A 228476-nucleotide genomic window follows, 5' to 3' on the forward strand; every position below is an offset into this window, starting at 1 on the left:
TGGCCCTGCTCGCCGACCGGGCGCGGATCACCGCGCCCGGCCCGCTGGCGCGGCATCTGGATGCCGTCGCGGGGGCGTTCGCCGTGTTCCATGACGTCTGTGAGCCGCTGCCCCGGGGTGAGGAGAAACCCGGGGCCGTCCACCGCGGCCGGCTGGCCCTCGCCGAGGCCACCGGAGCGGTGCTGGCAGGCGGCCTGTCCCAGCTCGGCGTCACAGCACCCGCACATCTTTGAGACTTTGATCAGCAAAAGGGACACAGGGACACGATCATGAGCCGTTCCGCACACCCCGCAGGCCCCCGGCACGCAGATGTTCTGCCGGAGGGGCACTACACCGCGCCGCCGGCCGACCTCAACTCACTCGACCCGCGCGTGTGGTCGCAGACCGTCGAGCGGACGCCGGAGGGGGCCGTCAGCGTCGGTGGGCTGGATGTCCGCCGGATCGCGGAGGAGTTCGGCACCCCCGCGTATGTGATGGACGAGACCGACTTCCGCGCCCGGTGCCGCGCCTGGCGGGAGGCGTTCGGGCAGGAAGCCGATGTGTTCTACGCCGGGAAGGCGTTCCTCTCCCGCGCGGTGGTGCGCTGGCTGCACGAGGAGGGGCTGAACCTCGACGTGTGCTCCGGCGGGGAGCTGTCGACAGCGCTGGCGGCCGGTATGCCGGCTGAGCGCATCGCGCTGCACGGCAACAACAAGTCGAACGAGGAGATCACCCGGGCCGTCGAGGCGGGCGTGGGGCGGATCGTGCTGGACTCGTTCCAGGAGATCGCCCGGGTCGCGCATGTCGCCGAGCGGCTGGGGCGGCGGCAGCCGGTGCAGATCCGGGTCACGGTGGGTGTCGAGGCGCACACGCACGAGTTCATCGCGACCGCGCACGAGGACCAGAAGTTCGGCCTGGCGCTGGCCGGGGGCCAGGCGGCCGAGGCGGTGCGCCGGGTGCTGATGCTGGACAGCCTGGAGCTGACCGGTATCCACTCGCACATCGGCTCGCAGATCTTCGACATGGCGGGCTTCGAGGTCTCGGCGCGCCGGGTGGTGGGGCTGCTGACGCAGATCCGGGACGAGCACGGGATCGAGCTGCCGGAGATCGACCTGGGCGGCGGGCTCGGGATCGCGTACACGCCCGAGGACGATCCGCGTGAGCCGCACGAGATCGCCAAGACGCTGGGCGACATCGTCACACGCGAGTGCGAGGCGGCGGGCCTGGCGGTGCCGCGGCTCTCGGTGGAGCCGGGGCGTGCCATCGTGGGGCCGACGGCTTTCACGCTGTACGAGGTGGGCACGCTCAAGGAGCTGGAGGGGCTGCGTACGTATGTGAGCGTGGACGGCGGCATGTCGGACAACATCCGCACGGCGCTGTACGACGCCGAGTACAGCGTGGCGCTGGTGTCCCGGGCCTCCGAGGCCGAGCCGATGCTCAGCCGGGTGGTCGGCAAGCACTGCGAGAGCGGTGACATCGTCGTACGGGACGCGTTCCTGCCGGCGGACCTGGCGCCCGGCGACCTGCTGGCGGTGCCCGCGACCGGTGCGTACTGCCGGTCGATGGCGAACAACTACAACCACGCGCTGCGTCCGCCGGTCGTCGCGGTACGGGACGGGCAGGCGCGGACGATCGTCCGGCGCGAGACGGAGGAAGATCTTCTGCGACTCGATGTCGGGTAGCGAGATATACGTCCCACATACTGGACCAGGCGTGGAATCTCCGTTTCGGTAAGTGAGACTTGACAACCAATTGCTGTTGACGGGACAGACGGAAAAAGAGGTCAGATGATGCGTACGCGTCCGCTGAAAGTGGCGCTGCTGGGCTACGGGGTTGTCGGCTCAGAGGTGGCACGCATCATGACGACGCACGCCGAAGACCTCGCACAGCGCATCGGCGCCCCGGTCGAACTGGCCGGGGTCGCCGTTCGCCGTCCCGACCGGGTCCGCGAGGGCGTCGACCCCGCGCTGGTGACCACCGACGCCGCGGGGCTCGCGGCGCGCGAGGACATCGATGTGGTGGTCGAGGTCATCGGCGGCCTCGAACCCGCGCGTACCCTGATCACCTCGGCCTTCGAGCACGGTGCCAGCGTCGTGACCGCCAACAAGGCGCTGCTGGCCGAGGACGGCTCCACCCTCCACGAGTCCGCCGAGAAGTACGGCGTCGACCTCTTCTACGAGGCCGCCGTGGCCGCCGCCATCCCGCTGGTGCGCCCGCTGCGCGAATCCCTCGCGGGCGACAAGGTCAACCGGGTCCTGGGCATCGTCAATGGCACGACCAACTTCATCCTCGATCGGATGGAGTCCACCGGGGCGGGCTACAGCGAGGCGCTGGACGAGGCCACCGCGCTCGGTTACGCGGAGGCCGACCCCACAGCCGACGTCGAGGGCTTCGACGCGGCGGCCAAGGCCGCCATCCTGGCGGGCATCGCCTTCCACACCCGGGTACGCCTGGACGATGTGCACCGCGAGGGGCTGGCCGATGTGACGGCGGCCGACATCGCCTCCGCGAAACGCATGGGGTGCACCGTGAAGCTGCTGGCCATCTGCGAGCGGGCCGAGGACGGCCGCTCGGTGACGGCCCGGGTGCACCCCGCGATGATCCCGCTCAGCCACCCGCTGGCCTCGGTGCGCGAGGCGTACAACGCGGTCTTCGTCGAGTCCGAGGCGGCCGGGCAGCTGATGTTCTACGGCCCGGGGGCGGGCGGCTCGCCCACCGCCTCGGCGGTCCTGGGCGACCTGGTGGCCGCCTGCCGCAACAAGCTCAACGGCGGCAGGGGCCCGGGCGAGTCCGCCTACGCGCAGCTCCCCGTCTCGCCGATGGGCGAGGTGGTCACCCGCTACCACATCAGCCTGGACGTGGCCGACAAACCCGGCGTGCTGGCGCAGGTGGCCACGGTCTTCGCCGAGCACGGCGTCTCCATCGACACCGTGCGGCAGAAGGGCAAGGAAGGCGCGCACGACGGAGCCTGGCTCGTCGTGGTCACCCACCGGGCCCAGGACGCGGCGCTCGGCGCGACGGTCGAGGCCCTGCGCGGCCTCGACACGGTGCGCGGGGTTGCCAGCATCATGCGGGTCGAGGGGGAGTGAACGTGCCGAGCGCCGCGACCGACCGGCGGCACGGAGCGCGAGCAGCCCGGCGCGGTGGGCAGCGTCGGACAATGGTCAGTAAGGGAGCCAAGGAACAGTGACCGTCATGGAGCCTCCGATGTCACAGATGCGCGCCGCAGGCGACGCCGACGCCTCAGCCGCGCCCGCCCCCCGGGCAGCGGGGCTCGCCGCGGGGCGCCCGCAGTGGCGCGGCATCATCGAGGAGTACCGCGACCGCCTGCCGGTCGCACCCGAGACCACCCCCGTCACACTCCGTGAAGGCGGCACCCCGCTGGTGCCCGCGCAGAAGCTCTCCGAGCTGACCGGCTGCGACGTCCACCTCAAGGTCGAGGGCGCCAACCCGACCGGTTCCTTCAAGGACCGCGGGATGACGATGGCCATCACCCGCGCCAAGGAGGAGGGGGCCCAGGCCGTCATCTGCGCCTCCACCGGGAACACCTCGGCGTCGGCCGCGGCCTACGCCGTACGTGCCGGGATGGTCTGCGCCGTCCTGGTGCCCCAGGGGAAGATCGCGCTGGGCAAGATGGGGCAGGCGCTGGTGCACGGCGCCAAGATCCTCCAGGTCGACGGCAACTTCGACGACTGCCTCGAGCTGGCTCGCGGGCTGTCGGACAAGTATCCGGTGGCGCTGGTCAATTCCGTCAACCCGGTGCGGATCGAGGGGCAGAAGACGGCCGCGTTCGAGATCGTGGACATGCTCGGGGACGCGCCCGACATCCACGTCCTTCCGGTCGGCAACGCGGGCAACATCACCGCGTACTGGAAGGGCTACCGGGAGTATCACCAGGAGGGGCCCGCCACCCGCACCCCGCGGATGTGGGGGTACCAGGCGTCCGGTGCGGCGCCGATCGTGCGCGGCGAGGCCGTCAAGGAGCCGAGCACCATCGCCACCGCCATCAGGATCGGCAACCCGGCGTCCTGGACGCTGGCCGAGCAGGCGCGGGACGAGTCCGGCGGCTTCATCGACTCGGTGACCGACCGTCAGATCCTGCGGGCCTATCGACTGTTGGCCGCACAGGAAGGCGTGTTCGTGGAGCCGGCCTCCGCGGCGTCGGTCGCGGGTCTGATCCAGGCGGCCGAGCAGGGCAAGGTCGAGGCCGGGCAGCGCATCGTCTGCACCGTGACCGGCAACGGCCTCAAGGACCCCGACTGGGCGGTGGCGGGCGCGCCGCAGCCCATCGTCGTCCCCGTCGACGCGGACGCAGCCGCCGAGCGTCTCGGCCTCGCCTGAGCAGCGCGCCACCTTCCGCCACTGGTCTGAACCGGTTGGGTTCGGATCGGTTTCCCGGGGCCGGTACACGGGGCAGAACCTGTGTGCCGGTTCCGTCCCCGAGCGGCAACGGTCCGGTCCGCCGAACGTGTGTACCGCGCGGAAGCACGGGGAGGCTCACGACACGCATCGTGCGCCTCCCGTGCGCCCTATGTCGCCAGTGAACCCACCTTCGATAGGCTGAGTTTCACCCCGACTCCCGTACGTCCCCACCGCGGGTGAGCGCGGAGCCGTGACCGGTCCGGCGCAGCCGCGGTCGAGGGGATGCTCCGCAAACCCAAACCAAGGAGAGTCATCGAGAGATGGCCGGTCCCGCGTTCCGCGCCGCCGCCGTCCGGGTGCGCGTCCCCGCCACCAGCGCCAACCTCGGCCCCGGCTTCGACGCCCTGGGCCTCGCCCTGGGGCTGTACGACGACGTGGTGGTCCGCGTCGCCGACTCCGGTCTGCACATCGACATCGCAGGCGAGGGCGCCGACACCCTGCCCCGCGACGAGAACCACCTGCTCATCCGGTCCCTGCGCACCACCTTCGACCTGCTGGGCGGGCAGCCGCGCGGCTTGGAGGTGGTGTGCGCCAACCGCATCCCGCACGGCCGCGGCCTGGGCTCCTCCTCCGCCGCCATCTGCGCCGGCGTGATGGCGGCCCGCGCCGTGACGACCGGCGGCGAGGCCCGGCTGGACGACACCGCGCTGCTGGAGCTGGCCACCGAGATCGAGGGCCACCCCGACAATGTCGCCGCCTGCCTGCTCGGTGGATTTACCCTGGCATGGACGGATGGGGGAGCGGCCCGCGCGCTGCGGATGGAACCCGCAGCGTCCCTCGTCCCAGTGGTCTTCGTTCCCGCGAAGCCCCTGCTCACACAGACCGCGCGTGGGCTGTTGCCCCGCTCCGTGCCGCACGTGGACGCGGCGTTCAACGCGGGGCGCGCCGCGCTGCTCGTCGAGGCGCTGACGCGCCGCCCCGAGCTGCTGCTGTCCGCCACCGAGGACCGGCTGCACCAGGAGTACCGCGCCCCGGCGATGACGGAGAGCGCCGACCTGGTCGGGCGGCTGCGCGCGGACGGCGTCCCCGCCGTGATCTCCGGGGCCGGTCCGACGGTCCTGGCGCTGGCAGCCGACGACGGCGAGGCCGACAAGGTCTCCCGGCTGGCGGGAGAGGGCTGGACGGCCAACCGGCTGGCCCTCGATCTGGCGGGAGCCAGCGTCCTGCCGCTGTCCGCAGGCGGCCGGGCCGGCGAGAACGCTGGAAGCAAGGACTTGAGCGGGACCGAGGTCGAGAACGGAAACACACCGGGAGGCACGGGCAGCGGGCCCCGGTGACAGCGGGTTGCGGATCTTCGAGAGGGGGAATGTTTGTTGGATCCGGTAGTGTTAACCTCAAGTCTGCACTCGCAGTCTCGTGGACCCCGCACAGGAAAGTGCGATGGTTCGAAGAGTGCGGTGCTTGCGTGTTCCCCTGGCAGCCCCAGTAGGGACCACCTCTTCTCCCAGGAGCCTCCCACACTGCTCGGCCCATTGCCGTGCAGGGGCGAACACGCTCCGGAGCCGACGTGAAGGACATCCATGTCGAGGCTTCACGCCGAACCCACGTACTGATCTCCCCGCCGTACATCAAGGCGGGACCACCGCCCCGGTCAGGTCCGCGAACACAGGACCCCATCCGGACAGCACAACCGGTCGCCGAGCCAGACTGGCCGACGTCCGCTCCAGGGAAGGACCCTTCGTGAGCGACACCACCGATCTGATGGGCGTGAACGCCGATACCGCAGCCGACGGTGCCGCGGCGCCCGCCGCTACGGACGCATCAGCCACGCCTGCCTCCGGTGCCGCACCGAGGCGTCGGCGCTCCGGCACAGGGCTCGAGGGCATGGTTCTGGCCGAGCTCCAGCAGGTCGCCTCCAGCCTCGGCATCAGGGGCACCGCGCGGATGCGCAAGAGCCAGCTGATCGAGGTCATCAAGGAGCGCCAGGCGGGCGGCAGTTCGGACTCCGCGCCCGCCGCCTCGGGCAAGAGCGCCAAGGCCGCCGACAGCAAGGCAGCCGACACCAAACAGAGCAAGGTCTCCGACAGCAAGCAGGGCAAGGCCGCCGAGAACGGCACGCCCGCCGAGGAGACGAAGCCGAAGCGCCGCGCCACCTCCCGCGCCCGCACCGGCGACGCCGAGAGCGCGCAGCAGGACGGGCAGGGCAGCCAGCAGCAGATCGACATCCCCGGCCAGACCGAGGGCGACGCCAAGGCTGCCCAGGAGGGCGGCCGTGGCCGCCGCACCAAGGGCGAGGCCGCTGCCGACACCGCCGAGGGCCGCACGGACGCCAAGTCCGGCGGCGAGAGCGGTAAGCAGGGCGCCCAGGACGGCAAGCAGGCGGCTCAGGACGGCAAGTCCGAGCGGTCCGAGAAGGACGGCAGGGACGGCAAGGGCGGCCCCTCCGGCGACGGCAAACAGCAGCAGGACCGTCCCTCCAAGCGCGAGCGCCAGCGCGACCGCGACCGCAACCGCAACAAGAACGACGGCGGCGGTGGCGGCCAGCAGAACCAGGCCGGTGGCGGCGGTCGCAGGGACAGCCGGGACGACTTCGACGACGAGGGCGGCGGCCGTCGCGGGCGGCGTGGCCGCTACCGCGACCGCAGGGGCCGGCGCGGCGGCCGGGAGGACTTCGAGCCGCAGATCTCCGAGGACGACGTCCTGATCCCCGTCGCGGGCATCCTCGACATCCTCGACAACTACGCGTTCGTGCGGACCTCCGGCTACCTGCCGGGGCCCAACGACGTGTACGTCTCGCTGGCCCAGGTCCGAAAGAACGGCCTGCGCAAGGGCGACCACGTCACCGGCGCCGTGCGCCAGCCGCGGGAGGGCGAGCGGCGCGAGAAGTTCAACGCGCTGGTCCGCCTCGACTCGGTCAACGGCATGTCGCCCGACGACGGCAAGGGCCGTTCCGAGTTCAACAAGCTCACCCCGCTCTACCCGCAGGAGCGCCTGCGGCTGGAGACCGAGCCGAACCAGCTGACCTCGCGGATCATCGACCTGGTCTCGCCGGTCGGCAAGGGGCAGCGCGGTCTGATCGTGGCACCGCCCAAGGCGGGCAAGACCACGGTGCTGCAGTCGATCGCGAACTCCATCACCCGCAACAACCCCGAGTGCCACCTGATGGTCGTCCTGGTGGACGAGCGTCCGGAAGAGGTCACCGACATGCAGCGGTCGGTCAAGGGCGAGGTCATCTCCTCGACCTTCGACCGCCCGGCCGAGGACCACACCACCATCGCCGAGCTGGCCATCGAGCGGGCGAAGCGGCTGGTGGAGCTGGGCCACGACGTGGTGATCCTGCTGGACAACATCACCCGGCTCGCCCGCGCCTACAACCTGGCTGCGCCGGCCTCGGGCCGCATCCTCTCCGGTGGTGTCGACTCGACGGCGCTCTATCCGCCGAAGAAGTTCTTCGGCGCGGCGCGCAACATCGAGGACGGCGGCTCCCTGACGATCCTCGCCGCGGCGCTGGTGGAGACCGGCTCCCGGATGGAGGAGGTCATCTTCGAGGAGTTCAAGGGCACCGGCAACATGGAGCTCAAGCTCGACCGGAAGCTCGCCGAGAAGCGGATCTTCCCCGCGGTGGACGTGGACGCGTCCGGCACCCGTAAGGAAGAGATCCTCATGGCGAACGAGGAGCTCCAGATCGTCTGGAAGCTGCGGCGCGTGCTGCACGCCCTTGACCAGCAGCAGGCCATCGAGTTGCTGCTGGACAAGATGAAGCAGACGAAGTCCAACGCGGAGTTCCTGCTCCAGATCCAGAAGACGACCCCGACCCCGGGCAACGGCCAGGACTGAGGTCGACGGACGGCCCGTCGCGGCAGCGACTGATGTTGTTGTGGAGCAGCGCTTCGAAGCGTGGGAGGCCCCCCAGGGCCGAGCACTGCGAGGAGCGTGGATGGAGGAGGGGCTCCAGAAGACGACCCCGACCCCGGGCAACGGCCAGGACTGAGCCGTATCGGGCGGCCAGGACCGAGGTCCGTGGGCCCGGGGGTCGCCCGGACGGATGACGGCGAGGGCCGTCCCACCACGCACGGTGGGGCGGCCCTCGCCGTCCGTTTTGGCTGCTGAGAGCTTGCCCACAGGCCCTCCTCGCCGGTAACCGGTGTCGTCCCGGCAGGCGCGGGTACGTCGTCGCAGGTAAAACGGGAGTAGTGCCGCGTTGCGGCCCGGTTCGTACGCCGCTGTCCCGTCACGCGCTCTCACCGCGCGTGTTGATCCGCTGTGCAACCCTTCCGGCGAGACGCAGCGTCCTCACGGGACAACGTCTCCACCGGACGACGTCCACACAGGACAACGGCGCCACGAGGCAGGACTGAGGGAAGTGACCATGGCGGGCGACAGCTACGAGGGCGACACGGCGGGAGCACGCCGCTCCCGGGGCGGACGAGCCTCCGGCCGTCGTCGCAGGCCGCTCAGCGGACGCCGGCGCGCACTACGGGCCGCGGCCTGGACCGTCGCGGGCGCGGTCGCGCTCGGCGGGACGAGCCTGGGGTTCGTCTACTTCAAGCTGGACGGCAACATATCCGGGGTCGACATCAATGCGGCCCTGGGCAAGAACCGGCCCGAGGACGTGCCGAACGGCTCCATGGACATCCTCGTGCTCGGCTCGGACAGCCGCGCCGGGGCCAATGCGAAGTACGGCAAGAACGAGGGCGGCGCCCGCTCGGACACCGCGATGGTGCTGCACATCAACGAGAAGCACGACAAGGCCGGCGTCGTCTCGATACCCCGGGACACCGTGGTGGACCGGCCCAGCTGCAAGGGCGACAAGTCGGAAGGCGGGAAAATCGTTCCGCCGCAGCGGGCCATGTTCAACTCGGCCTACAAGGTCGGCGGCCCGGCGTGCGCGGTCAAGACGGTCGAGTCCCTCTCCGGCGTACGGATGGACCACTACCTCGAGGTGGACTTCGCCGGGTTCCAGCGGCTGATCGACACGCTCGGCGGCGTCGAGATGACCACCCACAAGGCCATCCACGACAAGGACAGCCACCTGGACCTCAAGGCGGGCACCCACCGGCTCGACGGTGAGCAGTCCCTGGGGCTGGTCCGCACCCGGCACGGCGTCGGCGACGGCAGCGACCTGGGCCGTATCCAGCTCCAGCAGGCGTTCCTGAAGGCACTCATCGACCAGGTCAACAGTGTGGGCCTGTTCAGCAGCCCGAAGAAGCTCTACGACCTGGCCGACACCGCCACCTCGGCGGTCACCACCGACTCGGAGCTGAACTCGGTCGGCAAGCTGACCGGCCTGGCGAAGATGCTCAAGGGGATCAAGTCCGACGACATCCAGATGACGACGCTGCCGGTCGTGTACGACCCGCAGAACCCGAACCGGGTGATACAGGTCGACTCCAAGACCAAGAAGGTCTGGGCCGCGATCAAGCACGACCAGCCGGTGCCGAAGTCCGCGACCAAGGGCTCGGCGGCCGACAAGACCGATATAGGCGGTGTCGTGCGGGAAGAGCGCGGGACCGTGGAGGCCGGCAGCCGGAAGCAGGAGTAGGCATCCCCCCTGGGGCCTCCGCCTCGGCCTCCGGCCACGACGCGTGGGGAATAACCGGGTGCCGCCCCCGGTTTTGGGGGGTGCGGGAACCAGTGGCAAACTGGACCGTCGGCCCCGGTTCACGGGAAACAACCCGTCTCCCGACCCGGTGCCCTCCCGAACCTAGGAGTGACCTTGAAGCGCGACATCCACCCCGAGTACCGCGAGACCCAGGTGAGCTGCACCTGTGGCAACTCGTTCACCACGCGTAGCACCATGTCGGAAGGCGTGATCCGCGCCGACATCTGCTCGGCCTGCCACCCGTTCTACACCGGCAAGCAGAAGATCCTCGACACCGGTGGCCGCGTGGCCCGCTTCGAGGCCCGCTTCGGCAAGAGCGCCGGCAGCGCCAAGAAGTAGCGTCACCGCAGCGCCGGTCCGCGGCTGCCCCTGCCGGGCAGCGCGGCCCGGCGCTCTTTTGGTGCTCAGCGCCCCGGCGCCGGCCCGCCCCCCCCCGCGGCGAGGCGGCGCCTCCACTCATCAGTAAGGGATGGCCACGATGTTCGAGGCGGTCGAGGAACTCGTCGGCGAGCACGCCGACCTGGAGCGGCGGCTCGCCGATCCGGCGATCCACGCCGACCAGGCGGGTGCCCGCCGGCTGAACAAGCGCTACGCCGAGCTCACCCCCATCGTCACCGCCTACAGCGAGTGGAAGCGGACCGGGGACGACATCGGCACCGCGCGGGAACTGGCCGCTGAGGACTCCGACTTCGCGGACGAGGTCAAGGAGCTGGAGCGGCGCCGGGAGGAGCTGACCGAGCGGCTGCGGCTGCTGCTGGTCCCGCGCGACCCGAGCGACGACAAGGACGTCATCCTGGAGATCAAGGCGGGCGAGGGCGGCGACGAGTCCGCGTTGTTCGCCGGTGACCTGCTGCGGATGTATCTGCGCTACGCCGAGCGCAACGGCTGGAAGACCGAGCTGATCGAGTCCAACGAGTCCGACCTGGGCGGTTACAAGGACGTCCAGGTCGCCGTGAAGTCCAAGGGCGCGACCGAGCCGGGGCAGGGCGTATGGGCACGGCTGAAGTACGAGGGCGGGGTGCACCGCGTGCAGCGGGTGCCCGCGACCGAGTCCCAGGGCCGTATCCACACCTCAGCGGCCGGTGTCCTGGTGCTGCCGGAGGCCGAGGAGGTGGATGTGGAGATCAACCCCAACGATCTGCGCATCGACGTCTACCGCTCCTCCGGGCCGGGCGGCCAGTCGGTCAACACCACCGACTCGGCCGTGCGCATCACCCACGAGCCGACCGGCATCGTCGTCTCCTGCCAGAACGAGAAGAGCCAGCTCCAGAACAAGGAGCAGGCCCTGCGCATCCTGCGCGCCCGGCTGCTGGCCGCGGCGCAGGAGGAGGCCGAGAAGGAGGCTTCGGACGCGCGCCGCAGCCAGGTCCGTACGGTCGACAGGTCCGAGCGGGTGCGCACCTACAACTTCCCGGAGAACCGGATCTCCGACCACCGCGTCGGGTTCAAGGCATACAACCTGGACCAGGTGCTGGACGGCGAACTCGATCCGGTCATCCAAGCCTGTGTGGACGCGGACTCCGCGGCCAAGCTGGCCGCCGCTCAGTGACGCCCGGGAGGAAGACGGAGTGAACGTGCTGCTCGCCGAGGTGGCGCAGGCCACCCAGCGGCTGGCCGACGCCGGCGTGCCCTCGCCGCGCTTCGACGCCGAAGAGCTGGCCGCCTGGGTACACGGTGTCTCACGGGGCGAGCTGCATCGGGTCGCGGACGCCGACTTCGATGCGCGCTACTGGGAGGCGGTGGCCCGCCGAGAGGCCCGCGAACCGCTCCAGCACATCACCGGACGGGCCTTCTTCCGCTATCTGGAGCTGCACGTCGGAGCCGGGGTCTTCGTGCCACGCCCGGAGACCGAGTCCGTGGTCGGCTGGGCGATAGACGCGGTACGGGCCATGGATGTGGCCGAGCCGCTGATCGTGGACCTGTGCACCGGCTCCGGCGCCATCGCGCTCGCCCTGGCGCAGGAGGTGCCCCGCTCCCGGGTGCACGCCGTGGAGCTGGACGAGGCGGCGCTGGTGTGGGCGCGCAAGAACGTCGAGGGCTCGCGGGTGACGCTGCACCACGGGGACGCGCGCACCGCGCTGGGTGAGCTGGACGGCCAGGTGGATCTCGTGATCTCCAATCCGCCCTACATTCCGCTCACCGAGTGGGAGCATGTGGCGCCGGAGGCCCGCGACCACGATCCGCAGATCGCGTTGTTCTCCGGCGAGGACGGCCTGGACGTCATCCGCGGCCTGGAGCGCACCGCGCATCGGCTGCTGCGCCCGGGCGGCGTCGTGGTCATCGAGCACGCCGACACCCAGGGCGGGCAGGTGCCCTGGATCTTCACCGAGGACCGCGGCTGGGCCGACGCCGCGGACCACCCCGACCTCAACAACCGGCCCCGTTTTGCCACCGCACGCAGGGAGGTGCCGTAATGGCACGGCGATACGACTGCTCCGACGCGACCGATCGCGCGACCGGGCTGCGTGAGGCGGCGTCGGCCGTCCGGCGCGGAGAACTCGTCGTGCTGCCGACGGACACCGTCTACGGCGTCGGCGCCGACGCGTTCAGCTCCGACGCGGTCGGCGATCTGCTGGAGGCCAAGGGCCGTGGCCGCGGTATGCCCTCGCCGGTGCTGGTGGGCTCCCCGAACACCCTGCACGGCCTGGTCACGGACTTCTCCGAGACGGCCTGGGAGCTGGTCGACGCCTTCTGGCCCGGAGCCCTCACCCTGGTGGCGCGCCACCAGCCGTCGCTGACCTGGGACCTGGGGGAGACCCATGGCACGGTGGCCGTGCGGATGCCGCTGCACCCGGTCGCCATCGAGCTGCTGACCGAGTTCGGCCCGATGGCCGTCTCCTCGGCGAACCTGACCGGACACCCGGCGCCGATGGACTGCGACGCGGCCCAGGAGATGCTGGGCGAGTCGGTCGCCGTCTACCTGGACGGCGGCCCCACGCCGGACAGCGTGCCCTCGTCCATCGTGGACGTCACCGGCTCGGTGCCGGTGCTGCTGCGCTCGGGCGCGATCGACGCCGACGAGCTGCGCAAGGTCGTACCGGGCCTGGAGGTGGCCCCGTAGTGACCGCCCCACCCGGGCGTGGGCCGGCCGAGGCCGGCGGCATAAGCGGCGCCGACGGCGCGTTCCGTATCCTCCACGTCTCCACAGGCAACGTGTGCCGCTCGCCGATCACCGAGCGGCTCACCCGGCATGCCCTGGCCGAACGGCTGGGGGAGGCCCGTATGGGCGGCCTCGTGGTCGAGAGCGCGGGCACCTGGGGGCACGAGGGCGCGCCGATGGAGGAGAACGCGGTCGCCGTGCTGCTCGAGCACGGCGCGGACGCCTCCGACTTCACCGGCCGGGAACTCCTGGACGAGCATGTGATCCGGGCCGACCTGGTGCTGACGGCCACCCGCGACCACCGGGCGCAGGTGATCTCCATGGGCCACTCGGCGGGCCTGCGCACCTTTACGCTCAAGGAGTTCACCCGGCTGGTGCGGGCCATAGACCCGGCGACGCTGCCGGCCGCCGGCAGCCCCGAGGGCGTGGTGGAGCGTGCCCGCGCGCTGGTCCAGGCGGCGGCCGCGCTGCGCGGCTGGCTGCTGGCGCCCAGCCCGGAGGCGGACGAGATCTATGATCCCTACGGCGCGCCGATCCCGTACTTCCGCAGCGTCGGCGAGGAGATCAGCAGGGCGCTGGACCCAGTGGTGACCGCGTTGACGGGGGTCCCGGCGCACACGTAGAAGCACAGCCAGAACCAGCGGGCGGGAGTGCGCGTGTCCTATGGTGTGGGCCTGATCGGCCCGCCCGGGTGGGCCTGCGAACAGCCCGCGAGACCATTGGGGAGCCCGTTCCGTGCGTGAATATCTGCTGACGCTGTGCGTCACGGCCGCGGTCACTTATCTGCTGACCGGGCCGGTGCGGAAGTTCGCCATCGCGGCGGGCGCGATGCCGCCGGTACGGGCCCGTGACGTGCACCGGGAGCCGACCCCGCGACTGGGCGGCATCGCGATGTTCGGCGGGCTGTGCGCCGGGCTGCTGGTGGCCTCGCAACTGACCAACATCGGCGAGCTGTTCACTCTTTCCGACGAGCCCCGGGCGCTGCTCTCCGGCGCCGGTCTGATCTGGCTGATCGGCGTACTGGACGACAAGTGGGGCGTCGACGCCTTGGTGAAGCTCGGCGGTCAGATGATCGCAGCCGGTGTGATGGTGCTGCAGGGGCTGACGATCCTGTGGCTGCCGGTGCCGGGTGTGGGCAATGTCGCGCTCACCCCCTTCCAGGGCACGCTGCTCACGGTCGCGCTGGTGGTCGTCACCATCAACGCGGTCAACTTCGTGGACGGGCTGGACGGCCTCGCGTCGGGCATGGTGTGCATCGCCGGTGTGGCGTTCTTCATGTACGCGTACCGCATCTGGTACGGCTACGGCATCGAGGCGGCAGCCCCGGCCACGCTCTTCGCCGCGGTGCTGATGGGCATGTGCCTGGGCTTCCTGCCGCACAACATGCACCCGGCCCGGATCTTCATGGGGGACTCGGGCTCGATGCTGATCGGACTCGTGCTGGCGGCAGGTGCGGTCTCGATCACCGGCCAGGTGGACCCGGACGTGATGGTCGAGCACACCGGTTCGGTGAAGTCCGCCGTGCACACGATGGTGCCGCTCTACATGCCGCTGCTGCTGCCGCTGAGCATCATCGCCATCCCGGTCGCCGACCTGGTGATGGCGATCGTGCGGCGGACCTGGAACGGGCGTTCGCCGTTCGCGGCCGACCGGGGGCATCTGCACCACCGGCTGCTGGAGATCGGGCACTCGCACAGCCGTGCCGTGCTGATCATGTACTTCTGGGCCGCGCTGATCGCCTTCGGAGCCGTGGCCTTCTCGGTGCGCTCCTCCAGCCTGGCGATCGTGCTGGCGATCGTGCTGTTGAGCGCTGTGGGTCTGGTGGTACTGCTGTTGCCGCGCTACACGCCCCGAGTGCCCGCGTGGGCCCAGCGGATGCTGCCGCCCCGGTACCGGCGTGCGCGCCGGGAGGCGGAGGAGACGGAGGCCGCCGCCACTCCGCCGGGTCCCGGTGAGGACCCGGCGCCGACGGGGGAGACGGCCGAAGACGCGGAGCTCGAGCCCGCGATGGCCGGGCTGAACGGTGCCACGGCCGTGGGGGAGCGCCAGCAGTTCACTCGCCCGAAGAAGATCAACACCCATGACTGAGTGCGCCGATGGCTCAGGAATCGCCCAATAGCAGACATAGCGGCTGCCGTCAGCGACGGACGCGCACTGTCACACCTGCGTGTGACAGGGGGCACACCAAGTAGGTAAAGACCTCATCAAATAGTTTGTGATACCGTTCACGAAACCCGGTGGCCAGCCGAAGTGTCGCACTCCCGCAGGCCCTTCTGCCGGGAGGTCCGTCCTCCACGCCGGGGCTACGCTCGTCATCGACGACCCACGTCCCCCGATTTCCCGGAGCACACCACATGCAGTCGAACGACGCACGCATGCTCCTGCACTGCGCCGTCCCGACCGCCCTCGCCGGTGCCGTGGCCGCAGCGATCAGCGCCGTGTTCGCCTCAGGCAAGGGCGCCATCGGCGCCGCGGCCGGAGCACTCGTCGTGATCCTCTTCATGGGTCTCGGCCTTTACGTCCTCCAGCGGACGGCCCGCTCCTTTCCGCACCTCTTTCAGGCGATGGGCCTGCTGTTGTATACGACGCAGATTCTGCTGCTGTTCGTGGTGCTGGTGGTCTTCCGGGATACGACCCTTTTCGACACCTCGACCTTCGCGTTCACACTGCTCGGCGCCACCGTCGTATGGGTCGCGGCTCAGGGCAGGGCGCATCTGAAGGCGAAGATCATGTACGTGGAACCCTCCTCCGGCTCCGGTGAGAAGGCCAGTGCCACGTAGGGGCGGGATAAGCGCTCGTTCGAGCAACTGCTATCGTCCGTTGCCAACTGCGGCGCAGCAGACGGGGACGGCGGAGTTCCATCCGGTTCCGGATTCCACGGGACGGAACGGACACTCCCGCCTCCTGATCAGCCGCCGCCCCCGATTCGTAAGACCAAGACCAGTGCCGTTCCGTGGCCGCACGCCGCGCCGACACAACGAGGTAGCCGTTTTCATGCGCCATGCAGAAGGAGCCCGCGGTGAGTGCTGACCAGATGCTCGCCTTTGAGACCGACTGCCACCTTTTCAGTGGCTGCGGCTTCGAGGCTCCAGGGCTCCACTCGTTCGTCTTCGAGCCGATGTTCAGCATCGGCGGATTCGACTTCAACAAGCCGATCCTGCTCGCCCTCGTGGGCACGCTCGCCATCGTCTGGTTCTTCTGGGCCGCTTTCAGCAGGCCCAAGGTGGTGCCCGGCAAACTGCAGATGATCGGCGAGGCCGGTTACGACTTCATCCGCCGCGGAGTGGTCTACGAGACGATCGGCAAGAAGGAAGGCGAGAAGTACGTCCCCCTGGTGGTGGCGCTCTTCTTCTTCGTGTGGGTGATGAACCTGTGGTCGGTCATCCCGCTCGCGCAGTTCCCGGTGACCTCGATCTTCTCGATCCCGCTCGGCCTCGCGCTGCTCGTCTACCTGGTCTGGGTTCCGCTGACGTTCAAGCGGCACGGATTCGTCGGCGCGTTCAAGAACTTCACGGGATACGACCCGTCGCTCCCCGGTGGGGTGCGGCCGCTCGTCATGGTCATCGAGTTCTTCTCGAACCTGCTCGTGCGCCCCTTCACCCACGCCGTCCGGCTCTTCGCCAACATGTTCGCCGGGCACATGCTGCTGGTCCTGTTCACCATCGCCACCTGGTACATGCTCAACGGCATCGGGATCGCCTACTCGGCCGTCTCCTTCGTGATGACGATCGTGATGGTCGCCTTCGAGCTGTTCATCCAGCTCATCCAGGCGTACGTCTTCGTCCTGCTGACCTGCACCTACATCCAGGGCGCGCTCGCCGAGGAACACTGAGCAAAGCCCTTTCCCGCACACCCCCAAGCTGTCCGGCGGCCAACCCCCGCCGGTCCGTACAGAGAAGGAAGTAACGGCATGTCCGCTGCTCTCGACATGGTCAACCTCGCCGCCTCCGAAGGCGTCACCGGCAACCTGGGCTCGATCGGCTACGGCCTCGCCGCCATCGGCCCCGGCATCGGCGTCGGCATCGTCTTCGGTAACGGCACCCAGGCACTGGCCCGCCAGCCCGAGGCCGCCGGCCTGATCCGTCAGAACCAGATCCTCGGCTTCGCCTTCTGTGAGGCGCTGGCCCTCATCGGCATCGTCATGGGCTTCATCTTCCGCTCCTGACCTGCCGAGCGAACGAACCCATTTCCGACGGAAGGCACTGACGTGAACGCCCTGGTAAACATGGCGGAGACCGAGGTTCCGCAGAACCCGCTCATCCCGCCGATCCCAGAGCTGGTCATCGGCCTGATCGCATTCGCCATCGTCTTCTTCTTCCTGTGGAAGAAGCTCCTTCCGAGCATCAACAGGGTGCTGGAAGAGCGTCGTGAAGCCATTGAGGGCGGCATCGAGAAGGCCGAGGCGGCTCAGCAGGAAGCTGCCGACGTACTCCAGCAGTACAAGGACCAGCTCGCCGAGGCCCGCCACGAGGCCGCCCGGCTGCGTGCCGAGGCCCAGGAACAGGGCGCCGCGCTCATCGCCGAGATGCGCGCCGAGGGCCAGCGGCAGCGTGAGGAGATCATCGCCGCCGGCCACGCCCAGGTCGAGGCCGACCGCAAGCAGGCCGCGGCCACGCTCCGCCAGGACGTGGGCAAGCTCGCCACCGACCTGGCCGGCAAGCTCGTCGGCGAGTCCCTGGAGGACCACGCCCGGCAGAGCCGTGTCATCGACCGCTTCCTCGACGGGCTCGAAGAGGCTGCCGAGGCCGACGCCAGCGGAGCCGCCCGATGAATGGAGCGAGCCGCCAGGCGCTTGCCGCCGCGCGCGAGAGCCTCACCGCGCTGACCGACTCCACGTCGGCCGACGCCGCGGCTCTCGCGGACGAGCTCGCCGCCGTCACCGCGCTGCTGGAGCGCGAGGTCTCGCTTCGCCGGGTCCTCACCGACCCGGCGAAGGACGGCGAGGCCAAGGCATCGCTGGTGCAGCGGGTCCTCGGCGGTCAGCTCAGCGGCCCGGCCGCCGATCTGGTCTCCGGCATGGTCCGCTCCCGCTGGTCGGCCCCGCGCGACCTGGTCGACGCCGTCGAGGAGCTGGCCGACCTGGCCGACCTGGTGGCGGCCGAGCGTGACGGCTCGCTGGACGACGTCGAGGACGAGCTGTTCCGCTTCGGGCGGACCGCTGCCTCCTCGCCCGACCTGCGTGCGGCGCTGGCCAGCCGCACGGCCCAGCCCGAGGCCAAGCGCGCCCTGGTGCACCAGCTGCTGGGCGGCAGGGCCAGGCCGGCCACCGAGCGTCTGGTCACGCGGCTGGTCACTCAGCCGCGGGGACGTAGCCTGGATGGTGGGCTCGAAGCGCTGTCCCGGCTCGCCGCCGAGCGGCGGAACCGTTCGGTCGCCGTCGTGACCTCGGCGGTGCCGCTCAGTGACGAGCAGAAGCGGCGCCTGGGCGCCGCACTGGCCAAGCTGTACGGCCGCCAGGTGCACCTGAACCTGGACGTGGACCCCGAGGTCCTCGGCGGGATCACGGTGCGGGTGGGCGACGAGCTCATCAACGGCTCGATCGGCGACCGGCTGGACGAGGCCAAGCGGCGGATGGCGGGCTGAAGCGAGCACGGCAGGACCCGGCGCCCGGCGCCAACCAACTCAACAAGCACGAACGCGGCCCGAGTTGGGCCGTACAAGGGAGTCGGGGGAAACACCGAGTCACCCCCCGGAGCCCGAAGGAACTTACGGGCCCAACAAGGAGAGCAGGGAACCCAGATGGCGGAGCTCACGATCCGGCCGGATGAGATCCGGGACGCGCTGGAGAACTTTGTCCAGTCGTACACGCCGGACGCGGCCTCGCGCGAAGAGGTCGGTACGGTCAGCGCTGCCAGCGATGGCATCGCGAAGGTCGAGGGGCTGCCCTCGGCCATGGCGAACGAGCTGCTGAAGTTCGAGGACGGCACCCTCGGCCTCGCCCTCAACCTCGAGGAGCGCGAGATCGGTGCGGTCGTCCTCGGTGAGTTCAGCGGCATCGAAGAGGGCCAGTCGGTGCAGCGGACCGGCGAGGTCCTCTCTGTTCCGGTCGGCGACGGCTACCTCGGCCGCGTCGTCGACCCGCTGGGTGCCCCGGTCGACGGCCTCGGCGAGATCGAGCCCGAGGGCCGCCGCGCCCTGGAGCTGCAGGCCCCCACGGTGATGCAGCGCAAGTCGGTGCACGAGCCGATGGAGACCGGCTACAAGGCCGTCGACACCATGACCCCGATCGGCCGCGGTCAGCGCCAGCTGATCATCGGTGACCGCCAGACCGGCAAGACCGCGCTGTGCGTCGACACGATCATCAACCAGCGCGACAACTGGCGCTCGGGCGACCCGGACAAGCAGGTCCGCTGCATCTACGTCGCCGTCGGCCAGAAGGGCTCCACCATCGCCTCCGTGCGCGGTGCGCTGGAGGAGGCCGGTGCGCTGGAGTACACGACCATCGTCGCGGCCCCCGCTTCCGACCCGGCCGGCTTCAAGTACATCGCCCCCTACACCGGCTCGGCCATCGGCCAGCACTGGATGTACCAGGGCAAGCACGTGCTGGTCGTCTTCGACGACCTGTCCAAGCAGGCCGACGCCTACCGCGCCGTCTCGCTGCTGCTGCGCCGCCCGCCGGGCCGTGAGGCCTACCCCGGCGACGTCTTCTACCTGCACTCCCGGCTGCTGGAGCGCTGCGCGAAGCTCTCCGACGACATGGGCAAGGGCTCGATGACCGGTCTGCCGATCGTCGAGACGAAGGCCAACGACGTCTCGGCGTTCATTCCGACCAACGTCATCTCGATCACCGACGGCCAGTGCTTCCTGGAGTCCGACCTGTTCAACGCGGGCCAGCGCCCGGCGCTGAACGTCGGTATCTCCGTCTCCCGAGTCGGTGGCTCGGCCCAGCACAAGGCCGTCCGCCAGATCACCGGTTCGCTCCGGGTGGACCTGGCCCAGTACCGCGAACTGGAGGCGTTCGCCGCCTTCGGTTCCGACCTGGACGACGCCTCGAAGGCGGCCCTCGAGCGCGGTAAGCGGATGGTCGAGCTGCTCAAGCAGCCGCAGTACCAGCCGTTCGCCACCGAGGACCAGGTCGTCTCCATCTGGTCCGGCACCAACGGCAAGATGGACGACGTTCCGGTCGAGGACATCCGGCGCTTCGAGCGCGAGCTGCTGGACTACATGCACCGCGAGGAGCAGGCCCTGATGACCGGCATCCGCGAGGGCGGCAAGATGTCGGACGACACGGTCCAGGCCCTCGCTGACGCGGTCGAGAAGTTCAAGACGCAGTTCGAGACCTCGGACGGCAAGCTGCTGGGCGAGGGCTGAGCATGGGTGCCCAGCTCAGGGTCTACAAGCGGCGGATCAAGTCCGTCTCTGCGACCAAGAAGATCACCCGGGCGATGGAGATGATCGCCGCCTCGCGCATCATCAAGGCGCAGCGCAAGGTGGCAGCGTCCGAGCCGTACGCGAAGGAGCTGACCCGTGCGGTCACCGCTGTCGCGCAGGGCTCCGACGCCAAGCACCCGCTGCTGACCGAGACCGAGCAGCCCAAGCGGGCCGCGGTGCTGCTCATCACGAGCGACCGCGGTCTGGCCGGCGGCTACAACTCCAACGCCATCAAGGCGGCCGAGCAGCTGAACACCCGGCTGGCCGCCGAGGGCAAGGAGGTCGACAGCTACATCGTCGGCACCAAGGGCGTGGCCTACTACGGCTTCCGTAACCGGCCCGTCAAGGAGTCGTTCACCGGCTTCACCGACAACCCGACCTACGCCGACGCGAAGGCCGTGGCCGCGCCGCTGATCGAGGCGGTGCGGGCCGAGTCCGCCGAGGGCGGGGCGGACGAGCTGCACATCGTCTACACCGAGTTCGTCTCGATGATGACGCAGACCGCGGTGGACGCCCGGATGCTGCCGCTCTCCTTCGACAAGGGCACCGAGTCGCTCGGCGCGGGCGACGGCGTCGCCAAGGGCGGTGCCGCGGTCATGCCGCTGTACGACTTCGAGCCCTCGGCCGAGGACGTGCTGGACGCGCTGCTGCCGCGGTACGTCGAGTCGCGTGTCTACAACGCCCTGCTCCAGGCGGCTGCCTCCAAGCACGCCGCCACCCGCCGGGCGATGAAGTCCGCGACCGACAACGCCGAAGAGCTCATCAAGTCGCTGACGCGGCTTGCCAACGCGGCCCGCCAGGCCGACATCACCCAGGAAATCAGCGAGATCGTCGGTGGGGCGAGCGCGCTGGCTGACGCTAACGCGGGGAGTGACCGCTAACCATGACCACCACAGTTGAGACGGCCGCTGCGACGGGCCGCGTAGCCCGGGTCATCGGCCCGGTCGTCGACGTGGAGTTCCCCGTCGACGCCATGCCGGACATCTACCAGGCGCTGACGGTCGAGGTGCTCGACCCGGCCGAGGACGGCAAGAAGAAGACCCTGACCCTGGAGGTGGCCCAGCACCTCGGTGAGGGGCTGGTCCGCGCCATCTCCATGGAGCCGACCGACGGCCTGGTCCGCCAGGCTCCGGTGACCGACACGGGCGCCGGCATCACGGTGCCCGTCGGTGACGTCACCAAGGGCCGGGTCTTCAACACCCTCGGCAGGATTCTGAACGAGCCGGAGGCCGAGTCCGAGGTGACCGAGCGGTGGTCCATCCACCGCAAGGCCCCCGCCTTCGACCAGCTCGAGTCCAAGACCGAGATGTTCGAGACCGGTCTGAAGGTCGTCGACCTGCTGACCCCGTACGTCAAGGGCGGAAAGATCGGCCTGTTCGGCGGCGCGGGCGTCGGCAAGACCGTCCTCATCCAGGAAATGATCATGCGTGTGGCCAAGCTGCACGAGGGCGTTTCCGTGTTCGCCGGCGTCGGCGAGCGCACCCGTGAGGGTAACGACCTGATCGAGGAGATGGCCGACTCCGGCGTGCTCCCGCAGACCGCGCTGGTCTTCGGTCAGATGGACGAGCCCCCGGGGACGCGTCTCCGGGTCGCGCTGGCCGGTCTGACCATGGCGGAGTACTTCCGCGATGTGCAGAAGCAGGACGTGCTGTTCTTCATCGACAACATCTTCCGCTTCACCCAGGCAGGCTCCGAGGTCTCCACCCTGCTCGGCCGGATGCCCTCCGCGGTGGGCTACCAGCCGAACCTGGCGGACGAGATGGGTGTGCTCCAGGAGCGCATCACCTCGACCCGCGGTCACTCCATCACCTCGATGCAGGCGATCTACGTGCCCGCCGACGACCTCACCGACCCGGCCCCGGCGACGACGTTCGCGCACCTGGACGCCACCACGGTGCTCTCGCGTCCGATCTCGGAGAAGGGCATCTACCCGGCGGTGGACCCGCTGGACTCCACCTCCCGGATTCTGGACCCGCGCTTCGTCTCCCAGGAGCACTACGACTGCGCCGAGCGCGTCAAGGGGATCCTGCAGAAGTACAAGGACCTGCAGGACATCATCTCCATCCTCGGCATCGACGAGCTGTCCGAGGAGGACAAGCTCACGGTGTCCCGCGCCCGCCGTATCGAGCGCTTCCTGTCGCAGAACACCCACGCGGCGAAGCAGTTCACCGGTCTCGACGGATCGGACGTTCCGCTGGACGAGTCGATCGCGGCATTCAACGCGATCGCCGACGGCGAGTACGACCACTTCCCCGAGCAGGCGTTCTTCATGTGCGGTGGCCTCGACGACCTCAAGGCCAAGGCGAAGGAGCTCGGCGTCTCCTGACGCCGGACTCCGGAACCCCGGCGCTCTGCTCGCGCCTCCGCGCGCGGTCGCACCGGCCGTGCGCGGATGTGCGCCGGTTGTGCACCGCGGCGGGGGCGGGTACGAGTACCAGCCCCCGCGCCGCACCCCTTATCCTTTCCCCATCCCAGTCTGAGGAGCCACAGTGGCTGAGCTGCACGTCGAGTTGGTCGCCGCCGACCGCAAGGTCTGGTCGGGCGAGGCCAGCCTGGTCGTCGCGCGTACCTCCTCGGGTGATATCGGTGTCATGCCCGGCCACCAGCCGCTGCTCGGCGTGCTGGAGTCCGGCCCGGTCACCATCCGCACGACGGGTGAGAGCGGCAACGGCACCGTCGTCGCCGCGGTGCACGGCGGGTTCATCTCCTTCGCCGACAACCAGCTCTCGCTGCTCGCCGAGGTCGCGGAGCTGACCGACGAGATCGATGTCGAACGCGCTGAGCGCGCGCTGGAGCAGGCCAAGTCCAAGGCGGACGAGGACGCCGAGAAGCGCGCCGACGTCCGACTGCGAGCGGTGACGGCCGCACGCTGACGTTTGTCGCGTCACACCCGGCGCACGACGACCCTCAGCCGCGGGCGGTCCCGGAATCTTCCGGGCCCGCCCGCGGCTGAAGCCATACAGCAGGGTTTGAGAGACTTGTCGCGCGGCAGGTCCCGGAGCAAGCGAGGAGGTCGGTGAAGATGGTCCTCGCTCTGTTGCTGTGCGGCGTGGTCGTCCTGCTGGTGATGGCGGGACTCTTCGCCTTCGGGGTACGCCGACGGCTCATCCAGCGGTCCGGCGGAACGTTCGACTGCAATCTCCGCTGGGCGGTATCCGAGGCCGAGGCGGCCGACCCCAAAGGGAAAGGCTGGGCGTACGGCATCGCCCGCTACAACGGGGACCGCATCGAATGGTTCCGCGTCTTCTCCTATGCCCCCAGGCCCCGCCGCCATCTGGTGCGCGGGGCCATTGACGTTCTCGAGCGGCGTTCCCCGCGCGGCGAGGAGGAGCAGGCGCTGCTCTCGGACGCCGTGGTGCTGGCGTGTGCCGTGGGACCCGAGCGGCTCCGCGTCGAGCTCGCCCTGAGCGAGGACGCCCTCACCGGTTTCCTCGCCTGGCTGGAGGCGGCGCCGCCCGGCCAGCGGGTGAACGTGGCCTAGGTTCGCCGGCCGCCCCGCGCCGCGGGGCCGTGTCCCTCGCGGGGCCGTGATCCCCTCAGGGCGCCGTGATCCCCCACTCCTGCGCCAGTACGGCCGCCTGGGTGCGGCTGCGCAGCTCCAGCTTGCCCAGCAGCCTGCTGACGTGGGTCTTCACGGTGCCCTCGGCCATGGCGAGGCGGGCGGCGATCTCGGCGTTCGACAGCCCCACGCCCAGGCAGCCGAGGACCTCCCGCTCCCGGCGTGTGAGGTCCGCCAGCCCGGTCGGCGGCTCGGCGGCAGCGCGGGCGGCCCCGGGCCGGTCCGGAACCGTGGGACCCGCGAACTCGGCGATCAGTCGACGGGTCACGGCGGGTGCGATCATGCCCTCACCGCGTGCGACCGTACGGACCGCGTCGACCACAGCCGCCGCCTCGCTGTCCTTGAGCAGGAAGCCCGCAGCGCCCGCGCGCAGGGCGCCGAACACGTACTCGTCGAGGTCGAAGGTGGTGAGCACCAGCACATCGGCGAGACGGTCGCCGGTGATCTGCCGGGTGGCCGTCACCCCGTCGACGCGGGGCATCTGGATGTCCATCAGCACCACGTCGGGCCGCAGCTCCCGGGCGAGCCGTACGGCCTCCTCGCCGTCGCCCGCCTCACCGACCACCTCGACATCGGGAGCGTTGCGGAGGATGAGCACGATCCCCGTGCGTACGGCGTGCTGGTCCTCGGCGACCAGCACCCGGATGGTCCGGGAAGTTGTCACGGCTCCGTCTCCCTCTTCTCCCGTCGGCTGTCATGTTCTTGCCTGTTCTCGGCCCGGCCGTCCGGCCGGTCCGGCTCGTGCGGTGCGGGCAGCACCGCGTGGACGCGCCAGACCCGCTCGCCGCCAGGGCCCGTTGTCGGCCCCACCGTCAGCTCGCCGTCCAGCAGCTCCACCCGCTCCCGCATCCCGACGAGCCCTGCCCCGGCCCCGGGCGCCCGTGGGGAGCCGTCGTCCACCGGTGCTCCGTCCAGTGGGCTGGTGACACGTATGCCGAGGCGCTCCGCCCGTACGGCGTCGCGGTGGAGCTCCACGGTGACGGCGCCGGGGGCCGCGTGCTTCAGCGCGTTGGTGACGGCTTCCTGGACGACGCGGTAGGCGGCCAGCTCCACCGGCGCGGGCAGCCGCTCCTCCTCGGCGCGCAGGTCCGTCAGCGTGAAGGTGCGGCCGTCGCCCGCCATCGCCCGGGCGCGGGCCAGCAGCGCTTCGAGCCCGTCGAGGGACGGCGTCGCGGCCGGCTCCTCGCGGCCGCTCGCGTTGCGCAGCAGCCCGATGAGGCGGCGCATCTCGGCCAGCCCCTGGACGCTGTTCTCGCGGATGACGCCCAGTGCTTCGCGGGTGGCCCCGTCGCTGTGCTCCGGCTCGGGAAAGGAGAGCGCCGCCGAGGAGTGGATGGCGATGGCCGAGAGGTGGTTGGCGACGACGTCGTGCAGCTCCCGCGCCATCCGCGCGCGTTCGGCGTCGACCGCCTGCTTGCGGTCCATCTCCGCGAGGAGGGCCGTCTGCTCGGCCCGCTGTCGCTCGGCGGCCGCTTTGTCGCGGTGGTTGCGGATCATCTCACCGGAGGTGGTCGGTACCAGCAGCACACCGGCGCAGGCGGCGCCGAGCAGCAGCATCTCGGGGTCCTGGAAGACGACCAGCAGCCCGGCCGCGACGAGCACGGTGACCGCGACCGAGGAGCGCAGTACCGCACGGGAGAGCCGGGGCGAGCCGTACAGCACGGCGGCGTAGAGCACATCGGTGAACAGCACCATGGTCGCCAGCAGCGAGCCCACCGCCAGGTCGGCCGCCTCGGCCGCCAGGCCCAGCACCAGCGCGTACGGCTGCCCGGTGCTGCGCAGCAGCGAGGCCACGCACATCACGCCCAGCGGCACCAGGACCAGCCAGCCCGGAGCAGCCTTCCACAGCGGCGAACTCCCCAGATCGAACCACCACAGCAGCAGGCCGCCCGCCGCACCGGTGAACGCGATCAGCCCGGCGTCCGCCGCCGGGCGCACAGAGCGCAGTCCGCACAGCGTGTGTGCGGGCTTTCCGGCAGTGGTGACGGGCATGGCTTCATTCTCCCGGGCCGACAGGGCGGGACTGTCACTCGCCCGGCTGATCGGCCGCGCGGCGCCGCTGCATCTTTCGATGCAGTCGGCTGCGGTGGGAATCGTCTGGGACGACGACGCCGCGGCAGGGCCCGGGAGGCAGTGTTGGAGGGGTCGCCGGTCGCCGCGTCCGCCACGGGGGGAGGGCGGGGCGACCGGCAGCTGTTCGCCATCACCCCTGTCGGGGGAGACGCCAGGAGGGCGTTCATTCATGATCGTGACACTGATCATCGCCTGCGAGGTGGGCTTCTGGGTGCTGCTCGCGGTGGGCCTCGCGCTGCGCTACCTCGCGCGGATGCCGCGCGCCGGTGCGGCGGTCCTGCTGTGCGAGCCGTTGCTGGAGGTCGTCCTGCTGATCGTCACCGCCGTCGATCTGAAGAACGGCGCCGAGCCCGACTGGAAGCACGGGCTGGCCGCCGTCTACATCGGGTTCACAGCGACGCACGGGCACTACATGGTCAAGTGGGCGGACGGCCACGCCATGCACCTGCTCGGCAAGGGCCCGCGCCCGTCAGGTCCGCCCCGCTACGGGAGCGCGCGTACGGTGCACGAGTGGAAGATGGGCGCGCGGGGCATCGGTGCCGCCGCCATCGCGGCCGCGCTGCTCCAGGCCGCGATCTGGTACGTCGGTGGGGGAGAGCAGATCGAGCCGCTGCGGGCATGGCAGCAGCGGATGGGAATGGTGGCCGTCATCTGCCTGCTGATCGCGGTGAGCTACACGGTGTGGCCCAAGCAGCCGAAGCAGTCGATACGGCCCGAGCAGCCCGAGCAGCTGAAGCAGTCCGGGGATGCAGGGGACGCGACCGGCCCTGCGGAGACGGAGTCCGCCTCGTCGTCCGCGCCGCTGTCCAAGTACCTCCGCAAATAGACCTGGAGGCGGTCCGGAAACAAGGGCCGTCAGGACGCAACAGCTGTCCGGAAATAATCGGCGGCCGAACGGCCGCGATCCTCGTACGCTCGCCACATGGACGAACGCGTGCTGATGGAACGCTCCCAGGGACCCGTCACCCACAGCAGGCTGGTGCGGGAGCTGACCGCGCTGGGGCTGCGGCCCGGTGACACGCTGATGTTCCACACCGCGCTCTCGGCGCTCGGCTATGTGCCGGGCGGCCCGCTCACTGTCATCTCGGCCCTGCGCGAGGTGCTCGGCGAGGAAGGCACGTTGCTGGTCTACAGCGGCTGGAACGACGCGCCGCCGTACGACTTCACCGACTGGCCCGCGCCCTGGCAGGAGGCCGTGCGGGCCGAACACCCCGCCTACGACCCCGAGCTGAGCGAGGGCACGCACGACAACGGCCGCCTCCCCGAGGCCCTGCGGCGGCTGCCCGGGGCGCGCCGCACCCGGCATCCCGACAGCTTCGTGGCGCTGGGCGCACGGGCGAAGGCGCTGACCGACGCGGTCCCCTGGGACGACCCGTACGGCGCGGGCGGGCCGCTGGGCAGGCTCGTCGCCACCGGTGGCCGGGTCCTGCTGCTGGGTGCGCCGCTGGACACGCTCACGGTCCTGCACCACGCCGAGGCGCTGGCCCAGGCGCCCGGCAAGCGTCATCTGACCTACGAGGTCCCGGTGCTGGACGCCGAGGGCAACCGTGTGTGGCAGCGGTACTGGGACATCGACACCGAGGACGAGGCGTTCGACTACGGCCAGGTCGTTCCCGAGGGCGTCTGGCCCTTCACCGTCATCGCGCGGGAGGCGCTCGCCGCGGGTATCGGCCTGCGCGGTCGGGTCGGCGCAGCCGAGTGCCATCTGTTCGAAGCGCCGGAGCTGGTGCGCTTCGGAGTGGAGTGGATCGAGCGGAACATCACCGCGGCGTAGCGGGTCCTTCCACGGTTCCGGGGCGGCGGGGGACCGTCACGCGCCGGGGTCGCGGCCGGGGGCCTCCTTGGAGTCCGGCTGCTTCAGTGCCTCCAGCGTCGCGCGGGTGTCCTTCTTCATCCAGCCCGCGACGGTGGATTCGGCCGGCGGGTCGAAGTCCTCGTCGATGCCGCCGCCGAACCAGCTCCAGCTCATCTCGTAGGTCATCCACCCGGCGCGCACCTCCAGCATGAGCCTGCCCAGGCTGTCGCCGCGCTGCTCCTTGATCAGGTACGCCTCGTCACCGAAGCCGTCGACGGGGGAGACCTCGTACTGGTACGTGCCGGATTTCTGGTCCTCCCACGTCCGCTGCTCGGAGGCGAACTCGGGCGCGGGATCGCTCTTCTTGTGCCAGGTCACCGTGGTCGAGACGTAGGTGGTCGGGGGCGTCTTCGAGGTCTCGCCGTGCTCGATCAGTGTGCGGCTGCATCGGCTGATGTCGAGGCCCTTCTGCCGCGAGGAGTAGCCGTCCGGACTGTCCGAGGAGGACTTCTGGATCCGGTATTCCTGCTGGAAGGACTTGAGCTTCGCCGTCTCGCACATGTCGTGGTGGAAGCGGTAGCCCTTGAAGTCGGCCTCGGCCGAGTCGGAGGCGCCCTTGTCCAGCGCGCCGGTGGCCATCAGCGTCGCGGCCCAGGTGACCGAGGCGACCACCACGCCGCCCAGTGCCCACAGCCAGCGCGGTCCGCCGCCGCGCACCGGCCCGCCCGGCGGGGGGCCGGGCGGCCCTGGCGGGCCGGGTGGCGGAGTCTGCGGCTGCGCGTACGGGTTGAACTGGTACGCGGGTGTCGCGGTGGAGGTGGGCTGCTGTGCGTACGGCTGCTGTGGCTGGGCCCCCGGTATCGCCATGTGCGGCACAGTACCCGCTGACCTGTGGTCAGTCTCCGTCGGGCCCGGGCAGCCCGGCGGCGAACGCCTCGATGGCGGCGCGGGTGCCGGCGGAGTCCTTGTGCAGGTGGCCCGCCATGCCCAGGGCACGCGCGGCCTCGACGTTCTCCGGGACGTCGTCGACGAACAGCGACTCCTCGGCCGTGGCACCCAGCAGTTGGAGTGTGTGCCGATAGATGCGCGGGTCGGGCTTGGCGAAGCCCACCTCGCAGGAGAGCACTGCCTCGTCGGCGACGGACAGCTGCGGGGCCAGGTTGGGGCGGGCGTCCGGCCATGCGTTGCTGACGAAGGCGATACGGGCCCGCCCCCGCAGCGCGGCCACCGCCTCCAGCAGCACCCGGTCCCAGACGGGATCGCCCGCGAGATCCCGCCGCAGTTCGGCCAGGCCGCCCTCGTCCAGCGCGAGCCGCTGGCGGACCACCGACCACCAGGCGGCGCCGCTCATCCGGCCGACGAGCACCTCGGTGTCGTTGCCCGCGTAGACGGCCGTGACGAAGTCCCGCTCCGTGATGCCCAGCCGGGCCGACCACTTGGCGGCGGCTGCCGGCAGCATGTCCTCAACCAGCACACCGCCCAGGTCCATCAGCAGCGCGGCCCGCCCCGGGGCCGGTGGGCTCACCGCTCTCCGCCCGGCACCCACAGCACGTCGCCGACCGGCTTGTTGGCCGTACGCGCGAGGATGAACAGCAGGTCGGAGAGGCGGTTGAGGTAGGTCGCGGTCAGCGGGTTCATCGTCTCGCCGTGCTCCTCGAGCGCCGCCCAGGTGGAGCGCTCGGCACGGCGGACGACGGTGCACGCCTGGTGCAGCAGCGCCGCGCCCGGCGTACCGCCCGGCAGGATGAACGAGCGCAGCTTCTCCAGCCCCTCCAGGAAGCGATCGCAGTCGGCCTCCAGCTTGTCGATGTACGCCTGCTCGACCCGCAGCGGCGGGAACTCGGGGTTGTCCACCACGGGTGTCGACAGGTCGGCACCCACGTCGAACAGGTCGTTCTGCACCCGCAGCAGGACGGCACTGAGCTCCTCGTTCAGCTGTCCGATGGCCAGCGCCACTCCGATCGCGGCGTTCGCCTCGTTGGCGTCCGCGTACGCCGCGATACGGGAGTCGGTCTTGGCGGTGCGGCTCATGTCGCCGAGCGCTGTGGTGCCCTTGTCGCCGGTTCGGGTGTAGATCCGCGTGAGGTTAACCATGCGCCGAGCGTAACGGGACCGTCGGACATGGGTACTGAGGCCCGCACCCCGAGGGGGAGCGGCAACGCGTCAGGCACTCACCTTGCGGAACACCCGCGTGCCCAGACCCAGCGACACGGCGGCCAAGGCGACAGCCACCGCGGCTCCGAGGAGGACGGAGCCGTCGCCGTAGTCCCCCGTGAAGGCGTCCCGCACCGCGTCGACGACGTACCGGAAGGGCACGAGGCGCGAGAGCGTGTCCAGCCATCCCGGTGCCAGTGTCATCGGCAGCAGGATGCCGCTCAGCAGTACGGCGGGCATGTTGAGGGAGCTGACGACGGGGGCGAACTCCTGCGGGGAGTTGACGCGCATGGCCAGCGTGTACGACAGCGCGGCGAGCGACGCGGCGAGCAGGCCGACCAGGACGAAGCCGATCAGTACGCCCGCCACGGGGGCGCGCAGCCCCATCGCGACGCCGACCAGGACGAGCAGCAGCGACTGCGCGAACAGCTGGAGGGCATCGCGCACCAGGCGGCCCAGCAGCAGCGCGAGTCGGCTGACGGGGGTGACCCGCATCCGCTCGACCACGCCGTTGTGTTTCTCCATCAGGATCGTGAACCCGGCGAAGGCGGAGGAGAACAGGGTGAGCTGGACCAGGAGCCCCGGTACCAGCGTCTGCCAGGAGTCGCCGTCCCCGCCGAGGTGGAGGTCTTCCAGCAGCGGGCCGAAGAGGACGAGGAAGAGCAGCGGCTGGAGCGCCCCGAACAGCAGCCCGAGTTTGGAGGAGGCCGTCTGCCGGATGTAGCGCCCGGCGATGATGCCGGTATCGGTGAACAAGTGGGACATGCGAGGGGTCCGTTCTCTGTGGGGTCGTCTGCCTGGGAGTGGGGAGGCGTTCTTCGCCGATCGGTGGTCGTGCCCCGATCGGCGGTCGTCGTGCCGCGACCGTCGCTCATACGGCGACGGGGGCCGCTTCCTGCTCGCGCTGCGTCCCGCGTCCGGTGAGGGCGATGAAGGCGTCCTGGAGGCTGGCCTCCGCCGAACCCGCGTGGGCGCGCTTCAGCTCCGCGGAGGTGCCCTCGGCCACGACGCGGCCGTCGTCCACGACGACCAGCCGGTCGGCGAGCGCGTCGGCCTCGTCGAGGTAGTGCGTGGTCAGGAAGACGGTCATACCGCGCTCGTCCCGCAGCCGCCGCACGAGCTGCCACAGGTCGGCGCGGCTTCCCGGGTCGAGACCGGTCGTCGGCTCGTCGAGGAAGAGCAGCGCGGGGCTGTGGGTGAGTGCCATGGTGATGTCCAGCCTGCGCCGCTGGCCGCCGGAGAGGGCGCCGCAGGGCCGGTCCAGCAGTGCGCTCAGGCCGAGTTCCCCGGCCAGCTCCTCGGTGCGGCGGGCTGCCGCGCTCTTGCCGAGCCGGTAGAGCCTGCCCTGGGTCGTCAGCTCCTCGCGGACGCTGACGGTGGGGTCGACGCCGCCGGACTGTGCGACGTAGCCGATGCGCTTCCGCACTCCCGTGGGGTCGGCGACCAGGTCGTGGCCGGCCACGGTCGCCGTCCCCGAGGTGGGCGGCAGCAGTGTGGTGAGCATCCGGAGCGTGGTCGTCTTGCCCGCTCCGTTGGGTCCGAGGAAGCCGAGGATCTCGCCCTGCTCGACGGTCAGGTCGATACCGCGTACGGCCTCGACGGTGCGGGATTTGGTGCGGAAGGTCCGGGTCAGTCCGGTGGTGTGGATGGCTGCTGGCATGGCCCCAGAAAAACAGAGCCACTTAAAACTTGCAACCTCTCCAAAATTTGGGAGCCCCCACCTTGGCCTACGATGAGGGCATGACCAGCACAGCCCCCGAGGGCCGCAGAGAACGGAAGAAGCGCGAGACCCGCCGACGGATCTCCGACATCGCCACGGGGCTGTTCATGGCGCGCGGTTTCGACGCGGTCACCATCGCCGAGATCGCCGAGGCCGCGGACGTCTCGGTCAACACCGTCTACAACTACTTCCCGGCCAAGGAGGACCTCTTCTTCGACCGCGAGGAGGAGATGGTCGACCGTGCGGCGGTCCTGGTGCGCGACCGCGAGCCGGGCCAGTCCGCTGCCGCCGCCGTACTGGGCAGGCTCCGTGAGGACATCGCCGAGCAGAACCTGTACGCGGGTATCCGGGAGGGTTTCGGTGAGTTCATGCGTGTGGTGCGGGAGTCGCCCGCGCTGGTCGCCCGGCTGATGGTGATGCACCACCGCACCGCGAACCGGCTCAAGGAGACCCTGATCGCCGAGACGGGAGCGGCCCCCGGCGATCCGATGCCCGAGCTCGTCGCCTACGAACTGGTGAACCTGGTCAACCTCGTGACGCGGGGCGCCACGCTGAGCATCGCCGACGGAACCTCACCCGAACAGGCCGCGCGGGAGGCGCTCGCCAAGGTGGACGCCTTCGAGTCCTTCGTCACCGGCGAGTTCCTCAACTACGCGACGAAGCCCGGCAGGTGAGCCCTCCCGGCCCCCGGTGCCGACCCGGTGTGACGTCCGCCATGTGAGACGTGATACGTGTCTCTTCGTCCCCCACGCCCACCCGTAAGGCGCTAATGTCCGCCCAACGGACGGACATTCACGAGGCGCTGGGGCTCGCCGCGACAGCGGGCGCGCGGCCCGGCGGGACGAAGTGAGGGTGAAGAACGTGGCGAAGAAGCTCGCCGTCATCGGAGCCGGACTGATGGGCTCCGGAATCGCACAGGTCTCGGCCCAGGCCGGCTGGGACGTGACGCTCCGCGATGTGACGGACGAGGCGCTCACCCGCGGCACGGACGGGATCAAGGCGTCGTACGACAGATTCGTCTCCAAGGGGAAGCTGGAGGCCGCCGACGCCGAAGCGGCGCTGGCCCGGATCACCACCACGACGGACCTGGACGCCGCAGCCGAGGCGGACATCGTCGTCGAGGCCGTCTTCGAGAAGATCGAGGTCAAGCGGGAGATCTTCGCGGCCCTCGACAAGCTCGCCGGCGAGGAGGCCGTCCTGGCCTCCAACACCTCGGCCATCCCCATCACCAAGATCGCCGCAGCCACCAGCCGGCCGGAGCGGGTCGTCGGCACGCACTTCTTCTCGCCGGTGCCCATGATGGCCCTGTGCGAGTTGGTACGCGGCCTCAAGACCAGCGACGAGACGCTTGCCACAGCGCGGGCGTTCGCCGAGTCGGTAGGCAAGACCTGCGTCGTCGTCAACCGGGACGTCGCCGGGTTCGTCACCACCCGCCTGATCTCCGCGCTGGTGGTGGAGGCGGCCAAGCTCTACGAGTCCGGCGTCGCCTCGGCCGAGGACATCGACACCGCCTGCCGGCTCGGCTTCGGACACGCCATGGGCCCGCTGGCCACCGCCGACCTGACCGGCGTCGACATCCTGCTGCACGCCACCGAGAACATCCACACCGAGTCCCAGGACGGCAAGTTCGCCCCGCCGGAGCTGATGCGGCGCATGGTCGACGCGGGCGACCTGGGCCGGAAGGCCGGACAGGGCTTCTACTCGCACTGAGCAGGGCTTCCACTCGCACTGAGCCGCCCGGCACCGGGCAGAACGGCGAGGCGGCGCGACCCCCGGGGGGCGCGGGCCCAGAGGCACGGGCCCCCGGGGGCGCCGCCCCGGAGAGCGGGGCGGCCGCCACGTCCGGCTCCCGTGCTCCCTCACGGGGGTGAAATCCGGTATCGGTCAGGACACGGACGGCAACTTCACCGCTGCGGCGCCAGTCATCAGTAGTGAAGCCCGCCACAACAAGTGAAGAAGACGGCCACAGCACGAGACGGCCACAGCACGAGACGGCCACCACGAGGCGGCCACGGCGACACGGCGGGCCACCGCACCGGCCGGCGGCGACAACGGGCGTCGGCGCCGACGCCGGACTCGAGCACCGAGAGCACACGTAAGCGCCGAAGAGCGACGGAACCACTCCGGGGAGCGCATATGCACATCAGGGGCGACCACGCCGAGCTGGTCGTCGGAGGTCGTCTTGACGTCCGCAGCGCGGCGGACGCCCGCACGGTCCTGCACGCAGCCGTCGACTCGGGCGACGGCGACCTGGTGCTGGACCTCGCCGAGCTCGACTCGTGGGACGCCACGGGGCTCGGCGTGATCATGGGCGCCCACCGCCGCGCGGGCCGGTGCGGCCGCAGGCTCGTCCTGCGCGAGGTGCCCCCGCAGATGCAGCGCCTGCTGGTGGCCACCCGGCTGCACCGCATCCTCGCCATCGAGACCACGGCGCCGGGCGGCGGCTCCCCGGCGGCTCCGGGCGCCACCCGGGCGAGCAGATCCCGCTCCGCACAACCCAGCATTCTGGCGAAGCCATGACAATCGGGCCGGTACCGTCCCCGCGCGTCGCCCCTTCCTGGACAATGGAGGCCGCGCACCGGACCGGCCCCTCCCGTTCGGTCGGGCGCGCCACCTGCTCTTGGGAGACATGACGACGATGGAACGGCACGGCAGCGAGCGACACGCACCCGGGGACGAGCACGCGACCACCGGCGGCGGGACGAGCGACGGGACCGGCAATGAGGCGGGCGCCGGGACGGCCGGCGAGCCGGCCCGTGCCGTCCGGCTCGTGGCCGACCAGTACCTCGTGACGGTCAACCCCGTCGACGGCAGCGAGATCGAACCCTGCCCGCCCGGGGAGCGGCACGGCACCCCGCCCAAGCGCGCCCCGCAGGAGCGCCCCGTCCCGCAGGCGGCCGCCGCCGCTGCGCTGCCGCCCGGCAGCCTGCTGGAGCGGGACGAGGAGCGCGACCGGCTCTCCCGGCTGCTCTCCCGCGGCCGCTCCGTCCGGCTCACCGGCCCCGCCGGATCGGGCCGCAGCGTCCTCCTGGACGCCGTGGCCGCCGATGTGACCTCGCTCGCCCCCGACGGAGTCGTCCGCCTCAGCGGCTACCGCCGCACCCCCAGCGACCTGATGTACGACCTGTTCGCCGCTGTGCACAGCGCACCTCTGCACCGCCCGGGCAAGGCGGAGCTGGTCGGCGCGCTCGGCCAGGTCGGCGCGGTCGTCCTCGTCGACGACCTGGAGTTCGGCGGTGCGGCCCTGGACGAGCTGCTGCGGGCCACTCCCGAGTGCGCCTTCCTCTTCACTGCCGCACCCGACGCTCCCGCCCCGGCCCCCGGCAGCTACGTCGACGAGATGTTCCTGCCGGGGCTCAGCCGCACCGCCTGCATGGAGCTGATGGAGCGGGCCGTCCACCGCCAGCTCACCGACGACGAGGCCGACTGGGCGGCCGACCTGTGGTTCGGCTCCGAGGGGCTGCCGCTGCGCTTCGTCCAGGCCGGAGCGCTGCTGCGGCTGCAGGGCAGCGGCAGTCTCGTGGCCGAACTGCCGGACGATGTGGCGCTGGCCCCGCTGCTGGCCGCGGCCCTGACCGAGGCCGGACGCGGAGCACTGCGGCTGGCCCTCGCGCTCGACGGGGAGCTGCCGCACTCCGACCACCTCCCGGCGCTCACCAACGACCCGCAGGCCGAGGACAGCGTCACCGAACTGCTGACCTCCGGCCTGATCAGCCCGGCAGGCGGCCACTTCAAGCTCGCCGCAGGTGTCGCCGCCGAGCTGACCGACGCCGGGTTCGCCGACGGCCGCGCCGCCTACGCGCTCGCCGCCGCACAGCACTACGGCTGGTGGGCCGGGCAGTCCTCGGTCACCGCCGACCGCGTCGCGCTGGAGGCCGACGCGCTGCTGGCCGCCGTACGCGCCACTCAGCGCGACGGGAACGCCAACGCCGCGGTCCTGCTGGCGCGTACCGCCGCGCCCGTACTGGCGGCCGGGATGCGCTGGAGTGCCTGGGAGCGGGTGCTGCGCTGCGGCCAGGAGGCCGCACGGGCCTCCGGCGAGCTCGCCGAAGAGGCTTACTTCCATCACGAGCTGGGCATCCTCGCCCTCTCCGCCGGCAACCCCGAGCGGGCCCGCTCCGAGCTGGAGACGGCCCTCGGACTGCGCGGCACCCTGGCCGAACAGCGCGGCATGGTCGCGGCCCGCAGGGCGCTGGCACTGGTGACCGACCGGCTCGCCGCGACCGGCACCCGGGGACCGGCCGCGCTGCCGTCCCGTCCCGCAGCCGGGCGGACACCGGCACAAGGCACGACCGCCGCGACCGCGCAGCAGGCTGCCGGGGCAGGCCCGGCCAACACCCCGGCCCTGGGCGCTCCCGGGGCCGTAGCCGCAGTGGATGCCGGAACCGACGCGGCCACCACGGCGGTGGTTTCGGCCGCCGCCGCTCAGCAGCAGCCGGGAGAGACGCTGGTCTCACCGGCGGACGCCGCTCACGACGCGACCGGCTCCGCCTCACACGGCGCGCGCTCGGGCGCGCGGCACACCGCGCCGCGCGGCTGGCGCGCCTTCGCCAGCAGCAAGCGGAACCTGGCAGCGGCCGGTGCCGGAGCGCTGCTCGCCGCCGTCCTCGGCACCGTCGTCACCCTCGGCACGGTCTCCGACGACAGTCCCCCGGACTCCGTCAAGCCGGACTCCGGCACCTCCCAGGACGACGAGGACAACGCCCCCGGCGACGCGTCCCCCGGCGACGGCGGCCGGAGCGGACAGCCCGACCGGCCGCAGCCGGCGGCCGGCAAGCCGTCGCAGGACACCGAGGCGCTGACGACTCCCCAGGACAACGGGGAGCCCGGGAACGGGCCGAGCTCATCCCGGGACTCCTCCAGCGCCCCCGAAGACCCGGGCAGTTCGCAGCAGCCGCCGTCCTCGCCCCAACGCCCGCCGTCCTCGCCGGACCGGCCCCCGTCCTCCTCGCCCGAGGACCCGCCCTCCTCGCAGGACCCGTCGCCCAGCCCCAGCGACGACCCGTCCTCGCAGGACCCGCCGCCGAAGACCCCGACCGGCAGCGTGGACCACACCGCCACATCGACCGACCGCTCCCCGAGCACCGGGCAGAGCACGGGCTCGGCCCCAGGCTCCGGCTCGGCGGACCCTTCGGCGTCTTAGCACGGGCGTCCGCCGGGTGTCCGGGCCGGTTCTGCCGTACATCGGCAGTGACGCTCGCCCGGAGGCTGCCGCACCGTGCACAGGCGCGGACGGCCCCGTAGCGGCAGGATTCGTACCATGACCGAAGGCCGAGAAGTGATCTGCCGCCCCCGCTGGAGGCGCACCCTGTGGTCGTGCGCCGGGATCGGCGCCACGGGTGCCGCCGTTGCTGCCGCGTGCGCTGTGGGTCTCGCGCACCGGGGCGGGCCGTGGGGCGTGTGGGTGGCCATCGCTCTGTTCTTCGCGCTGTCGGGCGCGGCGGCGCTGTACGCGGTCACCGCGCGGGTGACCGCCGACGCGCACGGCTTGCGCTCCCGTACGCTGCTGCGCCGGTGGAGCGCGCCGTGGACCGGCGTCGTCGATCTGCGGGTGTACCTGAGGCACGAGCTCAACCACCGGGTCGAGACCACCGGCCGCGTCAGCGTGGTGCTGCGGGACGGACGCAAGCGCCTCCTGCCCCTGCCGCGCGGCTTCTACGAGGACCCCGACTTCCGCGCCACGCTGGAGGAACTGCGCGGACTGCACCGGCGCCACGGGGCCCCCGGTTCCGACCACCTCCCCGTGCTCTCGTACCGCACCCGGGGCCGGCCCTGGGCGGTGGCGCTGAGCCTGTTCGTGCTGCTGCTCGCGGGCGCGGGCGTCGCCGCCTCGTACGTGCCGGACGCCGGCTCGTACGAGCGGGCGTGGCAGAAGGCCGCACCCTGCACGGCGCGGACGCCCGCCGGTGAGCGAAGGGATTGCCTGGAGACCCTGCCTGCCGTCATCGCACGGACCGACGCCGGCCGGCCCAAGCAGCGGGGATGGCTGTACTTCGACGGCGGCCGGCCGCTGGAGCGGATCGGCGTCTCCCGCGACGCGGCGCTCGCGTTCGAAGCCGGTGACGACGTCGAACTGACCGTCTGGCGCGGCCAGGTGATGAAGGTGGCGGGGGAGGGGCACGTCTGGCGCGAGCACGTCCCCGGCGCCGGGGACGTGGCCGCCCTCGCCGCCGCTCTCGCCCTGGCCGCGGGCTATCCCGGCGCCAAGGTGGTGCTGCGGCTGCGCGGGCGACGGCGCCCGGACGACGAAGTCCTCCCCTCGGCACTCCCGTTCGCGGGCGCGCTCGTGGGTACGGCGCTGTGGCTGGTGCCGCTCTGCTACCTCCACGTCGCCGACCCGTTCGCCTCCGGCGGGGTGACCGCGTGGACAGTCGGGGGCTCGGTGGGCACGCTGGTCCTCTTCGGTTGGGCCTGGCGCGCCACCCGGCTGCGGACCCCCGCAGCGGCCCGTGAGACCGAGGCGGCCCCTTCCTCCTCCCCGGAGGAGGAAGGCGAAGTCTTCCTGCCCGCACGCTTCCTGGAGCACACCGCCTACAACCCGCACGGCTTCGGTACCCACATCGTCATCGGAGGCGGTCCGCCGGCGGTGACGCCCCACTCAGGACCGGGCCGGTGGGCGGCGAAGCCGATACCGGTGGAACGGCTCACCGTCGGCCAGGTGCGGCGCGTCAGGGGCGACGACAGCGGCACCGTCCCCGGAAACTGGCACATCGCCGAACTCGACGACGCGGGGGAGCCGGTGCGCCTCGCGGCGGCCCCGGCCGATCTGACCCGCATCCTGCGTGCGCTGGAGTCCGCGCCACCGCCTGCGGGCGGTGGCCGGAGTCGGGACAGTGGAGGTCAGAACAGCCGGAGTTTGTCGTCCTCGATACCGCGCAGCGCGTCGTAGTCGAGAGTGACGCAGTCGATTCCGCGGTCCGTGGCGAGCACCCGGGCCTGGGGTTTGATCTCCTGGGCCGCGAAGACGCCCTTGACGGGGGCCAGATGCGGGTCGCGGTTGAGGAGTTCCAGGTAGCGGGTGAGCTGTTCGACGCCGTCGATCTCGCCGCGGCGCTTGATCTCGATGGCGACGGTCGTCCCGTCACCGTCCCTGCCCAGGATGTCCACAGGGCCGATGGCGGTGGGGAACTCGCGGCGGATCAGTGACCAGCCCTCGCCGAGAGTCTCCATCCGGTCGGCGAGGAGCTCCTGGAGGTGTGCTTCCACGCCATCCTTGATCAGGCCCGGGTCCGCGCCCAGTTCGTGGGAGGAGTCGTGCAGTATCTCCTCCATAGTGATGATCAGCTTTTCGCCTGTCTTGTTCTCCACCGTCCAGCGCTTGTCGTCTCCCTCTTTCAGGGTGCACGGGGGAGACATCCAGTTGAGGGGTTTGTACGCACGGTCGTCGGCGTGGACGGACACCGAACCGTCCGCTTTGACCAGGATAAGTCTGGGTGCCGAGGGCAGGTGTGCGGTGAGCCTGCCGGCGTAGTCGACAGAGCAGCGGGCGATGACGAGACGCATGGTCGGTCACGCTACTCGACAGTCCCTGTGGTGCGCGATTCGCCCCCGGATGGGGTGTTCGGCAGTGGCGCGAGTATGCCCATTCTCGTGCTGCTCTCACCCTCGTGGCCGTACGGTAAGGCTGGGCGTCGCCGTCCGAGGTTGCGCGGTTACGCGGTGATGTCCCTTCACCCCCAAGAGACCCGGCTTCCGGGCCCGGGTCGCGAGAGGAGAAACCCATGTCGCTCGACGTCCCACCTGCGCTGTTGGATCAGGCAGAGCGTGGCGAGGTGGATGAGGCGGCGTTCATCGACTGCGTCCGCACCTCCCTCCCGTACGCCTGGGAGATGGTCAGTTCGCTCGTCGCTCAGTTGAAGGTGGACGGCGGCGAGTTCGCCGACAACCAGACACCGCCGCCGGATGAGCAGCACCGCGGGCAATTGCTCCGCGCACTGGCCAGCGACGCCATCCGGGGTGCGCTGGAGCGACACTTCGGCGTGCGCCTCGCGTTCCAGAACTGCCACCGTGTCGCCGTCTTCCCGCTCGACGCCTCGGTGGACGACCGGCTCGCCCGGTTCACCTCCATACGCGGTCAGCTCCTCAACCAGTCCCCGGAACTGCGCGACTGCTGAGCGGTCCGGACGGCGGACGGAGCCATGAGGCGATTGCGGCGGTGGAGTGTCACCGCCGCAACCGCTCGGCGGTGTGCCGCGAGCGCGCTCCACGCACGGCGGACCGTGCCCGTGGCATGGGCCGCCTGCAACGTTTTTCAGCCTTTGCTGCGGGGGTGCCGCCAGCCCTGCCGCTGCCCGGCTCAGCCGAGCAGCGGCAGCACCTCATCGGCCAGCCGGTGCACGTTCCGCAGCGTGCCGTCGTGCTCGCCGCCGCCCTCGACCAGCAGTGCGAAGCGGCTGATTCCGGTGCGCTCCGCCGTCGCCGCGAGCCGGTCGGCGCACAGCCGGGGCGCGCCCACCGGGTGCAGATCGCACAGCAGCTCCGTATAGCCGACCGGGTCGCGCATCGGACGGGGCCTGCCGTCGACGGTCACATGCTGGCCCAGTCCCTCGCGCAGCCAGCCAGGCAGCGCCTTGGCGAGCGACCGCCGCGCCTCGCTGTGCGAGTCGGCCACCTGCACCACGCCCGCCGACACATGCCGCCCGGCAACCGCCTCCACAGCCTCGGACGGGTGCCCGGCCGCCAGCGCCGTACGCCGCCACAGGCGGGTCATGTCCGCCTTGTCCTCGTCCCCGCAGTGCATGCCCAGCAGCATGGGCACCAGCCGTTCGGCGGCCAGCCGCACCGACCCCGGAGAGGTGCAGGCGACGACCACACCGGGCCCGCCCTCCTCCTCGGCCCCGCGGGCGAGCGTGGCCGGCGCGCCGGGCGGGGCGGCGCTCGCCGGGCGCGGCACCACGGGCACCTCGCGGAAGCGGTAGCGCTCCCCGTCCGCGCTCACCCTGGGCTCGCGCAGCCAGCGCAGCAGCAGGTCCAGCGCCTCCGGGAAGCCCTCCTCGTAGGCGCTCAGCCCGCCGCCGAAGACCTCCAGGTCCACCCAGGGCCCGCCGCGTCCGACCCCGAGCGTGAAGCGGCCACCGGAGAGCAGATGCAGCAGTGCGGTCTGCTCACCGAGCGCCACCGGGTGCGTGTTGGGCAGCACACTGACGGCCGTGCCGACGCCGATCCGCCGGGTACGCCCCAGCAGGACCCCCGCGAGGGTCACCGCCGAAGGGCACACGCCGTACGAGACGAAGTGGTGCTCGGCCAGCCAGACCTCGGCAAGCCCCGCCTCCTCCGCCGCCTCCGCGGTGCTCACCGCACGGTCCAGCGCCTCGCCCTGCCCCTGACCCGGGAACTGCGCACCCAGGACAAAAGCTCCAACTCGCATTACCCACCGCCCTTGTGACTGCCCGCGGCCGTCCGGTCCGGCCAGGGCAGGGCGCCCCGGAAGGCCGGGCACCCCACCCGGCAATAACGTGTGGACAGGCGCCGAGGGCACGGCCTGACATGCCATTCATCAGATGAACGCCAGTCGGCCCGTGCCTGTGGACAGCCGCGGGCGGCCGCCGCCCGCCTGCGTACGCTGGACTCGTCCTCCGCTGTCGACCCCGAGGTGCCCATGTGTCCCCGCGTCGTAACCGCTCCCGCAGCGGTGCCGTCAAGTCAGCCAAGGCCGCCCGCACCGGCTCCGGGGGGCGGCGCGGTGGCGAGGAGCCCAGCGAGCGGGAGCGCTTCGGTCTGGAGCGCACCGAGGACTGGCGCGGCGAGGAGTGGGCGGTCCGGCAGATAAGCGGCGGAGCCGCGGTCAAGCACTACCGGTGCCCCGGCTGCGACCAGGAGATCCCGCCCGGCGTCCCGCACGTCGTCGCCTGGCCGCTGCAGGGCGATGTGGCCGACCGCCGCCACTGGCACCGCGCCTGCTGGAACGCACGGGACCGCCGGAGTGCCAGACTCCAGCGGTCCCGTAACGCGCCACGCTACTGAGCGGGCAGCGGTATGCGGCGAGCAGCCCCGGCGGGCTGCTACACGTCGCGCTTGTGCAGCAGTGCGTAGGCCACCCCGAGGACGATCAGCGTGACGACCGCCAGGCCGCCCAGCAGCGGCCAGCCGGTGGCGTCCTGGTCGTCGCTCATGGGGATGCGGTAGAGGGAGGCAAGGCCGTTGAGCGGGGAGTACTCGACCAGCTTCTGGCCCACGTCCCTGAGTGCCTCGCTGGTCTGCATCAGCGGTCCGACCACCACCGGCAGCAGAATGGCGCCCATCATCGTGGTGATCGCGCCCGCCGAGTGGCGCAGCAGGGCGCCCACCGCCAGCGACAGCAGCCCCAGCAGCGCCACGTACAACCCGGCGCCGATGGTGGCGCCCAGCCACTCGCCGCTGGAGGCGACCAGTGTCCCTCCTTCGACTGTCCCTCCGAAGGAACCCTCCTCCACGTACGAGGGAATCTGCTGGTCGCTCAGGAGCGCTGAGTTGACCAGCGCGGTGAGGCTGCAGGCCAGCGTCGTCATCGCGAAGGCCAGCACGAAGAAGACCAGCGCCTTGGCCAGCAGCACCCGGCCGCGGTGCGGACAGGCGGTGAGGGTGGTGCGGATCATTCCGGTGCCGTACTCGGAGGTGATGACCAGCACGCCGAGCGTGACCACGCCGAGTTGGCCCAGCATCAGGCCGAACAAACCGGTGGAGAGCAGCGGCATACCGGTGTAGGTCTCGCCGCTCAGTGTCCCCGCCGTCAGCAGCCCGATGCCGACGACCAGTGCGAACATCACGCTGAGCGTCCACACGGTCGAGCGGACGGTGCGGATCTTCGTCCACTCCGCGACGAGCGCGTGACCGAGGTGGGTACGGGCCATCGGGATCGGCGAGCTGTAGGGGGCGATGCCGTTCGGCCAGTTGGCCTGCGGGACCGCCTGGGCCTCGTACCCCGCCTGGCCCTCGTACTGCTGGGTGCTCATCAGGCGTCCTCGCCTTCGTTCTTGGCGGTGCTGGTCGCGTCGCCACCCGCGGCCGCGGGGGCGCCCTTGGCCATCGGTCCTGCCGGAGGTGCGGCTGCGCCGGCGGCGTACGGGTTCGGGGCGCTCGCTCCGTCCGCCGGGGCCTGCGGCGCTCGCATCTGGAGCGTGCCGCCCTCAGGGGCGCCCGGCTGCGGGACGGTGCCGGGCTGTGGCGCCGGGCCGGGCTGCGGTGCCGTGCCCGGCTGCGGGGCTCCGGGCTGCGGGACTCCGGGCTGGGGCGCCGCCTGCTGGGCCGCGTACGGATTGCCCTGCGGGGCCGGCGGCATCTGCGGGGCCGCCGCCATTCCCGGCACAGCCTGCGGGGGCGCCATTCCCGGCGGTGCCGCCGTGGGCGCTGCCATCGCGGGGGCACCGACCGGTTGCTGCAGGCCGGCGCGCATGTCGGTGGTCGAGCGGTAGTCGACCGAGCTCTGGGTGAGCCGCATGTACGCCTCCTCCAGGGACGCCTGGTGCGGCGACAGCTCCCACAGCCGGACGTCGGCGCCGTGCGCCAGGTCGCTGATGCGCGGCAGCGGCAGCCCGGTGACGCGCAGCGCGCCGTCCTCCTCGGGCTGCGTCCGGCCGCCCGCCTCCTGCAGCGCCGAGACCAGCTTCTCGCGCTGCTCGGGCTCTCCGTCGGGGGTGCGCACCCGGGCGAAGCCGATGGAGTTGCGCTCGATGAACTCCTGCACGGGCATGTCGGCCATCAACTGTCCGCGCCCGATGACGATGAGATGGTCGGCGGTCTGTGCCATCTCGCTCATCAGATGGCTGGAGACGAAAACCGTCCGGCCCTCGCTCGCCAGCCGCCGCATCAGGTTGCGGACCCACAGGATGCCCTCCGGGTCCAGCCCGTTGACCGGCTCGTCGAAGAGCAGCACCTGCGGGTCGCCGAGCAGCGCGGCCGCGATGCCCAGGCGCTGCCCCATGCCGAGCGAGAAGCCCTTGGAGCGCTTCTTGCCGACGTCCTGGAGCCCCACAACGCCCAGCACCTCGTCGACCCTGCGGGCCGGGATGCCGGACAGCTGGGCGAGGGAGAGCAGATGGTTGCGCGCGCTGCGGCCGCCGTGCACGGCCTTCGCGTCGAGGAGCGCACCGACCTGGCGGGGTGCGTTGGGCAGGTCACGGAAGTTGTGGCCGCCCACGGTCACCCGGCCGGAGGTCGGTGCGTCCAGCCCCAGGATCATGCGCATCGTGGTGGATTTCCCGGAGCCGTTGGGCCCCAGGAATCCGGTCACGGCCCCCGGCCGCACCTGGAAGGACAGGTTGTACACGGCCGTCTTGGCGCCGTAGCGCTTCGTCAGGCCGTACGCCTCGATCATCCTTTGCCCCTGGACGCAGTTCGGGGCTCGATCGCCCCCGGACATGGCCTAGGAGGTTACGGGGCTCCGAAATGGTTCCCTACGGCGGCCCCCCCGGCGCACGCGGCGAGCGGGGGGCCGCCGGGCTCAGGCGTCGCGCTTCTTGAGGACGACGAAGCCGGCCACCAGCGCGGCGGCCGTCCACGCGACCATGATCAACAGCCCCTCCCAGGGCCCGTACGGCCGGTCCAGGGTCTCGGGCACCACGGCCATCACCGTCGTACCCGCCTGGTCGGGGAGGTACTGGCCGACCTTCTTGGTCGCCTCCACATTGCCCAGGATGTTGGAGATCAAGAAGAAGAACGGCATCAGGATCGCGAACGCCAGCAGCGGGCTGCGCAGTACGAAGGTGATACCGACGGCGAACATCGCGATCAGCGCCATGTAGAGACCGCCGCCGACTACGGCGCGCAGCACTCCCGGCTCGCCGATGCCCACCCCGTGCGAGCCCAGCAGGGCCTGTCCGAGGAAGAAGGTGCAGAAGCTGGTGATCATGCCGACGACCAGCACCAGCACCCCCGCGATCAGCACCTTGGACCACAGGAACGCGGCCCGCTGCGGCACGGCGGCCAGCGAGTTGCGGATCATCCCGGTGCTGTACTCCGCCGAGACGATCAGCACGCCGAACGCGATCATCGCGAGCTGTCCGATGCCCATCCCGGCGAAGCTGGTGTAGGTGGCGTCGAACGTCACCCGGTCCGCGGTGGACATGTCGTCGAAGGTGGAGGCGGTCACCCCGCAGATCAGCGCACCCAGACCGACGGAGACGAGCAACGCGGTGGTGAGTGTCCACACGGTGGAGCGGACGGAGCGGACCTTGGTCCACTCGGACTTGAGCACTCGCGTGGTGTGACTCATCCTCGGCGCCCCTTCTTCCAGTCCGTACCCCAGGCGGGCGGTGCCTGTGTCCCCGGTGGTGGCTGTTCCCCCGGAGGTGCCTGCGCCCCCGGCGGCGGCTGTGTCCCCGGCGGCTGTGTCCCCGATGGCGGCTGGATTCCCGGCGGTTGCGCTCCTGGTGGGGCGGCCGGAGCGCCCGGGGCGTGGGCGTGGTACTCGACACTCTGGGCGGTCAGCCGCATGAACGCCTCCTCCAGGGAAGCCCGCTGGGTGCTCAGCTCGTGCAGCACCACCCGGTGCTCGGCGGCGAGTTCGCCGATCCGCGGCGCGTCCCCGCCGTCCACCTCCAGGGCGCCGTCCGCACCGGTCACCGGCCGCAGCCCGGACCCGACGAGGGCGTCCCGCAGCCGCTCCGGCTCGGGGGTGCGGACCCGCACATGCGTACGGGAGTTCTCCGCGATGAACTGCGCCATCGAGGTGTCCGCCAGCAGCTTCCCCTGACCGATGACGACCAGGTGCTCGGCGGTCTGTGCCATCTCGCTCATCAGATGGCTCGAGACGAAGACCGTGCGGCCCTCCCTGGCGAGCTGCTGCATCAGGGTGCGGATCCAGTGGATGCCCTCCGGGTCCAGCCCATTGACAGGCTCGTCGAACATCAGGATGCGCGGGTCGCCGAGCAGCGCGGCCGCGATACCGAGCCGCTGGCCCATGCCCAGCGAGAAGCCCTTGGGCCGCTTGCGCGCCACATCCTGCAGTCCCACCATCTCCAGCACTTCGCCGACCCGGCGCTCCGGGATGCCGTTCGACTGGGCCAGACACAGCAGATGGTCGTAGGCTCTGCGCCCGCCGTGCACGCCCTTGGCCTCCAGCAGCGCGCCGATGCTGTTGAGCGGCTCGCGCAGCTCGCCGTAGTGCTTGCCCTCGATACGCACATCGCCCCGGGTGGGCGCGTCCAGGCCCAGCACCATCCGCATCGTCGTCGACTTGCCCGCCCCGTTCGGGCCCAGGAAGCCGGTGACCGTACCGGGACGTACGGTGAAGGTGAGACCGTCGACAGCGAGCTTGTTCCCGTACCGCTTGGTGAGGTCTCGCAACTCGATCATTCTTCGACGCTAAGGGGCGGCTTCGGCCCTCGCCACTTGTGCGCATTATCCGCACATCACCCACACATGTGAAACGGGCCGCACCGGACGGTGCGGCCCGCTTCATGTGCGCCATCCATTGTCCGCCGCAGTGGTGGCGAACTCCCACGGCCTGTCCGGCGGTGCCGGGCGAACCCGGGAGCTGCACCGGGTACAGCGCAGCCGGTCCGCGCCGTGGAGCGCCTCGCCGTCGCGGCGGGTCAGGAGCTGGGCCGGGGAAGAGCGCCGCGCAGCGGTCAGCGGGTCTGCTGGGCCGGAACCGAGCGGCCCGCGGCTTCCTCGTCCCCGACCTCCTCGCCGGGCTGGCCCGCCGCCGCCACAGCGGCGCCGGTGAGCGTGGCCAGCATCTCGCGCACGTTGGTGAGCTGTGCGTTGATGCTGTCGCGGCGGTTGGTGAGCGCGGCCAGCTCCCGCTCGGACTCGCTGCGCACCCGGTCGGCCTTGGCGTTGGCGTCGGCGACGATGTCCTCGGCCTGGCGCTGCGCGGTCTCGACGGTCTGCCGGGCCCGGCGCTCCGCGTCCGTGCGCAGCTTCTCGGCCTCCAGGCGCAGCTGCTCGGCGCGGTGCTCGATCTCGGCGAGCCGCTTCTCGGCCTTGGCCTGACGGGAGGCCAGGTCGCGCTCGGACTGCTCGCGGCGCTTGGCCAGGTTGGTCTCGAAGTCGGCGGCAGCCTGGGCCGCCTTGGCGCGGGTGTCCTCGAAGAGGGTGTCGGCCTCCTCGCGCTTGGACTGCGCGTCCTTCTCCGCCTCGCTGCGCAGCGACGCGGCCTCGCTCTTGGCCTTGTCGACGATGCGGGCGCCCTCTTCCTCGGCCTTCGCCTTGCGCTCGGCGGCGAACGCCTCGGCGTCGTTGCGCACCTGCTGCGCCGCGCCCTCGGCGAGTTCGCGGTGCTGCTCGGCGGCGCGACGGGCCTCCTCACGCAGGTCCTTGGCCTCTTCCTCCGCGAGGCGGAGGATCTTCTCGACACGGGCACCGAGACCGGCGTACGACGGCTCCGCGTCGTTTACCTGAGCCTGGGCGTTCTGCGTTTCGAGGTGGAGTTCCTCGATGCGCTTTTCCAGAGAGGTGATACGGGCCAGGGCGCTGTCACGGTCGGCGACGAGCTTCGTGATGCGGTCGTCCACCTGCCCGCGGTCGTAGCCACGCCGCACGAGCTCGAAGCCGAAGGGGGAGGAAGTGTCGCTCATGGGGTTCCTGTCGAGTCAGACGGGTTATCAGACGGGGGAGTGATAGAGGGAATCCTAGGGGCCGAAGCGGCGTGTCATCGAGCTTATGCGTGTTTGATCTGGAGAATGTGCCCTCATTCGAGTGGCTAACTCTCCGAACCCTTGCCACTCGAACGAGTTGTACCAGCGCCAACGCCCGCTGTCACACCACCCTTTGTTCCGGTGTCTCGTCCGCCCTTCTTGCCGGAAGACGCAGCGCCGGACCCTGAGCCGCGTCCCGACCCGCCGGAGCCCGAGCCGCCGGAGCCCGAGCCGCCGGAGCCCGAGCCGCCGGAGCCCGAAGCGGAATCGGAAGCGGAATCAGTATTGCCCGAGTTGCCGGAGCCCGACCCGGCCGCTGAAGCGGCGCCCGGCGTCTCGAACGACTCCAGCGCCTCCAACACGTCCTGCACCCGGGAGATCTCCGCGTTGATGTCCTCCTGGCGCCGCACCAGCACATCCAGCTCGCGCTGTCCGGCCTCCACCGTGCGCCGGGCCTCCTCCGTGGCCTCGTCGCGCGCCTGCTGGGCCTCGCGCAGCATCGCGGCCTTCTTCTGCTCGGCCTCCTTGAGCAGCCCCTCGGCCTTCTTGACGGCGGCGATACGCACCCGGCCGGCCTCCGCGTCCGCGTCCGTGCGCAGTTCCTCGGCCTTCGCCCGGGCCTCGGCCAACTGCTCCTCGGCGGCCTGTACGAGCTTGTCGCAGCGCTCGCCCGCCGACTGCATCGCCTCGGCCGCCTCCCGGCGGGCCCGCTCGTGCAGCTCCTCGACCTCCGCCTCGATCCGGGCCCGCAGCTCCTCCGCGCGCTCGCGGATCGCGCTGGAGTCGCTGCGCGCCTCCTCCAGCATGGTGTCCGAGTCGGAGCGGGCCTTCTCCACCAGCTCCCGGCCCTCGGCCCTGGCCTCGGTCACCAGCCGCTCGGACTCGGCACGCGCGGCCCCGACCATCGAGTCGGCCTGCTCCTCGGCGGCCGCCTGGGTGCGCAGCGCCTCCTCCTGGGCCTTGGCGAGGAGTTGGTCGGCCTGTTCCGCGGCCTCGGCGCGCTTGTTGGCGGCCTGCTCGCGGGCCTCGTCCAGCAGCCGCTGGGCCTCGGCGCGTGCCTCCTCGCCGACCCGCTCGGCCTCGGCGCGGGTCTGCTCGCTGAACTGCTCGGCCTCGGCGCGCAGCTGGGCGCCGACCCGCTCGGCCTCGGCGCGCGTCTCCTGGCTGAACTGCTCGGCCTCGGCGCGCGTCTCCTGGCTGAACTGCTCGGCCTCGCCGCGGGTGTCCCGGCTGTACTTCTCGGCCTTCGCGCGGGTCTCGCTGTCGAACTGCTCGGCCTCGGCTCGGGTCCGCTCGGCCTCCTCCTGGGCCTTGGCGAGGAGCTGGTCGGCCTGTTCCGCGGCCTCGGCGCGCTTGTTGGCGGCCTGCTCGCGGGCCTCGTCCAGCAGCCGGTCGGCCTCGGCGCGTGCCTCCTCGCCGACCCGCTGGGCGTCGGCGCGGGTGCGCTCGGCCTCCGCCATCGCGTCCGAGACGGTCCGCTCCGCCAGCGACTTGGCGGCTTCGGTCTCCTCCTGCGCCTCCCGGCGCAGCGTCTCGGCGGCGTGCTCGGCGGCCGACCGCAGTCCGGCGATCTCCTCCTCGGCCTCCGCGCGCAGCCCCGCGACGGAGTCCCGCACCTGCTGCGCCGTCTCCTCGGCCGACGAGACGAGTTCGGCCGCGCGGCGTTCGGCCTCCTCGGTCAGCCGCTCGGCCTCCTCGTGGGCCTCCGCGACCCGCTTGCGGGCCGCGGCCAGCAACTCCTCGCTCTGCTCGCGGGCCTCGGTGCGCTCCTGGTGCGCCTCCTCGCGGGCCTCGGTCAGCAACTCCTCGGCTTCGCGCCGGCGGCGGGCCGCCTCCTCCTGCGCCGCGCTGAGCGCCTCGGCGGCCTCCGCGTTGGTCCGCTCGGCGGCCGCGTCCGCCTCGGCGCGTACCCGGTCGGCGGTGGCCTTGGCCTCCTCGCGCAGCCGTTCGGCCTCCGCCGCCGCCTCGCTGCGCAGTTGGACGGCGACCGACTCGCCCTCCGCGCGGGCCTGCGAGGCGTCCGAGGCCGCCTCCGTGCGCAGCCTTTCGGCCTCTTCCTCGGCCTGCTCGCGCAGCGTGCGCACCCGCTCGGCCGTCTCGGAGCGCAGCCGTTCGGCCTCCGCCCTGGCCTCGTCCCGCAGCCGCTCGGCCTCGGTACGGGCCTCGGTCAGACCGGACTCGGCCTGCGCCAGCTTGGCCTCGGCCTCCTCGCGCAGCCGGGTCAGCTCCGTCTCGGTCTCGGCCTTGCGCTCGCGGAGCGCCTGCTCGGTCTCCTCGCGGGTGCGCCGCGCGGCCTCCTCGGCCTCCGCTCGCGTCTGCTCGGCCTGCTCCTCGGCCTGCGAGCGCAGCTCCTCGGCCTCCGTACGGGCCCGCTCCAGCGCCTCCTCGGCCTGCTTGCGCAGCGTGGTGGCCCGCTCGATCGCCTCCGTACGGACGCGCTCGCTCTCCGTGGTGGCCTCGGTACGGGTCTCCTCGGCGTCGGCTTTCGCCTTGCCCAGCAGCTCCTCCGCGCGGTTGGCCGCCTCCTCGATCTGCTGGACGGCGTCGCGGCGGGCCTCGCCGCGGATCTTCTCGCCCTCCTCGACCGCGTCGGCCCGCAACTGCTCGGCCTCGCCGCGCAGCCTGCGCGCCTCCTCCTGGAGCGCGACCGTCCTTTCCCGGTACTCCTTGGTGTCGTCCTTGGCGGCGCCCTTGAGCTGCTCGGCCACGTCGTGCGCCTCGGCGCGCAGCCGGTCGGCCTCCTCCTCGGCCTCCCGGCGCAGCCGCTCGGCCTCCTCGGCGGCCGACTTCGTGGTGGCCTTGGCCTCCTCCGAGGCGCGGTTGAGCACGTCCTCGGCCGTACGGGCAGCCTCGGCGAGCTGGTTCGCCGACTCCTCGGCCGTGGTGGTGCGGGCCTTCTCGCGGGCCTCGGCGATCATCCGCTCGCCCTCGGCCCTGGCGTCCTCGCGCAGCTGCTCGGCCTCGGCCTTGATCGCCTCGGCGTCCTTGGTGGCCTGCCCCACCAGCCGCGCCACCTCGGCCTTGGCCGTACGGGTGCGCTGCTCGTTCTCCGACTCCGCGTCCGCGAGCCGCTTGCCCGCCTCGTCCTCGGCCTCCTGGAGCTTCTCGGAGGCGCTCTCGCGGGCCTCGCGCAGGGCCTCCTCGGCCTCCCGCATCCGCTCCTCGGCCCGGCGCATCAGCTCGGTGGACTCGCGCCTGCTGGTCTCCACCTCGCTCGCTGTCGAGGTACGCAGCTGCTCGGCGTGGTCGGTGGCCTCCTGCGCCTGTGTGGAGGCGGCGTTCAGCAGCCGCTCGGCGTCCGCGCGGGCCCGCCGCAGGATCGACTCGGCCTCGCTGCGGGCCTGCTCGGCCTCCGCGCTCAGCCGCTGCCGCGACTCCTCGGTCAGCCGCTGCGCCTCGGCGCGCGCCCGGGCCAGGGACTGCTCGGACTCGGCCCTGGTCTCCTCCATGAGCCGGCGGGCCTGCTGCTCGGTACGGGTGCGCAGCTGCTCGGCCCAGGCCACGTTCTCGTTGACGTGGTTCTCCACCGTGGCGCGCCGCTCGGCGAGCTCCTGGTCGAGCTGCTGGCGGCGGCGTACCGCCTCGGCGTGCAGCTCGGCCTCCAGCCTGGACTGCTGCTCGGCCTGTTCCTGGAGCAGCCGCTGGGTCTGGGCGCGCGCCTCGCGCAGCTCCCGCTCGGCGTCGGCGCGCATCTGGTCGGCCTGGAGCTGGGCGTTGCGGAGCAACTGCTCGGCCTGCTGGGAGAGGTTGTCGTACCCCGCAGGGCGCGTGGCCAGGGCACGGCGCGCCTCGTGCAGCTTGGCGCGCAGCACTTCGACCTGGTAGCCGAGGTCGTCGGCATGCTCGACGGCCCGCTCCCGCTCTTTCTTCAGCCGCTCCATCTCGGCCTCGAACTGCGAGAGGTGATCGTCAGCCTCGTAGCGGTCGTAGCCCCGCACTGCGCGGTCCCATCCGTCCCCTGGTAGTCGTGGAGATGATCCGAGCCCTGCCCTGGAGAAGTGTCCCGGACTTGAGGGACACGTCTCCCGGAAATGGTGTCAGATCATCGGCGGAACGTGGACCGAGCCCCCAGCCCGGAGATCTCTGTACGGGTGGGGAGGGCCCGCCCCGGCCGGAAGCCCACTCTACCGGGCGTGCAGGCCGACGTCAGTGGTCCGTTGGTGCGGCTGGGACTGCAGTTCCCCGGGGGACGACCTTCGGACCCCCAGCCGGGCTCTGCGCCGCCTTCAGCGCGACTGGTCACCGGGCGTGGCGGCGGTGACCGGTTCCGTGAGTACCCCGTGACAGTCCTTCGGGTGCAAGCTGTGTCTCCCGGGGGGATAACCCCCGGACCCCCAGCCGGGACCGAGGGGCCGCCTCAGTGCGCGTCTTCGTCGCCGGGCGTGGCGGCGGTGACCAGTTCCGTGAGTACCCCGTGACAGTCCTTCGGGTGCAAGAAGGTGATCCGTGAGTCCATGGAGCCGCGGCGGGGCTCGTCGTAGAGGACGCGGATGCCCTTGTCGCGGATGGCCTCGGATTCGCCGTCGACATCGGCGGTGCCGAACGCGATGTGGTGGACGCCCTCGCCGTTCTTGGCCAGCCATTTGGCGACCGCGGAGTCCTCCCGGATGGGTTCCAGCAGCTGGAGGTAGGACGCGCCGCCGTCGTCCGTGCCGTTGATCCGCAGCATGGCCTCGCGGACGCCCTGCTCCTGGTTGACCTCGGTGTGGAACACCTGGAAGCCATAGGTGCGAGAGTAGAAATCGACGGTGGCTTCGAGGTCGCGGCAGGCGATTCCGATGTGGTCGATACGCGTCAGCATGGGAACAGTGCAGCGCTCTCCGCGCGGTTACGCAACGTGCGCACGGTCACACTCACCGACCGGTGACCCGAAGTGGTACCGCTCAGTATCTTGAGTGGTAACCCTCGTTAACTTCCCCGCGGAAGGGATCCGCCGATGACTGCCTCCTCCAGCAGCACCACCACATCCGTGATCGTCGCAGGAGCACGTACGCCCATGGGGCGGCTGCTCGGTTCGCTGAAGTCCTTCTCCGGTGCCGACTTGGGCGGCTTCGCCATCAAGGCTGCGCTGGAGCGGGCCGGGATCGGCGGGGACCAGGTCGAGTACGTGATCATGGGCCAGGTGCTCCAGGCCGGAGCCGGACAGATCCCGGCGCGCCAGGCCGCGGTCAAGGCGGGCATCCCGATGAACGTCCCGGCACTGACGGTGAACAAGGTGTGCCTCTCCGGGCTCGACGCCATCGCGCTCGCCGACCAGCTGGTGCGCGCGGGCGAGTTCGACGTCGTCGTCGCCGGCGGCCAGGAGTCCATGACCAACGCGCCGCACCTGCTGCCCAAGTCCCGTGAGGGCTACAAGTACGGCGCCCTGGAGGTGCTGGACTCCATGGCGCACGACGGGCTCACCGACTCCTTCGAGGGAATCGCGATGGGCGCCTCCACCGAGAAGCACAACACCCGGCTGGGGATTCCGCGCGACGTGCAGGACGAGATCGCGGCCCGCTCCCACCAGCGCGCAGCCGCCGCGCAGCGCGACGGGCTGTTCGCCGCGGAGATCACTCCTGTCGAGATTCCGCAGCGCAAGGGCGACCCCGTGCTCTTCTCCGAGGACGAGGGCATCCGGGGCGACTCCACCGCCGAGTCGCTGGGCAAGCTGAAGCCCGCGTTCGCCAAGGACGGCACGATCACGGCGGGTTCCTCCTCGCAGATCTCCGACGGCGCCGCCGCTGTCGTGGTGATGAGCAAGGCGAAGGCCGAGGAGCTCGGCGTCGAGTGGATCGCCGAGATCGGCTCGCACGGAAATGTCGCCGGGCCCGACAACTCGCTCCAGTCGCAGCCCTCCAACGCCATTCAGCACGCGCTGAAGAAGGAGGGGCGCGCGGTGGAGGACCTCGATCTGATCGAGATCAACGAGGCGTTCGCCGCCGTGGCGCACCAGTCGATGAAGGATCTCGAAGTCGGCCCCGAAAAGGTGAATGTGAACGGCGGCGCCATTGCCCTGGGCCACCCGATCGGGATGTCCGGGGCGCGCATCGTCCTCCACCTCGCACTGGAGCTGAAGCGGCGCGGGGGCGGACTCGGCGCCGCGGCGCTGTGCGGGGGCGGCGGCCAGGGCGACGCCCTCCTCCTCCGCGTCCCGTAAGGAAGCGACCGGCGCGCCCGCAGAGTCCGGGGCGCGTCCGCGGGGCCGAGCCCGCGCAGCAGGGACGGAGACAGGGGCGGAGCCCCCACGAGCAAGGGAGCGGTCTCAGATGGCGGATGTCGCAGCTTTGGTGGAGAGCGCCCGGCAGGGCGCGCCCCGCGCGGTGGCGCGGCTGATCTCCCTGGTCGAGGGGGCCTCCCCCCAGCTTCGCGAGGCCATGGCCGCCATAGCCCCGCACTGCGGCAACGCCTACGTGGTCGGGCTCACCGGCTCTCCCGGCGTGGGGAAGTCCACCACCACCTCGGCGCTGGTCAGCGCGTACCGGGCGCAGGGCAAGCGGGTCGGTGTGCTGGCCGTGGACCCCTCCTCACCGTTCTCGGGCGGGGCGCTGCTCGGTGACCGGGTGCGCATGGGTGAACATGCCTCCGATCCGGGGGTCTACATCCGTTCGATGGCCACCCGGGGCCATCTCGGTGGTCTGGCCTGGGCCGCTCCGCAGGCGATCCGAGTGCTGGACGCTGCGGGCTGCGAGGTGATCCTCGTCGAGACGGTCGGGGTCGGGCAGTCGGAGGTCGAGATCGCCGCGCAGGCCGACACCAGCGTCGTGCTGCTCGCGCCCGGGATGGGTGACGGCATCCAGGCAGCCAAGGCCGGAATTCTGGAGATCGGTGACGTCTACGTCGTCAACAAGGCCGACCGGGACGGCGCCGACGCCACCGTTCGCGAGCTGAACCACATGCTCGGCCTCGGCGAGGCCCGGCAGCCGGGCGACTGGCGGCCGCCCGTGGTCAAGACGGTGGCAGCGCGTGCCGAGGGCGTGGAGGAGATGATCGCCGCGCTGGACAAGCACCGCGGCTGGATGGACGAGCGGGGCGTGCTGGCTGAGCGCCGCGCGGCGCGGGCCGCGAAGGAGATCGAGACCATCGCGGTCACCGCGCTGCGCCGCCGGATGGGAGAGCTGCGCGGCGGCAAACGCCTCGACGCGCTCGCCGCACGCGTGGCCGGTGGAACGCTGGACCCCTACACGGCCGCCGACGAACTGGTCGAGGGGGTCACCGAGGGAGGGTGACGCCCCCGACCGAGCCGCGGGCCGTCAGGGACCGAGCCGTGGGCCCGTCAGGGACCGGGGCAGGGGGCGTCGATCAACAGGGCGCGGGGCGCCAGTGACCCGGGTGCTGGTCGTCAGTCGTCGCCCTGCTCGTCGTCGGCCTGCTCGGTCTCGTGGTGCAGCACCTTGCCGGAGGCGCCGTCGAGGGCGAGCTCGTGCTCCGTACCGCGCTTGTCGGCGGTCTCGGCCTCCCACTGGCCCTTGTCCTTGCCGTCGTCGTCCAGACTGACGGAGGTGACGGTGCCCTTGGTCGCCTCGGCGGCCTTCTTGCCGGCCGCCGCCGCGTCCAGCTCGGCGTGGCGCACGAGGGAGCGGTCGTCGTCGTGGTGCCTGTCGATCCGGTTCTGGACGATGTTGCCCTTGATGGCGTCGATCTTCACGTCGTGCCACTTGTTGTCCTTGCCGAGGACGTCGGCCTCCCACACCAGCCGGTTGCCCTCGGTGTCCAGCTCCAGTTCGGTGATGCTGCCGGGCACCTCCTTGAGCACCGAGTGGGCTGCCCGGCCGAAGGAGACGCGGGCGTCGCCGGTGTCCTCGGCCCTGTCGGAGCGGCCGCCGTCCCGGCCGTCGCGCCCGTCGTCGTCCTTGTGGTCGTCGTTCCGGTCGTCGTCGTGGTCGTCGCCGTGGTCCGCCGTGCGGACGGTCGACTGGGTCGCGGAAGGCGCCTTGCCGTCCGTCTCGCCGCCGTGGCCCGCTACCCCGAAGGCGGTCGCCGTACCACCTCCGACCAGCGCGGCGGCGGCGACGGTGGCGATGATGACCTTGCGCTTCATGGCGTTCGACTCCTCGGGTCGTTCGATGCTCTCGCTTTCGATGACTCCACGGTGGCCGACCATTGCTGAACGTAAGCTGAAGCTACCTGAAGCCCTCTTCAGCCGCGATTTGGCAGGGTGTCCGTGTGCGCCTGTTGATCGTGGAGGACGAGCGGAGACTGGCCCGGTCGCTCGCCAGGGGCCTGATGGCCGAGGGCTTCGCCGTGGACGTCGTGCACGACGGAGCCGAGGGCCTGCACATGGCGGTCGAGAACGAGTACGACCTGATCGTTCTCGACATCATGCTTCCGGGGATGAACGGCTACCGCGTCTGCGGTGCGCTGCGTGCGGCCGGGGACGAGACGCCGGTGCTGATGCTGACGGCCAAGGACGGCGAGTACGACGAGGCCGAAGGGCTGGACACCGGCGCCGACGACTACCTCACCAAGCCGTTCTCCTACGTCGTGCTCCTCGCCCGGGTCCGGGCGCTGCTGCGCCGTCGTACGCGGGGTGCCAAGGCGGCCCTCCGGGTGGGCGAGCTGACGGTCGACCCCGGCGCGCAGCGCGTCACGGTGGGTGAGCGCGAGGTGCAGCTGACCGCCAAGGAGTTCTCCGTACTGGAGTACCTCGCGGTGCGCGCCGGGGAGGTCGTCGCCAAGGCGGAGATCCTCGAACATGTGTGGGACTTCGCCTACGAAGGCGACGTCAACATCGTCGAGGTGTACGTGAGCGCCCTGCGGCGCAAGCTGGGACCCGGCTGGATCGGCACGGTGCGCGGCGCCGGGTACCGTCTCGGGGACGGCAGCGGGGGAGCGCGCCGTGCGTAGGGCCTCCGTACGGGTCCGCGCCGCTGTCGGGGCGACCCTGGTGGTGGCGGTGGCCCTCGTCGCCGCCGGCTTCCTGGTGGTGGCCACGCTCCGCGGCGGCCTCGCCGACACTGCACGGCTCAGCGCGCAGAACGCGGCGCGCGGTATCGCGGCCCAGCTCGCCGACGTGCCCGACGCCGAGGTCTCACAGGTGGACGGGCTCGACGGCGACGAGCCCGCACAGGTGGTGGACGCCGACGGGAAGGTCCTCGGCGCGAGCGACCCGCTGGAGGGGCGCGGTCCGATGGCCCGCTTCGGACGCGTCGAGCGGCCCGACGACGGGGACGAGCAGGACGCGGCAGCCCCGGAGCCCTCCGACCCCGACGACAAAGCCGATCACGCCGGCAAAGCCGACCCCGACGATGCCGCCGACCCCGACGACGCCGCTGACGCGGCTGATGCGGCTGATCCCGACGACGGCGGCACCGGCACCGACAGCAAGACCGACACCGAGCCCAGGACCAGGACTCTTACCCTTCCGGTGGACGACGACGGCGAAGTCACCTACGAAAGGGAGGACATCGCCGGCCACCAGGAGTTCAGCGTCGCCGCGGTCCAGGGGCGTACCCGGGACGGCACGCCCGTCACCGTCTACTCCGGTGCCTCCCTCGGCGCCCAGCAGGAGGCCGTCTCCACGGTGACCCGCTCCATGCTGTTCGGGCTCCCGGTGCTGCTGCTGGTTGTCGCCGGCGTCACCTGGCTGGTGACGCGGCGCGCCCTGCGGCCCGTCGAGGGCATCCGGCAGGAGATGAGCGCGATCACCGCCAGCACCGACCTCTCCCGCCGCGTCCCGGAGCCGGAAGCGCGGGACGAGGTCGCCCGGCTGGCCCGTACGACGAACGAGACGCTGTCCGCGCTGGAGGCGTCCGTGGAGCGGCAGCGCAGGTTCGTCGCCGACGCCTCCCACGAACTGCGCAGTCCCATCGCGTCCCTGCGCACCCAGCTGGAGGTCGCCGCGGCCCACCCCGAACTCCTCGACCTGGACGAGGCGGTCGAGGACACCGTACGGCTCCAGACGCTCGCCGCCGACCTGCTGCTGCTGGCCCGGCTGGACGCGGGGGAGCGGCCGGCCGAGGGGCGGGTCGCGATGGACGCGCTGGTGCGGGAGCACCTGGCGCAGCGCGCGGCTGACCCGCATCCGGTACGGGTGGGCACGCTGGAGGGCGGCGAAGTGCGGGGCTCGTCGGGGCAGTTGTCGCGGGTACTGGCGAATCTGCTGGACAACGCGCAGCGGCATGCGCGCTCCGGGGTCTCCGTGGCCGTGCGGCGGGAGGGCGACGGCCTCACCGTCGCTGTCTCGGACGACGGCGAGGGGGTGCCCGAAGCCGAACGGGAGCGGATCTTCGAGCGGTTCGTCCGGCTGGACGCGGCGCGCTCCCGGGACGAGGGTGGCGCCGGCCTTGGCCTGGCCATCGCGCGCGACGTCGCCGAGCGCCACGGCGGCACCCTCCGGGCGGAGGGCCCCTCCCAGTCAGGGGCCACCTTCGTACTGCGGCTCCCGCTCGCGGGCTGAGGCGACCAGGGGGCCTTACACACGGCCCCTCTCACTCCGCAGCTTCTCCGCGATGGGGCGCAGAATGCGCTCCAGATGGGCCAGGTCCGACGGTGCGATGCTGTCGATGAAATGGCGCCGCACAGAATCAACATGGTGCGGCGCCACCGTACGCATCGTGTCCCAGCCGTGCTCCGTCAGCACGGCGAACAGCCCCCGTTTGTCCGACTCACAGGACTCGCGCCGTACCAGTCCGGCCTTCTCCATCCTGGTGATCTGATGGGACAGTCGGCTCTTGGACTGCAAGGTGGCCGAGGCCAGGTCGGTCATCCGCATGCGGTGCTCGGGCGACTCCGAGAGATTGACGAGTATCTCGTAGTCGTTGAGAGTCAGCCCGAAGGGTTGCAGGTCGCGCTCCAGTTGGTAGCTGAGCAGCCTGCCGACGTCGAGATGAGTACGCCAGGCGCGCTGCTCGTCCTCGGTGAGCCAACGGGTGCGGTCGTCGGTGTCCATACCGTGAGACTCTACCCACGTTCGCACACGCGTGCTTACACCGCGTGGCGCCAAGATGCCGCAGCGTTGCGATCGGGACGCCGGCCCGGGCCCGGAGAAGAGCACGCCTCAGCGCAGCACCGCCTCAGAGGCCGAACCGGCGCTGAAGGCTGCCGAGCTGGCCCGGCAGATGCGGAGCGCGCTGGCCGCCGTGGCCCCCCTGGCCGCCGTCGCCGCCACCACCGGGCACCCCGGGCTGCTGCGGTACGGCGCCCGCGTCGCGCTCCTCCATCAGCACCTCGGACGACTGGATCAGTACGGTCCCCGCGCCGACGAACTCGAACTGGTGCTCCTCACCCGACACCCCGCCCAGCCCCGTCATGGCCCGCAGGCCGCCCAGGACGCCCTTGAGGTACTGGTGGTCGTAGTGGTGGCAGGGCGAGGGACAGTCCGCCCAGCCGACCAGCGCCTGCGGATCGACCCGCACCGGCGGCTCCACGAAGTGCACCTCCCCGTTGGACGCCGCCACGAAGCGGCCCGTGCCGATCAGCGTGAGGAAGCCGGGGACGATCGACTGCTTGAGCGAGAGCGAGGGCTCGAAGGCGAGCAGATTGCCGGAGCGGACGGTGAGATTGCCGTCCTCGAGGTCGTAGGAGTTGACGTCGAACGCGCGGTCGGCCAGCAGCAGCTTGCCCCGTCCCTGCGCGACGACCCAGTCCGAGGCGTGCAGCGGCGAGTGGAAGCTGCTCGCGACCAGCCGGTCCAGCGGGCCGTGGCCGATGCCGTGGAAGTCGATCTGCCCGTAGTAGGCGATCATCTTCCCCTTCTGCAGGAACCACAGGCCGTCCAGGTCGACGGAGAAGGCGTACGGGTTGACGTTGTCGTTGGCGGGCAGCGTCGTCGCGTCGTACACCTGATAGCCCTGCGGTGGCTGGGTCATCACAGCTTCTCCTCACTGGCCTGTACGAACACTGCCCCGCTGCCGGACAGTTCGAGCTGGAACGCCTCACCCGAGCCGCGCCCCACCATGTCGCGCCAGCCCAGCGCCGAGGACAGCTTGTTGCGTACGTCGCCGAAGTGCGCCACATACGCCTGCGGATCGACGTGGACGGGGCGGCCTGGGCTGATGGGCAGCTGGATGATGCCGCCGTGCGCCATCACCGCCGCCGAGCCCTTGCCCGCCAGTGTCGTGGTGAACAGGCCCTGCCCGGACACCTGCCCGCGCACCATGCCCATCACCCCGCCGTCCCTGCCCAGGAAGAGGGTGCCCTGCTGAAGGCTGCCGTCGAAGGCGAGCAGCCGGTCGGCCTCCACACACAGGGTGTCCCCGTCCAGCTCGATCACCTGGATGTGGTGGCCGCCGTGGCCGAACATCACGGTGCCGTCGCCCTCGACGGTCATCAGCGGCGCCGCCTCGCCCGCGACCCGGCGGCCGATCATCGACATCAGCCCGCCCTGGCCGCCCTGCATATTGGGCGTGAACGTCACCTCGCCCGTGTAGCCGACCATCGCGCCACGCTGGCTGAACATCCGCTGTCCGGGCACCACCCGGGCCTCGACGAGCTTGCCGGACAGCTCACGGAACGGCATCAGACCTCCCCTCCCAGCGTGTTGCGTTCGCTCGGCTGTACGTAGACCACGCCCTCGCCCTCGAAGCGGATCTGGAACGCCTCGCCGGAGCCCTCGCCCATCAGCGTGCGGAAGTTCACCCCGGACTGGAAGCTCTGCCGCAGGTTCCCCTGGTGCGCGACATAGGCGCCCGGGTCGACCTGGAGCGGGGTGTGCGGGGTGACCCGCAGGAGCACGGCGGGACCGTCCGACATCAGCGCCGCCTGCCCGGTCCCCTCCACGGTCGTGGTGAACAGGCCGTTGCCCTGGGAGGCGCCGCGCAGTCCGGTGAAGCTGGTGCCGGTGCGCAGGCCGCCGTCGGTGCACAGCAGGTTGCTCGCCTCGACGTGCAGCTTCTCGCCGCTGAGCCGGACCAGGGCGATATCGGCCGCCCGGTCGGCGAAGTAGCAGGTGCCCTGTCCCTTCACCTCCATCACCGTCAGCTGTTCGCCGGTGATCCGGCGGGTGACCATGCCGCGGACGCCCTCGCCTCCGCCGCTCATCTTCTTGAACGCCATCTCGCCGTCGTAGGCGACCATCGAGCCGTTCTTCGCCTTGACCGCGTCGCCGCCTCCGCCGAGCGTGACGGCCAGCACCTTGGTGCCCTCGAGTCGGAACTGAGCCACGCGAGGAACCTACCCTGCGGGCCGGGTTCGATTGCAGGGCTGCCACAATGGCTGAAGCTTGTGCATCCCTTCACAAAACGATCCCCTGAGGACCTGCCGTGGCCATACTGGAAACTCCGAGCGGCCTGCCGCCCAAGGCGGTCTCAGCGCTGCGCCGTCTGCGTCTCACCTCGGTGCCCGAGGGAGCCTCCTTCCTCCTGCTGCTGGTCTGCTCCGTTCTCAAGCGGACCACCGACTTCAACGCCGTGCCGGTCATGGGTGCCATCCACGGCATCCTCTTCATCCTGTATGTGATCTTCTGGGCCGACGCCTGGAACCGGATCAAGTGGCCCTTCGGCAGGGCCGCGCTCTACTTCCTGCTGTCCGTGCTGCCCACCGGCGGCTTCTTCGCGGACAAGATGCTCCGCAAGGAAGAGGAGGCAGGCGTCATCGCTGCGCGCGCCCGCAAGGAGCAGGCGGGAACGGTGAGCAGCGGCGGAAGCGCGGTGAGCTCATGATCGTCGCCTTCTCGGTCACCCCGCTCGGGGTGGGCGAGGACGTGGGCGAGTACGTGGCCGACGCCGTGCGCGTGGTCCGCGCGTCGGGGCTGCCGCACCGCACCGACGCCATGTTCACCTCGCTGGAGGGCGAGTGGGAGGAGTGCATGGAGGTGGTGCGGCGGGCCGTCGCGGCGGTCGAGGCGCGCGCCCCGCGCGTCTCCCTCGTCCTCAAGGCCGATATCCGGCCCGGCGTGGTCGACGGACTCACCTCGAAGGTCGAGACGGTCGACCGGTACCTCGCCGGTGGCCCGGAGAGCGGGACGGCTTCTGCCGGCACATGACCGGCCGGTAGGGTCGTAGGGTGCCCAAGCCGCTCAGTCTGTCGTTCGACCCGATCGCCCGTGCCGATGAGCACTGGAAGCAGCGATGGGGCTCGGTGCCGTCCATGGCCGCGATCACCTCGATCATGCGCGCCCATCAGATTCTGCTGTCCGAGGTCGACGCGGTGGTCAAGCCGTACGGGCTGACGTTCGCGCGGTACGAGGCGCTGGTGCTGCTCACCTTCTCGCAGAAGGGCGAGCTGCCGATGTCGAAGATCGGCGAGCGGCTGATGGTGCACCCCACCTCCGTGACCAACACCGTCGACCGGCTGCAGACCGCCGGGTTCGTGGAGAAGCGGCCCAACCCCAACGACGGACGGGGCACGCTGGCAGCCATCACCGAGAAGGGCCGCGAGGTGTGCGACGCGGCCACCAAGGACCTGATGGCCATGGACTTCGGGCTCGGCGCCTACGACACCGTCCAGCTCGACGAGATCTTCGACCTGCTGCGGCCGCTGCGGGTGGCGGCCGGCGACTTCGCCGAGGGCCCCGGGCGCGGCCCCGGGACGACCGAGCGCTGACCCGGGCCCCGGCGGAGCCAGGGCGGTGGAAGACCGCCCCTATGGGACGGTTACGCTCGATTCCATGAAACAAAGCGTGCTGACCCGCTACCGCGTCATGGCGTACGTCACAGCGGTGCTCCTCGTCCTGCTGACACTCGGCATGATCGGCAAGTATCTGCTGAGCATGGACGGCGCCGACGGCTTCACCAGCGTGGTCGGCATCGCGCACGGCTGGCTCTACATCCTGTACCTGATCTTCGCGTTCGACCTCGGCCAGAAGGCGAAGTGGCCGCTGGGCAAGCAGCTGTGGGTGCTGCTGGCGGGCACCGTGCCCACCGCCGCGTTCTTCGTGGAACGCAAGGTCACCCGCGAGGTCGCTCCGCTGGTGGGGACCGCTGCACCCGTGGAGGCGTAGCCCTCCCAGGGTTGCCCGGTCCCGCCGCCCCAATGGCGGCGGGCATCAGAACGTGTGCGACCCCACATTGGTGGCGGCGGTCATCGCTTTTAGTTGGACGTCCTAGTAAATTCGACAGCATGGATGCTGACGCCATCGCACAAGGCCGCCGCCGCTGGCAGGAGCGCTACGACGCCGCACGCAAGCGGGACGCGGACTTCACCACGCTCAGCGGCGATCCCGTCGAGCCGGTTTACGGACCCCGGGACGGCGACACCGTCACCGGTTTCGAGCGCATCGGGTGGCCGGGGGAGTTCCCCTTCACCCGCGGGCTGTACCCGACCGGGTACCGGGGCAGGACCTGGACCATTCGCCAGTTCGCCGGGTTCGGCAACGCCGAGCAGACGAACGAGCGGTACAAGATGATCCTGGAGGCGGGCGGCGGCGGACTGTCCGTCGCCTTCGACATGCCGACGCTCATGGGCCGCGACTCCGACGACCCGCGTTCGCTGGGCGAGGTGGGGCACTGCGGTGTCGCCATCGACTCGGCCACCGATATGGAAGTGCTCTTCCGGGACATCCCGCTCGGCGATGTCACCACCTCCATGACGATCTCAGGCCCGGCCGTACCGATCTTCTGCATGTATCTGGTCGCCGCCGAGCGGCAGGGTGTGGACCCCGCGGTCCTCAACGGCACCCTGCAGACGGACATCTTCAAGGAGTACATCGCGCAGAAGGAGTGGCTCTTCCAGCCCGAGCCCCATCTGCGGCTCATCGGCGATCTGATGGAGCACTGCGCGCACGGCATCCCCGCCTACAAGCCGCTGTCGGTCTCCGGCTACCACATCCGCGAGGCCGGGGCGACCGCGGCGCAGGAGCTCGCCTACACGCTGGCCGACGGCTTCGGCTACGTCGAGCTGGGGCTCAGCCGCGGGCTGGACGTCGACACCTTCGCGCCCGGTCTGTCCTTCTTCTTCGACGCCCATCTCGATTTCTTCGAGGAGATCGCCAAGTTCCGCGCCGCGCGCCGGATCTGGGCCCGCTGGATGCGGGACGTGTACGGCGCCACCAGTGAGAAGGCGCAGTGGCTGCGCTTCCACACCCAGACCGCCGGCGTCTCGCTCACAGCCCAGCAGCCCTACAACAACGTGGTGCGCACCGCCATAGAGGCCCTCTCGGCTGTGCTGGGCGGCACCAACTCGCTGCACACCAACGCCCTGGACGAGACCCTCGCCCTTCCCAGCGAGCAGGCCGCCGAGATCGCGCTGCGCACCCAGCAGGTGCTGATGGAGGAGACCGGCGTCACCAATGTCGCCGACCCGCTGGGCGGCTCCTGGTACATCGAGGCGCTGACCGACCGGATCGAGGCCGACGCGGAGAAGATCTTCGAGCAGATCAAGGAGCGCGGCCGGCGCGCCGTGCCCGAGGGGCTGCACCCGATCGGTCCGATGACCTCCGGCATCCTGCGCGGCATCGAGGACGGCTGGTTCACCGGTGAGATCGCCGAGTCCGCCTTCCGGTACCAGCAGGCGCTGGAGAAGAACGACAAGAAGGTCGTCGGCGTCAACTGCCACACCGGGTCGGTCACCGGTGACCTGGAGATCCTGCGGGTGAGCCACGAGGTGGAGCGCGAGCAGGTGCGCTCCCTCACCGGCAGGAAGGACGCACGGGACGACGCCGCGGTGCGGCGGACCCTCGCCGCGCTGGTCGAGGCCGCACGGGGCGAGGGCAACATGATCGAGCCCATGCTGGAGGCGGTACGGGCGGAGGCCACGCTGGGCGAGATCTGCGGGGCACTCCGCGACGAGTGGGGCACCTACACCGAACCGCCGGTGTTCTGACGACCCAGGTCCCTCCCGGGCGGGGCCCGGGAGGGACCTGGGAGGGACCTGGGCACGGTGCCCGCGACGGCTCAACGCCTGTCGACCGAGGTGGTCCGGTAGCGGCTGCGGAACTCAGCCAGCAGCTCGTCCGTCACCTCAGCGCCCGCGGCCACGGCCCGGTGCACCTCGCGGAAATAGCCCTCGTACCCCGCCGGGGTGTACAGGCACAGGGCGCGTGCCGTGCGGCTCCCCGCGTTGCGGAAGCCGTGCGGGGTGCCGCGCACTGCTGCCAGCAGGGCCCCGGGTCCCGCGGTCACCTCCCCTTCGCCGTTGTGCAGGGTCAGCTCGCCCTCCAGGACGTAGAAGTACTCGTCGTGCCCGTGGTGGACATGCGGGCGTGCGCCGACGATGCCCGGAGCGAGGGTGAATTCCTCGAAGGCGAAGCGGCCCGCGGTGTGTTCGGCGGTCAGCCGGAAGAAGTGCTCCACGCCCGCCACGTCGATCCGCTCGCCCTCCCCTGGGCCGCGGAGCAGGGCGAGCGGGAGCGGGTGGGGTGCTTCCTGTGCTGTCATCGCCGCATTCTGGCAGGGCGCGGCAGCCGGTCACCCGGAATTTTCCGGGAAGCGGAGCCGGAAGAGGGCGCCGCCGTCCTCGGGGCGCTCGGCCGTCAGCCGGGCGCCGTGGGACTTGGCGATCTGCCGGGCCATGGCCAGCCCGAGGCCCGAGCCGGGCAGGGAGCGAGCGGCCTCGGAGCGGTAGAAGCGGTCGAAGACGTAGGGCAGGTCTTCCGGCGCGAGGCCCGGTCCGTGGTCCCGTACGGTGATCTCGCGCGCGCCGTCCGAGGTGCGCAGCGCCACCTCGACCCCGGCCCCTGCCGGGCTGAACTTGGCCGCGTTGTCCAGCAGGTTGGACAGCAGCCGGGACAGCCGCGCGGGCACGCCCGGCACGGCGGCCTGCTCGGCCTCGGGCGCCACGTCGAGGCGGAAGACGGTCTCGGGCCAGTGGTCGCGCGCCGCCGCGACGGTGTGCCGGACCAGCGGCGCCAGTTCCACCGGCTCGACCAGCGGCTGCGGCTCCTCGTCGCGGGCGAGCTCGATCAGGTCGTTGACCAGGGCTGTCACCGCGCGGAGCTGGCGGGACAGCGCGGCTGCCGCGCGGTCCCGCTGCGCGTGCGTCAGCCGTTCGGAGCGGGCGAGGAGTTCGGTGTTGGTGCGCAGCGCCGTCAGCGGGGTGCGCAGCTCGTGCGAGGCGTCGGCCACCAGCCTGCGCTGCGCGGCGACGGACTCCTCCAGCGCCTCCAGCATGGTGTTGAAGCTTCCGGCGAGTCGCGTCAGCTCGTCCTCCCGGCGTCGCCCGGGAGCCGGGGCCCGGCCGCCGGAGCCGGCCGGTGGCAGCTCGATGCGGTGTCCGGGGTCGCGGGTGCGAGAGATGTGTTCGGCCGTCTCGGTCAGCCGGGCCACCGGCGCCAAGCCGGTGCGCGAGACCCAGTAGCCGAGGCCCGCGGCCACCAGCACTCCGGCGCCGCTGACGGCGCCCAGGAGCAGCGCGGCCTGGCGCACGCCCTGCTCCACCGTGTCGGACCGCAGCGCGACCTGGAGGGCGCGGCCGTCCTCCAGCGGGGTGGTCAGCATCAGGGCGGGGTGACCGCCCACCGTCACCTGGCTGTAGTACGCGTCGCGCTGACCGGCCGCGACCTGCCGGGTGGCTTCGGTCACCGGCAGCGGATAGCGCGGGCCGTCCGCCGGGCCGTCGGTGGCGCGGGCCGGGACGGCCTGGGCGCACGCGGGCGCGGCCAGGTAGCGGCAGTCGCCCGCGAGCACCTGCGGGCCGCTGCTGCCCCGGGTCTCCTGGGTCGACCGGTTGGCGGACTGGGTGAGGCCCAGCTCGACCTGGTGGAGGAGCTCGTACCGGATGACGAAGAACGCGGCCGCGCACACCCCCACGGCGACAAGCGCGACGGCTCCGGTGGCGGCCAGCGCCAGCCGGGTGCGCAGCGGTCGGCGCCGCCGCCAGCGGCCGGGCGCGTGGGCACCGGTCACGCTTCCTCCAGCCGGTACCCGACCCCGTGCACGGTGTGCAGCAAGCGGGGCTCGCCGCCCGCCTCCAGCTTGCGCCGCAGATAACCGATGTAGACGGCGAGCGAGTTGGAGTCCGGCCCGAAGTCGCGGCCCCACACCTCTTCCAGCAGCACCTGTCGCGGCACGGTGCGGCCGGCGTGCCGCATCAGGAGTTCCAGCAGCGCGCACTCGGTCTGGGTGAACTCCATGGTTCGTCCGCCGCGGCTGCCGGTCCTGGTGGCCGGGTCCAGTTCCAGCTCGCCGTGGACCAGTCCGTCGGCTTCGTCGCGCGTGGGCGCTGTCCGGCGCAGCAGCGCGCGGACCCGCGCGGTCAGCTCGTCCAGCGCGAAGGGCTTGACGAGGTAGTCGTCGGCGCCCGCGTCCAGTCCGCCCACCCGGTCGCTGACCGCGTCCAGCGCCGTCAGTACGAGAACGGGTGTGCGGTCGCCCAGGGCGCGCAGGCGGCGGCAGACGGCGAGACCGTCGAGGGCGGGCATCATCACATCCAGCACGATGGCGTCCGGGTCCCGGTCGGCGACGGCGGTCAGCGCGGCGAGGCCGTCGGCGGCCGTGCCGACCTCGTGGCCCTCCACGGTGAGCGCGTCCGCGACGGCCGCCCGTACCTCCGGGTCGTCGTCGACGACCAGCACTCTCGCGGGCGGGTGGGGTCTGTGCCGGGTTGCCATGGGCCCAGGTTCGCAGAGCCGGCTCTCACAACCTTCTTATCTCTCGCCGGGTCGCTGCCTGGCTCCCGCTTCCGCCGAGGAGGGCAGCGGGCCCTGCGCCTCGGGCGGGCAGGGCCGGGGACCGGGTGAGACGGCACCGAGGCCGTCCAGCAGCAGCGTGGCGAACTGCCGGGCCCATGCCTCGTCGACGGGACGGTCGCTCACCAGCGACCTGTGCACCACCGCGCCGGCGATCACATCGAAGATGAGGTCGACCACCTGTGCCGTCTCGGCGGGATCGGCGGGATCGGGCGGCAGCTCACCGCGCCGCTGGGCCCGCGACCTGCCGTCCAGGACCAGTCGCTTCTGGCGGTCCACGATCGCCTGGCGGATGCGTGAGCGCAGTGCCTCGTCGGTGGTGGACTCCGCCAGGACGGCCATCAGCGCCGTCTTGGTCTCCGGGCGGCGCAGCAGGGCGGCGAAGGAGAGCACGACGCCTTCCACGTCGGCGCGCAGGCAGCCGCGGTCGGGCAGTTCCAGTTCGTCGAAGAGGACGGCGACCGCGTCGAGGACCAGTTCACTCTTGGCCGCCCACCGCCGGTAGAGGGTCGTCTTGGCGACTCCGGCGCGGTGGGCGACCTCGCCCATGGTCAGTCTGCCCCAGCCGACCTCGACCAGCGCGGCGCGGGTCGCGGCGAGGATCGCCCGGTCGGCCGCGGCACTTCGCGGGCGTCCGCGGCGTTGGGAGGAGTGCGGGTGGTCGGGGGCGGCCATGCGCCGACCCTACCGATCGGTATGGACCGTGCCGAGTGAGGTGGATCACCGCGTGCCTGAGCGGGTGGCTCTTGCGGGGGCGCGGCCCCGGCAAGTTACGCTACGACCCGTAGCGGAATGACCCCCGCGACAATCACACGCCGGGTGGGGACCTGGCGACCACTGCACACGCGGCCGCGGGAAGGGGGGAGACTGGACCCATGCAGCCACGCAACATGTCCATGAGCGGAGTGGTCGACCTCGCCGCTGTGAAGGCGGCCGGTGAGGCCAAGCAGAAGGCGGAACAGGATCGCGCCCGGGCGGCGCAGGGGGACGGCGTCCCGGGGCCGTCCGGTCTGGTGATCGACGTCGGTGAGGCGGAGTTCGAGGCGGAGGTGCTCCAGCGCTCCGCCGAGGTGCCGGTCGTCATCGACTTCTGGGCGGAGTGGTGCGAGCCGTGCAAGCAGCTCTCACCGCTGCTGGAGCGGCTCACCCAGGAGTACGCGGGCCGGCTGCTGCTGGCCAAGATCGACGTCGACAAGAACCAGATGCTGATGCAGCAGTTCGGCGTCCAGGGCATCCCGGCGGTCTTCGCGGTGGTGGCCGGGCAGGCGCTGCCGCTGTTCCAGGGCGCCGCGCCCGAGCAGCAGATCCGCGCCACGTTCGATCAGCTCGTCCAGGTCGCCGAGCAGCGCTTCGGCATCACGGGCCTCCAGGGTGCTCCGCAGGAGGAAGCCGCAGAGCAGCAGGCCGAACCGCAGGCGCCCGAGGACCCGGTGCTGGCGGCGGCGCAGCAGGCGCTGGACTCCGGCGATCTGCCCGGCGCGATCCAGGCGTACCGCAACAAGCTGGCGGACGAGCCCGCCAACGTGGAGGCGAAGGTCGGTCTGGCGATGGCCGAACTCCTCTCCCGGGTGCAGGACATGGACGCCCGTCAGGTGCGCAAGGACGCCGCTGACCGGCCGGACGACGTGGCCGCCCAGCTGAGGGTCGCGGATCTGGACATGGCGGGGGGCCATGTGGAGGACGCCTTCGGGCGGCTGGTGGACACGGTGCGGCGTACGGCCGGTGAGGACCGGGACGCGGCGCGGGTGCGGCTTCTGGAGCTGTTCGAGGTGATCGGGCCGGAGGATCCGCGCGTCGTCACCGCGCGTGCGGCACTCGCTCGCGCGCTGTTCTGACCTGCCCGTACCGACGGTCACGCGCCCGTCGCCACTCATTGATTTAGCGACAACGGCGGCCGCACTTTGCCAAAACTTGGCAATTGCGGCCGCCGTTACTCATGGTTACGAAGTCTCGCAGAAACGTCCCGCCTTGCCCGGTTGGTACGCGTTGGCGTCCCCGGGCACCTGCAACGCTGAGTCGTCAACGGATGCCCCCCGGCGGCCCTGGGGTTATCCAGCCGTTACTCGTAAGTAACGAACCCCCTTGTGCGGCGGGCTCAGATGGACCACGATCGGCCACGCTCGGTTCATCGCCCCCCGGCCCGGCACCCATTCGGCGCCCGGGGTGATGGTCCCCACCGAGTGGACCGGCACCGCACGACCGCACCACCACACACCTTTTTCCACCCGCCGGTCCTCGGGACAGGGGGGTCCCTGCTCCACGGCAGGGCCTGTCCCTACAAAGCAAGGTTGCGCGAGAGCGTGGCCCGTGGTTGTCGCTCGGGGGTGATCGTCGGCGGCTCGGACGTGACGTACGTGAGGACGGCACGGACAGTCTCGGCGCTCTCCGTTCCGAGGACGTAGCTCGTCTCCCTCCCCAGCCCGGTGGCCGGGAGGTACCCCCACGGCAGGAGCGGCCCGCTGAGCACAGGCGGCACGGCTCTCCGAGCCGGAGATGTACGTCCGAGAAGGAGGAAAGTCATGGAGTCCCTGGCTCGTGGCGGGACCAGATGGAAGCGGTTCGCCGTCGTCATGGTGCCGAGCGTGGCCGCTACGGCAGCGATCGGTGTCGCCCTCTCGCAGGGTGCGCTGGCAGCGTCGTTCAGCGTCTCCGGCCAGCAGTTCAAGGTCACAGCGGACACACTGGACGGTGACGGTTTCGTCCAGTACGGCGCGCTCGACAGCACGGAGAAGGGCAAGAAGCCCGTCACCGTCGTCGGCATGAACTCGGCGAAGATACGCAACCTTTGCCAGTCCGTCGTCGTCCCGGTGCCCGTCTTCGGCGATGTGTCGATGAAGCTCAGGGCCGGCGGCAGCGGCAGTCCCCGCGTCGAGGCGAAGAAGCTCTACATCGACGCCGACGACCTGAGCACCAACGGTACGTTCAAGAACATCGACATCGGCGTCAGCGTGGACAAGACCACCAAGGGTCCTGGTCCGCACAAGGGTGACGCCTACGCCAAGGGCTCTTTCTCCCAGCAGGCGGAGAGCGTCCACTTCACCGACGTCAAGCAGCGCGCGTGGGCCACCACGGCCGGCACCTTCAAGCTCAGTGGCCTCCACATGAGCGTCAAGAAGGGCAAGCACGAGTGCTACTGACGTGAGCCCCGGGCGCGGAGGGCGAGGGCGTCCGCTCCGTCCCGCCCTCCGTACCCGTAGGGTCCGCCGCACCTAAGCAAGTTCTGTGCCAGTTCCGAGGAGCCCGTACCCATGAGCGCCGACACGCGACAGAGTCTGACGACCGGATTCGGCCACAAGAGGCAGTCCTTCCGGCACTGGCGCGGCCAGCGCCCGTTCTGGGGCGGAATGCTGACGCTGCTGGCCGGTATCCCGATCATGTACGTCCCCTACCAGAACCTCACCCTGGGGTCCTTGACGATCCGGATGTCGACGACGGCGGGCGCGGGCTCGCTGATCATCGGCGTCCTGCTGGTCGTCCTCGGGCTGACCATGTGGTTCCAGCCCCACTCGCGGGTGTTCGCGGGCGTAGCCGCGATCCTGCTCTCGCTGGTCTCCCTCGTCGTGTCCAACTTCGGCGCCTTCCTGATCGGCTTCCTGCTCGGACTGATCGGCGGAGCGCTGGGCGTCTCCTGGGCTCCGGGCAAGCCGGTCGAGGCCGGCCCCGCCGCACAGCCCGAGTCCGCCGACCGCGGTGAGCAGGCGGAGTTCGCCGCCGCGGACGCCGGTACGAATACCGCGACGGGCCCGGCGAGCGACAACACAGCAGTCTCTGGAGCGTCCCCCGCCGACGGGGCCGACGCGCACGACGGGAACGGGAGGCACCGTGCCGGGTGACGAGGTCCACGAGGGGGAGGGCGCGCGCGAACACGGCGCGTCCGGCGCCCGGGGGAGAACCGGACCCCGGCACGCGGCGCCCAAGAAGCCGCTGCTGACCCGGTTCCACCTGCCCGCGGGCAAGGCGATAGCCCTTGCCGCCATGCCCTCGGCGGTGCTGATGGGCGTGGGACTCACCCCGCAGCTGGCCAACGCCAAGCCGCTCCCCAAGAACCCGTTCAAGGGCGACTCGTGCGTCTCCATCTCCGAGCAGCAGGAGACCGAGAAGGAGAAGCAGGAGCGCAAGGAGCGGGCCGAGAAGCTCAAGGAAGACCTCGCCCGCGAGCAGGCCAAGCGTGAGAAGGCGGCCGAGGAGGCTGCTCGGAAGGCCGCCGAGAAGGCCAAGGAGGGCGCCGACAGCGCCAAGGACAAGGCCGCGGGCGGTACGTCGGACGAGAAGTCCAGTGGCGCCTCACCCTCGCCCTCACAGCCCTCCGACGGCTCCTCCGACGCCCAGCAGCCGTCCCCGTCGCCCACGCCGTCCCCCAGCTCGGGCGACAGCTCGACCGGCTCGCAGGACGACGAGGAGAACCCCTGGTACGACCCGCTGGGGGTGGGCAAGACCCTGGACGGTGTGCTCAGCCCCGACAAGGACAAGCCCGCCGACGAGCCCTCCTCCAGCCCCACGCCGAGCCCCTCGACGGGTTCGGGCTCCGACTCGGGTGACGACAGCAGCTCCGCCGAGTCCAAGGACGGCTCCGGCAGCAAGAGCGACAGCTCGGGCGGGTCCGGGTCCGCCGACTCCGGCTCGGACACCAAGTCGGACCCGGCGAAGAAGGACAGCACGTCCGAGAAGGACGGGCAGGACGAAAAGTCCGGCGAGGGCGACAAGGACGGCAAGGACAGCGAGGGCGACAAGGACGCGGCCGGCAGCGGGGTCGACAAGAACGACGGCACCGCACGCGACTTCGACCCCGACAAGGACGCGGGCAAGCCGTTCCCCTGCCCCGAGAAGATGAGCGTCAAGGGCAAGGACGAGCAGACCCCGGCCCAGATACCCAACGACCCCTGGTACCTGGAGGCATCCTCCCTCGCCCTGATGGGCCTGGACTACGAGGGCGTCGTCAACATTCGCAAGCCCAACGGCGAGACCAAGCAGGCCCTCAAGTTCACGGCCGACGCTGTGGACATCGGCGACCTGCACCAGCTGGTCAAGGCCGACGGCGTCACCTACCACGTGCAGGCGTCCAAAGGCTCCACCTCCACCATCCGCGGCGGCAAGGTGACGATGTACACCGAGGAGCTGAAGGGCAATCTGTTCGGGCTGATCCCGGTCACCTTCACCCCCGAGACGCCGCCGCCGCTCAATGTGCCCTACGCCTACTTCACCGATGTGTCGGTGCGGCAGGCGGGGCAGTTCGGCGGCACCCTCACCGTCCCCGGACTCCACAACTCCATCAGCAAGTGAGCCGGTGAGGCTCCCCGAGTAACCCCCTCACGAAAAGGCCCGCACCCTCCGGGGCGCGGGCCTTTTCGTGTGTGGGTGGGAGCGGGTGAGTGTGGGGGCCGTCCCGTGTGCCGTCAGGCGGTGCCCAGGTGGTGGACGCGGACCATGTTGGTGGTGCCGGGGACACCGGGCGGGGAGCCGGCCGTGATCAGCATGGTGTCGCCCGTCTCGAAGCGCTGCAGCCGGAGCAGTTCGGCGTCGACCAGCTCGACCATCTCGTCCGTGTGGTCGACGTGCTTGACGACGAACGTCTCCACGCCCCAGCTGAGCGTCAGCTGGTTGGCCGTGGACGCCTCCGTGGTGAAGGCCAGGATGGGCTGGCCGACCCGGTAGCGGGAGAGCCGCCGCGCGGTGTCGCCGGACTTGGTGAAGGCGACGAGCGCCTTGCCGTCGAGGAAGTCGGCCATCTCGCAGGCCGCGCGGGCGACCGAACCGCCCTGGGTGCGCGGCTTCTTGCCGGGCACCAGGGGCTGGAGGCCGCGGCTGAGCAGCTCCTGCTCGGCGGCCTCCACGATCTTCGACATCGTCTTGACGGTCTCGATCGGGTACTGGCCGACCGAGGACTCCGCCGAGAGCATCACCGCGTCGGCGCCGTCCAGCACCGCGTTGGCGACATCGCTGGCCTCCGCGCGGGTGGGCCGCGAGTTGGTGATCATCGACTCCATCATCTGGGTGGCCACGATCACTGGCTTGGCGTTGCGGCGGCACAGCTCGACGAGGCGCTTCTGCACCATCGGGACCTGCTCCAGCGGATACTCGACCGCCAGGTCACCGCGGGCCACCATCACCCCGTCGAAGGCCAGCACGACCTCCTCCATGTTGGAGACGGCCTGCGGCTTCTCGACCTTGGCGATGACCGGAACCCGGCGGCCGACCTCGTCCATCACCCGGTGCACGTCCCGCACGTCGGAGGCGTTGCGCACGAAGGAGAGCGCGATCATGTCGGCGCCCATCTTGAGCGCGAACTTCAGGTCGCCGATGTCCTTCTCGCTCAGCGCCGGGACGTTCACCGCCGCGCCGGGCAGGTTGATGCCCTTGTGGTCGGAGATGACGCCGCCCTCGATGACGATGGTGCGCACCCGGGGGCCCTCGACCTCCACGACCTGGAGGGCGACGTTCCCGTCGTTGATCAGCACCGGGTCGCCCTTGGAGACGTCGCCCGGCAGCCCCTTGTAGGTGGTGCCGCAGATGGTCTTGTCACCCGCCACGTCCTCGGTGGTGATGGTGAACTCCTCACCGCGGACCAGCTCGACGGGGCCCTCGGCGAAGGTCTCCAGCCGGATCTTGGGGCCCTGCAGGTCGGCGAGCACGCCCACCGGGCGGCCCGTCTCCTCGGCGGCCTTGCGGACGCGGTGGTACCGCTCCTCGTGCTCGGCGTGGGAGCCGTGGCTCATATTGAAGCGGGCCACGTTCATGCCCGCCTCGATCAGCGTCTTGAGCTGATCGTAGGAGTCGACGGCGGGGCCCAGGGTGCAGACGATTTTGGAACGGCGCATGGTGGCGATCCTATCGTTTTGTTTAGGTACTGAACGATTCGGGGGCGGCTCCCCCAGGGGTCAGGGCCGCTCAGCTCGGGGCGACCAGCGCGTAGGTCTGCTCTGCGATCTCCAGTTCCTCGTCGGTCGGTACGACGGCCACCTTCACCCTCGCGTACTCGGGCGAGATCAGCCGGGCCTCCTTCCCGCCGGCCGCGTTCAGCTCGCCGTCCACGGCCAGGCCCAGCTCCTCCAGGCCCGCGACGGCGGCCTCGCGCACGGGTGCCGCGTTCTCGCCGACCCCCGCGGTGAAGACCACGGCGTCGACCCTGCCCAGCACGGCGTAGTAGGCGCCGATGTACTTCTTCAGCCGGTGGATGTAGATGTCGAAGGCCAGTGTGGCCGCCGCGTCGCCCGCGTCGATCCGGCGGCGGATCTCCCGCATGTCGTTGGCGCCGCACAGCCCCAGCAGGCCACTGCGCTTGTTCAGCAGCTCGTCCACCTCGTCCACGCCCATCCCGGCCACCCGGCCCAGGTGGAAGACCACCGCCGGGTCGATGTCACCCGAGCGGGTTCCCATCACCAGGCCCTCCAAGGGGGTCAGCCCCATGGAGGTGTCCTCGCACCGCCCGCCGCGCACCGCGGAGGCCGAGGCGCCGTTGCCCAGGTGCAGCACGATCAGATTGACCTCGGCGGGGTCCTTGCCCAGCAGCTGGGCCGCCTTTCGGGAGACATAGGCGTGCGAGGTGCCGTGGAAGCCGTAGCGGCGCACCCGGTGCGCGTCGGCCGTCTCCACATCGATGGCGTAGCGGGCCGCGTGCTCGGGCATCGTGGAGTGGAACGCGGTGTCGAACACGGCGACCTGCGGCAGGTCGGGGCGCAGCCGCCGCGCCGTACGGATGCCGGTGACGTTCGCCGGATTGTGCAGCGGCGCCACCGGGACCAGGCGCTCGATCTCCCCCAGCACGGCGTCGTCGACCACCGTCGGCTCGGTGAGCTTCAACCCGCCGTGCACCACCCGGTGGCCGATCGCGGCCAGGTCGGGGGAGTCCAGGCCGAGCCCGTCGACGGCCAGCTCGTCGGCGATGGCCTTCAGTGCCGCGTCGTGGTCGGCCAGCCGCCCCTCTCGCGTGCGCCGCTCGCCGCCGGTGGCCAGCGGCTCGTGGGAGACGGCGGAGGTCTCCTCGCCGATCCGCTCGGCGAGGCCCGCGGCCAGCCGGGTGCGGTCGGCCATGTCGATCAGCTGGTACTTCACCGACGACGAGCCGGAGTTGAGGACGAGAATCCGGGTGGGGCTGGTCGGGCTGGTCACGTCAGGAGAGCTTTCTGGACGGGGACAGGACTGGGGAGCGGGTCAGGTGCCCGGCGCGGACTCCTCCTGCGCCTGGACGGCCGTGATCGCGACGGTGTTGACGATGTCCTGCACCAGGGCTCCCCGGCTCAGGTCGTTGACGGGCTTGCGCAGGCCCTGCAGCACCGGGCCGACGGCGACGGCCCCGGCCGAGCGCTGCACGGCCTTGTAGGTGTTGTTCCCGGTGTTCAGGTCGGGGAAGATCAGCACGGTCGCCTGTCCCGCCACCCGGGAGCCGGGCAGCTTGGTCGCGGCGACCGAGGGCTCCACAGCCGCGTCGTATTGGATGGGCCCTTCGATCAGCAGGTCGGGGCGGCGCTCGCGGACCAGTTCGGTGGCCCGCCGCACTTTGTCCACATCGGCGCCGGAGCCCGAGGCGCCCGTCGAGTACGACAGCATCGCGATCCTGGGCTCCACCCCGAACCTGGCCGCCGTGGTCGCCGACTGGATCGCGATGTCCGCGAGCTGCTCGGCGTCCGGGTCGGGTACCACGGCACAGTCTCCGTAGACCAGCACACGATCGGCCAGGCACATGAAGAAGACCGAGGAGACGATCGAGGCATCCGGCTTGGTGCGGATGATCTCGAAGGCGGGCCGGACCGTCGCAGCCGTCGAGTGGACGGCGCCGGAGACCATACCGTCGGCCAGCCCCTCGCGGACCATCATGGTGCCGAAGTACGAGACGTCGGAGACCACGTCGTGCGCCAGTTCGTAGGTGACGCCCTTGTGGGCGCGCAGCTTGGCGTACGACTCGGCGAAGCGCTCCCGCAGCGGGGAGGTCTGCGGGTCGACGATGCGTGCCGTGGCGCCACCGGGACCCGCCGAGGGGTCCGCCGGGGCCTCGTCGTCGGCGAGCAGATCGAGGTGGATGCTCAGCTCGGCGGCCCGCTTGCGCACAGCGCCCGGCTCGCCCAGCAGCGTCAGGTCGCAGATGTTGCGGCGCAGCAGCACCTCGGTGGCGCGCAGCACACGCTCCTCGGTGCCCTCCGGCAGCACGATGTGGCGCCGCTTCGAGGACCCGGTGCGCGAGCGCTGCACCAGCTCGTGCTCGAACATCATCGGCGTGACCCGCTCGCTGCGCTCCACCGAAAGCCGCTCGGACAGGAGCGCGGCGTCCACATGGGTCTCGAACAGGCCCAGCGCGATCTCGGCCTTGCGCGGGGTGGCGGCGGTCAGCTTGCCCTCCAGGGACAGCAGCGCGTCCGCGGTCGGCATGGAGCCCTCGGGCACGACCAGCACCGGTGTACCCGGGGCCAGCCGGGAGGCCAGCGCCAGGGTCTGGTCCCCGGGGTGCTCGTCCAGGGTGAGCAGCACTCCGGCGATGGCGGGGGAGCCCGCGGAGTGCGCTGCCAGCGCGCCGATGATCAGGTCCGAGCGGTCGCCCGGTGTGACCACCAGACAGCCCTCGGTCAGCGCGGGCAGGAAGACGGGCAGGTGAGCGCCGCCGAAGACCAGGTTGCGTACATCGCGCGAGAGCCCCGCGTGGTCGCCGAGCAGCACCTTGGCGCCCGTCGCCTCCTTGACCTGGGCCACCGTGGGCGCCGCCAGGGCCGGCTCCTCCGGCAGCACGAAAACCGGCTCCGGCAGCCGCTCGGCCAGCCCCCGTACCGCGGCGGCGGCCTCGGGGTCGGACACCCGGTTGGCGACCATCGCGATCAGGTCGGCGCCCAGCGAGGCGTAGGCGTCATGTGCGTTGCGCACCTCGGCGACCACCGTCTCGGGGGACTGGTCACGGGCGGCGACGACGGGCAGCACGGCGGCGCCGAACTCGTTCGCGAGCCGCGCGTTGAGTGCCAGCTCGGCGGGGAGCCCGGTGTCGGCGAAGTCGGTACCGAGGACCAGCACGGCCTCGTACGTGTCGGAGACCTGGTGGTAGCGGTCCACCAGGCGGGATATCAGCTCGTCCGTGCCCTGCTCGGCCTGGAGCGCCGCCGCGTCCTCGTAGCTCATGCCGAAGACGGAGGAGGCGGGCTGGGTGAGCCGGTAGCGGCTGCGCAGCAGGTCGTACAGCCGGTCGGGTCCGTCGTGCACCAGCGGCCGGAAGACTCCCACCCGGTCCACCTGCCGGGTCAGCAGTTCCATGACTCCCAGCTCGACCACCTGCCGGCCGTCGCTGCGTCCGATGCCGGTCACGTACACGCTGCGCGTCACGCGCTGTCTCCTCCGGGTCGCGGGCGGTCCAGGTCCGTTGTGGTCGGTCGAGATCGCTCTGGGGTGATTCTCGAGCGATATCGCCGAGAAAACACCCGTAAAGGCACGGCTATACCCTTGACAATACCTGCGCTTGTGGCTAGGCCGCTCGCCAGGTGGATGGTCCGCGGTCCGGGCCGCGGGGGCCGGACCGCGGTGGTCCGGATGCTGGGCGGGACCCATGCCCTCGCCTTCAAGACGTGAAACAATCGCACCGGCTCACACGGACCAGCGGCACCCCGGACAGTGAGGTCCGACCGTGCCCCAAGCGGCCCGTCCCGGCGGGCATCTACGGAGCAGGAGAAGCGAACCCCATGCGCATCGGAGTCCTCACCGCAGGCGGAGACTGTCCCGGTCTCAACGCCGTGATCCGATCCGTCGTGCACCGCGCCGTGCACGACCGCGGCGACGAGGTCATCGGCTTCGAAGACGGATTCAAGGGCCTGCTCGAGGGCCGCTACCGCCCCCTGGACATAAACTCCGTCAGCGGCATCCTCGCCCGCGGCGGCACCATCCTCGGCTCGGCCCGGCTGGAGCGGGACCGGCTGCGGGAGGCGTGCAACAACTCCGAGGAGCTGATCGGCCGCCTCGGCCTCGACGCCCTCATCCCCATCGGCGGCGAGGGCACGCTGACCGCCGCGCGGATGCTCGCCGAGATCGGGCTGCCGGTCGTCGGCGTCCCCAAGACGATCGACAACGACATCTCCGCAACCGACCGCACCTTCGGCTTCGACACCGCCGTCGGTGTCGCCACCGAGGCCATGGACCGCCTCAAGACCACCGCCGAGTCCCACCAGCGCGTCATGGTCGTGGAGGTCATGGGGCGGCACGCGGGCTGGATCGCGCTGGAGGCCGGGATGGCGGCCGGCGCCCACGCCATCTGCATCCCCGAGCGGAACTTCGAGGTCGACGACCTGGTCAAGATGGTCGAGGAGCGGTTCGCGCGGAACAAGAAGTTCGCCATCGTCTGCGTCGCCGAGGGCGCCCACCCGGCCGAGGGCTCCATGCCGTACGAGAAGGGCATGATCGACCAGTACGGCCACGAGCGCTTCGCCGGGATCGGCAACCGGCTCGCCGTCGAGCTGGAGCACCGGCTCGGCAAGGAGGCCCGCCCCGTCATCCTCGGCCACATCCAGCGCGGTGGTACTCCTACGGCGTACGACCGGGTGCTCGCCACCCGCTTCGGCTGGCACGCGGTCGAGGCGGCGCACCGGGGTGACTTCGGGCAGATGACCGCCTTGCGGGGCACGGAGATCGTGATGGCATCGCTCGCCGACGCGGTTTCGGAGCTGAAGCGGGTGCCGCAGGACCGGATGGACGAGACGGAAGCCGTCTTCTGAGCCGCCGCCGGGGAGGGGGTGCCCATGGCTGTTGGTTGCGGGCTTGCGGGTCGCGTGTGGTCGGTCGCGCCGTTCCTCGCGCCCCCAGCGGGGCAAGCCCCCTCTACGCGGTAGGGCTCTTCGTTGCGGCGAGCACCGCCAGTGCGCAGGCGGCCAGCGCTGCGCCCAGTAGGAGGACCCAGGGCAGCGGGGCCGTGTCCACCACTCGGCCGCCGACGAAGGCGCCGAGTGCGATGGAGGCGTTGAAGACGGAGGCGAACAGCGCCCCCGCGGGCTCGCGTTCCGCCGGGGCCGCGGCGAGGACCCACGCCTGGGCGCTGACCGAGAGCCCGCCGTAGGCCAGGCCCCACACCAGCAGTACGGCGACGGCGAGCCCGGTGGCCGAACCGGCCGCCGCGAGCAGTGCCGTCGTGGCCGCGATCCCCGCGCCCAGCGTCAGCAGCGTGCTCCGCGGGTGGCGTGCCGCGCGGGCGCCTGCGGCGAAGTTTCCCGCGATGCCCGCGGCGCCGTACGCCAGCAGCAGCGCACCGATCAGCGCGGGCGCGACACCGGAGATCTCCTCCAGCACCGGCCGGACATAGGTGTAGGCGGCGAAGTGCCCCGTCACCAGCAGCGCGAGGAAGGCGAATCCGGCGCGCAGCCGCGCGTTCCCGGACAGCCGCAGCAAGGTGCCGGGGCGCACCGGGCGCTCGGCGGGCAGCGCGGGCAGCAGCAGCGCCAGAGCCAGCGCGACGGCCACCGCGAGACCCGCGGCGGCGCCGAACGCGGTGCGCCAGCCCGCCACTTCGCCCAGCACGGTGCCCGCCGGCACGGCCAGTACGCTCGCGATGCCGATGCCGCCGAACACGGCCGCCAGCGCGGTGTTCAGTGAGCGCTGCGGCACCAGCCGTACCGGGAGGCTCGCCGCCAGCGCCCATACGCCGCCCAGCGCGATGCCCACCAGAACACGCGCTGCCAGCAGCACGGTGAGGCTGGGCGCGAGGGCCGACAGCGCGTTGGCGACGGCCAGCAGCAGTGCCAGCCCGGCCAGGGAGACACGGCGGTCGAGTCGGCCGGCGGCCAGCGGAACGAGGGGCGCGGCGAGGGCAGCGACGATGCCGGTGAGCGTGACGGTCAGGCCGGCCGAGCCCTCCGAGACGCGCAGACTGCCACCGATGCGGGTGAGCAGCCCGACCGGCAGCATCTCGGCCGCGGTGACCGCGAAGGTGGCCGAGGTGAGCGAGACGACGCCGAGCCAGGCCCGCGGCGTGGTGCGTTCCCGGTCCTGGGAGTGGGCCGAGGTGAGGGTTTCTGTCATGCCCTCAAGCCTTCGCGGGAGCCGGCGCGGGAACAACGGCGTACTTCTCATCCTTCAATGAGCAGGGCTCATCGACACGGCAGGCCGAGCAGAAGGAGGCCGAGTTGGACGGCGGCACCAGAATCCGTTCGCTGGAGATGAGAGAGCTGGAGTGCTTTCTCGTCCTCGCGGAGGAGCTGCACTTCGGGCGCACCGGTGAGCGGCTGTACGTGTCGCAGAGCAGGGTCAGCCAGCTGCTGCGCTCCCTGGAGAGCCGGATCGGGGCGCGGCTGGTGGAGCGCACCAGCCGCCGGGTGGCGCTCACCCCGCTCGGCTCCCGTTTCCTCGCGCAGCTGCGGCCCGCCTACGGTCTGCTGGGTGAGGCCGTGGACGAGGCACGCGCTGCGGCACGGTGCGTGGCAGGGCGGCTGCGGCTCGGGTTCCTGGGCAGCGCCAACCACCGGATGACGGCGGCGCTCGGCCTCTTCCACGCCCGCCACCCACGGGTGGAGACCGACATCGTGGAGATCACCATGGCGGACCCCTTCGGGCCGCTGCGGCGCGACGAGGTGGACGCGGCCGTCGTGCTCCTGCCCGTCGAGGAGCCCGATCTGGTGGTGGGCCCCTGCTTCAATGAGCAGCCGTGGATGCTGGCCGTCTCCCCGCACCATCCCTTCGCCGGGCGCGGCTCGCTGGACGCCGAGGACCTCGCCGACTGCCCCCTCATCGCCGCCGCGCCCCCGGCGCCCGGCTATTGGCGGGACCACCAGGCACCGCCGCGCACACCCCGGGGCCGCACTGTTGCGCGCGGTCCGGCTGTGGCCACGCTCCAGGAAGGGCTGGCCAACGCCGCTGCGGGACGCGGAGGCATGCTGCTGTGCCGCCCCACCGCTGAGGCGCACGCCCGTGCGGATATCGCCTACGTCCCCGTCGAGGGGTTGCCGCGCTCGGAGCTGGCGTTGGTGACCGTGCGGGGTACGGACACCGCGCTGCTGCACGCCTTCACACGGACAGTGGCCGACGAGGCTCAGCCCTTGACCGCCGCGCCCAGCGCGAAGCCGCCCGCCAGCCGGCGGGAGACGAGCACGTACAGCAGGATCACCGGGGTCGAGTAGAGGATGGAGAAGGCCGCCAACTGGCCGTAGACGACGGCGCCGTAGTTGCCGAAGAAGGTGAAGATGCTGACCGAGGCGGGCATCTGCTCGGGGCTCAGCAGCAGCATGAACGGCACGAAGAAGTTGCCCCACATCATCACGAAGCTGTAGATCGCCACCACCGAGACGCCCGGCCCCATCAGCGGCAGTACCACCCTCAGCAGCGACTGCCACCACGAGGCACCGTCCGTCCAGGCAGCCTCCTCCAGCACGCGCGGCACACCGTCCATGAAGTTCTTCATCAGCCAGATGGCGAACGGCAGCTGCGAGGCCGCCAGGAACAGAGCTGTGCCGTACAGCGTGTCGATCAGGTTGATCTGCACGAACAGCCCGTAGACCGGCACCATCACGGCCGTGACCGGCAGGCAGGTGGTGAACAGGATGGTGAGCAGGTACGGGCGGCTGAAGCGGGAGCGGAAGCGCGAGAGCGGGTAGGCGGCCAGCGCCGCACACGCCACCGTCAGGGCGGTGGCGCCGCCGCACAGCAGCAGGCTGTTGCGCATCGGCGTGAAAGTGATCTCGTCGGTCAGTACGGCCGAGAAGTTCTCCAGCGTGGGGGAGTCCGGCGGCCGTACCCGCAGCGTCGCCTCGGCGTCCAGGGAGGCGAGAACCAGCCATGCGAGCGGCGTCACGAACGCCGCCAGGACCACCACGAGTCCGGCGTCGGCGGCGAGCCGCCCCCGGGCGCGCCTGCTCAACTTCACCGAATCGCAACCTCCTTCGAGTGGAGTGGACGTCGCCCCCGCGACCTGCGGTCATGGAGGTTCCGTGTAGGTGCGGCGAACTGGGCCTTGGCCGACAACAGTTGGATATTGCGGGGTCCGTGTGTCGTGCGTTGCCGATGCGAGTACCGTGCTGTCACCCGCCGTACGTGCATCTCGTGCGGTCGTGGTCCTACCGGAAGGAAAACGATGACAGCACTGCGCCTCAGATGGCAGCGGTCGGTCGCCATCGCGGCGACCGGTGCCGCGGCGTTCGTCGGCACCGCGATAGCGGCTGCCCCCGCCCAGGCACACACCCCCCAGTGGTCGGTGACCTGTGACTCGGTCTCGATCGATCTCAAGCAGTACGCACCGGAGGGCAACAAGGTCACCGTCAAGGCCGGCGACAAGGTGTTGATCGACGACACCTTCGGCCGCACCTTCCACAAGAAGGTGGACCTGCCCGAGCACAGCAAGCCGCTGGACGTCACGGCCAAGGTCGTGGCCTCGGACGGGGACCAGTTCTCGTGGGGTCCGGAGACCAAGACGTCCCCGGTGTGCGAGAAGCCCGAGGAGCCCTCGCAGACCCCGGCCCCCTCGCCCAGCGAGTCGGAGTCCACCTCGCCCTCGCCCAGCGCCAGCCCCTCGCAGAGCGCGAGCGAGAAGCCGGAGCCGAGCGCGTCCGAGCCCAGCAGCAGCGCCCCGGCCGAGAAGCCGCAGGGCGGCGGTGACGACCTGGCCGAGACCGGTTCGTCCAGCAACACCCCGATGATCGCCGGCATCGCGGCCGCCGTGGTCATCGCCGGCGGCGGCCTGGTGGTCTTCGCGCGCAAGCGCCGCTCCTCGCAGAGCTGATCACGGCGCCGACCGCGCCGGGGCTGTCCCCCGTGCAGCCCCGCACCGCTCCGTCGGGCGACTGACGGGCAGTTCGTACCACCGTCCGGCGGCCGGTCCCATCCGGCCGCCGGGCGTTCCGTCCGCTCCCGCCGCCCCGCGTACGCCGAGCAGCACCCCGTCCGCTCCCGCCGCCCGCCTCCGTCCGGTGGCCTCACGGCGCGCTCACCTCCTCCCGCATCAGCCGCAGATAGACGGTGGAGAACAGCGCCCCCACCACAAGCAGCAGCAGCGCGACGGCCGTCCCGTAGCCGATGAGCGACTTGGTGAACGCCTGGTCGTACATGAAGACCGGCAGGGTTTCGCTCCGGTGGGCCGGTCCGCCCTTGGTCATCGCCCAGATCAGCCCGAAGACGGACAGCGTCTGGAGTGTGTTGAGCATCAGATTGGTGCCGATGGAGCGGCGGATCATCGGCAGCGTGATGTACCACAGCCGCTGCCGGCCGCTCGCGCCGTCCACCTCGGCCGACTCGGTGACCTCCTGCGGGATCTCGGCCAGCGCTGCCGAGTAGACGAGCATCGAGAACGCCGTGCCGCGCCAGACGTTGGCGAAGGAGACGGCCAGGATCGGCAGCGTCACCAGCCAGTTCTGGGCGGGCAGCTGCAGCCAGTCCAGCACCGCGTTGAGCTGACCCTCCCGGTGGAAGAAGGAGTACAGCAGGAATCCAGCCACGATCTCCGGCAGCACCCAGGCGCTGATCACCACGGCCCCGGTGACCGTCCGCACGGTCTTGGAGGCCCGCCGCATCAGCGAGGCCAGCGCCAGGCCCAGCGTGTTCTGGCCCAGGATCGAGGAGACCAGGGTGAAGACCAGGGTGAGGACTACCGCGTTGCGGAAGTGCGCGTCACCGAAGGCGCGGGTGAAGTTGTCCAGCCCCACGAACGACACCGACTCCTGCCCGGTGAGCCGCATATCGGTGAAGGCCAGCACCACGCAGTAGCCGATCGGGCCCGCCAGGAAGAGCAGCAGCACGGTGGTGGCGGGCGCCAGCGGCAGCCACCGCAGTACCCCTGTGCGACGCGCGGCTGTGGCGGTGGTCATTTGGTGACGGTCGCGCCGTCGGCGATCCCGTCCAGCTGCTCGTCGTACGCCTTCGCCGCCGCCTGCGGTGAGGAGTCACCGGTGGCCACGGCCTCGGTGGCTTCCGCGATGGCCGCCGAGACCCGCGGATAGGCGGGCAGCGCGGGACGGTAGTGGGTGTGCTCCACGCGCTGGGTGAAGAACTTTGTGCCCGGCATGGACTTCCGGTAGCGCGGATCGTCGGCCACGTCCTGCCGCACCGCCACCTGGGAGCCGCGGATGCACCACTCGACCGCGTTCTCCTTCGTCTGCATGGTGCGGATCATCTTCCAGGCCAGGTCCGGGTTGTCCGAGTGCCGGGGGATCGACCAGGTCCAGCCGCCGGACATGCTCACCTCGCCGGGCGGCCGGCCGTGCTGGGTGGGCATCGGCGCCAGCCCCATCGTCTCCTTCCACTCCGGCCACGGCTTGCCGCCCGTCTTGATCCAGAACTGGCTCAGCCAGGAGCCGTCCAGCGCGATGGCCAGCTTCCCCTTCGGCAGCAGCTCGGTGGCGACGTCCGTGGTGACGTTCGGATCGACCATCTGGTCCTCGTCGGGGCCGAGATGCTCGCTGTAGACGGTGTCGAGGAACTCCAGGCTCTCCCGGAAGCCCTTGCCGCCCTTGACCCATTTCTTGGCCTTCGGATCGTAGAGCGGGTCCTTTCCGGTGCCGTAGAGCAGCATTTCGAAGCCCTGCATGGCCGTTGCCTCACCGGCACCCTTGCCCGCGTAGACGTTGAGCGGGATGACGCCGGGCACCTTCCGCTTGAGCGTGCGGGCGGCCTTGAGCACCTCGTCCCAGGTCTTCGGGCGCCAGTCCTGCGGGAGGCCCGCCTTCTTGAACAGCTTCTTGTTGAACCACAGGCCCCTGGTGTCGGTGCCGTCCGGCACCCCGTACGTCTGCCCGTCCGCCGCACCGGCCGCCCGCTTGGCAGCGGGCTCGAACTGCTTCCAGTCGTCCCACTTGGCGAGGTAGTTGTCCAGCGGGCGCAGATAGCCGCTCTTGATATCGGAGTTGATCAGGAACGTGTCCTCGTACACCAGGTCGGGCGCCGTCTTGGGAGAGCGCATCATCTGCTGGATCTTGGTGTAGTAGTCCTGCTGCGTCGCCTGGATCGGCACCAGGTCGATCTTCTTGCCCGGATAGCGCTTCTCGAACTTCTTCGCCACGAACTTGAGGTAGTCGTCGCGGAAGGTGACCTTGTTGTCGGTCTCCTTGTGGAAGGCGATGCGCACGGTGTTCTTGTCACCGGCCCCGCCACCGCCACAGGCGGTGAGCGTTCCGGCGGCCAGGGCTGCGGTGAGAGCGAGGATCTGCGGAGCGGTGGGGCGCACGGGCATGCCTCCTCGGACCAGGCGGGTCCTGAGTACGGTGGCTCCACGGACCCTTTGTGGTCAATATCCGTGCGGGAGGGAGTAGTTGGGGCTGGTGAGGGGAGCCCCTCGCTGCACGTCGCAGGCTGCGGTGCGATGTGGCTGTGAGGTATCCCCAAGGCGCAGGGTGGGCAAACGCAGCCCCCATGCGGGGTACGGCTACGGGCGCCAGACGTAATGGTGCTCCGGGCGGCCGACCTGCCCATAGCGTTGGTGGCGGTCGGCGCGGCCGATGCCGACGAGGTGTTCGAGATAGCGGCGCGCCGTGATCCGGTTGACCCCAAGCGCCGCAGCGGCCTCACTCGCCGTCAGCCCGGTGCCGGCCGCATCCCGCAGTTGGGTCGTCACCCGGGCGAGCGTTGGCGCGCTCAGCCCCTTCGGCAGCGTCGAGGCGGCCGGCACGGCGTGCAGCACCGACAGGGTACGGTCCACCTCGTCCTGGCTGATCGCCTCGCCCCGCGTCTCGGCCGTGGCCCGGAAGTCCGCGTACCGCAGCAGCCGGTCGCTGAGCGTACGGAAGGTGAACGGTTTGAGCACGTGCTGGACGACGCCGAGCGAGACGCCTTCACGAATCATCGTCAGGTCCCGCGCCGAGGTCACCGCGAACACATCCTCCGAATGGCCCGCAGCACGCAGCGAGCGCAGCAGGTCGAGGCCGCTGCCGTCGGGCAGGTAGAGATCGAGGAGGATCAGATCGATGCCGCCGGCCTGTGCTGTCGCCTCCTCCTCCAGGGCGCGGAGTGCCTCCGCCCGCGAGTGGGCCTTGGCCGCCACCTCGAAACCGGGCACCCGGGAAACGTAGAGGGCGTGCGCGTCGGCCGCCACGGGGTCGTCCTCGACGACCAGCACGCGCAGTGTCATCGGAGCACCTCCTTGGAGAGTGCCTCCTGGCGCAGCGGCAGCCGCACCTCGAACTCGGCGCCCGCGTCAGGCAGATCGCGGGCCCGTACCCGGCCGCCGTGGCGCTCGGCGGTCTGCCGCACGAGGGCCAGGCCGATGCCGTGTCCCCGGTCCGGCTTGGTGGTCCAGTCCCGCTCGAAGAGGCGGTCCCCGGCCTGGGGCGGCAGCCCTGGACCGTCGTCGGCGACGCGGAGGACGAGTTCGCCGGGCGCCGGGGTGGCGGTGTGCTGGACGGTGACGGTGATCTGGCCGGCGGGTGAGACTGCCTCCACCGCGTTGTCGATCAGATTGCCCAGCACCGTGACCAGGTCCCTGGGCGGCAGGCCGGAGATCTCCTCGAGGGCGGAGTCCGCGGTCAGCGTCAGCTCCACGCCGCGCTCCTTGGCCTGCGCCGCCTTGCCCAGCAGCAGCGCGGCCAGTACGGGTTCGCGCACGGCGCTGACGACCCGGTCGGTGAGAGCCTGGGCCAGCTCCAGCTCCTCGGTGGCGAAGCGTACGGCTTCGGCCACCCGGCCCAGTTCGATCAGGGAGACGACGGTGTGCAGCCGGTTGGCGGCTTCGTGGGCCTGGGACCGCAGCGCCTCGGCGAAGCCGCGCACCGAGTCCAGCTCGCCCGCCAGGGCCCGCAGTTCGGTGTGGTCGCGCAGGGTCACCACGGTGCCGCGGTGTTCCCCGCCGTCGACCGGCGCGGTGTTGACGACGATGACGCGCTCGCCGGTCAGATGGACCTCGTCCACCCGCTCCTCGTCGGCCAGCAGCGCCGCGGTCAGCTCGGGCGGCAGACCGAGTTCGGCGACGGGCCGGCCCACCAGTGCCTCGTCACCGTCCCGGCCGAGGAGCAGCCGCGCGCCGTCGTTGACGAGCGCGACCCTCCCCTGCCCGTCGAGCAGCAGCAGGCCCTCGCGCACCGCGTGCAGCGTGGCCTGGTGGTAGGCGTACAGGCGGCTCAGTTCGGCCGCGTTCATCCCGTGCGTATGGCGGCGCAGCCGGGCGTTGATCACGTAGGTGCCGACGGCGCCCAGGGCCAGGGCCCCGCCCGCGACGGCGAGGACGGCGGTGAGCTGCGCGCTGACCTGCTTGCCGATGGTCTCGACCGCGATCCCGGCGCTGACCAGACCGATGATCCGGCCCTGGTGCCCGTCGTGCGCGGCGGCCCGGATGGGGGTCACCACCCGGACCGAGGGGCCCAGGGTGCCTGTGTAGGTCTCGTCGAACGTGCGGCCCTTGAGCGCCGGGCCGATATGGCCGACGAACCGCTTGCCGATCCGGTGGGGGTCGGGGTGCGTCCACCGGGTGCCGTTCGTGTCCATGATCGTCACAAAGGTGACGCCGGTGTCGCGGCGTACCTGCTCCGCGTACGGCTGCAGCCGCTTGCTGGGGTCGGGCGAGGCGATCGCCTCGCGGACGGAGGGAGAATCGGCCACCGCTTGTGTGGTCGCCCGGGCACGGTGCGTGGCCGCGTCCCTGGCCTGCGACTTCGCTGAGACGTACGCGAACACCGCGCAGCCCACGACCACGGCGGTGACCAGCACGACCTGCATCGCGAAGAGCTGGCCCGCCAGGCTGCGCGGGTGGGACCGCACAGGTGAGCGGGGGCGGGGAACGCGCATTCTCTCAGTCTGCCGTGGCTTGTTCCGTGCACGTAATGCACGTAAGGGTGACGCACATCGCACCGTGTTGCATAGTCGCCGGGACTCAGCACGATCCGGATTCGCAATCGGCCGTCCACCTGGACGTTCCCGCGAAGACGTCGTGAAGTGACCCATGGACGAGGAGCCCCCGACGTGTCGAAGAAGACACCGCAGCAGGCCGCAGCGGGCGCTGCGCCGGAAGCACCACGCGCGAAACGGGACCGTACGCACTACCTCTACATCGCGGTGATCGCCGCCGTGATCCTGGGTGTGATCCTGGGCCTGACGGCACCGGGCGTGGCCACCGAGCTGAAACCGCTCGGCGAAGGGTTCGTCAGCCTGATCAAGATGATGATCTCCCCGATCATCTTCTGCACGATCGTGCTGGGCATCGGCTCCGTCCGCAAGGCGGCCAAGGTCGGTGCCGTCGGCGGGATGGCGCTCGGCTACTTCCTGGCGATGTCGCTGGTCGCGCTGGCCATCGGGCTGGCCGTCGGCAACGTGCTGGACCCCGGTCAGGGGCTGCATCTGACCGACGCGGCGCGGGACGCGGGCGCCTCACAGGCAGGGGAGAGCCAGGGGACGGTCGAGTTCCTGCTCGGCATCATCCCCACCACCTTGGTCTCCGCCTTCACCACGGAGCAGGTCCTGCAGACCCTGCTGGTCGCGCTGCTGGTCGGCTTCGCGCTGCAGGCCATGGGCAGCGCCGGGGAGCCGGTGCTGCGCGGTATCGGGCACATCCAGAAGCTGGTCTTCCGGGTACTGGCGATGGTGATGTGGGCTGCCCCGGTCGGCGCGTTCGGCGCCATGGCAGCCGTGGTCGGGGAGACGGGCGTGGACGCGCTGAAATCCCTCGCTGTGATCATGCTCGGCTTCTACACCACCTGTTTCCTGTTCGTCTTCGTCGTGCTCGGGCTGATCCTGCGCGCCTTCACCGGCGTCAATATCTTCGCGCTCTTCAAGTACCTGGGCCGGGAATTCCTGCTGATCCTCTCCACCTCCTCCTCCGAGTCGGCGCTGCCGCGGCTGATCGCGAAGATGGAGCACCTGGGCGTCAGCAGGCCCGTCGTCGGCATCACCGTGCCGACCGGCTACTCCTTCAACCTCGACGGCACCATGATCTACCTGACCATGGCCTCGATCTTCGTCGCCGAGGCCATGGGCAACCCGCTCGGCATCGGCGAGCAGATCTCGCTGCTGCTGTTCATGTTCGTCGCCTCCAAGGGCGCGGCCGGGGTCACCGGCGCCGGCCTGGCCACCCTGGCGGGCGGCCTTCAGTCGCACCGTCCCGAACTGGTGGACGGCGTCGGTCTGATCGTCGGCATCGACCGCTTCATGAGCGAGGCCCGCGCCCTGACCAACTTCGCCGGCAACGCGGTGGCCACTGTGTTGATCGGCACCTGGACCAAGGAGATCGACCGGGAGCGGGTCCAGGAGGTGCTGAGTGGGCACCTCCCGTTCGATGAGACGACGCTCTCCACAGCGCACGGGCCGGCGCCGGCCCACGACCCCCTCACCAAGAGCGAGCCCTTGGACCGGGTGCCCTCCCAGGCCTGACGTCGCGTCTTGCGTACCCCGCATGAGGGCTGTGCTTGCCCACCCTGCGCCCTGGGGGTACCTCCCGGACGGAGTCCGGGGGAGCAGACTGCCCAAGCGCAGCGGAGGGAAGCGCCCCGCAAGGGGCAGCCCCTCACGTAGTTGGGCGCAGCCACAAGGTGGCGAGTGGGGGCAGCACCAGCCCAAGGGAGACAGGGTGACCAGAAGCCGGTTCGGGTTCCGCCCGAACCGGCTTCTCGTTGCCGACGCCACTCCCGCCATAGCGGAGCGCATCCGTGTTGAGGACCTCACGCCAGACATCCCACCCCTCAGGGACTCCCAGGCGGTAGCCCTCCCGCACCACAGGGGAGAAGTTGCAGACCGCCAGCAGCGGGCTCCCACCGGCGGCGAACCGCAGAAAGGCGACCACGTTGGTGTCCGCGGCATCCGCGAGCACCCAGGCGAACCCGGCGGGTTCGCTGTCCCGCTCCCACAGCGCCGCCGTCGCCAGGTACTCCGTGTTCAGCGCGCGCACCAGGTCGCGTACTCCCCGGTGATCGGGCTCGGCGGGGTAGGAGGGGTCCAGCAGCCACCAGTCGGGCCCGTGCTCCTCGGACCACTCGGCACCCTGCGCGAACTCCTGCCCCATGAACAGGAGTTGCTTGCCGGGGTGGGCCCACATGAAGGCCAGGTAGGCGCGGTGGTTGGCGCGCTGCTGCCACCAGTCGCCGGGCATCTTGGCCACCAGCGACCGCTTGCCGTGCACCACCTCGTCGTGCGAGATCGGCAGGATGTAGTTCTCCGCGTAGGCGTACGCCAGCGAGAACGTCAGCTCGCCGTGGTGGTGTTTGCGGTGCACCGGGTCCTTGGCCATGTACTCCAGCGAGTCGTGCATCCAGCCCATGTTCCATTTGAAGCCGAAGCCGAGCCCGCCGAAGCCGCCCTCGCCGACGTGGTGGGTCGCCCGGGTCACCCCGGGCCATGCGGTGGACTCCTCGGCCGCCGTGATCGCGCTGGGGCAGCGCCGGTAGACGGTGGCGTTCATCTCCTGGAGGAAGGCCACCGCTTCCAGGTTCTCCCGGCCGCCGTACGCATTGGGCGTCCACTGCCCCTCACCGCGCGAGTAGTCCAGGTAGAGCATCGAGGCGACCGCGTCCACGCGCAGCCCGTCGATGTGGAACTCCTCGCACCAGTAGACGGCGTTGGCGACCAGGAAGTTGCGCACCTCACGTCGGCCCAGGTCGAACTCCAGAGTGCCCCAGTCCGGGTGCTCGGCCCGCGCCGGATCGGGGTGCTCGTACAGCGGCGTCCCGTCGAAGCGGGCCAGCGCCCATTCGTCCTTGGGGAAGTGCGCCGGCACCCAGTCCATCAGCACCCCGATCCCGGCCCGGTGCAGCGCGTCGACCAGGTACCGGAAGTCGTCCGGGGCGCCCAGCCTGGCCGTCGGCGCGTAGAAGCCCGTCACCTGGTAGCCCCACGAGCCACCGAACGGGTGCTCGGCGACCGGCATCAGCTCCACGTGGGTGAAGCCCAGGTCTCGTACATAACGGGGCAGTTGCCCGGCCAGCTCCCGGTAGGACAGCCCCGGACGCCAGGAGGGCAGATGCACCTCGTACACCGACAGCGGCTCCCGGTGCGGCGCCGCGTCGGCGCGCGCGGTCAGCCACTCCTGGTCGTGCCAGACGTACCGCGAGGACTCCACCACCGATGCCGTGGCGGGCGGGCACTCGGTGCGCCGCGCCATCGGGTCGACCCGCAGCGTGTGCGAGCCGTCGGGACGCGCGATGTCGAACTTGTAGAGTGCGCCCGCGCCGACCCCTGGCAGGAACAGCTCCCATACGCCCGACGAGCCCAGCGAGCGCATCGGCGCCGCGGTCGGGTCCCAGTGGTTGAAGTCCCCGGCGATCCGTACGCCGCGCGCGTTGGGAGCCCAGACGGTGAACCGGGTGCCGGCCACCGAGTCGACGGTCATCGGATGCGCGCCCAGCGCCCGCCACAGCTCCTCGTGCCTGCCCTCGCCGATCAGGTGCAGATCCAGCTCCCCGAGCGTGGGCGGGAACCGGTAGGGGTCGGCCGTGGTGATCTCGTCCTCGCCCGGTTCCGCGCCGTACCGGATCACGAGCTCGTACGCGGGCACGGAGTCCGGGGCCGCCGGCAGGACCCCGCCGAACATCCCGTCGCCCTCGTCCGCCAGCTCGGCCCGCCACCCCCCGGCGACGACGGTGACGGCCTCGGCGTACGGCCGCAGCGTACGGATCACGACCCCGTCGGGCCCCGGGTGCACGCCGAGCAGCGCGTGCGGGTCGTGGTGCGTACCGGCCAGCAGCCGGGCCCGCTCCTCGGCGGGCAGCGGGGCCGGGGCCTCGGCCCTGCCGGGCTCGGACGGCGGCTTGTCGAGGGCCACGTGCTTCCTCCAGGTGGGACGGTGGCGAAGAATCGTTCATGCGGAGGGCGCCGACGACGGTGCCGCCAGCCGCCGGACAGCGGAGAGCGGGATGCCCAGCCACGCGGGCCGGTTGCGCGCCTCGTACAGCACCTCGTAGACGGCCTTGTCCGTCTCGTACGCGCGCAGGAGCACGGCCTCCTCGCGCGGGTCCCGGCCGCACGCCTCCGCGTATCCGGCGCAGTACGCCGCCCGGTTGGCAGCCGCCCACGCACGGGCGCGGGCCGACTCGGCCCCGGCCGCCGGGCCCTGGCAGGCGGCGTAGTCGAAGGAGCGCAGCATGCCCGCGATGTCCCGCTCAACGGGCTGCGGAGCGCGGCGCTCGGACAGCGGACGGGCGGGCTCGCCCTCGAAGTCGATGAGCGTCCAGTCCTCCGCGCCCGTGCCGCCACCCCGGGCCAGCGCCTGGCCCAGATGGAGATCGCCGTGAACGCGCTGCGCCCGCAGCCCCCGGCCGCGGGCGCCGAGCGCGGCCAGCGCGCGGAAGGTCTCCAGCAGTGCCGCCCGGTACGGCCGCAGCGCGGGCACCGCCGCGCCGGCCGCCTCCAGGCGCCCCGCCATCCCCTCCGCCGTCCGCATCAGCTCGGGGCCGGTCAGGGTGCCGGTGGGCAGTGCCTCGGCCAGCCCGGTGTGGACCCGCGCCGTCGTACGGCCCAGCGCGTGGGCCGCCGCGGTGAAGTCCGCCCCGCGCGCCAGCGCCCGCAGCGCCAGCTGCCAGCCGTCCAGGGTGCCGGCCAGATACGGCTGGAGGATGCCCAGGGTGCGGTCGCCGACGTCGGCTGTCGACTCGAACCATGCCAGCGGTGCCGGTACGTGGGGGCTGCCCTGCCGAGCGAGCGCGTACGTCAGCTCCAGGTCCGGGTTGATGCCCGGCTCCACCCGGCGGAACAGCTTCAGTATCGCCGCGTTGCCGTATATCACCGAGGAGTTGGACTGCTCGGCGTCGAGGGGGCGCGGGGTGGGCCGCGCCGGGGGCGCTGCCCACCGCTCGGTCTGGGAGAAGCGCAGCCGTCCCAGGCTGCCCGGGGTGGCCAGCCGTTCCAGCAGGAGGCTGGTCAGCCGGGGGTCCTGCAACGCCTCGTAGACGGCCGTGCCGCGCAGCGGCCCTGTCGTGGGCCGCCCGATGAGGGCGGGCGCCAGCTCGGGTGGCAGCGCCTCCCTGATGCCGAGGAGGAGTTGGTAGCAGTCGCCGGGTGGTCGTACGTCGACCAGCAGATGCAGCAGCCCTGGGGCGCTGCCCCGGTACGGCAGCACTTCGGTGGCCGCCACCAGGGTCAGGGCCTCGATCGGGCGGCCCTTGCCCGCGTACCACCGCCGGCGCGGTAGCCAGGACCGTATGACGTCTAAGCAACTGTCCGACACGGTGTGCCTCTCCACAAGTTGCGTACCCGGCAACGGGGGCTGCGCTTGCCCACCCTGGGGCACCCCCTCATCAGGAGCGGCCTCATCAGCTCTTGCGCAGCCGGAACCAATAGAACCCGTGCCCCGCGAGCGTCAGCAGATACGGAAGCTCTCCGATGGCGGGGAACCGGACCCCGCCGATCAGTTCCACCGGAACCCGCCCCTGCCACGCCCGCAGATCCAGCTCGGTCGGCTGCGGGAACCGCGAGAAGTTGTGGACGCACATCACCAGGTCGTCGCCGCCGTCGGGCAGTCTCAGCTCCCGCAGAAAAGCCAGCACCGCCGGGTTGGACGAGGACAGCTCCTCGTACGAGCCCAGTCCGAACGCGGGGTTCTGCTTGCGGACCTCGATCACCCGCCGGGTCCAGTGCAGCAGTGAGCTCGGCGAGCTCATGGCGGCCTCGACGTTGGTGACCTGGTAGCCGTGTACCGGGTCCATGATGGTCGGCAGGAACAGTCTTCCCGGGTCGCAGGAGGAGAAGCCCGCGTTGCGGTCGGGTGTCCACTGCATGGGGGTGCGGACGGCGTCGCGGTCGCCGAGCCAGATGTTGTCGCCCATGCCGATCTCGTCGCCGTAGTAGAGGATCGGCGAGCCGGGCAGCGACAGCAGCAAGGCGGTGAACAGCTCGATCTGCTTGCGGTCGTTGTCCAGCAGCGGTGCGAGCCGCCGCCGGATGCCGATGTTGGCGCGCATCCGCGGGTCCTTGGCGTACTCCGCGTACATGTAGTCGCGCTCCTCGTCGGTGACCATCTCCAGGGTCAGCTCGTCGTGGTTGCGCAGGAAGATGCCCCACTGGCAGCCGGAGGGGATGGGCGGGGTCTTGGCGAGGATCTCGGAGACCGGGTACCGGGACTCGCGCCGTACGGCCATGAAGATGCGCGGCATCACGGGGAAGTGGAACGCCATATGGCACTCGTCGCCGCCCCTGGCGTAGTCGCCGAAGTAGTCGACCACGTCCTCCGGCCACTGGTTGGCCTCCGCCAGCAGCACCGTGTCGGGATAGTGGGCGTCGACCATCCGGCGCACCCGCTTGAGGAAGGCGTGCGACTGCGGCAGGTTCTCGCAGTTGGTGCCCTCCTCGGCGTAGAGGTAGGGGACCGCGTCCAGCCGGAAGCCGTCGATGCCCAGGTCCAGCCAGAACCGCAGCGCGGAGATCATCTCGTCCTGGACGAGCGGGTTCTCGTAGTTGAGGTCCGGCTGGTGGGAGAAGAAGCGGTGCCAGTAGTACTGCTTGCGCACCGGGTCGAAGGTCCAGTTGGACACCTCGGTGTCGACGAAGATGATGCGCGCGTCCTGGTACTGCTTGTCGTCGTCGGCCCAGACGTAGTAGTCGCCGTAGGGGCCGTGCGGGTCGCGCCGGGACTCCTGGAACCACGGGTGCTGGTCGCTGGTGTGGTTCATGACGAAGTCGATGATGACCCGCATGCCGCGCTGGTGTGCGGCGTCCACGAACTCCACGAAGTCGGCGATGTCTCCGAACTCGGGGAGCACGGAGGTGTAGTCGGAGACGTCGTAGCCGCCGTCCTTCAGCGGGGACTTGAAGAACGGGGGCAGCCACAGACAGTCGACGCCGAGCCACTGGAGATGGTCCAGCTTTGCCGTGAGCCCTTTCAGGTCGCCGATCCCGTCCCCGTCGCTGTCCTGGAAGGAGCGGACGAGCACTTCGTAGAAGACGGCGCGCTTGAACCAGTCAGGGTCGCGGTCCTTGGCGGGGGTGTCCTCGAAGGTGTCGGGGACGGGCTCATTGACGATCATGAGTGGGTGACCCTCCGGTCGGTGAGGACGGTCGCAGGGTGAGGATGTGGGCCGCGGCTGGGGACTCACCTCCCGGCGTGAGCCGCACATAGTTGTCCCTGCCCCAGTGATAGGTCTCTCCGGTGAGCTCGTCGCGCACCGGGAAGGACTCCGCACCGCTCAACTGAGCGGCGCTCAGTCCGGATGCGAGTCGCGTCATGTCCAACGACACCGTCGCCTCGTGGGTGTGGTGCGGGTCGAGGTTGACGACGACCAGCACGGTGTCGGGCGCGGTGCCGGAGCCGGGCGGGGTGGCGTGCTTGGAGTAGACGAGGATGCTGTCGTTGTCGGCGTGGTGGAAGTGCAGGTCTTTCAGCTGCTGGAGCGCCGGGTGGCGGCGGCGCAGCCGGTTGAGCGTGGTGATCAGCGGGGTGATCGAACGGCCCTCGCGGTCGGCTGCCGCCCAGTCGCGGGGACGCAGCTCGTACTTCTCCGAGGACAGGTACTCCTCGCTGCCGGGCCGCACCGGGGTGTTCTCGCACAGCTCGTAGCCCGCGTACATGCCCCAGGTGGGGGAGAGGGTCGCGGCCAGCACGGCGCGGATCTCGAACGCGGGGCGGCCGCCGTGCTGGAGGTAGGCGTGCAGGATGTCCGGGGTGTTCACAAAGAAGTTGGGGCGCAGGTAGGCGGCCGGCTCGCCGGTCAGCTCCGTCAGGTACTCCGTCAGCTCCTGCTTGGTGTTGCGCCAGGTGAAGTAGGTGTACGACTGCTGGAAGCCGATCCGGGCCAGGGTGTGCAGCATGGCGGGGCGGGTGAACGCCTCGGCGAGGAAGAGGACATCGGGGTCGGTGCGGTTGATCTCGGAGATGACCTTCTCCCAGAACACCACCGGCTTGGTGTGCGGGTTGTCGACGCGGAAGATCCGCACGCCGTGGTCCATCCACAGCCGCAGCACCCGCAGCGTCTCGCGCAGGATGGACTCGGCGGCGGCCGGACCGTCGTCGAAGCTGAGCGGGTAGATGTCCTGGTACTTCTTCGGCGGATTCTCGGCGTGGGCGATCGAGCCGTCCGGGCGCTTGCGGAACCACTCGGGGTGCTCCTTGACCCAGGGGTGGTCGGGCGAGCACTGGAGGGCGAAGTCGAGGGCCACCTCCATCCCCAGCTCGTGCGCGCGCGCCACGAAGTGGTCGAAGTCGGCCATGGTGCCCAGGTCGGGGTGGATCGTGTCGTGGCCGCCGGCGGCGGAGCCGACGGCCCAGGGCGAGCCCACATCGTGCGCCGAGGCGGAGAGGGTGTTGTCCGGCCCCTTGCGGTGGGTGTCGCCGATGGGGTGGACCGGCGGCAGATAGACGACGTCGAACCCCATGGCGGCCACCGCGTCCAGCCGCTGGGCGGCCGTCCGCAGCGTGCCGCCGACCGGCGGTTCGCCCTCCCGCAGCACGGCGCCCTCGGAGCGCGGGAAGAGCTCGTACCAGGAGCCGAACAGCGCCCGGCGGCGCTCCACCTGGAGGGGGAGAGGCGGTGCGCAGGTGACGAGTTCGCGCAGCGGGTGGCGGTCGAGGACAGCGGCCACCTCGGGGGCGAGCGCCGCGGCGAGCCGTGCCGCCGCCGGCCTGGCGGTGTCGCGCAGTGCGGTGGCCGCCTCCAGCACGACGGACCGGCCGGCGCGCTCCGGGACCCCGGCCGCGGCGTGCTCGTGCAGCGCGGCGCCCTCGGCCAGGACGAGCTCGGTGTCGATACCGGCCGGGACCTTTATCCGCGCGTGCTGCCGCCAGGTGGTGACCGGGTCGCTCCACGCCTCCACCGTGCAGCTCCAGCGGCCCTCCGCCTGCGGAGTGACCTCGGCGACCCAGCGGTCCGTGCCGGGCGCCGGCTCGCGCATCGGGGTCCAGGGGCCCCGCCGTCCGTCCGGGCCGCGCAGCACCACATTGGCGCCGACGGCCTCATGGCCCTCGCGGAAGACGGTCGCCGTGACCGGAACGGTCTGGCCCACCACGGCTTTCGCTGGACGGTTTCCGCACTCCACGAGGGGGCGGACATCGAGCACGGGAATACGACCGATCATGGGCTCACCTATGGGGCATAACGGTGTATAAGGGGCGCGCTTCTGCGTACTGTGTCACCTGTGGAGGACTGCTGTCCGGGCGTGGGCATGACGGCTCCTGCCCCCGTCACTCGGGTGGCGGGGCGTGCCGGGCAGGGGCGGCGAGTCGATGACGTCCGACAAGTGCCGCAGTTCCCGACAGTACGTGATGATTCCGTTACCGCAAAGGGCGCTTGCGTGATCAAATCGCCCTGTACGGGAGGGAGTTGAGCGGGCATATTGCCCCGGCAACACCCACCCCCGCACGCACACGAACGGGCCCCGCCCCCAGCAGGGGACGGGGCCCGTGAGCCGCGTGTCAGGACCGAGGCGATCAGCTGCCCGTGACGTTCACCGCGGTCCAGGCGGCCTTGACCGCCTTGACCTCGGCGCTGTCCTTGCCGTACAGGCCGGTGGCCGCCTTGATGGTCGCGTTGCGCGCGCCCGCGTAGTCCGTCGTCGACGTCATCTGCTCGGTCAGCGCCTTGAACCAGATCTGCTCGGCCTTCTTGATGCCGATGCCCTCCAGCTTGGAGCCGTCCTTGGTCGGCGAGTTGTACTTCACGCCGTTGACCTCACGCTCCCCGCTGCCCACGGACAGCAGGAAGAAGAAGTGGTTGGCGATGCCCGAGGAGTAGTGGACATCCACGTCGCCGGCCTCGGGGCTCCAGTAGTCCAGCGAGTTGCCGTCCTTGCTGGGCTTGTCCATGTAGCGCAGCGGGGTGCCGTCGCCGTTGATGTCGATCTTCTCGCCGACGAGGTAGTCCGGCACGTCCTCGGGGCTGTTGGCGTGGAACTCGACCGCGGCGGCGAAGATGTCGGAGGTCGCCTCGTTGAGGCCGCCGGACTCGCCCGCGTAGACCAGGTTCGCGGTGGTCGAGGTGACGCCGTGCGACATCTCGTGCGCTGCGACGTCCAGCGAGGTGAGCGGCTTCTTGTTGCCCTCGCCGTCGCCGTAGGTCATGCAGAAGCAGGAGTCGTCCCAGAAGGCGTTCACATAGCCGTTGCCGTAGTGGACCCGGCTGAGCGCGCCCTTGCCGTCGCCCGCGATGCCCTCGCGGCCGTGCACCTTCTTGTAGTAGTCCCAGGTCTCGCCCGCGCCGTAGTGGGCGTCGACGCCGGCGGTGGCCCGGTCCTTCGTGGTCCCGTCGCCCCAGACGTCGTCCTTGTCGGTGAAGACCTTGCCCTTGCCGCCCTGGCCGCCCTTGAGATCGGAGGTGCTGTTGCCGCCCCGGCCGGTGTCGACCATCTTGAACTTGCCGGCCTTGCCGGAGGTGCCGATCTCGACCTTGCCGCTGTACTGGCTGTTGCCGCTGCCCTCCTTGATCCCCTGGAACTGGAAGAGCTTCTTGCCGGTCTTCGCGTCCGTGATCACGTGGAGTTCGTTGGGCGCGCCGGACTTCTGGAAGCCGCCGACGACGGTCTCCCAGGCCAGTCGGGGCTTGCCGTCGGCCGCCCAGACGATCTTCCGGGGCGCTTCGCTGCCCTTGGCCTTCGCGGTGGTGGGCTTGTGCGCGGTGGAGGCCGAGGTCTTCACCGCGATCTTCGCGTTGGTGGCCTTGGTGGTGCCGGTGCGCTTGCCGCCGGGGGACTTGTGGACCACGAGGTCGCCGCCGAGCACGGGCAGTCCGTCGTAGGTGCGCTCGTAGCGGACGTGGGTGGACCCGTCCTTGTTCTTGATGACGTCCTTGACGTGGAGCTTCTCCTTGGCTCCGAGGCCCAGGGCGCGCGCGTCGGCGGTCTTCGCGGCCTCGGTGTCCGCCGCCTTGACCAGCTTGGTGTGCTGGGTCGCGGTCAGCTGCGCGGGCAGCGCGCCGTTCGCGGAGGTGGTTCCGCTGGGTGCCGCGCCTGCGGTTCCCGCGGTGACACCCGCCGCTACCAGGGCCGCCGTTGCGGCGAGGGCGGATATCCGCTGCTTGGAGGTGAGAGGTCTCACGTCGGTGGCTCCTTCTGCCATGGGGACCGGGCGGCATGGGCGATCAACCGTCCGGGCAGAACTGAACTGCGGTGCGCGACACGGATGTACGGATGAAGGTCGTGCTGCTGTGCGAGTCCCGCGGCGCGTGTCAGGTGAGCCTGCCATTTGCGACATGGGCATGTCACTGGGGCGTCACCGCTCTGATCACAGGTTGGCCAGATTCCGTTCGTTGATACGAAACCTGTGCCCGCATAGCGGACAAGTGGGAGAGATGCCTCCGTCGGACCGGCGGTGCCCGCGCAGGGGCTGACGGCGCCTCAGGTCATGGTCTCGTCCGAGTGGGAGGGGTAGACGGTCTCCAGGACGGTGCGGACATAACGCGCCGGGTCGTCCAGCCCGGCCGCCGCCAGTGTCCGCCCGCCCCTGGCCAGCAGATGCGGCAGCGCGGCGTGCATGGCGAGGGTGACCATGGCGGCGCGCTCCGGGGTGACGGGAAGCCCGGCGGCGCGCTGCGCGCCCTCGAGCATCGTGAAGTCCGCGGCGGCCATCGGATCGATCACCTCGGAGAGCCACGGCTTGCGCGCCGCCTCCGCCTGGAGCTCCAGGCAGGCGAGCAGCCGGGACCTGCCGGGACCTGCCACGTTCTCCAGCAGTCCGGCCAGCAGCGCGTGCAGCCCCGCGCGGCCGGACGGCGGCCCCGCGGCGGCGAGTTGGTCCGCGAGGGCGCGGTACTGCTCGACGCACCGCTCCGCCACGGCGCCCAACAGCGCGTCGCGGCTCGGAAAGTAGTTCTTCGCGGTGCCCGGGGGTACCTCGGCCGCGGCGTCCACGGCGCGGTGCGTGAGTCCGCGCCCGCCCTCGGCGGCCAGCACCTCGACGGCGGCGTCCCGCAGCCGGTCGCGGCGGTCCGGATTCATCGCTGCTCTCCTCGCGGCTGTGCTCGAACGGGTGTTGGCGACACTACCCCAGGCGTGGTACCACGGATGTGGTGGTCGGCTGTCTCGGGCCGGCCGGATGCCAAGGGAGGCGTCATGCACAGCACGTCCGTACCGGGTGGGGCAGCACGCACAGCCGTGGTCGTCGGCGCGGGAGTCGGGGGGCTGGCGACCGCGCTCGGGCTACGGCGCGCCGGATGGCAGGTCACGCTGCTGGAACGGCGCACCGCACTGGAGCGCTACGGCACCGCGCTCGGTATCCACCCCACGGCGCAGACCGCCCTCGGCCGGCTCTCGGCGCACGTTGCCGCGGCCCTGCACCGCAACGGCGTGCCCTACCGCACCGCCCACGTACGCAGGCCCGACGGCAGCGTGCTGGCCAGGCTGCCGCTGGACCGTATCGAGCGGAAGGCCGGCCGCCCCGAACTCCTCATCTGTCGCCCGTACCTGATCGACGCTCTGGCCGAAGCCCTGGCGGCGTACGGCGACGTGCCGCTCAAGCTGGGCGAGCGGGTCGAGGACCCGGCCGGGCTCGCCCGCGACCACCACCTGGTGGTCGGCGCCGACGGCATCAACAGCGCGGTCCGCACCGCCTTCTTCGGCACCCGCAGCCGCCCCCGCCACATCGGCACCGTCGCCTGGATCGGCACCGCCGACCGGGAGAGCCCGGTGCACGGCGAAACCTGGGGGAAGGGCCGCTTCTTCGGTATGACGCCCGTCGAGCCGGGACGCACCAACTGGTACGCCGTCGCCCCGGAAGCCACCACGGCCGACGAACTGCGCGGACTCTTCGCCCACTGGCACGACCCGATCCCCCGCATCCTGTCGGAGACCGACCCGGCCGACTGGATCCGGTACGAGATGCGCCATCTGTACCCGGCGCTGCCATCCTTCGTGCACGGCGGCCGGGTCGCCCTCGTCGGCGACGCGGCGCACGCCATGACCCCCAACCTCGGCCAGGGCGCCTGCACGGCCCTGCTCGACGCCGAAGCCCTCACCCGCGCCGTCGAGCGGCACGGCGAGCCGGGCGGCCTGCCCGCTGCGCTGCGCGCCTACGACGCGGAACGCCGCCGCAGCGCGCAGCGCACCGCACTGGCCTCCCGTGCTCTCCACCGCCTCATGACCACCCGCCACACCCGGGCCCGCGACCGGCTGCTGCGCCTTGCGCCGTGACCCGCACGGTCCGGCGCGGCTCAGGCGCTGACATCCCGGTGGCCGCCGCCGCGGCGTACCGGCGGCTCGTCGTGTGACGGCCGGGCCCCGGCACGGTGCGTCACCGCCCGAAGGTCGCGGACGGCCGGTACCGACAGCAACGCCGCTGAGACGCCGACCATGATGAATCCCCCGGCCAGCAGCACCGTACGGCCGCCGAGCAGTTGCGCCGCCGGACCCGCCAGCGCCTGGCCCACCGGCATCATCGCCAGCGAGCCCGCCACCTCGTAGGCGTGGATACGGTTCAGGACCTGTCCGGGCACCTGGGTCTGCACACTGGTCGCCCACATCACGCTCCAGATACCACCGCCCACACCCCAGGCGGCCGCCGCCGCCATCATGGCGGCGGGCGGCAGGCCCAGCCCCACAGCGGCCGGGTAACAGCAGCAGCCGAGCAGTGCCAGGGAACCGGCGCGCAGTTGCCGCACCGGCCGGAAGCGCAGCGCCAGCAGCCCGCCCAGCGCGGTCCCGCCGCCAAGGGCCGAGTTGACCAGGCCGTAGACGCCGGGACCGTCGGCCGGGATGATCTCCGAGGCGGTCAGCGGCACCAGCGGACCCGAGACGGTGACCATGTAGACCATCCAGATGAGGATGACGCTCCACATCCAGGTACGCGCCCGGAACTCGCGCCAGCCCTCGGCCAGATCGGCGCGGTAGCTGCCCCGTTCGGCCGGACGCCACTCGGTCTCCGGGGACAGCCGCAGCAGGCCCAGACACAGCGCGCTGAGCAGATAGGTGGCGGCGTGCGCCGCGAAGACCCCGCCGGGTGAGAAGGCTCCCACCAGTGCGCCCGCCAGTGCGGGGCCCAGCAGCATCGCCAGCGACTCGGCGGTACGGATCAGCCCGTTGGCGCCCTGCACGTCGGCCGCCACCCGGGGGATCGTGCTGGCGACACCCGGCTGGAACAGGCCCGCACAGACACCGTTCACCGCGCCGATCGCACACACCTGCCACAGCACCACATGCCCGCTCAGGAACAGCGCGGCCATACCCGCCTGGGTGAGGACCCGCACCAGGTCGGCGCCGATCATCAGCGCCCGGGTGTCGAACCGGTCGCAGAAGACACCACCGAAGATCACGAACCCCGCCAGGAACACCGTCAGCGAGGCCAGCGCGGCACCGATCGCACCGGGCCCGTGCCCTTGCTGGATCAGCCCGGCCGACAGCGCGATGGGCAGCATCGCGTCGCCCAGCTTGGCGACGGCCCGGCCCGTGAAGAAGAGGACGAAGTTGCGGGAACGGAGAAAAGCCGCTGGGGCACCGGGAGAGGTCACGTCCAGTCAGTGTGGTCCGGGGCATGCCGCGGGGCGACCGGATTTGGCCCGTCGCAGAAGCTGAGCCGGGCGCGGGCAGCCGTCAGCGGTGACGTCGGTCCGGCCGCCGGGCGCGGGCTCCTTCCTTTCCTTCCCGGAGGGTAAATCTCGCTCACACGTGTGATCGCGGTGTCCCCACCGCACGCGCTTCGTTGGTCCGTTCGTCCGCGTGGGATGGACAGCGGAACGCGCCGGGCAGCAGGTACGCACAGAAGCGGGGACGGTATGGGACGGGGCGCACAGTGCACGACGGCACGAGAAGGCGGGGTACCGCACAATCGCGCGCCCCGCGTGCGACGCAGGCTGCGCGCCGTGGTGGTCGCTCTCCTGCTCGCGCTGCTGTCCGCCGCGCCCGTCGGGTGCGGTGTCATGGACGACTCCAAACCGCCGGGCGACGCCATCCGGGTGACACCGCACGACGGGGCCGACAGCGTTCCCACCGACGCCCGTGTCGAGGTCTCCGTACCCGAGGGCGAGCTGCGCAGCGTCCGGATGCAGCGCCAGGGGAAGGATGCCGGACGGGCCATCGCGGGCCGGTTCTCCGCCGACCGGCGGCGCTGGCACCCGCTGCCGGCCTCCGACGCCAACGCCACGGGGCGCGGCGGCGCGGGGCGCGGCGAGAAGTCGGTGCTGCAACTGGCCAGCACCTATGTGGTGGACGTGGTGGCCATCGACGGTGAGGGGGACCGCGTGATCCGCCACGCCACCTTCTCCACCCGCGTGCCGCCGCACCGCTTCGTGGGCTACTTCCGGCCGGAGGACCGGCAGACGGTGGGTACGGCGACGATCGTCTCGATCGAGTTCAGCCGCCCGATCACCGACCGGGCTGCGGTGGAACGAGCCATCAGCGTCACCTCCCGCCCCCGCGTGCCCGTCGCCGCGCACTGGTTCGGGCGCACCAGGCTCGACTTCCGGCCCCGTACGTTCTGGCAGCCCGGCACCGAGGTCGTCCTCGATCTGCGGCTGCGGGATGTGCGCGGGGCCCCGGGCGTCTACGGCACCCAGCGCAAAAAGGTGCGGTACACCATCGGTCGCGACCAGCGCAGCATCGTGGACGTACGCCGCCACACCCTGACCGTGCAGCGCGGCGGCCGCACCGTCGACCGGCTGGAGATCACGGCGGGAACGAAGAAGAACCCCACCTACAACGGCCTGATGGTCATCAGCGAGAAGTTCCCGGAGACCCGGATGAACGGGGACACCGTGGGCTTCGGCGGGGAGTACGACATCAAGGACGTGCCCCACGCGATGCGGCTGACCCGCAGCGGCACCTTCCTGCACGGCAACTACTGGGCGCCCCGGCGCACGTTCGGCGAGAAGAACACCAGCCACGGCTGTATCGGCCTGCGGGACGAGCGCGGCGGTGACGACAAGTCACCAGCCGGGCGGTTCTTCCGCCGGTCGCTCGTCGGCGATCTGGTGACCGTGCGGGGTTCGCACGACCGGACCGTGACCGCCGACAACGGGCTCGGCGGCTGGAACATGCCCTGGGAAAAGTGGATCGAGGGCTCGGCCCTGAAGTGAGCCCCGGGCGCGACGGCACACCCGGCGGCCCAGCGCCTACGGCCTCCGCCGCCTTCCGCCTCCTTCCGGCCTCCCCAAAAACGCGACCGAACGGTGACCCGCGCGCGACGCTCGCTACCACCGGGGTGTGATTATCTAACAAGGCGGACGCGCGCCGCCTTTCCTGTGGCCTGGTCTCCCTTCGGAGCCCCACACGCCGGGCGGCGCGGCGTTGTGTTTTCGGGGGCGCACACGGGTGCGCGAAGCCGTGTGAGGACAAGGGGTGGGGCCGTCTTGGATCTGAAGACAGTGGCCAGGGACAAGCTCAAGTGGGAGACGATCCGGGGGGACAGCCGGGCCCAGGTGATAGGCGGCTCCGCCGTCGGCCTCGTGGTGCTGCTGGTCGTCCTGCTGCTCACACTCACCACCTGTGGCGGTGGCGGAGGTACCGGAGCCAGCGCCAAGGGCAAGGACGACGACAAGCCGGCGAAGGGCCCCTCCGAGGCGGTCGTCACCGTGAAGCCCGAGGACGGCGCGGACGGCGTGCGGACCTCCGGCGCCCTGAAGGTGGCGGCCGCCAAGGGCAAGCTGACCAAGGTCACCGTCCAGGACAGCAAGGGCAAGAAGGTCAAGGGCGAGCTCGCACAGGGCGGCACGGTCTGGCGGCCTGCCACCCACCTCTCGGCCGGTACCAAGTACACCGTGGACGCCGTGGCCGAGGACTCCGAGGGCCGCGCCTCGGCCAAGCACGCTGCGTTCACCACCTTCGTGCCGCAGAACACCTTCGTCGGCTACTTCACGCCGGAGAACGGTGACAAGGTCGGCGCGGGCATGCCCTTCTCGATCAACTTCAACCGTCCGGTCGCCAACCGCGAAGCCGTCGAGAAGGCGATATCCGTCTCCGCCGACCCCCAGGTCGAGGTGGCGGGCCACTGGTTCGGCAACCAGCGGCTCGACTTCCGCCCCGAGGACTACTGGAAGTCCGGCACCAAGGTCACCGTCGACCTCAACCTCAGCGGTGTCGAGGGCTCCGACGGCGTCTTCGGAACGCAGCGCAAGACGGTGAAGTTCACCGTCGGCAGGCAGCAGGTCAGCGTCGTCGACGCCAAGAAGAAGACGATGACCGTCACCAGGGACGGCAAGAAGATCAAGACCTTCCCGATCACCTCGGGGCGCCCGGCCAACCCCACCTACAACGGCAAGATGGTCATCAGCGAGAAGCACCCGGTCACCCGGATGAACGGGGACACCGTCGGCTTCGGCGGCGAGTACGACATCAAGGACGTGCCGCACGCGATGCGCCTGAGCACCTCGGGCACCTTCATCCACGGCAACTACTGGATGGCCAAGTACCAGTTCGGCAAGGTCAACGGCAGCCATGGCTGTGTGGGCCTGTTCGACATGCGAGGCGGCGGGAACAACGGGACCCCCGGCGCCTGGTTCTTCAGCAACTCGCTGATCGGCGACGTGGTCGAGGTCAAGAACTCGGCGGACGACACGATCAAGCCGGACAACGGCCTCAACGGCTGGAACATGTCCTGGGAGAAGTGGACGGCGCCGCAGCGGTAGGCCGCCCGGTGCGACGGCGTGCGGCCCCGGTGCTGTGAGGAACAGCACCGGGGCCGCCGCGCGTAACGGCCGTTAACCTTCCCTCCATGACCGACAACGAACCCAGCGGCGCCACCGCGCGCCTGGAGGTCGCCGACGGCGTCGGCACCATCCGTCTCGACCGGCCGAAGATGAACGCGCTCGACATCGCCACCCAGGACCTGCTGCGCGAGCTCGCCGAGGAGGCGTCCCGCCGCGAGGACGTACGGGCCGTGGTGCTCTACGGCGGCGAGAAGGTCTTCGCGGCCGGCGCGGACATCAAAGAGATGCGCGAGATGGACCACGCCGCGATGGTCCTGCGCTCCCGCGGACTCCAGGAGGCGTTCACCGCCATCGCCCGCATCCCCAAGCCCGTCGCCGCGGCCGTCACCGGCTACGCGCTCGGCGGCGGCTGCGAGCTGGCGCTGTGCGCGGACGTACGGTTCGCGGGCGAGAGCGCCAAGCTGGGCCAGCCGGAGATCCTGCTCGGGCTGATCCCCGGCGCGGGCGGCACTCAGCGGCTGTCCCGGCTGGTGGGCCCTGCCAAGGCGAAGGACCTCATCTTCACAGGCCGCACGGTCGAGGCGGACGAGGCCGCGCGGATCGGACTGGTGGACCACGTGGTGCCGGACGCCGAGGTCTACCAGCAGGCGCACGCCTGGGCCGCCCGGCTGGCGCGGGGCCCCGCGCTCGCGCTGCGCGCGGCCAAGGAGTCGGTCGACTTCGGTCTCGAGGCGGACATCGAGACCGGCCTGGCGATCGAACGGAACTGGTTTGCGGGCCTGTTCGCGACGGAGGACCGCGAGATCGGCATGCGCAGCTTCGTCGAGGAGGGTCCCGGCAAGGCGAAGTTCCGCTAGGCGGTGCGCCGCCGGCCCCGGGAGGGGGCGCCCCTGTCGGAAGTGTGCGGGCTGCGGGCGGGTTCGGCTGCTCGCGCGGTTCCCCGCGCCCCTGAAAGGGCGCTGTCCCGCAGGGCGCGGGAGGGGGTGGTGGGGGGTGGCGTACGCGCGGGAACAGCGAGCGCCCCACCGTGCGGGGGAATTTCCCGTGGGCGGGACACCCGCTTCCGCCGCTCACTTGTGGCGCCTTGTGATCACTTGTATACGGGATGTCATTCCAGGTCAGAGCGCGGCTGTGCGCTCACAGGGCCCCGCGGCCCCTCCCGTGCGGGGCCCTGGACCGCGCGCTTCCGCCTCTCTGGAAACCCCGGAACCGCCCCCAGGGGCTCTCACCTGCCGCCATGATGGTGGCCATGGCGGGTCAGGAAGATGTGGCGAGCGTGACCGAACGGGTTCCGGAAGACCCAGCGGAGACCTGGGACGCCGAGCCGGTGAGCACCGTTCTCGACCGGTTCGGTGATCCCACCGTGGCGGAGGTGCCGCTGCCGAATCGCCCGGAATCGGCCCGCCTCGCACGCCGCTTGGCCCAGGCCGCCCTCCAGCAGCGCTGGGCGCTCCCGACGCAGCGCACCGAGTACACGGTGCTGCTCGTCTCCGAGCTGGTCGGCAACGCCGTGCGGCACACCGGAGCGCACACCATCGGCATCCGGATGCTCCCGCGCTCGGGCTGGATCCGCGTGGAGGTCCGCGACCCCTCGCGCGGACTGCCCTGCCTGCTGCCGGTCGGTGAACTGGACACCAGCGGCCGCGGCCTCTTCCTGGTGGACACCCTCGCCGAGCGCTGGGGCGTGGACCTGCTGCCATGTGGCAAGACGACGTGGTTCGAGATCCGGGCAGCCGACTGAGGGGTCACGCGGACCAGCGGGGGATCACCGGCGATCATCGGCGATCAACCGCCTGGTGTCACCTCCGCCAGAACAGGTGGTGCGTCACTCCGCTCGGGCTGGGCACGACCTCCAGGTGGAACCGGTCGAGCAGTTCGTTGGGCGTCTCCCAGAGCCGAAGTCCCGAGCCGAGCCGCACCGGTGAGACGGCCACGTGCAGCGTGTCCACGAGGTCGGCGTCGAGGAACTGCCGGATCGTGGTCACCCCGCCACCCAGCCGGACGTCCGCGCCCTGCGCCGCCTCCCGGGCCTGTTCCAGTACCGAAGCCGGATCACCGGCGACGAAGTGGAAGGTGGTGTCGGAGAGCGTGAACGAAGGGCGCTCGTGGTGGGTCATCACGAACACCGGGGTGTGGAACGGCGGCTCGTCGCCCCACCAGCCGCGCCACTCGTGGTCCTGCCAGGGCCCGCGCTGGGGCCCGAACTTGTTGCGGCCCATGATCTCGGCGCCGATGCCGTGTGCGAAGTCCCGGGTGAAGTAGTCGTCGAGACCCCGGCTCCCCCCGGGATCGGTGCGCCCGGGCCAGCTCGCGGTGGCACCGGCCCAGGCGAACATCCTTCCCGGGTCAACATTACCGAACGGCTTTTCGAAACTCTGGTCCTCGCCTGCGGCTACGCCGTCACTTGAGACGGTGAAATTCTGGACTCTCAGTAGCTGAGCCACCTGTTCCTCCTGGTATCGACGGTGACAGTGGTCGGACTCGCCGGCTCGGCAGAACTCATCGCCGCGGCCATGGTCGATTCCTCGGCGCCCCGAAGACCAGGTGTGACGCCCGGTGCATGTGGAACCCGGGCGCTGAAGCGTGCCGGTGCGGTCGCCGTCCGGACCGCGAGAGCGGAGTATGGAAACGGTCGAAAGCGCCGATAGCGGACAGACGCCCGGCAGTCGACCGCGACAGCACCACACCGCAGAACACGGAGGAACCATGCCTGCAGGGTCGAACCGCAAGCGCGAGCGTCAGTACGAGCACATCAAGGAAGGCGCCAAGCGGCAGGGCGCCTCCACCGGGCGGGCCAAGGAGATCGCGGCCCGCACGGTGAACAAGGAGCGCGCCCAGAAGGGCGAGGCCAAGCGGGCCAGCCGCACGTCTGTGCAGGACAAGCCGGCCCCCAAGCGCGGAGGCCAGCGCTCCGGCAACCGCACGGGCCCTGCGGGGCCCACCCGGGACCAGCTCTACAACGAGGCCAAGCAGCGCGGCGTCAAGGGCCGCTCCCACATGAACAAGGACGAACTCCAACGGGCACTCGGCCGCCGCTGACCGCCCGCGCATACGGCGTGACCCGCACGCCGACCGATACGTGCACCGTGCCCCGCCGGTCCCGTCCCGCGCGGGGTCGGCTCCCTTCCAGTGCCGGTCCGCCCCCCAGTGCAGGTCGTTTCCCGGCCGACCGGCCCCGCAACCGGCAACCGGCAACCGCAGCATTTGTCCACGTCACGGGAGGCAACCGCATGCAGCGCACGGCCCGCGAGGTCGTACGGGCGCATGAGCACGCGTACGCGGCCGCGCAGCAGCGGCACTCGCCCGACGACTGACCGTCATCCGACCCTTTCTGACTACCGCCAACTACCGAGCTTCCGAGGATTGGAGCGCACCGTGGCAGCACACACCAACGGATCGAAGCCGTCCTACACCGTCCCGGGCATGTCCACGGCCGACGGTGGCAGCGTCATCCAGCTCCTGCGGATGCGGCTGCACGCCCTCAACGACCTGGCGCTGACCCTGAAGCATGTGCACTGGAACGTGATCGGACCGCACTTCATCGCCGTCCACGAGATGCTCGACCCGCAGGTCGAGGCCGTCCGCGAGATGATCGACAACACCGCGGAGCGCATCTCCACGCTGGGCGGCTCCCCCTGGGGCACCCCGGGCGTGCTGGTCGCCGAGCGGACGTGGGGCGACTACACACTCGGACGGGCCGAAGCCATCGAACACCTCGGCGCCCTCGATGTCGTCTACACCGGTGTGATCGAAGACCACCGCAAGGCGGTCGAGGCCACCGACACCTCCGACCCGGTCACCCAGGACCTGCTCATCGAGCACCTGCGGAAGCTGGAACTCTTCCAGTGGTTCGTCCGCGCGCACATCGAGAGCTCCGGCGGCAAACTGTCGACGGGCCCGCACGACTCCGAGTCGGACGCCGCCGAGAAGGCCGCAAGCCAGGCCCGCGGCAAGCCCTGATCCCGGCCGCCCCTCAGGGCTCCCGCCCCTCAGGGCCCCTGCTCCTGCGGGCCCCCGCCCCGGCGCGGGGGCCCGCAGCTGTCGTGGCGAGGGGCCCGCAGCTGTGGCGGCGAGGGCCGGGGGTCGCTCACACCTGCCGGCCACTCACGCTTACGGGTCACTGCCGTGTTCCTCGACGGGCGGCGGGGGACCGGTCCCCGCATCATGGGGGAGGTGGCCCCGCCAGGCGCGCCGCCGTGGCTGTCGCCGAGCGGGGACTCAGCACTGGGGCCACGCGATCGGGAGACAGCGATGCACCGCTTCCGCGAACCGAACACGGGGCCCACCCGGCACGGGGACCCGCCGGTCGCCGCCCATGTCGCGCTGGCCGTCAACGGCATGGGCAGCTTCTGCTGGGACCTGCCCACCGGCCAGATGCGGTACGACGACTCGGGGCTCGCGGTTCTGGGGTTCAAGCCGGGGGAGTACGACAACCGGCCGGCGACCATCGCCGAGCGGATGCTGTCCCAGGAGCTGCCCGAGATCCAGGCGCAGGTGGGCCGGGCGCTGAAGGAGCGGTCGGGCTACAGCCTCTACTTCCGCGTCCGCCTTCCTGACGGCTCGCTGCGCTGGACGCACACACAGGCCACCGTCATCTGCGACGACACCGGCAGACCGGCGCAGGTCATCGGGATCATCCGGGACGCCAGCCAGGAGCTTCGGGCGATCGACCAGACGCGGGAGCTGCGGCAGGCCAAGAGCGACCGGCGCCGGCAGGCCCACATCGTGGGGCATGTCAACGACGCGCTGGCCCCCACCGTGACGGTCGACGATGTCGCCGAGGCCCTCACCACCACCCGGCTGGTCCAGCGGCTCGGCGCGGCCAGCATCATCCTGGGGCTGGTCGACGGCGGGCGGATGGAGCTGGTGGGCTCCAACGGCGTACCCGACGACCTCATCCGCGACTTCCACCTCTCCCGCATCGCCTCCCCGCTGCCGCTCAGCGAGGCCGTTCGCAGCCGGGAGCCCGTCTTCGTCACGGACCGTGAGGAGTTCGCCCAGCGGTACCCGGGGCTGCGCAGATATCTGGAGCTGATCCCCCGGACCACTGCCGCCGTCTTCCTCCCGCTGATCGCACACGACACCCCCATCGGCGCCGTCGGCCTCTCCTACGAGGGCAAGATCCGCTTCACCCACGACGAGCGCACCGTGCTCACCGCGCTCAGCAACACCATCGCCCAGTCGCTCCAGCGGGCCCTCCTCTTCGACCAGGAACACGAACTCGCCGCCGGACTCCAGACGGCGATGCTCCCCGGACACATCCCGCACGTGCCCGGGCTGGCCATGGCGACCCGCTACCGCCCGGCCAGGGCCCGCGGCGGTATCGGCGGTGACTGGTACGACGCCGTCACGCTGCCCGACGGCCGGATCGCCGCCGTCGTCGGCGACGTCCAGGGCCACGATGTGACGGCCGCCGCCGTGATGGGGCAGCTCAGGATCGCGCTGCGCGCCTACGCCGCCGAAGGACATCCGCCGCTGACCGTCATGGCCCGCGCCTCGGCCTTCCTCGCCGAGCTGGACACCGACCGGTTCGCCACCTGCCTCCTGGTCCTGTTCGACCCCCGTACCGGGGTGGCCGTCAGTGTCCGCGCCGGACATCCGGAACCCGTGCTGCGCCGGCCGGACGGCAGCTGCGTCTGGGTCGACAGCCCTACCGGGCTCCCCCTGGGACTGGCCGCACCGTCGGCCCAGCCCCCGTACACGATGTCCGAGACCTTGGTGGAACCCGGTTCCACTCTGCTGCTGTTCACCGATGGCCTCATCGAGTCCCGCACCCAGGACATCGACGAGGGCCGGGCCCGACTGCTGGACGCGGTACGGTCCGGACCCGTACGCCCCGATGCGCTCGCCGACCATCTGCTGCGCACCATGAACGGCTTCACCGGAGAGGAGGACGACGTCGCGCTGCTGCTTCTGCGCCGGCCTTCGGGCAGGCGGGCCGCGGCGCCGCAGATGGCCGTCACCATCTCGCCGGGCGATCCGCGCTCTCTGCACGCGGCACGGCAGGCCCTGCGCACAGCGCTGCAGCGCTGGTCGATGGGCTCCCTCGCCGACACCGCCGAGCTGCTGGCCAGCGAGATGGCGACCAACGCGCTGCTGCACACCGAGGGCGACGCCACCTTGACCGCACGCCCGGTGCGCGACGGCGGCCGTGCCCTGCGGATCGCCGTCACCGACAGCTCACCCGCCTCCCCGCAGCGCCGGGCCGCGACGGAGCAGTCCACCTCGGGGCGCGGCCTGATGCTCATCGAAGAGCTCGCCACCGACTGGGGCGTCGAACCGCGCGGCAACGGCAAACGAGTGTGGTGTGAGATCCCTCTGAATCCGTACTAGGCCGCTGACCCGGACACGGTCGTTCCCACACGCTGAACACCGGCACACGGTGATTGACAGCCGGTCCGCGGGGCACCCGGGCGGGACGCCGCAGACGACCGGAGGAAAGCCGCCGCAGTGCACACCGCAGAACCGCCCGCGCGCCAGGAGCCCGTCAAAGTCAGCATCGTCGTCCCCACGTACAACACCGGGCAGACGGTCCTCACCGGGCTGCGCTCCTTCCTGGCGCAGACCATGCCCCGCTCCGCGTTCGAAGTCATCTACGTGGACGACGAGTCGAGCGACGACACCGTGGCGCTGCTGGAGGACGAGATATCCCGGCAGGGCGCCGAGGCGACGGCGCGCGTGGTACGCGCCGAGCACTCCGGATGGCCCGGGCGCCCCCGCAACACCGGGACGGACCTGGCACGGGGCGAGTTCGTGCACTATGTGGACGACGACGACCATCTGGCGCCCGAGGCCCTGGAGCGGATGTACGCGCGCGCCCGTCAGACCGGTGCCGACATCGTCATCGGGCGGATGGCCGGCCACGGGCGGCAGGCACCGCGTGCCCTGTTCGAGAAGCCGATGACCTCCTGCGACCTGCGCACCGACCCCGCGCTGCTGGCCTCCATGACGGTGCACAAGCTCTTCCGCCGCGCCTTCCTGCGCGAGCACCGGCTGCGCTTCCCCGAGGGGAGGGTCCGGCTGGAGGACCACATGTTCACGCTGCGCGCCTTCCTCCTCACCGACCGGGTGGCCACGGTGCACGACTACACCTGCTACCACTGGGTGCGGCACACCGACGGCCGGCACAACGTCAGCTACCGGACCATCGAACCGGGCCCCTACGTGGAGAGCATCCGGCGGGTCCTGGCCGTCCTCGACGCGCCGGACACCTATGTGCCGCCGGGCCGGCACCGCAACCGGCTGGTCGCCAAGTGGTACGGCAAGAAGGCGCTCGACCGCATCGCAGGGAAGCGGCTGCTGGACCAGCCTGCCGAGCGCCGGGCCGAGTGGATCGAAGCCGTCGGCGCGCTGGCCGCCGAACTGCCGCCGGAGGCGGACACAGCGCTGCCCACCCGGCTGCGGATCGTGGCCGCCCTCGCCCGGCACGGCGACCACGCGCTGCTGGAGGAGCAGGCGCGGTTCGAGGCGGGCATCGCGCACCGGCCCAGGGTGGAGTCGGCGTGGTGGCGGGAGGACGGCCGGCTGACGGTCCGCTGCTCGGCGCTGCTGGTACGGGGCAAGGGCAGGAAGACCGCACCGCTCGCCTTCGTGCGGGACAGCGAGCGCCGGGTGCTGCGGCTGCCGTCGCGGGTCGCCGCCGTCCAGGAGGCCGCCGCGCGTGCCGACTTCGCCAAGGCCGTACGGCGCAGCAACGTACGGGGCCAGGTGCGCCACCGTGAGGGCGGCACCGTACTGAACCTGCCGACCACCTGGCGGGTGGTCGAGCTCCCGGTGGGGGAGGAGCACGAGAGGCGCGGATACGAAAACGGGGATGGAAGCGAGCGGGCCGCGGCCGGACGGCGGTGGGCGAGGGCCCTGCGGGAACGGTCGGCGGCCCTCTTCGCGAAGCCGGCCGCCCGGCTGCCGGGAGCCGGCCGCCGACGCGGCCGGGATCGGCAGGACCTGTGCACGCTGCGGTTCGAGGCGGAGTTCACCGTGGACCCGGCCACGGCCGACCACGGCCGCGGCCTGGCGGCCGGCACCTGGGACGTGCGCTTCCAGGTGGGCTGCGGCGGCTGGCGCAGCTCCCAGCCACTGCGCGGCCACACCGTCGAGGTACCGGAACCCACCGGCGAGCACGCCGGGCACGCCGGGCGCACCGGGGAGGCCGCCGGGCGGGTGCCGTCTCCCCGGCGCCGCCGGGAGGCCGGCACGGCGGCCCGCACCTGAGGCCGGGAGCCGAGCCGGCCGCCCGGCGGGCTCGGTATCGTGCGGCCCGTGATGGACGAGCGCGCAGACACCTCTCAGCCGGAGACCTTCGCTGCCGCCAAGGCGGCGCCGGAGCCGCCGCAGCGGTTCTCGGCGGTGGATGTCGCGCTGACGGGCGCGGTGCTGGTCTTCCTCGTGGCGTACGCCTGGCCGATACTCCAGCCCGACCTGAGCCACGGCTGGCGGACCGCGTGCGTCTGGGCCGGCTGGATCACCTGGGGCGTCTTCGCCCTCGACTACGTGGTCAGGCTGGTGCGCGCCACCGACCGCCGGGCCTACTTCAAGAGCCATCTGTTCGCGCTGGCCACCGTGGTGCTGCCGGTGTTCCGACCGCTGCGGATGCTGCGTCTGCTGACGGTGATGAGCGTCCTCAACCGCCGCGCCGCCGTCACCCTGCGGGGCCAGGTGACCACCTACGCGGCCGGAGCCACCGGGCTGCTGATGCTCTGCGGCGCGCTGGCCGTGCTGGACGCCGAGCGCGGCGCCGAGGGTGCCACCATCGAGAGCTTCCCCGACGCCGTCTGGTGGACCTTCGCCACCGTGACGACGGTCGGCTACGGGGACTACTACCCGGTGACGCCCACCGGACGGCTGGTCGCCGTGCTGCTGATGATCGCGGGCATCGCGGTGCTGGGTGTGGTGTCCGCCTCTCTCGCCTCCTGGTTCATCGAACGCGTCTCGGCGGCCGGCGCCGAACAGGAGACGGCCACCCGCCAGGAGATCAGCGAGCTCACCGAGATCGTCCGTGCCCAGCAGCGCCAGCTGGAAGAGCAGCGCGCTCTGCTCACAGCTGCGGGAGTCTCCGACAACGAGCACCGCGACCTGGGCGCCCCGTCAGCCGGCCGAGGACGGTGACGCCGACGAGCCCGGCGGCACCGGCCGGCGGGGCGGGTGGTCCCGCAGGTGGGCGCGGTACCACTCGGCGGTTTCTCCGGTCAGCCGAGCCACCGGGCCCGGCCCGGGAGGGCAGGCTGCTCGCTCCCAGATCTCGTCACTGCGGTACCAGTGGTCCCGCGCCAGGAGGGAGAACTGGCGCTCGCTGACGGTGCCCTCGCTCGTGCGCAGCTCCGTCAGGCACTCCTCCCAGCTCAGCTCGCGTGGCGGGGGCTCGGGAAGAACGTTGTGCCGGATCAGCGCTGTCAGCAGGTCGCGGAGCCGGACCGGGTCGGGGTGACTGGCGTGGTGGACGCCGGTCGGCACCCTGGGCCCGAGCGCCAGTTCGGCGGTGAGGCGTGCCAGGTCCTCCACCATGACGGCCGAGGATCTGGCCCGTCCGCCGTCCCAGTGGCCCGGCACCCGGCCGGACAGCTCCGCCAGCGCCGGCACCACCCAGCGGTCACCGGCTCCCAGGACCAGGCCGGGGCGCAGCACGACGGCGTCGGCCTCCAGCGCGGCACGTTCGCCGAGGAGCCGGGTGCGGCTGGCCGCGGACACGGGACGCGGGGCGAGTTCGCCGACAGCGGGGCCGCGGTGCGGACCGGGGCCGTACACGGCGGCAGTCGACAGGTGGACGACCCGGTCGACGCCGCTGCGCTGCGCCTCGGCCATGACCGCCTCCGTACCACGGACGTTGACGGCGGCGCAGGTGTCCTCGTCGCCGCTGACGCGCGAGGCGGTGTGGATGAGGGTGTCGGCTCCCTCGGCCGCATCGTGGAGCGCGTCCGCCCGCGTCAGGTCCGCCTCCCACCACTCCAGCGCGGGGTGTGAGGCGGCTCGGGGCGGCAGGGCGCGGGTGAGCGCCCGTACCGTGATCCGGGACGTGTCGGAGCGGCGCAGAAGTTCGCGCAGCACGGCCGAGCCGATGAAGCCGGTGGCGCCGGTGACCAGAACGCGGCGATTCCTCATACGGCGATTCCTCAGGCGGAGATGAGGTCCTTGCGGGCCGGGTCGATGACGTAGTGGGTCAGCATGAGGGGCGGGACGATGCTGGGCAGCAGATAGCGCCACATGGTGACGACCTGCTCGGCGAGGTCGGTACGGGCCGTGGCGATGTCGGACATCACCTGGGTGCCGGTGTAGCTGGCCACGACGAACCGTGCGAAGGACGCCTCATCAACTCCGGGCAGGAGCTCACCGCGGGCACGGGCGGCGACCAGTTCCCGTTCGAAGATGCTGATCCACCACCGGTAGGCGGTGTAGTCCTGCAGCCCGGACTCGCCCTGCTCGACGGCGAGCCGTACCCCGGCGCGGAACCGGATGTTGCTGGTGAACTGGCCCGTGAGATACATCGTCAGATCGATCAACTGCTGTATGCCGCCGGGCTGTTCGGGGATCTCGAGCGCGGAGGACTGGGTGTGGATGACGGCGCGGGCCAGATCGGCCTTCGACCGGAAGTGGAAGTACATCGCCCCCGCGGTGACGCCGGCCCGCGACAGGATCTTGTTGATGCTCGCGCCCGCGAACCCGTTCTCGTCGAAGACCCCTGCCGCCGCGTCGAGGATCAGTTCGCGAGTGTGTACGGCACGATCCTGCTTGGGCCTTCGCATAGCAGCCACCCCCGGCAAATAAAACGAACACCCGCTATCTAACGCCATGAAAGTCTCCCGCGCCACCCCTGCCCCAAGGAGTCCGGTGATCCGCGACCGGCCACCGAGGCCAGGGGCGGGTGGGTGCCGGAGTGCTCAGGCCACTGTCTCCAGTGCGGCGCGGAACGGATGGCGCTCGTCCGCGGCCAGCAACCGGTAGGCACACGCGGCGGAGACCATCGTCATATGGCGGTGCCAGCCGGGGAACGAGCGCCCCTCGAAGTCGTACAGACCGAGCTGCGCCAGGACGTCCGTGCTGGGGGCCGCGACGTCGTGGCGGGCCAGCAGCCCGGCGGCGCGCTCCAGCGCCGAGCCCTCCATGCCGGTCAGCCACACACGGCGCGTGCTCTTCTTCGACGGCCGGTGGGTCATCAGCCGCAGGGCGAGGGAGGATCCGGGGACGTGTACGACGGCCGGGGCGATCAGTAACCGCTCCCGGTGACCGGGGGACTCGTCGGCCCAGCAGCCCGTCAGCCGCAGGATCTCACCCGCGCTCCTCGCCCCCGCCAGGCGCGCCGCGTTCAGGCCGGGCGCTGAGCGCAGCAGGCTGACGGTCAGCGGGGTCGAGGCCGGCACGCTGATCGCGAAGTCCCGCCGCCGGTGGCCGAGATGGGAGATCAGCGTGAACGCCGCGGCGCCGGTGGTGGTCGCGGTCAGCACCGGTTGCCCGGCGCCCGCTTCGGCGGCGGGGGAGGTGAGCAGCTCACGCGCCACCTCGTGCGGGGAGCGGAAGGCGTACTCCTCCGGGACGTAGGTGCGCTCGCGCAGTTCTTCGTCCTCGCTCCAGCGGCCGGGCAGATGGAGCTGCCAGTCGACGGGAACGGCACCGTGGTCGGTGGCCAGGAACAGCCCCAGCGCCCACTGGCAGCTGACGGTCCTGTTGCTCGCGGGGTCGAACCGCCGGTGCACCCCTACGGAGCACCGGCCGCGCTTGGGGATCAGCGTCGGCGCCAGGATCACCCCGCGCACCCGCGCCCGCTGTGCGCACCAGAGGGCCAGGTTCCGGCGCACCGGCTCCCACTGCCAGGTGCTCGCGTTGATGATCTGGTGCAGCGACTGCCACGCGGTGTCCGACGCACCGACGGTCCAGCCCATGTTGCGTAACGACTTCTTGCCCGGCGTGCTGAGCAGCCCTCTCAGATAGGCCCCGGCCCAGCGGCGCTGGTCGGCGCGGGGGAGCCCCTGGAAGAGATGGTGTGTGAGCTCTTCCGTCACTTGGTGCGGGACAGGTCCGGTGGAACCGGTCCCGTGGACCTCGGCCATGGCGAACTCCCCCTCTGTACGCAGTGTGCGTGGGTGTGACGCCCGAAAAGAATAGCGAACACCCTCTATGTTTTTGAACCCCTCCGCCCCAGCAACGCCCCGCCACGCTCCGAAGGTTGGCCGGTAGGGCCGCTTGACCTGCCAAAGCTGCACAAGCGTTGGGCCGAGGGCCGCGCCTCCTCCGTGCCTGAGGGTTAGCGTTCGCAACAGCGCAAGGTCGCATGTCGGGGGTTACGAACGGGGCCGGCCCGGTACTCATCAGACAGCGGCGGTCCCGCTCACCACGGGGTCCGGAGAGAGAGATCGGTGAGAGGGGCATCAAGGTGAGGCAGGAGCGAGCCACCGTCACACGGGAGCGCCTACTGCGGGCGGCGGCACTGGAGTTCGCCCAGTGCGGCTACTCGGGCACGTCCTTGCAGGCGGTCTGCCGTACGGCGGAGGTCTCCATGGGTGCTCTCACCTTCCACTTCCCGGCCAAGAGCGCTCTCGCGGCGGCGGTTGCGCGGGCGGGTGCCGCCCAGGCGCGCTCGCTGGCCGACCGCGCCGCGGCCTGCACCGGCGATTCGCTGGCGGCCGTCGCCGGGCTCAGCTGCAAGCTGGCGTCTCTCCTGGCGCGCTGTCCCCTGGCGCGTGCGTCGGCCCGCCTGGACAGCGAGCAGGTCGCTGCCGCCGGCGCGTGGAGCGAGGCATGGGGGCCCGCCGTCCGGCGGCTGCTGCAGCACGCCTGCGAGGAGGGTCAGCTGTCCACCGAGGTCGCGGTGGAGACCGTCATCCAGCTGAACGCGCACCTGCTGCACGGCGTGGCCGTCGCCCTCCGCAAGTTCCCGGAGGGCGGGGCCGCGGAGCACCTCGAGCGGATCTGGGCCGCGGTCATGTGCGGATTGCGCACCTCCTCGTCCGCCGCGGGTTGAGGCGGCGCGCTGTCCACCCGCCCGGAATCGGCCCTGCTGAGGCGGGCAACCAGCGCTCGGCAAGGGTGAGTTGGCGCCTTGGTCCACGCGGCTCGCGCCTTCGCCGAGGCGGCTCCGATGTCTCGACAAAAAAAAGAACGCCCTCTATGTTGTGGCCCAGGAAGCACCTTGTGCAGCACATGCACCACGAGGGAAAGGATGCTCTGACGTGCCCGAGCCCGAGATGGCCGGCGGACCGGCCGTTCGACAGACAGCTCTTCCGCAGGAACTGGTCCACAAGCACAACAAGGACGAGGTGCTGCTCACCGACTGGCGGAAGATCGACGCAGAACGCTTCGAGGTGACCGCGCGCTGGCCGCGCGATCACGGCTTCTACCTGAGCGATCAGGGTGTCCACGACCCGCTGATGCTCGCCGAGACCGTCCGGCAACTGCTTCCCCTGCTCTCGCACGTCGCCTATGACGTGCCGTTGGGGCACCACCTGATCTGGGGCGACTTCACCTACAGCGCCGACGCGGAGGCATTACGGGCCAGGGACCGCCTGGCCGAGGTCCGCTTGGTGGTCCAGTGCAGCAGCGTGACCGGCCGGGGCGGCCGTGCCGCCGGAATGCTGCTGCGCGCGGAGATATTCCGCGGCAGGGAGCGGGTCGGCGAGGCCGCAACGCGCTTCTCCATCCAGAACCCCGCCGTCTACAAGCGCCTGCGTGGTGCGCAGGGCGATGTGCGCCAAGCCATGGCCGACGCCGCGCCGCCCGCGCTCCCGGTGCCGGCCCAGTGGGTGGGCCGGACGTCTCCGTACGATGTCGTCCTCTCCCCCGGAGGAGCGCCAGGCCGCTGGCAGCTGTGTGTCGACACCAGCCACCCGGCTCTCTTCGACCACCCGGTCGACCACGTGCCCGGGATGCTGCTGCTGGAGGCGGCCCGGCAGGCGTCGCAGTTGATCGCCTACCCGCAGCCGGTGGTCCCCGTGGCCATGCGAACCGAGTTCTACCGCTATGTGGAGTTCAACGCTCCTGCCTGGGTGGAAGGCCAGGCGCTCTCGACGGACGCGGAGCGCCGCTCCCGCGTGCGGATCACCGTACGGCAGAACGACACGGTCTGCTGTTCCACGGACGTCACCGTGGAACGAGTCCTCACCCCGGCGGCGGTGCTGGCGGGTGACGGGCCCCTGGCGGACTGGAGCGAGGCCGAGCCGAGGGTGGCCCGGGAGAGGCTGGCGCCCGCGGTGCTGTGACCCGGCGGCAGGAGAGCGGTACGGCTCCGCGCTGCGCGGCCGAAGCCCTCGCGGGCGGAAAGTGCTGTGGCCCGCTGAGTCATGGCTCAGCGGGCCACAGCCGCGCTCGCCCGTCCCCGGGCGACGGGGCCGGATCACCTGGCACGCAGGCGCTCCAGGGCCCACAGCGCGATGCTCCCGGCAGCCAGGACGCCACCCAGCAGGCACACGCCCGCCCAGCCGCTGCCGGCCCAGACGACGGACGCCAGTGCGGCGCCTGCGGCGCCACCGATGAAGAAGCACGTCATGAACCCCGAATTGATGCGGTTACGGGCCTCCGGGCGCAGCGCGTAGATGACGGACTGACTGCTGTTGAGCACCGCCTGGAGCGCCAGGTTCAGCGTGACGACGCCGACGGCCAGCCACAGCACCGAGTGGCCACCCGCGAGCAGCAGCAGCCACGAGACGGTCAGCAGCAGGGTTGCGGCGCCGGACACCTTCTGGACATGGCCCGCGTCGGCCAGCCGTCCAGCGCCCGTCATCCCCAGCACACCCACCGCACCCACGAGGCCGAACAGTCCGATGGCGGCCTCGGTCCAGCCGAAGGGCGGCCGGGCGAGGAGGAAGGTCAGAGCGGTCAGCTGGACGCTGTACGAGGCTTGGGCCAGTGCACCGATCCCGGCCCGCCACCGCAGCACCGGCTCCTCGCGCAGCAGCACGACCGTCGAGCGCAGCAGGCCCGGGTAGGAGAGTGTGGCCCCGCTGCGCAGCCGCGGCAGCCGGTTGTGCAACAGCAGGGCCATGCCGGCCATCAGGACCGCGTTCACCCAGTACACGGTCCGCCAGCCGCCCAGTTCGGACAGCGCCCCGGAGGCGGTACGGGCGATGAGGCCGCCCAGCAGAATGCCCGACATCACGACGCCGATGGCGCGGCCCCGCCTGTCCGGCTCGGCCAGTGTGGCCACGAACGGCACGACCACCTGGGCGCCGACGGACGCCAGGGCTGTCAGCACGGTGCCCGCCAGCAGCACCGGCCCGCTGGGCGCGCCCGCGGTCATCAGCAGAAACAGGGAGGTGACGGCGAAGAGGGAGACCGCCAGCCGTTTCCGGTCCACCACGTCGCCCAGCGGGACCAGGAGTATCAAGCCCAGCGCGTATCCCGCCTGCGACGCGGTCACGATCAGCCCGGCGAGGGTGGAACTGATGTGCAGGTCACGGCTGATGAGGTCGAGGAGCGGCTGTGCGAAGTAGTTTCCGGCGACGGACAGCCCGACCGCCACGGCCATCAGGAAGACCAGGCCACGGGTGAGCGGGGGTTTCGGGGTTCCGGAGGGGGTCGGTGCCCGGTCCGGGGAGGCGGTTTGCGGTAGTGGGGATGTCATGTACCGAGCGTCCCGGGCCACGGAAAATGAGTCCAACACATCTTTTTCATTCAGAACATGACGAATCACGATCCACGGGCAGGGTGGAGTCATGGAACTGCAGCAGATGCGCTACGTCGCCGCGATCGCTGAGACCGGGAGTTTCACCCGTGCCGCCGAGCGCTGCCTCGTCGTCCAGTCGGCGCTCAGCCATCAGGTCGCACGGCTGGAGAAGGAACTGGGAGCCCGGCTCTTCGAGCGCAACAGCCGGATGGTGAGGCTCACGGACGCCGGGAGGGCGTTCTTACCCGCGGCGCAGCAGGCCGTGGACGCCGCGGAGCGAGCGCGGGCCGAAGTGGCCGCCACGGTCGGCGAAGTGAGCGGCAGGCTGGCCATCGGGACGATACCGACCGTGGCGGCCGTCGACCTCCCGGCTGAACTGGGCAGGTACCGGGTGCGCTATCCGAGGGTGCACATCACCGTGCGCAGCGGCTCCAGCGAGGACCTGGTCGAAGAGGTCCGGGCCGGCTCTCTCGACCTGGCCTTCCTCGGTGTGCTCCCGGGCTTCCGGCCGAAAGGCGTGCGGGACATGGAGCTGGCGACGGACGAACTCGTCGCCGTCGTGGCGCCCGGGCATCCGCTCGCGCGGGCGCCCGAGGTGGACCTGGCTCGCCTGGCCGAGGAGACCTTCGTCGACTTCGCCGAGGGCTCCGCAGCCCGCTCCCAGTCCGAGGAGGCGTTCCAGGCGGCGGGCCTGGCCCGCCAGGTGGCGTTCGAGGTGACAGGGGTCGAGTTCCTGGCCGCCTTCGTCCGCAACGGCCTGGCGGTCGGTATGCTCCCCTCCGCTTTCGTCGCGGAACTTCCCGGCGTGTGCCGGCTCTCCGTGCGGGACGCGCCCGCCCGGGTCGAGCGCCTGGCGTGGGGTCGGTTCCGCCCGTCGCCCGCCGCCGGGGCCTTTCTCGCCGGCCTCGGCGTCACGCCCGGCCGCGGCCGGGCCGACGGGGCCGGGGGCTGAGCGACAGCGCGCGGACACACCAGCCCCCCTCGGCCCGTGCAGCGGGATACCGCAGGGCGCGAGGGGGACTGCGGCGCGGGAGCGTTACGGGGGAGGCCACCGCGCCGGTCCAGGGGCCGCGTCATGCGGCAGCGGCGCGTGCCATTCCGGCCAGCTTCTCCACGAGGGTTCGGAGCAGGTCGACGCTGGTCTCGTCGGTGAGGTTGCCGGCGTCGTCGATGCGCTCGTGCGCGCGGAAGACCATGACCTCCGGCTGCGCCACGATCCTGGCGTCCAGCGACAGGAAGACCTGACGGAGCGCCAGCTGCGCGCGGCTGGTGCCGAAGTTGCTGGGCGAGGCCCCGGCGATGGCCACGGTCTTGCCTTGGAGCGAGGACCGTCCGGCAGGCCGGCTCGCCCAGTCCAGGGCGTTCTTGAGGACGCCGGGGAACGAGCCGTTGTACTCGGGGGTCACCACCAGGAGCGCGTCGGCGGCATCGATTCGCCGGCGCAGGTCCGCCACGGGCGCGGGGGGCGGGCCGGTCTCGAAGTCCTCGTCGAACGGCGGGATGTCGCGCAGCCCTTCGTAGATCCCCACGTCCACGCCCTTGGGCGCGTGCTTCTGTGCGGCCTGGGCGAGCGCGCTGTTGTAGGACCGGGCCCTGAGGCTGCCGGAGATGGCGAGTACGGATACCTCACGCATGGAAGCCACTCCTTTCGTGAAATCTAAAGATCTATAGAATAATGCCCGTCGAACGGTCGGGGCAACCGGCTCCGACGGCGAAATTCCGTTCGAGAGCGCTGAGTTGACGCCCCCCAGGTCAGGCCGAACGGCTGGGAGGAAGGCCGGCGGAGTGGTCGGCGTCGGCCTCCCCGTCCGTCACGAGCGGCTTTCCCGCCCGCTGCCAGCGAGTGATGCCCCCGTCCAGCGGGCGTGCGCTGAGCCCACTGCGGCGCAGGCTGCGCACGGCGTCGGGCGACAGCACACAGTAGGGGCCGTGGCAGTAGGCGATGATCTCCACGTCCTGGGGGAGCTCGCCCACCTTCTCGCTGATCTCCTCGGCCGGCAGCGAGACCGCGCCGGGCACATGGCCCTGGGCGTAGTCCCGGGCCGGACGGACGTCCAGCACCATCACCTCGGGATCGTCCAGGTGCGACTGGAGCTCCTCGACCGTCACCGGCCGCAGGCTCTCCGGGTCGCCCAGCAGGTCGCCGATGGCCAGACGGAGGTCCGCGAGCCGGTCCTCGGCGCAGGACTGGAGCGATCCGAGCAGCTGCGACACCTCGGGCCCGGCGAGGCTGTAGTAGATGTGCGTGCCCTGGCGCCTGCTGCGCACCAGATTGGCCTCCCGGAGCTGGCGGAGCTGCGCCGAGGTGTTCTTCAGGCTCACGCCGGCCGTCTCGGCGAGGCTGTCCACGTCGCTCTCGCCCCGCTCCAGCAGGTCGAGCAGCCGCAGCCGCACCGGGTTGGCCAGCGCCTTTCCGATCCGTGCCAGCTGGGTGTACACCTCGATCTCGATGAAGTCGCTCACTACTGTCCTCCCAAGCCGGCCTGCGGGAGAACGGTAGCCGGTGCCGCATGGGAACCGCGGACCGTCCCGGGTCCGGGGCACGCGGAGGCTGCCGCCACGCACGGCAGTCTCCGCCTGCTCCCTCCCTCGGCGGCGGGCCGCGGGGCCGTCGGTCGTGGACGGCTACGCCTGCCCGGGGGCGGTCGCCAAGACGTCGGCGACCGTCTCCTGGTGGAAATTCACGGCGCTGCACCAGCCGCCGATCGTCAGCCGGAACCAGACGTCGCTGACGATGGTGCCCTCGATGACCTCGTCGCCCGTCACCCACCGCTCGGCCTCGTAGGACGTCCCCTCGTCGGGCAGCAGCAGCCGGATGACGGGGCTGTCCAGCGACGGGCCGGAGCGGACATTGGCGTCGCGCCAGATCGGGCCGATACCTGCCGTGCCTTCGGTGCGCGGGTGCTGTTCAGCGGACATGATTCTCCCTTTCGAAGTGGTGGCATCGGTACGCTGCGGTTGCTCCCGCGCCCCCGGAAGACTGCCCGGACGGGTGCGGGAGAGGGCCTCTCATGTGCCGGCCCCGACCGACTCGGGCAGCTCACCGGCCCGTACGAGGGTCGAGGACAGGACCTGACAGACCATTTCGGTCAACTTCTCCCTGTGGTGCTGCTCGGCCACCTCGTCCCCCGGGGCCAGGACGCCGGCGTGCGGCACCACTACGCCGAGGGGCGTGGGCCAGCCGCGTAGCGCGTGGGCGATGTCGCGGAGCGTCCCCAGCGTGGAGACCGCGCCCTGCGTCCCTGCGCCCACCGCGACGCAGCCGATGGTGCGGCCGTCCAGGAAGGGGCGCGGCTCGCCCAGGTCGTTGGTGTAGTCGAGGGCGTTCTTGAGGAGCCCGGAGAGCGTCCCGTGGTACGTCGGCGAGATCAGTACGACCCCGTCGGCGCGGTCCAGTTCACCGAGGAACTCCCGGATGGCCCCGTGGCTGTCCGACAGCCCTGGCCGGTAGAACGGGAAGTCGAGCTCGCCCCCCGTGAAGACCCGGGCCGTGGCGCTGCGTTCGGTGCACCTGTCGGCGCACCACTGGGCGATCCGGTCGGACGTGGAGCCCGAGCGGAGGGAACCGCTGACGAGGACTACATGGGGTGTCACCACTGCTCTGCAACCTTCCATACGTGGGATCGGGGCGTGCGCGCGCCCCGAGGACAGTCAGGGCGGTCCCTATCCGGCGAGATCCGCCGGGGCGGGCTCGGCGGGCCGCCAGCCGTGCACCTCGTCGGCAGCCGCGTCCTTGCGGCCGGCCGTACGTATGAAGGCGTTCCGCTCCGCCTCCTGGGTCCGGCTCGCACCCTGGTCCAGGGAGCCCTGGCGGCGCGAGGCCAGCACCACCTTCGCGGTCCGATCCGTACGCTCCCGCTCGTACGCGGCCAGCGCCGCCCGGGTGTCCGGCTCCGCGCCCAGGTGGCCGGCCAGCACGACAGCGTCCTCCAGCGCCATGTTGGCGCCCTGGCCCATGGCGGGGACCATGGGGTGCGCGGCGTCGCCCAGCAGCACCGCGCGGCCGTCCACCCAGCGGTCGACGGGGTCGCGGTCGTGGATGTCGGCCACCGTGATGTCCTCAGCCATCCGGACCAGCCGCACCAGCGACTCGTGCCACCCGCCGAGCAGACCGGCCAGTGCGAGCTGTGCGCGCTGAGGTGACCTCTCCGGCCAGACGCCGGGCCTGGCGGTGATCTTGCAGGTCCAGTACAGCGTGTCCCCGCCGACGGGGGCGACGAACAGCTGGACACCGCGGCCGTTGGCGACGAACGACTGCTGCGGCAGCCCCGAGCGGGACGTACGCCCGCGCACCGAGGTGTAGCCCCGGTACTGCGGCGGGCCGTCGTCCAGCATCCGGCGGCGGATCGTGGAGTTGATACCGTCCGCCGCGACCAGGACATCGGCCCTGAGCGTGGTTCCGTCCCGGAGGTGGACGGCGACCTCGTCGGCGCCCGAGGCGTACCCCGACACAGCGGTGCCGAGCCGCAGATCGGCGCCCGAGGTGACGGCCTCGTCGACCAGCGCTGCCTGCAGGTCGGTGCGGAGGATTGGGATCTGCGGCGCCCCCAGGCGCTCGCTCTGGTCACCGATCGGTTCCTCGGCCAGCACGCGCCCGGTCTTGTCCATCAGCAGCCGTACCTCGCCGGGCTGTACGACGTGCCCGGCGGCGCGTACCCGGCCGCCGAGCCGAGGGCTGATCGCGTCGGCCGCCGCGACCCCGTTGGGGTACAGCACAAGGCCCGAGCCGACATCACCGATGTGCTCGGCGCGCTCCACGACCGTCACCCGGGTACCCGCTCCGGCCAGCGCCGCGGCTGCGGCGAGCCCGCCGATACCGCCGCCGACGACGACCGCGCTGCGTTGATTCGGCATCTTCACACTTCCCTGTCTTCAGCGTTTTCAGCTTTTCGGCGTTTCGGCGTTTCAGCGTTTCGAGCGTTCTCGGCTTGCCGGCGTTCTCGGAGTCTTCGGGACTCAGCGCCCGCCGACTGCTGGCTCAGGCACTACGGTTGCCGTGGATGACAGGCGTCGTCCGGCTCATGACGTCGGCGTGCGGTGCCCGCACATGCGCGCGGCTGGGGACATCGCGCAGGACCAGCGCCTGCGCGCCGATCACCGCGTGGTCGCCGACCGTGACAGGACCCAGCACGCTGGCGTTCGCGCCCACGGTGACGCCGTCGCCGAGCTTGGGGTGCCGCCGTGCCGACGGGTCGTCCGTTCCGTTCCACCAACCCGTGGACCCGAGCGTGACCTGGTGGAAGAGGGACACGTCGTCGCCGATGACGACGGTCTCGCCGATGACGACGCCACAGCCGTGGTCGATGAAGAACCGCCGTCCAACCGTGGCGCCCGGATGGATCTCGATGCCCCCGGTCAGCACCCGCGCGGCCATGCACAGCCCGCGCGCCGTCCGCACATGGCGCCGGTTGTAGAGCCGGTGGCCGAGCCGGTAGACGGTCACCGCCAGCACGCTCGGATGCAGCAGGGCCTCGGACCTGGTGCGCACGGACGGGTCCCGTTCGACGACGATGTCGAGCTCTTCCCGGATCCGCCGCGCAAGGCGCCGTCGGCGGCCGACGGCCGCCCGGCCGCCCGAGTGGCCGGACTCGTCGCAGGCGCTGGGCACGCTTTTCGGAGAGGAGCGGCGGAGCACACGCAGAGATGCCATGTCAGACCTCCTCCGCGCCGAGCAGCTGCCCGTCATAGGCGCCGAACGACCGGCTCTCCAGGTCCCAGACGACCCGGCCCGCCCTGAGCGTGCGCAGCACCTGACCGGTCATCGTCCAGCCCTCGTACGCCGACCAGCCGCACTTGGCGTGCAGCTGGTCCGAGGAGAGCATCCAGGTCGCCTCCGGCGCGAAGATGGCCAAGTCGGCGTCCGCGCCCGCCTCCAGCCGGCCCTTGCCCGGCAGCCGGAAGAGCTCGGCGGGGCCGCTCGCCAGGTGCCTGACCAGTCGGCAGGCCGCGGTGTCCGGGTCCTCCTCGGGCCACCGCCGGCGCATGCCCGTCCACACCGCGACGGCCAGCTCCTGCACCCCCGGCAGACCGGGCGGCGACTGCTCCACCGACCGCGTCTTCTCCTCGACGGTGTGCGGCGCGTGGTCGCTGCCCAGCGTGCTCGGCAGCCCCTGGCGCAGCGCCTCCCACAGCCTGTCCTGGTCGGCCTGGCCGCGGATCGCGGGCGAGAGCCTGGTGCGTGCCCCGAGCCTCCTGGTGTCGGCGTCCGTGAAGGACAGGTGGTGGCCTGTCACCTCGAAGGTGACCGGGAGTCCCGCGGCCTGCGCGGCCGACACCAGATCGGCCTCCTCCGCGCTGGACAGGTGCAGGATGTGCGCCCTCGCACCGTGGCGGCGGACCAGCTCGACGACCCTGGCGACGGCCGCGATGGTGCCGGTGCGCGGGCGGTGCGCCTCGTAGTGTCCGTAGCTGCCGGGCGCTCCTTGCCAGCTGTCGAGCAGTGCGAGCAGCTCGCCGTCCTCGGCGTGCAGCACGAGCTGCACCCCGGACTGCGCCGCGGCGATGAACGCCTTCTCCAGCTGGGCCGGGTCCCGTACCACGGTAGGCGCCGTGTGGTGCCCCGCCATGAAGATCTTCGCGCTCGTGGCGACCTCGGGAGCCAGTTCGGCGAGCAGTTCGGGGCGCTCGGGGTCCAGACCGATGTGGAAGCGGTGGTCCACCAGGGAGTGCCCGCGGACCAACCCGGCCTTCTCCCACAGCGCTTCGGGGCTCAGGGTGGGCGGCACCGTGTTCGGCATGTCAAGCACGGTCGTCACCCCGCCCGCCACCGCGGCCCGGCTCCCGTGCTCCCAGTCCTCCTTGTGCGTCAGTCCCGGGGTGCGGAAGTGCACATGGGAGTCGATCAGACCGGGCAGGACGTAGGCGTCCCCGGCGTCCAGCCGCGTGGCTCCGGCCGGCCGGCTGTCGGCGTCCGTGACTGCGAGGATGCGGCCGTCTCCGATCAGGACGTGACCGGCCCGCACGCCCTCGGGAGTGACCAGTTTCCGCCCGGAGACGACCAGCTCCACGCTGTTCAGCTCTGCCATGACACTGCCACCAGCTCTCTGCACACGTCGTTGGTCGGCCCCATCAGGGCCACGGCCCTGGCATCGGCCAGCACCCTGTTCAGGCGCGCGCCCGTGGTGTAGCCGGCCGACCCCAGCATCCGCGCTACGTCGAGGCAGATCTCCTCCGCGGCTGTGGAGGCGTACAGCTTGCTGAGCAGCGTGGTCGTCCCGGGGTCGGGCGCCGTGCGGGCTCCGGCCCGGTCGACGATCGCGTGTGCCGCCTCCAGCCGCGTCGCCAGCTCGGTGAGCCGGTGCCTGACATGCGGCTTGTCCAGCAGGCCCCGCCGCCGAAGGTGCTCCACCGCCAGACCGAGCGCGGACCGGGCCGTTCCGACGGCGACCGCGCCGAGCGTCGCACCCGACTCCCTGACCCCGGCGATGATCTCGGGCGCCCGTCCCTCGTCCCCGAGCCGGTCCTCGTCCGGGACGACGCACTCGCTCAGTGAGACGAAGCCTGTGGCGGAGCCGCGCATCCCGACCAGGTCCAGGCTCAGATCGGGGACGATCCCCGGGTTGTCGCTCCCGACCAGGAAGAAGGTCTGTCCGCTGCCGCCGTACACCCCTTCGGCGTCCTCGTCGGGCTCCGCGCTCTGCACGAGGACGAGATAGAGGTCGGCCACGGAGGCGCCCGTGGTGAACGACTTGGCCCCGTTCAGCACCCAACTGCCGTCCCCGCGGCGTGTGCCGGTGCTGCCCAGTCGCCGCTTCGCGGCTCCGGCGCCCGTCTCGCTCCACGCCGAGGCCGCCAGGCAGCTGCCGTCGGCCAGCCCGGGCAGCAGCTTCTCACGCTGCCGCCGCGTGCCCCACTCGGCGATACGGGCGCTGACGGCGAAGTGCTGGAAGGCGATGATCGCCACCGAGGCGTTGAGTGCCGCCAGCTCCTGGACGATCGCGTTGACCTCGGCCGGGCCGCCGCCCGCGCCGCCGAACTCGCGCGGCACCGCGGCCGCGAGCAGCCCCGATGCGCGCAGTTCCTTCAGCAGGTCGCGGTCGGGCTCTCCGGACACCTCGGCCAGATCGGCCGACTCGCACAACCGTTCGCGCAAGGTCGGGCCGAGCCGGTTTCTCAGATGGATATCGCTGACAACGCCAGACATTTGGCGACCCCTTCGAACTGCAGATGGGCGAGTGGTTCGAGGACAAAGGAGCCCTGGAAGGTGACACGCTTGTGGGCCACGGCGGCCCACTTCAGCGCCGGTGCACCGTCCGCAGAGCCCATGGCGGCCGTCACCGCGGTGCGGCCGCCGGGCGTGACAATGTCGAGGAGCCCGTCGACGTGGCCCGTCTCCTGGGCCACCTGCCAGGGCACCGTTCCGGGGATCTGGGCCGCCGTACCCAGGCACACGGCGCCGGTGAGGGCGATGGTGGGGTGCCAGGCGGGCACGGAGAGCGCCCGGGCGGCGATCAGGCTCGACTCCACCGGCAGGACGGCCGCGATCTTGGGGAACGCGCCCTCGGGCGGCCAGCCGAGCAGCTCCGCCGCCGACCTGCGGATCTCCGTCATCCGCTCGAACAGCCCGGCGCCCGCGGCGAACAGCTCTCCCGGGTCTCCGACGCCGAGCTCACGGGCGTCGACGAACGCGTAGGCGTTGCCCGAGGAGACCAGCGACACCTCGTGGCGACCACCGCCGGTGTCGAGCGTGGTGCGAGCGGTCGCGGTCGGCAGCAGCTCCTCGACGGGTACCGAGCCCGGCCGGACGAAGTAGACGGTGAAGTGTGTCTCGTCGCGGTCGGTGCCGTCGATCTCGCACACGACGCTGTCACCGTTGTTGAGCACGTTCACCCGTACCCGGTCGCCCGGACGCAGCTTCGGCAGCATTCCCGCCCGCTCGGCCGCCGTGACACCGGAGAGGATCGAGTGGCCGCACGACCCCCGCAGGTCGAAGCTGTCGGGCGCGTTCGGCAGGGCCTGGACGAACCGGTAGTCCAGGTCGAACATCGGGTGCTGGGAGGGCTGCACCAGCGCCATCTTCAGCACATGCCCGCCGCCGGCCTCCGTCAGATAGGCGCGGGTCTCGGCCAGGGCTCGCAGCAGCGACTCCTTGTCCTGCGGGAGCCGGCCGGCGTCCAGGACGACGGTGGGGCACGGACTGCCCGCCGCGTACGCGAGATGGCCGATCATGCCGCCACCGCCGTGAGCGGGCTGTGCGGCGCCTCGCTCTGGAACTGCTCGCGCCACACCTGGTGGATGAGCAGCGCCCACAGGGTCAGCGCCGCGGTGTCGTCCGGCCGTTCGGCCTGCTGGACGAAGAGCCGTCCGACCGCCTCCGGGTCCAGCTGCCCGGCGTCGGCGAGCCGCTTGGAGTGCAGCACGTCGCGTGCGTACTCCCACAGCGGCCGGCCGGGCCCGAGCATCGCCGTGATGGGCAGCGTGAACGGCTGCTTGGGACGGTCCAGCAGCGGCTGCGGGACAAGCCCCGCCGCGGCCCCGTACAGGGTGCGCTTGACGCGGCCGCCGCTGATGCGCAGCGCGTCCGGAAGCCTCCGCCCCGGCCCCACGATGCTGCGCTGACAGAACGGCAGCCTCGCCTCGACGGAACTCGCCATGCTCAGGTGGTCGACACGGCGCAGGTGGTAGGCGGGAAGCCGGAAGTCCAGCTCGAAGCGGGTGATGCGCTCCAGCACCGAGCCCGGACCGTCGCGCAGGGACCCGAGAGCCTCCTCGGGCAGCGGGGAGCGGCCGCGCAGGAACCCCCGGTACTCCTCGGTGTAGAGGCCGTGGCGCAGGCGCGCCGGGACGACGGCGAGCGCGTCCAGGTACCCGGACAGCCAGTCCCGCCCCGCGTCCGCCGCCTGGGCCGCTGCTCGCATCCGCGCGTAGCCGCCGAACACCTCGTCCGCCGCGTCGCCGGTCAGTGCCACCTTGAAGCCGGCGGTGCGGATCGCGTCGAACAGCGCGTAGGTGCTGAGGGTGATCGGGTCTGCGTTCGGCTGGCCGAGGTGCCATACGACATCCTCGACCATCGAGGGAAAGGCCGCGGGGTCGATCTCCACCTGGTGGTGGACGGTACCGGCCTCCCGCGCCGCCAGCTCGGCGAAACGGCGCTCGTCGAACGGCCACGATCCGCGGTAGGCGATGTTGAAGGAGTGCACCGGACCGCTCCTGGCCGCGAGGGCTGTCACCAGGCTGGAGTCCAGTCCACCCGAGGTGACCACGGCGACGGGGACGTCGGCCGTCAGCAGCCGCTCGACCTCTGAGCCCAGGTTCCGCCGCACCGCCGCGGCGGCCGCCGTCTCGTCGCCGGGCGCGCCCGGGACCGGCGCTGAGGCGTTCGAGGCACCTCCGGGGCCGGTGTCGCCCAGGTGGTGGAGCTCTCCACGGTCCGCGGTGCGGTGGACGACCCGCGGCGCCTCGCCCCAGGGCACGGTCATCGTGGTGGCGGGCGGCAGCACCCGTACGTCCTCGAACATGGTGCGTTCGCCGAACGGCGTCTTCGTGGCCAGATAGGCGTCAAGTCCCGGCTCCCAGGCCCGCGTCCGCGCGCCCCGGAAGCCGAGTAGCGCGGGGATCTCGGAGGAGAAGTGCAGCGACCGTCCGGCCGCGTCCCACCGGTAGTAGAGCGGCTTCATGCCCGCGTGGTCCGTTGCCAGCACCAGCGTCGGGCTGCCGCGCCGATCGAGGACGGCCACGCTGTACATGCCGTCGAGCTCTTCGGGGAACCGCTCGCCGTACTCGGCGTAGAGCGCCGGGATGACGTTCCCGTCGCAGCGGTCGGGGAAGTCGTAGCCGCGTTGCCGCAGCCGGGCACGGAGCGCGTCGTGGTTGTAGATCTCGCCGTTGAAGACGGCCTTGATCCGGCCGTCCAGGTCGTAGGGCTGCTGACCGCCGTCGAGATCGACGATCGCCAGCCTGTTGTTGCCCACGCCCCAGCCCGCGGCGCGGGCCGTGCCGGTGCTGTCGGGCCCTCCGTGCCGTTGCAGCGCGGCGACGGTTCGTACTTCGCTCGGTGAAGCAGTGGTATGAAAATAGCCGTATATCCGGCACATTTGAGCTGTCCTCCCGTTGATGGGCCCCGTTGCGCTGCGCGCTGACGAGCGCAGCGGGGCGGTGGAACGGCGGGGCCGTGTCGCGTACCGCTGCTGGGGCCGACTCGGCCCGCGGGCGCGCGCTAGCCGAGCGCTGTGGACAGATACCGCTCGCCGCTGTCGGGGAAGACGGCGACCATCGTGGCCGCCGCCCAGCGCTCGCGGCGGCTCAGCAGGCGGGCCGCGTACGCCGCGGCGCCCGACGAGACGCCGACGAGCATTCCGATGCGGCGCGAGACCTCACGGGCCGTGGGGGCGGCTTCCTCGTCCGGCACCACCACGACCTCGTCGATCAGATCGAGGTCCATGATGTCCGAGACATAGCCGGCCCCGATCCCCGGAATACCGTGCGGCCCCGCCTCACCGCCGGACAGCACGGGCGACCCGGCCGGCTCGACGGCTACGACATGGACGTCCTTGCGCTGCTTGAGGTAGCGGGCGGCCCCGGTGAGGGTGCCGCCGGTGCCGACCCCGCAGACCAGTACGTCGATCCGGCCCGCCGTCGCCTCCCACAGTTCGGGCCCGGTCGTCTCGTAGTGCGCCCTCTCGTTGGCCGGGTTCTCATCCTGGTGGGCCAGCCAGGAACCCGGTATGGACTGCTGGAGTTCCTCGGCGTACTTCCAGGCCGGCAGCAGCCCGTCCTGGTGCGGAACCAGAACGATCTCGGCGCCGAACTCGCGGAGGATCTGGCGCCGTTCCTCCGTGGCGTTGTCCGGCATGACGATGATGCAGCGGTGCCCCCGCCTGGCGCAGAAGGCCGCGATGGAGATGCCGGTGCTGCCGGACGAACACTCGATCACCGTGCCGCCCGTCGCGGGCAGTACCCCGGACTCCTCCGCGTCCCGCATCATGGCGAGGACGGGGCGGTCCTTGACGTTGGCCAGCGGGTTGAACATCTCCAGCTTGGCGCACAGCCGAACGTCGCCGGGGACGCCGTCGAGCGGGAGCCGCAACAGCGGTGTGCCGCCGACCAGCTCGTCCACCGAACGCAGGATTCGGCCGGCGGCGCCGCCCGTGGCGGACCGGGTCACGGTGCCGGGCTGCGGGATTGTCTCGGACATCGAGGCTCCTGACTTCCTCTCCGTACTCTCCGTACGTGAGCTCACGCGCGTGCCGCCGCGAGGTGGTCGGCCGCGGCCTGCTGGAGGTGGGTGATGTCGCTGGAGACCGTGGCGAAGGTGAAGCCCTCGCCCAGCCGTTCGGCGGCCGAGGCCCCGTCCAGACAGTGGATGCCGCAGGCGATGCCCGCCTCCTCGGCAGCGGCCGTCACCCGCCGCAGCGCTGCCTCCAGGTCCGCCTTCACCGCCGGGTCGCCGAAGCAGCGGGCGCCCAGCGCCACTGACAGGTCGGCAGGCCCGATGTAGACCGCGTCCAGGCCGGGGGTGGCGCAGATCGCTTCCAGGTTCTCCAGCGCCGCGGCCGTCTCGATCATGACGATGCACACGGCTGCCGCGTCCAGCTCCGCGGGTACGGAACCCATCCGCAGCTCGGCGCGTACCGGCCCCGACAGGCTGCGTGTGCCCGTCGGCCAGTGCCGGCACGCGGCCACCGCGACGGCCGCGTCCCGGGCGTCGCCCACCATGGGGACGACGACGCCACGGGCACCCGAGTCCAGCGCGGTACCGATGGCGACCGGGTCGACGGAAGGCACCCGGATCAGCCCGGCGGACCGCCCTCGCGCGTCCACGGCCATCATCGCCGCCTGCCAGCCCGGCTGGTGCATGACGCCGTGCTGCCCGTCCACACCGATGTAGTCGTAGCCGAGAGAGGCGATGCGCTCGGTGCCGACCGGGTTGTCGCATGCGATCCAGTAGCCGATCAGTGGCTGCCGGGCCCGCAGCCGGCGCGCGAAGTCCTCGGGGGACGCGGGTCCCCCGGGGGATGCCGGACCCCCGGGGGGCCCGGAGTCCGCCGCTCCCGCCGCCCCGGCAGCGGAACCGGCCGCGGTGCTCACTCGCCCTCCTGGATGACATAGCTGCTCTTGCCGTCCAGACCGACGGGCACGTCGCCGTTGATGGAGACCCGGTGCAGGACGCGCTTGTGGCCGTCGTAGTCGTTCGGGGCGTAGTGCTGGGTGCTTCGGTTGTCGAAGATCAGCACATCGCCCGGCCGCCAGGTCCAGCGCGCCACGTTCTCCGGGCGGCGCACATAGGACTGCAGGACATCGATGAGGGGGCGGGACTCGCGCAGCTCCATCCCGACCAGCCGCTGCGCGAACCCGCCGAGGAACAGGCTCGGTTCCCCCGACTCCGGGTGGACGCGCACCACGGGGTGCGCGGCCTCGAACCGCCTGGCGAGAAAGGCCCTGCGCACCTCCTCGCCGCGTTCGGTGCCCAGCCTGGGCTGCTCCGCGTGGTTGGTGTGGACGGCCCAGAGCCGGTCGGCGATCTCGCGCAGCTCCGCGGGGAGGTCCTTGTACCCGGCTGCCCCGTTCGCGACCAGGGTGTTGCCCCCGTACGGAGGCAGCACGACGCTGCGCAGCGTCGTACCCAGGGACGGGGCGCGGGTGAAGCTGATGTCGGTGTGCCAGTGGTTGGCGCGCTGCTCCTCGCCGTCCACGGGAATGACCTGCGGCGAGCCGTCGAGCGTCCGCATCATCGGGTGCTTCTGGGTGAGAGGGCCGAACCTGCCGGCGAAGGCCAGCTGATCGGCGTCGGTGATGTCCTGGTCACGGAAGAAGAGGACCTTGTACTCCAGGAACGCCTGGTGGATCTGGGCGAATACCGGCTCGGACAGTTCGGTACTCAGGTCGATTCCGATCACCTCGGCGCCGATTCGGCCGCCGGTCTTTCGTATGTCGAACCCGGACATGCTGCCAGCCTTTCTTGGTGACGGTGTTTGCCGTGCTGCCGCACCGGCGATCTCCCGGCGGGCACAGTGAGGGGTGCATCGAGGCGAATGGCCACACGGAAGCAATCCCGAGAACAACACGGAGACAACCCGCGCCACAACGACTCTCCAGGTGTGCGGTTCAACTTCTCCAACTTGCCGAAGTGGTAGCCGCTCCCTCGCGCACAGGAAGACAGAAGCGCCTGCAGGAACTGCCAAGTGAACGCCTCACGAACAACGCCGCATTCACCGCTGTGCGGCTCGCGACAACCATCCTGGTCGGGCATGGTGCGCGCCGTTTCGGAGCGGGCTTCGCCAAGTCCAGGAAGTTGCGGCACCCGGCTCTGCAACGCTTGTGAGAGATTCCGTGGCCGTGTTGTCGTCTGTAGCGGTCCTGCGGCCGATCCAACCGGAAAACGCGAACCATACGTGCCACCCCCCACCAAACTCAGCGCGGTCCTGAATGCCGAGTTCCGGTGCCGAACCCACGTCAGCCAACCACTTCAGGAGTCGTCATGACGACGCTGTGGCCCACCAGTTACTACACCGATGAAGACCACCTGTCGCTGGAACAGGAGCGGATATTCGAACGCTCCTGGATCTGCGCCGCGCGCTCCTCGGACATCGCAGCTCCGGGCGCCTTCGTCCGCGTCAACGTGGGCCGGGAGAGCGTACTCCTGGTCAGGAAGAAGGACGGTGACATACGCGCGCTCATCAATCTGTGCCGGCACCGCGGCGCACAGCTGTGCCTGGAGGAAGAGGGCACGTTCAAGAACTCCATCCGGTGCCCCTACCACGGCTGGACGTTCAACTTCGACGGCCATCTCGTCGGCGCTCCTTTTCTGCACGAGCTTCCGCCAGAGACGAAGCAGAGGCACCTGTTCACCGCCCAGGTCGATGAATGGCTCGGCTACATATGGGTGAATCTCGATCCCACGGCACCTCCCCTGATGGAGCAGGTGGGACCGCTGCTGCGCGGCCGGTTCGGGGACGAGGACGTGCCCGGGAACTACGAGTGCGAAAAGCTGCGGGTCGCCAAAGAGGTGACCTACGAGGTGGCGGCGAACTGGAAGATCCTCTATGAGAACTTCTGCGAGTGCTACCACTGCCCCACCATGCATCCGGAGATCTGCCAGATCCTTCCCAGCTGGCGCACCGGGTACGGCACGGTGAGCGGTCCCGAGGGGCCGAAGCAGGAGGGCTCGCCCCTGGCCGACGACGCCACCGGTTTCTCCCTTTCGGGGAAAGCTGCCGCTCAGAAGCTTCCGAAGGTACCGGAAAAGCATGCACGCACTTTCCACGGCATCCTGTTGTGGCCCAACGTGCACCTCATGTTCATCCCGGACCATGTGATGTGCATGCGGTTCGAGCCCGTCAGTCCCGGTCGCACTCGCGTCGTCGTCCAATGGCTGTTCCACCCCGATGCGATGGACGACGCGGAATTCAGCCCCGACGATGCCGCAGCTCTCGTCGAAGTGACCGCCATGGAGGACTTCGAGGCGTGCGAGCGGGTGCAGGCAGCGGCCAACTCCGCGTACTTCGAGGAGTTCCACACGCCGCACGAGAGCCTCATCCTCGAATTCCGCGAGTGGGTGCACCAGCTGCTGCACCCGGAGTCGGTGCGGCATCTGAAGGAAGCCGTGTGAGCCAGGCGCTGCCGAACGGGCCCGCACCGCGCTGCCTCTCCGGGGTGGCCGCGATGCGGGCCCTGCCCGGCGTGGCGGCCGGCCGTCATTCCAGCACCATCGCCGTGGCGAGCGCGACGATCAGAACGCTGGAGACCACTGCGGTGATCTTCCGGCCCTGCTCACCCGTCAGGATCTTCCCGAACACGGAGCCGCCGCCGGCCAGCAGCAGCTGCCAGCTGCCGGACGCCACCACGATCGCCGCGACGTAGGCCACCGCCTGAGTCCATGTCATCCCGTGCTGGGCCTGGCGGCCGAGGATCAGCGCGACGAAATAGATGGCGGGCCAGGGGTTCAGGGCTGTGAGCCCGAGGAAGACCGTGTAGGCGCGCAGCGGCCGCATCCGGCCGCTGTGCTGCGGCTGTCCGTCCTCCCGCTTCCGGCGCACGGCTGTCAGCAGGATGCGGGCCGCCATCGCAGAGAGCACCACGAAGGCGACCCACCGCAGCGGCTGCGAGAACGGCTGCACGGCGCCGGCCACTGCCGCACCGCCCACCACCGCCACGATCGCGTATATCGCATCCGCGGTGGTCGCGCCGATGGCGGCAGCCGCGCCCACCCGAAAAGACGTCTGCGCCGTCATATTGACCATGAGCACCGCGACGGCCCCCACGGGAACGGCGAGTCCGTATCCCGCCCACAATCCAGCGACAACGGAATCAAGCATGGCGATTCCCTTCTCAGCACCGTGCATTGTCGAGCCAGGGCCTCGGAAGATTGCACTTGGGAGATTGCGCTGCGCCGTCCTTTTTCCACCGCGGTCCGCTGCGGGGCCGTCGGGGTTGGCCGGCGCGCAGAGCTTCTCCGGGCCCTGGAGTTGGAGATGGCTCCGCCCGCTGTTTCCGGGGCGACCGGAGCTCGCGTGCACTAGTGTGGCGCGGAAACACCGTTCGAATCCATTGAAAGATTCCGCACCGCATCGTTCATTGGAGCCGCATGATCGACCCACGTCTGCAGACTCTGCGCGTGCTGCACGCCGAGGGCACCGTCACGGCGACCGCAGCCGTCCTGCACCTCACGCCGTCCACCGTCTCCCAGCAGCTGCGCCAACTCGCCGCGGACCTGGGCGTACAACTGCTCCAGCCGACGGGCAGACGCGTCACCCTCACGCCGGCGGCCCACACTCTCGTCCGCCACGCCGACATGCTGCACGAGCAGTGCGAGCGGGCCGCAGCGGCGCTGCAAGCGCACTCCACGGGGAGCGCGGGACACTTACGCATCACCGGCGTGGCCACGGCGATGGCCGCCGTCATGGCGCCCGCGGTCCGCCGACTGCACACGCGGTACCCGCAGATGACGTTCCACCTCAGCGAGGACCCCGGCGAGGACCGCTTCCGTCTGCTGCTCGCCGATCAGGCGGACATCGCCGTCGTCATCCCCGCCGCCGGCACCCCGCCGCCCGACGACCGCAGATACACCCAACGCCCCCTCCTGCAGGAGCCACAGGACCTGCTCGTCGCCGAGGACCACCCCCTCGCACGCCGTACCACCGTCGAACTGTCCGACGCGGCGCAGGAGACCTGGGTGCAGGCGGGCGAGCCGCACGACCAGCACCAGCTGCTGCTCAGCGCAGCAGCGGCCGCGGGCTTCACGCCGCGCATCGAGCACGCTGCCGTCGACTGGTTCGCCGTCGCCTCACTGGTCGCTTACGGACACGGGATCTGCCTGATGCCACGCCTCGCCCCGCTCCCCTCCGATCTCCCGGTGCGTCGGGTACCCCTCTCAGGCCCTGGAGCCCCGACCCGTCGCCTGGTGGCCTGCGTACGGCGCGGCAGCACAGCGCAGGCGACCATCGCCCGCGGCCTGTCGGCGCTGAAGGAGGCGGCCGACGCCTGGCAGTCCGCGCACGGCTGAACCGCGGGCGGGAGCAGACGTGGCGTCACATCGGCCCTGGGGTGTCAGGTCAGCACTCGATGACGTTCACCGCGAGGCCGCCGCGGGCTGTCTCCTTGTACTTGACCTTCATGTCGGCGCCCGTGTCGCGCATGGTCTTGATGGCTTTGTCGAGCGAGACGTGGTGGCGGCCGTCGCCGCGCAGCGACATGCGGGCCGCCGTGACGGCCTTGACGGCGGCCATGCCGTTGCGCTCGATGCAGGGGATCTGGACGAGGCCGCCCACCGGGTCGCAGGTGAGGCCGAGGTTGTGCTCGATGCCGATCTCCGCGGCGTTCTCGACCTGTTCCGGGCTGCCGCCGAGGATCTCGGCGAGGCCGCCTGCGGCCATGGAGCAGGCGGAGCCCACCTCGCCCTGGCAGCCGACCTCGGCGCCGGAGATGGAGGCGTTCTGCTTGAAGAGCATGCCGATGGCGCCCGCGGCGAGCAGGAAGCGGACGATGGCGTCGTCGTCGGTGCCGGGCACGAAGTGGTGGGCGTAGTGCAGGACGGCGGGGATGATGCCGGCCGCACCGTTGGTCGGCGCGGTGACCACGCGGCCGCCCGCCGCGTTCTCCTCGTTGACGGCCATGGCGTAGAGCGTGGTCCACTCCATGGCGTGCGCCTCGGCGCGGCCTTCGGCCCGCAGCTGGCGTGCCGAAGTGGCGGCGCGGCGGCGGACCTTCAGACCGCCGGGCAGGATGCCCTCCTGGGCCAGGCCGCGCGCCACGCAGTCCCTCATCACCTGCCAGATCTCCAGCAGGCCCGCGCGGATCTCGTCCTCCGTGCGCCACGCCTTCTCGTTCTCCAGCATGAGGCGGGAGACCGACAGCCCGGTCTCCTGGGTGAGGCGCAGCAGTTCGTCGCCGGTGCGGAAGGGGTGGCGCAGAACGGTGTCGTCCAGCTTGATCCGGTTCTCGCCCACCGCGTCCTCGTCCACGACGAAGCCGCCGCCGACCGAGTAGTACGTCTTCTCCAGCAGCGGGGTGCCGGTCTCGTCGTAGGCGAAGAGGGTCATGCCGTTGGCGTGGTACGGCAGGGAGCGGCGCCGGTGCAGGACGAGCTGGGTGCGTTCGTCGAACGGGATCTCGTGGGTGTCGCCTATCTCGGCGGCGAGGAGGCGCAGCCGGCCTTCCTGGCGGATGCGCGCCACGCGGTCGTCCGCCGTCTCCACATCGACGGTGCGCGGCGACTCGCCCTCCAGCCCCAGCAGCACGGCCTTCGGCGTGCCGTGGCCGTGTCCGGTCGCACCGAGGGAGCCGAACAGCTCGGCGCGTACGGAGGCGGTGTGCGCCAGCGCGCCCTCGTTCTTCAGCCGGCGCGCGAACATCCGGGCGGCGCGCATCGGGCCCACGGTGTGGGAGCTGGAGGGGCCGATGCCGATCGAGAACAGGTCGAAGACCGAGATTGCCATGGTGCGGCTCCATGCCCTCGCGGGCGTGAGTGCGATTTCTTGGTGCGGCGTGCTGCGCGGGTCCTGCTGCCGCGCGGTGCCGCCGGTGCCGGAGGGGCCGGGCGGCCCCTCCGGCGGGCGGCGCCTACTTACCCAGGGTGGGGTACAGCGGGTGCTTCTCGGCGAGCGCGGAGACGCGCGCGGCGAGCGCCTTGCCCTTGGCGTCGTCGAAGCCCGGCAGCAGGGCCTCGGCGATGATGTCGGCGACCTCGGTGAAGTCCTCGTCCTGGAAGCCCCGGGTGGCCAGCGCGGGCGTGCCGATGCGCAGGCCCGAGGTCACCATCGGAGGCCGCGGGTCGTTGGGTACGGCGTTGCGGTTGACGGTGATACCGATGTCGTGGAGCCGGTCCTCGGCCTGCTGACCGTCCAGCTCGCTGTTGCGCAAGTCGACCAGGACCAGGTGGACATCCGTGCCGCCGGACAGCACGGAGACCCCGGCGTCGACCGCGTCCTGCCGCAGCAGGCGCTCGGCGAGGATGCGGGCGCCGGAGAGCGTGCGCCGCTGCCGGTCCTTGAAGTCGTCGCTGGCGGCGACCTTGAAGGCGACGGCCTTGGCGGCGATCACATGCTCCAGCGGGCCGCCCTGCTGACCGGGGAATACCGCCGAGTTGATCTTCTTTGCGTGCTCCTTCTTGGACAGGATCACGCCACCGCGCGGGCCGCCGAGGGTCTTGTGCGTGGTGGTCGTCACGACGTCGGCGTGCGGCACCGGGCTGGGGTGCAGCCCGGCGGCGACGAGGCCGGCGAAGTGCGCCATGTCCACCATCAGGTAGGCGCCGACCTCGTCGGCGATCCGGCGGAAGGCCGCGAAGTCGAGCTGACGTGGGTAGGCGGACCAGCCCGCGATGATCAGCTGCGGACGGTGCTCCTTGGCCAGCCGCTCGACCTCGTCCATGTCGACCCGGCTGGTCTGGTCGTCGACCTTGTAGGCGACGACGTTGTACAGCTTGCCGGAGAAGTTGATCTTCATGCCGTGGGTGAGGTGCCCACCGTGCGCCAGGTCCAGGCCCAGGATGGTGTCGCCCGGCTTGAGCAGCGCGAACATCGCGGCCGCGTTCGCCTGGGCGCCCGAGTGCGGCTGCACATTGGCGGCCTCGGCGCCGAACAGCGCCTTGATCCGGTCCCTGGCCAGGTCCTCGACCACGTCGACGTACTCACAGCCGCCGTAGTAGCGGCGGCCGGGGTAGCCCTCGGCGTACTTGTTGGTGAGGACCGACCCCTGGGCCTCCATGGAGGCGACCGGAGCGAAGTTCTCCGAGGCGATCATCTCGAGGGTGGACTGCTGGCGGTGGAGTTCGGCGTCGACGGCGGCGGCGACGTCGGGGTCGACCTCGTGGAGAGAACCGTTGAGAAGCGACATGGAAGAACCGTCCCTGTCAAGTGGCGGCGGAGTGGGCAAGCGGCCTCGGGCGGTCCGAGGCGGACCCCGGACGAGAGGGCGGGCCCTCTCGTCCGGGGGCGTGCCTCGGTCACCCGAGGCGGGCGCCTCAGCTGCCTGAGGCGTAAGCGGCGTACTCGTCGGCCGAGAGCAGGTCGTCCGGCACCTCGGAGACCCTCACCTTGAACAGCCAGCCGCCCTCGAGCGGGGCGGAGTTCACCAGCGCCGGGTCGTCCACCACGTCCTGGTTGACCTCGGTGATCTCACCGGAGGCCGGGGAGTAGAGGTCGCTGACGGACTTGGTGGACTCCAGCTCGCCACACGTCTCGCCCGCTGTGACGGTGTCGCCGACCTCGGGGAGCTGGACGAAAACCACGTCACCGAGCGCGCCTGCGGCGTGCTCGGTGATACCGACCGTCGCGACGCCGTCCTCGGCGTCGGACAGCCACTCGTGCTCCTTGCTGTAGCGGAGCTGCTGGGGGTTGCTCATGACTCTGATTCTCCCGGATGCGAAAGGTGCAGTGAAAACGGTCTTGGCAGGTGGAACGGGGGGCTCGAACGCGGCCCCGGGCTGCCGGAGGAGGGCCGGGCCCGTCTCGTGGAGGACCTTGGACCCTCGTGCGGCGGGTCTCAGCCCCTCTTGTAGAAGGGCAACGCCACCACCTCGTACGGCTCTTGGCTGCCCCGGATGTCGACCGTGACCCCCTTCGTCCCGGGCTCAGCGTGCGCCGCGTCGACATACGCCATGGCGATCGGCTTGCCCAGCGTGGGGGAGGGCGCGCCGGAGGTGACCTCGCCCACAGTGGCGCCGTCGGCCACCACGGGGTAGCCGGCGCGCGGCACCCGGCGCCCCTCGGCGATCAGCCCGACCAGCTTGCGCGGCGGCGCGGTCGCGGCGCGTTCGGCGGCCGCCTCCAGCGCGTCGCGTCCCACGAAGCGGCCCTCGTTCGTCGTCTTCTCGAACTTGACGATCCTGCCCAGTCCGGCGTCGAAGGGCGTCAGCGAGGTGGACAGCTCGTGCCCGTACAGCGGCATGCCCGCCTCCAGGCGGAGCGTGTCGCGGCAGCTGAGCCCGCACGGCACCAGGCTCGCGTCCTTGCCGGCCTCCGTCAGCGCCTCCCAGACGGCGACGGCGTCGTCGGGGGAGACGAACAGCTCGAACCCGTCCTCGCCGGTGTAACCCGTTCGGGCGATGAGCGCGGGCTTGCCGGCGACGATGTCGCGCTCGCCCGCGTAGTAGCGCAGCCCGTCGATGTCGTAGCCGGTCAGCTTCTTGAGGATGCCGGCGGCTGCCGGGCCCTGGACGGCGATCAGCGCGTACTTGTCGCGGTCGTCCCGCACCTCTGCGCCGAAGCCGTCCTGCCGCTCGACCAGCGCGTCCAGGACGGTCTGCGCGTTGGCCGCGTTGGCGACCACCAGGTACTCCGGCTCGTCCTGCTGGCCCAGCCGGTAGACGATCAGGTCGTCGAGGATGCCGCCGTTCTCGTCGCAGATCATCGTGTAGCGGGCGCGGCCGACGGCCAGCTTGGACAGGTTGCCGACCAGCGCGTAGTCCAGCAGCGCGCCGGCCTGCGGGCCTGTGACGGTGATCTCGCCCATATGGGAGAGGTCGAAGAGGCCGGCGGTGGAGCGGACGGCCAGATGCTCCTCGCGCTCGCTGCCGTAGCGCAGCGGCATGTCCCAGCCCGCGAAGTCGGTCATGGTGGCGCCCAGCGCGCGGTGCGTGGCGTCCAGCGCGGTCTTGCGCGGGGCGGAGTTGTTGCCGGTGTCCGGTGGCTCGGTCATGCAGGCTCCCAGAGTCCCAATGAGTCCCCAAAGGGGTATGACGCGGATGTCCTCCCCATCTGTCATCGGAACCTGAGAGGTTCGCCGACAGCTCCCGAACGGCTGGAGCCCGGCTTGCACCTTGGGTGGGACCACCGGCCCGCGCCGGGGCGTGAGCGCGGCGGTCCGCTTTTCAGATCTGCCTAGCCTGCGCGGTAACGGGGCCTGAGAGATTCAAGGGAGGATCTTGCTCCTTCGGCGCCTCGGCGGTGCGGCTGCTCACGCGAAATGACTGCTGCCGCCGCCGGGGACTCTCCCGCGCGGGTTCGAACGGCCGGTATGGAGTTGAGTCGGCACATCATCGCACGGGTGAGCGGGCCGTGGCTGCCCCTGAGCGAGGGCTGTTCGCCTTGAATCACATTACCTTTCCTTTACATACTGGGGGGAGGCGGTGGCCGAGCCGTCGCCCTCGGAGGGGAGATCCATTGGGCAGCCTGTGCAGTGCCGACGTGATGCCGAGGAGCGCGCGGGCGGGCCCCGGGGCCCGCTCAGTGATCCGCCACGACCTCCGCCGTACCGCGGCGGTACGGACCCTGTGCTACCGGAGAGGGGATGTGGTGGTCGTCTCCGGCCTGCCCGGCGGCGGCAAGTCCACCCTCATCAAAGCCGCGGTCCGGGCATGCGGCGACGTGGTCCGTATCGACTCCCAGGACACCAGAGAGCGCTGGGAGCGCCGGATGCCGCACTGGCTGCCGTACGACGTCTACCGGCCGCTGGTACGGCTGGCGCACTACGCGGGGCTGCGCGCGGCCCTCCGCTCCGGCGCCGCTGTGGTGGTGCACGACTGCGGTACGCAGAGCTGGGTGCGCCGCTGGCTGGCCCGGGACGCGGTGCGCCGGGGCAGGTCGCTGCATCTGCTGCTGCTCGATGTGGCGCCCGAGGACGCGCTGGCCGGGCAGAGCGCACGCGGCAGGCGGGTGTCCGCCTACGCCTTCCGCCGCCACCTGCGTGCCGTACGCCGACTGCGGGCCGCCGCCGAGACGGGTCGGCTGCCGCGCGGCTGCGTCTCCTCGGTACTGCTGGACCGGGGCGCGGCCAAGGCGCTGCGGTCGATGCGCTTCGAGACGCTGCCCGCCTCCGTGCCGATGGCGGTCTCCACGCACGTGCGGCCGGCGCACGCGCGGGCGTTCACCCCGACCGTGCCGTCCGCGCGGGCCGGGCCGGCGACGCACGCGGTCCCGCCGCCCGCGAGGGACGACGGGATCGCGGAGGGGGACACCCGTGACCGGGCCGAGGGGAGACCCGGGATCAGCGTCCCGCGACCGGGGTGAGCGGCTTGTGGGCCTGCGGCTGGAGGGCCGGTGACTGGGGCGCCGTCCCCTGGCCGGGCTTCCCGTGCGGCTGCCCCTGCGCGGGCTGCTGACCGGCGGGCTTGCCGGGCTTCGCGGGCGCGGGCTTGCCGGGCTTCGCGGGCGCGGGCTTGCCGGGCTTGCCGGGTGCGGGCTTTGCGGGCTTGGGGTGGCCAGGCTTCTGCTGCTGCGCGGGCTTGTGCGCGTCACCGGGCTTGCCCTGCTGCTGGCCTGCGGGCTTCTGCTCCTTGGGGTGCTGCGGCTCGGGCTTGTGCGACTGCGGCTTGCCGGGCTTACCGGGTGCGGGCTTGGGCTTCGCGGGCTTGGGCTGTGCGGGCTTTTGCTGCGTGGCCGGTTTGTGCTGTTCGAGGAGGTCGTCCTCCGGGCCTGCGGGCTTCTCCTGCTGTCCCTTCGCCGGCTTCTGCGAGGCGGGCTTGTGCGCCTGGCCGGGCTTGTGGGCCTGGCCGGGCTTCTGCGCCTGCCCCGGCTTCTGCGGCTGAGCGGGCTTCTGGTTCTGACCCGGCTTCTGCTCCTTGGCGCCGTCGGCCCCCGACGGCTCGGGCTTGCCGTGCTCCGTCCCGGTGTCGTTGTCGTTGTCGGCGGGTTGATGGACTCCGGGCCGGGGCCCGGGCGTGTGGTCCGCGGGCAGTGAGGAGGCCGCGGCAGAGACCGCACCCGCCGCGCCGATGGCGAGCGAGCCGGCCAGCGAGACGGTGACGGCGGTGGCGCTGATTCTGTTCACGCGCATGTGCTCTCCTCCAGTGAGCGTGCCGGATGGCACGAAATGGGACGCAAACCACTTTTGGGGCGATGTGTAGCTGATGCAACCGGAGCGTCGCCGTACGTGGTGAATCCCGTGCACCGGTGCTCCCTCGAAGAACCGTGCGCGGAGAGCATGGATAGGCTTGTCCGTATGACAGTTCCCTCGCAGCCCCAGCCGCCCCAGCCGCAGCACTTCGGGCCCGGGCACGGGGGCGGCTGGCCCGGCAACGAGCTGGAGGAAGCCCTGGCCGCCTCGCTCCAGGTGCCGCACGCGGGCGCCCGGCTGCTGGAGGTGCTGGGCCGCAGCAGCGTATGGGTCCCGCTTCCGGAGGGTGGCAGTCGGCAGAGCCGGGAACTGGACCTGCCCACCATGGAGTTGGACGGCGCCGTCTATGTGCCGGTCTTCAGTTCGGAGGAGCAGTTCCTCAGCGTCGTCGGCTCGCACATGTCCTTCACCATCGCTCCGGCCAGGGAGTTCGCACGCGGTCTTCCCCCGGGAGTGGGTATCGCCGTGAACCCGGAGGGCACGGTGGGTGTGCCGCTGCCCGCCGAGGCCGTCGCGGAGCTGTGTGCCAACGCCCCGGCGGAGCAGGCGGCAGCCGGTGTGGCGCGGGGTGCGCGGGTACGGCTGTTCGAGCCGGACTGGCAGGACGACCCGCTGTCCTTCCTGGCCGCGGCCGCGGCCGAGCTGGCTGCGCTGCCGGCCGTACGGACGGCCCGGCGGGGGCTCGCCAGCACGGAGGGCGATCCGCCCGCGCTGTTCATCGGGATGGAGCTGGACCTGCTGGACCCTGAGACCCGGCAGGCGGCACACGACGCGCTCGGCAAGGCGCTGAATGTGGCACAGGTGCGCTGGCCGGTGCAGATGGTGCTGCTCGACGCGGCCGACGACCCGGTGGTGGACTGGATGCGGCAGTGCGTACGCCCCTTCTACACCCGCGAGACCCCCGCCTGAGCACGCAGCCGAGCTGAGTACGAGTACCGATGTCCGGGCCGCTCTTAAGCTGGTTGGATAGCGGTGTGGGGTGACGAGTCGGGCAGGAACGGCGGCAGTGTGGGAAGGGCGGCCCAGGTGAGCGCGGGTGGAAGCGTCGAACAGCTCCTGCGACGGGTGTCGCCCGGCGCGTACGACACCTACCAGAACTACGAAGCTCTGCTCCAGGCGCTCGCGGGCAGCCAGGTGTGGATGCTGCTGTGGAACGGCCAGGCCGGCTCCCCCGACGCGCAGTACGGCAACATGGAAGTGGCCGGGTACGGCTACGCGCCCTGTGTGACCTCGACCCAGGAGCTGGCGTCCTCGGGCTGGAACCGCGCGCACGAGGTGATCAGCGGCCGGGACATCGCCGCCGCGCTCTTCCCCGACCGCTGGGGAATCTGGCTGAATCCGCACGCTCCCGGCGGCGGTGTGGGCATCCCCTGGCTGGATCTGCGGCGGATCGCGGTCGGCCTCGACCAGCTTCCCGCCGGACCCCTGCGGATCAGCGAGCCGACTTTGGACATCCCGCAGTTCTATGCGCTGCTGACGCAGAACGCACACCACACACCCGCTGTCCGGTCGCTGCGCCGCGCCTGGGTGCGGCCCGCGCTGGGCGTCCCGTATCTCGCCGTCGGGCTGGACCTGTACGACAACTCTCCGGCGTCCGTCGAGGCCGCCCGGCGGATGATGGCCCAGTCGGTCGCCGCGGTGCCGGACGGGCTGCCGGTCTCCAGCGTCGCCATGGCGGACGACTTCGACCCGGTGGCGATGTGGATGCGCAGCCAGTCCCGGCCATTTTTCGACCGGGACGTGCGGGCTCCCGCGGCCTACGACGCGTCCCGTCAGCCGGCACCCGGCTTCGGTTACGGCTACCCGCGCCCCTTCTGAACCAGGCGAGGACCCCAGGTCGGAACCGGCGGGCAAACCGGTCTGGACCAGGGCGGAAACCGGTCTGGACCAGACCGCATTCCGGACGTTTTTCCGGTGCTCCAGACGGTCCAGATCCGGACAAAATCGCGGGCCTCACACCGCTCATCGTCAACATCCGTCCGCATAACGGAACATGATGCGTCACATCACAGTTGCGCATCCTTTCCCCGGGAGGTCTGGCGACTGATCGGAAGCGCGATGAAGACTCCCGAGCCATAAGCCACCAGGAGGCCACAGTTCGGCCTACCGACAAAACGGCTTGCGAACGTCTTCAGAATTTTGACCGCTACAGCGGTGTGCGTGGACTGGTCAACTGCCGGTCGAGAAGGGGTCCCCAACACGATGACGGCACCACTGCACGAGGAAACGGCCGCAGACAGCGCGGTCGTGGAGCCGGCCCTGAAACAGGCCGAGAAGGCGATCGAGGGCCGCTCACTCGGCCGGATCGCCTGGGAGCGGCTCAAGCGTGACAAGGTGGCGCTGATCGGTGGCAGCATCGTGCTGCTGCTCGTCCTGGTCGCGATCTTCGCGCCGGTGATCGCGGCGCTGACCGGACAGTCTCCGAACGAGCGGCACGAAGATCTGATCGACCCGCTCTTCAGCACCCCCAAGGGGGCACTGGGCGGCATCTCCGGCGACCATCTGCTGGGCGTCGAGCCGGTCAGCGGCCGCGACATCCTCACCCGCATCGTCTACGGGGCGCGCGTCTCGATCCTCGTCGGCTTCCTCTCGGCCTTCGTCGCCGTCATCTTCGGCACCATTCTCGGCACTCTGGCCGGTTACTTCGGCGGCTGGCTCGACGCACTGATCAGCCGCGTGATGGACATGCTGCTGGCCTTCCCGCAGCTGCTGTTCATCATCTCCCTGATCTCCGTCATGCCGAACGACCTGCTCGGGCTGAGCGGTACAGGGGTGCGCCTGCTGGTGATGATCCTGGTCATCGGCTTCTTCGGCTGGCCGTACATCGGCCGCATCGTGCGCGGCCAGGTGCTCTCGCTGCGCGAACGCGAATACATCGAGGCGGCGCGCAGCCTGGGCGCGGGGCGCGGCTACATCATCGGCAAGGAACTGCTGCCCAACCTTGTCGCGCCGATCACCGTCTACATGACGCTGATGATCCCGACCAACATCCTGACCGAGGCGGCCCTCAGCTTCCTCGGCGTGGGCGTCAAGCCCCCGACCGCCTCGTGGGGCTCGATGCTCTCGGACGCCGTGTCGTTCTACGAGTCCGACCCGATGTACATGATCATTCCCGGCGTCGCCATCTTCATCACGGTGCTCGCCTTCAACCTCTTCGGCGACGGCGTCCGCGACGCACTGGACCCGAAGGGCACCCGTTGATCCCCCACCCCCATCCCCGACCCCGGCTCAGCGCAGCTCGTGCGGGCCGTGACCTACCACGGAGGTTGCGAGACGTGACATCCCTACGCACATCGAGGCGCCGATTGGCCGCGCTCTCGGCCGTCGCCGCCGCCACGCTGCTGGCCACCACGGCCTGCGGCGGGGGCGACAGCGACAGCGAGGGCGGCGGCGAGTACAACGCGGGCGTCAACAAGGTCGCCAACGCCTCGAACAAAAAGGGCGGCACGCTGAAGTTCGTCGGCGTCCAGGACGCCGACTCCTGGGACACCACCCGGATGTACTACGGCTTCGTCTTCGACTTCTCGCGTTACTACAGCCGTCAGCTGGTGAGCTACAGCCCCAAGCCGGGCAAGAAGAGCCTGGACCTGCAGCCGGACCTGGCGACCGACAACGCCCAGATATCCGAGGACGGCAAGGTCTACAAGTACACCCTGAAGGACGGCCTGAAGTGGGAGGACGGCAAGCCGATCACCTCCCAGGACGTCAAGTACGGGATCGAGCGCCAGTGGGCGCAGAAGACCCTCTCCGGCGGCCCCACCTACATCAAGGACGTCCTGGACCCGGACGGCAAGTGGAAGGGTCCCTACGAGGACAAGGGCGGCTTCGACGGCATCAAGACGCCCGACAAGAAGACCATCGAGTTCCATCTGCCCAAGCCCAACGGTGACTTCGAGCAGATGCTGGCGATGCCGACCAACTCGCCGGTGCGCGAGGACAAGGACACCAAGTCCAAGTACACCCTGCACCCCTTCTCCTCGGGTCCGTACAAGTTCAAGTCGTACACCCCGAACAAGTCGCTGCTCCTGGTCCGCAACAAGCACTGGGACCGCACCAACGACCCGCTGCGCAAGGCACTGCCGGACAAGATCAAGGTCACGCTGCTCACCAACCCCGACGAGCGCGACAAGCGCCTGATCAACGGTGACGCCGACCTCGACCTGAACCAGCGCGGCATGGAGGTCCAGGGCCGGCAGACAGCCCTCAAGCAGCACAAGGGCAATGTCGACAACCCGCAGACCGGCTTCATCTCGTATGTGGCCTTCCCGCAGAGCGTGAAGCCGTTCGACAACATCCACTGCCGCAAGGCCGCCATCTACGGCGCCGACCACAAGTCCGTGCAGACCGCGCGCGGTGGTCCGACCGCAGGTGGCGAACTGGCCGTCAACATGCTGCCGCCCACCGTCCCGGGCCACGATGTCAACGACGACCAGTACGGCATCCGCAAGAACGGCGGAAAGGCCAACGTCGCCAAGGCCAAGGAAGAACTCAAGAAGTGCGGTAAGCCGGGCGGCTTCAGCACCACGCTGGCTGTGCGCAACACCGACAAGGCCGACGTGAAGTCCGCCGAGGCCCTCCAGGCATCGCTGAAGAAGGTCGGCATCAAGGTCGAGATCGACGAGTTCGACGGCGCCCAGGGCTCCTCGATCGTCGGCAACCAGGCCACGGTCAAGCGCAAGGGCTACGGCATGGTCCTCTACGGCTGGGGCCCGGACTTCCCCAGCGGCCAGGGCTACGGCATCGAGCTGTGGCACAGCTCCAAGATCCGTGACAACGGCAACAACAACTACGCGCTGATCGACGACCCGAAGATCGACAAGGGTCTCGAGGACGCCATCGCCGAGCTCGACCCGGACAAGGCCGCCGAGAAGTACCGCGAGGTCAACAAGAGGGTCATGGCGGGCGGTTACTACCTGCCGCTCACTTACCTGAAGGTTGTCCAGTGGCGTTCCGACCGGCTCACCAACGTCTACTCGGCCGACTCCTTCAGCGGCTGGTACGACTTCGCGTCCCTCGGCGTCAAGTGACCCTCATGGTCACTGGATCATCGAAGTTCGCCACCGATATCACCATCTGACGGCGCCACCCGCCGCTGGCACGAAGGGCAGGTGAAGGCCGCTACGGCGGCCCGGTAGTCCGCTCCCCGACCGGGGGCGGGCCCGGGCCGCCGACGGGCGGCCGGAGAGCAGTGCTCACATACCTCATCAGGCGGCTGTTCGCCGTCGCAGTGATGCTGGTCGTCATCATCCTGGCGGTCTTCTGCATCTTCTTCCTGATCCCCAAGTGGACGGGGATCGACCCGGCCACCATGTTCGTCGGCAAGCAGGCCGACAAGGAGAGCGTCGAAGCCGTCCGCGAGAAGCTCCAGCTCGACGATCCGGTCCTGATTCAGCTCTTCGAGTTCTTCAAGGGCCTCTTCGTCGGCCGGGACTACACCTCCGGGGGCGACACCACGCACTGCTCGGCCCCCTGCTTCGGCTACTCCTTCCGTACCGAGCAGGAGATCTGGCCGGTGCTGACCGACCGGCTCCCGGTCACCCTCTCCCTCGCACTCGGCGCGGCCGTGATCTGGCTGCTGATCGGTCTGACCGTCGGCGTGCTCTCCGCGCTCAAGCGGGGCAGCCTGTGGGACCGGCTGGCCATGACCGGCGCCCTGGCCGGCGTCTCGCTGCCCGTGTACTTCACCGGCCTGATCTCGCTGGCGGTCTTCGCCTACCAGCTCGACCTGGTCAGCAACTCCTTCACCCCGTTCGGTGACGACCCGGCCAAGTGGTTCAGCGGCATGATCCTGCCCTGGATCACCCTCGCCTTCCTCTTCGGCGCGATGTACGCCCGGCTCACCCGGGCCACCATGCTGGAGGTGATGGGCGAGGACTACATCCGCACAGCGCGCGCCAAGGGGCTCAAGGAGCCGGTCGTCATCGGAAAGCACGCCATGCGCTCCACCATGACGCCGGTCCTCACGCTCCTCGGCATCGACATCGGCGCCCTGATGGGCGGCGCGATCCTCACCGAGACCACCTTCAGCATCCCCGGACTCGGGCAGGCCGTGCTCAAGGCGATCACCGACCGCGACCTCCCGCTGATCCTGGGCGTCACCCTCATCACCGCAACCGCCGTCGTCATCGCGAATCTCATCGTGGACCTGCTGTACGGCGTGATCGACCCACGAGTGAGGCTGGGATGACCGACCACGAACACAAGTCCCACAAGGACACCGAGCCGGCCATGGCATCGGACCTGACCGGTACCGGCACCGCACCCGGCGAGGTGGAGCTGGACAAGCGGCCGCCCAAGGCATTCCTGGAGGTGCGGGACCTGCGGGTGCACTTCCCCACCCAGGACGGCCTGGTCAAGTCCGTGGACGGCCTCTCCTTCACGCTGGAGAAGGGCAAGACACTCGGCATCGTCGGCGAGTCGGGCTCCGGCAAGTCCGTCACCTCGCTCGGCATCATGGGTCTGCACACCGTGGGCCAGTACGGCAGGCAACGCCCCAAGCTCTCCGGCGAGATCTGGCTGAACGGCCAGGAGCTGCTGAGCGCCGACCCGGAGGCGGTGCGCAAGCTGCGCGGCCGTGAGATCTCGATGATCTTCCAGGACCCGCTCTCGGCACTGCACCCCTTCTTCACCGTCGGCCACCAGATCGTGGAGGCGTACCGCGTCCACCACGACGTCGACAAGAAGACGGCCCGCAAGCGCGCCGTCGAACTGCTCGACCGGGTCGGCATCCCGGAGCCGGCCAAGCGCGTGGACAGCTACCCGCACGAGTTCTCCGGCGGGATGCGCCAGCGCGCGATGATCGCGATGTCGCTGGTCAACAACCCCGAGCTGCTGATCGCGGACGAGCCGACCACGGCGCTGGACGTCACCGTGCAGGCACAGATCCTCGACCTGATCCGGGACCTGCAGAAGGAGTTCGGCTCGGCCGTCATCATCATCACCCACGACCTGGGCGTCGTCGCCGAGCTCTCCGACGACATCCTGGTGATGTACGGCGGCCGCTGCGTCGAGTACGGCACCGCCGAGCAGGTCTTCTACGAGCCGCAGCACCCCTACACCTGGGGGCTGCTGGGCTCGATGCCGCGTATCGACCGGGACCGGTCCGAGCGGCTCATCCCCGTCAAGGGCTCGCCGCCCAGCCTCATCAACGTCCCGTCCGGCTGCGCCTTCAACCCGCGCTGCCCGTACGCGGACGTCCCCGAGGGCGACATCACCCGCACCACGCGGCCCGAACTGCGCGAGGTGAAGCCCGGGCACCTGGCCGCCTGCCACATGGCGCAGGAGGACAGGGAGCGGATCTGGAACGAAGAGATTGCCCCGAAGCTGTGAGCGCTGTGAGTGAGGACGACGAGCCGATGACGAAACCCGAGAAGTCCCCGGGCTCCGAGCAGACGGCCGGCTCCACGACCGCGCCGGGCGGCCTGGGCACGAAGGACGAGCCGCGCGAAGGCGAGCCGCTGCTGAGGGTCAGCGGGCTCAAGAAGCACTTCCCCATCACCAAGGGGCTCTTCAAGCGGCAGGTCGGCGCGGTACTGGCCGTCGACGGACTCGACTTCGAGGTCCGCGCCGGTGAGACGCTCGGCGTCGTGGGCGAGTCCGGCTGCGGCAAGTCGACGATGGGCCGGCTGATCACCCGGCTCCTCGAACCGACCGACGGCACCATCGAGTTCGAGGGCAAGGACATCACCCATCTGGGCGTCAGCGGGATGCGTCCGCTGCGCCGCGACGTTCAGATGATCTTCCAGGACCCGTACTCCTCGCTGAACCCGCGGCACACGGTCGGCGCCATCGTCAGCGCGCCGTTCAAGCTGCAGGGCGTGCAGCCCGAGGGCGGTGTCAAGAAGGAGGTCCAGCGGCTGCTGGAGGTGGTGGGGCTCAGCCCCGAGCACTACAACCGCTACCCGCACGAGTTCTCCGGCGGCCAGCGGCAGCGCATCGGCATCGCCCGTGCGCTGGCGCTGAGCCCGAAGCTGGTGGTGGCCGACGAGCCGGTCTCCGCGCTGGACGTCTCCATCCAGGCGCAGGTCGTCAACCTCCTGGACGACCTGCAGGAAGAGCTCGGTCTGACCTACGTGATCATCGCGCACGACCTGTCGGTCATCCGGCACGTCTCGGACCGGATCGCGGTGATGTACCTGGGCAAGCTCGTGGAGCTGACCGACCGGAAGTCGCTGTACGACACCCCCATGCACCCCTACACGCGGGCGCTGCTGTCCGCGGTGCCGGTGCCCGACCCGCGCCGCAAGGCCGCGGACAGCCGGGAGCGGATTCTGCTGCAGGGCGATGTGCCGTCGCCGATGAATCCGCCGTCCGGGTGCCGGTTCCACACCCGCTGCTGGAAGGCGACGGAGGTGTGCCGCACGAAGGAGCCGCCGCTGGTCGCGCTGGCTCCGGGCCACAATGTGGCCTGCCACCATCCGGAGAACGCGCCGGACCAGGAGCCGGGCGACACGAAGCTGCTGCGGGAAGCCGAGGCCGGTAAGAGCTGAGCTCTCCGGGGGCCGGGCGCCGTGCCCGGCCCCCTTCGGGACGCCTCCCGAAGAGGGCGACAAGCCGTACGGATACACGTACGGATACAAAGGTACGGTGGAAACCCTCTTCAGTCCTCCGCTGCAGTACTGGCTGGACATCGCCGGGATCTTCGTCTTCGCCATCTCCGGCGCCCTCCTGGCCGTCCGCCGCAACTTCGACGTCTTCGGTATCGCCGTGCTCGCCGAGGTCACCGGCCTCGGCGGGGGACTCTTCCGTGATGTCGTCATCGGCGCCGTGCCCCCGGCCGCCTTCACCGACCTGGGCTACTTCCTGACGCCCCTCGTCTCCACCGTCCTGGTCTTCTTCCTCCATCCCGAGGTCGAGCGGATCAACAAGGCGGTGAGCGTCTTCGACGCGGCGGGGCTGGGTCTGTTCTGTGTGACGGGCACGCTCAAGGCGCACGAGTACGGGCTGAGCCTGACCTCGTCGGTCGTGATGGGGCTGGCCACGGCCGCCGGGGGAGGCGTACTCCGCGACGTGCTGGCCAACGAGGTCCCCTCCCTGCTGCGCTGGGACCGCGAGGTCTACGCGGTACCGGCGGTGGTCGGCGCCAGCGCCGTCGCGCTGCTGATCCACCTGGACGCGGTACGCCCCAGCACCGCGGTGGGCGCGGCCCTGCTGGCTTTCGTGCTGCGGCTGCTGGCCCTGCGCTACAACTGGCGGGCGCCGCGCGCGTGGAAGCGCAGCAGCGCGACGATGGACGCGGACGCGGCAGGCTCCACACCCGATGCGCCTACCCGCGGGTAACAAGTCCGGTGTACGGTGCCTCCCATGTCCGACGCGCCTTCCCAGATCACCCGGCAGGCCCCCGCCGACGGCAGCGAGTTCGACCGCGACACCGCGGTGCGCACCAGCGAGCCCGGCGTCCACGAGGCGCTGCTGTCCCCCGGCTGGGCGATAGGCAAGGCCCTCAACGGCGGCTATCTGCTGGCCGTGGTGGGCCGCGCGCTGCGCCAGGCGCTCCCGCACCCGGACCCGTTCACCCTCACGGCCCACTACCTGACCGCCACGGTGGCCGGCCCGGCCACCGTCCGCACCTCGGTGGCCCGCAGCGGCCGTACCGTCTCCACCGCCTCCGCCGGGCTCTTCCAGACCGATGAGCGGGGCCGGGAGATCGAACGCATCCGGGCCCTGGCCACCTACGGCGACCTGGCGACGCTCTCCGACGACGTCCGCACCAGCGCCAAGCCGCCCGCCATGCCGCCGCGCGAGCAGTGCTTCCGTGCCACCGACCACCCCGGCGGGGACGCCGCCGTGCCCGAGATGGGGCGCCGCCTCGATCTGCGGCTCGACCCGGAGACCTGCGGCTGGGCGCTGGGTGCGCCCAGCATGCGCGGCGAGATCCGGGCCTGGCTCGAACTGGCGGACGGCCGCGAACCGGACCCGCTCTCCCTTCTGATGGCCGTGGACGCGCTGCCGCCCACCGGCTTCGACCTGGGGCTGACCGGATGGGTGCCCACCGTCGAACTCACCGTCCACGTCCGGGCCCGCCCCGCGCCCGGGCCGCTGCGGGTCGCCATCACCACCCGCAACCTGGCGGGCGGCTTCCTGGAGGAGGACGCCGAGGTGTGGGACACCGCCGACCGGCTGGTCGCGCAGTCCAGGCAACTGGCACGGGCGTAGCACCGGTCTGGCGTGGCCCAGGTCCGCTTTCGTCGGATGTGCTTACTTTGGGAGAGAAAGAGACTGTCCGAGAGAAAGCGACGCACGTGACCTACACAGTGAAGAGCACGCTTCCCGAGTCGGATCTCAAGACCGTCGCCGAGGCGCTGCAAGGCACTCTGGTGGACCTGATCGACCTCTCCCTCGTCGCCAAGCAGATCCACTGGAACGTCGTCGGGCCGCGCTTCCGGTCCATCCACCTCCAGCTCGACGAGGTCGTCGACACCGCCCGCCAGTACTCCGACACCGTCGCCGAGCGCGCCTCGGCGCTCGGCGTCAGCCCCGACGGCCGCGCCACCAGCGTCGCCGGCGGCAGCGCCGTCGCCACCGTCAAGGAGGGCTGGCTTCCCGACAACGACGCCGTCCGCCTGATGGTCGAGGCCCTCGGCGCCGTCATCACCAAGGCCCGGGAGCGCATGAACGCCGTCGGCTCCGTCGACCCGGTCACCGAGGACGTCTTCATCCAGCTCACCGGCGTCCTGGAGAAGGAGCACTGGATGTTCCAGGCGGAGAACCGCGGCTGAGGTCAGGGGCGTGATAGGCGGGGTGACCTGCAGCGACGTACGTATCGAGGCGTAACGCTGCGCAACGCAACGTTCCGGAGTTGTACGGAAGATTTGCGGAATTCGGCTGGCGGTCCGGAACGATTCCGGAACGCCAGCACAGGAAGAAGGCCCCCAGGCTGGCGACTGGGGGCCTTCGGATGGCCGCCGGGGAGTGACGGCTCCCTGGGGCCAGCTCATGGGTAGGCATATGCCAGGTACCCGCGAGTCAAGATCCAAAACTGACCCTGGCTGGGTGCAGACAAATGATCATGGGCCATCGAGCGTTTCTGAGTGCCTGCCGATCCACCCTCCACCCGAGCGCTCGCTGCCCGTCGCCGAGTCGGAATCCGCATCAGGGACGCCCGGCTCTGGGCCAACCTCACCCAGGAGTCTCTGGCCGAGAGGGTCGGCCTCGACCGCAAGACCATCTACCGCATCGAGCTGGGCACAATCGGCGCGCGCCTCGACTGGCTCGTGGACCTCGCTGACGCGCTGGGGATGCCGCTCGCTGACATCGTGCGGGACTGACCGGGTGAGCCCTGGCCGTCCGCAGGGGGGCACGGACGGCCAGGGCGGTCATCGTGGTGGGTCCGGGCAGCGTTCGCCGTCGCGCGGGCACACCAGGGCGCAGCGGACGACCAGCTGGCCTCTGGAGTAGTAGCCAGCGTATGCGTCGGTGCCGCGGTTGATGCAGTCGCGCAGGTACTCCAACTTGCCCTCGGGGTTCGTGGGTGGGGTGGCGTGGACTTCCTTCTCCAACCAGGCGAAGGTCTCGTCCGGGTCGGTGAAGGTGCCAGCGCGCAGCTGCTGCGGTTTGCGGAACCAGTGCGAGATGGTGTTGGGAGGCACCGCGGCCTGGAGGTTCCGGGCCTCGCTGTCCTTGGGCCACTGGCCCCCGGTGTACGTGTACGCGTGCCAGTGCACCCGTCCGGTCCTTCCTGGTGGAGCGTGGCGCCCCGCTGAGGGGGGCGCCACGCGTATCGAGTTGTTACCGGTCGCCGCCGCAGCCTTGGCCGCTGCCGCAATCGGGTTCGTCAGCGGGCTGGGTAGGCTCGTCGTCCTCGGGGTCCGCGGACAGGATCAGCGCAAGCATCGTGCTCCTCCTTCTGTCGGATTTCTCGGGGACCCGCCTCCGGGCTGTGGCCGTCACGCGTTGGAGTGGACGCCGTGCGTGGCGGCCCGCCCGGGGCGGGGGTCATGAGGCGGTCGCGATCAGCCGCAGTTCCGGCGGCCCTCCGTGTTTGGCCTCCCGATGCCGCAGCATCACGACGGCTAAGGCGTACTCGACCTCGGTTTCCTGCCTGTGCTGCGCGAGGGCGAGCATGTGGTGGATCTGGTCGCACAGGTCGCACGGCTCCCCGTCGCCCTCGCCCTCGTCCTCGGCGTCGCGCAGTTGCGCAACGGCCCGCACCAGGTCGTCATCCCTCACGGCGTATCTCCCGGCTGCGCGATCTCGACGGGCAGGGCGGCCGCACGGTCCGGGCACGCGGCGAGGAGCACCAGGGCGGCCTCCAACTGCTGGCGCCAGTCGGCATCGAGCGCGTCCGCCACGGAGATCTCTTGCCAGGTGCCACATCGCCCTGCGTCCCGGCGTAACCGTTTGGCCAGCCGCTCGGCCTGGTCGGCAGGCGCCGCCAGGACCGCGCTTCGGGAGTCCCGGGCGTGCCAGGCGAGGCGTGCCAGCACGGTGGCGCGGTCCTCGCGCGGCGTGAACTGCCACACGGCGAGGAGGAAGGGGGTCTGTGCCGCGCGTCGGCGCCCGTGCAGGTGCAGCTGCTGGCGTAGATGGCGGCTCAGGGACTGCACCGGGCTGTCGGGGGACCCAGTCACGGGGTTGGTCCTTCGGTGGGGCGTCGCACTTGCGGCAGCGGATGCTGACGACGCGGCCCGCGTCGTCGGTGGTGCTGCTTGGGGAGAGGGCGCCGGCAGCGGGGGCAGGTTCCGTACCAGGTGCCGCGCCGGGCTGTCATCGCTGTGGGCTCAGGCGGCACGGCGGCCCCACCCTCGTCGGCCTAGCCAGCGTCGCGGACGCTCCTGTCGGCAGCCCGGGCAGCGGCACGGCGGCCACGCCATGCTCACGGCGCAGCTGTCGCCACCGCGCAGCTCGCGCCGACAGCTCCACGTGCGGCCGCCGTCGCGGGAGATCCGAAGGGTCATGGTGCTCACGCATCGGCCCTCCGCTGCCAGGGGCGGAGGAAGACGCGGCGTGCCGCGTTGTAGGCGTCGCGCTCCTGCTGGGTGGCCGGACGCACCTGGTCGGGGTTGGCAGGCCATTCGTAGCCGGTGTGGCTGATGAGCTGAACACGCCCATCGGCGAGCGCCTGCTGGACGCGGCCCACCCACGCGGGCTCGGGCGGCTTCTCCTGCCGCGTGGACTCGTCCGCCACATAGTCGCCGCGCGCTGGGGCTGATCCAAACGTCATTGCCAGGTCCTCGACTTCGGGTAGCAGATCCACCACAAGACTCGAACCGGGGGCGCAACGCCGGTATAACCGAAGGGGGTTACCGAGTCGGTAATACGCTCGTTGCTTGGGCAGCGTGAGATTCCCTTACGCTTAGGACCACTTCCGGAAGTTGGCTCACATGGACGCCACCACCCCGGCCCGCTCGCCGCCGATGTCCTGACCCGGGATGATGTGCGCCGCGCCCTCCAGGAGCACGACTTCGCCGCCGCTTTCATTTTGATCAAGAAGTGGGGCGGCCTCTCCCAGAACCGCATTGCAGCGGCGTGTCAGCTCACTCCCGGCAAGGTCTCCACGATCATCAAGGGTCAGCATCAGATCACGTCGATAGAGGTCATCCGCCGGATCGCAGACGGGCTCCGGATTCCCGGCGCTCTCGTCGGTCTGGCACCCCGCCCGTGGGAAAGCACCCCACCCGACTCGCCCCCGGCAGACGCACCAGGTGAACGGCAGCCAGCAGACGACGACGTACCGTGGCGCCCGGACGCCACAGTCGCGCTGGCTGGGAACCTGACAAGGAGCGATCTCGTGATGGACCGTCGCGGCGCCTCGCGCGCGCTCGCGGCAGCCGCAGTCACCGGCACCGCCCTCCTCGACCCGCTGGAAGCGTGGCTCCAGCCGGCCGCAGCATCACCCCGCACCCGAAGGGTTGGGCGCCTGGGCGCCCGGGACGTGGAGCAGCTGGAGCAGACTGCGCAGGCGTTCCGCCGCTGGGACCACCAGCACGGTGGCGGCCTGCGTCGTAAGGCCGTCCTCGGGCAGCTCGCCGAAGTGGCAGCAGCGCTGAACGAGCACCAGACAGACACTGTTGAAAGCCGCCTCTATCGGGTCATGGCGCACCTGTCCGGTACCGCCGCGACGATGGCGTGGGACACGGGGTACCAGCGGCGGGCTCAGGACTACTACCGGCTGGCGCTGCGGAGCGCCCATGGCGCCGAAGATGAGGTCTTCGGCGCCAACGTGCTGGCAGGGATGGCCAGGCAGATGCTCTACCGCCAGCAGCCGCAGGACGCGCTGGAACTCGTGCGCCTCGCGCAAGAAGGGTCCCGCCGAGTCGCAGGACCGCGCGTCCGGGCCATGCTGCACACCCGGGAAGCGTGGGCGTTGGCGGCCATGGGCCGTACTGCGGCGTTCCGCCGGGCGACCGCGCAGGCCCGGGCGGCGTTGGCGGAATCGACGGCTCACGATGAGGAGCCGTACTGGATCGCGTATTTCGATGAGGCGGAGCTGGCCGGTGTCACCGGCGGCAGGCTGCTCGACCTCGCCCGCCAGGACCGCGATCACGCGGAAGGAGCCGCGGACCATATCCGCCAGGCTCTCGACCGCCGAGGCCCGGAGGCTGCCCGCAGTCACGCACTCGACCGGATCGGCCTGGCCGAGTGCCACTTCCTAGCCGGGGACGTCACAGGCGCTGTCCAGGAGACGCACCGTGCAGCGGACGCCGCTACGCAGACCGCGTCCACTCGAGTACGTGATCAACTCGGCGAGCTGTACTCGTATACGGTCGGGCACAGCAAGGCGCGCGCCGTCCGCGACGCACGCGACCGCCTCCGTGAACTGCTGGCGAACCGATGAAGGGCACACCTGATGACCACTCTCGCGGTGACAGGACACATGGACCTCACGGACGAGGCCGTGCCACTCGTCCGTGAGGCACTGGACAAGGTCCTCGCCGACCACGAGCCCACCGACCTCGTCGGTGTCTCCTGCATCGCCAAGGGCAGTGACAGTCTCTTCGCGGAGGCCGTCCTGGCAGCCGGCGGCCGGCTCATCGTTGTGCTGCCCAGCAGGGACTACCGGGAGGCCAAGGTCAAGCCCGAGCACGCGCCCACCTTCGACCGGCTCCGCGCGGCCGCCTCGGAGGAGATCGTGATGCCGCACGAGACCGCGAACCGAACGGCGTACGAGGCTGCCAACGCTGAGCTGCTACGCCGTGCGGACCGGCTGGTGGCGGTCTGGGATGGTCAGCCCCCTTCGGGGAAGGGGGGCACCGCGGACACCGTGCAGCAGGCACAGGCCAAGGGGCTTGGCGTCACAGTGGTGTGGCCGGAGGGTGCCGCCCGGAAGGGCTGATCCCAGATGTGCGGGGCGGACCTGGCGCCCGAACGCACAAACCCGCCCCGCCACCCGGAGGTGGCGGGGCGGACTCGTCTGGGGAGGCGTGGGGTTCCAACGTGGCACAGCACGCAGTGTTCCGGGAGAGCACACACGAAATTGCCCCCGCTCCTCAACGGAGCGGGGGCGAAGTCACCAGCGCTTGCGGTCGAGGAGTGCGGCGGTCTCCGGCTCTTTTCCGGGGCTGCGCTCCGGGGCGCCGTCACGGCGGCACACCAGCGCATCAGGGTCCCACCGCGGCGCCTGCAGCGAGTAGCCGTCCGGGCAGGCAGGCCCGGCTGGACCCTGCGGCCCGCGCTCACCCTGGGGTCCACGCTCACCCTGCGGACCCTGGGCGCCGTCCTGCCCGTCGGCCCCCGGCTCCCCGGGCGGTCCGGTGGGCCCGGTCTCGCCCCGCTCGCCCTTCTCACCGGTCTTCCCGTCCTTGCCTGCCTTCCCGCGCTGCCCGTCGTCTCCGTCGCTGCCCGCAGCCCCGGGCGGCCCGGGTTTCCCGGACGGCCCTCGGCGGCCAGGGATCGGCACGGGCACCTCGGCCCGCTCCGGCAGATCTTTCACGGCCCGCTTGGGGTCGGGCGCCTTGGGCTTCCCGCCCTCGGCCCTGATCTGCGCGCGCAGCACACGCAGGTCTCCGGCGAGCGTGCTGACTGCTTCGCCGCGGCGATCCGCCTCGGCCGCCAGCTGGTGCGCGCGGTCGGCCTCGCGGTCGATCCTCGCCCAGATGACGACCACCGCCCCGGACAGAGCCACCAGGAGGCACGCCAGCAGCACGGGCCGCCAGCGGCGGGCGAGTACGCGCTGGGTGCGGGTCACGATGGGTCCCCTCCGAGTCGAGTGATGACGCCGCGCAAACGTGCGATCTCTGCCTGGTCGGCGGCACGTTGGCCATGGAGCTCGGCGAGCTGGAGGCGGAGCGCGTCACGCTCCTCCTGCAGGTCGTTGGTCAGCGAGCTGTATCCGGTGATCGCGTTTTCCCCGCGCTTGCCCACGAACGCCACCGCTGGCTTGCCACTCCGCCGACGCCGAGTAGCAGTGCGCCGAGGGCGGTGGCGTCCATGGGCTCTCCCTACGCGCGGGGGGTGCGGGTGGGGCCCGCGACGGTTTCGGTAACGCCGGGTCCCTCGGCGCCGGCGGGGAGAACCCGCGGGTGGTGCAGAAGCGGCTCGGGCACAAGGACGTGCTGACCACGCTCCGGGTCTATGCGCACCTGTGGGCCGAGGCGGAGGAGAAGACCCGCGGTGTGCTCGATGACGCGTGGGCAGCGGCCCGGAAGACTCCGGCGGGCCGGGGGGAATCTTCCCGGGCAGGCGGAAGGATTCCGGAATCCAGGACGGCAGAGAAGCCGTTCACCTTGGTCGAGGCATGATCTGGTGATTCAGCACTGGATGTTCCAGGCCGAGAACCGCGGCTGAGGGGGCGGGCGGTCAGCCGGGCGGGTGCGCTGCCACGCGCCGGTCGTGCGCCCCGTGGGGAACCGTAGGATTGGGGAACCATGGCTGACTCCGCCCACCCCGCCTATCTCGACCACGCCGCCACCACGCCCATGTGGCCCGAAGCGGTGCGGACGATGACCGAACAGTTCGCGGTCGTCGGCAACGCCTCCTCGCTGCACGGCGCGGGACGGCGTGCGCGGCGCACGGTCGAGGAGTCCCGGGAGTCGCTCGCTGCCTCGCTGGGCGCCCGGCCCAGCGAGGTGGTGTTCACCGCGGGCGGCACCGAGGCGGACAACCTCGCCGTCAAGGGGCTCTACTGGGCGCGCCGCGACCAGGACCCGCGGCGTACCCGGGTGCTGGCGGGCCCGGCGGAGCACCATGCCGTGCTGGACGCCGTCGAGTGGCTGGCCGAGCACGAGGGCGCCCGCGTGGAGTGGCTGCCGGTCGACGGGTACGGCAGGGTGCACCCGGACGCGCTGCGCGAGGCCATCGAACGCGACCCGGCCGACGTCGCGCTGGCCACCGTGATGTGGGCCAACAACGAGATCGGCACCGTCACCCCGGTGCCGGAACTGGCGCGGGTGGCCGCCGAATTCGACATCCCCCTGCACTCGGACGCCGTCCAGGCATTCGGCCAGCTCGACCTCTCCTTCGCGGAGTCGGGGCTGGCCGCGATGGCCGTCACCGGGCACAAGACCGGCGGCCCCTACGGCGTCGGCGCGCTGCTGCTGCGGCGCGAGTTCGCCCCCGTACCCCTGCTGCACGGCGGCGGCCAGGAGCGGCACGTCCGCTCCGGCACCCTGGACACCCCCGCCATCGCCGCGTTCGCGACGGCCGCGCGGGTGTCCGTCGAGCGCCGGCCCGACTTCGTCCGCGAGGTGGGCGCGCTGCGGGACGCGCTGGTGGCCGCCGTGCGCGAAGCGGTGCCCGACGCGGTGCTCAACGGCGACCCCGACCCGGCCGGGCGGCTCCCGGCCAACGCGCACTTCTCCTTCCCCGGCTGCGAAGGGGACTCGCTGCTGCTGCTCCTGGACGCGCAGGGGATCGAGTGCTCGACCGGGTCGGCCTGCACGGCGGGCGTGGCCCAGCCCAGCCACGTCCTGCTGGCCACCGGCACCGATCCCGATCTGGCCCGGGGCACGCTCCGCTTCTCACTGGGCCACACCTCGACGAAAGCGGACGTGGACGCGCTGGCGAAGGCCATCGGCCCGGTGGTGGAGCGCGCCCGCACCGCGGGCCTGAGCTGACCGGGTGCCCCGCATGGGGGGCTGCGCTTGCCCACCCTGCGCCCCTGGCGCAGACTGCCCAAGCGCGCGGTCTATTTGTCCCGCAGCGTGCTCTCCACCTTCATCTCCCTCCGCACCAGCCGCAGATATTTGTCCCAGTCCCAGTGCCGACCAGGGTCCGTATGGTCGGCACCCGGCACCTCGTTGTGTCCGATGATGTGCTTGCGGTCGGCAGGAAACCCGTACCGCGCGCAGATTCCGGCCGTCAGCCTCGCGGAGGACCGGTACATGGCGTCCGTGAAGTCCTGCCGGCGGTCTATCCAGCCCTCGTGCTCGATGCCGATGCTGCGCTCGTTGTACTCCTTGTTGGCCGCGTGGAAGGCCACGTCCAGCTCGCGGATCATCTGGATGATCTGCCCGTCCTGGCAGACGATGTAGTGCGCCGCCGCTTGGTGCGCCGGGTTCCGGAAGACCTTCACGGCGGCCGCCGCGCTGCCCTGTGCGACGTGGACGACCACCCGGTCGATGCCGTAGTCGGCGGGCCGGTCCCCGCGGCGCATGTTGGCGTCGGCGGCGGCCACCCACCGGGCGCGGGCGTCGTCGACCTGGCCCTCCATCCGGGGCTTGTCGTTCCCCGGCATCCGCCACCACCAGCGCTTGACCTCCTGCTGGGTGGCCACGCCGAGCACACCGAGGCCGACCGCGGTGGTGCCGGCGATCAGCAGCCTGCGCCGGGCGACACCGCGCTGCCCGGTCTCCTGGCCGCTCCGGCCGCCGGGTTCCTGGCCGCCGCTCGGGCCGCCGGTCCGTCCTTCATCCTCCGCCTGTCCCATGCGCTTCCTAACGCGTTCGGGTCATCGGGTGGTTCCGTCTACCCTGGAGGGCGCTATGACTACTGCATCCCCGCGGGGGACCGCCTCCGCGCGCCCGCTGCGCGTCCTGGCCGCCATGTCCGGCGGCGTCGACTCCGCCGTCGCGGCGGCCCGAGCCGCCGAGGCCGGACACGAGGTGACGGGCGTGCATCTGGCTCTGTCCGCCAACCCTAAGTCGTTCCGTACGGGAGCGCGCGGCTGCTGCACCATCGAGGACTCGAACGACGCCCGCCGGGCCGCCGACGTCATCGGCATCCCCTTCTACGTGTGGGACCTGGCGGAGCGCTTCCGCGAGGACGTCGTGGAGGACTTCGTCGCGGAGTACGAGGCAGGCCGTACGCCCAATCCGTGCCTGCGCTGCAACGAGAAGATCAAGTTCGCCGCGCTGCTGGACAAGGCCCTCGCGCTGGGTTTCGACGCCGTGTGCACCGGCCACTACGCCACTGTGGTGACGCGTGAGGACGGCCGCAGGGAGTTGCACCGTGCGAGTGACGCGGCCAAGGACCAGAGCTATGTGCTCGGGGTGCTCGACGAGCGGCAGCTCGCTCACGCGATGTTCCCGCTGGGCGACACCCTCACCACCAAGGAGGAGATCCGCGCCGAGGCCGAGCGGCGTGGTCTGTCCGTCGCGAAGAAGCCGGACAGTCACGACATCTGCTTCATCGCCGACGGTGACACCCAGGGCTTCCTCGCCTCCCGGCTGGGCCGGGCCGAGGGCGACGTCGTCGACGAGTCCGGCACCAAGGTGGGCACCCACGACGGCGCGTACGGCTTCACCATCGGCCAGCGCAAGGGCCTGCGGCTGGGCCACCCGGCGCCGGACGGCAAGCCGCGCTATGTGCTGGACATCTCCCCGGTCGACAACACGGTCACCGTCGGGCCCGCGGCCTCCCTCGATGTCGCCGCGCTGACGGCGGTACGGCCCCGCTGGTGCGGTGCGCCCCCGGCCGACGGCCCCCGTCCTTACACGGCGCAGCTGCGGGCGCACGGCGCCGAGACGCCGGTGGAGGCGGAGCTGGTCGACGGCGAGCTTCGGGTGCGGTTCGCCGAGCCGGAGCGCGGCGTCGCCCCGGGGCAGGCCATCGTGCTGTACGACGGCACCCGTGTGGTCGGCTCGGCCACGATCGACCGCACGGAGCGCGCCGTGCCGGCTGTGTGACCGGTGGGCCTCTCGCCCCCTTCGGGGACGGGGGCGGGGGCCGCGGCTCAGGCGCCCAGCAGCTCCAGCGCCTGCTGGCCGTCGTCAGCGAAGGTGACCAGGTCGGCCAGCGGGATCGGCAGGAAGCCCTCGGCCTCCATCCGGGCCATCTGCTGCCTCAGCCCGTCGTAGAAGCCGGCTGTGTTCAGAACGACGACGGGCTTGGCGTGCATCCCGTGCTTGCGCAGCTCCAGGATCTCGGTCGCCTCGTCCAGCGTCCCGGTGCCGCCGACCAGGACCACGACGGCGTCCGCGCGGTCGAGCATCAGCGCCTTGCGCTCGGCGAGGTCGGCGGTGACGATCATCTCGTCGGCGTCCGGCCGGGCGACATCGCGCAGGAACTCCACCGAGATGCCGATGAGGCGGCCGCCCGCCTCCTGCACGCCGTCGGCCACCACCTTCATCAGCCCGGAGTCCGAGCCGCCCCACACGAGGCTGTGCCCCCGCTTGCCGAGGAGTCCGGCGAACTCGCGGGCCGCGTCGGTGTAGACGCTGTCGAGTTCGGCGGCCGAGCAGAAGACGCAGATGTTCATGGGTGCAGCAGAGGCCATGACGGCCAGCTTACGGCCGCACTCCGGCGCCGAACAGTCGGGTGGCGGGGGCGGCCGTACACCGGTTCGGGTATGGCGTGGCACACTACGGCAGTCCGGCCCCGGGGGGCAGGGAGGGCCGTCAACCGACAGGTGGGGGAGTGGAGTTGCGAGCACGGCGGCGTTGGATCTGGCTGGGCGCGGTCTGGGCGGTGCTGGTGGTGACCGGCGGCATCCTGACCCTCAGCTGGCAGGAGGAGCCGAAGCCTTCGTTCGGCTGGCGCGAGATGGACGACGAGTCCGGCTCGGCCGAGCGGGATGCCGGCTACTCCGGCAACCCCATGCACGGCAGCCTGCCGTCCGGCCCGTCGAGCCCGTCGACCCCGCCGGAGCGGTACGGCGAGCTCGTCCCCTCCCTGGAACCGGACAGGGTCTATCTGGACGGACCGGCCCCCTCTCCCCGGCCGTGGGACGGGGAGAGGGGGCCGGTACCGGTACCCAGCCCGTCCCGGGTCAGCCCTTCAGCACGGTGAAGCGGAAGATGCCCCAGGTGAGGCGGTTCTTCTGACCGCCGTCGACCCAGTGCGCCAGCCCCCTCTTCATCTGGCTCAGATAGTCGCTGCTGACCTTGGAGGCGAGCCCTTCGGCCTCCTGCCGCTCGGTCTCCTCCAGCACCCGTCCGTAGTGCCTGACGAGTTGCTCGCGCAGGTCCTCGAAGCCCTCGCGGGAGTCCTCGTGCTCGGTCGGGGTGAAGCCGAGGCGGGTGAGCTCCCGCTTGTAGAAGCCGGGTGAGCCCATGTCGTCGAGGTGGATGCGGTCCAGGATGGGCTGGATCGCACCGAGGTCGGTGCCGTCGGCGGCCATCGGGTCGGTGAAGACCAGCCGCCCGCCCGGTTTCAGAACCCGCCGGATCTCCTCCAGCACCCGGATACGGTCTCCGCTGTGCAGGAATGCGTCCTGCGACCAGACCACGTCCACGCTGGAGTCGGGGAACGGCACGCTCTCGAACGAGCCGTCCACGACTTCGATCCGGTCGGTGAGGCCGCGGACCGCGTTGAGTTCCTTGTGGCGCTGGTTCTCCACCTCGCTGAGGTTGAGGGCCTGCACCGAGCAGCCGAAGGTATCGGCCAGATAGCGGGCCGAGCCGCCGAAGCCCGAGCCGAGGTCGAGGACCCTGGACTCCTCGGTGAGACCGAGTCCGGAAGCCATGCGCTCGACGGTGCGGCGGCTGGCGTCCGCGATGGGCTCCTTTGCATCGGCGTAAATGCCGACGTGTATGTCCTCGCCGCCCCACACGGAAGAATAGAAGGTGTCGGCGTCGGGGGAGTTGTAATAACTCCTCGCCGTACTCACGGCACCGCCGTAAGCCCCTTCCCCTTGATCTTCCATCCGGTATTCCTTCTCCGCGACATGCACGAAGAAGTCGGGCTGCTCGTCCCGGTAGGTGTGCTGGAAGTCGCCGTACGTCTCGATGCGCTGGAACCCGACCTCGGACATGAGGCGCCGCGTGTAGTCCTTGCGGAGCGGGAACATGTTGAGGTGGTACACCGAGCTGTCCGGGAAGCGGTACCGCATGCGGCACAGCCCCTCGTCCATGTATTCCGGCTCCACTGCGACATCTTCGCCGCAGTAGTAGTAGGTGTGCTTGCTGGAATAGCCTCGGTCCAGAATCGCGTCGTAGTTGCGCTGATCCAGGATGAGGATTCCGTCGTGCTTCAGCATCGCGTAGAACTCGGCCAGCGCCTTCCGCCGGTCGCGCTCCGAGAAGAGATGCGTGAACGAGTTGCCGAGGCACACGATGGCGTCGTACTCACCGTGAACGTCCCGGTTGAGCCATCGCCAGTCGGCCTGTACGACGCGCAGGATGTGGTCGCCGTGCTTCATTCCGTTTTCGAACGCCATCGCGAGCATGTCGGCGCTGCCGTCCGCGCTCACGGTTTCGAAGCCGGCTTCCAACAGCCGTACCGAATGGAACCCGGTCCCTGTCGCGACGTCGAGGACGCTCCTTACGCCCCGCTTTCGCAGCAGGTCGATGAAGAAATTTCCCTCGCTCTCCGCTCGCTTCTCCCAATCTATGAGAGAATCCCACTTCTCCACGAAGCTGGGGACGTATTCCTCTGTGTAGTGTCCGGTCTCCCGGACCTCGACGGGGTTGTCTCCGAATTCCTGAGCCGGTCGCGCGGAAATGACGAAACCTCCAGTGGTAGAGACGGTGGCCCAAGGCGCGGTCGCCGAGGACGCACCAGGCTTCGGGCTCGGTGAACCGCGCGTGGTCTCCGCTGCATAGCTATCCACCGCCCGGAGATCTATGCCACCAACTCGCCTGAGCATGCGTGCGATTGTCCGGAAAACGCGCTCCGACCAGCATCTTTGCGATTCAAGATTGTCTGCTGCGAGGTGCGGCCCACCTGCCGCAGCAAACAGGACAGTTGGGTATGCTGCGGATGGCAGCACCACAATTCCGTACGACTCGTGCAACCCCGTACAACACAGCACCGAACCAGGCGAGTACTCATGGCTAAGCGCACCCACTCCGCCCTCTCCGCCGCCTCCTCCCCGTTCCGCGGCCGGGACATCGGCATAGATCTCGGTACGGCCAACACGCTGGTGTACGAACGCGGCAGGGGCGTGGTCCTGGACGAACCCTCCGTCGTCGCGATCGACACGAACACCGGAAAAGTGCTCGCGGTCGGCGCCCAGGCACGGCAGGCCGTGGGCCGGACACCGGGAAGCATCATGGCCACCCGGCCTCTCAAAGGCGGGGTGATCACCGACTTCGAGGCGACGGAAGGCATGCTGCGGTATTTCATCCGCGCGGTCCGCGACGGAAAGGGCCGCGGCAGGTCGCCCCGGGTGGTGGTGTGCGTGCCCAGCGGCGTCACCGGAGTCGAACGGCGCGCCGTGGTGCAGACCGCCGACCGGGCGGGCGCCCGCTCGGTGCGGCTGATCGAGGAGCCCATAGCGGCGGCCATCGGCGCCGGGCTGCCGGTGCACGAGGCGCGCGGCTCGATGGTCGTGGACATCGGCGGAGGCAGTACGGAGATCGCCGTGATCTCGCTGGGCGGCATGGTCGTAGCCCGCTCCGTGCGGGTGGCGGGCGACGCGCTGGACTCGGCGATCGCCTCCTGGATCGAGCGGGAGTACACCATCGCGGTGGGCGAGCGGACCGCCGAGGAGATCAAGATGTCGCTCGGCAGCGGCGAGTTCGTCCCCGTACGCGGCCGCGACAAGCACACCGGTATGCCCAAGGTCGTCCAGCTCTCGCCCGAGGAGATCGGCGAGGCCGTCGAACGCCCGGTGCGCTCCATCGTGGCCGCGGTGCAGGCCGCCTTCGAGGAGTGCCCGCCCGAGCTGTACGGCGACATCATGGAGCGCGGCATGGTGCTGACCGGGGGCGGTGCGCTGCTGCACGGCCTGGACGAGCGGCTGATGAAGGAGACGGGCATGCCGGTGACGGTCGCCGACGAGCCCCTGGGCTGCGTGGCCCTGGGCACGGGCCGCTGCCTGGAGGAGTACGACAAACTGGAGTCGATCTTCGCGGCGTGAGAGCGCACGCGCCCTGCCAGGGGCGCGCGGAGCCACGCGAGCTGCCCAGGGCGGCGGTGCGGGATCATGGGGGCATGGCAACACACGTGATCACAGGCGCGGGCTCCGGGATCGGGGCCGAGGTGGCGCGCCGTCTCCAGGAGCGCGGCGACACCCTCTATCTGCTGGCCCGGGACGCGGGCCGGGCCAAGGAGCTGGCCCGCCGGTTCGACGGCGCCCGCACGCTGGTCGGCGACCTGGCCGAACCCGAGCGCCTCTCCTGGGCCTTCGAGCACCAGACGCTCCCCGAGGACGTCGACTCGCTGCTGCACATCGCGGGCGTCGTCGAGCTGGGCGCGGTCGGGGACTGCACCCCGAAGCTGTGGCAGGCCACCCTCGCCGCCAATCTGGTGGCCCCCGCCGAGCTGACCCGGCTGCTGCTGCCGCAGCTGCGCCGCTCCCGCGGCCACGTCGTCTTCGTCAACTCGGGCGCCGGCCTGCGGGCCAACCCCGAGTGGGGCGCGTACGCGGCCAGCAAGCACGGCCTCAGGGCGCTGGCGGACGCGCTGCGCGGCGAGGAGAGCGGCAACGGCCTGCGGGTCACCTCCGTCTATCCGGGCCGCACCGCGACGCCCATGCAGGAGAAGGTGCACCGCCAGGAGGGCAAGGAGTACGAGCCCGGCAGGTGGATCCCCGCCGAGGCGGTGGCGACCACGATCCTGACCGCCCTCGACCTGCCCAGGGGCGCGGAGGTCACGGACCTGAGCGTAAAGCCCGGAGGCTGACCCGGTGAGCAACGAGAACCCGCCACCCGCCTGGGGCCCGGCGGCGGCCAGCGGTATCGGCTCCATGCCCGGCACCAACGCGCGCGAGGCCGCCAGGACCGTCACCGGATCGCTGGAGGAACCGCAACACCTGACGTACCTCCCCGAGCTCCCGGCGCGGGGCCCCGGCGCCGACATGCTGGGCCGCACGGCAGGGCTGCTGGCCGAGCTGTACGTCCATCTGGAGCCCAGCGGGTGGCGGATCAGCGACCGGCCGGGCCGGGACACCAGACGGGCCCGCGCCTGGCTGGGGGAAGACCTCGACGCGCTGGAGGAGTTCACCCAGGGGTACGGCCAGGGCGAACGCCCGCGCGGCGTCAAGGTGTCGGCCGTCGGCCCCTGGTCGCTCGCCGCGGGCCTGGAGCGGCGCAACGGCGAGGCCATGCTGGGCGACCACGGCGCCGTCCGCGATCTGGCGGCCTCGCTCACCGAGGGGCTGGCCGCACACCTGGCTCAGGTGCGCCGCAGGGTGCCGGGCGCTGCCCTCGTGCTGCAGCTGGACGAGCCGTCGCTGACGGCCGTGCTGCGCGGCAGCCTGCCGACGGCCAGCGGCTACCGCACCCATCCGGCCGTGGACCGCGCGGTGGTCGAATCCACTCTCCGCGAGGTGCTCGCCGTCCACGACGGGCCGGCCGTTGTGCACTCGTGCGCTCCCGGCGTGCCCCTCGGGCTGCTGCGCCGGGCCGGTGCGGACGGTGTCTCCCTGGATCTCTCGCTGCTCACCGAGCGTGACGACGAGGCGGTCGGTGAACTGGTCGAGGGCGGCGGGGTGCTCTTCGCCGGTGTCGTACCCGGCGCCGAGCCGGCCGGCGGGGCATTGTCAGACCCTGCCGGTAGCGTCGGGGGTGTCAGGTCGTTGTGGCGCAGGCTCGGGCTGTCTCCGGGGCTGCTGAGCGAGTCCGTGGTGGTCACCCCCACGTGCGGGCTCGCGGGAGCCTCACCCGCGTACGCGCGTGCGGCGCTCGCCCACTGCGCCCGGGCGGCACGAGCACTCGCTGACAACCCTCAGTGACGGGAGGACCAACGGTGGCCGGCGAAAAGGACGGAGCGGTCCCCGCCGAACCGCGGCAGGACGCAGGTGTCCCCGCGCAACAGCGGGAGGAGCACCAGCGCCTCGCGGAGCAGATCGAGGAGCACCGCTTCCGGTATTACGTCAAGGACGCTCCGGTCGTCAGCGACGCCGAGTTCGACCGGCTGCTGCGCGAGCTGGAGGCGCTGGAGGAGAAGCACCCCTCCCTGCGCACCCCCGACTCCCCGACGCAGAAGGTCGCCGGGCGCTACGAGACCGAGTTCACGGAGGTGGCGCACCGGGAGCGGATGCTCTCGCTGGACAACGCGTTCGACGACGGCGAGCTGGGCGAGTGGGCGGACCGGGTGGCGCGCGAGCTGGAAGGGGTGGACTACCACTTCCTGTGCGAGCTGAAGGTCGACGGCCTCGCTGTGAACCTCACCTACGAACACGGGCGGCTGACCCGCGCGGCGACCCGCGGTGACGGCCGTACCGGCGAGGACATCACGCCCAACATCCGCACCATCTCCGATGTCCCCGAGCGGCTGACCGGCGCGAACCTGCCCGAGCTGGTCGAGGTGCGCGGCGAGGTGTTCTTCCCGATGGAACGCTTCCAGGAGCTGAACGCCCGGCTGGTCGAGGCGGGCGAGAAACCGTTCGCCAACCCGCGCAACGCGGCGGCGGGCTCGCTGCGTCAGAAGGACCCGCGGGTGACCGCCACCCGCCCGCTGCACATGGTGGTGCACGGCGTCGGAGCCCTCCAGGGCTTCGCCAAGGAGGACTTCGAACGCCTCTCAAGCGTCTACCACCTGCTGCGCGAATGGGGCCTGCCGACCTCCGCGCACGCCAAGGTCGTGGACGGACTGGGAGGCGTACGCGAATTCATCTCCTACTACGGCGAACACCGGCATTCGGTGGAGCACGAGATCGACGGCGTCGTCGTCAAGCTGGACGAGATCCGTCTCCAGGGCCGGCTCGGCGCCACTTCCCGGGCGCCCCGCTGGGCCATCGCCTGGAAGTACGCGCCGGAGGAGGTCAACACCAAGCTGGTCGACATCCGCGTCGGCGTGGGCCGCACAGGGCGGGTGACGCCGTACGCGGTGGTGGAGCCGATCACGGTGGCCGGCTCCGAGGTCGAGTTCGCCACCCTGCACAACCAGGACGTCGTCAAGGCCAAAGGCGTGCTCATCGGGGACACGGTCGTACTGCGCAAGGCGGGCGACGTCATCCCCGAGATCCTGGGCCCCGTCGCCGATCTGCGGGACGGCAGCGAGCGGGAGTTCGTGATGCCGGCCGAGTGCCCCGAGTGCGGATCGCCGCTGCAGCCCATGAAGGAGGGCGATGTCGACCTGCGCTGCCCCAACGCCCGCTCCTGCCCGGCCCAGTTGCGCGAGCGGCTGTTCTACCTGGCGGGCCGCAAGGCGCTGGACATCGAGCACTTCGGCTATGTCGTCGCCAGCGCGCTGACCCAGCCGCTGGAGCCCGCCGAGCCGCCGCTGCGCGACGAGGGCGGGCTGTTCGACCTGACCGTCGAGGACCTGCTGCCCATCGTGGCGTATGTCGTCGACCCGGACAGCGGGCTGCCCAAGCGCGACCCCAGGACCGGCGAGGAGAAGACCGTCACCCTCTTCGCCAACCAGAAGGGCGAGCCCCGCAAGAACACCCTGGCGATGCTGGAGAACATCAAGGCCGCCAAGGAGCGTCCGCTCGCCCGGATCATCACCGGGCTGTCCATCCGGCACGTCGGGCCGGTCGCCGCCGAGGCGCTGGCCCGCGAATTCCGCTCCCTGGACCGGATCGCCGCCGCCGAGGAGGAGGAGCTGGCCGCCACCGAGGGCGTGGGGCCGACCATCGCCGCCTCGCTCAAGGCGTGGTTCGCCGAGGACTGGCACCGCGAGATCGTCGAGCGGTGGTCAGCCGCCGGAGTCCGGATGGAGGAGGAGGCCACCGGCGAGGAGGGGCCGCGCCCGCTGGAGGGGCTGACCACGGTGGTCACCGGCACCCTCGCCTCCTACACCCGGGACGGTGCCAAGGCCGCGCTCCAGGAGCGGGGCGCCAAGGTCACCGGATCGGTGTCGAAGAAGACCGACTTCGTCATCGTGGGGGAGAACCCTGGCTCGAAATACGACAAGGCGGTACAGGCGAAGGTGCCGATTCTGGACGACGACGGATTCGCCGTGCTGTTGGCCGAGGGGCCACAAGCCGCCCGCGAGGCGGCGCTGGTCACTGGGGAAGAGGAGGAAGCGGACGCCTGACGGCGGAGCGTGCCACCAGGGGTGAGTCCGGGGCGCTCCCAACGCCCCTATCGCACACCGCCGTTCACGCACAGGCCACATCCAGCCACCCGCGCCCCGCCCCTCACGGGCACGGCCCCGGGCCGCTCAGCACCAGCAGCCGTACGACGCGGCGGAGTTGGGCACGATCGGCGTAGACGCATTCAGGGCAACAGCGGCCGATCGCTGCCCCTCTCCCCAGGCAGCGGCCTACTGTTGACATAGACGCCTGTCGTGGCGAGGGGCAGGCGTGGACGGCTGCGAGAGGGACCAGGATGCTGGATTTCTCCGGGGGATCCAGGCCCCCGTTCTCCCGCCTGCCCTCGGACGGCACCCGGGGCAGGGCGGGACGAGACGCCGGGGCGGGCAGGTCCGGGGGCAGGACGGCGAGCGGCAGGACGGGGGCGCGCGACGACGCGGCCACCGGCGGACGACCGGACGGCGGAGGTTCTCCGTCGGACGGCACGTCAGGCGGCATGTCGGGCGGCATGTCGGGCGGCGGCGAGGAAGCGTGGCTCGCGCGGCTGGTCGCGCTGCGCCCGCCGCTGCTGCCCGTGCTGGCCGTGGCCGCCGCTGCGCTGGCGCTGGCCGCCGGTACGGCGCGGGTGCTGTGGCGGGGCCACGCACTCTTCCCCGACGGCGCGGCCGGCTGGTCGTTCGCGCTGCTGACCGGCTGTGTGGTGGCGCATCTGGTCACCATGAGCCGGGACCGCTGGTGGGGCGGTACGGGCTCGGGGCCCGCGCTGACGCTGGCGATCCTGCTGCTGCACGGCTGGGTGCCCGCGCTGCTGGTCAGCCTCGCCGTCGTCGTCCTGGTCGGTGCGGCGCGCCGGACCAGGTGGCGACAGGCCCTTGTGCACGGGGCCGTCGACATCCTGGGCATCGGCGCCGCCGGCTTCGTCCTCACGCTGTGCGGCGTGCACCCCTCGGTGGAGCAACCCTGGCGGCCCGACACCTGGTCGGCGGCGGCAGCCGCCCTGATCCCGCTGGTCGCCGGCGTCTATCTGCTGGTGACCCGGGCGCTGCAGTGGTTCTGCTTCGCGCCGCGCACCCGCGGGCTGCCCTCGGCGCTGCGCACCGCGCTGGTACGGCAGGGCCTGGTGGCCGTCGCGCTGCTGGGCATCGCGCCGCTCATCGTCGTCGTCGCCGTCCACAAGCCGCTGCTGCTCCCGCTGTTCGCCGTTCCGCTGATCGCGCTCGACTCCACGCTGCGCATCGCCCGCGCCCGTGCCGAGGAACAGCTCCGCGACCCGCTGACCGGGCTGCCCAACCGGCTGTGGCTACTGGAGCGCGCCTGGGCAGCGCTGGACGAGGCCGAACGCACCTCGGCGCGCTCCGCGCTCGTCCTCATCGACCTCGACCGCTTCCGCTCCGTCAACGACACGCTCGGCCACCTGGCCGGCGACCGGCTGCTGTTGCAGATCGCCGAACGGCTGCGCGCCGCGCTGCCCCGCGGCGCCGAGGCCGCCCGGCTCGGCGGGGACGAGTTCGCCGTGCTGCTGCCCGTCGCCGACTCCACCACCAGCGCCCAGCGCATCGCCCGCAGCCTCGTCTCGGCGCTCAGCTCCCCCCTCGACCTGGACGGGCTGACGCTGGTGCTGGAGGCCAGCGCCGGGGTCGCCGTCTACCCGGAACACGCCACCGAGGCCGAGGGGCTGCTGCGCCGCGCCGATGTGGCGATGTACGAGGCCAAGCGCGACCGCACCGCCGTCGAGGTCTACGAGGCCACCCGGGACGGCAACACCCCCGACCGGCTCGGCCTGCTGGCCGACCTGCGCCGGGCCCTGGACGCGGGCGAGGTCGAGCTGCACTACCAGCCCAAGGTCGGCTTCGACGGCACCGTCTCCGGTCTCGAGGCGCTCGTGCGCTGGGCACACCCCGAGCGCGGCCGGGTCCCTCCGGACGAGTTCATCGCCATCGCCGAGACGTCCGGGCTGATGCCGAGGCTGACGGAGTACGTGCTGGAGACGGCGCTCGCACAGGTGGCGCGGTGGCGCGCGGGTGGGCTGACGGTGCCGGTCGCCGTCAACGTCTCACCGCGTGACGTCCACTCGCCGGGCTTCGCCGGCGCCGTCGCGGCACGGCTCGCCCGGCACGGGGTACCACCTGGCGCGCTCCAGCTGGAGATCACCGAGCATGTGCTGCTGGAGGACCCGCAGCAGGCGGCCGACACCCTGGCCGGACTGACCGGACACGGCGTCAAGATGTCGCTGGACGACTTCGGTACGGGCTACTCCTCGCTGGTCCACCTGCGGCGGCTGCCGGTGAGCGAGCTGAAGATCGACCGGTCGTTCGTGGCGCGGCTGGCGGTGGACACCGAGGACGCGGAGATCGTGCGCTGCACCGTCGATCTGGCGCACTCGCTGGGGCTGCTGGTGGTCGCCGAGGGCGTCGAGGACGACGAGACCTGGGAGCGGCTGCGGGATCTGGGGTGCGACGCGGTGCAGGGGTGGTTGGTGGCCGCCGCGATGCCCCCTGGGGAGACCACCGCGTGGTTGCGGGCCCGCGATGTGCCGGCCTCCCATTCGGTGCCGTCTCCTTCCGGGCCGCCCGCGCGCACGCCGTAAGGGAGGTGCCCCCAGGGCGCAGGGTGGACAGGGGCGGTGAGAGTGCCCGTGCGCACTGTGCTGAAGGTGCCCCCAGGGCGCAGGGTGGACAGGCGCAGCCCCCGTTGCGGGGTCAGCTCTCCTGGCCCGCTAGTTGGTACAGCAGCTCATAGGCGAGGGGCACCAGGTGGCAGGGGCGGCCCCGGCGGGTGGCGAAGGCGGCCAGGCCGATGCCGGACGCGGGGTGGTAGCCGCAGAACGCCTGCTGGCCGAAGGTCGCACCGGCGTGGAAGAGCATCGGTCCGCCGGGTGCGGGGTGCTGGAACCAGGTGAGGGTGTGGGTCTCGCCGCGCGGCCCGCCCCGGTGGAGCTGCGGCGTCTGCACTTCCTCCAGCGGGCCGCTCAACGGGCTGCCCGCGGGGTCCAGATGGGCCTCCAGAAAGCTGAGCATGTCCTGCGGGGTGGCCCGGACGGCGCCGGCGGCGGCGAATGCGCCCATGTCGGTGGCGGGGACGGGGGTGCGGCCGTCCCTGCGGTATCCGACCGCGTCCGCGCCCGCCGGGCCGGGCCCCAGCGTGGTGCCGGTCAGCCCGAGGGGCCGCAGCACCCGGGTGCCCAGCACGGCCGGGAACGTTTCCCCAGCCGCCCGGGCCAGTGCGGGACCCAGCAGCGAGACGCCGAAGTTGGAGTAGATCCAGCGGCGGCCCGCACGGTGCCGGGGCCGGATGTCGGCGAACGTTCGCAGCAGCCGGTCGGTGTCGTAGCGGGCGTAGCCGCTGTCGTAGGGGCGCAGCAGCGCTCCCGGGAGCAGGCGGTGCGGAATGCGCGGCAGTCCTGAGGTGTGGGTGGCCAGATGGCGCAGCGTGATGTCGTGTGAGGCGCGGTGCGGCAGCCGCAGCGTGGGCGGCAGATGGGCGGCCAGCCGGTCGTCCTGCCCCAGCAGCCCCTCGGCGGCGAGGGTGGCGAGCAGCAGCACGGTGTAGGTCTTGGAGATCGAGCCGAGTTCGTAGCGCAGCGCCTCCCTGGGGGTCGCGGACTCGGGGCCACGTCCGGCGGTCACCACGGTGCGCCGCCCTCGCCGGGTGACGGCGAGTACCACGTCCGGGGCCTCGATCCGCGCCGCCTCCAGGGTGAGCCGGTCCCGCAGCGAGGCCCCGGCGCCGTCCGGCGTCGCGGGTTCCGCAGCCAGGCGCTCCGCCGCCGTGTGCTCCGTCGTCACGCGCCCGCCCCCGTGCCGTCGGCCGAGAGGGAGCGGGAGGTGGCCATGGCGGACGCGAACGCGGCGACCAGCGTGGGGTGGTGCACGATGTCGAAGACGTCGGACGGGTCGCCCTCCGGCAGCCGTCCGCACAGCGGCATCGCTCCCGTCGCGGACTGCGCCGCCGCGTACCGCTCCCACAGCTGCCCGTCCAGCGTGGGGTGCGGCAGGCAGGCGTCGACGATCAGGAGCTCGCCCAGCAGGTCCCAGTGTTCGAGCTCGGCCCAGTCGGCCGCCCAGGCGGGCAGATACAGCTCGATGTAGTCGGCGAGCGGCTCCGGGAGGCGGCCTGGGTTCTCGCCCCAGTTGGTGAGGTGGAAGACGGTGTGGGTGATGTCGTAGGCGATGTGCAGATGCACCGTCCACGGCTCGGGACGCTGTCCGAGCCAGGTGGCCGCGGCCGCCTCCGCGAAGTCGCCGCTGGGCGTCAGCCCCATCCTGCGCTCGGCGTTGAGTACGCCGAGCCGGCGGTTGGGCTGCATCTCCAGCGCCCGCCAGGTGGCCGTGGTCCGGGGCGTGGCCAAGGCGGCCTCCAGCCCTGGGTGCCGGTAGTCCAGCTCGTGGAAGACCGCGTACATCTCCAGTGCCACCGGTGAGAACGGCTCGTTGTGCTGGTGCCGGGCCAGCACGTTGCCGCCGTCCAGCAACTCGCGCCAGGCGAAGTCCAGCAGGGAGCCGGCCCGCTCCCGCTGGCGGCTGCCTGCCACGCCTTCGCGGAAGAGCATCCGCATGTTGATCGCCAGTTCGCCGATCGGCTTGAGCCTCTCCACCAGCGCGTCGCCCCGTGCCAGGTCCCTCTCGGTGAGCCGGAAGTGGTCACGGTTGGCGTCGAGCCAGGTCAGCGCGCGGTCTCCGACGCTGTGCAGCAGTGCGGGGGGTGCGGGAGCGGGAGCGGTCACGGTCATCCGGTGGCCTCGCTGTCCGGTGTGGGGGCGGGCGTGGGTGCCGGGGCGGGGGTCGTCCGGGCCAGGGTGGCGGCGAAGGCGAGTACGAGGGTGGAGTGGTAGCAGGCACGGAAGACCTCGGCGGTGCCGGTTCCGGGCACGGGAGGTGCGCCCCGCTCGGTGAGGGCACCGTCAGGCGTTCTGGCGTCCGCCAGCCGCCGCCAGGCCACCGGGTCGAACGGCGCGCCGGGCACACACGCCGCCACCGCCAGCAGCTCGCCCACCAGGTCCCAGGACTCCTCCTCCAGCCAGCCGGCGACCCACGCGGGCAGCCACAGCCGCAGATACTCCGCGGCCGAGGGGGCCAGCCGGGTCCGCTCCCGGCCCCAGTCGGTGACGTGGAAGACGTCGTGCGTGAGCCCGTAGGCCGTTCTGCAGTCGAGGAACCAGGGCTCCGACAGCCGGCCCAGCCCTGTGTGGGCCAGTACGGCCCCGAATTCGGCGTGCGGCCGCAGCCCGATCCGGGCCTCGGCGTTGAGCATGGAGAGGGTGCGGGTGTGGTCGTCCTGCGCCACCTGCCAGCCCCGCAGGGCCGTCGTCGTGCGGATCAGCTTCTCCGCCGCGGCGTTGCGCAGCCCGGCCCGTGCGAAGACGCCGTACAGCTCCACCGGGTAGCCGGCCTGCGGCTCTCCTCTGACCAGTTCGGCGAGCAGGTCGCCCTCGCGGGTCTCCTGCCAGGTGTACGCGAACAGCCGTTCCGCCCGGGCGCGCAGCGCGGGCAGCGGGTGGCAGGAGGCGATCATCCCCGTCAGCTCGGCGAGCTCGCCGAGCGGTTTGAGGGTCAGATTGGGGTCGGCGGTCGTGGTGGCTTCGGGCGGCAGCCGGAAGGAGTCCAGGTGACGTTCGGTCCACTGCAGGCTCTCGTCCACGAGCACGTCGAGGAGCTCGTTGCCCCCTGCGCCCGGCTCTTCCCCCGGTTCGCGGTGCGGTGCCGGGGCCGCCTGGCGGGTGGTGGTCATCGGCCCCGTCCGAAGAAGCGCTGTGCTGCGGTGACATGGAGGGCCACTCTGGGGTCGTCGCTCATCTGCCGTACGAAGCGCAGCCCGTTGTCCAGGCCGAGGCTGGCCGGTGTCCGCGGCAGCCGGGCCAGCCAGCGGCCCAGTCCGGCCGACTGCAGCCAGTCGCGGCGGCGTACCGCGCGGACGAAGCCGCGGGCCAGGTCCTCGGTGCGGTCGGTCAGCCGGTCGGTGAGATCGAGGGCGAGTCCGGGCAGCGCGAGTGCCGCCAGCTGGGAAGCGCGGTGGGACAGCCGGGGCCATGGGTCGGAGGCGAGCCAGTCGTCCCCGGGCTCGGGCGGGGCCGGCCAGTCCGTCGTATGGCCGGGCAGCAACGCGCGGGAGGCTTCGACCAGCCCGTGGTAGCTCCACACCGAGACCGCCGCGGTGTCGCCGCTGGGCGGGAACGCGGTCAGCGCCTCGCGCACCATCGCCGCGTCCGCGCTGCCGGCACCGTCGGCTCCGGGGTGGCCGTCCAGCGCGTACGGGGCGAGCGCGTCGGCGCCCAGTACCCGGACGGCGGCGGGGGCGAGCGCGTCCTCCTGCCGCAGCGCCCTGGAGAGGGCGTAAGGATCGCCCTCGCCGCTGAGGGCAAGGGCGATCTCGGATGCGGCATCAGCGATGACCGCGCTCAAGGCGGCTGCTCCCTGTGCCTGTTCCGTCAAGACGGCCCCCTACTTGGTGTCCGTCTTGGGACGGGGGGTGGGGGGAGCGGCGAGCAGCAGACCGAGCAGCAGGACGGCGCCCGCGCACTCGCGGCTGTCACGGAAGGTGCCGTCCGGCTCGGGGGCGTTCATGAGGCCCTCGACCTCAGCGGCCAGTGCGGTGGTCTCGGCCGGAGCCGTGCGATCCATAGGCATACCATCACTCCTTTTCCTCTAGGGACCTCTCTATCGTGACCCTCACCCCATATGTCCGCAATTCGGGCGAAACGCCCACTGTACGGGCTCATGGGTGGGCAGCAGCCCGGGCGGGGGCGAGCGGGAAAGCCGTTCCCGGGCAGTCGGGGGCGACCCATAGGATTGGGGCGGACCATCCGACACTCACCCAGAGGACCGCTGCATGCCTGGCATCTCGCGCGAGGAGGTCGCCCACCTCGCGAAGCTGGCGCGCCTGGAGCTGAAAGGCGAAGAGCTCGACCACTTCGCCGGACAGCTCGACGACATCATCGGCGCGGTAGCCGCCGTCTCCGAGGTCGCCGACGACGCTTCCGTACCGCCGACCTCCCACCCGCTCCCGCTCACCAATGTCATGCGACCGGACGAGGTCCGTGCGTCGTTGACCCCGCAGCAGGCGCTCTCCGGCGCCCCGGCGCAGGAGCAGCAGCGTTTCAAGGTGCCGCAGATCCTGGGGGAGGAGTGACGGCGATGGCCGGGGAACTGATCAAGCTGACTGCCGCCGAGCTGGCGGCGAAGATCGCGAGCGGTGAGGTCACCGCCGTCGAGGCCACCGAGGCCCACCTGGCCCGGATCGGGGCCGTGGACGAGAAGATCAACGCCTTCCTCCATGTGGACCGCGAGGGCGCACTCGCCCAGGCCCGCGAGGTCGACGCCAAGCGCGAGCGCGGCGAGAAGCTGGGCCCGCTGGCAGGTGTGCCGCTGGCGCTGAAGGACCTGTTCACCACCGAGGGCGTGCCCACCACCGCGGGGTCCAAGATCCTGGAGGGCTGGATTCCGCCGTACGACGCGACGGTCACCAAGCGCCTCAAGGACGCCGACGTCGTGATCCTCGGCAAGACCAACATGGACGAGTTCGCCATGGGGTCCTCCACCGAGAACAGCGCGTACGGGCCGACGGCCAACCCCTGGGACCTCACCCGTATCCCGGGCGGCTCCGGCGGCGGTTCAGCGGCCTCGCTCGCCGCGCACATGGCACCGCTGGCCATCGGCACGGACACCGGCGGCTCGATCCGCCAGCCGGCGGCCGTCACCGGCACGGTGGGTGTGAAGCCGACCTACGGCGGCGTCTCCCGCTACGGCATGATCGCCTTCTCCTCCTCCCTGGACCAGGGCGGGCCGTGCGCCCGTACGGTGCTGGACGCGGCGCTGCTGCACAGCGTCATCGCCGGCTACGACGAGAAGGACTCGACCTCCATCGCGCAGCCGGTCCCGGACATCGTCGAGGCGGCCCGCAACGGCTCCGCGCAGGGCATGCGCGTCGGTGTCGTCAAGGAGTTCCGCGGCGAGGGCTACCAGGCCGGGGTGATGCAGCGGTTCGACGAGTCGGTGGAGCTGCTGCGCGAGCTGGGCGCCGAGATCGTTGAGCTGTCCTGCCCCTCGTTCACCAAAGCGCTGGCCGCCTACTACCTGATCGCCCCCTCCGAGTGCTCCTCCAACCTGGCCCGGTTCGACGCCATGCGCTACGGGCTGCGCACCGGGGACGACGGCACCCACTCGGCCGAGGAGGTCACGGCGCTCACCCGCGAGGAGGGCTTCGGGCCCGAGGTCAAGCGCCGCATCATGCTGGGCACCTACGCGCTCAGCTCGGGCTACTACGACGCCTACTACGGCTCTGCGCAGAAGGTCCGCACGCTGATCACCCGGGACTTCGAGAAGGCGTTCGAACAGGTGGATGTCGTCGTCTCGCCGACCACGCCCACCACCGCGTTCCCCATCGGGGAGCGTGTCGACGACCCGATGGCGATGTACCTCGCCGACCTGTGCACCATCCCGTCCAACCTGGCGGGCAACTCCGCCATGTCCATTCCGTGCGGGCTCGCGCCCGAGGACGGGCTCCCGGTGGGGCTGCAGATCATCGCTCCCGCCATGGCCGAAGACAGGCTCTACCGTGTCGGTGCGGCCGTGGAGGCCGCCTTCCAGGCACGTTGGGGTCACCCGCTGCTAGAGGAGGCACCGTCGCTGTGAGTTCGAAGCTGCAGAAGGCCAAGGGGTTCAAGAAGTCCAGGGCCGGGCTCTACTTCTCGATCGCCGGTTCGCTCATCAGCGTCCCCGGCACCGTCAAGCGTGCCAAGGAGGCCAGGAAGGAAGGGGACACGCTCCAGCTGATCGATGTGGCGGTCTCCGCCGCCGGCATCCTCACAGGCGTGGTCCTGCTCGTGCGCGAGCTGCGGCGCCTGGACGGCGACGACATCCTCGCCGACGACTGACCGGCCGCAGGGGTAGAAAGGTAAGTTTTCCGTGACCGTCACCGAACTGGTGTCGTACGACGAGGCGCTGGCCTCCTACGACCCCGTGATGGGCCTTGAGGTCCACGTCGAGCTCGGCACCAGGACCAAGATGTTCTGCGGCTGCTCGACCGAGCTGGGCGCCGAGCCCAACAGCCAGGTCTGCCCGACCTGCCTGGGCCTTCCCGGCGCGCTGCCCGTCGTCAACAAGGTGGGCGTGGAGTCCGCCATCCGTATCGGCCTCGCGCTGAACTGCCAGATCGCCGACTGGTGCCGCTTCGCCCGGAAGAACTACTTCTATCCGGACATGCCGAAGAACTTCCAGACCTCCCAGTACGACGAACCGATCGCCTTCGACGGCTATCTGGACGTCCAGCTGGAGGACGGCGAGGTCTTCCGCGTGGAGATCGAGCGCGCCCACATGGAGGAGGACACCGGCAAGTCCACCCACGTGGGCGGGGCGACCGGCCGTATCCACGGTGCCTCGCACTCGCTGCTGGACTACAACCGCGCCGGCATCCCGCTCATCGAGATCGTCACCAAGCCCATCGTGGGCGCCGGCGAGCGGGCCCCCGAGGTCGCCAAGGCGTACGTCGCCGAACTGCGCGAGCTCATCAAGGCGCTCGGCGTCTCCGAGGCCCGGATGGAGATGGGCCAGATGCGCTGCGACGTCAACCTCTCGCTGCGCCCCAAGGGCACCGAGAAGTTCGGCACCCGCAGCGAGACCAAGAACGTCAACTCGCTGCGTAGCGTCGAGCGTGCGGCGCGGTTCGAGATCCAGCGGCACGCCGCCGTGCTCTCGTCCGGCGGCACGATCATCCAGGAGACCCGGCACTTCCACGAGGACGACGGCTCCACCACCTCGGGCCGGGCCAAGGAGGAGGCGGAGGACTACCGCTACTTCCCCGAGCCCGACCTGGTGCCCGTCGCCCCCTCCCGCGAGTGGGTCGAGGAACTGCGCGGCACGCTCCCTGAGCTGCCCCGACTGCGGCGCAAGCGGCTCCAGGAGGAGTGGGGCATCTCCGACCACGAGATGCAGTCGGTGCTCAACGCGGGCGCCGTCGACCCGATCGTCGCCACCGTGGACGCGGGCGCCCCGGCCGACCAGGCCCGCAAGTGGTGGATGGGCGAACTGGCCCGGCGCGCCAACGAGGACGACCTCGAGCTGGCCGCGCTGCCCATCACCCCCGAGCAGATCGCCCGGATCTGCGCGCTGGTCGCCGAGGGTTCGCTCAACGACAAGCTCGCCCGGCAGACCATCGAGGGCGTGCTGGCCGGAGAGGGCGGCCCGGACGAGGTCGTCGAGAAGCGCGGCCTGAAGATCGTCTCCGATGAGGGCGCCCTGGGCACCGCCGTGGACGAGGCCATCGCCGGCAACCCGGACATCGCCGAGAAGGTGCGCGGCGGCAAGGTCCAGGCGGCCGGAGCGCTGGTCGGCGCCGTCATGAAGGCCACCAGGGGCCAGGCGGACGCGGCCCGCGCCCGCCAGATGATCCTGGAGAAGCTGGGCGTGGAGGGCTGACGCCGCTCTTGTGACGCTGCCTTTGTGAGACGGCCGCCGAGGGGCGGGGCACCAGGGACGGGTGTCCCGCCCCTCGGCGTGCGGAACCACGGTGCTTTGTTCCCGTACGGAGGTGGCCTGTCCCTCCGCGCCGGTGGTCCGGTTTCGTCACCGGTCCGGCCGGTTACGAAATCAACCGTTCGCGGCGAACGCCACCATCGCGGGCAGCACGGCGGCTATCGGCTCAGGATCCGCACCGTCCAGATGGCGGTACTCGGTCCCGATGGTCACCACCAGTCGCTCGGGCAGCCCCAGCTCGGGCCAGCGGCCCTCCCCGACCACCGCGTGGGCGGCCTCGACGGCGGACATCCCGCGCGCGTGCAGGGCGTGCGCCCGCTCTCGCACATGTCCGAGGTAGTCGATGTGCGAGCGCAGCCCCGCCCGGTCGAGCACCGGCCCATGCCCCGGAACGATGGTCTCGGCCCCGCTCTCCAGCACCGCCTCGCACGCCCCGATGACGTTCGCCAGCGGCCCAGCCCAGTGCACCGCGTGGTCGCCGGGCTCCTCGGGTGTCGAGGCGAAGACGACGTCCCCGGTGAACACGGTGCCGTGATTCGGCAGATGAACGACCAGATCCCCGGTGGTGTGCGCGGACGGCAGACTGGTCAGCACGACGGGGTGACCTCCGACGGTCAGTTCCAACTCCCCCTCGAACACGGTCGTCGGCGCGACGATCCGGGTCCGGGACCAGTCGAAGTGTCCGAAGTGCGTGGCGAGATACCTGCCGACCGGCGACTCGGCACCCGCCCCCTCGATCATCTCCCGCAGCTGCTGCGGACTCGGCTCGATCTCGATGTGGTGCCGCGCCTCCCGGGTGGCGATGACCTCGGCGCCGGGCACGACATCGGCACCCCACAGGTGATCACCATTGGCGTGCGTGACGACGATCCGCGCTATCCCACCGCCGCCCAGCACTTCCCGGGACGCCGCGAGGAAAGCCTCGGCCAGCGGCCGGTCGTACGGCGTATCGATCCACAGCCCCTCTCCGTCGTCCCCCACCAGCAACCCGCAGTTGGCCAGCCCCCAGCCCCGCCGCGGCGGCTTCCAGAGGTGGAGACCGTCACCGAGCGCGCGCAGGGAGGAAGGAGAGAGAGCCATACGTCCGATTATCCAGCCGCACCGATGAGTTCCGGCACCGAGCCCGGTCTGTCCTTGCAAGAGCCGTACCGCACCCCCTTGAAGGAGACCGCGATGTCCGAGACCTACGCAGCCGCGCCCGCCGCCACCGTTTCAGCGGGCGCCCGCAGCCGGCGCGGCGAGATCACGGTGAGGGTTCTCACCGTCCTGCTCGCCCTGTTCCTCGGCCTGGCCAGTGGCCTGCCCAAGTTGTTCCGGGCCGAAGCCGCCACCGAGGCGTTCGACAAGATCGGCTGGGGCGACTGGTTCATGTACGCCGTCGGCTCGCTGGAGGTCCTGGGCGCCGTCGCTCTGCTGATCCCGATCCTCTCCGGGGCCGCCGCGCTGGCCTTCATCGGACTGATGGCCGGCGCCACCGTATTCAACCTGACGGTGCTCGACGCGCCCGAGGCAGTGATCACCACCACCCTGCTGGCCGCCGTCCTCGCCTACATCGCCCGCTCCCGCCGCGCCCACACGGCCCACCTTCTCCGCCGCCTGCGCCGGTGACTCCGTCGGGGCCTCACCCGATGTGTCCGACAAACCGTGCCCACGCCTCGTACCCGAACACGAGCGTGGGCCGGTCCACGTCCAGCCGCTGTTTTGTGTCCCGCACGGGGACGGTGCGGGGGAGGTTGGTCGCGACCTCGACGCAGTCGTCGCGGTCGAGCTCGGGCGATGGTACGGGCCCTGCTGGGGGCCTGGGGCATTGCCCCGGACATGGCGGCGGACGCCGAACTCGTGCTGTCCGAACTGGTCACCAACGCGGTGGCGGCCCGAGCTCCGCGCGACCGCAAGGTCGGCATCCGGGTCGAGCGGCAACCCGACGGCGGCCTCCACGTGGCGGTCAGCGACACCAACGCCGCCGAGCCGCAGCGGCGCGACCCCGCGCCGGGCGACGAGGGCGGGTACGGGCTGCTCCTCGTCGACGCACTCGCCCACCGCTGGGGAACCGAGCGCCGCGCGTGCGGCATCGGCAAGACGGTGTGGGCCCAACTGCCCGCGCCCCAGAGCGAGCCGGCATCCGAGGCGACGGCCGCCGCCCTCACCGTACGGCCCGGCCATCGCGTCCATGCGCACGGCGCCTGGCGCACAGTCCGCACCGTACGCAGCGAGCCGTACGCCACCGGCGGCCTCGCCCTCGTCATCGGCCTGGACGAGGGCCGGGCCCTGCGGGTCCCGGCGGCCACAACCCTTGCCGTACGCAGCGGCGGCAGCACGCAGAGCTGACCGCCCGATACTGTGGCGCCGTACGACGGCAGCGGACGGCCTTGGCCGGTAGGAGGGCTGGGCGATGATCACCCGCATCGAGATCGACGGCTTCAAGTCCTTCGAGGACTTCACTCTTGAGTTGCCTCCTTTCACCGTGCTCGTGGGGGCGAACGCCTCGGGCAAGTCCAACTTGCTGGAAGTCATTGATCTGCTGGGGCACCTCATCAGGGAACCCACGGGGCAGACACTGGTCGATCACGCCCGACGCGGAGGGCCGAAAGACCTGTTCCGGCGCGGCCCGGACGGCGAGCCGGTCGACATGATGCGCATCACGGCCGATGTCATGGTGGACGGCAGGCTTGGTCACTGCCGGCTCCGAGTGATGGCCATAATGCGGTACACGGATCCGCCTGATCCGTTGCGGGTGAGTGTTCTGGTCGAATACGGGGAGTACCGTGATCCGGCGGATTTTGAGCCCTTTCCACGGCTTCCGGATGCGGAACTCCACGGCGACAACTGGCAGTTGCATGCGGTCGACTTGCCTGTGGGGGAGGCCGAATGTGGCTCGGAGCTGGCCGAAGCCACCAAGAACTGGCGGATCATCGAACCGTCGCCCAAGGCGATGCGGGTCGTCTCCTCAACTTACGACACTGCCCCCCTCGCTGAGGACGGAAAGAACCTCGGAGCCGTCCTCGGGCGGATCTCCCGCTATCCGGAGCGCTGGTACGACTTCCTGGCCGACGCGGTTGCCCTGCTCCCGGACCTCGCCGACATCAGGGTGGAGGCCAACTCCGACTGGGGACAGTGGGATGTCTGGCTTCAGCACAAACACGAGCACCCGATGACGCCCAGCGCGGTGTCGGCGGGAACGCTGCGTGTACTGGCGCTGCTCGCCGCCGCGCATGACCCTGCCCACGAGGGCATCTTGATGTTCGAAGAACCCGAGAACGGGCTCCACCCCAGCAGGGTCCCCACGCTGCTGTCGCGGCTGCGTGGCAGGGTGAGCGACTTCAAGACGCTGACGGAAGGACACGGTAGGCAGACGCTCGTCACCACCCACTCGCCCGTGGCTCTCGCTGCGGCCTTGGAAGAGGCCCCCGATTCGGTGATCTTTCTGGACTCCGTAACCCGGTTCGGCGATGGGCAGTCGCCACGTCGAGTGACGCGCGCCCGGCGAGTCGCCCAGGAAGGGGAACGGGGCACCTTCGTGACGCCTGTGGAAGTACGGAAGTACCTCGATCCCGTTGGGCGCTTCAGCCGTGGCGCGTAGGTACTTCACCCTGGCCCTGCTCACTGAAGGACGCAGCGACCAGTGGTTTCTCTGCCCTGTCATCGACCGGCAGGTTGCTGCACTGGCCTGCGAGGGAGCGGTCGGGTTCGACTACTCGGGAGTGGTCACCGGTGAATGCTTCACTGTGGCCCCTCGCGACTCGGTCGTGCGAGAGGTGAGGGAACTGCTTCGGTACTTCGACATCGTCCTGATCCACCACGATCACAACGAACGAGGGAAAGCGGAAGCGGTGCGAGAAGCGCTCGCGGCGTACGCCGCCCGTATCGTTCCGCTCGTGCCGGTACGGGAAACCGAGGCGTGGATGCTGACGGACCTGGAGGCACTGCGCGAAGCCACTCCCATGCAGGACACCGCCTGGCAAGTTCCGCACGATGTGGAAAGGGTCGCCGACCCGAAGGCCATTCTGAACGACGCTCTCGGCCGTCGCCGCGACGCCGAAAGGGACTTCGACCGGTTGGGGCAGACTGTATGTCTGGAGAGCCTCGCCAAGGTCTCCGCGTACCGCCCCTGGGTCTGCGACCTGCGTGCGGCGATGGAGCAGCAGCGTTTTCTGTGACGGCGGCTTGTGGGCCGCGCGACTAGTGTGGCCACTGCGGGACGCGGTCGCAGGTGGTATGGCGGAAGGCAGAGAGATGATCACGCAGATCCGGGTGGACGGCTTCAAGTCGTTCGTCGACTTTCACCTCGACGTGCCGCCGTCGCTGATCATGCTGGGACCGAATGGCGCCGGAAAGTCGAACCTGTTCGACGCGCTGCGGCTGGTTGCCGGAACCGTGCTGGACGGATTCGAGGAGACCATTTCGGACGATCCGCGCCTCTCTCCGAAAGGGCTGTTCCATCGGGGAGGTGCCGAAGGCCGGGCGCAGAGTGACGCTTTCACCGTTGAGGTGGGGATGGTTGTGCCCAGCTCGGAGGGGCCCTTGCCGCTGCGGGCCCGGGTGACGGTGGCGAGCCAGGAGCAGGGGCGGGGCCTGCCCAGCAGGCCTGTTCTCGTCCAGGGCAAGAGCGCCGTCTGGATCAGCAGTCTTCAGTCGACCGACTGGGCGCGGAACGTTGGACTGGGCGCCGACGTGCTGTCCGCGATGCGTGAGGCAAGGGAGCGGTTCCTGGCACGGACCGGAACCGAGATCGCGCCCGTGGGGTACAGCTACTTTCCCCGCTCGGAGGGTGAGGGCATCGGCCAGGACGAGCTGTTCGATCCCTTCCCGCAGAACAGGGGATCGGCGGAGCTGCTCCACCTCCTGGCCGACGAATGCCGTGGCTGGGAGCCGCTACAGCTCCGCCCCGAGATCATGCGGCAACTGTCGCCCGCAGGACCCGAGGCCCCGCTGGGGCCGCACGGGGATCATCTCGCACTGGCCCTCGCACGGATGGAGCGCGGTGATCCGGCCGTCTGGCGGCGGTTCGTCGCCGACTGCGCCGGGTTGATCGAAGGGCTCAGCGACGTGCGGCCGTATCTGATCGAACGGAGGGGCGAGTTCGACTTCGAGGTCGCGTTCGAGCACACCGGGTGGATGGTCCCCTCGCTGTTGTCCGACGGGACACTGCGGATGCTGGGGCTGCTTGCCGCCAGTGCCGATCCGTTGCGGCCCGGCACGCTGTGTGTCGAAGAGCTGGAGAACGGGATGCATCCCGCGCATGTGGCCGACCTGGTGCGTCGGCTGCGGCGGAGAGCTGGTGTCCCAGCGGGCCGGCGCGACGGGCCGTACCGGCAGTTGATCGCCACCACGCACTCGCCCGCTCTGCTGGCCGCACTCCGTACGGACTTCAGCGGCAGCCTCGTCTTCCTGGAGCAGGTCCACCGGACGAATCCGCAGGACCGTACGGTCTCCCGTGTGACACGAGCGCTGCCGCTGCGGGCCGGGGACGATGTGCCTGAAGAGTCCATCTCGCCAGACCAGGTCGCGCGGATGCTGCGACGGCTGGGACAGGAGGCGGCGTGAAGGAGCTTCCGCTGCGACCTGGGCTGATGGTCGAGGGCAACAGTGACAGCCGGTATCTGGAAGCGCTGATCCGGAAACAGTTGGCCGCGCTCGTGGAGCACTCCGACCGGCACGTCGAGGTCTACTCCTGCGACACCTCTCCGGATGTGTGGACCAACAAGTCAGCAGCCGACGTGCTCGCCGAAGCGAAATCACTCGCCCGCGACTGCGACTTACTCTTCGTCCACTGCGACTGGGACGCTGCCGACAAGGCACACGACTACGTCGCACATCTGAGGCAATGGGCCGAGAGCGAGAAACGCGCAGGGGAGCCTGTCGCTCTCGTACCCGTTCTGATGACCGAGTCCTGGATGCTTGCCGACAAGGCCGCTCTCGCAGCCGTCGTCCCCGGACTGGACATCAGCCGTTACCCCTACGGCTCACCCGCCGATGTGGAGAAGCGGGTGACGCCCCCGGAGAAGGGCAAGGGGAAAGGGAAAGTGAAGCTGGGCCCCAAGCAGGTGTGGGACCAGCTTCTGGGCCGGAACGCACACAGTGTGCTGCAGGACGACGCGGACATCCTTGTCCAGCACACCGACCTGAATGTGCTGGACAAGGTGCCGTCCTACCGGGCCTGGCGGGAGGCCACCGAAGAGGCGCTGAGGCCTCGGTATCTGTGACCTGAAACCGTCCGGGTCGGCGCCTCAGTTGCTGAAGATGTTGCCCTGGTTCTGGCCGCGGGCGCCCTGCCCGCCCATGCCGTACTGGGCCGCCAGACCGCCGCCGATCCGGGCGTTCTGCGGGGGCAGCAGCTCGCTGGGCTGGACGAGGGCGTAACCCTGGCCCATGAAGGAGAGCTCCCAGCCCTCGCCGGTGTTGCCGCGGCGGCGCCAGACGCCCTGGGAGGAGGTCTGGGCCTGCATCTGGACGCGCAGACCGCTGGACCAGGCGACCACCGCGTCGGAGTCGGCGTTGACGTAGGTGTCCGGGGTGACGTTCAGCAGCAGCGGCTGGCCCGAGGTCATCAGCGCGACCTTGCCCTGGCCGGTGATGTTGAGGTTGTACGCACCGGTACCCGAGATGCCGAACTGGCTGTCCACGGAGATGACCTCGTGGTGGAGGGTGGAGTCCAGGGCCAGGACGTAGGAGGCGTCCACGGTCAGACCGTCCCGGTCGACGTCCACCACGTGCACGTACTGCGCCAGGTTGGCGAGGAAGACCGTCCCCTGGCCGGAGCAGCGCATCAGGGGCAGCTGCTCGCGGGCGGGACCGCGGCGCCCACCACGCGGCTGGTACTCGGCGTCGAACTCCAGCAGCCCCTGGTAGGCGACCATGGCGCCCTTGCGGGCGAGCACGTCGTCGTGGCCGGTCAACTGCACCCGCAGCAGCTGCGGGTTCTGCATCGCGTAGCGGTCCTGGGTCTGGACCTCGGCGTATCCGAAGAGCGAACTCTGCACGGCTGTTCTCCCTATTCCCCGTCGGCTTCCGTCAGCCCCGGACCCGGATGCGGTCCGTGCTGTCCTCGCTCGGCTGGACGACCACGAAGCCCTGTCCGGAGAAGGCGATCTGATACGCCTCGCCGCTGCCCCGGCCGATGAGCGCTCCGGCCTTCATGCTGCGCTTGCCCTTCATCTTCAGGCCGCTGGACCAGGCCACCAGCGCGTCCGGATCCACATACGTCTCGTCCTCGCCGCGGCCGCAGTCGACGACCACCGGGGTGCCGCGCGAGGTCAGCGCGACCCAGCCGGTGCCGTGGATGCCGACGTTGAACAGCCCCTGGCCCGCGAACTTGGCGAGCCCCTTGACCCGCTCGACGCCCCACCGCAAGTGGGCGTCGAAGGCGAGCAGATTGGTGCCGTTGACCGACAGCGACTCCTCGTTGAGGTTGACGCACACCACGTCGGCGCCGTAGTCGGCCAGGTAGAGCAGGCCGTCGCCGCGGCACAGCATCAGCGGGTTCTGCTCGCCGGTCAGCCACTGGGAGGCCATCTGCCGCACGGCCGGAGGATTGGACTCGTACTGCACAAAGCCCTCGTAAGCGACCATCGAGCCGGGCCGTGCGAACAGGTCCTGGCCCGACTGCATGGCCACCTTGACCATGTGGGACCCGTGGTTCTGCATCCGTGCTGCCACGGGGGCGGGCGCATAGCCCGCGAGCGGTGCTGGCTGGTTCATGACGGGCTCCCCCTAGACCTCGTACGGCTGGACGACGATGAAGTTGCCGGGCGCACCGCGGAACTGGAGGTTCACGGTCTCCCCGCTGTGTCCCGGATAGGCGTTGCGGTGCAGCCGCACCTGGCTGGTGACGACCACCTGCGCCGCCGCCGACCAGGCCACCACCGCCTGCGCGTCGGCGAACGTGGTCGGGGTGACGGGAAGCACGACGGGGGTGCCCTGCGTCTTGACGACCACCGTGCCCGTGCCGGAGAACTGCATCGTGAACAGCGCGCCGCCGGGGATGCCGTGGCCCTCGATCCGGCGGATCTCGTGCTGCAGCGACTCGTCGAAGGCGAGGACGTTGTCGGCCGAGACGCAGAGCCCGTCGCCCTGGAGCTCCACCGGGTGGACGTGTGCCGCGTTCTCGGCGAAGAACACCTGGCCGCGCCCGCTGCAGCGCATCAGCTGCATCTCCTGGCCGGTCGCGTTGCCGACGACACGGCCGGTGAAGCCGGCGCCCTTGTAGGAGAAGTCGACCTTCCCCTGGTAGAGCACCATGCTGCCCTGCTTGGCGAGTACGGGCTGACCGTCGATACCGAGGTCCGCGCGGACGAGCGACGGGTTCTGCAGCGTCCACCGCTGGCCGGTCGGCACTTCGTGGAACTTCTGCAGCACCGCGCCCATGCCGGCGGCCGGCCCCTGCGGAATCTGCGGGGCGCCGTAGCCGCCGCCCGGCGCCTGCTGGGCGAACGGATTGGAGAGCTGCTGCCCGACGGGCGGCGCGCCGGGAGGCCCCGGCGGGCCGGGCGGGCCCGGCTGCTGGGGCTGCGGGGCGTGTGGGGCCTGCGGCGGGTGAATGGGGCCGGCCATGGTGGGTGCGCCATGGACGTCCGGCGCCGTGGGCTGGGGTGCCTGCGGAGCCTGCGGCGCGAACGGCTGCTGAGCGGCTTGCGGTTGCTGGGGCGCCTGAGCCTGCTGAGGCGCTTGGGGCTGCGGAGCCTGCGGGGTCGGCGGAGCTTGCGGCGCCGGAGCCTGCGGTGCCGGCGCGGGCGCAGGCGCCTGTGGCTGGGCTGCCTGCGGCTCCGGCGCGGGAGCCGGCGGAGGGGCGAAACCGGGCGCGGGCTGCTGCGGCGCCGCACCCCCTCCCGGCGGCGCGAAGCCGGGAGGGGCCTGCGGCTCGGGCTCCTGCTCCTCCTCCAACACCTCGCCGCCGAAGTGCTTCAGCAGCGCGTCGAGGCCACCGTCGAAGCCCTGCCCGATCGCCGCGAACCGCCAGACGTCGTTCTTCCGGTAGATGTCACCGAGCATCACGGCACGCTCGGTGGTGAACTCCGAGCCGTCGAAGGGATAGCGGGCGACCTCCTCGCCGCCCGCCACCAGCCGGATGTACCCGGGACCGATCTGCGACATCTGCCCGGCGCCGTCGAGCGTGGCCGTGAACGAGAGCCGCTGCACCTGCGGGGGAATCCGCTCCAGGGTCACCCGGAAGGATTCGGTGTCCCCGGCCTGCGCGCCGAGGAGCTGCAGGGATTCCTCCGGCGACTTGGGCTGGTTGAAGAAGATGAAGTAGCGGTCGTCGGAGAGCCGCTCCTCCCCGTCCAGCCCGAAACAGCTGATGTCGAAGGAGAGTCCGGCGCCGGCGATCTGCACACCCACATACAGATCCGTGCCCGCCGTGAGATCACTGATCTTGGCCTTGTGGCCGCGCTGCAATTCCCTGGGCATACGTAACGACCGTCCCCCATCCCGTGTGGCGCCTGTATCGAGCAATCCGGCCTTCGTCCGGCTCTCCCACCCCACGGTGCGGTTGCCGAACGGCTCACACAGGCTAATGGGTACGACGACCCGGGTACCGGGTGCGTTCCCGGACAGCGCGGCCGCGCCCGATTGCGTCCGGGGCACCCGTTTCGCCGTGAGGGCGCGGTTACGGGCTGAGACGCCGGTTCGCGGGTGCTGTGGGTATTGCCACAAAGGGGTCAATCGATCTTTTCGGGATGGCACGCTGCTGGAAAGCGGTCCTTGAGGCGAGGTGATCGATTGCCTCGGACCCCTCCTCCCGGCTTGCGACCGGGAGACCCCCAGATGCGGCGGACAGGGGCGCCGCACCCACTCCGTGCCCGTACGACCCCCGGGAGCAGGCGACCGCCCGTGACCGCACTTGCCCGCTGGTGCCTGAGGCGCCGCCTCCTTGTCCTGCTGCTCTGGCTCGCCGCGCTCGCAGGGGCCGTGACGGCCTCGTCACTCGCCGGCAGCGCCTACTCGGACGACTACGGTGCCCAGGGCACCGAGTCGGGGAAGGCGGCGCAGCGACTGGAGACCGCTTTCCCCGACCGGGCGGGCGGCAGCGACACGATCGTCTGGCACACCGACAAGGGCAGTGTGCGCGCGACCGCCGTCCAGGAGCGGATGACCGAGACCCTGGACAAGGTCGAGCACCTGCCGGGTGTCGCGTCCGTGGAGTCCCCCTACGGACCCCAGGAGCAGGGCAGGATCAGCCAGGACGGCCGTACCGCCTACGCCGACCTCACCTTCGACCGGCCCACCGACGAGCTGGGCGAGAAGAAGGTGCGGCACGTCGTGGAGACCGTCCGGGACGCTTCGGGCCCGGGGCTCCAGGTGGAGGTCGGCGGCTCCGGGGCGGCGTCGGCCGAGGCGCCCAAGGGGCACCTGGCCGAGATCATCGGGCTGGCGGCGGCCGCCGTCGTGCTCTTCCTGGCGTTCGGCTCGCTGGCCGCCACCGCCCTGCCGCTGATCACCGCTGTGGTGGCCGTCGGTACGGCGGCGGCCTCTATCGGGCTGCTCAGCCAGGTGATGACCGTCGCCGACTTCGCGCCGATGCTGGGCATGCTGATCGGGCTGGGCGTGGGCATCGACTACGCGCTGTTCATCGTCACCAGGCACCGAAGAGGGCTGCGTTCCGGACTGCCGGTGGTCGAGGCCGCGCGCCGCGCCGTGACGGTGTCGGGACGCGCGGTGGTCTTCGCGGGCGCCACGGTCTGTATCGCGCTGCTGGGCATGTTCATCCTGCGGCTCAGCTTCCTCAACGGCGTCGCGATCGCCGCCTGCCTGACCGTTCTGCTCAGTGTGGCCGCCTCGGTCACGCTGCTGCCCGCGCTGCTGAGCTTCATCGGGATGCGGGCGCTCAGCCGCCGCGAGCGGCGGCAGCTGACCGAGCACGGGCCGCGCCCCGACCGGCCCACCGGCTTCGCCATGCGCTGGTCGGCCTTCGTGGAGCGGCATCCCAGGCTGCTGGGCGCGGTCGCCGCCGTGCTGATGGCCGTGCTCGCGCTGCCGGCGCTCGGGCTGCACCTGGGCACCTCGGACCAGGGCAACGACCCGGCCGCCAGCACCACCCGCAAGGCGTACGACATGCTCGCGGACGGTTTCGGCCCGGGCACCAACGGTCCGCTCACGCTGGTCGGCGAGCTGGACGGGGCGGGTGACAAGCTGGCCTTCGACCACCTGCACGAGAGCGTCCGCGACACCGAGGGCGTCGCACAGGTCAGCGGACCCGAGTTCAACGGGAGCGGCGACACGGGCGTGATCACCGTGGTCCCGGACAGCTCTCCGCAGTCCCGGGACACCTCTGAGCTGGTGGACCGGCTGCGCGAGGACGTACTGCCCCAGGCCGGGGAAGGCTCCACCATGGAGGTCCTGGTCGGCGGTACGACCGCGGGCCACGACGACTTCGCCGACATCATCGTCGGCAAGCTGCCGCTCTTCGCCGGAGTGGTCATCGGGCTCGGTTGTCTGCTGCTCCTGCTGGCCTTCCGCAGCATCGGCATACCCATCAAGGCGGCGGTGATGAACATAGCGGCCGTCGCCGCGGCCTTCGGCATCGTGGTCGCCGTCTTCCAGTGGGGCTGGGGCAGTGAGCTGCTGGGTCTGGGCAGCGCGGGGCCCATCGAGCCCTTCCTGCCCGTCATCATGATCTCGGTGCTCTTCGGGCTGTCCATGGACTACCAGGTCTTCCTGGTCAGCCGGATGTACGAGGAATGGCGGCTGACCGGCGACAACAGACGCGCGGTCCGGGTGGGGCTCTCGGAGACCAGCCGGGTGATCAACTCGGCTGCCGTGATCATGATCTCCGTCTTCGGTGGCTTCGTGCTCAGCGGCGACCGGCTGATCGCCATGTTCGGCATCGCACTGGCGGCCGCGGTGGCACTGGACGCGTTCGTGCTGCGTACGCTGCTGGTTCCGGCGCTGATGCACATGCTGGGTGGCGCCAACTGGTGGCTCCCGCAGTGGCTGGACCGCCGGCTGCCACGGCTGAGCATCGAGCCGGATTCGGTCGACGACAGCACCGAGGAGGACGCGCTGGCGAGCGCGGACGTCCCGGTGGTGGGACAGCGCACCGGCTCTCTCATCGGTCTCTCAGAAACCGCACCTACGGTGGCCGCCAATGGCTACCGAAAGCACGAAGACCAAGCAGAGCGGGGCTGAGAAGTCCCTCGCCGACGACCCGGCCGACGAGGCGGTCAGCGAGCCCGCCGACCAGCTGGTCACCGAGCCGGCCGACCCACAGGACGCGGCGTACGACGAGCGTGACCCCGACGCTCCCGGCACCGCGCCGGGCCGGCGCGGCGACTGGAAGGGCGGTGCGTTCGCCGTCGTCAGCGCCGGTCTCGGCCTCGCCTCGCTGACCGGCACCTCCTTCAGCGACATGCTGCGCGAGCGCAAGGCCCTCATCGGGCAGATCAACGGGGCCCAGGGCGGCGGCTCGGCGGCCGACCAGGTCAACGCCGTCTACGGCGCTCCCTGGCACACGGCGGCCGTGGTCAACGGGATCTTCGCCGTACTCGCCCTCGTGGTGGGCGGCCTCGTGCTGGCGACGCTCAGCGGCCGGCCCTGGGCCCGCGGCTGGGTCAAGGCCGTCGCGCTGGGCGGAGTGGTCCTCGGTCTGCTCGGACTGGTCGTCGCGGGCGGTATGTACTTCGACCTGCTCGCGGCGCAGCCCGAGGTGCCCTCCTCGCCCGGCGGATGAGCCCTGGCGCGGATGCCCTGGCGTGGACGTGCCCTGGCCGGTGACCGCCGCCTCGGCACCCGGTCCGGTGGCCTAGGACTCCTCCACCGCCGTCCTAAGGCGCTCGGGCCCACCAGGACCGGTCAGTTGCCCGATGTGCCGGTACCCCCTCAGCGAGCAGTCTTGGAGCACAAGATCCGCACTGCTCGACGAGGGGGACACCGAGATGCTGTACGACCCGAGCACCAGCCAGTACCAGTTCCGGGCGGACGAGCTGCGCCGCGAGGCGGAGCACGAGCGGCTGGTCAGCGCCGCCCGCAGGGCCCGCGAGGAGGAGCGGGGCACCAGGCGCTCCCGGTTCTTCGGCCGCGGACGGCCGAGCCAGGACGGGAACGAGCGGGTATGGGTCCGCGCCGCGTGAGGGCCACCGGTGGCGGATGACCGCCGATAAGGCAGATGCCCCGTGTCGGTCCCGGATGCGATGCTGAGAGACGTGCCCCTGCAAACCGCTGTCAGCCCCGTGTTCGTCGGCCGCGCCGCCGAACTGGCGGCGCTCACCGAGGCCCTCACCCGCGCCGGTTCGGGCGCGCCCCAGGCGCTGCTCCTCGGCGGCGAGGCGGGCGTGGGCAAGACCCGGCTCCTGGAGGAGTTCCTGGAGCGGGCCCGCGCGGCCGGCGGTTTCACCACCCTGGGCGGCTGTCTCGAACTGGGCGCCGACGGCCTCCCCTTCGCGCCCTTCACCACGGCGCTGCGTGGCCTGCGCAGCGCCGTGCCGCCCACCGTGCTGGCCGCCGCCGCGGAGGGCCGGGAGGCCGAACTGGCCCGGCTGGTCCCGGACCTCGCGGTGCCGGGCCCGGGCCCGGCGGGACCGCAGCGCGAGGAGCACGACGACGGCGCCGACGGCGGCCGCGCCCGGCTCTTCGAGGCGACGGCCCAGCTGTTGGAACGGCTGGCCGCCGACCGCACTCTCGTCGTCGCGCTCGAAGACCTCCAGTGGGCCGACCGCTCCACCCGGGAACTGCTCGGCTACCTCTTCCGCTCCGTACGCGCCTGTCGGCTGGTGCTGCTGGCCACCTACCGCACCGACGACATACACCGACGTCATCCGCTGCGCCCCTTCCTGGCCGAGCAGGACCGGCTGCGCACCGTTCTGCACCTGGAGCTGCCACGGCTGACCCGGGCCGAGGTGCGCGACCAGATCACCGGTATCAACGGCACCGAGCCCGCGAGCGGGCTCGCCGAGGAGGTCTTCCGCCGCTCCGAGGGCATCCCCTTCTTCGTCGAGGAGCTGACGGCGACCGACGCGGCCTGCGCCATCAGCGACTCGCTGCGCGATCTGCTGCTCGTCCGCGTCGAGGCGCTGCCCGAATCGGCGCAGCGGGTGGTGCGGCTCGCCGCTGGCGGCGGCTCCGCGGTCGAGCACGCCCTGCTCGCTGCCGTCGCCGGGCTGGGGGAGGACGCGCTGCTGGAGGCCCTGCGCTCGGCGGTGGGCGCCAATGTGCTGCGCCCCACCGGGGACGGCACCGGCTATCTGTTCCGGCACGCCCTGCTGCGCGAGGCGGTACGTGAGGATCTGCTCCCCGGCGAGCTGGCCCGGATCAGCCGCCGCTACGCCGAGGCCCTGGAGGCGGATTCTTCGCTGGTGCGGTCCGAGGAGCGGCTGGCTCGGCTGGCGCACTACTGGCACCGCAGCCGGGACGCGGCCAGGGCGCTGCCCGCAGCGCTCTCCGCCTCCGTCGAGGCCCGGCACCGGCACGCGTACGCGGAGGAGCACCAACTCCTCGAGCGGGTGATCGAATTGTGGGACGAGGTGCCCGAGGAGGCCAGGGCAGGGCTGCCCGGGCTGCGCGTCCCGCGCACCTTCCCCGTGGCCGGTACCTCGGGCTGGGCGGACAGGCACCCCTTCTCCCAGCCGCCGCGCTTCATCGAGGTGCTGGCCGAGGCCGTCGTCGCCGCCCGGACCAGCGGGGACGTGGCCCGCGCCAAGGTGCTGGCGCGCCGCGCGCTCGCCCGGCTGGACGAGACGAAGGACCCGCTCACCGCAGCCTGGTTCCAGCTGAAGCTGGGCATGCTGCTGGAGGACATCGGCAAGGGCGACGGCTGGGCGCAGATCGCCAAGGCGCAGGAGCTGGTCAGCGGGCTGCCGCCGTCCGCCGTGCACGCCGAGGTGCTCTCCAGCGCCGCGAGCTGGGGCATGGTGCACCGCCCCGGACGGGAGGCGCTGGCCACGGCCGTACGCGCGGTGGAGCTGGCCCGGGTGGTGGGCGCCACGGCCATCGAACTGGGAGCGAGGGTCACTCTGGGCACCCTGCTCGCCGAGTCGGGGGACCTGGAGGAGGGCCTGGCCGAGCTCGCCCGGGCGCGGGAGGAGGCGGACGAGGCGGGCGTCACCTCGGTGATGACCTGCGCCGCCGTCAACATCGCCGGCACGCTGGAGGCGGTGGGCCGCTCCGCGCAGGCGGCCGAGGAGGCCGCCCGCGCGGCCCGCGTCGCCCGCGAGCGCGGCCGCCCCAACTCCTACGCGGGAGCGCTCGCCGGGCAGGCCGAGGCGCTGCTGTCGACGGGGGAGTGGGAACGTGCGGCCGAACTCCTCGACCTGGCCGGCGGGGCGGCACGGGTGGCCGACGTACGCGCCTGGGTCGCGCTGCTGCGCGCCCGGCTGGCCCGCGACCGTGGTGATCTGCCCGGGCTGGCCGACGCGGTCGATGAGGCGGTGGCCACCATGGGCTCCTCGCCTGCCGTCGAGCCCCAGAAGGTGGTGGCGCTGCGGTACTTCACCATGGTGCTGGCCGCCGAGCGGGGCGAGCTGGTCAAGGCGCGCGCCGAGCTGGCCGCGGCCCTGGAGGCCGGCTTCCCACCGGGCGCCCACCCCTACGCCTGGGCCCTGCTGTACGCGGCCGCGTCCCTCGAGGCGGAGCTGCGTGGCCTGCCCGACGCCGAGCAGGGACGGGGCGCTGTGCTGGCCGGAGTGCGCCGCGCGGCCCGCAGCCTGCCCCGCCCCGCGCCGGTGTGGGAGGGGTGTGCGCTGCTGCTCGAGGCCGAACTGCAGCGCGCCGAGGGGGAGAACGAGCCACAGCTGTGGGAAGCGGCCGCGCAGACCCTGGAACCGGTCGGCCGACCGGTACCGCTGGCCCGCGCCCGGCTGCGCTGGGCCGAGGCGCTGCTGGAGCGCGGGGGCAGCCGGCGTGACGGCTCGCGGACCCCTGACCATCTGCTGAGACAGGCCCACTCCGTCGCCGCCCGGCTCGGCGCGGCACCCCTGCGGGCCGAGGCGGAACAGCTCGCGGTACGGGCGCGGATCGCGCTCGACGGAGCGGACGGCGGGGGAGCGGCGCAGCGCGCCCCGGCGGGCAAGACGACTGCGCAGCCCGCCGATCCGGCCGAGTCGTTCGGGCTCACCCGGCGCGAGCGCGGGGTGCTGGAGCTGGTCGCCGAGGGCCGTAGCAACCGTCAGATAGCCGAACGGCTGCACATCGCGCCGAAGACGGCGAGCGTGCACGTCTCCAACATCCTGGCCAAGCTGGGCGTCGCCACCCGCGGCGAGGCGGCGGCGATGGCCTTCCGGCTCCGGCTGGTCGGCCCGAGGGGGGTCAGCGGCTCTGCGCCGACCCCGGCTCCGGCCTCACCTCCGGCGTCCACTCCGCCTCAGGATGCCGCGCAGGCTCCGGCTCCGGATCGGTCCGTTGCCCGGGTGGACGGATGAGCACCTGGCCCGAGGCCAGGTCGATCGGCCCCTTGCCGGGGTCTGTGCTGCCCTCCTCGACCCGGGTGTGCTCCAGCCGCCGCTGCTCGTCGTCGGTGTGTTTGCGGCCCGGCGAGAACAGCTCCTCCATCAGATTGAACATCCGACCATCCTCAGCGCACCTTGAGTCGCAGGATGCGGTCGTCCCCGTTCTCCGCTGAACCACGCCCGTCCGTCTCGCTCGTGACCAGCCAGAGCCCCTCGCCACCACCGGTGCCGTGGTCGGCGACAACAGTCCGGAGCCGTCCGTACTTTCCCTTCAGGAACGCCTGAGGGGGCGCCGCGGGTTCCGCGCCCTTGAGTGGAATGCGCCACAGCCGCTCCCCGCGCAGCCCCGCCATCCACACCGACCCCTTGGCGACGGCCAGCCCGCTGGGGGACGCCTCGGCGGGCCGCCACTGCTCGACGGGGTCCCGGAAGCGCTTGTCGTCGCTCTTGCCCTCGGCTTCCGGCCAGCCGTAGTTCTTGCCCGGTTCGATCAGGTTGAGCTCGTCCCAGGTGTCCTGGCCGAACTCGGAGGCCCACAGCCGCTTGTCGCGGTCCCAGTCCAGGCCCTGCACATTGCGGTGCCCCCAGCTGTAGACGACCGAGTCCGGCTCGGGGTTGCCGTGCCCGGCCGGTTCGCCCTCGGGCGTCATCCGCAGGATCTTGCCGCCCAGCGACTTCTTGTCCTGGGCGTTCTCGCCGTTTCCGGCGTCACCGGTTCCGGCGTAGAGCATCTTGTCCGGGCCGAAGGCGATCCGCCCGCCGTTGTGGAGCAGGCTCTTGGGGATGCCCTTGAGGATGGTGTCGGGCGCACCGAGCTGGTCGCCGGGCTCCTTCTTGTCGTCGTAGACCATCCGCACGATGCGGTTGTCGGACGCGGAGGTGAAGTACGCGTACACCATCTTCCCGGCCTGCGACCCGTCCGGTGGGACGGCCAGCCCCATCAGCCCGCCCTCGCCGCCGGGTTCGACCCCCGGCACGGTGCCGACCTCGGTCTTCTTGCCACTGTCGCCGTCGATACGCAGGATCTTCCCGGTGTCCCGCGAGGAGACCAGCAGGTCGCCGCCGGGCAGCGGGGCCAGCCCCCAGGGGCTCTTCAGGCCGGTCGTGAGGGTCTTGACGACTTTCACGGAGCCCTTGGCGGGCGCTGCGCTCCCGCTCGGGGCCGCGCTGGAGTTGCTCCCTTCGGGCGTGGGCTCGTCTCCCGCGCCGCCGCCCCCGCTCGAGCACCCCGCGCTCAGTGCCAGCGCGCAGGCCATCCCGATGCTCACCCGTGTCGTACGTCGCACCTCGTGGCTCCCTCGTCCCCAGGTAGTGGCTCCCTCACAGGGGACCACACGCGTGCCCTGTTCCGGTCCATCGGACGCGAGTCCACCATGCCGGGAAGCGGCTGCTGCTGTTCGCCGGTTGCGGTCCGCCGGTGTCCCGTGGTGGCTGGGGGCACTCCCCCAGCCTCCGGCCGGGGGCACCCCCACCGGCCGAAGTCCCCCAGCCTCCGGCCGGGCGGTGCCCCCAGGGGAGCAGTTCCCCGTACCCCTGACGGGGCGCGGTCCTCCTAGTCCCAGGAGCCCTGCGCCGGGGGGAGGGCCGCGATCTCCGCGAGGTCGTCGGCGGTCAGTACCAGGTCGGCCGCGCGGGCGTTCTCGGTGACCCAGTGGGCCTTCTTCGTGCCGGGGACCGGGAGCACGTGCCGGCCCTGGGCGAGCACCCAGGCGAGGGCGATCTGCGCGGGAGTGGCGTTGCCGTGGCGGCGGGCGACCCGGCGCAGCCCGGCCACGATGGGCTGGTTGGCGGCCATCATCTCGGCGGTGAAGCGCGGATGCCGGGCGCGTACGTCGTCCGGCTCGAAGCCGCCCCCGGTGGTGAGCGCTCCGGTCAGATAGCCGTTGCCCAGCGGCATCGCGGCCAGGAAGCCGATGCCGCGCGCCTCGCACCAGGGCAGCAGGGTCTCCAGCGCCTCGCGGGACCAGACCGACAGTTCCGCCTGTACTCCGCTGACGGGGAAGACCTGCTGGACCCGTTCGAGCTGCCGTATGGTCCCGTCGTGAATACCGGCGCCCGCCCGCCGGTCCGCGCGGGCGCCCACGGCGCAGAAGCCCAGCGCGCGCACTTTGCCCGCGGTCACGAGCTCGGCCATCGCACCCCAGGTCTCCTCGATCGGTACCTCGGGGTCGGCGCGGTGCAGCTGGTAGAGGTCGATCACCTCGGTCTGCAGCCTGCGCAGCGAGGCGTCGCAGGCGCGTCGGACGTAGCTGGGCCGGCCGTTGGCGACGATGTGCTGCTCGCCCACCAGCAGCCCGCACTTGGTGGAGACGAAAGCGTCGGAGCGCCGCTCCTTGACCGCGCGCCCGATCAGCAGCTCGTTGGTGAAGGGGCCGTACATATCGGCGGTGTCCAGCAGGGACATCCCCGCGTCCAGCGCCGTGTGCACCGCGCGCAGCGAGGTCTCGCCGCGTTGCTCGGAGGTGGAGTAGGCCCAGCTCATCGGCATACAGCCGAGGCCCACGGCACCCACGCCGAGAGCTGCCGCACCAATTGTCCTGCGCTCCACCTGGTTCCCGCTCCCTCCCGGACGGCCCCCAACGTAACGGTTGCCCCCGGGGTCACACACGTTCGCTCCTGCCACACCATCCCCCGGACCCGGCCCGGAGGGTGCCCCGGCCCGTCGGCGCGGTGCGCCGACTAGTCTCTCCCCATGTCTGACGCGACGGAGATCTGGCTCTCGCTCCCGCCGGAGAGCGTCGAGGGCCTGCCTGACACTCTGACGTACCGCTACTGGGCCGGAGAGGAGGAGTTCCCCGCGGACCCTGCCGACTGCGCCTTCTACGTCGTGCCCTACTACGCGGGTGCCGAGGTCGCCGTACGGCCGCTCGCGCGGATGACGGGTGTGCGGGTCGTCCAGACCCTCACCGCGGGGATCGACCACATCGCCTCCGCCATCCCACGCCTCCCCGCCGGTACGCGGGTGTGCAACGCCCGCGGTGTGCACGACGCGAGCACCGCCGAACTGGCCCTGGCGCTCACCCTCGGCTCCCTGCGTGACCTGCCTGGATCCGTCCGAGCCCAGGACCGCGGCGAGTGGCTGCCCGGCTTCCGTCCCGCGCTCGCGGACCGCACGGTACTGATCGTCGGCTACGGCGCCGTGGGTGAGGCGATAGAGCGGCGGCTGCTGCCCTTCGAGGTGGCCGCGGTGCACCGCGTCGCCCGCTCGGCGCGCAACGCTCCGCTGGGTCCGGTGCGGCCGCTGAGCGAGATCGGCGAACTACTGCCGGAGGCGGACGTCGTGATATTGGCGACGCCGCTGACCGAGCGGACCCGCGGCATGGTCGACGCGGACTTCCTCGCCCGGATGAAGGACGGGGCGCTGCTGGTCAACGTCGCGCGGGGCGCCGTGGTCGACACCGAGGCGCTGTTGGCCGAGACGGGGACGCCCGCCTCGGTCCCGGGTGCGGAAGACGGGGTTCCGGGGCGGCTCAGGGCGGCGCTCGATGTGACCGATCCGGAACCCCTGCCCAAGGATCATCCGCTCTGGCGGACGCCCGGAGTGCTGATCACTCCGCACCTCGGAGGGATCACTTCCGCCTTCTACCCCCGTGCCAGAAGACTTCTCAGCGCGCAGCTGAGGCGCTGGGCGGCCGGTGAGGAGCTGGAGAACACGATGGCCGTGGCGTAGTTCCGGTAAACGCCCTCAGGCCGCGAGAGGCCACGCTACGGATGCGTACGACTGCACCCTGTACCGAGCTTCCCTCTTATGGTTACGGTCTGTATTGGGACTATGTCCCTGAGTGACGAACCTGGTGTATCGTCCCGAGCGGGGGGCGAAACCCGGACACGAGGGGGGCGACGGGCGAATGCACGATCAACGGACGAACTGGCGCGCGGGGCGCATGGACAGCGCCCGCGGACATCCCAACTGCCGGAAACAACCCCTGTGTTGCGGCGTCTCGCCGTACGCGTCCCGCAACGACCGGGCCTGCTCCGTCAAATGGCCCCCGTCTCCACGGGTGGCGCGATGACTACCCATGAAGCGGCTCCCAGGCGGAGCCCGTACCGGAGCGGGGCACTGAGCGTGCACCCCACCGAAGCGGTCCGGAGCGAGGCCGCACAGCAGGCGCCGCGCCAGTGGCACACCCAGCCGACGCCGTCAACCCGGCCGACCCGGTCACCCTGGCCGAAGCGGTCGCTCCGACCGAAGCAACCGACGCAGTCGGAGCCCTGCGGAGGAGGCTCCGGAGGCGGCTCGCGTACCAGTCTGCTGCCGCAGTTGGCGCTGATCGTGGTCTGCGCGGCCTACGCCGTGGGCGCCGCCTTCGGCTGGGGTTCCGAGACCGTCGCCGTCTTCATGGGCGACTTCGGGCTCAGCGCCGCGGCGCTGCTGGCCGGCGTCTCGTGCCTGTGGTACGCGCGAACCCAGCGGCGGGAGGCAGCCCAGGCCGCCGCGCACGAACCGGCCGCGACGCGCGCCAGGCTGGAGGCCAGCCGCCCGGCGTGGGTGCTCTTCGGGGTCTCCTCGCTGATGGCGGGGTTCGGCAACGGGGTCTGGGGCTGGTACGAACTGGTACTCGGCCAGCAGGTGCCGCGCCCCTCCCTGGCCGACTTCTGCTTCCTGCTGTTCGCGCCGCCGGCCATCGTCGGACTGCTGGTGCTCGCCAAGCGCCCGGTGACCCGCGCCGGCTGGGTCTGCCTCGGCCTCGACGCCTGGCTCATCGGCGGCTCGCTGCTGACCCTGTCCTGGTCGCTTGCCCTGGCTCACACGGCCTACTGGGCAGGGGACTCGGTGGCCAGGGCGGCGCTCAACCTGGCCTACCCGCTGCTGGACATCGTGCTCGTCAGCATGGTGCTGGCGCTGCACTTCCGGCGCTCCTCAGCACACCGCAGCGCGATCAACACCGCGATCGGGGCGCTCGCCCTCACGGTGCTGTGCGACGCGCTGTTCACCTCGCCGATGCTGCGCGAGAACTACACCTCCGGACAGCTGCTGGACGCCGGCTGGTTCGCGGGCTCGCTGCTGCTCGCCTACGCGCCCTGGGTCGGCAAGGCCGGCAGGGGCGGTAAGGGCAGCGAGGGAGGCACCGGCGGCAGGCGGGGCGGCAAGGACAAGAAGGGGAAGGCGGAGCCCGTACCCGCGCAGCCGCTGGCTGCCACGGACCGGCAGGCCGAGGCACGGGCCACCCACCCCAGCCGCCCCATCTCCGGCTCGCTGAGCGCGCTGACGCCCTACCTCGCGGCCGCCGTGTGCACGCTGGGCATCCTCTACAACTCGGTGGACGGACACGACATCGACCGCGTCGTCCTCTACACGGGCTGCACCGTCGTCCTCGCGCTGGTGCTGCGCCAGGGCATCATGCTGCTGGACAACATCACCCTGACCCGGGAGCTGGCGCAGAAGGAGAACCACTTCCGCTCCCTGGTCCAGGGCTCCAGCGACGTGATCATGATCACCGCCGCCACCGGCATGCTCCGCTATGTCTCACCGGCGGCGGCCGGGGTCTACGGGCGGGACGCCGAGGACATGGTGGGCTGTGAGCTCTCCTCCCTCGTGCACCCCGAGGACCTGGGCCAGGTCAACCACGAGCTGCGCCGGTTCCTGGCGGCCTCGGCGGACCAGGAGTCCAGCACCCGGATCGAGTGCCGCTTCCGGCACGGCGAAGGGCACTGGCTCAACGTCGAGTCCACGGTCAACCGCTACCAGGGCGGGCTGATCTTCAACAGCCGGGATGTCACCGAACGGGTGAGACTCCAGGCGCAGTTGCAGCACAACGCCTCGCACGACGCGCTCACCGACCTGCCCAACCGGGCCCTGTTCACCGAGCGGGTCAGGCAGGCCATCGGCGGCCGGCGTGGCGGCGACTGCGGCACCGCGGTGCTCTTCATCGACCTGGACGGCTTCAAGGCGGTCAACGACACCGTCGGCCACCAGGCGGGCGACGAACTGCTGGTGCAGGCGGCACGGCGGCTGCACGACTCCGTACGCTCGGGCGACACCGCCGCGCGGCTGGGGGGCGACGAGTTCGCCGTCCTCATCCGCGGCGACGGCGAGCCGGGCCGGATGCCGGACGCCGAGCGCGAGCTGCGCATCCACGACATCGCCGACCGGCTGCGGATCACCCTCTCCGACCCGTACCGGGTGGAGGGCACGGAGGTGCGGGTCGCCGCCTCCATCGGTATCGCCTTCGCCGAGCCCGGCATCACGCCGAGCGCCCTGATGCGCAACGCCGACCTGGCGATGTACCGCGCCAAGCAGGCGGGCAAGGGCCGGGTGGAGCTGTACGCGCCGCAGATGCAGGCCGAGGTGGTCAAGCGGGCCGAGCTGGCGGCCCGGCTGCGCAGCGCGCTGCACGACGGCGAGTTCGCGCTGCTGCACCAGCCGATCGTGGAGCTGGCCAGCGGCAAGATCACCGCCATCGCCGCCGAGGCACGCTGGCGCTCGGCCCAGGGCATCCTGTTCACCCCCGCTGAGTTCCTGCGCACCGAGGGCGCCTCGGCGCGGGAGGCGCGCGGTGTCGGCGGCGAGCGGGCCGCCGAGGTGAGCCGCTGGCTGCTGGAGGAGGCGGTTCAGCAGGCGGCGGCGAGGCAGCGCGCCGGGTACGGGGCGCCGGTGACCGTACGGCTGCCGGCGCGGCGGCTGACGGAACCGGGGATGGAGCCGCGCTCCATCGGTGCCCTGCTGGCCCGACACGGGCTGGCCGCCGCGCCGGGCCCCACCGGTGGCGCCGCGCTGGGCGCCCCCGCGGCGAATGCCGGGGTGCCGGGGGCTCCGGGTGCGCTGATCCTGGAGCTGTCGGACAGCGATCCGCGTATCCCGCTGGACGAGCTGGAGCGCAGGCTGACGGCGCTGCGCCGGCTGGGGGTGCTGATCTCGCTGGACGGCTTCGGCAGCGGCTACGCGGCGATCTCGGCGCTGCGCAGGCTGCCGGTGGACATCCTGCGGCTGGACCGGGGCCTGACGGACGGCATTCTGGAGTCCACCCGGCAGCGCAAGATCACCTCCGGGCTGCTGCGGATCGCGGGGGACCTGGGACTGACCACCGTCGCCGAGGGCGTCGATCTGCCGGAGCAGGCCACGCTGCTGCGTGAGATGGGGTGCACACACGGTCAGGGTGCGGTCTTTTCGGGGCCGCTGGACGAGCACCGGCTGCGTACGGCGCTGGCCCGCGGGGTCTACGCGGTGCCCGAGTCCACCCGCAGCGGTGGCGCCTCCGGGTACGGCGAGGAGCACCCGGAGGGCCGGGGCACGGCCGTCGCCGTGGCGGGGGCGCTGCCCGTGGCGCGGGGCGCGGGCACCCTGTCCGTGCGCCAGGAGAGTGCGGGGGACTCGCTCACGCACTCACCGGCGTCGCCCAAATGCTGAGACGGCCGTCCCACACACTTGACACCCGGGGCTTGACGGGGAGAAGGTCAGTGCCATGCGCACCCGAATTCTCGTACTTGGACAGCGCGTCAGCTGACCGCGGGACCATCCCTCCCGCGACCACCAGCGGCGCGCTCCCCTCGCTTGCCTCACGGCACGGGGGGTTTTTTGTTGCACCGGCACCTGCGGCTACGCAGCAGCGGCAGTCCGAAAAACCCGCCCAGCACGAGCGTCCATCCCCACCACGAGCGTCAACCCTCACTCTCCGAGAAGAGACAATCCGATGACCGATCAGGCCACCGGGGCCCCGAAACCGCAGCCGCGGGCCCGTAACAGCGGACAGCCCAATTCCGTTCCGGCCCAGGCCGCCCCCCGCATCACGGGCGCCCAGTCCCTCATCCGTGCTCTCGAGGAAGTCGGCGCCGACACCGTATTCGGCATCCCCGGCGGCGCCATCCTGCCCGCCTACGACCCGATGATGGACTCCTCCCGGGTCAAGCACGTCCTGGTCCGCCACGAGCAGGGCGCGGGCCACGCGGCCACCGGCTACGCGCAGGCCACCGGCAAGGTCGGCGTCTGCATGGCCACCTCGGGGCCTGGCGCGACCAACCTGGTCACCCCGCTCGCCGACGCGCACATGGACTCCGTGCCGCTGGTCGCCATCACCGGGCAGGTGGCCTCCGGCGCGATCGGTACCGATGCCTTCCAGGAAGCCGACATCTGCGGCATCTCGATGCCGGTCACCAAGCACAACTTCCTGGTCAGGGACCCCGACGAGATCCCCAGGATCATCGCCGAGGCATTCCACATCGCCTCCACAGGGCGACCGGGGCCCGTCGTGGTCGACATCGCCAAGGACGCGCTCCAGGGCGAGACCACCTTCCAGTGGCCGCCCACCACGGAGCTGCCCGGCTACCGCCCGGTGACCAAGCCGCACGGCAAGCAGATCCGGGAGGCCGCCAAGCTGCTGGCCGAGTCCCGCCGCCCGGTGCTCTACGTCGGCGGCGGCGTCCTGAAGGCGGGCGCGACGGCCGAGCTCAAGGTGCTCGCCGAGCTGACCGGAGCACCGGTGACCACCACCCTGATGGGCATCGGCGCCTTCCCCGACAGCCACCCGCAGCACCTGGGGATGCCCGGTATGCACGGCACCGTCGCCGCGGTCACCGCGCTGCAGAAGGCCGACCTGATCGTCGCCCTCGGCGCCCGCTTCGACGACCGCGTCACCGGCAAGCTGGACTCCTTCGCACCGCACGCCAAGATCGTCCACGCCGACATCGACCCCGCCGAGATCGGCAAGAACCGCGCCGCCGACGTGCCCATCGTCGGCGACGCCCGCGAGGTGCTGGCCGACCTGGTCGTCGCCCTGCAGAGCGTGGCGGCCGAACACCCCGGCGAACCGGGCGACCGCTACGCGGACTGGTGGGCGCTGCTGGACCGCTGGCGCAAGACCTACCCGCTCGGCTACGACCTGCCCGAGGACGGCTCGCTGGCCCCGCAGCAGGTCATCCAGCGCATCGGCGAGCTGGCCCCCGAGGGCACGATCTTCGCCGCGGGCGTCGGCCAGCACCAGATGTGGGCGGCGCACTTCGTCACCTACGACCAGCCGGCCACCTGGCTCAACTCCGGCGGCCTGGGCACCATGGGCTACGCCGTCCCGGCGGCGCTGGGCGCCAAGGTCGGGATGCCCGACCGCGCGGTGTGGGCCATCGACGGCGACGGCTGCTTCCAGATGACCAACCAGGAGCTGGTCACCGCGGCGCTGAACGGGGCGCCCATCAAGGTGGCCATCATCAACAACGGCGCGCTGGGCATGGTCCGCCAGTGGCAGACCCTCTTCTACAACCAGCGCTACTCCAACACCGTTCTGCACAACGGCGAGGAGGGCGAGCCGAGCCGGGGCACCCGTATCCCCGACTTCGTCAAGCTCGCCGAGGCCATGGGCTGCGTCGGCATCCGCTGCGAGGACCCCGCACAGCTCGACGCGGTCATCGAGAAGGCCAACTCCATCAACGACCGGCCCGTCGTGGTCGACTTCATCGTCCACGAGGACGCCATGGTCTGGCCGATGGTGGCGGCAGGAACCTCCAACGACGAGGTCATGGCGGCGCGCGGCGTCCGGCCCGACTTCGGCGACAGCGACGACTGACGGCCACCGGCAAAGGAAAGGCTTTTTCCCGATGTCCAAGCACACGCTCTCCGTGCTGGTGGAGAACACCCCCGGCATCCTGGCCAGGATCGCCTCGCTCTTCTCCCGCCGCGGCTTCAACATCGACTCGCTCGCCGTCGGTGTGACCGAGCACCCCGACATCTCGCGTATCACCATCGTGGTGAACGTCGAGGACCTGCCGCTGGAGCAGGTCACCAAGCAGCTCAACAAGCTGGTCAACGTCCTCAAGATCGTCGAGCTGGAGCCGTCCTCCGCGGTCCAGCGCGAACTCGTCCTGGTCAAGGTCCGCGCCGAGGGCGAGACCCGCTCGCAGATCGTGGAGATCGTTCAGCTCTTCCGCGCCAAGACCGTGGACGTCTCCCCGGAGGCCGTCACCATCGAGGCCACCGGCAGCGCCGACAAGCTGGAGGCGATGCTGAGGATGCTGGAGCCGTACGGCATCAAGGAACTGGTGCAGTCCGGCACCATCGCCATAGGGCGCGGCGCCCGCTCCATCACCGACCGGAGCCTGCGCGCGCTGGAGCGCTCCGCCTAGACCGTTCGCCCCTGACACACCCCGTCAGCCCGGCCGCGTAGGTTGGGCCCACACCGAAGACTGAGTACAAGGAGAAACACCCCGTGGCCGAGCTGTTCTACGACGACGACGCCGATCTGTCCATCATCCAGGGCCGCAAGGTCGCGGTTCTCGGATACGGCAGCCAGGGCCACGCCCACGCGCTGTCCCTGCGCGACTCGGGCGTCGACGTCCGGGTCGGTCTGCACGAGGGCTCGAAGTCCCGTGCCAAGGCCGAGGAGCAGGGTCTGCGCGTGACCACGCCCGCCGAGGCGGTCCAGGAAGCGGACGTGATCATGATCCTGGTCCCGGACCCGGTCCAGGCCAAGGTCTACGAGGAGTCCGTCGCCCCCCACCTCAAGGACGGCGACGCGCTCTTCTTCGGCCACGGCCTGAACATCCGCTACGGCTTCATCAAGCCCCCGGCCTCCGTCGACGTGTGCATGGTCGCCCCCAAGGGCCCGGGCCACCTGGTCCGCCGCCAGTACGAGGAGGGGCGTGGCGTGCCGTGCATCGCGGCCGTCGAGCAGGACGCCAGTGGCAACGCGTTCGCGCTGGCGCTGTCGTACGCCAAGGCCATCGGCGGCACCCGGGCCGGCGTCATCAAGACCACCTTCACCGAGGAGACCGAGACCGACCTGTTCGGTGAGCAGGCCGTGCTGTGCGGCGGTACGGCCGCGCTGGTCAAGGCGGGCTTCGACACCCTGGTCGAGGCCGGCTACCAGCCGGAGATCGCCTACTTCGAGTGCCTCCACGAGCTGAAGCTGATCGTGGACCTGATGTACGAGGGCGGCCTGGAGAAGATGCGCTGGTCGGTCTCCGAGACCGCCGAGTGGGGCGACTACGTCTCGGGTCCGCGCGTGATCAACGACCAGACGCGGGCCGAGATGAAGAAGATCCTCGGCGAGATCCAGGACGGCTCCTTCGCCAACAACTGGATGGCCGAGTACAACGCGGGTCTGCCCAAGTACAACGAGTACAAGAAGGCCGACGAGGACAGCCTGCTGGCCAACACGGGCAAGAAGCTGCGCTCCCTGATGAGCTGGGTCGACGAGGAGAAGTAACCCTCACCCTGTCGTGGGCAATCGGTCCGTCCCGCCCCTCGCGCGTACGGACCGATTGCCCACGCCCATGAGCTCCCGCCGATAGACTGCTGAGCCACAGGCTCACAGCGTCGTGCGTCTGCCTCCTCCCCAGCCGCCCCGCAGGGAACCCGCAGGGAAAACGCGCCGTCCCAAGAATGTGGAGACCACGTGAGCAAGCCCGTAGTACTCATCGCCGAAGAGCTGTCGCCCGCGACCGTCGACGCGCTGGGCCCGGATTTCGAGATCCGGCACTGTGACGGCGCCAATCGCGACGAACTCCTCCCCGCTCTCGCTGAGGTGGACGCCGTCCTCGTCCGCTCCGCCACCAAGATCGACGCCGAGGCCATCGCCGCGGCGAAGAAGCTCAAGGTGGTCGCCCGCGCCGGTGTCGGGCTCGACAACGTGGACGTGCCCGCCGCCACCAAGGCGGGCGTGATGGTGGTCAACGCCCCCACCTCCAACATCGTCACCGCAGCGGAGCTGGCCTGCGGCCTGCTCATCGCCACGGCCCGCAACATCCCGCAGGCCAACACCGCGCTCAAGAACGGCGAGTGGAAGCGCAGCAAGTACACCGGTGTGGAGCTGAGCGAGAAGACGCTCGGCGTCGTCGGCCTCGGCCGCATCGGGGTGCTGGTCGCGCAGCGCATGTCGGCGTTCGGGATGAAGGTCGTCGCCTACGACCCGTTCGTGCAGCCCGCGCGGGCCGCGCAGATGGGCGTGAAGCTGCTCTCGCTGGACGAGCTGCTCCAGGTCGCGGACTTCATCACCGTCCACCTGCCGAAGACCCCCGAGACGCTGGGGCTCATCGGCGACGAGGCGCTGCACAAGGTCAAGCCGAACGTGCGCATCGTCAACGCGGCGCGCGGCGGCATCGTGGACGAGGAGGCGCTGGCCTCGGCGCTCAAGGAGGGCCGCGTGGCGGGCGCGGGCCTGGATGTGTACGCCTCCGAGCCGTGCACCGACTCCCCGCTGTTCGCCTTCGACCAGGTGGTGTGCACTCCGCACCTGGGGGCCTCCACCGGTGAGGCGCAGGAGAAGGCGGGCATCGCGGTCGCCAAGTCGGTGCGGCTGGCGCTGGCGGGCGAGCTGGTGCCCGACGCGGTCAACGTCCAGGGCGGGGTGATCGCCGAGGACGTGCGCCCGGCACTGCCGCTCGCGGAGAAGCTGGGCCGGATCTTCACCGCGCTGGCCGGCGAGGTCGCCGTCCGGCTGGACGTCGAGGTCTACGGCGAGATCACCCAGCACGATGTGAAGGTGCTGGAGCTCTCCGCGCTCAAGGGCGTGTTCGAGGACGTGGTGGACGAGACGGTCTCCTATGTCAACGCGCCGCTGTTCGCGCAGGAGCGGGGCGTCGAGGTGCGGCTGACCACCTCCAGCGAGTCCGCCGAGCACCGCAATGTGGTGACCGTGCGCGGCACCCTGGCAGGCGGTGAGGAGGTCTCCGCCTCCGGCACGCTGGCCGGGCCCAAGCATCTGCAGAAGATCGTCGCCATCAACGAGCACGGCGTCGACCTCGCGGTCGCCGACCACATGGCGTTCCTGCGCTACAGCGACCGCCCCGGCGTCGTCGGCACCGTCGGCCGCGTCCTGGGCGAGGCGGGCATCAACATCGCCGGCATGCAGGTCTCCCGCGCGGAAGAGGGCGGCGAGGCACTGGTCGCGCTGACGGTGGACGACACCATCGGCGCCACTGTCCTCACGGAGATCGGTGAGGAGATCGGGGCCACCCATGCTCGGGCGGTCAACCTCACGGAGTGAGTTTCCGGTGAGGGGGTGCCTGCCCACGGCGGTCGGTTGCGGGATGCGGGTCCGTTTGTGGTTGCGCGCGCCCACGCGGCGGAGCCGCACATCCGACACAGTCCCGCGCCCCTGATGGGGCGCCCCGCTAGAACAGCCGGGCCGTCTTCAAGGCCATGTGCAGCAGGAGGCGGTCTTCGCCTTCGTCCAGGTCGAGGCCGGTGAGGCGTTCGACGCGGGAGAGGCGGTAGTAGAGGGTCTGGCGGTGGATGCCCAGCGCTGCCGCCGCCCGGCCTGCCTGGCCCGCGCAGTCGAGGAAGACCTCGGCTGTGCGGGCCAGTTCGCTGTGAGCGGGGCGGAGCAGTTCCCGTACGGCGGGGTCGGGCAGGGAGTCCGCCGCGCGGGGGATGCCGGTGAGCAGCCGGTAGGGGCCGATGGCGTCCCACTCGGCGAGGCCGCCCGGTACGGCCGCGGCTGAGGCGGCTCTCGCCGCGGCGCGGGCCTCGTGCCAGGCCGCGGGCAGGTCGGTCAGGCCGGTACGCGGACTGCTCAGCCCCGCCGTGAGGCCCGCGCCGCCGGCGGCCTCGCCGGTCGCGGCCCGGCCCGCCGAGCGCAGCAGCCGGTCGGCCGCGGTACGGGCCGCCTCCAGGCCGTGCGGAGTGCGCAGCCGTACCAGCGCTGCCAGTGCGCCGTCGCGTACGCACTGCGCCGCGAGCCGGGGGAGGGCGGTGGGCAGCGGCCCCGCGCCCGGGTCCTCTTCCTCCGGCCACGGCACCACCGCAACCAGTACCAGCGGCCCCGACGCGGCCTCGCCGACGGCGGCGGCCAGTGCGGCGACGGCCTCCTCCCGTGCCGCGCCGCCGCGTTCGGCGAGCGCGGCGTGCAGGAACCGGCCCGTCCGCTCCTCGGAGCGGGCGTCGGCTGCGAGCTGGGCACCGGTGCGGTCGGCGACGGCCATCGCGGCGGCCAGCCGTGGATCGGTCAGCTCCAGTTCTCCGTCGTCCAGCAGCCAGATGTAGCCGTGCACGACCCCGTGGTCCCGCACCGGCAGACAGATCCTGCCGTGCACCACCCCGGCGGCCGGGTCGGGCGGGATACGTACCGGGCCGCTCGCCCTGGCGATGCCGTAGCTCTCGAAGAAGGCCCGCACGGCCGGAGCGGAGCGCCGCTGAAGGATGGTGCGGGTCCGCACCGCGTCCAGCTCCAGGCCGGTGACCTGCTCCTCGTCGCCGTCGGCCGCGCCCTCGTGCGCGCCGAAGGCGATCAGGGAGAAGTCCCGGCCCTCCAGCGTCGCGGGGGTGCCCAGCAGCTGGGAGACCTCGTCGATCAGCGCCTGATAGTCCTCGCGCATGGGCAGATCTCCTCGGGGGCTGAGCTGGGCTGGTATGGGCCGGGGCGGGGCGGCTCGGGGTGGTGTTCGCCCTCCATTCTCATACACGTGTCTGAGAGCCGGACCACGGACGCGTGACACCTGTCGATGGTCCGGCTCGTGGCGCGATCCTTAACTTTCTAGTGGCTCCCGCGTCACGCCTTCGCTGCGCGCACGCCATCGAGCCACCGACAAGAACAATCCGTGGAGGTGCCCCGTGCTGGGACCCGTGCTCCTCGCCGCCGCGCGCAGCGACAGCATCCGCCGCCTCGTCTCGGCCGCTCCGGTGACCCGCCCCATGGTGGACCGGTTCGTGGCGGGCGAGCAGCTCGATCAGTGTCTGGCCTCGGTGGCGACGCTCGCCGAGCGCGGTATGCAGGTCACCATCGACCATCTGGGCGAGGACATCACCGACCGGTCGGAAGCCCTCCGCAACCGTGATGCCTACCTCGCGCTGACCGACGCGCTGGCCGGCGCCGGGCTCGCGGAGCACGCCGAGATGTCGGTCAAGCTCTCCGCCTTCGGGCAGGCGCTCCCGGGCGGGCACGACCTGGCGGCGGAGAACGTGCTGCCCGTCGTCGAGGCAGCCACCGCGGCGGGGACGACGGTCACCCTCGACATGGAGGACCACACCACCGTCGACTCCACGCTCGCCATTCTGGGGCAGCTGCGCGAGCGGTTCCCCGGTACCGGTGCCGTGCTCCAGTCCTATCTGTTCCGCACCGAGGAGGACTGCCACGCGCTGGCCGGTGAGGGCTCCCGGGTCCGCCTGGTCAAGGGCGCGTACAACGAGCCCGCCGAGGTCGCCTACCAGGACAAACGCGAGGTCGACCGGGCGTATGTGCGCTGCCTGAAGATCCTGATGGCCGGCAACGGCTACCCCATGGTGGGTTCCCACGATCCCCGCATGGTGGCCATCGCCCAGAATCTGGCCGAGCGTTACGGTCGAAAGCGGGACGAGTACGAATTCCAGATGCTGTACGGCATCCGCGGGGCCGAGCAGGAGCGACTGGTCGCGCAGGGGCACCGGATGCGTATCTACGTCCCCTACGGCACCGACTGGTACGGCTACTTCATGCGACGCCTCGCGGAGCGCCCCGCGAACCTGGCCTTCTTCCTGCGGTCCCTGATAACCCGCAGCTGAGACGCCGGCAACACCGACCGCCCGAACCCGACACAAGGAGCAACCGTGGACGCTGTGACCCAGGTCCCCGCCCCGTACAACGAGCCGGTGCACACCTACGCGCCCGGCAGCCCCGAGCGTGCGCGCCTGGAGGCCAAGCTCAAGGAGCTGGCGGACAACCCCCGTGAGCTGCCGATGACCATCAACGGCGTCAAGCGCATGGGCGGCGGCGAGCGCGTCGACGTCGTGCAGCCGCACAACCACCAGAAGGTGCTGGGCACCTTCGCGACCGCCACCCGGCAGGACGCGCAGGACGCCATCGACGCGGCGCTCGCCGCGGCCCCGGCCTGGCGTGCGATGTCCTTCGACGACCGGGCCGCGATCATCCTCAAGGCCGCCGAGCTGCTCTCGGGGCCCTGGCGCGAGACGATCGCCGCCTCCACGATGCTCGGCCAGTCCAAGACGGCCCAGCAGGCCGAGATCGACGCGCCCTGCGAGCTGATCGACTTCTGGCGCTTCAATGTGCACTTCGCCCGTGAGCTGATGACCGAGCAGCCGCTCGTCCAGCCCAACGGGATCTGGAACCGCATGGACCACCGCCCGCTGGAGGGCTTCGTCTATGCGGTCACCCCGTTCAACTTCACCGCCATCGCGGGCAACCTGCCCACCGCTCCGGCGCTGATGGGCAATGTGGTGGTCTGGAAGCCGTCCCCCACCCAGACCCACTCCGCGGTGCTGCTGATGGAGCTGCTGGAGGAGGCCGGGCTGCCCAAGGGCGTCATCAACCTGGTCACCGGTGACGGCAAGGAGGTCTCCGAGGTCGCGATCCCGCACCCGGAGCTGGCCGGTATCCACTTCACCGGCTCGACGGCCACCTTCCAGCACCTGTGGAAGAGCGTCGGCGAGAACATCTCCAGCTACAAGTCCTACCCGCGCATCGTCGGCGAGACCGGCGGCAAGGACTTCATCGTCGCGCACTCCTCGGCCGACCAGGCCGTACTCAAGACCGCCATCACCCGTGGCGCCTTCGAGTACCAGGGCCAGAAGTGCTCGGCCGCGTCCCGCGCCTACCTGCCCCGCTCCATCTGGGAGGGCGGTTTCAAGGACGCGCTGGCCACCGAGGTGCAGGGGCTGGCCGTCGGCGATGTGACAGACCTGTCCAACTTCATCGGCGCCGTCATCGACGACCGCGCCTTCGCCAAGAACAAGGCCGCCATCGAGCGTGCCAAGGCCGACCCGACCTGCGAGATCCTGGTCGGCGGTACGTGCGACGACAGCGTCGGCTACTTCGTCTCGCCGACGGTCATCGTCTGCTCCGACCCGGAGAACGAGGTCTTCAAGACCGAGTACTTCGGCCCGATCATCGCGGTCCACGTCTACGAGGACGAGGACTGGGACGCGATGCTGGACCAGATGGAGTCGGCCTCGGCGTACGCGCTGACCGGTGCCGTGCTCGCCAAGGACCGCGCCGTGCTGGCCGCGGCCTCGGAGAAGCTGCGGTTCGCGGCGGGCAACTTCTACCTGAACGACCGGCCCACCGGGTCGATCGTCGGGCAGCAGCCCTTCGGCGGTGCCCGGGCCTCCGGCACCAACGACAAGGCCGGCTCGAAGTTCAACCTGATCCGCTGGTCCTCGCCGCGCGCGATCAAGGAGACCCAGGTCGCGCCGACCGACTACCGGTACCCGCACATGGGCTGAGGCCCCCGCGTGGCCCTTGTGCGATGAGGGCCCGGCCCCCGGAGGGGGCCGGGCCCGCTCTCTTTTGTCCCTCTCCGGTGTGGGCCTCGTCTCAGATAGTAGGAAGCCCAACTAATTGGCGAGACATCACGGCTCTCGGCTTCTATCTTTGTAGGAAGCCGATCGTCTCGCTCGACCGAGCGCTTCGCGGATGTGACGCCCGTGCGTCCCAGGCAGGTGATCCCTGCCGCACCGGTTGTCCCCGCGCCGTTGGCTGTCCGGCAGATCTCTCCTTGCGTCCTTGCGTCCACGCGTCGTGCAGAAGGAGTTGCATTCCTATGGCCACGCCCACAGCCACCCACGTCCCCGCCTCCCGCGTCCGCCGTTCGCGGGCTGCGGCCCGCCTCCGTGAGGAGGACCGCCGCAAGGCGGCCGAAGCCCTCCAGCGCGCCTTCGACCGCCGCTGACCTCTACGGGGCGCGCCCAGCCGCTGCAAAAGGTCGCCCTTGGCAGCTCGCGTGCCCCGCAATGGGGGCTGCGCTTGCCGGCCCTGCGCCTGGGGGTGCCCCCTGCTCGAAGAGCTCAGGGGAGCAGACCTCCCAAGCACAGCGGGAGGATGCGCCCCGTCAGGGGCGCGGGGAGCGGCGCGAGCGACCACAACGCGCCCGCAGTCTGCAACGGACAGACAGGGGCAGCCCCTCCCCGGTCAGCGGCGCACCACGAAGTGGTCCACGCGGCGGCCGGAGCCGGACAGCGCTGTCGCCGAGAGCGACGGCCGTCGCCCACCCCGGCACTCGACCGCGAGGAACGAGAACCCCGTGTAGCGGACCCGGGACCAGTCCACCCGGCCCCGCTCCGACGCCCCGCCCTTCATCCAGCGGACACCCGCAACGCTGTCCCGCTCCTCGACGTGCCCCTCATAGCTGTCCGGCGCCGAGAAGTCGTACAGCTCCCTCCCGGCCCCGCCGGCGGTGACGTACACCGTGCCGTCCCGCACGGGATCGGTCGCATCGCCCACCCGCACCGCCCGGGTCGGCGAACCACCCCGCAGCGGATCGGTCCGCTCGTACACATGGTTGTGCCCGTTGATCACCAGATCGACGTGGTGCTGTTCGAACAGCGTCACCCACGCGTCGCGCACGCCGCCGTCCGAACCGTGTGTGGCGGTCGAGTACGCGCAGTGGTGGAAGAAGACGACGACGAAGTCGATCCCTCGGGCGGCCCGCATCCGCTTCAGTGTCCGCTCCAGCCACCTGGTCTGCGCTCCGTCCGTGTAGCCGAGGTTGGCCGGGATCTCGTAGGAGACGTCGTTCGCGTCGAGGGCGATGACCCCGATGTTCCCGTACTCGAACGCGTAGACACCCGGGGCTCTGGCCGGGTCGGGGCCGTTGCCGGGCAGGGACCATCGGGCTGCCTGGCCGCCGTAGCCCTCGGGGGAGTACCACGCCTCCATGTCGTGGTTGCCGGTGGTCACCATCCACGGCACGCGGGAGGCGACCGGCTCGGTCTGGGCGAGGTACTGGTCCCATACCCGCGCGTCGTAGGTGTCGGACTTCTTGCCGTGCCCGGTGTCGTCGGCGTAGCAGATGTCGCCCGCGTGCAGATGGAAGGCCGGGTTCTGGCCGAGCAGCAGCTGGTTGGTGGCGAGCGCGTCCGGGCCGACGCCCTGGTCGCCGAAGGCGGTGAAGACGAACGGCTCTCCGCCGCCGTCCGGCGCGGTGGTGAACGAGCCCACGGTGCCCAGGCGTTCGGCCGAGGCGGGGTCGAAGCCCTCGTGGCCGACGCCGTAGTAATAGGTGGTGCCCGGGCGCAGCCCGTCCAGGCGGGCGTGCAGATGGAGCTGCTCGACGGCGGGCAGGTGGCGGCGGAGCGACGGGGTGTGCAGCGCGCGTACCTCGGCGGCCACTCTGCCCTCCAGCTCCCAGGGCCTGGGCCCGAACCGCAAATACGGCTTCCGGACCGCGAACGGCACCTGCCAGGAGACCCGCATCTGCGTCCTCGGGTCCGCGCCGAACGCCAGATGGCGGCCGAACGGTGCCACGTGCCTGCCGTCCACGATGGCGCGGGACAGCACCGGCTCAGGACTGCGGCCGGCGGTGTGCCGGGCGCCCTGGCGGAGGGCCGCGTCCGAGCCGAGCACCAGGACGCCGGCTCCGGCGGCGCCCGCGGCCGCCAGTCCGCCGCCGCGCAGCACTCCGCGCCGGGTCAGCTTCGCGCGCAGGTACGCGTGTTGTTCGGCCATACTCATCCGTGCGGCGAGGCGGGCGGGGACGCCGAGGTCGGGCAGGTCGTTCGCGGCCATGGACACCAAGCTCCCAGCGGGTGTCAACTGCCGGAAGACACCGGCGGATACACGCCGTGAACGGTATGCGTCGTCCGTCATACGGACAGCTTTATGTCACAGCCTGGGACGGGGAGTATCGTCCGCGCATGGCTTCAGGAACGGCACCCCGCACGGAGCGCACCATCGACCTCGCTGTGATTCCCGGTGACGGAATCGGCCCGGAGGTCGTCGCCCAGGGCCTCAAGGTCCTCACCGCCGTCCTCCCGCAGGACGTCAAGCTGGAGACGCACGAGTACGACCTCGGCGCCAAACGCTGGCACGCCACGGGTGAGACCCTCACCGACGAGGAGCTGGAGCGGCTCAAGGCGCACGACGCGATCCTGCTCGGCGCCGTCGGCGACCCCGGGGTCCCCTCCGGCGTGCTGGAGCGCGGACTGCTGCTGAAGCTGCGCTTCGCCTTCGACCACTTCGTCAACCTGCGTCCCTCCAAGCTCTTCCCGAACACCACCTCCCCGCTGGCGGGCCGCCCGGAGATCGACTTCGTCGTCGTCCGCGAGGGCACCGAGGGGCTCTACGTCGGCAACGGCGGCAGCGTCCGCAAGGGCACCCCGCAGGAGGTCGCCAACGAGGTGAGCGTCAACACCGCGTTCGGTGTGGAGCGGGTCGTACGCGACGCGTACGCGCGGGCGCAGTCGCGTCCGGGCAAGAAGCTGACGCTGGTGCACAAGAACAACGTGCTGGTGCACGCCGGTCACCTGTGGAAGGACACCTTCGACCGGGTCGGGCGCGAGTACCCCGAGGTGACCACCGACTATCTGCACGTGGACGCGGCCACCATCTTCCTGGTGACCGACCCGGCCCGGTTCGACGTGATCGTCACCGACAACCTCTTCGGCGACATCATCACCGACCTGGCCGCCGCCGTCAGCGGCGGTATCGGCCTGGCCGCCTCCGGGAACATCAACCCCACCCGCGAGTTCCCGTCCATGTTCGAGCCGGTGCACGGCTCGGCGCCGGACATCGCCGGTACGGGGAAGGCCGACCCGACCGCCACGGTGCTCTCCGCCGCGCTGCTGCTGCGGCACCTGGGCTACGAGGCCGAGGCCGAGCGGATCGACGAGGCCGTCTCGGCGGATCTCGCCGAGCGGAGCGCCGGGACGGCACGGAGCACCGACGAGATCGGCGACGCTCTCGCAGCCCGGGTGGCCGGCTGACGTCGCACGGCGTTCCGCGGCGGCCGCGCAGGCTCCTTCCCGCGCCTCTCCCACCCCTTTCCCTCAGCGGTTGACCGCTGCGGGATAATCGGGGGGTGGGACCGCCCGGGAGGGAGCATCCGGCGCTTCGGCGTCCACCCCGTGAGGAAGTGGCTGGTCCGCAAACGACTAGCTAAGGACGCGGACATGACGACGCCCCGTATCGCATTCGACCTCAAGCCCGCCGCTCAGCCCCTCGGCGCAGCCGAGCGCGAAGCGATACTGGCCGACCCCGGTTTCGGGCGGTATTTCACCGACCACATGGTCACCATCCAGTGGACCGAGGGCCGGGGCTGGCACGATGCCAGGTTGCAGCCCTACGCCCCGCTGCAGCTGGACCCGGCGAACATGACGCTGCACTACGCGCAGTCGATCTTCGAGGGGCTGAAGGCGTACCGGCAGCCGGACGGCTCGGTGAAGGTGTTCCGTCCCGACGCCAACGCCCGCCGCTTCCAGCGCAGCGCGCGCCGGATGGCGATGCCCGAGCTGCCGGTGGAGACGTTCATCGAGGCGTGCGATCTGCTGGTCACCCAGGACAAGGCGTGGGTGCCCGGCGGGGGCGAGGCGTCGCTGTACCTGCGGCCGTTCATGTTCGCCACCGAGGTGGGCCTGGGCGTCAGGCCGGCGAACCAGTACACGTTCATGGTCATAGCGTCCCCGGCGGCCTCCTACTTCCCCGGCGGCGTCAAGCCCGTCTCGGTGTGGCTGTCCGAGGAGTATGTGCGGGCAGCCCCTGGCGGTACCGGGGAGGCCAAGTGCGCGGGCAACTACGCCGCCTCGCTGGTGGCCCAGGCCGAGGCCGCCGAGCAGGGCTGCGACCAGGTCGTCTGGCTGGACGCCGTGGAGCGCCGCTACATCGAGGAGATGGGCGGCATGAACCTCTACTTCGTCCACGGCAGCGGCGCTGACGCGCGGATCGTCACCCCGGAGCTGACCGGGACGCTGCTGCCGGGCATCACCCGGGACTCGCTGCTGCGGATCGCCGCCGACCTGGGGTACGAGACGGGCGAGACGCGGATCACCACCGACGAGTGGCGCGCGGGGAACGCGGACGGCTCGATCAGCGAGGTCTTCGCCTGCGGTACGGCAGCGGTGATCACTCCGGTCGGCGAGGTGAAGTCGGCGCGCGGCGAGTGGAAGGTCGGCGACGGCGGTGCGGGGGAGATCACCATGAGGCTCCGTGAGGCGCTGCTGGCGATCCAGACCGGCCAGGCGGAAGACAAGCACGGCTGGATGCACACGCTGGGTTCCTGAGGGGTAGGTCCTCACGGACATCGTGGGGCGTATCACGGTAAGCCCGGAACCGACGCCGCGTACATGTACCTGACATGCAGCGGTCGGACTTCCGTGGCTGAAGAGCCTTTCGGCAGCGCTGTCATGACGGTGTCATCGACTGCCTCCCGGGAGGGCCGAGATCCAGATGCCGAGTCATGGGACGACCCAGCAGGATCAGGAGACTCAGCACGAACTCAGACAAGCGGCGGCGGCACTGGGCCGCCGCCGCTTGCTGACCGTCACGGGCGCCGCCGTTGCGCTCGCCTTCACCACCAACCTTCCGGGCAGCGCCCAGGCGGCCGAGGCGGACGCGCGCACCGCGGTCCGCGCCGACCCCTTCACCCTGGGCGTCGCCTCCGGCGACCCGCTGCCCGACTCCCTGGTGCTGTGGACCCGGCTCGCGCCCAAGCCGTACGAGCCCGGCGGCGGCCTGCCGAAGGCGCGGATCGCCGTGCGCTGGGAACTGGCACACGACCGGCGCTTCCGCCGCATCGTGCGCCGCGGCACGGCCACGGCGCACCCCGAGCTGAACCATGCGGTGCACGTGGAGCCCGGGGGACTCGGTCCCGACCGCGTCTACTACTACCGCTTCCGGGTGGGCCGGTGGCTCAGCCCCGTGGGGCGTACTCGTACGGCACCGGCGCCCGGTGCCGACCTGAACGAGCTGCGACTGGCCGCCGTCTCCTGCCAGGCATACCACCACGGCTACTACACGGCCTACCGGCACCTCGCGGACGAGGACGTGGACCTGGTCTTCCACCTCGGCGACTATCTGTACGAGTACGCCGTCGACGCGCACGGCGGCGCCCGCGCCTACACCGACCGGGAGCTGCCGGCCCACTTCAACCGTGAGACGGTCTCGCTGGAGGAGTACCGGCTGCGGTACGCGCTCTACAAGTCGGACCCGGACCTGCGGGCCGCACACGCCGCGCACCCGTTCCTCGTCACCTGGGACGACCACGAGACGGAGAACAACTACGCGGACGACATCCCCGAGGACGGCAGCTCCTCGGAGGACTTCCTGGTGCGCAGGGCCGCCGCCTACCGCGCGTACTGGGAGAACCTGCCGCTGCGCAGACCCCAGCGCCCCAAGGGCCCCGATATGCAGCTCTACCGCAGGGTGCGGTTCGGCAAGCTCGCCCAGTTCGACATCCTCGACACCCGCCAGTACCGCTCCGACCAGGCGTACGGCGACGGCTGGCACCACCCGGGGCCCGAGTCCACCGACGCGTCCCGCACCATGGTCGGCGCCGCGCAGGAGCGCTGGCTGATCGACGGCTGGCGGGCCTCGGACGCCGTGTGGAACGTGGTGCCCCAGCAGGTCACCTTCTCCGAGCGGCGCAGCACCAGCGGCGCCGACTACAAGGTCAGCATGGACGCCTGGGACGGTGCCCCCGCCTCCCGCGAGCGGCTGCTGGCCGGTGCCCAGGCCGCTGGAGTGGAGAACCTGATGGTGCTCACCGGGGACGTGCACCGGGGGTACGCGTACGACATCAAGCGCGACTTCGGCGATCAGAAGTCCCGCACGGTGGGCACCGAGATCGTGGCCACCTCCGTCACCAGCGGCCGGAACGGCGAGGACAAGCCCGCCAACTGGGACAGCTACATGGGCGCCAACCCGCATCTGAAGTTCTACAACGGCCACCGCGGCTATGTGACCGTGCGGCTGGACAAGCGGCAGGCGCGTGCCGACTTCCGCACGGTGGCGGTCGTCACCGAGCCGGGAGCCCCGGTCTCCACGGCCGCCTCCTTCGTCACCCGGGCCGGTGACCAGGGGCTGCACCAGGTGTGACCGGTCGGGCTGTTTCCGCATGGTGAGACGGAAGGGGGCGCGGGGGCGGTGTTGTGCCAGACTTCCCCCGTGCCCTCGTTCGTCATGATTATTGGCAGCAGGCGCGCCGGTCCGCAGTGACCGGCTGCCGTGGCAGAACCCCTTCGGCAGCCGGACACCGTGCCCCAGACCCGCGCGCAGACCTCTCGCACCCGCGAGGGGTTTTTTCGTTTTCCGGCCCACCCGGCCGAAGGCGGAGGCGCGAGGGATGATGGGGGCAAGTGGAGCGCTTCCTTCCGCAACCACTGAACCCAGCAGGAGCCATCAGCCATGACCCCCGACGACAGTTTCCACGTCTTCGACACCACCCTGCGTGACGGAGCACAGCGCGAGGGCATCAACCTGACCGTCGCCGACAAGCTGACCATCGCGCGCCACCTGGACGAGTACGGCGTCGGCTTCATCGAGGGCGGCTGGCCGGGCGCCAACCCGCGCGACACCGAGTTCTTCGCCCGCGCCCCCAAGGAGATCGACTTCCAGCACGCGCAGCTCGTCGCGTTCGGCTCCACCCGCAGAGCGGGCGTACCCGCGCAGATCGACCCCCAGGTCAAGGCGCTGCTCGACTCCGGGGCGCCCGTGGTCACCCTCGTCGCCAAGGCGCACGACCGCCATGTCGAGCTGGCTCTGCGCACCACGCTGGAGGAGAACCTGTCGATGATCGCCGAGACGGTCGGCCATCTGCGGGAGCACGGCCGCAGGGTCTTCGTCGACTGCGAGCACTTCTTCGACGGCTACCAGGCCAACCCCGGCTACGCCAAGCAGGTCGTGCGCACCGCACACGAGGCGGGCGCCGACGTAGTGGTGCTCTGCGACACCAATGGCGGCATGATCCCCGCACAGATCCAGGCCGTCGTCCGCACCGTCGCCGCCGACACCGGGGCCCGGCTGGGCATCCACGCGCAGGACGACACCGGCTGCGCCGTCGCCAACACACTCGCCGCCGTGGACGGCGGCGCCACCCATGTGCAGTGCACGGCCAACGGCTACGGCGAGCGCGTCGGCAACGCCAACCTCTTCCCCGTCGTCGCCGCACTGGAGCTCAAGTACGACAAGCGCGTACTGCCCGAGGGCGCGCTGGCCGAGACCACCCGGATCTCGCACGCCATCGCCGAGGTCGTCAATCTGACCCCCTCCACCCACCAGCCCTACGTCGGCACCTCCGCTTTCGCGCACAAGGGCGGGCTGCACGCCTCCGCGATCAAGATCGATCCGGACCTCTACCAGCACATCGACCCCGAACTCGTGGGCAACACCATGCGGATGCTCGTCTCCGACATGGCGGGGCGCGCCTCCGTCGAGCTCAAGGGCAAGGAGCTGGGCTACGACCTGAGCGGCGACCGCGAACTGGTCGGGCGCGTGGTCGAGCGCGTCAAGGAGCAGGAGCTCAAGGGGTATACGTACGAGGCCGCTGACGCCTCGTTCGAACTGCTGCTCCGCGACGAGGTGCACGGCGGAACCACGGGGACCGCGCCCCGGTTCTTCCGCGCCGAGTCCTGGCGCGCCATCGTCGAGCAGCGGCCCGACGGGATGCAGGTCAACGAGGCGACGGTCAAGCTGTGGGCCAAGGGCGAGCGCATCGTCGTCACGGGTGAGGGGAACGGCCCCGTGGACGCGCTGGACCGCGCTCTGCGGGCCGGCCTGGAGCGCATCCACCCCGAACTGGCGAAGCTGAACCTCGTCGACTACAAGGTCCGCATCCTGGAGGGCGCGCACGGGGCGTCGTCAACGACGCGGGTGCTGTTGTCGATGAGTGACGGCAGTGGGGAGTGGACGACCGTGGGGGTGGGGGACAACGTGATCGCCGCGTCCTGGCAGGCGCTGGATGACGGGTACACGTACGGGCTGCTGCGGGCGGGAGTCGAGGCGCACGACTAGCGAGGGCCGCGGTGGCTGGGGGAGCGGTTCCCCGCGCCCCTTCGGGGCACCAGGAGCTCAGCCGTCGCCCGGCGTGAGGGACTCGTCGAAGTGGTCCCGCAGATGGCCCAGGACCAGCTCGCGGTCCACCCCCGGCAGCCCCACCACAAGATGGGTGCCGAAGCCGTCCAGGAGCGCGCGGGTGCGGGTGGCGAACCGGTCGGCGTCGACCGGCCCGAACTCTCCCTGCGCCATGCCCTCCACCAGCAGCGCCACCAGGTCCCGGTGCCAGCTCAGTTCCAGTTCGAGCTGACGGGACCGCACCTCGTCGTCACCGGACTGCGAGCGGTTCCACACCTCCAGCCACAGCGCCCAGTGCGGGTCCCGGTGGCCGTGGGGCAGATAGAGCTCCACCAGTGCGTCCAGCCGCTCGCGCGCCGGTGTCCGCCGGGCCAGCGCGGCGCGCCGCTCGGCTCCCAGCTGCTCCTCGCTCCACTGGAGCGTCTGCAACAGCAGCTCGTCCTTGGTCTTGAAGTAGTAGACGAGATGGCCGCTGCTCATACCGACCTCGCGGCCGAGTGCGGCCATGGTGAGCCGGTCGAGACCGCGTTCGGCGATCATCTCCATGGCGGCGGCCAGCACCTGCTCCTTGGGCTGCGCCGCGCGCCGGGGACTCCGCCGGCGCCTGCCCTCCGCCTCTGTGACCACCGCTGTGTTCCTCCAAGCCCCTCCGCGAGCCGCCGACCGTTCAGCCTAACCGGGCCGTCTCACACCCGGGGCTGCTGCTGGGTGATGCAGTGGATGCCGCCCCCGGCGGCGAACACCGTACGCGCGTCCACCAGCGTGACCGTCCGGCGCGGGAACAGGCGGCGGAAGATGCCGGCCGCGTGCTCGTCGCGCGGGTCGCCGAAGCCGCACAGTACGACCCCGCCGTTGCACAGGTAGTGGTTGACGTAGCTGTAGTCGACCGGCTCGCCGTCCTCGGTGTGCGTCACCGTCGGTGCCGGCAGCTCGACGACCTCCAGCTGCCTCCCCTTGGCGTCGGTGGCCGCGCGCAGCAGCTTCACCGTCTCCTCGCACACGTCGTGATCGGGATGGGCGGGGTCGGGCTGGGTGTGCGCGACGACCACGCCTGGTGCGGCGAAGGCGGCCACCAGGTCGACATGGCCGCGGGTGCCGTAGGTGCCGTAGTCGGCGGTCAGCCCGCGTGGCAGCCAGATCGCCTTGCGGGTGCCGAGCAGCGCGTGCACCTCCGCCTCGACCTGTTCGTGCGTCCAGCCGGGGTTGCGCTCCGGGCCCAGCTGCACTGTCTCGGTGAGCAGCACCGTGCCCTCGCCGTCCACATGGATGCCGCCGCCCTCGTTGACCAGCCGCGAGGAGCGCACGGGGGCACCCGCCTGCCCGGCGACGTACGCGCCGATCAGCGCGTCCCGCTCCCAGCGGGCCCACGCCTGAGCGCCCCAGCCGTTGAACGTCCAGTCCACGGCGGCCAGGCGGTCGCCCTCGGTGACGAAGGTCGGGCCGATGTCGCGCATCCACGCGTCGTCCAGCGGCTGCCCCACGACCTCGATCTGAGGACCGAGCTGCGCGCGCGCCCCGGCCACGTCACCGGGGTCGGCCACCATGGTGACCGGCTCGAAGCGGCGTACGGCATGGGCGACCGACGCCCACGCGGTACGGGCCTCGGCCAGCACCTGAGCGTCCTCGAACGTCGGGTTGGCACCGGGCCACGCCATCCAGGTGCGCTCGTGCGGCGCCCACTCGGGCGGCATGTGCGGGACGGCGGCGTCGGACGTGCGGTTGCTCATGGGGGGCGATTCCTCGCGGGTCGGGGGCGTCATCGGGGGGTCAGAGAAAGTAGAGGCGGTTGAGCGAGACGCTCTCGGCCGCCTTCGAGCGCAGCGGCTCGCCGTCCAGCGTCACCAGGCCGGTGCGCTGGTCGACCTCCACCGCGCCCAGCCGCGCGTTGTGCACCAGGTCGGCGGGGCCGATGCCGCGGGTGCCGCGTACGGCGACCCGGCGCCGGCGCGTCGGCAGCGTGTCGCCGCCACGCTCGACGGCGGCCTGCGAGACGAAGGCGACGGACAGCTCGGCGGGCGTCCCGCCGTGCGCCCCGAACAGCGGGCCGAGCACCAGGGGTTCGCTGGTGTCGGTGGCGGCGTTGGGGTCGCCGGTGACGCCCCAGGCGGGGAAGCCGGACTTGAGGACCAGCTGCGGCTTGGCGCCGAACCAGGCCGGGTGCCACAGCACGATGTCGGCCAGCTTGCCCGGCTCCAGCGAACCGATCTCGTGCGAGAGGCCGTGTGCGAGTGCCGGATTGAGGGTGAGCTTGGCGATGTAGCGCAGGACGCGCGCGTTGTCGTCCGTACCCGCTTCGCGGATGCGCGCCGCGTCCTCCAGTTCGCCCCGCTCCGCCTTGAGCTTGGCCGCCATCTGGAACGTACGCCGCACGGTCTCGCCGGCGCGGCCCATGCCCTGCGCGTCGGAGGAGGTGATGCCGATGGCGCCCAGGTCGTGCAGTACGTCCTCGGCACCCATCGTGCCCGCACGGATCCGGTCGCGGGCCATGGCCGCGTCCCCGGGCAGGTCGGTCTTCAGGTCGTGCACCGAGACGATCATCCCGTAGTGCTCGGCGACGGCGTCCCGGCCGAAGGGCAGCGTCGGGTTGGTGGAGGAGCCGATGACGTTGGGGACCCCCGCCATCCGCAGCACATTGGGCACGTGGCCGCCGCCGCAGCCCTCGATGTGGAAGGCGTGGATGGTGCGGCCCTCCAGCACCGCGAGGGTGTCCTCGACGGCCAGCGCCTCGTTCAGCCCGTCGCTGTGCAGCGCGACCTGTACGTCGTACTCCTCGGCCACCCGCAGCGCGGTGTCCAGCGCCCGGTGGTGCGCTCCCATGTCCTCGTGCACCTTGAAGCCGCAGGCGCCGCCCTCGGCCAGCGCCTCGACCAGCGGTGCCGGGTGCGAGGAGGAGCCGCGGCCCAGGAAGCCGATGTTGACCGGCCAGGCGT

Annotated in this window: 206 protein-coding genes, 1 pseudogene and 1 riboswitch (1 of these 208 running past the window's edge); of the genes and pseudogenes, 114 read left to right on the plus strand and 93 right to left on the minus strand. The window is 71.1% G+C overall.

All coding sequences use genetic code 11. The features are described from left to right. From JW592_RS09770 to JW592_RS09880, 23 genes are all read left to right on the plus strand, one after another. A partial coding sequence (locus tag JW592_RS09770; protein WP_267877993.1) for a DALR anticodon-binding domain-containing protein occupies positions 1-233 on the plus strand: 233 nt, incomplete at its 5' end. Between the two features lie 36 nt (positions 234-269). Next, positions 270-1661, plus strand: a complete 1392-nt coding sequence (lysA, locus tag JW592_RS09775; protein WP_209264568.1) for a diaminopimelate decarboxylase — start codon at positions 270-272, stop codon at positions 1659-1661. 108 nt (positions 1662-1769) lie between these two features. After that, positions 1770-3068: a homoserine dehydrogenase gene (locus JW592_RS09780; RefSeq protein WP_209264742.1), complete on the plus strand. Its 1299-nt coding sequence runs from the start codon at positions 1770-1772 to the stop codon at positions 3066-3068. A gap of 127 nt (positions 3069-3195) precedes the next feature. After that, positions 3196-4320, plus strand: coding sequence for a threonine synthase (gene thrC, locus JW592_RS09785; protein WP_229375606.1), 1125 nt, complete (start codon positions 3196-3198; stop codon positions 4318-4320). Positions 4321-4661: 341 nt separating this feature from the next. Further along, positions 4662-5678, plus strand: a complete 1017-nt coding sequence (gene thrB / locus JW592_RS09790; protein WP_209264569.1) for a homoserine kinase — start codon at positions 4662-4664, stop codon at positions 5676-5678. A 403-nt stretch (positions 5679-6081) separates the two neighbouring features. Next, complete coding sequence (rho, locus tag JW592_RS09795; protein WP_209264570.1) at positions 6082-8178, plus strand: transcription termination factor Rho; 2097 nt, start codon at positions 6082-6084, stop codon at positions 8176-8178. Between the two features lie 532 nt (positions 8179-8710). Next, entirely contained in the window at positions 8711-9883 is a 1173-nt protein-coding gene (locus tag JW592_RS09800; protein ID WP_209264571.1) for an LCP family protein, read from the plus strand. A gap of 174 nt (positions 9884-10057) precedes the next feature. Further along, a complete protein-coding gene (rpmE, locus tag JW592_RS09805; protein ID WP_209264572.1) occupies positions 10058-10282 on the plus strand; it encodes a 50S ribosomal protein L31 in 225 nt (74 codons plus the stop codon). A gap of 139 nt (positions 10283-10421) precedes the next feature. Then, on the plus strand, positions 10422-11492 hold the full coding sequence (gene prfA, locus JW592_RS09810) for a peptide chain release factor 1 (RefSeq protein ID WP_209264744.1): 1071 nt from the start codon (positions 10422-10424) through the stop codon (positions 11490-11492). A 19-nt stretch (positions 11493-11511) separates the two neighbouring features. Further along, positions 11512-12357 carry a peptide chain release factor N(5)-glutamine methyltransferase gene (gene prmC, locus JW592_RS09815; protein WP_209264573.1) on the plus strand — a complete coding sequence of 282 codons (846 nt, stop codon included), beginning with the start codon at positions 11512-11514 and terminating at the stop codon, positions 12355-12357. Further along, the gene (locus JW592_RS09820; protein ID WP_209264574.1) at positions 12357-13004 is read left to right on the plus strand and encodes an L-threonylcarbamoyladenylate synthase; all 648 of its coding nucleotides are present in this window, start codon (positions 12357-12359) and stop codon (positions 13002-13004) included. Before prmC ends, JW592_RS09820 begins: the two co-directional genes overlap by 1 nt. Beyond that, complete coding sequence (locus JW592_RS09825) at positions 13004-13666, plus strand: arsenate reductase/protein-tyrosine-phosphatase family protein (protein WP_307805358.1); 663 nt, start codon at positions 13004-13006, stop codon at positions 13664-13666. Before JW592_RS09820 ends, JW592_RS09825 begins: the two co-directional genes overlap by 1 nt. 112 nt (positions 13667-13778) lie before the next feature. Beyond that, positions 13779-15131: an MraY family glycosyltransferase gene (locus JW592_RS09830; protein WP_209264575.1), complete on the plus strand. Its 1353-nt coding sequence runs from the start codon at positions 13779-13781 to the stop codon at positions 15129-15131. Positions 15132-15397: 266 nt separating this feature from the next. Continuing rightward, the gene (locus tag JW592_RS09835) at positions 15398-15823 is read left to right on the plus strand and encodes a Cg1360 family ATP-synthase-associated protein (protein ID WP_209264576.1); all 426 of its coding nucleotides are present in this window, start codon (positions 15398-15400) and stop codon (positions 15821-15823) included. Positions 15824-16044: 221 nt separating this feature from the next. Beyond that, complete coding sequence (gene atpB / locus JW592_RS09840) at positions 16045-16875, plus strand: F0F1 ATP synthase subunit A (RefSeq protein WP_209264577.1); 831 nt, start codon at positions 16045-16047, stop codon at positions 16873-16875. Between the two features lie 78 nt (positions 16876-16953). Then, a complete protein-coding gene (gene atpE / locus JW592_RS09845; RefSeq protein ID WP_209264578.1) occupies positions 16954-17208 on the plus strand; it encodes an ATP synthase F0 subunit C in 255 nt (84 codons plus the stop codon). 60 nt (positions 17209-17268) lie between these two features. Continuing rightward, positions 17269-17814, plus strand: coding sequence for a F0F1 ATP synthase subunit B (locus JW592_RS09850; protein ID WP_229375610.1), 546 nt, complete (start codon positions 17269-17271; stop codon positions 17812-17814). Continuing rightward, positions 17811-18626, plus strand: a complete 816-nt coding sequence (locus JW592_RS09855) for a F0F1 ATP synthase subunit delta (protein WP_209264580.1) — start codon at positions 17811-17813, stop codon at positions 18624-18626. Before JW592_RS09850 ends, JW592_RS09855 begins: the two co-directional genes overlap by 4 nt. Positions 18627-18782: 156 nt before the next feature. Continuing rightward, the gene (gene atpA / locus JW592_RS09860) at positions 18783-20354 is read left to right on the plus strand and encodes a F0F1 ATP synthase subunit alpha (RefSeq protein ID WP_209264581.1); all 1572 of its coding nucleotides are present in this window, start codon (positions 18783-18785) and stop codon (positions 20352-20354) included. A 2-nt stretch (positions 20355-20356) separates the two neighbouring features. Then, on the plus strand, positions 20357-21295 hold the full coding sequence (locus tag JW592_RS09865) for a F0F1 ATP synthase subunit gamma (RefSeq protein ID WP_209264582.1): 939 nt from the start codon (positions 20357-20359) through the stop codon (positions 21293-21295). Between the two features lie 2 nt (positions 21296-21297). Then, positions 21298-22740: a F0F1 ATP synthase subunit beta gene (gene atpD / locus JW592_RS09870; RefSeq protein WP_209264583.1), complete on the plus strand. Its 1443-nt coding sequence runs from the start codon at positions 21298-21300 to the stop codon at positions 22738-22740. 163 nt (positions 22741-22903) lie between these two features. Then, positions 22904-23287, plus strand: coding sequence for a F0F1 ATP synthase subunit epsilon (locus JW592_RS09875; RefSeq protein ID WP_209264584.1), 384 nt, complete (start codon positions 22904-22906; stop codon positions 23285-23287). Positions 23288-23436: 149 nt separating this feature from the next. Beyond that, positions 23437-23895 (plus strand): DUF2550 domain-containing protein, encoded by a 459-nt coding sequence (locus JW592_RS09880; protein WP_209264746.1) that lies wholly within the window; start codon positions 23437-23439, stop codon positions 23893-23895. A gap of 55 nt (positions 23896-23950) precedes the next feature. Here JW592_RS09880 and JW592_RS09885 read toward each other — a convergent pair whose 3' ends face one another. Further along, a complete protein-coding gene (locus JW592_RS09885) occupies positions 23951-24637 on the minus strand; it encodes a response regulator (RefSeq protein WP_209264585.1) in 687 nt (228 codons plus the stop codon). Continuing rightward, positions 24634-25965 (minus strand): sensor histidine kinase, encoded by a 1332-nt coding sequence (locus JW592_RS09890; RefSeq protein ID WP_209264586.1) that lies wholly within the window; start codon positions 25963-25965, stop codon positions 24634-24636. Before JW592_RS09890 ends, JW592_RS09885 begins: the two co-directional genes overlap by 4 nt. A gap of 250 nt (positions 25966-26215) precedes the next feature. Between JW592_RS09890 and JW592_RS09895 the strand changes: the two genes are divergently transcribed. Both JW592_RS09895 and aac(3) read left to right on the plus strand, forming a co-directional pair. Continuing rightward, entirely contained in the window at positions 26216-26872 is a 657-nt protein-coding gene (locus tag JW592_RS09895) for a hypothetical protein (RefSeq protein ID WP_229375582.1), read from the plus strand. A gap of 96 nt (positions 26873-26968) precedes the next feature. Next, positions 26969-27820, plus strand: a complete 852-nt coding sequence (gene aac(3) / locus JW592_RS09900; protein ID WP_209264587.1) for an aminoglycoside 3-N-acetyltransferase — start codon at positions 26969-26971, stop codon at positions 27818-27820. A gap of 36 nt (positions 27821-27856) precedes the next feature. Here the strand turns inward: aac(3) and JW592_RS09905 are convergent, their stop codons facing one another. From JW592_RS09905 to JW592_RS09925, 5 genes are all read right to left on the minus strand, one after another. Further along, the gene (locus JW592_RS09905) at positions 27857-28708 is read right to left on the minus strand and encodes a hypothetical protein (protein WP_229375583.1); all 852 of its coding nucleotides are present in this window, start codon (positions 28706-28708) and stop codon (positions 27857-27859) included. Positions 28709-28736: 28 nt separating this feature from the next. Next, the gene (locus JW592_RS09910) at positions 28737-29366 is read right to left on the minus strand and encodes an HAD family hydrolase (RefSeq protein WP_307805359.1); all 630 of its coding nucleotides are present in this window, start codon (positions 29364-29366) and stop codon (positions 28737-28739) included. After that, positions 29363-29935 (minus strand): cob(I)yrinic acid a,c-diamide adenosyltransferase, encoded by a 573-nt coding sequence (locus tag JW592_RS09915; protein ID WP_209264589.1) that lies wholly within the window; start codon positions 29933-29935, stop codon positions 29363-29365. The genes JW592_RS09910 and JW592_RS09915 overlap by 4 nt, the downstream gene beginning before the upstream one ends. A 69-nt stretch (positions 29936-30004) precedes the next feature. After that, complete coding sequence (locus JW592_RS09920; protein ID WP_209264590.1) at positions 30005-30760, minus strand: ABC transporter permease; 756 nt, start codon at positions 30758-30760, stop codon at positions 30005-30007. A 106-nt stretch (positions 30761-30866) separates the two neighbouring features. Beyond that, complete coding sequence (locus tag JW592_RS09925) at positions 30867-31655, minus strand: ABC transporter ATP-binding protein (RefSeq protein ID WP_209264591.1); 789 nt, start codon at positions 31653-31655, stop codon at positions 30867-30869. Positions 31656-31735: 80 nt separating this feature from the next. On the opposite strand from JW592_RS09925, the gene JW592_RS09930 reads away from it, so the two are divergent. From JW592_RS09930 to JW592_RS09950, 5 genes are all read left to right on the plus strand, one after another. Continuing rightward, the gene (locus tag JW592_RS09930) at positions 31736-32389 is read left to right on the plus strand and encodes a TetR/AcrR family transcriptional regulator (protein ID WP_209264592.1); all 654 of its coding nucleotides are present in this window, start codon (positions 31736-31738) and stop codon (positions 32387-32389) included. Between the two features lie 187 nt (positions 32390-32576). Next, the gene (locus tag JW592_RS09935) at positions 32577-33425 is read left to right on the plus strand and encodes a 3-hydroxyacyl-CoA dehydrogenase family protein (protein WP_209264593.1); all 849 of its coding nucleotides are present in this window, start codon (positions 32577-32579) and stop codon (positions 33423-33425) included. 426 nt (positions 33426-33851) lie between these two features. After that, positions 33852-34235 carry an STAS domain-containing protein gene (locus tag JW592_RS09940; protein ID WP_209264594.1) on the plus strand — a complete coding sequence of 128 codons (384 nt, stop codon included), beginning with the start codon at positions 33852-33854 and terminating at the stop codon, positions 34233-34235. Between the two features lie 109 nt (positions 34236-34344). After that, positions 34345-36858, plus strand: a complete 2514-nt coding sequence (locus JW592_RS09945; RefSeq protein WP_229375584.1) for an ATP-binding protein — start codon at positions 34345-34347, stop codon at positions 36856-36858. A 117-nt stretch (positions 36859-36975) separates the two neighbouring features. Continuing rightward, complete coding sequence (locus JW592_RS09950) at positions 36976-38604, plus strand: PH domain-containing protein (protein WP_229375585.1); 1629 nt, start codon at positions 36976-36978, stop codon at positions 38602-38604. Here JW592_RS09950 and nucS read toward each other — a convergent pair. Further along, the gene (nucS, locus tag JW592_RS09955; protein ID WP_209264595.1) at positions 38556-39218 is read right to left on the minus strand and encodes an endonuclease NucS; all 663 of its coding nucleotides are present in this window, start codon (positions 39216-39218) and stop codon (positions 38556-38558) included. The two genes, JW592_RS09950 and nucS, sit on opposite strands and share 49 nt — an antisense overlap. 218 nt (positions 39219-39436) lie before the next feature. Between nucS and JW592_RS09960 the strand changes: the two genes are divergently transcribed. Next, the gene (locus tag JW592_RS09960) at positions 39437-39829 is read left to right on the plus strand and encodes an SCO5389 family protein (protein WP_209264596.1); all 393 of its coding nucleotides are present in this window, start codon (positions 39437-39439) and stop codon (positions 39827-39829) included. Between the two features lie 182 nt (positions 39830-40011). On the opposite strand, the gene JW592_RS09965 is transcribed toward JW592_RS09960, so the two are convergent. Then, the gene (locus JW592_RS09965) at positions 40012-41082 is read right to left on the minus strand and encodes an LLM class flavin-dependent oxidoreductase (RefSeq protein ID WP_209264597.1); all 1071 of its coding nucleotides are present in this window, start codon (positions 41080-41082) and stop codon (positions 40012-40014) included. A gap of 233 nt (positions 41083-41315) precedes the next feature. Here JW592_RS09965 and JW592_RS09970 point away from each other — a divergent pair, with 233 nt between their 5' ends. Further along, entirely contained in the window at positions 41316-41678 is a 363-nt protein-coding gene (locus JW592_RS09970) for an Rv1322 family protein (protein WP_209264598.1), read from the plus strand. 38 nt (positions 41679-41716) lie between these two features. Here JW592_RS09970 and JW592_RS09975 read toward each other — a convergent pair whose 3' ends face one another. From JW592_RS09975 to mce, 7 genes are all read right to left on the minus strand, one after another. After that, positions 41717-42646 (minus strand): ABC-2 transporter permease, encoded by a 930-nt coding sequence (locus JW592_RS09975; RefSeq protein WP_209264599.1) that lies wholly within the window; start codon positions 42644-42646, stop codon positions 41717-41719. Beyond that, a complete protein-coding gene (locus tag JW592_RS09980; protein WP_209264600.1) occupies positions 42646-44007 on the minus strand; it encodes an ABC transporter ATP-binding protein in 1362 nt (453 codons plus the stop codon). The genes JW592_RS09975 and JW592_RS09980 overlap by 1 nt, the downstream gene beginning before the upstream one ends. A 126-nt stretch (positions 44008-44133) precedes the next feature. Continuing rightward, positions 44134-44904 carry an ABC transporter permease gene (locus JW592_RS09985; protein ID WP_209264601.1) on the minus strand — a complete coding sequence of 257 codons (771 nt, stop codon included), beginning with the start codon at positions 44902-44904 and terminating at the stop codon, positions 44134-44136. Continuing rightward, positions 44901-45986 carry an ABC transporter ATP-binding protein gene (locus tag JW592_RS09990; protein ID WP_209264602.1) on the minus strand — a complete coding sequence of 362 codons (1086 nt, stop codon included), beginning with the start codon at positions 45984-45986 and terminating at the stop codon, positions 44901-44903. Before JW592_RS09990 ends, JW592_RS09985 begins: the two co-directional genes overlap by 4 nt. A gap of 275 nt (positions 45987-46261) precedes the next feature. Further along, positions 46262-47212 (minus strand): coiled-coil domain-containing protein, encoded by a 951-nt coding sequence (locus JW592_RS09995; protein WP_209264603.1) that lies wholly within the window; start codon positions 47210-47212, stop codon positions 46262-46264. A 125-nt stretch (positions 47213-47337) separates the two neighbouring features. Continuing rightward, on the minus strand, positions 47338-51210 hold the full coding sequence (gene scy, locus JW592_RS10000; RefSeq protein ID WP_209264604.1) for a polarized growth protein Scy: 3873 nt from the start codon (positions 51208-51210) through the stop codon (positions 47338-47340). A gap of 419 nt (positions 51211-51629) precedes the next feature. Continuing rightward, a complete protein-coding gene (gene mce / locus JW592_RS10005; protein ID WP_209264605.1) occupies positions 51630-52073 on the minus strand; it encodes a methylmalonyl-CoA epimerase in 444 nt (147 codons plus the stop codon). Between the two features lie 135 nt (positions 52074-52208). Between mce and JW592_RS10010 the strand changes: the two genes are divergently transcribed. Together JW592_RS10010 and meaB are read left to right on the plus strand one after the other, a co-directional pair. Beyond that, complete coding sequence (locus JW592_RS10010) at positions 52209-53411, plus strand: acetyl-CoA C-acetyltransferase (protein WP_209264606.1); 1203 nt, start codon at positions 52209-52211, stop codon at positions 53409-53411. A 109-nt stretch (positions 53412-53520) separates the two neighbouring features. Continuing rightward, positions 53521-54480, plus strand: coding sequence for a methylmalonyl Co-A mutase-associated GTPase MeaB (gene meaB / locus JW592_RS10015; protein ID WP_209264607.1), 960 nt, complete (start codon positions 53521-53523; stop codon positions 54478-54480). 113 nt (positions 54481-54593) lie between these two features. On the opposite strand, the gene JW592_RS10020 is transcribed toward meaB, so the two are convergent. Beyond that, the gene (locus JW592_RS10020) at positions 54594-55292 is read right to left on the minus strand and encodes a PepSY domain-containing protein (protein WP_209264608.1); all 699 of its coding nucleotides are present in this window, start codon (positions 55290-55292) and stop codon (positions 54594-54596) included. A gap of 125 nt (positions 55293-55417) precedes the next feature. Here JW592_RS10020 and JW592_RS10025 point away from each other — a divergent pair, with 125 nt between their 5' ends. Together JW592_RS10025 and JW592_RS10030 are read left to right on the plus strand one after the other, a co-directional pair. Then, on the plus strand, positions 55418-56098 hold the full coding sequence (locus tag JW592_RS10025; protein WP_209264609.1) for a response regulator transcription factor: 681 nt from the start codon (positions 55418-55420) through the stop codon (positions 56096-56098). After that, a complete protein-coding gene (locus JW592_RS10030; RefSeq protein ID WP_209264610.1) occupies positions 56091-57650 on the plus strand; it encodes a sensor histidine kinase in 1560 nt (519 codons plus the stop codon). Before JW592_RS10025 ends, JW592_RS10030 begins: the two co-directional genes overlap by 8 nt. A gap of 15 nt (positions 57651-57665) precedes the next feature. Here the strand turns inward: JW592_RS10030 and JW592_RS10035 are convergent, their stop codons facing one another. The 4 genes from JW592_RS10035 to JW592_RS10050 form a co-directional block, all read right to left on the minus strand. Further along, a complete protein-coding gene (locus tag JW592_RS10035; RefSeq protein ID WP_209264611.1) occupies positions 57666-58142 on the minus strand; it encodes a MarR family winged helix-turn-helix transcriptional regulator in 477 nt (158 codons plus the stop codon). Between the two features lie 124 nt (positions 58143-58266). After that, positions 58267-59061, minus strand: coding sequence for an AIM24 family protein (locus JW592_RS10040; protein ID WP_209264612.1), 795 nt, complete (start codon positions 59059-59061; stop codon positions 58267-58269). Next, the gene (locus JW592_RS10045) at positions 59061-59711 is read right to left on the minus strand and encodes an AIM24 family protein (protein ID WP_209264613.1); all 651 of its coding nucleotides are present in this window, start codon (positions 59709-59711) and stop codon (positions 59061-59063) included. Before JW592_RS10045 ends, JW592_RS10040 begins: the two co-directional genes overlap by 1 nt. Further along, on the minus strand, positions 59711-60355 hold the full coding sequence (locus tag JW592_RS10050) for an AIM24 family protein (protein ID WP_209264614.1): 645 nt from the start codon (positions 60353-60355) through the stop codon (positions 59711-59713). The genes JW592_RS10045 and JW592_RS10050 overlap by 1 nt, the downstream gene beginning before the upstream one ends. Positions 60356-60453: 98 nt before the next feature. Between JW592_RS10050 and JW592_RS10055 the strand changes: the two genes are divergently transcribed. The 5 genes from JW592_RS10055 (at position 60454) to icmA (ending at position 63952) form a co-directional block, all read left to right on the plus strand. Continuing rightward, positions 60454-60852 carry a DUF3817 domain-containing protein gene (locus JW592_RS10055; RefSeq protein WP_209264615.1) on the plus strand — a complete coding sequence of 133 codons (399 nt, stop codon included), beginning with the start codon at positions 60454-60456 and terminating at the stop codon, positions 60850-60852. Then, positions 60849-61175, plus strand: a complete 327-nt coding sequence (locus JW592_RS10060) for an MTH1187 family thiamine-binding protein (protein WP_209264616.1) — start codon at positions 60849-60851, stop codon at positions 61173-61175. The genes JW592_RS10055 and JW592_RS10060 overlap by 4 nt, the downstream gene beginning before the upstream one ends. A gap of 20 nt (positions 61176-61195) precedes the next feature. Beyond that, the gene (locus JW592_RS10065) at positions 61196-61735 is read left to right on the plus strand and encodes a MarR family winged helix-turn-helix transcriptional regulator (RefSeq protein WP_209264617.1); all 540 of its coding nucleotides are present in this window, start codon (positions 61196-61198) and stop codon (positions 61733-61735) included. A gap of 64 nt (positions 61736-61799) precedes the next feature. Continuing rightward, the gene (locus tag JW592_RS10070; RefSeq protein ID WP_209264618.1) at positions 61800-62132 is read left to right on the plus strand and encodes a DUF3817 domain-containing protein; all 333 of its coding nucleotides are present in this window, start codon (positions 61800-61802) and stop codon (positions 62130-62132) included. Between the two features lie 119 nt (positions 62133-62251). Continuing rightward, positions 62252-63952, plus strand: coding sequence for a coenzyme B12-dependent isobutyryl-CoA mutase large subunit (gene icmA, locus JW592_RS10075; RefSeq protein ID WP_209264619.1), 1701 nt, complete (start codon positions 62252-62254; stop codon positions 63950-63952). Positions 63953-64023: 71 nt separating this feature from the next. On the opposite strand, the gene JW592_RS10080 is transcribed toward icmA, so the two are convergent. From JW592_RS10080 to JW592_RS10095, 4 genes are read right to left on the minus strand one after another with little or no spacing between them, the layout of a single operon-like run. Next, positions 64024-64506 carry a cupin domain-containing protein gene (locus JW592_RS10080; RefSeq protein WP_209264620.1) on the minus strand — a complete coding sequence of 161 codons (483 nt, stop codon included), beginning with the start codon at positions 64504-64506 and terminating at the stop codon, positions 64024-64026. 30 nt (positions 64507-64536) lie between these two features. Then, a complete protein-coding gene (locus JW592_RS10085) occupies positions 64537-65973 on the minus strand; it encodes a HAMP domain-containing sensor histidine kinase (RefSeq protein ID WP_307805360.1) in 1437 nt (478 codons plus the stop codon). After that, a complete protein-coding gene (locus JW592_RS10090) occupies positions 65970-66677 on the minus strand; it encodes a response regulator transcription factor (protein ID WP_209264621.1) in 708 nt (235 codons plus the stop codon). The genes JW592_RS10085 and JW592_RS10090 overlap by 4 nt, the downstream gene beginning before the upstream one ends. 36 nt (positions 66678-66713) lie before the next feature. Next, positions 66714-67430, minus strand: a complete 717-nt coding sequence (locus tag JW592_RS10095; RefSeq protein WP_209264622.1) for a TetR/AcrR family transcriptional regulator — start codon at positions 67428-67430, stop codon at positions 66714-66716. 200 nt (positions 67431-67630) lie between these two features. On the opposite strand from JW592_RS10095, the gene JW592_RS10100 reads away from it, so the two are divergent. The 4 genes from JW592_RS10100 (at position 67631) to JW592_RS10115 (ending at position 72035) form a co-directional block, all read left to right on the plus strand. Beyond that, the gene (locus tag JW592_RS10100) at positions 67631-68590 is read left to right on the plus strand and encodes a tetratricopeptide repeat protein (protein ID WP_209264623.1); all 960 of its coding nucleotides are present in this window, start codon (positions 67631-67633) and stop codon (positions 68588-68590) included. 684 nt (positions 68591-69274) lie between these two features. Further along, the gene (locus JW592_RS10105; protein WP_209264624.1) at positions 69275-69892 is read left to right on the plus strand and encodes a DUF6230 family protein; all 618 of its coding nucleotides are present in this window, start codon (positions 69275-69277) and stop codon (positions 69890-69892) included. A 111-nt stretch (positions 69893-70003) separates the two neighbouring features. Then, the gene (locus JW592_RS10110) at positions 70004-70588 is read left to right on the plus strand and encodes a DUF6114 domain-containing protein (RefSeq protein WP_209264625.1); all 585 of its coding nucleotides are present in this window, start codon (positions 70004-70006) and stop codon (positions 70586-70588) included. After that, on the plus strand, positions 70578-72035 hold the full coding sequence (locus JW592_RS10115) for a hypothetical protein (protein WP_209264626.1): 1458 nt from the start codon (positions 70578-70580) through the stop codon (positions 72033-72035). The genes JW592_RS10110 and JW592_RS10115 overlap by 11 nt, the downstream gene beginning before the upstream one ends. Positions 72036-72148: 113 nt before the next feature. Here JW592_RS10115 and pyk read toward each other — a convergent pair whose 3' ends face one another. The 3 genes from pyk to pta all read right to left on the minus strand — a co-directional run bounded on the left by pyk (position 72149) and on the right by pta (position 77051). Beyond that, positions 72149-73570, minus strand: coding sequence for a pyruvate kinase (pyk, locus tag JW592_RS10120; protein WP_209264627.1), 1422 nt, complete (start codon positions 73568-73570; stop codon positions 72149-72151). A 70-nt stretch (positions 73571-73640) separates the two neighbouring features. Next, on the minus strand, positions 73641-74861 hold the full coding sequence (locus tag JW592_RS10125; RefSeq protein ID WP_209264628.1) for an acetate kinase: 1221 nt from the start codon (positions 74859-74861) through the stop codon (positions 73641-73643). Positions 74862-74903: 42 nt separating this feature from the next. Continuing rightward, positions 74904-77051, minus strand: coding sequence for a phosphate acetyltransferase (pta, locus tag JW592_RS10130; protein WP_209264629.1), 2148 nt, complete (start codon positions 77049-77051; stop codon positions 74904-74906). Between the two features lie 353 nt (positions 77052-77404). On the opposite strand from pta, the gene JW592_RS10135 reads away from it, so the two are divergent. Then, positions 77405-78430: an ATP-dependent 6-phosphofructokinase gene (locus JW592_RS10135; RefSeq protein WP_209264630.1), complete on the plus strand. Its 1026-nt coding sequence runs from the start codon at positions 77405-77407 to the stop codon at positions 78428-78430. 103 nt (positions 78431-78533) lie between these two features. Here JW592_RS10135 and JW592_RS10140 read toward each other — a convergent pair whose 3' ends face one another. Next, positions 78534-79727: an MFS transporter gene (locus JW592_RS10140; protein ID WP_209264631.1), complete on the minus strand. Its 1194-nt coding sequence runs from the start codon at positions 79725-79727 to the stop codon at positions 78534-78536. 137 nt (positions 79728-79864) lie between these two features. On the opposite strand from JW592_RS10140, the gene JW592_RS10145 reads away from it, so the two are divergent. Then, positions 79865-80821 carry a LysR family transcriptional regulator gene (locus JW592_RS10145; RefSeq protein ID WP_209264751.1) on the plus strand — a complete coding sequence of 319 codons (957 nt, stop codon included), beginning with the start codon at positions 79865-79867 and terminating at the stop codon, positions 80819-80821. Here the strand turns inward: JW592_RS10145 and JW592_RS10150 are convergent. Beyond that, entirely contained in the window at positions 80734-81564 is an 831-nt protein-coding gene (locus JW592_RS10150; protein WP_372446477.1) for a carbohydrate ABC transporter permease, read from the minus strand. The genes JW592_RS10145 and JW592_RS10150 overlap by 88 nt on opposite strands. 207 nt (positions 81565-81771) lie before the next feature. On the opposite strand from JW592_RS10150, the gene JW592_RS10155 reads away from it, so the two are divergent. Further along, positions 81772-82416: an LAETG motif-containing sortase-dependent surface protein gene (locus tag JW592_RS10155; protein ID WP_209264632.1), complete on the plus strand. Its 645-nt coding sequence runs from the start codon at positions 81772-81774 to the stop codon at positions 82414-82416. Positions 82417-82609: 193 nt separating this feature from the next. Here JW592_RS10155 and JW592_RS10160 read toward each other — a convergent pair whose 3' ends face one another. The 4 genes from JW592_RS10160 to JW592_RS10175 all read right to left on the minus strand — a co-directional run bounded on the left by JW592_RS10160 (position 82610) and on the right by JW592_RS10175 (position 87401). Beyond that, on the minus strand, positions 82610-83497 hold the full coding sequence (locus JW592_RS10160) for a carbohydrate ABC transporter permease (RefSeq protein ID WP_209264633.1): 888 nt from the start codon (positions 83495-83497) through the stop codon (positions 82610-82612). After that, a complete protein-coding gene (locus JW592_RS10165) occupies positions 83494-84852 on the minus strand; it encodes an ABC transporter substrate-binding protein (protein ID WP_209264634.1) in 1359 nt (452 codons plus the stop codon). Before JW592_RS10165 ends, JW592_RS10160 begins: the two co-directional genes overlap by 4 nt. A gap of 198 nt (positions 84853-85050) precedes the next feature. Continuing rightward, the gene (locus JW592_RS10170) at positions 85051-85752 is read right to left on the minus strand and encodes a response regulator (RefSeq protein ID WP_209264635.1); all 702 of its coding nucleotides are present in this window, start codon (positions 85750-85752) and stop codon (positions 85051-85053) included. Beyond that, complete coding sequence (locus JW592_RS10175; protein WP_209264636.1) at positions 85749-87401, minus strand: ATP-binding protein; 1653 nt, start codon at positions 87399-87401, stop codon at positions 85749-85751. Before JW592_RS10175 ends, JW592_RS10170 begins: the two co-directional genes overlap by 4 nt. Before the next feature lie 174 nt (positions 87402-87575). On the opposite strand from JW592_RS10175, the gene JW592_RS10180 reads away from it, so the two are divergent. Next, positions 87576-88979, plus strand: coding sequence for a cation:dicarboxylate symporter family transporter (locus tag JW592_RS10180; RefSeq protein ID WP_209264637.1), 1404 nt, complete (start codon positions 87576-87578; stop codon positions 88977-88979). Positions 88980-89112: 133 nt separating this feature from the next. Here the strand turns inward: JW592_RS10180 and glgB are convergent, their stop codons facing one another. From glgB to JW592_RS10210, 6 genes are all read right to left on the minus strand, one after another. After that, positions 89113-91308: a 1,4-alpha-glucan branching enzyme gene (gene glgB, locus JW592_RS10185; RefSeq protein WP_229375633.1), complete on the minus strand. Its 2196-nt coding sequence runs from the start codon at positions 91306-91308 to the stop codon at positions 89113-89115. Between the two features lie 90 nt (positions 91309-91398). After that, positions 91399-92763, minus strand: a complete 1365-nt coding sequence (locus JW592_RS10190; RefSeq protein ID WP_307805361.1) for a maltokinase N-terminal cap-like domain-containing protein — start codon at positions 92761-92763, stop codon at positions 91399-91401. 85 nt (positions 92764-92848) lie between these two features. After that, positions 92849-94558, minus strand: coding sequence for a maltose alpha-D-glucosyltransferase (treS, locus tag JW592_RS10195; protein ID WP_209264639.1), 1710 nt, complete (start codon positions 94556-94558; stop codon positions 92849-92851). After that, the gene (locus JW592_RS10200) at positions 94545-96602 is read right to left on the minus strand and encodes an alpha-1,4-glucan--maltose-1-phosphate maltosyltransferase (protein ID WP_209264640.1); all 2058 of its coding nucleotides are present in this window, start codon (positions 96600-96602) and stop codon (positions 94545-94547) included. The genes treS and JW592_RS10200 overlap by 14 nt, the downstream gene beginning before the upstream one ends. Positions 96603-96954: 352 nt before the next feature. After that, entirely contained in the window at positions 96955-98556 is a 1602-nt protein-coding gene (locus JW592_RS10205; RefSeq protein ID WP_209264641.1) for a M4 family metallopeptidase, read from the minus strand. Between the two features lie 299 nt (positions 98557-98855). Continuing rightward, positions 98856-99455: a TetR/AcrR family transcriptional regulator gene (locus JW592_RS10210; RefSeq protein ID WP_209264642.1), complete on the minus strand. Its 600-nt coding sequence runs from the start codon at positions 99453-99455 to the stop codon at positions 98856-98858. Between the two features lie 114 nt (positions 99456-99569). Here JW592_RS10210 and JW592_RS10215 point away from each other — a divergent pair, with 114 nt between their 5' ends. Continuing rightward, a complete protein-coding gene (locus JW592_RS10215) occupies positions 99570-100646 on the plus strand; it encodes an FAD-dependent oxidoreductase (RefSeq protein WP_209264643.1) in 1077 nt (358 codons plus the stop codon). 20 nt (positions 100647-100666) lie between these two features. Here JW592_RS10215 and JW592_RS10220 read toward each other — a convergent pair whose 3' ends face one another. Beyond that, positions 100667-101959: an MFS transporter gene (locus JW592_RS10220; protein WP_307805362.1), complete on the minus strand. Its 1293-nt coding sequence runs from the start codon at positions 101957-101959 to the stop codon at positions 100667-100669. Positions 101960-102223: 264 nt separating this feature from the next. On the opposite strand from JW592_RS10220, the gene JW592_RS10225 reads away from it, so the two are divergent. The 4 genes from JW592_RS10225 to JW592_RS10240 all read left to right on the plus strand — a co-directional run bounded on the left by JW592_RS10225 (position 102224) and on the right by JW592_RS10240 (position 106832). After that, a complete protein-coding gene (locus JW592_RS10225; RefSeq protein WP_209264644.1) occupies positions 102224-103522 on the plus strand; it encodes a L,D-transpeptidase in 1299 nt (432 codons plus the stop codon). A 273-nt stretch (positions 103523-103795) separates the two neighbouring features. Continuing rightward, positions 103796-105070, plus strand: coding sequence for a L,D-transpeptidase (locus tag JW592_RS10230; protein WP_229375588.1), 1275 nt, complete (start codon positions 103796-103798; stop codon positions 105068-105070). An 86-nt stretch (positions 105071-105156) separates the two neighbouring features. Further along, positions 105157-105948, plus strand: coding sequence for an enoyl-CoA hydratase/isomerase family protein (locus tag JW592_RS10235; RefSeq protein WP_209264645.1), 792 nt, complete (start codon positions 105157-105159; stop codon positions 105946-105948). Positions 105949-106340: 392 nt separating this feature from the next. Continuing rightward, positions 106341-106832 (plus strand): ATP-binding protein, encoded by a 492-nt coding sequence (locus tag JW592_RS10240; RefSeq protein WP_372446480.1) that lies wholly within the window; start codon positions 106341-106343, stop codon positions 106830-106832. A 58-nt stretch (positions 106833-106890) separates the two neighbouring features. Here the strand turns inward: JW592_RS10240 and JW592_RS10245 are convergent, their stop codons facing one another. Next, positions 106891-107535: a dihydrofolate reductase family protein gene (locus JW592_RS10245; RefSeq protein WP_209264647.1), complete on the minus strand. Its 645-nt coding sequence runs from the start codon at positions 107533-107535 to the stop codon at positions 106891-106893. Between the two features lie 262 nt (positions 107536-107797). Between JW592_RS10245 and JW592_RS10250 the strand changes: the two genes are divergently transcribed. From JW592_RS10250 to JW592_RS10270, 5 genes are all read left to right on the plus strand, one after another. Further along, complete coding sequence (locus tag JW592_RS10250) at positions 107798-108130, plus strand: plasmid stabilization protein (RefSeq protein WP_209264648.1); 333 nt, start codon at positions 107798-107800, stop codon at positions 108128-108130. Positions 108131-108514: 384 nt separating this feature from the next. Beyond that, on the plus strand, positions 108515-109051 hold the full coding sequence (locus JW592_RS10255; protein WP_209264754.1) for a Dps family protein: 537 nt from the start codon (positions 108515-108517) through the stop codon (positions 109049-109051). Between the two features lie 291 nt (positions 109052-109342). Further along, a complete protein-coding gene (locus tag JW592_RS10260) occupies positions 109343-111424 on the plus strand; it encodes a SpoIIE family protein phosphatase (protein ID WP_209264649.1) in 2082 nt (693 codons plus the stop codon). Positions 111425-111541: 117 nt separating this feature from the next. Beyond that, positions 111542-113302, plus strand: coding sequence for a glycosyltransferase family 2 protein (locus JW592_RS10265; protein ID WP_209264650.1), 1761 nt, complete (start codon positions 111542-111544; stop codon positions 113300-113302). 51 nt (positions 113303-113353) lie between these two features. Further along, on the plus strand, positions 113354-114196 hold the full coding sequence (locus JW592_RS10270) for a potassium channel family protein (RefSeq protein WP_209264651.1): 843 nt from the start codon (positions 113354-113356) through the stop codon (positions 114194-114196). Here the strand turns inward: JW592_RS10270 and JW592_RS10275 are convergent. The 3 genes from JW592_RS10275 to JW592_RS10285 form a co-directional block, all read right to left on the minus strand. Beyond that, on the minus strand, positions 114176-115186 hold the full coding sequence (locus JW592_RS10275; protein WP_209264652.1) for an NAD-dependent epimerase/dehydratase family protein: 1011 nt from the start codon (positions 115184-115186) through the stop codon (positions 114176-114178). The genes JW592_RS10270 and JW592_RS10275 overlap by 21 nt on opposite strands. 11 nt (positions 115187-115197) lie before the next feature. After that, positions 115198-115827, minus strand: coding sequence for a ScbR family autoregulator-binding transcription factor (locus JW592_RS10280; protein WP_209264653.1), 630 nt, complete (start codon positions 115825-115827; stop codon positions 115198-115200). Positions 115828-115962: 135 nt separating this feature from the next. Further along, on the minus strand, positions 115963-117129 hold the full coding sequence (locus JW592_RS10285) for an IS701 family transposase (protein WP_209264654.1): 1167 nt from the start codon (positions 117127-117129) through the stop codon (positions 115963-115965). Between the two features lie 323 nt (positions 117130-117452). Between JW592_RS10285 and JW592_RS10290 the strand changes: the two genes are divergently transcribed. Further along, positions 117453-118040 carry a TetR family transcriptional regulator gene (locus JW592_RS10290; RefSeq protein WP_209264655.1) on the plus strand — a complete coding sequence of 196 codons (588 nt, stop codon included), beginning with the start codon at positions 117453-117455 and terminating at the stop codon, positions 118038-118040. 208 nt (positions 118041-118248) lie between these two features. Then, a complete protein-coding gene (locus tag JW592_RS10295; protein WP_209264656.1) occupies positions 118249-119274 on the plus strand; it encodes a ScbA/BarX family gamma-butyrolactone biosynthesis protein in 1026 nt (341 codons plus the stop codon). Positions 119275-119408: 134 nt separating this feature from the next. Here JW592_RS10295 and JW592_RS10300 read toward each other — a convergent pair whose 3' ends face one another. After that, positions 119409-120635, minus strand: a complete 1227-nt coding sequence (locus JW592_RS10300; protein ID WP_209264657.1) for an MFS transporter — start codon at positions 120633-120635, stop codon at positions 119409-119411. 91 nt (positions 120636-120726) lie between these two features. On the opposite strand from JW592_RS10300, the gene JW592_RS10305 reads away from it, so the two are divergent. Next, complete coding sequence (locus JW592_RS10305) at positions 120727-121629, plus strand: LysR family transcriptional regulator (protein ID WP_209264658.1); 903 nt, start codon at positions 120727-120729, stop codon at positions 121627-121629. Between the two features lie 121 nt (positions 121630-121750). On the opposite strand, the gene JW592_RS10310 is transcribed toward JW592_RS10305, so the two are convergent. The 13 genes from JW592_RS10310 to JW592_RS10365 all read right to left on the minus strand — a co-directional run bounded on the left by JW592_RS10310 (position 121751) and on the right by JW592_RS10365 (position 134560). After that, on the minus strand, positions 121751-122311 hold the full coding sequence (locus tag JW592_RS10310) for an NADPH-dependent FMN reductase (RefSeq protein WP_209264659.1): 561 nt from the start codon (positions 122309-122311) through the stop codon (positions 121751-121753). A 118-nt stretch (positions 122312-122429) separates the two neighbouring features. Continuing rightward, a complete protein-coding gene (locus JW592_RS10315; protein WP_209264660.1) occupies positions 122430-123140 on the minus strand; it encodes an ArsR/SmtB family transcription factor in 711 nt (236 codons plus the stop codon). Positions 123141-123302: 162 nt separating this feature from the next. Beyond that, entirely contained in the window at positions 123303-123596 is a 294-nt protein-coding gene (locus JW592_RS10320; protein WP_209264661.1) for a hypothetical protein, read from the minus strand. 90 nt (positions 123597-123686) lie between these two features. Continuing rightward, positions 123687-124271 (minus strand): NADPH-dependent FMN reductase, encoded by a 585-nt coding sequence (locus tag JW592_RS32660; RefSeq protein WP_307805364.1) that lies wholly within the window; start codon positions 124269-124271, stop codon positions 123687-123689. A gap of 69 nt (positions 124272-124340) precedes the next feature. Beyond that, complete coding sequence (locus JW592_RS32665) at positions 124341-125531, minus strand: FAD-dependent oxidoreductase (protein ID WP_229375593.1); 1191 nt, start codon at positions 125529-125531, stop codon at positions 124341-124343. A 124-nt stretch (positions 125532-125655) separates the two neighbouring features. Beyond that, positions 125656-126327 carry a serine O-acetyltransferase EpsC gene (gene epsC, locus JW592_RS10330; protein ID WP_209264662.1) on the minus strand — a complete coding sequence of 224 codons (672 nt, stop codon included), beginning with the start codon at positions 126325-126327 and terminating at the stop codon, positions 125656-125658. Position 126328: 1 nt separating this feature from the next. Continuing rightward, on the minus strand, positions 126329-127702 hold the full coding sequence (locus JW592_RS10335) for a dihydroorotase (RefSeq protein ID WP_209264663.1): 1374 nt from the start codon (positions 127700-127702) through the stop codon (positions 126329-126331). Beyond that, on the minus strand, positions 127690-128820 hold the full coding sequence (locus JW592_RS10340) for an acyl-CoA dehydrogenase family protein (protein WP_209264664.1): 1131 nt from the start codon (positions 128818-128820) through the stop codon (positions 127690-127692). The genes JW592_RS10335 and JW592_RS10340 overlap by 13 nt, the downstream gene beginning before the upstream one ends. Continuing rightward, a complete protein-coding gene (locus JW592_RS10345) occupies positions 128790-129845 on the minus strand; it encodes a PrpF domain-containing protein (protein ID WP_209264665.1) in 1056 nt (351 codons plus the stop codon). Before JW592_RS10345 ends, JW592_RS10340 begins: the two co-directional genes overlap by 31 nt. Further along, positions 129842-131710: an asparagine synthase (glutamine-hydrolyzing) gene (gene asnB / locus JW592_RS10350; protein ID WP_209264666.1), complete on the minus strand. Its 1869-nt coding sequence runs from the start codon at positions 131708-131710 to the stop codon at positions 129842-129844. The genes JW592_RS10345 and asnB overlap by 4 nt, the downstream gene beginning before the upstream one ends. Before the next feature lie 122 nt (positions 131711-131832). Beyond that, positions 131833-132810, minus strand: coding sequence for a PLP-dependent cysteine synthase family protein (locus JW592_RS10355; RefSeq protein ID WP_209264667.1), 978 nt, complete (start codon positions 132808-132810; stop codon positions 131833-131835). A gap of 41 nt (positions 132811-132851) precedes the next feature. Continuing rightward, on the minus strand, positions 132852-133589 hold the full coding sequence (locus JW592_RS10360; protein ID WP_229375653.1) for an HpcH/HpaI aldolase family protein: 738 nt from the start codon (positions 133587-133589) through the stop codon (positions 132852-132854). 110 nt (positions 133590-133699) lie between these two features. Continuing rightward, positions 133700-134560 carry a TauD/TfdA dioxygenase family protein gene (locus JW592_RS10365; protein ID WP_209264669.1) on the minus strand — a complete coding sequence of 287 codons (861 nt, stop codon included), beginning with the start codon at positions 134558-134560 and terminating at the stop codon, positions 133700-133702. Between the two features lie 533 nt (positions 134561-135093). Here JW592_RS10365 and JW592_RS10370 point away from each other — a divergent pair. Further along, complete coding sequence (locus JW592_RS10370) at positions 135094-136224, plus strand: aromatic ring-hydroxylating oxygenase subunit alpha (RefSeq protein ID WP_209264670.1); 1131 nt, start codon at positions 135094-135096, stop codon at positions 136222-136224. A gap of 85 nt (positions 136225-136309) precedes the next feature. On the opposite strand, the gene JW592_RS10375 is transcribed toward JW592_RS10370, so the two are convergent. Beyond that, a complete protein-coding gene (locus JW592_RS10375; RefSeq protein ID WP_209264671.1) occupies positions 136310-136930 on the minus strand; it encodes a LysE family transporter in 621 nt (206 codons plus the stop codon). A 269-nt stretch (positions 136931-137199) separates the two neighbouring features. Here JW592_RS10375 and JW592_RS10380 point away from each other — a divergent pair, with 269 nt between their 5' ends. Further along, a complete protein-coding gene (locus JW592_RS10380; RefSeq protein WP_209264672.1) occupies positions 137200-138117 on the plus strand; it encodes a LysR substrate-binding domain-containing protein in 918 nt (305 codons plus the stop codon). A 49-nt stretch (positions 138118-138166) separates the two neighbouring features. On the opposite strand, the gene JW592_RS10385 is transcribed toward JW592_RS10380, so the two are convergent. The 4 genes from JW592_RS10385 to gcvT all read right to left on the minus strand — a co-directional run bounded on the left by JW592_RS10385 (position 138167) and on the right by gcvT (position 142751). Beyond that, entirely contained in the window at positions 138167-139549 is a 1383-nt protein-coding gene (locus JW592_RS10385; RefSeq protein ID WP_209264673.1) for an L-serine ammonia-lyase, read from the minus strand. Positions 139550-139673: 124 nt separating this feature from the next. Further along, positions 139674-140948 (minus strand): serine hydroxymethyltransferase, encoded by a 1275-nt coding sequence (glyA, locus tag JW592_RS10390; RefSeq protein WP_209264674.1) that lies wholly within the window; start codon positions 140946-140948, stop codon positions 139674-139676. Between the two features lie 127 nt (positions 140949-141075). Next, positions 141076-141456 carry a glycine cleavage system protein GcvH gene (gene gcvH / locus JW592_RS10395; protein ID WP_209264675.1) on the minus strand — a complete coding sequence of 127 codons (381 nt, stop codon included), beginning with the start codon at positions 141454-141456 and terminating at the stop codon, positions 141076-141078. A 140-nt stretch (positions 141457-141596) separates the two neighbouring features. Continuing rightward, complete coding sequence (gene gcvT, locus JW592_RS10400) at positions 141597-142751, minus strand: glycine cleavage system aminomethyltransferase GcvT (protein ID WP_209264676.1); 1155 nt, start codon at positions 142749-142751, stop codon at positions 141597-141599. Positions 142752-142933: 182 nt separating this feature from the next. Beyond that, a riboswitch (glycine riboswitch) is annotated at positions 142934-143059 on the minus strand. Positions 143060-143242: 183 nt separating this feature from the next. On the opposite strand from gcvT, the pseudogene JW592_RS10405 reads away from it, so the two are divergent. Continuing rightward, positions 143243-143851 (plus strand): annotated as a pseudogene (locus JW592_RS10405) (AAA family ATPase); the annotation flags it as partial. A gap of 187 nt (positions 143852-144038) precedes the next feature. Here the strand turns inward: JW592_RS10405 and JW592_RS10410 are convergent. Next, positions 144039-144827, minus strand: coding sequence for a hypothetical protein (locus tag JW592_RS10410; RefSeq protein WP_209264677.1), 789 nt, complete (start codon positions 144825-144827; stop codon positions 144039-144041). Positions 144828-144992: 165 nt separating this feature from the next. On the opposite strand from JW592_RS10410, the gene JW592_RS10415 reads away from it, so the two are divergent. From JW592_RS10415 to JW592_RS32670, 11 genes are all read left to right on the plus strand, one after another. Then, positions 144993-145796 (plus strand): enhanced serine sensitivity protein SseB C-terminal domain-containing protein, encoded by an 804-nt coding sequence (locus tag JW592_RS10415; RefSeq protein ID WP_209264678.1) that lies wholly within the window; start codon positions 144993-144995, stop codon positions 145794-145796. A gap of 117 nt (positions 145797-145913) precedes the next feature. Further along, positions 145914-146705 (plus strand): enhanced serine sensitivity protein SseB C-terminal domain-containing protein, encoded by a 792-nt coding sequence (locus JW592_RS10420; RefSeq protein WP_209264679.1) that lies wholly within the window; start codon positions 145914-145916, stop codon positions 146703-146705. Between the two features lie 384 nt (positions 146706-147089). Continuing rightward, positions 147090-148088, plus strand: a complete 999-nt coding sequence (locus tag JW592_RS10425; RefSeq protein ID WP_209264680.1) for an ABC transporter permease — start codon at positions 147090-147092, stop codon at positions 148086-148088. A 74-nt stretch (positions 148089-148162) separates the two neighbouring features. Then, on the plus strand, positions 148163-149914 hold the full coding sequence (locus JW592_RS10430; protein ID WP_209264681.1) for an ABC transporter substrate-binding protein: 1752 nt from the start codon (positions 148163-148165) through the stop codon (positions 149912-149914). A gap of 161 nt (positions 149915-150075) precedes the next feature. Further along, a complete protein-coding gene (locus tag JW592_RS10435) occupies positions 150076-151074 on the plus strand; it encodes an ABC transporter permease (protein ID WP_209264682.1) in 999 nt (332 codons plus the stop codon). Between the two features lie 41 nt (positions 151075-151115). Then, positions 151116-152216, plus strand: a complete 1101-nt coding sequence (locus tag JW592_RS10440; protein ID WP_372446482.1) for an ABC transporter ATP-binding protein — start codon at positions 151116-151118, stop codon at positions 152214-152216. 26 nt (positions 152217-152242) lie between these two features. Beyond that, positions 152243-153376, plus strand: coding sequence for an ABC transporter ATP-binding protein (locus tag JW592_RS10445; protein WP_209264756.1), 1134 nt, complete (start codon positions 152243-152245; stop codon positions 153374-153376). 97 nt (positions 153377-153473) lie between these two features. Next, positions 153474-154166, plus strand: a complete 693-nt coding sequence (locus JW592_RS10450; RefSeq protein WP_209264683.1) for a trimeric intracellular cation channel family protein — start codon at positions 153474-153476, stop codon at positions 154164-154166. A 24-nt stretch (positions 154167-154190) separates the two neighbouring features. Then, the gene (locus tag JW592_RS10455) at positions 154191-155042 is read left to right on the plus strand and encodes a thioesterase family protein (protein WP_209264684.1); all 852 of its coding nucleotides are present in this window, start codon (positions 154191-154193) and stop codon (positions 155040-155042) included. Between the two features lie 86 nt (positions 155043-155128). Then, complete coding sequence (locus JW592_RS10460) at positions 155129-155605, plus strand: Dps family protein (protein ID WP_209264685.1); 477 nt, start codon at positions 155129-155131, stop codon at positions 155603-155605. A 312-nt stretch (positions 155606-155917) separates the two neighbouring features. After that, entirely contained in the window at positions 155918-156154 is a 237-nt protein-coding gene (locus JW592_RS32670) for a helix-turn-helix transcriptional regulator (RefSeq protein WP_209264686.1), read from the plus strand. A 48-nt stretch (positions 156155-156202) separates the two neighbouring features. Here JW592_RS32670 and JW592_RS10470 read toward each other — a convergent pair whose 3' ends face one another. From JW592_RS10470 to JW592_RS33335, 5 genes are all read right to left on the minus strand, one after another. After that, positions 156203-156550, minus strand: coding sequence for a hypothetical protein (locus JW592_RS10470; RefSeq protein ID WP_209264687.1), 348 nt, complete (start codon positions 156548-156550; stop codon positions 156203-156205). A gap of 271 nt (positions 156551-156821) precedes the next feature. Next, positions 156822-157055, minus strand: coding sequence for a hypothetical protein (locus JW592_RS10475; protein ID WP_209264688.1), 234 nt, complete (start codon positions 157053-157055; stop codon positions 156822-156824). Next, entirely contained in the window at positions 157052-157456 is a 405-nt protein-coding gene (locus JW592_RS10480) for a hypothetical protein (protein WP_209264689.1), read from the minus strand. Before JW592_RS10480 ends, JW592_RS10475 begins: the two co-directional genes overlap by 4 nt. A gap of 332 nt (positions 157457-157788) precedes the next feature. Beyond that, a complete protein-coding gene (locus JW592_RS10485) occupies positions 157789-158049 on the minus strand; it encodes a hypothetical protein (RefSeq protein WP_209264690.1) in 261 nt (86 codons plus the stop codon). A gap of 156 nt (positions 158050-158205) precedes the next feature. Beyond that, entirely contained in the window at positions 158206-158403 is a 198-nt protein-coding gene (locus JW592_RS33335; protein WP_307805365.1) for a hypothetical protein, read from the minus strand. Here JW592_RS33335 and JW592_RS10490 point away from each other — a divergent pair. Both JW592_RS10490 and JW592_RS10495 read left to right on the plus strand, forming a co-directional pair. After that, positions 158308-159663: an NsdA family TPR-like regulatory protein gene (locus tag JW592_RS10490; protein WP_372446483.1), complete on the plus strand. Its 1356-nt coding sequence runs from the start codon at positions 158308-158310 to the stop codon at positions 159661-159663. The genes JW592_RS33335 and JW592_RS10490 overlap by 96 nt on opposite strands. A gap of 12 nt (positions 159664-159675) precedes the next feature. Beyond that, positions 159676-160161, plus strand: coding sequence for a hypothetical protein (locus JW592_RS10495; protein WP_209264691.1), 486 nt, complete (start codon positions 159676-159678; stop codon positions 160159-160161). A 174-nt stretch (positions 160162-160335) separates the two neighbouring features. On the opposite strand, the gene JW592_RS10500 is transcribed toward JW592_RS10495, so the two are convergent. Both JW592_RS10500 and JW592_RS10505 read right to left on the minus strand, forming a co-directional pair. Continuing rightward, on the minus strand, positions 160336-161013 hold the full coding sequence (locus JW592_RS10500) for a collagen-like protein (RefSeq protein WP_209264692.1): 678 nt from the start codon (positions 161011-161013) through the stop codon (positions 160336-160338). Next, complete coding sequence (locus JW592_RS10505; protein WP_229375600.1) at positions 161010-161189, minus strand: hypothetical protein; 180 nt, start codon at positions 161187-161189, stop codon at positions 161010-161012. Before JW592_RS10505 ends, JW592_RS10500 begins: the two co-directional genes overlap by 4 nt. A 158-nt stretch (positions 161190-161347) precedes the next feature. Here JW592_RS10505 and JW592_RS10510 point away from each other — a divergent pair, with 158 nt between their 5' ends. Beyond that, entirely contained in the window at positions 161348-161566 is a 219-nt protein-coding gene (locus tag JW592_RS10510; RefSeq protein ID WP_209264693.1) for a hypothetical protein, read from the plus strand. Positions 161567-161692: 126 nt separating this feature from the next. Next, entirely contained in the window at positions 161693-162880 is a 1188-nt protein-coding gene (locus tag JW592_RS10515) for a cysteine desulfurase family protein (RefSeq protein ID WP_209264694.1), read from the plus strand. Between the two features lie 71 nt (positions 162881-162951). Here JW592_RS10515 and JW592_RS10520 read toward each other — a convergent pair whose 3' ends face one another. Then, positions 162952-163692, minus strand: a complete 741-nt coding sequence (locus JW592_RS10520) for an N-acetylmuramoyl-L-alanine amidase (protein WP_209264695.1) — start codon at positions 163690-163692, stop codon at positions 162952-162954. A gap of 55 nt (positions 163693-163747) precedes the next feature. Here JW592_RS10520 and mnmA point away from each other — a divergent pair, with 55 nt between their 5' ends. Then, on the plus strand, positions 163748-164890 hold the full coding sequence (gene mnmA / locus JW592_RS10525; protein WP_209264696.1) for a tRNA 2-thiouridine(34) synthase MnmA: 1143 nt from the start codon (positions 163748-163750) through the stop codon (positions 164888-164890). 47 nt (positions 164891-164937) lie between these two features. On the opposite strand, the gene JW592_RS10530 is transcribed toward mnmA, so the two are convergent. After that, positions 164938-165462, minus strand: coding sequence for an LOG family protein (locus tag JW592_RS10530; RefSeq protein WP_209264759.1), 525 nt, complete (start codon positions 165460-165462; stop codon positions 164938-164940). 158 nt (positions 165463-165620) lie between these two features. Between JW592_RS10530 and JW592_RS10535 the strand changes: the two genes are divergently transcribed. Next, positions 165621-165992, plus strand: a complete 372-nt coding sequence (locus tag JW592_RS10535) for a hypothetical protein (protein WP_209264697.1) — start codon at positions 165621-165623, stop codon at positions 165990-165992. On the opposite strand, the gene JW592_RS10540 is transcribed toward JW592_RS10535, so the two are convergent. After that, complete coding sequence (locus tag JW592_RS10540; protein WP_443742756.1) at positions 165973-167646, minus strand: glycine/sarcosine N-methyltransferase; 1674 nt, start codon at positions 167644-167646, stop codon at positions 165973-165975. The genes JW592_RS10535 and JW592_RS10540 overlap by 20 nt on opposite strands. 327 nt (positions 167647-167973) lie before the next feature. On the opposite strand from JW592_RS10540, the gene JW592_RS10545 reads away from it, so the two are divergent. The 5 genes from JW592_RS10545 (at position 167974) to JW592_RS10565 (ending at position 175657) form a co-directional block, all read left to right on the plus strand. Next, positions 167974-169005 carry a rod shape-determining protein gene (locus JW592_RS10545; protein ID WP_209264698.1) on the plus strand — a complete coding sequence of 344 codons (1032 nt, stop codon included), beginning with the start codon at positions 167974-167976 and terminating at the stop codon, positions 169003-169005. 74 nt (positions 169006-169079) lie between these two features. Beyond that, positions 169080-169769 carry an SDR family oxidoreductase gene (locus JW592_RS10550; protein WP_209264699.1) on the plus strand — a complete coding sequence of 230 codons (690 nt, stop codon included), beginning with the start codon at positions 169080-169082 and terminating at the stop codon, positions 169767-169769. Between the two features lie 4 nt (positions 169770-169773). Further along, the gene (locus JW592_RS10555; protein ID WP_307805367.1) at positions 169774-170820 is read left to right on the plus strand and encodes a methionine synthase; all 1047 of its coding nucleotides are present in this window, start codon (positions 169774-169776) and stop codon (positions 170818-170820) included. A 14-nt stretch (positions 170821-170834) separates the two neighbouring features. After that, the gene (ligA, locus tag JW592_RS10560) at positions 170835-173072 is read left to right on the plus strand and encodes an NAD-dependent DNA ligase LigA (RefSeq protein ID WP_209264700.1); all 2238 of its coding nucleotides are present in this window, start codon (positions 170835-170837) and stop codon (positions 173070-173072) included. 293 nt (positions 173073-173365) lie between these two features. Then, entirely contained in the window at positions 173366-175657 is a 2292-nt protein-coding gene (locus JW592_RS10565) for a putative bifunctional diguanylate cyclase/phosphodiesterase (RefSeq protein ID WP_209264701.1), read from the plus strand. 112 nt (positions 175658-175769) lie between these two features. Here JW592_RS10565 and JW592_RS10570 read toward each other — a convergent pair whose 3' ends face one another. From JW592_RS10570 to JW592_RS10590, 5 genes are read right to left on the minus strand one after another with little or no spacing between them, the layout of a single operon-like run. Further along, on the minus strand, positions 175770-176855 hold the full coding sequence (locus JW592_RS10570) for a serine hydrolase domain-containing protein (RefSeq protein WP_372446481.1): 1086 nt from the start codon (positions 176853-176855) through the stop codon (positions 175770-175772). Next, positions 176852-177799 (minus strand): DUF6895 family protein, encoded by a 948-nt coding sequence (locus tag JW592_RS10575; protein WP_209264702.1) that lies wholly within the window; start codon positions 177797-177799, stop codon positions 176852-176854. Before JW592_RS10575 ends, JW592_RS10570 begins: the two co-directional genes overlap by 4 nt. Then, positions 177796-178797, minus strand: a complete 1002-nt coding sequence (locus tag JW592_RS10580) for a DUF6895 family protein (protein WP_209264703.1) — start codon at positions 178795-178797, stop codon at positions 177796-177798. Before JW592_RS10580 ends, JW592_RS10575 begins: the two co-directional genes overlap by 4 nt. Next, entirely contained in the window at positions 178794-179468 is a 675-nt protein-coding gene (locus JW592_RS10585; protein WP_209264704.1) for a hypothetical protein, read from the minus strand. Before JW592_RS10585 ends, JW592_RS10580 begins: the two co-directional genes overlap by 4 nt. A 39-nt stretch (positions 179469-179507) precedes the next feature. Then, on the minus strand, positions 179508-179693 hold the full coding sequence (locus tag JW592_RS10590; protein ID WP_209264705.1) for a hypothetical protein: 186 nt from the start codon (positions 179691-179693) through the stop codon (positions 179508-179510). Between the two features lie 202 nt (positions 179694-179895). On the opposite strand from JW592_RS10590, the gene gatC reads away from it, so the two are divergent. The 4 genes from gatC to gatB are packed head-to-tail and all read left to right on the plus strand — an operon-like array spanning position 179896 to position 183479. Continuing rightward, a complete protein-coding gene (gatC, locus tag JW592_RS10595) occupies positions 179896-180195 on the plus strand; it encodes an Asp-tRNA(Asn)/Glu-tRNA(Gln) amidotransferase subunit GatC (RefSeq protein WP_209264706.1) in 300 nt (99 codons plus the stop codon). A 5-nt stretch (positions 180196-180200) separates the two neighbouring features. Next, positions 180201-181697 carry an Asp-tRNA(Asn)/Glu-tRNA(Gln) amidotransferase subunit GatA gene (gene gatA, locus JW592_RS10600; RefSeq protein WP_209264707.1) on the plus strand — a complete coding sequence of 499 codons (1497 nt, stop codon included), beginning with the start codon at positions 180201-180203 and terminating at the stop codon, positions 181695-181697. Further along, on the plus strand, positions 181694-181939 hold the full coding sequence (locus tag JW592_RS10605) for a hypothetical protein (protein WP_209264708.1): 246 nt from the start codon (positions 181694-181696) through the stop codon (positions 181937-181939). Before gatA ends, JW592_RS10605 begins: the two co-directional genes overlap by 4 nt. A 31-nt stretch (positions 181940-181970) precedes the next feature. Beyond that, complete coding sequence (gene gatB, locus JW592_RS10610; RefSeq protein WP_209264709.1) at positions 181971-183479, plus strand: Asp-tRNA(Asn)/Glu-tRNA(Gln) amidotransferase subunit GatB; 1509 nt, start codon at positions 181971-181973, stop codon at positions 183477-183479. A 171-nt stretch (positions 183480-183650) separates the two neighbouring features. Here gatB and JW592_RS10615 read toward each other — a convergent pair whose 3' ends face one another. Beyond that, on the minus strand, positions 183651-184616 hold the full coding sequence (locus JW592_RS10615; protein ID WP_209264710.1) for an MBL fold metallo-hydrolase: 966 nt from the start codon (positions 184614-184616) through the stop codon (positions 183651-183653). 93 nt (positions 184617-184709) lie between these two features. Between JW592_RS10615 and JW592_RS10620 the strand changes: the two genes are divergently transcribed. Beyond that, the gene (locus JW592_RS10620; protein ID WP_209264711.1) at positions 184710-185144 is read left to right on the plus strand and encodes a DoxX family protein; all 435 of its coding nucleotides are present in this window, start codon (positions 184710-184712) and stop codon (positions 185142-185144) included. Positions 185145-185157: 13 nt separating this feature from the next. On the opposite strand, the gene JW592_RS10625 is transcribed toward JW592_RS10620, so the two are convergent. After that, complete coding sequence (locus JW592_RS10625) at positions 185158-185250, minus strand: DUF397 domain-containing protein (RefSeq protein ID WP_209264712.1); 93 nt, start codon at positions 185248-185250, stop codon at positions 185158-185160. A 104-nt stretch (positions 185251-185354) separates the two neighbouring features. On the opposite strand from JW592_RS10625, the gene JW592_RS10630 reads away from it, so the two are divergent. The 5 genes from JW592_RS10630 (at position 185355) to JW592_RS10650 (ending at position 189739) form a co-directional block, all read left to right on the plus strand. After that, positions 185355-185864 (plus strand): ATP-binding protein, encoded by a 510-nt coding sequence (locus tag JW592_RS10630; protein WP_504739931.1) that lies wholly within the window; start codon positions 185355-185357, stop codon positions 185862-185864. 64 nt (positions 185865-185928) lie between these two features. Further along, positions 185929-187116: an AAA family ATPase gene (locus tag JW592_RS10635; RefSeq protein ID WP_209264714.1), complete on the plus strand. Its 1188-nt coding sequence runs from the start codon at positions 185929-185931 to the stop codon at positions 187114-187116. Then, on the plus strand, positions 187091-187693 hold the full coding sequence (locus JW592_RS10640) for a DUF4276 family protein (protein WP_229375603.1): 603 nt from the start codon (positions 187091-187093) through the stop codon (positions 187691-187693). The genes JW592_RS10635 and JW592_RS10640 overlap by 26 nt, the downstream gene beginning before the upstream one ends. Positions 187694-187751: 58 nt before the next feature. Then, complete coding sequence (locus JW592_RS10645; RefSeq protein WP_209264715.1) at positions 187752-189080, plus strand: AAA family ATPase; 1329 nt, start codon at positions 187752-187754, stop codon at positions 189078-189080. Next, positions 189077-189739 (plus strand): DUF4276 family protein, encoded by a 663-nt coding sequence (locus JW592_RS10650; protein WP_209264716.1) that lies wholly within the window; start codon positions 189077-189079, stop codon positions 189737-189739. The genes JW592_RS10645 and JW592_RS10650 overlap by 4 nt, the downstream gene beginning before the upstream one ends. Before the next feature lie 24 nt (positions 189740-189763). On the opposite strand, the gene JW592_RS10655 is transcribed toward JW592_RS10650, so the two are convergent. From JW592_RS10655 to JW592_RS10665, 3 genes are read right to left on the minus strand one after another with little or no spacing between them, the layout of a single operon-like run. Next, positions 189764-190516: an AIM24 family protein gene (locus JW592_RS10655; RefSeq protein ID WP_209264717.1), complete on the minus strand. Its 753-nt coding sequence runs from the start codon at positions 190514-190516 to the stop codon at positions 189764-189766. A 31-nt stretch (positions 190517-190547) separates the two neighbouring features. After that, the gene (locus JW592_RS10660; RefSeq protein ID WP_209264718.1) at positions 190548-191234 is read right to left on the minus strand and encodes an AIM24 family protein; all 687 of its coding nucleotides are present in this window, start codon (positions 191232-191234) and stop codon (positions 190548-190550) included. A 12-nt stretch (positions 191235-191246) separates the two neighbouring features. Beyond that, a complete protein-coding gene (locus JW592_RS10665; protein WP_209264719.1) occupies positions 191247-192941 on the minus strand; it encodes a TerD family protein in 1695 nt (564 codons plus the stop codon). A gap of 423 nt (positions 192942-193364) precedes the next feature. Between JW592_RS10665 and JW592_RS10670 the strand changes: the two genes are divergently transcribed. The 4 genes from JW592_RS10670 to JW592_RS10685 all read left to right on the plus strand — a co-directional run bounded on the left by JW592_RS10670 (position 193365) and on the right by JW592_RS10685 (position 199882). Next, entirely contained in the window at positions 193365-195659 is a 2295-nt protein-coding gene (locus JW592_RS10670) for an MMPL family transporter (RefSeq protein WP_209264720.1), read from the plus strand. Then, positions 195619-196200, plus strand: coding sequence for a hypothetical protein (locus JW592_RS10675; protein ID WP_209264721.1), 582 nt, complete (start codon positions 195619-195621; stop codon positions 196198-196200). The genes JW592_RS10670 and JW592_RS10675 overlap by 41 nt, the downstream gene beginning before the upstream one ends. 133 nt (positions 196201-196333) lie before the next feature. Then, complete coding sequence (locus tag JW592_RS10680) at positions 196334-196600, plus strand: hypothetical protein (protein ID WP_209264722.1); 267 nt, start codon at positions 196334-196336, stop codon at positions 196598-196600. Between the two features lie 60 nt (positions 196601-196660). After that, complete coding sequence (locus tag JW592_RS10685; RefSeq protein ID WP_209264764.1) at positions 196661-199882, plus strand: helix-turn-helix transcriptional regulator; 3222 nt, start codon at positions 196661-196663, stop codon at positions 199880-199882. Here JW592_RS10685 and JW592_RS32675 read toward each other — a convergent pair. From JW592_RS32675 to JW592_RS10695, 3 genes are all read right to left on the minus strand, one after another. After that, positions 199770-200024 (minus strand): DUF6191 domain-containing protein, encoded by a 255-nt coding sequence (locus JW592_RS32675; protein ID WP_307805368.1) that lies wholly within the window; start codon positions 200022-200024, stop codon positions 199770-199772. The two genes, JW592_RS10685 and JW592_RS32675, sit on opposite strands and share 113 nt — an antisense overlap. A 10-nt stretch (positions 200025-200034) precedes the next feature. After that, the gene (locus JW592_RS10690) at positions 200035-201165 is read right to left on the minus strand and encodes a PQQ-dependent sugar dehydrogenase (protein ID WP_209264765.1); all 1131 of its coding nucleotides are present in this window, start codon (positions 201163-201165) and stop codon (positions 200035-200037) included. A gap of 296 nt (positions 201166-201461) precedes the next feature. Further along, entirely contained in the window at positions 201462-202457 is a 996-nt protein-coding gene (locus JW592_RS10695) for an aldo/keto reductase (protein WP_209264723.1), read from the minus strand. Between the two features lie 144 nt (positions 202458-202601). Between JW592_RS10695 and JW592_RS10700 the strand changes: the two genes are divergently transcribed. The 6 genes from JW592_RS10700 (at position 202602) to serA (ending at position 212820) form a co-directional block, all read left to right on the plus strand. Next, entirely contained in the window at positions 202602-203579 is a 978-nt protein-coding gene (locus JW592_RS10700) for a 2-hydroxyacid dehydrogenase (RefSeq protein ID WP_209264724.1), read from the plus strand. Between the two features lie 396 nt (positions 203580-203975). Next, positions 203976-207257, plus strand: a complete 3282-nt coding sequence (locus tag JW592_RS10705; RefSeq protein WP_443742757.1) for a putative bifunctional diguanylate cyclase/phosphodiesterase — start codon at positions 203976-203978, stop codon at positions 207255-207257. Between the two features lie 283 nt (positions 207258-207540). Then, positions 207541-209403 (plus strand): acetolactate synthase large subunit, encoded by a 1863-nt coding sequence (locus tag JW592_RS10710; RefSeq protein WP_209264726.1) that lies wholly within the window; start codon positions 207541-207543, stop codon positions 209401-209403. A gap of 31 nt (positions 209404-209434) precedes the next feature. Next, entirely contained in the window at positions 209435-209959 is a 525-nt protein-coding gene (ilvN, locus tag JW592_RS10715; protein ID WP_099884516.1) for an acetolactate synthase small subunit, read from the plus strand. Positions 209960-210042: 83 nt separating this feature from the next. Further along, positions 210043-211041 (plus strand): ketol-acid reductoisomerase, encoded by a 999-nt coding sequence (gene ilvC / locus JW592_RS10720; protein WP_209264727.1) that lies wholly within the window; start codon positions 210043-210045, stop codon positions 211039-211041. A gap of 189 nt (positions 211042-211230) precedes the next feature. Beyond that, entirely contained in the window at positions 211231-212820 is a 1590-nt protein-coding gene (serA, locus tag JW592_RS10725; protein WP_209264728.1) for a phosphoglycerate dehydrogenase, read from the plus strand. Positions 212821-212947: 127 nt separating this feature from the next. Here serA and JW592_RS10730 read toward each other — a convergent pair whose 3' ends face one another. Next, a complete protein-coding gene (locus JW592_RS10730; protein ID WP_209264729.1) occupies positions 212948-214150 on the minus strand; it encodes a PucR family transcriptional regulator in 1203 nt (400 codons plus the stop codon). A 235-nt stretch (positions 214151-214385) separates the two neighbouring features. Between JW592_RS10730 and JW592_RS10735 the strand changes: the two genes are divergently transcribed. From JW592_RS10735 to JW592_RS33175, 3 genes are all read left to right on the plus strand, one after another. Continuing rightward, a complete protein-coding gene (locus JW592_RS10735) occupies positions 214386-215312 on the plus strand; it encodes a proline dehydrogenase family protein (RefSeq protein ID WP_209264730.1) in 927 nt (308 codons plus the stop codon). Positions 215313-215357: 45 nt separating this feature from the next. After that, positions 215358-216989, plus strand: coding sequence for an L-glutamate gamma-semialdehyde dehydrogenase (gene pruA, locus JW592_RS10740; protein WP_209264731.1), 1632 nt, complete (start codon positions 215358-215360; stop codon positions 216987-216989). Between the two features lie 317 nt (positions 216990-217306). After that, positions 217307-217435: a hypothetical protein gene (locus tag JW592_RS33175; RefSeq protein WP_019355765.1), complete on the plus strand. Its 129-nt coding sequence runs from the start codon at positions 217307-217309 to the stop codon at positions 217433-217435. Positions 217436-217674: 239 nt separating this feature from the next. Here JW592_RS33175 and JW592_RS10745 read toward each other — a convergent pair whose 3' ends face one another. Further along, positions 217675-219270 (minus strand): purple acid phosphatase family protein, encoded by a 1596-nt coding sequence (locus JW592_RS10745; RefSeq protein WP_209264732.1) that lies wholly within the window; start codon positions 219268-219270, stop codon positions 217675-217677. A gap of 128 nt (positions 219271-219398) precedes the next feature. On the opposite strand from JW592_RS10745, the gene JW592_RS10750 reads away from it, so the two are divergent. The 4 genes from JW592_RS10750 (at position 219399) to cimA (ending at position 225486) form a co-directional block, all read left to right on the plus strand. Further along, positions 219399-220466, plus strand: a complete 1068-nt coding sequence (locus JW592_RS10750; protein WP_209264733.1) for a 3-isopropylmalate dehydrogenase — start codon at positions 219399-219401, stop codon at positions 220464-220466. A 186-nt stretch (positions 220467-220652) separates the two neighbouring features. Then, entirely contained in the window at positions 220653-221759 is a 1107-nt protein-coding gene (locus JW592_RS10755; RefSeq protein WP_209264734.1) for a branched-chain amino acid aminotransferase, read from the plus strand. A gap of 166 nt (positions 221760-221925) precedes the next feature. After that, entirely contained in the window at positions 221926-223572 is a 1647-nt protein-coding gene (locus JW592_RS10760; protein WP_209264735.1) for an alkaline phosphatase D family protein, read from the plus strand. A 309-nt stretch (positions 223573-223881) separates the two neighbouring features. After that, the gene (gene cimA / locus JW592_RS10765) at positions 223882-225486 is read left to right on the plus strand and encodes a citramalate synthase (protein ID WP_209264736.1); all 1605 of its coding nucleotides are present in this window, start codon (positions 223882-223884) and stop codon (positions 225484-225486) included. Positions 225487-225543: 57 nt separating this feature from the next. Here the strand turns inward: cimA and JW592_RS10770 are convergent, their stop codons facing one another. The 3 genes from JW592_RS10770 to JW592_RS10780 all read right to left on the minus strand — a co-directional run. After that, a complete protein-coding gene (locus JW592_RS10770) occupies positions 225544-226092 on the minus strand; it encodes a TetR/AcrR family transcriptional regulator (RefSeq protein ID WP_229375679.1) in 549 nt (182 codons plus the stop codon). 140 nt (positions 226093-226232) lie between these two features. Next, complete coding sequence (locus JW592_RS10775) at positions 226233-227273, minus strand: agmatine deiminase family protein (protein WP_229375604.1); 1041 nt, start codon at positions 227271-227273, stop codon at positions 226233-226235. A 40-nt stretch (positions 227274-227313) separates the two neighbouring features. Beyond that, a protein-coding gene (locus JW592_RS10780) for an urease subunit alpha (protein WP_209264738.1) crosses the window boundary here: on the minus strand, positions 227314-228476 show its 3' portion. The gene runs 541 nt beyond the window's last position; 1163 of the gene's 1704 nt are visible here — the last part of the coding sequence; its start codon lies beyond the right edge, outside the window — the gene reads right to left on this strand; the stop codon is at positions 227314-227316.

Source organism: Streptomyces spirodelae (assembly GCF_017676385.1).
GTDB lineage: Bacteria > Actinomycetota > Actinomycetes > Streptomycetales > Streptomycetaceae > Streptomyces > Streptomyces spirodelae.

Coding starts and splice junctions, on each gene's coding strand:
- lysA (WP_209264568.1), top strand. CDS start 270: ATGAGCCGTTCCGCACACCCCGCAGGCCCCCGGCACGCAGATGTTCTG.
- JW592_RS09780 (WP_209264742.1), top strand. CDS start 1,770: ATGCGTACGCGTCCGCTGAAAGTGGCGCTGCTGGGCTACGGGGTTGTC.
- thrC (WP_229375606.1), top strand. CDS start 3,196: ATGCGCGCCGCAGGCGACGCCGACGCCTCAGCCGCGCCCGCCCCCCGG.
- thrB (WP_209264569.1), top strand. CDS start 4,662: ATGGCCGGTCCCGCGTTCCGCGCCGCCGCCGTCCGGGTGCGCGTCCCC.
- JW592_RS09800 (WP_209264571.1), top strand. CDS start 8,711: ATGGCGGGCGACAGCTACGAGGGCGACACGGCGGGAGCACGCCGCTCC.
- prfA (WP_209264744.1), top strand. CDS start 10,422: ATGTTCGAGGCGGTCGAGGAACTCGTCGGCGAGCACGCCGACCTGGAG.
- JW592_RS09820 (WP_209264574.1), top strand. CDS start 12,357: ATGGCACGGCGATACGACTGCTCCGACGCGACCGATCGCGCGACCGGG.
- JW592_RS09835 (WP_209264576.1), top strand. CDS start 15,398: ATGCAGTCGAACGACGCACGCATGCTCCTGCACTGCGCCGTCCCGACC.
- atpB (WP_209264577.1), top strand. CDS start 16,045: ATGCAGAAGGAGCCCGCGGTGAGTGCTGACCAGATGCTCGCCTTTGAG.
- atpE (WP_209264578.1), top strand. CDS start 16,954: ATGTCCGCTGCTCTCGACATGGTCAACCTCGCCGCCTCCGAAGGCGTC.
- JW592_RS09850 (WP_229375610.1), top strand. CDS start 17,269: ATGGCGGAGACCGAGGTTCCGCAGAACCCGCTCATCCCGCCGATCCCA.
- JW592_RS09855 (WP_209264580.1), top strand. CDS start 17,811: ATGAATGGAGCGAGCCGCCAGGCGCTTGCCGCCGCGCGCGAGAGCCTC.
- atpA (WP_209264581.1), top strand. CDS start 18,783: ATGGCGGAGCTCACGATCCGGCCGGATGAGATCCGGGACGCGCTGGAG.
- JW592_RS09865 (WP_209264582.1), top strand. CDS start 20,357: ATGGGTGCCCAGCTCAGGGTCTACAAGCGGCGGATCAAGTCCGTCTCT.
- atpD (WP_209264583.1), top strand. CDS start 21,298: ATGACCACCACAGTTGAGACGGCCGCTGCGACGGGCCGCGTAGCCCGG.
- JW592_RS09880 (WP_209264746.1), top strand. CDS start 23,437: ATGGTCCTCGCTCTGTTGCTGTGCGGCGTGGTCGTCCTGCTGGTGATG.
- JW592_RS09890 (WP_209264586.1), bottom strand. CDS start 25,965: ATGCCCGTCACCACTGCCGGAAAGCCCGCACACACGCTGTGCGGACTG.
- JW592_RS09895 (WP_229375582.1), top strand. CDS start 26,216: ATGATCGTGACACTGATCATCGCCTGCGAGGTGGGCTTCTGGGTGCTG.
- JW592_RS09905 (WP_229375583.1), bottom strand. CDS start 28,708: ATGGCGATACCGGGGGCCCAGCCACAGCAGCCGTACGCACAGCAGCCC.
- JW592_RS09915 (WP_209264589.1), bottom strand. CDS start 29,935: ATGGTTAACCTCACGCGGATCTACACCCGAACCGGCGACAAGGGCACC.
- JW592_RS09920 (WP_209264590.1), bottom strand. CDS start 30,760: ATGTCCCACTTGTTCACCGATACCGGCATCATCGCCGGGCGCTACATC.
- JW592_RS09925 (WP_209264591.1), bottom strand. CDS start 31,655: ATGCCAGCAGCCATCCACACCACCGGACTGACCCGGACCTTCCGCACC.
- JW592_RS09930 (WP_209264592.1), top strand. CDS start 31,736: ATGACCAGCACAGCCCCCGAGGGCCGCAGAGAACGGAAGAAGCGCGAG.
- JW592_RS09940 (WP_209264594.1), top strand. CDS start 33,852: ATGCACATCAGGGGCGACCACGCCGAGCTGGTCGTCGGAGGTCGTCTT.
- JW592_RS09945 (WP_229375584.1), top strand. CDS start 34,345: ATGACGACGATGGAACGGCACGGCAGCGAGCGACACGCACCCGGGGAC.
- JW592_RS09950 (WP_229375585.1), top strand. CDS start 36,976: ATGACCGAAGGCCGAGAAGTGATCTGCCGCCCCCGCTGGAGGCGCACC.
- nucS (WP_209264595.1), bottom strand. CDS start 39,218: ATGCGTCTCGTCATCGCCCGCTGCTCTGTCGACTACGCCGGCAGGCTC.
- JW592_RS09960 (WP_209264596.1), top strand. CDS start 39,437: ATGTCGCTCGACGTCCCACCTGCGCTGTTGGATCAGGCAGAGCGTGGC.
- JW592_RS09965 (WP_209264597.1), bottom strand. CDS start 41,082: ATGCGAGTTGGAGCTTTTGTCCTGGGTGCGCAGTTCCCGGGTCAGGGG.
- JW592_RS09975 (WP_209264599.1), bottom strand. CDS start 42,646: ATGAGCACCCAGCAGTACGAGGGCCAGGCGGGGTACGAGGCCCAGGCG.
- JW592_RS09980 (WP_209264600.1), bottom strand. CDS start 44,007: ATGATCGAGGCGTACGGCCTGACGAAGCGCTACGGCGCCAAGACGGCC.
- JW592_RS09985 (WP_209264601.1), bottom strand. CDS start 44,904: ATGAGTCACACCACGCGAGTGCTCAAGTCCGAGTGGACCAAGGTCCGC.
- JW592_RS09990 (WP_209264602.1), bottom strand. CDS start 45,986: ATGATCGAGTTGCGAGACCTCACCAAGCGGTACGGGAACAAGCTCGCT.
- JW592_RS09995 (WP_209264603.1), bottom strand. CDS start 47,212: ATGAGCGACACTTCCTCCCCCTTCGGCTTCGAGCTCGTGCGGCGTGGC.
- mce (WP_209264605.1), bottom strand. CDS start 52,073: ATGCTGACGCGTATCGACCACATCGGAATCGCCTGCCGCGACCTCGAA.
- JW592_RS10010 (WP_209264606.1), top strand. CDS start 52,209: ATGACTGCCTCCTCCAGCAGCACCACCACATCCGTGATCGTCGCAGGA.
- meaB (WP_209264607.1), top strand. CDS start 53,521: ATGGCGGATGTCGCAGCTTTGGTGGAGAGCGCCCGGCAGGGCGCGCCC.
- JW592_RS10020 (WP_209264608.1), bottom strand. CDS start 55,292: ATGAAGCGCAAGGTCATCATCGCCACCGTCGCCGCCGCCGCGCTGGTC.
- JW592_RS10035 (WP_209264611.1), bottom strand. CDS start 58,142: ATGGACACCGACGACCGCACCCGTTGGCTCACCGAGGACGAGCAGCGC.
- JW592_RS10040 (WP_209264612.1), bottom strand. CDS start 59,061: ATGACCCAGCCACCGCAGGGCTATCAGGTGTACGACGCGACGACGCTG.
- JW592_RS10045 (WP_209264613.1), bottom strand. CDS start 59,711: ATGCCGTTCCGTGAGCTGTCCGGCAAGCTCGTCGAGGCCCGGGTGGTG.
- JW592_RS10060 (WP_209264616.1), top strand. CDS start 60,849: ATGATCGTCGCCTTCTCGGTCACCCCGCTCGGGGTGGGCGAGGACGTG.
- JW592_RS10070 (WP_209264618.1), top strand. CDS start 61,800: ATGAAACAAAGCGTGCTGACCCGCTACCGCGTCATGGCGTACGTCACA.
- icmA (WP_209264619.1), top strand. CDS start 62,252: ATGGATGCTGACGCCATCGCACAAGGCCGCCGCCGCTGGCAGGAGCGC.
- JW592_RS10080 (WP_209264620.1), bottom strand. CDS start 64,506: ATGACAGCACAGGAAGCACCCCACCCGCTCCCGCTCGCCCTGCTCCGC.
- JW592_RS10090 (WP_209264621.1), bottom strand. CDS start 66,677: ATGGCAACCCGGCACAGACCCCACCCGCCCGCGAGAGTGCTGGTCGTC.
- JW592_RS10095 (WP_209264622.1), bottom strand. CDS start 67,430: ATGGCCGCCCCCGACCACCCGCACTCCTCCCAACGCCGCGGACGCCCG.
- JW592_RS10100 (WP_209264623.1), top strand. CDS start 67,631: ATGCAGCCACGCAACATGTCCATGAGCGGAGTGGTCGACCTCGCCGCT.
- JW592_RS10105 (WP_209264624.1), top strand. CDS start 69,275: ATGGAGTCCCTGGCTCGTGGCGGGACCAGATGGAAGCGGTTCGCCGTC.
- JW592_RS10110 (WP_209264625.1), top strand. CDS start 70,004: ATGAGCGCCGACACGCGACAGAGTCTGACGACCGGATTCGGCCACAAG.
- pyk (WP_209264627.1), bottom strand. CDS start 73,570: ATGCGCCGTTCCAAAATCGTCTGCACCCTGGGCCCCGCCGTCGACTCC.
- JW592_RS10135 (WP_209264630.1), top strand. CDS start 77,405: ATGCGCATCGGAGTCCTCACCGCAGGCGGAGACTGTCCCGGTCTCAAC.
- JW592_RS10140 (WP_209264631.1), bottom strand. CDS start 79,727: ATGACAGAAACCCTCACCTCGGCCCACTCCCAGGACCGGGAACGCACC.
- JW592_RS10145 (WP_209264751.1), top strand. CDS start 79,865: ATGAGAGAGCTGGAGTGCTTTCTCGTCCTCGCGGAGGAGCTGCACTTC.
- JW592_RS10155 (WP_209264632.1), top strand. CDS start 81,772: ATGACAGCACTGCGCCTCAGATGGCAGCGGTCGGTCGCCATCGCGGCG.
- JW592_RS10160 (WP_209264633.1), bottom strand. CDS start 83,497: ATGACCACCGCCACAGCCGCGCGTCGCACAGGGGTACTGCGGTGGCTG.
- JW592_RS10170 (WP_209264635.1), bottom strand. CDS start 85,752: ATGACACTGCGCGTGCTGGTCGTCGAGGACGACCCCGTGGCGGCCGAC.
- JW592_RS10175 (WP_209264636.1), bottom strand. CDS start 87,401: ATGCGCGTTCCCCGCCCCCGCTCACCTGTGCGGTCCCACCCGCGCAGC.
- treS (WP_209264639.1), bottom strand. CDS start 94,558: ATGATCGTCAATGAGCCCGTCCCCGACACCTTCGAGGACACCCCCGCC.
- JW592_RS10200 (WP_209264640.1), bottom strand. CDS start 96,602: ATGATCGGTCGTATTCCCGTGCTCGATGTCCGCCCCCTCGTGGAGTGC.
- JW592_RS10210 (WP_209264642.1), bottom strand. CDS start 99,455: ATGAATCCGGACCGCCGCGACCGGCTGCGGGACGCCGCCGTCGAGGTG.
- JW592_RS10215 (WP_209264643.1), top strand. CDS start 99,570: ATGCACAGCACGTCCGTACCGGGTGGGGCAGCACGCACAGCCGTGGTC.
- JW592_RS10225 (WP_209264644.1), top strand. CDS start 102,224: ATGGGACGGGGCGCACAGTGCACGACGGCACGAGAAGGCGGGGTACCG.
- JW592_RS10235 (WP_209264645.1), top strand. CDS start 105,157: ATGACCGACAACGAACCCAGCGGCGCCACCGCGCGCCTGGAGGTCGCC.
- JW592_RS10240 (WP_372446480.1), top strand. CDS start 106,341: ATGGCGGGTCAGGAAGATGTGGCGAGCGTGACCGAACGGGTTCCGGAA.
- JW592_RS10250 (WP_209264648.1), top strand. CDS start 107,798: ATGCCTGCAGGGTCGAACCGCAAGCGCGAGCGTCAGTACGAGCACATC.
- JW592_RS10255 (WP_209264754.1), top strand. CDS start 108,515: ATGTCCACGGCCGACGGTGGCAGCGTCATCCAGCTCCTGCGGATGCGG.
- JW592_RS10260 (WP_209264649.1), top strand. CDS start 109,343: ATGCACCGCTTCCGCGAACCGAACACGGGGCCCACCCGGCACGGGGAC.
- JW592_RS10270 (WP_209264651.1), top strand. CDS start 113,354: ATGGACGAGCGCGCAGACACCTCTCAGCCGGAGACCTTCGCTGCCGCC.
- JW592_RS10275 (WP_209264652.1), bottom strand. CDS start 115,186: ATGAGGAATCGCCGCGTTCTGGTCACCGGCGCCACCGGCTTCATCGGC.
- JW592_RS10280 (WP_209264653.1), bottom strand. CDS start 115,827: ATGCGAAGGCCCAAGCAGGATCGTGCCGTACACACTCGCGAACTGATC.
- JW592_RS10285 (WP_209264654.1), bottom strand. CDS start 117,129: ATGGCCGAGGTCCACGGGACCGGTTCCACCGGACCTGTCCCGCACCAA.
- JW592_RS10300 (WP_209264657.1), bottom strand. CDS start 120,635: ATGACATCCCCACTACCGCAAACCGCCTCCCCGGACCGGGCACCGACC.
- JW592_RS10305 (WP_209264658.1), top strand. CDS start 120,727: ATGGAACTGCAGCAGATGCGCTACGTCGCCGCGATCGCTGAGACCGGG.
- JW592_RS10310 (WP_209264659.1), bottom strand. CDS start 122,311: ATGCGTGAGGTATCCGTACTCGCCATCTCCGGCAGCCTCAGGGCCCGG.
- JW592_RS10320 (WP_209264661.1), bottom strand. CDS start 123,596: ATGTCCGCTGAACAGCACCCGCGCACCGAAGGCACGGCAGGTATCGGC.
- JW592_RS32665 (WP_229375593.1), bottom strand. CDS start 125,531: ATGCCGAATCAACGCAGCGCGGTCGTCGTCGGCGGCGGTATCGGCGGG.
- epsC (WP_209264662.1), bottom strand. CDS start 126,327: ATGGCATCTCTGCGTGTGCTCCGCCGCTCCTCTCCGAAAAGCGTGCCC.
- JW592_RS10335 (WP_209264663.1), bottom strand. CDS start 127,702: ATGGCAGAGCTGAACAGCGTGGAGCTGGTCGTCTCCGGGCGGAAACTG.
- JW592_RS10340 (WP_209264664.1), bottom strand. CDS start 128,820: ATGTCTGGCGTTGTCAGCGATATCCATCTGAGAAACCGGCTCGGCCCG.
- JW592_RS10345 (WP_209264665.1), bottom strand. CDS start 129,845: ATGATCGGCCATCTCGCGTACGCGGCGGGCAGTCCGTGCCCCACCGTC.
- asnB (WP_209264666.1), bottom strand. CDS start 131,710: ATGTGCCGGATATACGGCTATTTTCATACCACTGCTTCACCGAGCGAA.
- JW592_RS10355 (WP_209264667.1), bottom strand. CDS start 132,810: ATGTCCGAGACAATCCCGCAGCCCGGCACCGTGACCCGGTCCGCCACG.
- JW592_RS10365 (WP_209264669.1), bottom strand. CDS start 134,560: ATGTCCGGGTTCGACATACGAAAGACCGGCGGCCGAATCGGCGCCGAG.
- JW592_RS10370 (WP_209264670.1), top strand. CDS start 135,094: ATGACGACGCTGTGGCCCACCAGTTACTACACCGATGAAGACCACCTG.
- JW592_RS10375 (WP_209264671.1), bottom strand. CDS start 136,930: ATGCTTGATTCCGTTGTCGCTGGATTGTGGGCGGGATACGGACTCGCC.
- JW592_RS10380 (WP_209264672.1), top strand. CDS start 137,200: ATGATCGACCCACGTCTGCAGACTCTGCGCGTGCTGCACGCCGAGGGC.
- JW592_RS10385 (WP_209264673.1), bottom strand. CDS start 139,549: ATGGCAATCTCGGTCTTCGACCTGTTCTCGATCGGCATCGGCCCCTCC.
- glyA (WP_209264674.1), bottom strand. CDS start 140,948: ATGTCGCTTCTCAACGGTTCTCTCCACGAGGTCGACCCCGACGTCGCC.
- gcvH (WP_209264675.1), bottom strand. CDS start 141,456: ATGAGCAACCCCCAGCAGCTCCGCTACAGCAAGGAGCACGAGTGGCTG.
- gcvT (WP_209264676.1), bottom strand. CDS start 142,751: ATGACCGAGCCACCGGACACCGGCAACAACTCCGCCCCGCGCAAGACC.
- JW592_RS10410 (WP_209264677.1), bottom strand. CDS start 144,827: ATGCGCGTGAACAGAATCAGCGCCACCGCCGTCACCGTCTCGCTGGCC.
- JW592_RS10415 (WP_209264678.1), top strand. CDS start 144,993: ATGACAGTTCCCTCGCAGCCCCAGCCGCCCCAGCCGCAGCACTTCGGG.
- JW592_RS10425 (WP_209264680.1), top strand. CDS start 147,090: ATGACGGCACCACTGCACGAGGAAACGGCCGCAGACAGCGCGGTCGTG.
- JW592_RS10440 (WP_372446482.1), top strand. CDS start 151,116: ATGGCATCGGACCTGACCGGTACCGGCACCGCACCCGGCGAGGTGGAG.
- JW592_RS10445 (WP_209264756.1), top strand. CDS start 152,243: ATGACGAAACCCGAGAAGTCCCCGGGCTCCGAGCAGACGGCCGGCTCC.
- JW592_RS10455 (WP_209264684.1), top strand. CDS start 154,191: ATGTCCGACGCGCCTTCCCAGATCACCCGGCAGGCCCCCGCCGACGGC.
- JW592_RS10485 (WP_209264690.1), bottom strand. CDS start 158,049: ATGACGTTTGGATCAGCCCCAGCGCGCGGCGACTATGTGGCGGACGAG.
- JW592_RS33335 (WP_307805365.1), bottom strand. CDS start 158,403: ATGCTGACCCTTGATGATCGTGGAGACCTTGCCGGGAGTGAGCTGACA.
- JW592_RS10495 (WP_209264691.1), top strand. CDS start 159,676: ATGACCACTCTCGCGGTGACAGGACACATGGACCTCACGGACGAGGCC.
- JW592_RS10515 (WP_209264694.1), top strand. CDS start 161,693: ATGGCTGACTCCGCCCACCCCGCCTATCTCGACCACGCCGCCACCACG.
- JW592_RS10520 (WP_209264695.1), bottom strand. CDS start 163,692: ATGGGACAGGCGGAGGATGAAGGACGGACCGGCGGCCCGAGCGGCGGC.
- mnmA (WP_209264696.1), top strand. CDS start 163,748: ATGACTACTGCATCCCCGCGGGGGACCGCCTCCGCGCGCCCGCTGCGC.
- JW592_RS10530 (WP_209264759.1), bottom strand. CDS start 165,462: ATGAACATCTGCGTCTTCTGCTCGGCCGCCGAACTCGACAGCGTCTAC.
- JW592_RS10545 (WP_209264698.1), top strand. CDS start 167,974: ATGGCTAAGCGCACCCACTCCGCCCTCTCCGCCGCCTCCTCCCCGTTC.
- JW592_RS10550 (WP_209264699.1), top strand. CDS start 169,080: ATGGCAACACACGTGATCACAGGCGCGGGCTCCGGGATCGGGGCCGAG.
- JW592_RS10565 (WP_209264701.1), top strand. CDS start 173,366: ATGCTGGATTTCTCCGGGGGATCCAGGCCCCCGTTCTCCCGCCTGCCC.
- JW592_RS10575 (WP_209264702.1), bottom strand. CDS start 177,799: ATGACCGTGACCGCTCCCGCTCCCGCACCCCCCGCACTGCTGCACAGC.
- JW592_RS10580 (WP_209264703.1), bottom strand. CDS start 178,797: ATGACCACCACCCGCCAGGCGGCCCCGGCACCGCACCGCGAACCGGGG.
- JW592_RS10590 (WP_209264705.1), bottom strand. CDS start 179,693: ATGCCTATGGATCGCACGGCTCCGGCCGAGACCACCGCACTGGCCGCT.
- gatC (WP_209264706.1), top strand. CDS start 179,896: ATGCCTGGCATCTCGCGCGAGGAGGTCGCCCACCTCGCGAAGCTGGCG.
- gatA (WP_209264707.1), top strand. CDS start 180,201: ATGGCCGGGGAACTGATCAAGCTGACTGCCGCCGAGCTGGCGGCGAAG.
- JW592_RS10615 (WP_209264710.1), bottom strand. CDS start 184,616: ATGGCTCTCTCTCCTTCCTCCCTGCGCGCGCTCGGTGACGGTCTCCAC.
- JW592_RS10620 (WP_209264711.1), top strand. CDS start 184,710: ATGTCCGAGACCTACGCAGCCGCGCCCGCCGCCACCGTTTCAGCGGGC.
- JW592_RS10630 (WP_504739931.1), top strand. CDS start 185,355: ATGGCGGCGGACGCCGAACTCGTGCTGTCCGAACTGGTCACCAACGCG.
- JW592_RS10635 (WP_209264714.1), top strand. CDS start 185,929: ATGATCACCCGCATCGAGATCGACGGCTTCAAGTCCTTCGAGGACTTC.
- JW592_RS10645 (WP_209264715.1), top strand. CDS start 187,752: ATGGCGGAAGGCAGAGAGATGATCACGCAGATCCGGGTGGACGGCTTC.
- JW592_RS10660 (WP_209264718.1), bottom strand. CDS start 191,234: ATGAACCAGCCAGCACCGCTCGCGGGCTATGCGCCCGCCCCCGTGGCA.
- JW592_RS10665 (WP_209264719.1), bottom strand. CDS start 192,941: ATGCCCAGGGAATTGCAGCGCGGCCACAAGGCCAAGATCAGTGATCTC.
- JW592_RS10675 (WP_209264721.1), top strand. CDS start 195,619: ATGGCTACCGAAAGCACGAAGACCAAGCAGAGCGGGGCTGAGAAGTCC.
- JW592_RS10680 (WP_209264722.1), top strand. CDS start 196,334: ATGTGCCGGTACCCCCTCAGCGAGCAGTCTTGGAGCACAAGATCCGCA.
- JW592_RS10685 (WP_209264764.1), top strand. CDS start 196,661: ATGCTGAGAGACGTGCCCCTGCAAACCGCTGTCAGCCCCGTGTTCGTC.
- JW592_RS32675 (WP_307805368.1), bottom strand. CDS start 200,024: ATGTTCAATCTGATGGAGGAGCTGTTCTCGCCGGGCCGCAAACACACC.
- JW592_RS10690 (WP_209264765.1), bottom strand. CDS start 201,165: ATGGCCTGCGCGCTGGCACTGAGCGCGGGGTGCTCGAGCGGGGGCGGC.
- JW592_RS10700 (WP_209264724.1), top strand. CDS start 202,602: ATGTCTGACGCGACGGAGATCTGGCTCTCGCTCCCGCCGGAGAGCGTC.
- JW592_RS10710 (WP_209264726.1), top strand. CDS start 207,541: ATGACCGATCAGGCCACCGGGGCCCCGAAACCGCAGCCGCGGGCCCGT.
- ilvN (WP_099884516.1), top strand. CDS start 209,435: ATGTCCAAGCACACGCTCTCCGTGCTGGTGGAGAACACCCCCGGCATC.
- JW592_RS10730 (WP_209264729.1), bottom strand. CDS start 214,150: ATGCGCGAGGACTATCAGGCGCTGATCGACGAGGTCTCCCAGCTGCTG.
- JW592_RS33175 (WP_019355765.1), top strand. CDS start 217,307: ATGGCCACGCCCACAGCCACCCACGTCCCCGCCTCCCGCGTCCGCCGT.
- JW592_RS10745 (WP_209264732.1), bottom strand. CDS start 219,270: ATGGCCGCGAACGACCTGCCCGACCTCGGCGTCCCCGCCCGCCTCGCC.
- JW592_RS10750 (WP_209264733.1), top strand. CDS start 219,399: ATGGCTTCAGGAACGGCACCCCGCACGGAGCGCACCATCGACCTCGCT.
- JW592_RS10755 (WP_209264734.1), top strand. CDS start 220,653: ATGACGACGCCCCGTATCGCATTCGACCTCAAGCCCGCCGCTCAGCCC.
- JW592_RS10760 (WP_209264735.1), top strand. CDS start 221,926: ATGCCGAGTCATGGGACGACCCAGCAGGATCAGGAGACTCAGCACGAA.
- cimA (WP_209264736.1), top strand. CDS start 223,882: ATGACCCCCGACGACAGTTTCCACGTCTTCGACACCACCCTGCGTGAC.
- JW592_RS10770 (WP_229375679.1), bottom strand. CDS start 226,092: ATGGAGATGATCGCCGAACGCGGTCTCGACCGGCTCACCATGGCCGCA.
- JW592_RS10775 (WP_229375604.1), bottom strand. CDS start 227,273: ATGAGCAACCGCACGTCCGACGCCGCCGTCCCGCACATGCCGCCCGAG.